The organism is Sphingomonas sp. CBMAI 2297 (genome assembly GCF_029870595.1).
GTDB lineage: Bacteria > Pseudomonadota > Alphaproteobacteria > Sphingomonadales > Sphingomonadaceae > Sphingomonas.
The window spans coordinates 1-218,758 of the sequence record NZ_JAPDIR010000007.1; the positions used below are offsets into that span (position 1 = coordinate 1).

At 68.6% G+C, this 218,758-nt stretch carries 225 protein-coding genes and 2 tRNA genes (1 of these 227 cut by a window edge); 115 read left to right on the forward strand and 112 right to left on the reverse strand.

The window, feature by feature from the left end:
* Positions 1–75: 75 nt before the first annotated feature.
* The 3 genes from OMP43_RS11215 (at position 76) to ruvC (ending at position 1,875) form a co-directional block, all read left to right on the forward strand.
* Positions 76–312 carry a DUF2312 domain-containing protein gene (locus tag OMP43_RS11215; protein WP_280279808.1) on the forward strand — a complete coding sequence of 79 codons (237 nt, stop codon included), beginning with the start codon at positions 76–78 and terminating at the stop codon, positions 310–312.
* Positions 313–476: 164 nt separating this feature from the next.
* A complete protein-coding gene (locus tag OMP43_RS11220) occupies positions 477–1,220 on the forward strand; it encodes a YebC/PmpR family DNA-binding transcriptional regulator (protein WP_280279809.1) in 744 nt (247 codons plus the stop codon).
* 166 nt (positions 1,221–1,386) lie between these two features.
* Positions 1,387–1,875 (forward strand): crossover junction endodeoxyribonuclease RuvC, encoded by a 489-nt coding sequence (ruvC, locus tag OMP43_RS11225; protein WP_280279810.1) that lies wholly within the window; start codon positions 1,387–1,389, stop codon positions 1,873–1,875.
* On the opposite strand, the gene OMP43_RS11230 is transcribed toward ruvC, so the two are convergent.
* Positions 1,872–2,315 (reverse strand): hypothetical protein, encoded by a 444-nt coding sequence (locus OMP43_RS11230; protein ID WP_280279811.1) that lies wholly within the window; start codon positions 2,313–2,315, stop codon positions 1,872–1,874. The genes ruvC and OMP43_RS11230 overlap by 4 nt on opposite strands.
* Positions 2,316–2,374: 59 nt before the next feature.
* On the reverse strand, positions 2,375–2,794 hold the full coding sequence (locus OMP43_RS11235) for a hypothetical protein (protein WP_280279812.1): 420 nt from the start codon (positions 2,792–2,794) through the stop codon (positions 2,375–2,377).
* Between the two features lie 241 nt (positions 2,795–3,035).
* Here OMP43_RS11235 and ruvA point away from each other — a divergent pair, with 241 nt between their 5' ends.
* Together ruvA and OMP43_RS11245 are read left to right on the forward strand one after the other, a co-directional pair.
* Complete coding sequence (gene ruvA / locus OMP43_RS11240) at positions 3,036–3,635, forward strand: Holliday junction branch migration protein RuvA (RefSeq protein WP_280279813.1); 600 nt, start codon at positions 3,036–3,038, stop codon at positions 3,633–3,635.
* Positions 3,632–4,030, forward strand: coding sequence for a GFA family protein (locus OMP43_RS11245; protein WP_280279814.1), 399 nt, complete (start codon positions 3,632–3,634; stop codon positions 4,028–4,030). The genes ruvA and OMP43_RS11245 overlap by 4 nt, the downstream gene beginning before the upstream one ends.
* On the opposite strand, the gene OMP43_RS11250 is transcribed toward OMP43_RS11245, so the two are convergent.
* Positions 4,002–4,940: a 2-hydroxyacid dehydrogenase gene (locus tag OMP43_RS11250; protein ID WP_280279815.1), complete on the reverse strand. Its 939-nt coding sequence runs from the start codon at positions 4,938–4,940 to the stop codon at positions 4,002–4,004. The two genes, OMP43_RS11245 and OMP43_RS11250, sit on opposite strands and share 29 nt — an antisense overlap.
* 45 nt (positions 4,941–4,985) lie before the next feature.
* On the opposite strand from OMP43_RS11250, the gene OMP43_RS11255 reads away from it, so the two are divergent.
* The 9 genes from OMP43_RS11255 to pal all read left to right on the forward strand — a co-directional run bounded on the left by OMP43_RS11255 (position 4,986) and on the right by pal (position 11,351).
* Positions 4,986–5,540, forward strand: coding sequence for a DUF4337 domain-containing protein (locus OMP43_RS11255; RefSeq protein ID WP_280279816.1), 555 nt, complete (start codon positions 4,986–4,988; stop codon positions 5,538–5,540).
* Positions 5,537–5,941: a hypothetical protein gene (locus tag OMP43_RS11260; protein ID WP_280279817.1), complete on the forward strand. Its 405-nt coding sequence runs from the start codon at positions 5,537–5,539 to the stop codon at positions 5,939–5,941. The genes OMP43_RS11255 and OMP43_RS11260 overlap by 4 nt, the downstream gene beginning before the upstream one ends.
* The gene (ruvB, locus tag OMP43_RS11265) at positions 5,938–6,960 is read left to right on the forward strand and encodes a Holliday junction branch migration DNA helicase RuvB (RefSeq protein ID WP_167301221.1); all 1,023 of its coding nucleotides are present in this window, start codon (positions 5,938–5,940) and stop codon (positions 6,958–6,960) included. The genes OMP43_RS11260 and ruvB overlap by 4 nt, the downstream gene beginning before the upstream one ends.
* Before the next feature lie 45 nt (positions 6,961–7,005).
* Complete coding sequence (locus tag OMP43_RS11270; protein WP_280279818.1) at positions 7,006–7,452, forward strand: YbgC/FadM family acyl-CoA thioesterase; 447 nt, start codon at positions 7,006–7,008, stop codon at positions 7,450–7,452.
* 7 nt (positions 7,453–7,459) lie between these two features.
* On the forward strand, positions 7,460–8,149 hold the full coding sequence (gene tolQ / locus OMP43_RS11275) for a protein TolQ (protein WP_280279819.1): 690 nt from the start codon (positions 7,460–7,462) through the stop codon (positions 8,147–8,149).
* 4 nt (positions 8,150–8,153) lie between these two features.
* Entirely contained in the window at positions 8,154–8,597 is a 444-nt protein-coding gene (gene tolR / locus OMP43_RS11280) for a protein TolR (RefSeq protein ID WP_280279820.1), read from the forward strand.
* Positions 8,597–9,391 carry a TonB C-terminal domain-containing protein gene (locus OMP43_RS11285; protein WP_280279821.1) on the forward strand — a complete coding sequence of 265 codons (795 nt, stop codon included), beginning with the start codon at positions 8,597–8,599 and terminating at the stop codon, positions 9,389–9,391. The genes tolR and OMP43_RS11285 overlap by 1 nt, the downstream gene beginning before the upstream one ends.
* 2 nt (positions 9,392–9,393) lie before the next feature.
* A complete protein-coding gene (tolB, locus tag OMP43_RS11290; RefSeq protein WP_280279822.1) occupies positions 9,394–10,770 on the forward strand; it encodes a Tol-Pal system beta propeller repeat protein TolB in 1,377 nt (458 codons plus the stop codon).
* A gap of 68 nt (positions 10,771–10,838) precedes the next feature.
* A complete protein-coding gene (gene pal, locus OMP43_RS11295; protein WP_280279823.1) occupies positions 10,839–11,351 on the forward strand; it encodes a peptidoglycan-associated lipoprotein Pal in 513 nt (170 codons plus the stop codon).
* 133 nt (positions 11,352–11,484) lie between these two features.
* Here the strand turns inward: pal and OMP43_RS11300 are convergent, their stop codons facing one another.
* Positions 11,485–12,861: a serine hydrolase domain-containing protein gene (locus OMP43_RS11300; protein ID WP_280279824.1), complete on the reverse strand. Its 1,377-nt coding sequence runs from the start codon at positions 12,859–12,861 to the stop codon at positions 11,485–11,487.
* Between the two features lie 133 nt (positions 12,862–12,994).
* Between OMP43_RS11300 and OMP43_RS11305 the strand changes: the two genes are divergently transcribed.
* The 4 genes from OMP43_RS11305 to OMP43_RS11320 all read left to right on the forward strand — a co-directional run bounded on the left by OMP43_RS11305 (position 12,995) and on the right by OMP43_RS11320 (position 14,771).
* On the forward strand, positions 12,995–13,900 hold the full coding sequence (locus OMP43_RS11305; RefSeq protein ID WP_280279825.1) for an SPFH domain-containing protein: 906 nt from the start codon (positions 12,995–12,997) through the stop codon (positions 13,898–13,900).
* Positions 13,901–13,917: 17 nt separating this feature from the next.
* Positions 13,918–14,127 carry a toxin-antitoxin system HicB family antitoxin gene (locus tag OMP43_RS11310; RefSeq protein WP_280279826.1) on the forward strand — a complete coding sequence of 70 codons (210 nt, stop codon included), beginning with the start codon at positions 13,918–13,920 and terminating at the stop codon, positions 14,125–14,127.
* 1 nt (position 14,128) lies between these two features.
* Positions 14,129–14,401: a hypothetical protein gene (locus OMP43_RS11315; protein WP_280279827.1), complete on the forward strand. Its 273-nt coding sequence runs from the start codon at positions 14,129–14,131 to the stop codon at positions 14,399–14,401.
* A gap of 97 nt (positions 14,402–14,498) precedes the next feature.
* Positions 14,499–14,771 (forward strand): hypothetical protein, encoded by a 273-nt coding sequence (locus OMP43_RS11320; RefSeq protein WP_280279828.1) that lies wholly within the window; start codon positions 14,499–14,501, stop codon positions 14,769–14,771.
* Here OMP43_RS11320 and OMP43_RS11325 read toward each other — a convergent pair.
* Both OMP43_RS11325 and OMP43_RS11330 read right to left on the reverse strand, forming a co-directional pair.
* A complete protein-coding gene (locus OMP43_RS11325; protein WP_348538605.1) occupies positions 14,768–15,604 on the reverse strand; it encodes a S1/P1 nuclease in 837 nt (278 codons plus the stop codon). The two genes, OMP43_RS11320 and OMP43_RS11325, sit on opposite strands and share 4 nt — an antisense overlap.
* The gene (locus OMP43_RS11330) at positions 15,604–16,773 is read right to left on the reverse strand and encodes an acyltransferase family protein (protein ID WP_280279829.1); all 1,170 of its coding nucleotides are present in this window, start codon (positions 16,771–16,773) and stop codon (positions 15,604–15,606) included. The genes OMP43_RS11325 and OMP43_RS11330 overlap by 1 nt, the downstream gene beginning before the upstream one ends.
* A gap of 86 nt (positions 16,774–16,859) precedes the next feature.
* Between OMP43_RS11330 and OMP43_RS11335 the strand changes: the two genes are divergently transcribed.
* The gene (locus OMP43_RS11335) at positions 16,860–17,693 is read left to right on the forward strand and encodes a LytTR family DNA-binding domain-containing protein (protein ID WP_280279830.1); all 834 of its coding nucleotides are present in this window, start codon (positions 16,860–16,862) and stop codon (positions 17,691–17,693) included.
* Here the strand turns inward: OMP43_RS11335 and OMP43_RS11340 are convergent.
* On the reverse strand, positions 17,586–18,854 hold the full coding sequence (locus tag OMP43_RS11340; RefSeq protein WP_280279831.1) for an acyltransferase: 1,269 nt from the start codon (positions 18,852–18,854) through the stop codon (positions 17,586–17,588). The two genes, OMP43_RS11335 and OMP43_RS11340, sit on opposite strands and share 108 nt — an antisense overlap.
* A 103-nt stretch (positions 18,855–18,957) precedes the next feature.
* Here OMP43_RS11340 and ispG point away from each other — a divergent pair, with 103 nt between their 5' ends.
* The 6 genes from ispG to OMP43_RS11370 are packed head-to-tail and all read left to right on the forward strand — an operon-like array spanning position 18,958 to position 22,522.
* Positions 18,958–20,082, forward strand: a complete 1,125-nt coding sequence (gene ispG / locus OMP43_RS11345; protein ID WP_280279832.1) for a flavodoxin-dependent (E)-4-hydroxy-3-methylbut-2-enyl-diphosphate synthase — start codon at positions 18,958–18,960, stop codon at positions 20,080–20,082.
* Positions 20,083–20,118: 36 nt separating this feature from the next.
* Positions 20,119–20,364, forward strand: a complete 246-nt coding sequence (locus OMP43_RS11350) for an AbrB/MazE/SpoVT family DNA-binding domain-containing protein (protein WP_280279833.1) — start codon at positions 20,119–20,121, stop codon at positions 20,362–20,364.
* Positions 20,364–20,741 carry a type II toxin-antitoxin system VapC family toxin gene (locus OMP43_RS11355; protein ID WP_280279834.1) on the forward strand — a complete coding sequence of 126 codons (378 nt, stop codon included), beginning with the start codon at positions 20,364–20,366 and terminating at the stop codon, positions 20,739–20,741. The genes OMP43_RS11350 and OMP43_RS11355 overlap by 1 nt, the downstream gene beginning before the upstream one ends.
* 2 nt (positions 20,742–20,743) lie before the next feature.
* A complete protein-coding gene (locus OMP43_RS11360) occupies positions 20,744–21,646 on the forward strand; it encodes a DMT family transporter (RefSeq protein ID WP_280279835.1) in 903 nt (300 codons plus the stop codon).
* On the forward strand, positions 21,643–22,116 hold the full coding sequence (locus tag OMP43_RS11365) for a GNAT family N-acetyltransferase (protein WP_280279836.1): 474 nt from the start codon (positions 21,643–21,645) through the stop codon (positions 22,114–22,116). Before OMP43_RS11360 ends, OMP43_RS11365 begins: the two co-directional genes overlap by 4 nt.
* 49 nt (positions 22,117–22,165) lie before the next feature.
* Complete coding sequence (locus OMP43_RS11370) at positions 22,166–22,522, forward strand: TfoX/Sxy family protein (protein WP_280279837.1); 357 nt, start codon at positions 22,166–22,168, stop codon at positions 22,520–22,522.
* Between the two features lie 78 nt (positions 22,523–22,600).
* On the opposite strand, the gene OMP43_RS11375 is transcribed toward OMP43_RS11370, so the two are convergent.
* From OMP43_RS11375 to OMP43_RS11395, 5 genes are all read right to left on the reverse strand, one after another.
* The gene (locus tag OMP43_RS11375) at positions 22,601–23,152 is read right to left on the reverse strand and encodes a hypothetical protein (protein WP_280279838.1); all 552 of its coding nucleotides are present in this window, start codon (positions 23,150–23,152) and stop codon (positions 22,601–22,603) included.
* 160 nt (positions 23,153–23,312) lie between these two features.
* Positions 23,313–23,966 carry a DUF1345 domain-containing protein gene (locus OMP43_RS11380; RefSeq protein WP_280279839.1) on the reverse strand — a complete coding sequence of 218 codons (654 nt, stop codon included), beginning with the start codon at positions 23,964–23,966 and terminating at the stop codon, positions 23,313–23,315.
* Positions 23,963–24,604: a hypothetical protein gene (locus tag OMP43_RS11385; RefSeq protein WP_280279840.1), complete on the reverse strand. Its 642-nt coding sequence runs from the start codon at positions 24,602–24,604 to the stop codon at positions 23,963–23,965. Before OMP43_RS11385 ends, OMP43_RS11380 begins: the two co-directional genes overlap by 4 nt.
* 29 nt (positions 24,605–24,633) lie before the next feature.
* On the reverse strand, positions 24,634–25,182 hold the full coding sequence (gene ppa / locus OMP43_RS11390; RefSeq protein ID WP_167301241.1) for an inorganic diphosphatase: 549 nt from the start codon (positions 25,180–25,182) through the stop codon (positions 24,634–24,636).
* 42 nt (positions 25,183–25,224) lie between these two features.
* On the reverse strand, positions 25,225–27,117 hold the full coding sequence (locus OMP43_RS11395; RefSeq protein WP_280279841.1) for a PDZ domain-containing protein: 1,893 nt from the start codon (positions 27,115–27,117) through the stop codon (positions 25,225–25,227).
* 137 nt (positions 27,118–27,254) lie between these two features.
* On the opposite strand from OMP43_RS11395, the gene OMP43_RS11400 reads away from it, so the two are divergent.
* The gene (locus tag OMP43_RS11400; protein WP_280279842.1) at positions 27,255–28,553 is read left to right on the forward strand and encodes a DUF1295 domain-containing protein; all 1,299 of its coding nucleotides are present in this window, start codon (positions 27,255–27,257) and stop codon (positions 28,551–28,553) included.
* A gap of 90 nt (positions 28,554–28,643) precedes the next feature.
* Here the strand turns inward: OMP43_RS11400 and OMP43_RS11405 are convergent, their stop codons facing one another.
* Together OMP43_RS11405 and OMP43_RS11410 are read right to left on the reverse strand one after the other, a co-directional pair.
* A complete protein-coding gene (locus OMP43_RS11405; RefSeq protein ID WP_280279843.1) occupies positions 28,644–29,384 on the reverse strand; it encodes a 16S rRNA (uracil(1498)-N(3))-methyltransferase in 741 nt (246 codons plus the stop codon).
* A gap of 32 nt (positions 29,385–29,416) precedes the next feature.
* The gene (locus tag OMP43_RS11410) at positions 29,417–30,103 is read right to left on the reverse strand and encodes an EF-hand domain-containing protein (RefSeq protein WP_280279844.1); all 687 of its coding nucleotides are present in this window, start codon (positions 30,101–30,103) and stop codon (positions 29,417–29,419) included.
* A 113-nt stretch (positions 30,104–30,216) separates the two neighbouring features.
* Between OMP43_RS11410 and ubiA the strand changes: the two genes are divergently transcribed.
* The 3 genes from ubiA to OMP43_RS11425 are packed head-to-tail and all read left to right on the forward strand — an operon-like array spanning position 30,217 to position 33,284.
* A complete protein-coding gene (gene ubiA / locus OMP43_RS11415; RefSeq protein ID WP_280279845.1) occupies positions 30,217–31,131 on the forward strand; it encodes a 4-hydroxybenzoate octaprenyltransferase in 915 nt (304 codons plus the stop codon).
* A gap of 31 nt (positions 31,132–31,162) precedes the next feature.
* The gene (locus tag OMP43_RS11420) at positions 31,163–32,509 is read left to right on the forward strand and encodes a metallopeptidase TldD-related protein (RefSeq protein ID WP_280279846.1); all 1,347 of its coding nucleotides are present in this window, start codon (positions 31,163–31,165) and stop codon (positions 32,507–32,509) included.
* On the forward strand, positions 32,502–33,284 hold the full coding sequence (locus OMP43_RS11425) for a 3'(2'),5'-bisphosphate nucleotidase CysQ (protein ID WP_280279847.1): 783 nt from the start codon (positions 32,502–32,504) through the stop codon (positions 33,282–33,284). Before OMP43_RS11420 ends, OMP43_RS11425 begins: the two co-directional genes overlap by 8 nt.
* A gap of 55 nt (positions 33,285–33,339) precedes the next feature.
* On the opposite strand, the gene OMP43_RS11430 is transcribed toward OMP43_RS11425, so the two are convergent.
* The gene (locus OMP43_RS11430; RefSeq protein ID WP_280279848.1) at positions 33,340–34,143 is read right to left on the reverse strand and encodes a class I SAM-dependent methyltransferase; all 804 of its coding nucleotides are present in this window, start codon (positions 34,141–34,143) and stop codon (positions 33,340–33,342) included.
* An 87-nt stretch (positions 34,144–34,230) separates the two neighbouring features.
* On the opposite strand from OMP43_RS11430, the gene OMP43_RS11435 reads away from it, so the two are divergent.
* Together OMP43_RS11435 and OMP43_RS11440 are read left to right on the forward strand one after the other, a co-directional pair.
* Complete coding sequence (locus tag OMP43_RS11435) at positions 34,231–34,686, forward strand: Rrf2 family transcriptional regulator (RefSeq protein WP_280279849.1); 456 nt, start codon at positions 34,231–34,233, stop codon at positions 34,684–34,686.
* 93 nt (positions 34,687–34,779) lie between these two features.
* The gene (locus OMP43_RS11440) at positions 34,780–34,989 is read left to right on the forward strand and encodes a hypothetical protein (RefSeq protein WP_280279850.1); all 210 of its coding nucleotides are present in this window, start codon (positions 34,780–34,782) and stop codon (positions 34,987–34,989) included.
* A 78-nt stretch (positions 34,990–35,067) separates the two neighbouring features.
* Here the strand turns inward: OMP43_RS11440 and OMP43_RS11445 are convergent, their stop codons facing one another.
* From OMP43_RS11445 to OMP43_RS11460, 4 genes are all read right to left on the reverse strand, one after another.
* On the reverse strand, positions 35,068–35,256 hold the full coding sequence (locus OMP43_RS11445) for a hypothetical protein (RefSeq protein ID WP_280279851.1): 189 nt from the start codon (positions 35,254–35,256) through the stop codon (positions 35,068–35,070).
* Between the two features lie 31 nt (positions 35,257–35,287).
* Entirely contained in the window at positions 35,288–35,998 is a 711-nt protein-coding gene (locus tag OMP43_RS11450) for a hypothetical protein (RefSeq protein WP_280279852.1), read from the reverse strand.
* Between the two features lie 3 nt (positions 35,999–36,001).
* Positions 36,002–37,201 carry a toxic anion resistance protein gene (locus OMP43_RS11455; RefSeq protein WP_280279853.1) on the reverse strand — a complete coding sequence of 400 codons (1,200 nt, stop codon included), beginning with the start codon at positions 37,199–37,201 and terminating at the stop codon, positions 36,002–36,004.
* Positions 37,202–37,312: 111 nt separating this feature from the next.
* Positions 37,313–37,660, reverse strand: a complete 348-nt coding sequence (locus tag OMP43_RS11460) for a hypothetical protein (protein ID WP_280279854.1) — start codon at positions 37,658–37,660, stop codon at positions 37,313–37,315.
* A gap of 140 nt (positions 37,661–37,800) precedes the next feature.
* Between OMP43_RS11460 and OMP43_RS11465 the strand changes: the two genes are divergently transcribed.
* A complete protein-coding gene (locus OMP43_RS11465; protein WP_280279855.1) occupies positions 37,801–39,516 on the forward strand; it encodes a hypothetical protein in 1,716 nt (571 codons plus the stop codon).
* A gap of 6 nt (positions 39,517–39,522) precedes the next feature.
* Here OMP43_RS11465 and OMP43_RS11470 read toward each other — a convergent pair whose 3' ends face one another.
* The gene (locus OMP43_RS11470) at positions 39,523–39,909 is read right to left on the reverse strand and encodes a VOC family protein (RefSeq protein ID WP_280279856.1); all 387 of its coding nucleotides are present in this window, start codon (positions 39,907–39,909) and stop codon (positions 39,523–39,525) included.
* Between the two features lie 84 nt (positions 39,910–39,993).
* Here OMP43_RS11470 and OMP43_RS11475 point away from each other — a divergent pair, with 84 nt between their 5' ends.
* Positions 39,994–40,764: a helix-turn-helix transcriptional regulator gene (locus OMP43_RS11475; RefSeq protein WP_280279857.1), complete on the forward strand. Its 771-nt coding sequence runs from the start codon at positions 39,994–39,996 to the stop codon at positions 40,762–40,764.
* Here the strand turns inward: OMP43_RS11475 and OMP43_RS11480 are convergent.
* On the reverse strand, positions 40,739–41,332 hold the full coding sequence (locus OMP43_RS11480) for an NAD(P)H-dependent oxidoreductase (protein ID WP_280279858.1): 594 nt from the start codon (positions 41,330–41,332) through the stop codon (positions 40,739–40,741). The genes OMP43_RS11475 and OMP43_RS11480 overlap by 26 nt on opposite strands.
* A gap of 282 nt (positions 41,333–41,614) precedes the next feature.
* Between OMP43_RS11480 and typA the strand changes: the two genes are divergently transcribed.
* From typA to OMP43_RS11500, 4 genes are all read left to right on the forward strand, one after another.
* Positions 41,615–43,456, forward strand: a complete 1,842-nt coding sequence (gene typA / locus OMP43_RS11485) for a translational GTPase TypA (protein ID WP_280279859.1) — start codon at positions 41,615–41,617, stop codon at positions 43,454–43,456.
* A gap of 67 nt (positions 43,457–43,523) precedes the next feature.
* On the forward strand, positions 43,524–44,084 hold the full coding sequence (locus OMP43_RS11490) for a hypothetical protein (protein WP_280279860.1): 561 nt from the start codon (positions 43,524–43,526) through the stop codon (positions 44,082–44,084).
* Positions 44,084–44,653 (forward strand): hypothetical protein, encoded by a 570-nt coding sequence (locus tag OMP43_RS11495; protein WP_280279861.1) that lies wholly within the window; start codon positions 44,084–44,086, stop codon positions 44,651–44,653. The genes OMP43_RS11490 and OMP43_RS11495 overlap by 1 nt, the downstream gene beginning before the upstream one ends.
* 57 nt (positions 44,654–44,710) lie before the next feature.
* Complete coding sequence (locus OMP43_RS11500; protein ID WP_280279862.1) at positions 44,711–45,580, forward strand: rhamnogalacturonan acetylesterase; 870 nt, start codon at positions 44,711–44,713, stop codon at positions 45,578–45,580.
* A gap of 334 nt (positions 45,581–45,914) precedes the next feature.
* Here the strand turns inward: OMP43_RS11500 and OMP43_RS11505 are convergent, their stop codons facing one another.
* Positions 45,915–46,313 (reverse strand): EVE domain-containing protein, encoded by a 399-nt coding sequence (locus OMP43_RS11505; RefSeq protein ID WP_280279863.1) that lies wholly within the window; start codon positions 46,311–46,313, stop codon positions 45,915–45,917.
* Positions 46,314–46,456: 143 nt separating this feature from the next.
* Between OMP43_RS11505 and OMP43_RS11510 the strand changes: the two genes are divergently transcribed.
* From OMP43_RS11510 to OMP43_RS11520, 3 genes are read left to right on the forward strand one after another with little or no spacing between them, the layout of a single operon-like run.
* Positions 46,457–46,828 carry a hypothetical protein gene (locus tag OMP43_RS11510; RefSeq protein WP_280279864.1) on the forward strand — a complete coding sequence of 124 codons (372 nt, stop codon included), beginning with the start codon at positions 46,457–46,459 and terminating at the stop codon, positions 46,826–46,828.
* A 50-nt stretch (positions 46,829–46,878) separates the two neighbouring features.
* Positions 46,879–48,540 carry an FAD-dependent oxidoreductase gene (locus OMP43_RS11515; protein ID WP_280279865.1) on the forward strand — a complete coding sequence of 554 codons (1,662 nt, stop codon included), beginning with the start codon at positions 46,879–46,881 and terminating at the stop codon, positions 48,538–48,540.
* A gap of 16 nt (positions 48,541–48,556) precedes the next feature.
* Positions 48,557–48,820, forward strand: coding sequence for a DUF3297 family protein (locus OMP43_RS11520; RefSeq protein ID WP_280279866.1), 264 nt, complete (start codon positions 48,557–48,559; stop codon positions 48,818–48,820).
* A gap of 21 nt (positions 48,821–48,841) precedes the next feature.
* Here OMP43_RS11520 and OMP43_RS11525 read toward each other — a convergent pair whose 3' ends face one another.
* The 4 genes from OMP43_RS11525 to OMP43_RS11540 form a co-directional block, all read right to left on the reverse strand.
* Positions 48,842–49,216, reverse strand: coding sequence for a DUF559 domain-containing protein (locus tag OMP43_RS11525; protein ID WP_280279867.1), 375 nt, complete (start codon positions 49,214–49,216; stop codon positions 48,842–48,844).
* Between the two features lie 74 nt (positions 49,217–49,290).
* Positions 49,291–50,055, reverse strand: coding sequence for an isocitrate lyase/phosphoenolpyruvate mutase family protein (locus OMP43_RS11530; RefSeq protein WP_280279868.1), 765 nt, complete (start codon positions 50,053–50,055; stop codon positions 49,291–49,293).
* A gap of 185 nt (positions 50,056–50,240) precedes the next feature.
* A complete protein-coding gene (locus OMP43_RS11535) occupies positions 50,241–51,047 on the reverse strand; it encodes a LytTR family transcriptional regulator DNA-binding domain-containing protein (protein WP_280279869.1) in 807 nt (268 codons plus the stop codon).
* Positions 51,044–52,081 carry a histidine kinase gene (locus OMP43_RS11540; RefSeq protein ID WP_280280019.1) on the reverse strand — a complete coding sequence of 346 codons (1,038 nt, stop codon included), beginning with the start codon at positions 52,079–52,081 and terminating at the stop codon, positions 51,044–51,046. Before OMP43_RS11540 ends, OMP43_RS11535 begins: the two co-directional genes overlap by 4 nt.
* Before the next feature lie 200 nt (positions 52,082–52,281).
* Here OMP43_RS11540 and OMP43_RS11545 point away from each other — a divergent pair, with 200 nt between their 5' ends.
* Positions 52,282–52,869 (forward strand): HD domain-containing protein, encoded by a 588-nt coding sequence (locus OMP43_RS11545; protein WP_280279870.1) that lies wholly within the window; start codon positions 52,282–52,284, stop codon positions 52,867–52,869.
* Between the two features lie 256 nt (positions 52,870–53,125).
* Here OMP43_RS11545 and OMP43_RS11550 read toward each other — a convergent pair whose 3' ends face one another.
* Both OMP43_RS11550 and ligA read right to left on the reverse strand, forming a co-directional pair.
* The gene (locus tag OMP43_RS11550) at positions 53,126–55,894 is read right to left on the reverse strand and encodes a TonB-dependent receptor (protein ID WP_280279871.1); all 2,769 of its coding nucleotides are present in this window, start codon (positions 55,892–55,894) and stop codon (positions 53,126–53,128) included.
* 169 nt (positions 55,895–56,063) lie between these two features.
* A complete protein-coding gene (gene ligA, locus OMP43_RS11555; protein WP_280279872.1) occupies positions 56,064–58,193 on the reverse strand; it encodes an NAD-dependent DNA ligase LigA in 2,130 nt (709 codons plus the stop codon).
* Between the two features lie 75 nt (positions 58,194–58,268).
* On the opposite strand from ligA, the gene OMP43_RS11560 reads away from it, so the two are divergent.
* The 3 genes from OMP43_RS11560 to OMP43_RS11570 all read left to right on the forward strand — a co-directional run bounded on the left by OMP43_RS11560 (position 58,269) and on the right by OMP43_RS11570 (position 60,495).
* Positions 58,269–59,426: an MBL fold metallo-hydrolase gene (locus tag OMP43_RS11560; protein ID WP_280279873.1), complete on the forward strand. Its 1,158-nt coding sequence runs from the start codon at positions 58,269–58,271 to the stop codon at positions 59,424–59,426.
* Positions 59,427–59,485: 59 nt separating this feature from the next.
* Entirely contained in the window at positions 59,486–59,911 is a 426-nt protein-coding gene (locus tag OMP43_RS11565; protein ID WP_280279874.1) for a hypothetical protein, read from the forward strand.
* A gap of 125 nt (positions 59,912–60,036) precedes the next feature.
* On the forward strand, positions 60,037–60,495 hold the full coding sequence (locus tag OMP43_RS11570) for a hypothetical protein (RefSeq protein WP_280279875.1): 459 nt from the start codon (positions 60,037–60,039) through the stop codon (positions 60,493–60,495).
* 46 nt (positions 60,496–60,541) lie between these two features.
* Here the strand turns inward: OMP43_RS11570 and OMP43_RS11575 are convergent, their stop codons facing one another.
* Positions 60,542–61,111, reverse strand: coding sequence for a DUF3617 domain-containing protein (locus OMP43_RS11575; RefSeq protein WP_280279876.1), 570 nt, complete (start codon positions 61,109–61,111; stop codon positions 60,542–60,544).
* 51 nt (positions 61,112–61,162) lie between these two features.
* Between OMP43_RS11575 and uvrB the strand changes: the two genes are divergently transcribed.
* From uvrB to OMP43_RS11600, 5 genes are all read left to right on the forward strand, one after another.
* On the forward strand, positions 61,163–63,352 hold the full coding sequence (gene uvrB / locus OMP43_RS11580) for an excinuclease ABC subunit UvrB (protein WP_280279877.1): 2,190 nt from the start codon (positions 61,163–61,165) through the stop codon (positions 63,350–63,352).
* Positions 63,353–63,409: 57 nt separating this feature from the next.
* Complete coding sequence (locus OMP43_RS11585) at positions 63,410–64,816, forward strand: pentapeptide repeat-containing protein (protein WP_280279878.1); 1,407 nt, start codon at positions 63,410–63,412, stop codon at positions 64,814–64,816.
* Between the two features lie 88 nt (positions 64,817–64,904).
* Complete coding sequence (locus OMP43_RS11590) at positions 64,905–65,447, forward strand: hypothetical protein (RefSeq protein ID WP_280279879.1); 543 nt, start codon at positions 64,905–64,907, stop codon at positions 65,445–65,447.
* 453 nt (positions 65,448–65,900) lie between these two features.
* Positions 65,901–66,092: a hypothetical protein gene (locus OMP43_RS11595; protein WP_280279880.1), complete on the forward strand. Its 192-nt coding sequence runs from the start codon at positions 65,901–65,903 to the stop codon at positions 66,090–66,092.
* Positions 66,074–66,619, forward strand: coding sequence for a serine hydrolase domain-containing protein (locus OMP43_RS11600; protein WP_280279881.1), 546 nt, complete (start codon positions 66,074–66,076; stop codon positions 66,617–66,619). Before OMP43_RS11595 ends, OMP43_RS11600 begins: the two co-directional genes overlap by 19 nt.
* Here the strand turns inward: OMP43_RS11600 and OMP43_RS11605 are convergent.
* Positions 66,603–68,351 carry a cellulase family glycosylhydrolase gene (locus OMP43_RS11605; protein ID WP_280279882.1) on the reverse strand — a complete coding sequence of 583 codons (1,749 nt, stop codon included), beginning with the start codon at positions 68,349–68,351 and terminating at the stop codon, positions 66,603–66,605. The genes OMP43_RS11600 and OMP43_RS11605 overlap by 17 nt on opposite strands.
* Before the next feature lie 87 nt (positions 68,352–68,438).
* Positions 68,439–69,191 carry a TonB family protein gene (locus OMP43_RS11610; RefSeq protein WP_280279883.1) on the reverse strand — a complete coding sequence of 251 codons (753 nt, stop codon included), beginning with the start codon at positions 69,189–69,191 and terminating at the stop codon, positions 68,439–68,441.
* Positions 69,192–69,315: 124 nt separating this feature from the next.
* Here OMP43_RS11610 and OMP43_RS11615 point away from each other — a divergent pair, with 124 nt between their 5' ends.
* A complete protein-coding gene (locus OMP43_RS11615) occupies positions 69,316–69,633 on the forward strand; it encodes a hypothetical protein (protein ID WP_280279884.1) in 318 nt (105 codons plus the stop codon).
* A gap of 10 nt (positions 69,634–69,643) precedes the next feature.
* Here the strand turns inward: OMP43_RS11615 and OMP43_RS11620 are convergent, their stop codons facing one another.
* Positions 69,644–70,705, reverse strand: coding sequence for a DSD1 family PLP-dependent enzyme (locus tag OMP43_RS11620; protein ID WP_280279885.1), 1,062 nt, complete (start codon positions 70,703–70,705; stop codon positions 69,644–69,646).
* Positions 70,702–71,532, reverse strand: a complete 831-nt coding sequence (locus tag OMP43_RS11625) for a GNAT family N-acetyltransferase (RefSeq protein ID WP_280279886.1) — start codon at positions 71,530–71,532, stop codon at positions 70,702–70,704. The genes OMP43_RS11620 and OMP43_RS11625 overlap by 4 nt, the downstream gene beginning before the upstream one ends.
* 157 nt (positions 71,533–71,689) lie before the next feature.
* Between OMP43_RS11625 and OMP43_RS11630 the strand changes: the two genes are divergently transcribed.
* Both OMP43_RS11630 and OMP43_RS11635 read left to right on the forward strand, forming a co-directional pair.
* On the forward strand, positions 71,690–73,486 hold the full coding sequence (locus OMP43_RS11630; RefSeq protein ID WP_280279887.1) for an aminopeptidase P family protein: 1,797 nt from the start codon (positions 71,690–71,692) through the stop codon (positions 73,484–73,486).
* Positions 73,453–73,602, forward strand: coding sequence for a hypothetical protein (locus OMP43_RS11635; RefSeq protein ID WP_280279888.1), 150 nt, complete (start codon positions 73,453–73,455; stop codon positions 73,600–73,602). Before OMP43_RS11630 ends, OMP43_RS11635 begins: the two co-directional genes overlap by 34 nt.
* On the opposite strand, the gene OMP43_RS11640 is transcribed toward OMP43_RS11635, so the two are convergent.
* The gene (locus OMP43_RS11640) at positions 73,557–73,742 is read right to left on the reverse strand and encodes a hypothetical protein (protein ID WP_280279889.1); all 186 of its coding nucleotides are present in this window, start codon (positions 73,740–73,742) and stop codon (positions 73,557–73,559) included. The genes OMP43_RS11635 and OMP43_RS11640 overlap by 46 nt on opposite strands.
* Before the next feature lie 104 nt (positions 73,743–73,846).
* Here OMP43_RS11640 and OMP43_RS11645 point away from each other — a divergent pair.
* Positions 73,847–73,921: transfer RNA gene (locus OMP43_RS11645), tRNA-Thr, on the forward strand.
* Positions 73,922–73,928: 7 nt separating this feature from the next.
* On the opposite strand, the gene OMP43_RS11650 is transcribed toward OMP43_RS11645, so the two are convergent.
* The 4 genes from OMP43_RS11650 to OMP43_RS11665 form a co-directional block, all read right to left on the reverse strand.
* On the reverse strand, positions 73,929–75,203 hold the full coding sequence (locus tag OMP43_RS11650) for an adenosylmethionine--8-amino-7-oxononanoate transaminase (protein ID WP_280279890.1): 1,275 nt from the start codon (positions 75,201–75,203) through the stop codon (positions 73,929–73,931).
* Positions 75,200–75,811: a dethiobiotin synthase gene (gene bioD, locus OMP43_RS11655; RefSeq protein WP_280279891.1), complete on the reverse strand. Its 612-nt coding sequence runs from the start codon at positions 75,809–75,811 to the stop codon at positions 75,200–75,202. Before bioD ends, OMP43_RS11650 begins: the two co-directional genes overlap by 4 nt.
* Complete coding sequence (locus OMP43_RS11660; RefSeq protein WP_280279892.1) at positions 75,808–76,926, reverse strand: 8-amino-7-oxononanoate synthase; 1,119 nt, start codon at positions 76,924–76,926, stop codon at positions 75,808–75,810. Before OMP43_RS11660 ends, bioD begins: the two co-directional genes overlap by 4 nt.
* A gap of 107 nt (positions 76,927–77,033) precedes the next feature.
* Complete coding sequence (locus OMP43_RS11665; protein WP_280279893.1) at positions 77,034–77,456, reverse strand: hypothetical protein; 423 nt, start codon at positions 77,454–77,456, stop codon at positions 77,034–77,036.
* A 169-nt stretch (positions 77,457–77,625) separates the two neighbouring features.
* On the opposite strand from OMP43_RS11665, the gene OMP43_RS11670 reads away from it, so the two are divergent.
* The 11 genes from OMP43_RS11670 (at position 77,626) to OMP43_RS11720 (ending at position 85,351) form a co-directional block, all read left to right on the forward strand.
* The gene (locus OMP43_RS11670; RefSeq protein WP_280279894.1) at positions 77,626–78,273 is read left to right on the forward strand and encodes a hypothetical protein; all 648 of its coding nucleotides are present in this window, start codon (positions 77,626–77,628) and stop codon (positions 78,271–78,273) included.
* A 57-nt stretch (positions 78,274–78,330) separates the two neighbouring features.
* Positions 78,331–79,443, forward strand: a complete 1,113-nt coding sequence (locus tag OMP43_RS11675; protein WP_280279895.1) for an S-(hydroxymethyl)glutathione dehydrogenase/class III alcohol dehydrogenase — start codon at positions 78,331–78,333, stop codon at positions 79,441–79,443.
* Positions 79,444–79,453: 10 nt separating this feature from the next.
* A complete protein-coding gene (locus tag OMP43_RS11680) occupies positions 79,454–79,837 on the forward strand; it encodes a VOC family protein (protein WP_280279896.1) in 384 nt (127 codons plus the stop codon).
* Positions 79,834–80,190: a cupin domain-containing protein gene (locus OMP43_RS11685; RefSeq protein WP_280279897.1), complete on the forward strand. Its 357-nt coding sequence runs from the start codon at positions 79,834–79,836 to the stop codon at positions 80,188–80,190. Before OMP43_RS11680 ends, OMP43_RS11685 begins: the two co-directional genes overlap by 4 nt.
* Before the next feature lie 25 nt (positions 80,191–80,215).
* Positions 80,216–81,064 carry a formyltetrahydrofolate deformylase gene (gene purU, locus OMP43_RS11690; RefSeq protein WP_280280020.1) on the forward strand — a complete coding sequence of 283 codons (849 nt, stop codon included), beginning with the start codon at positions 80,216–80,218 and terminating at the stop codon, positions 81,062–81,064.
* A 10-nt stretch (positions 81,065–81,074) separates the two neighbouring features.
* The gene (gene fghA / locus OMP43_RS11695; protein WP_280279898.1) at positions 81,075–81,908 is read left to right on the forward strand and encodes an S-formylglutathione hydrolase; all 834 of its coding nucleotides are present in this window, start codon (positions 81,075–81,077) and stop codon (positions 81,906–81,908) included.
* Complete coding sequence (locus tag OMP43_RS11700; RefSeq protein WP_280279899.1) at positions 81,905–83,122, forward strand: FAD-dependent oxidoreductase; 1,218 nt, start codon at positions 81,905–81,907, stop codon at positions 83,120–83,122. The genes fghA and OMP43_RS11700 overlap by 4 nt, the downstream gene beginning before the upstream one ends.
* A gap of 103 nt (positions 83,123–83,225) precedes the next feature.
* Complete coding sequence (locus tag OMP43_RS11705; RefSeq protein ID WP_280279900.1) at positions 83,226–83,438, forward strand: helix-turn-helix transcriptional regulator; 213 nt, start codon at positions 83,226–83,228, stop codon at positions 83,436–83,438.
* Positions 83,431–83,844, forward strand: a complete 414-nt coding sequence (locus tag OMP43_RS11710; protein WP_280279901.1) for a hypothetical protein — start codon at positions 83,431–83,433, stop codon at positions 83,842–83,844. The genes OMP43_RS11705 and OMP43_RS11710 overlap by 8 nt, the downstream gene beginning before the upstream one ends.
* A 27-nt stretch (positions 83,845–83,871) precedes the next feature.
* Positions 83,872–84,795, forward strand: a complete 924-nt coding sequence (locus tag OMP43_RS11715) for a TraB/GumN family protein (protein WP_280279902.1) — start codon at positions 83,872–83,874, stop codon at positions 84,793–84,795.
* A 76-nt stretch (positions 84,796–84,871) separates the two neighbouring features.
* On the forward strand, positions 84,872–85,351 hold the full coding sequence (locus OMP43_RS11720; protein WP_280279903.1) for a DUF1440 domain-containing protein: 480 nt from the start codon (positions 84,872–84,874) through the stop codon (positions 85,349–85,351).
* A gap of 43 nt (positions 85,352–85,394) precedes the next feature.
* On the opposite strand, the gene OMP43_RS11725 is transcribed toward OMP43_RS11720, so the two are convergent.
* The 5 genes from OMP43_RS11725 to OMP43_RS11745 all read right to left on the reverse strand — a co-directional run bounded on the left by OMP43_RS11725 (position 85,395) and on the right by OMP43_RS11745 (position 89,260).
* Positions 85,395–86,159, reverse strand: a complete 765-nt coding sequence (locus tag OMP43_RS11725) for an exonuclease domain-containing protein (protein ID WP_280279904.1) — start codon at positions 86,157–86,159, stop codon at positions 85,395–85,397.
* A 57-nt stretch (positions 86,160–86,216) separates the two neighbouring features.
* Entirely contained in the window at positions 86,217–86,597 is a 381-nt protein-coding gene (locus tag OMP43_RS11730) for a DUF1801 domain-containing protein (protein WP_280279905.1), read from the reverse strand.
* Positions 86,597–87,985 carry a phosphomannomutase/phosphoglucomutase gene (locus OMP43_RS11735; RefSeq protein ID WP_280279906.1) on the reverse strand — a complete coding sequence of 463 codons (1,389 nt, stop codon included), beginning with the start codon at positions 87,983–87,985 and terminating at the stop codon, positions 86,597–86,599. The genes OMP43_RS11730 and OMP43_RS11735 overlap by 1 nt, the downstream gene beginning before the upstream one ends.
* Positions 87,986–88,208: 223 nt before the next feature.
* Positions 88,209–88,466: a J domain-containing protein gene (locus OMP43_RS11740; protein WP_280279907.1), complete on the reverse strand. Its 258-nt coding sequence runs from the start codon at positions 88,464–88,466 to the stop codon at positions 88,209–88,211.
* Positions 88,466–89,260: a division plane positioning ATPase MipZ gene (locus tag OMP43_RS11745; RefSeq protein WP_280279908.1), complete on the reverse strand. Its 795-nt coding sequence runs from the start codon at positions 89,258–89,260 to the stop codon at positions 88,466–88,468. Before OMP43_RS11745 ends, OMP43_RS11740 begins: the two co-directional genes overlap by 1 nt.
* A gap of 79 nt (positions 89,261–89,339) precedes the next feature.
* Here OMP43_RS11745 and panC point away from each other — a divergent pair, with 79 nt between their 5' ends.
* Together panC and OMP43_RS11755 are read left to right on the forward strand one after the other, a co-directional pair.
* Positions 89,340–90,182: a pantoate--beta-alanine ligase gene (panC, locus tag OMP43_RS11750; RefSeq protein ID WP_280279909.1), complete on the forward strand. Its 843-nt coding sequence runs from the start codon at positions 89,340–89,342 to the stop codon at positions 90,180–90,182.
* Between the two features lie 88 nt (positions 90,183–90,270).
* The gene (locus tag OMP43_RS11755; RefSeq protein ID WP_167301298.1) at positions 90,271–90,567 is read left to right on the forward strand and encodes a hypothetical protein; all 297 of its coding nucleotides are present in this window, start codon (positions 90,271–90,273) and stop codon (positions 90,565–90,567) included.
* Between the two features lie 15 nt (positions 90,568–90,582).
* Here OMP43_RS11755 and OMP43_RS11760 read toward each other — a convergent pair whose 3' ends face one another.
* Both OMP43_RS11760 and topA read right to left on the reverse strand, forming a co-directional pair.
* Positions 90,583–91,023 carry a GNAT family N-acetyltransferase gene (locus OMP43_RS11760; RefSeq protein ID WP_280279910.1) on the reverse strand — a complete coding sequence of 147 codons (441 nt, stop codon included), beginning with the start codon at positions 91,021–91,023 and terminating at the stop codon, positions 90,583–90,585.
* Entirely contained in the window at positions 91,020–93,560 is a 2,541-nt protein-coding gene (topA, locus tag OMP43_RS11765) for a type I DNA topoisomerase (RefSeq protein ID WP_280279911.1), read from the reverse strand. The genes OMP43_RS11760 and topA overlap by 4 nt, the downstream gene beginning before the upstream one ends.
* A gap of 130 nt (positions 93,561–93,690) precedes the next feature.
* On the opposite strand from topA, the gene OMP43_RS11770 reads away from it, so the two are divergent.
* A complete protein-coding gene (locus tag OMP43_RS11770) occupies positions 93,691–95,226 on the forward strand; it encodes a DUF4403 family protein (RefSeq protein ID WP_280279912.1) in 1,536 nt (511 codons plus the stop codon).
* A gap of 46 nt (positions 95,227–95,272) precedes the next feature.
* Here OMP43_RS11770 and yghU read toward each other — a convergent pair whose 3' ends face one another.
* The 5 genes from yghU to plsY all read right to left on the reverse strand — a co-directional run bounded on the left by yghU (position 95,273) and on the right by plsY (position 98,838).
* Positions 95,273–96,166, reverse strand: a complete 894-nt coding sequence (gene yghU, locus OMP43_RS11775; RefSeq protein WP_280279913.1) for a glutathione-dependent disulfide-bond oxidoreductase — start codon at positions 96,164–96,166, stop codon at positions 95,273–95,275.
* Positions 96,167–96,242: 76 nt separating this feature from the next.
* Positions 96,243–96,815 carry a hypothetical protein gene (locus tag OMP43_RS11780; protein ID WP_280279914.1) on the reverse strand — a complete coding sequence of 191 codons (573 nt, stop codon included), beginning with the start codon at positions 96,813–96,815 and terminating at the stop codon, positions 96,243–96,245.
* Between the two features lie 78 nt (positions 96,816–96,893).
* Positions 96,894–97,097, reverse strand: coding sequence for a hypothetical protein (locus tag OMP43_RS11785; RefSeq protein WP_280279915.1), 204 nt, complete (start codon positions 97,095–97,097; stop codon positions 96,894–96,896).
* 63 nt (positions 97,098–97,160) lie between these two features.
* Positions 97,161–98,240, reverse strand: coding sequence for a DNA-processing protein DprA (dprA, locus tag OMP43_RS11790; protein ID WP_280279916.1), 1,080 nt, complete (start codon positions 98,238–98,240; stop codon positions 97,161–97,163).
* Positions 98,233–98,838, reverse strand: a complete 606-nt coding sequence (gene plsY, locus OMP43_RS11795; RefSeq protein ID WP_280279917.1) for a glycerol-3-phosphate 1-O-acyltransferase PlsY — start codon at positions 98,836–98,838, stop codon at positions 98,233–98,235. Before plsY ends, dprA begins: the two co-directional genes overlap by 8 nt.
* Before the next feature lie 137 nt (positions 98,839–98,975).
* Between plsY and murI the strand changes: the two genes are divergently transcribed.
* Positions 98,976–99,773: a glutamate racemase gene (gene murI, locus OMP43_RS11800; protein ID WP_280279918.1), complete on the forward strand. Its 798-nt coding sequence runs from the start codon at positions 98,976–98,978 to the stop codon at positions 99,771–99,773.
* A 371-nt stretch (positions 99,774–100,144) separates the two neighbouring features.
* Here murI and OMP43_RS11805 read toward each other — a convergent pair whose 3' ends face one another.
* Positions 100,145–100,315, reverse strand: coding sequence for a hypothetical protein (locus tag OMP43_RS11805; protein ID WP_280279919.1), 171 nt, complete (start codon positions 100,313–100,315; stop codon positions 100,145–100,147).
* A 235-nt stretch (positions 100,316–100,550) separates the two neighbouring features.
* Here OMP43_RS11805 and hemA point away from each other — a divergent pair, with 235 nt between their 5' ends.
* Positions 100,551–101,792 (forward strand): 5-aminolevulinate synthase, encoded by a 1,242-nt coding sequence (hemA, locus tag OMP43_RS11810; RefSeq protein ID WP_280279920.1) that lies wholly within the window; start codon positions 100,551–100,553, stop codon positions 101,790–101,792.
* Positions 101,793–101,798: 6 nt separating this feature from the next.
* Here the strand turns inward: hemA and OMP43_RS11815 are convergent, their stop codons facing one another.
* The 4 genes from OMP43_RS11815 to OMP43_RS11830 all read right to left on the reverse strand — a co-directional run bounded on the left by OMP43_RS11815 (position 101,799) and on the right by OMP43_RS11830 (position 104,979).
* Entirely contained in the window at positions 101,799–102,359 is a 561-nt protein-coding gene (locus OMP43_RS11815) for a Uma2 family endonuclease (RefSeq protein ID WP_280279921.1), read from the reverse strand.
* Between the two features lie 37 nt (positions 102,360–102,396).
* Positions 102,397–103,059, reverse strand: a complete 663-nt coding sequence (locus tag OMP43_RS11820; protein ID WP_280279922.1) for a class I SAM-dependent methyltransferase — start codon at positions 103,057–103,059, stop codon at positions 102,397–102,399.
* Positions 103,056–104,300, reverse strand: a complete 1,245-nt coding sequence (locus OMP43_RS11825) for a DUF3419 family protein (protein ID WP_280279923.1) — start codon at positions 104,298–104,300, stop codon at positions 103,056–103,058. The genes OMP43_RS11820 and OMP43_RS11825 overlap by 4 nt, the downstream gene beginning before the upstream one ends.
* Before the next feature lie 100 nt (positions 104,301–104,400).
* Positions 104,401–104,979 (reverse strand): DUF1579 family protein, encoded by a 579-nt coding sequence (locus OMP43_RS11830; RefSeq protein ID WP_280279924.1) that lies wholly within the window; start codon positions 104,977–104,979, stop codon positions 104,401–104,403.
* 35 nt (positions 104,980–105,014) lie between these two features.
* Between OMP43_RS11830 and OMP43_RS11835 the strand changes: the two genes are divergently transcribed.
* Entirely contained in the window at positions 105,015–105,905 is an 891-nt protein-coding gene (locus OMP43_RS11835) for a LytTR family DNA-binding domain-containing protein (RefSeq protein WP_280279925.1), read from the forward strand.
* Positions 105,906–105,959: 54 nt separating this feature from the next.
* Here the strand turns inward: OMP43_RS11835 and OMP43_RS11840 are convergent, their stop codons facing one another.
* Positions 105,960–106,433 carry a hypothetical protein gene (locus OMP43_RS11840; RefSeq protein ID WP_280279926.1) on the reverse strand — a complete coding sequence of 158 codons (474 nt, stop codon included), beginning with the start codon at positions 106,431–106,433 and terminating at the stop codon, positions 105,960–105,962.
* Positions 106,433–106,684 carry a hypothetical protein gene (locus tag OMP43_RS11845; RefSeq protein WP_280279927.1) on the reverse strand — a complete coding sequence of 84 codons (252 nt, stop codon included), beginning with the start codon at positions 106,682–106,684 and terminating at the stop codon, positions 106,433–106,435. Before OMP43_RS11845 ends, OMP43_RS11840 begins: the two co-directional genes overlap by 1 nt.
* A 58-nt stretch (positions 106,685–106,742) precedes the next feature.
* On the opposite strand from OMP43_RS11845, the gene rpiB reads away from it, so the two are divergent.
* The 5 genes from rpiB (at position 106,743) to OMP43_RS11870 (ending at position 110,186) form a co-directional block, all read left to right on the forward strand.
* Positions 106,743–107,195: a ribose 5-phosphate isomerase B gene (gene rpiB / locus OMP43_RS11850; protein WP_280279928.1), complete on the forward strand. Its 453-nt coding sequence runs from the start codon at positions 106,743–106,745 to the stop codon at positions 107,193–107,195.
* Positions 107,192–108,502, forward strand: a complete 1,311-nt coding sequence (glyA, locus tag OMP43_RS11855; protein WP_280279929.1) for a serine hydroxymethyltransferase — start codon at positions 107,192–107,194, stop codon at positions 108,500–108,502. Before rpiB ends, glyA begins: the two co-directional genes overlap by 4 nt.
* Positions 108,503–108,505: 3 nt before the next feature.
* A complete protein-coding gene (nrdR, locus tag OMP43_RS11860; protein WP_086128254.1) occupies positions 108,506–108,967 on the forward strand; it encodes a transcriptional regulator NrdR in 462 nt (153 codons plus the stop codon).
* Positions 108,968–109,102: 135 nt separating this feature from the next.
* Positions 109,103–109,828, forward strand: coding sequence for an RNA methyltransferase (locus OMP43_RS11865; RefSeq protein ID WP_280279930.1), 726 nt, complete (start codon positions 109,103–109,105; stop codon positions 109,826–109,828).
* Positions 109,829–109,913: 85 nt separating this feature from the next.
* On the forward strand, positions 109,914–110,186 hold the full coding sequence (locus OMP43_RS11870) for a hypothetical protein (protein WP_280279931.1): 273 nt from the start codon (positions 109,914–109,916) through the stop codon (positions 110,184–110,186).
* A gap of 61 nt (positions 110,187–110,247) precedes the next feature.
* On the opposite strand, the gene OMP43_RS11875 is transcribed toward OMP43_RS11870, so the two are convergent.
* Positions 110,248–110,550 carry a chorismate mutase gene (locus OMP43_RS11875; RefSeq protein ID WP_280279932.1) on the reverse strand — a complete coding sequence of 101 codons (303 nt, stop codon included), beginning with the start codon at positions 110,548–110,550 and terminating at the stop codon, positions 110,248–110,250.
* A gap of 178 nt (positions 110,551–110,728) precedes the next feature.
* On the opposite strand from OMP43_RS11875, the gene rpsD reads away from it, so the two are divergent.
* Positions 110,729–111,343 carry a 30S ribosomal protein S4 gene (gene rpsD, locus OMP43_RS11880; RefSeq protein WP_086128258.1) on the forward strand — a complete coding sequence of 205 codons (615 nt, stop codon included), beginning with the start codon at positions 110,729–110,731 and terminating at the stop codon, positions 111,341–111,343.
* Between the two features lie 178 nt (positions 111,344–111,521).
* Positions 111,522–112,289 (forward strand): nucleotidyltransferase domain-containing protein, encoded by a 768-nt coding sequence (locus OMP43_RS11885; RefSeq protein ID WP_280279933.1) that lies wholly within the window; start codon positions 111,522–111,524, stop codon positions 112,287–112,289.
* 101 nt (positions 112,290–112,390) lie between these two features.
* Here the strand turns inward: OMP43_RS11885 and OMP43_RS11890 are convergent, their stop codons facing one another.
* Entirely contained in the window at positions 112,391–114,376 is a 1,986-nt protein-coding gene (locus tag OMP43_RS11890; RefSeq protein ID WP_280279934.1) for a S9 family peptidase, read from the reverse strand.
* 252 nt (positions 114,377–114,628) lie between these two features.
* On the opposite strand from OMP43_RS11890, the gene OMP43_RS11895 reads away from it, so the two are divergent.
* The gene (locus OMP43_RS11895; RefSeq protein ID WP_280279935.1) at positions 114,629–117,133 is read left to right on the forward strand and encodes a TonB-dependent receptor; all 2,505 of its coding nucleotides are present in this window, start codon (positions 114,629–114,631) and stop codon (positions 117,131–117,133) included.
* A gap of 163 nt (positions 117,134–117,296) precedes the next feature.
* Complete coding sequence (locus OMP43_RS11900) at positions 117,297–118,742, forward strand: CehA/McbA family metallohydrolase (RefSeq protein WP_280279936.1); 1,446 nt, start codon at positions 117,297–117,299, stop codon at positions 118,740–118,742.
* Positions 118,743–118,795: 53 nt separating this feature from the next.
* Here OMP43_RS11900 and OMP43_RS11905 read toward each other — a convergent pair whose 3' ends face one another.
* Positions 118,796–120,127, reverse strand: a complete 1,332-nt coding sequence (locus tag OMP43_RS11905) for a hypothetical protein (protein WP_280279937.1) — start codon at positions 120,125–120,127, stop codon at positions 118,796–118,798.
* Positions 120,128–120,227: 100 nt separating this feature from the next.
* Between OMP43_RS11905 and OMP43_RS11910 the strand changes: the two genes are divergently transcribed.
* Both OMP43_RS11910 and OMP43_RS11915 read left to right on the forward strand, forming a co-directional pair.
* Positions 120,228–121,847: a M28 family metallopeptidase gene (locus OMP43_RS11910; protein ID WP_280279938.1), complete on the forward strand. Its 1,620-nt coding sequence runs from the start codon at positions 120,228–120,230 to the stop codon at positions 121,845–121,847.
* Between the two features lie 19 nt (positions 121,848–121,866).
* Positions 121,867–122,847: an agmatine deiminase family protein gene (locus OMP43_RS11915; protein WP_280279939.1), complete on the forward strand. Its 981-nt coding sequence runs from the start codon at positions 121,867–121,869 to the stop codon at positions 122,845–122,847.
* Positions 122,848–122,889: 42 nt separating this feature from the next.
* Here the strand turns inward: OMP43_RS11915 and OMP43_RS11920 are convergent, their stop codons facing one another.
* The 4 genes from OMP43_RS11920 to mutS all read right to left on the reverse strand — a co-directional run bounded on the left by OMP43_RS11920 (position 122,890) and on the right by mutS (position 129,604).
* On the reverse strand, positions 122,890–124,323 hold the full coding sequence (locus tag OMP43_RS11920; RefSeq protein WP_280280021.1) for a sorbosone dehydrogenase family protein: 1,434 nt from the start codon (positions 124,321–124,323) through the stop codon (positions 122,890–122,892).
* A gap of 80 nt (positions 124,324–124,403) precedes the next feature.
* Positions 124,404–126,611, reverse strand: coding sequence for a catalase/peroxidase HPI (gene katG, locus OMP43_RS11925; RefSeq protein WP_280279940.1), 2,208 nt, complete (start codon positions 126,609–126,611; stop codon positions 124,404–124,406).
* Positions 126,612–126,803: 192 nt separating this feature from the next.
* The gene (locus OMP43_RS11930) at positions 126,804–127,028 is read right to left on the reverse strand and encodes a hypothetical protein (protein WP_280279941.1); all 225 of its coding nucleotides are present in this window, start codon (positions 127,026–127,028) and stop codon (positions 126,804–126,806) included.
* Positions 127,025–129,604, reverse strand: a complete 2,580-nt coding sequence (mutS, locus tag OMP43_RS11935) for a DNA mismatch repair protein MutS (protein WP_280280022.1) — start codon at positions 129,602–129,604, stop codon at positions 127,025–127,027. The genes OMP43_RS11930 and mutS overlap by 4 nt, the downstream gene beginning before the upstream one ends.
* A gap of 227 nt (positions 129,605–129,831) precedes the next feature.
* On the opposite strand from mutS, the gene OMP43_RS11940 reads away from it, so the two are divergent.
* The 4 genes from OMP43_RS11940 (at position 129,832) to OMP43_RS11955 (ending at position 134,377) form a co-directional block, all read left to right on the forward strand.
* Positions 129,832–132,087: an NADP-dependent malic enzyme gene (locus tag OMP43_RS11940; protein ID WP_086130602.1), complete on the forward strand. Its 2,256-nt coding sequence runs from the start codon at positions 129,832–129,834 to the stop codon at positions 132,085–132,087.
* Between the two features lie 77 nt (positions 132,088–132,164).
* Positions 132,165–132,539: a BlaI/MecI/CopY family transcriptional regulator gene (locus OMP43_RS11945; protein WP_280279942.1), complete on the forward strand. Its 375-nt coding sequence runs from the start codon at positions 132,165–132,167 to the stop codon at positions 132,537–132,539.
* Positions 132,536–133,990 carry a M56 family metallopeptidase gene (locus OMP43_RS11950; protein WP_280279943.1) on the forward strand — a complete coding sequence of 485 codons (1,455 nt, stop codon included), beginning with the start codon at positions 132,536–132,538 and terminating at the stop codon, positions 133,988–133,990. Before OMP43_RS11945 ends, OMP43_RS11950 begins: the two co-directional genes overlap by 4 nt.
* 84 nt (positions 133,991–134,074) lie before the next feature.
* Entirely contained in the window at positions 134,075–134,377 is a 303-nt protein-coding gene (locus OMP43_RS11955; protein WP_280279944.1) for a UrcA family protein, read from the forward strand.
* On the opposite strand, the gene OMP43_RS11960 is transcribed toward OMP43_RS11955, so the two are convergent.
* Both OMP43_RS11960 and OMP43_RS11965 read right to left on the reverse strand, forming a co-directional pair.
* Positions 134,374–135,162 carry an SDR family oxidoreductase gene (locus OMP43_RS11960; protein ID WP_280279945.1) on the reverse strand — a complete coding sequence of 263 codons (789 nt, stop codon included), beginning with the start codon at positions 135,160–135,162 and terminating at the stop codon, positions 134,374–134,376. The genes OMP43_RS11955 and OMP43_RS11960 overlap by 4 nt on opposite strands.
* A 112-nt stretch (positions 135,163–135,274) precedes the next feature.
* The gene (locus OMP43_RS11965) at positions 135,275–136,420 is read right to left on the reverse strand and encodes an acyl-CoA dehydrogenase family protein (protein WP_280279946.1); all 1,146 of its coding nucleotides are present in this window, start codon (positions 136,418–136,420) and stop codon (positions 135,275–135,277) included.
* Positions 136,421–136,570: 150 nt separating this feature from the next.
* Between OMP43_RS11965 and OMP43_RS11970 the strand changes: the two genes are divergently transcribed.
* Positions 136,571–138,031: an MFS transporter gene (locus OMP43_RS11970; RefSeq protein WP_280279947.1), complete on the forward strand. Its 1,461-nt coding sequence runs from the start codon at positions 136,571–136,573 to the stop codon at positions 138,029–138,031.
* 167 nt (positions 138,032–138,198) lie between these two features.
* Here OMP43_RS11970 and OMP43_RS11975 read toward each other — a convergent pair whose 3' ends face one another.
* Positions 138,199–138,351 carry a hypothetical protein gene (locus OMP43_RS11975; protein ID WP_167299535.1) on the reverse strand — a complete coding sequence of 51 codons (153 nt, stop codon included), beginning with the start codon at positions 138,349–138,351 and terminating at the stop codon, positions 138,199–138,201.
* Positions 138,352–138,375: 24 nt separating this feature from the next.
* Positions 138,376–139,662, reverse strand: a complete 1,287-nt coding sequence (gene aceA, locus OMP43_RS11980) for an isocitrate lyase (protein ID WP_280279948.1) — start codon at positions 139,660–139,662, stop codon at positions 138,376–138,378.
* A 301-nt stretch (positions 139,663–139,963) separates the two neighbouring features.
* On the opposite strand from aceA, the gene OMP43_RS11985 reads away from it, so the two are divergent.
* Both OMP43_RS11985 and OMP43_RS11990 read left to right on the forward strand, forming a co-directional pair.
* Positions 139,964–141,340, forward strand: a complete 1,377-nt coding sequence (locus tag OMP43_RS11985) for a short-chain fatty acyl-CoA regulator family protein (protein ID WP_280279949.1) — start codon at positions 139,964–139,966, stop codon at positions 141,338–141,340.
* A gap of 78 nt (positions 141,341–141,418) precedes the next feature.
* Positions 141,419–142,831 carry a glycosyl hydrolase family 28-related protein gene (locus tag OMP43_RS11990; RefSeq protein WP_280279950.1) on the forward strand — a complete coding sequence of 471 codons (1,413 nt, stop codon included), beginning with the start codon at positions 141,419–141,421 and terminating at the stop codon, positions 142,829–142,831.
* 49 nt (positions 142,832–142,880) lie between these two features.
* Here the strand turns inward: OMP43_RS11990 and OMP43_RS11995 are convergent, their stop codons facing one another.
* From OMP43_RS11995 to OMP43_RS12005, 3 genes are all read right to left on the reverse strand, one after another.
* On the reverse strand, positions 142,881–143,894 hold the full coding sequence (locus OMP43_RS11995) for an inorganic phosphate transporter (RefSeq protein ID WP_275915661.1): 1,014 nt from the start codon (positions 143,892–143,894) through the stop codon (positions 142,881–142,883).
* Between the two features lie 9 nt (positions 143,895–143,903).
* Positions 143,904–145,022 (reverse strand): DUF47 family protein, encoded by a 1,119-nt coding sequence (locus tag OMP43_RS12000; RefSeq protein ID WP_280280023.1) that lies wholly within the window; start codon positions 145,020–145,022, stop codon positions 143,904–143,906.
* 68 nt (positions 145,023–145,090) lie between these two features.
* Entirely contained in the window at positions 145,091–145,777 is a 687-nt protein-coding gene (locus OMP43_RS12005) for a YafY family protein (protein WP_280279951.1), read from the reverse strand.
* Positions 145,778–145,887: 110 nt separating this feature from the next.
* Here OMP43_RS12005 and OMP43_RS12010 point away from each other — a divergent pair, with 110 nt between their 5' ends.
* The gene (locus OMP43_RS12010; RefSeq protein WP_086130612.1) at positions 145,888–146,295 is read left to right on the forward strand and encodes a GFA family protein; all 408 of its coding nucleotides are present in this window, start codon (positions 145,888–145,890) and stop codon (positions 146,293–146,295) included.
* A gap of 255 nt (positions 146,296–146,550) precedes the next feature.
* Here OMP43_RS12010 and OMP43_RS12015 read toward each other — a convergent pair whose 3' ends face one another.
* Complete coding sequence (locus tag OMP43_RS12015; protein ID WP_280279952.1) at positions 146,551–148,926, reverse strand: TonB-dependent receptor; 2,376 nt, start codon at positions 148,924–148,926, stop codon at positions 146,551–146,553.
* Positions 148,927–149,099: 173 nt separating this feature from the next.
* Here OMP43_RS12015 and OMP43_RS12020 point away from each other — a divergent pair, with 173 nt between their 5' ends.
* Positions 149,100–150,245: a serine hydrolase domain-containing protein gene (locus OMP43_RS12020; RefSeq protein WP_280279953.1), complete on the forward strand. Its 1,146-nt coding sequence runs from the start codon at positions 149,100–149,102 to the stop codon at positions 150,243–150,245.
* 273 nt (positions 150,246–150,518) lie between these two features.
* Here OMP43_RS12020 and OMP43_RS12025 read toward each other — a convergent pair whose 3' ends face one another.
* Complete coding sequence (locus tag OMP43_RS12025; protein WP_280279954.1) at positions 150,519–151,289, reverse strand: nuclear transport factor 2 family protein; 771 nt, start codon at positions 151,287–151,289, stop codon at positions 150,519–150,521.
* An 87-nt stretch (positions 151,290–151,376) separates the two neighbouring features.
* Between OMP43_RS12025 and OMP43_RS12030 the strand changes: the two genes are divergently transcribed.
* A complete protein-coding gene (locus OMP43_RS12030) occupies positions 151,377–152,222 on the forward strand; it encodes a LysR family transcriptional regulator (protein ID WP_280279955.1) in 846 nt (281 codons plus the stop codon).
* Here the strand turns inward: OMP43_RS12030 and OMP43_RS12035 are convergent.
* The 3 genes from OMP43_RS12035 to OMP43_RS12045 are packed head-to-tail and all read right to left on the reverse strand — an operon-like array spanning position 152,219 to position 153,585.
* Positions 152,219–153,166: an aldo/keto reductase gene (locus tag OMP43_RS12035; protein WP_280279956.1), complete on the reverse strand. Its 948-nt coding sequence runs from the start codon at positions 153,164–153,166 to the stop codon at positions 152,219–152,221. The two genes, OMP43_RS12030 and OMP43_RS12035, sit on opposite strands and share 4 nt — an antisense overlap.
* Complete coding sequence (locus OMP43_RS12040; protein WP_280279957.1) at positions 153,163–153,327, reverse strand: hypothetical protein; 165 nt, start codon at positions 153,325–153,327, stop codon at positions 153,163–153,165. The genes OMP43_RS12035 and OMP43_RS12040 overlap by 4 nt, the downstream gene beginning before the upstream one ends.
* 3 nt (positions 153,328–153,330) lie before the next feature.
* A complete protein-coding gene (locus OMP43_RS12045; RefSeq protein ID WP_280279958.1) occupies positions 153,331–153,585 on the reverse strand; it encodes a hypothetical protein in 255 nt (84 codons plus the stop codon).
* Between the two features lie 118 nt (positions 153,586–153,703).
* Here OMP43_RS12045 and OMP43_RS12050 point away from each other — a divergent pair, with 118 nt between their 5' ends.
* The 5 genes from OMP43_RS12050 (at position 153,704) to metH (ending at position 159,931) form a co-directional block, all read left to right on the forward strand.
* A complete protein-coding gene (locus OMP43_RS12050) occupies positions 153,704–154,657 on the forward strand; it encodes a metalloregulator ArsR/SmtB family transcription factor (RefSeq protein WP_280279959.1) in 954 nt (317 codons plus the stop codon).
* Positions 154,654–155,568, forward strand: a complete 915-nt coding sequence (gene metF / locus OMP43_RS12055; protein WP_280279960.1) for a methylenetetrahydrofolate reductase — start codon at positions 154,654–154,656, stop codon at positions 155,566–155,568. The genes OMP43_RS12050 and metF overlap by 4 nt, the downstream gene beginning before the upstream one ends.
* 152 nt (positions 155,569–155,720) lie before the next feature.
* On the forward strand, positions 155,721–156,767 hold the full coding sequence (locus tag OMP43_RS12060; protein ID WP_280280024.1) for a homocysteine S-methyltransferase family protein: 1,047 nt from the start codon (positions 155,721–155,723) through the stop codon (positions 156,765–156,767).
* 2 nt (positions 156,768–156,769) lie between these two features.
* On the forward strand, positions 156,770–157,294 hold the full coding sequence (locus tag OMP43_RS12065) for a GNAT family N-acetyltransferase (protein ID WP_280279961.1): 525 nt from the start codon (positions 156,770–156,772) through the stop codon (positions 157,292–157,294).
* A 21-nt stretch (positions 157,295–157,315) separates the two neighbouring features.
* The gene (metH, locus tag OMP43_RS12070; RefSeq protein ID WP_280279962.1) at positions 157,316–159,931 is read left to right on the forward strand and encodes a methionine synthase; all 2,616 of its coding nucleotides are present in this window, start codon (positions 157,316–157,318) and stop codon (positions 159,929–159,931) included.
* A gap of 121 nt (positions 159,932–160,052) precedes the next feature.
* Here metH and OMP43_RS12075 read toward each other — a convergent pair whose 3' ends face one another.
* On the reverse strand, positions 160,053–160,355 hold the full coding sequence (locus tag OMP43_RS12075; RefSeq protein ID WP_280279963.1) for a hypothetical protein: 303 nt from the start codon (positions 160,353–160,355) through the stop codon (positions 160,053–160,055).
* A gap of 182 nt (positions 160,356–160,537) precedes the next feature.
* Between OMP43_RS12075 and OMP43_RS12080 the strand changes: the two genes are divergently transcribed.
* The 3 genes from OMP43_RS12080 (at position 160,538) to OMP43_RS12090 (ending at position 164,526) form a co-directional block, all read left to right on the forward strand.
* Positions 160,538–161,800, forward strand: a complete 1,263-nt coding sequence (locus tag OMP43_RS12080) for an Nramp family divalent metal transporter (RefSeq protein WP_280279964.1) — start codon at positions 160,538–160,540, stop codon at positions 161,798–161,800.
* A gap of 68 nt (positions 161,801–161,868) precedes the next feature.
* Positions 161,869–163,446 carry an MFS transporter gene (locus tag OMP43_RS12085; RefSeq protein ID WP_280279965.1) on the forward strand — a complete coding sequence of 526 codons (1,578 nt, stop codon included), beginning with the start codon at positions 161,869–161,871 and terminating at the stop codon, positions 163,444–163,446.
* A 63-nt stretch (positions 163,447–163,509) separates the two neighbouring features.
* The gene (locus OMP43_RS12090; protein ID WP_280279966.1) at positions 163,510–164,526 is read left to right on the forward strand and encodes an alanine racemase; all 1,017 of its coding nucleotides are present in this window, start codon (positions 163,510–163,512) and stop codon (positions 164,524–164,526) included.
* A 48-nt stretch (positions 164,527–164,574) separates the two neighbouring features.
* On the opposite strand, the gene OMP43_RS12095 is transcribed toward OMP43_RS12090, so the two are convergent.
* The 3 genes from OMP43_RS12095 to OMP43_RS12105 all read right to left on the reverse strand — a co-directional run bounded on the left by OMP43_RS12095 (position 164,575) and on the right by OMP43_RS12105 (position 170,936).
* Positions 164,575–168,477, reverse strand: coding sequence for a TonB-dependent receptor (locus OMP43_RS12095; protein ID WP_280279967.1), 3,903 nt, complete (start codon positions 168,475–168,477; stop codon positions 164,575–164,577).
* Between the two features lie 242 nt (positions 168,478–168,719).
* Positions 168,720–169,901, reverse strand: a complete 1,182-nt coding sequence (locus OMP43_RS12100; protein WP_280279968.1) for an acetyl-CoA C-acetyltransferase — start codon at positions 169,899–169,901, stop codon at positions 168,720–168,722.
* 39 nt (positions 169,902–169,940) lie between these two features.
* The gene (locus OMP43_RS12105; protein WP_280280025.1) at positions 169,941–170,936 is read right to left on the reverse strand and encodes an alpha/beta fold hydrolase; all 996 of its coding nucleotides are present in this window, start codon (positions 170,934–170,936) and stop codon (positions 169,941–169,943) included.
* Positions 170,937–171,024: 88 nt separating this feature from the next.
* Here OMP43_RS12105 and phaR point away from each other — a divergent pair, with 88 nt between their 5' ends.
* Positions 171,025–171,594, forward strand: coding sequence for a polyhydroxyalkanoate synthesis repressor PhaR (gene phaR / locus OMP43_RS12110; RefSeq protein WP_280279969.1), 570 nt, complete (start codon positions 171,025–171,027; stop codon positions 171,592–171,594).
* Positions 171,595–171,722: 128 nt separating this feature from the next.
* Here phaR and OMP43_RS12115 read toward each other — a convergent pair whose 3' ends face one another.
* Entirely contained in the window at positions 171,723–172,778 is a 1,056-nt protein-coding gene (locus OMP43_RS12115) for a methyl-accepting chemotaxis protein (RefSeq protein WP_280279970.1), read from the reverse strand.
* Between the two features lie 49 nt (positions 172,779–172,827).
* Positions 172,828–173,601 carry a methyltransferase gene (locus OMP43_RS12120; protein ID WP_280280026.1) on the reverse strand — a complete coding sequence of 258 codons (774 nt, stop codon included), beginning with the start codon at positions 173,599–173,601 and terminating at the stop codon, positions 172,828–172,830.
* A gap of 99 nt (positions 173,602–173,700) precedes the next feature.
* Between OMP43_RS12120 and OMP43_RS12125 the strand changes: the two genes are divergently transcribed.
* Complete coding sequence (locus tag OMP43_RS12125) at positions 173,701–173,889, forward strand: hypothetical protein (RefSeq protein WP_280279971.1); 189 nt, start codon at positions 173,701–173,703, stop codon at positions 173,887–173,889.
* Here OMP43_RS12125 and map read toward each other — a convergent pair.
* From map to OMP43_RS12155, 6 genes are all read right to left on the reverse strand, one after another.
* On the reverse strand, positions 173,876–174,655 hold the full coding sequence (gene map / locus OMP43_RS12130; protein ID WP_280279972.1) for a type I methionyl aminopeptidase: 780 nt from the start codon (positions 174,653–174,655) through the stop codon (positions 173,876–173,878). The genes OMP43_RS12125 and map overlap by 14 nt on opposite strands.
* Before the next feature lies 1 nt (position 174,656).
* Positions 174,657–174,863, reverse strand: a complete 207-nt coding sequence (locus OMP43_RS12135) for a ParD-like family protein (RefSeq protein ID WP_280279973.1) — start codon at positions 174,861–174,863, stop codon at positions 174,657–174,659.
* A gap of 63 nt (positions 174,864–174,926) precedes the next feature.
* Positions 174,927–176,081 (reverse strand): aspartyl protease family protein, encoded by a 1,155-nt coding sequence (locus OMP43_RS12140; protein ID WP_280279974.1) that lies wholly within the window; start codon positions 176,079–176,081, stop codon positions 174,927–174,929.
* 25 nt (positions 176,082–176,106) lie between these two features.
* The gene (locus tag OMP43_RS12145; RefSeq protein ID WP_280279975.1) at positions 176,107–177,669 is read right to left on the reverse strand and encodes an ATPase, T2SS/T4P/T4SS family; all 1,563 of its coding nucleotides are present in this window, start codon (positions 177,667–177,669) and stop codon (positions 176,107–176,109) included.
* A 56-nt stretch (positions 177,670–177,725) separates the two neighbouring features.
* Positions 177,726–179,213, reverse strand: coding sequence for a hypothetical protein (locus tag OMP43_RS12150; RefSeq protein WP_280279976.1), 1,488 nt, complete (start codon positions 179,211–179,213; stop codon positions 177,726–177,728).
* Between the two features lie 69 nt (positions 179,214–179,282).
* Positions 179,283–179,990 (reverse strand): helix-turn-helix domain-containing protein, encoded by a 708-nt coding sequence (locus OMP43_RS12155; protein WP_280279977.1) that lies wholly within the window; start codon positions 179,988–179,990, stop codon positions 179,283–179,285.
* 84 nt (positions 179,991–180,074) lie between these two features.
* On the opposite strand from OMP43_RS12155, the gene OMP43_RS12160 reads away from it, so the two are divergent.
* On the forward strand, positions 180,075–180,518 hold the full coding sequence (locus OMP43_RS12160; RefSeq protein ID WP_280279978.1) for a DUF6265 family protein: 444 nt from the start codon (positions 180,075–180,077) through the stop codon (positions 180,516–180,518).
* 117 nt (positions 180,519–180,635) lie between these two features.
* Here OMP43_RS12160 and OMP43_RS12165 read toward each other — a convergent pair whose 3' ends face one another.
* From OMP43_RS12165 to OMP43_RS12190, 6 genes are all read right to left on the reverse strand, one after another.
* On the reverse strand, positions 180,636–180,893 hold the full coding sequence (locus OMP43_RS12165; protein WP_280279979.1) for an ATP synthase F1 subunit epsilon: 258 nt from the start codon (positions 180,891–180,893) through the stop codon (positions 180,636–180,638).
* A 206-nt stretch (positions 180,894–181,099) separates the two neighbouring features.
* Positions 181,100–182,626 (reverse strand): F0F1 ATP synthase subunit beta, encoded by a 1,527-nt coding sequence (gene atpD, locus OMP43_RS12170; RefSeq protein WP_275915640.1) that lies wholly within the window; start codon positions 182,624–182,626, stop codon positions 181,100–181,102.
* Between the two features lie 24 nt (positions 182,627–182,650).
* Positions 182,651–183,532: a F0F1 ATP synthase subunit gamma gene (locus OMP43_RS12175; protein WP_280279980.1), complete on the reverse strand. Its 882-nt coding sequence runs from the start codon at positions 183,530–183,532 to the stop codon at positions 182,651–182,653.
* On the reverse strand, positions 183,533–184,150 hold the full coding sequence (locus OMP43_RS12180; RefSeq protein WP_280279981.1) for a LysE family translocator: 618 nt from the start codon (positions 184,148–184,150) through the stop codon (positions 183,533–183,535). It abuts the gene before it with no gap.
* Between the two features lie 10 nt (positions 184,151–184,160).
* Positions 184,161–185,690, reverse strand: a complete 1,530-nt coding sequence (gene atpA / locus OMP43_RS12185; protein WP_280279982.1) for a F0F1 ATP synthase subunit alpha — start codon at positions 185,688–185,690, stop codon at positions 184,161–184,163.
* A gap of 10 nt (positions 185,691–185,700) precedes the next feature.
* On the reverse strand, positions 185,701–186,255 hold the full coding sequence (locus OMP43_RS12190) for a F0F1 ATP synthase subunit delta (RefSeq protein WP_280279983.1): 555 nt from the start codon (positions 186,253–186,255) through the stop codon (positions 185,701–185,703).
* Positions 186,256–186,520: 265 nt separating this feature from the next.
* On the opposite strand from OMP43_RS12190, the gene OMP43_RS12195 reads away from it, so the two are divergent.
* Positions 186,521–187,435: a hypothetical protein gene (locus tag OMP43_RS12195; protein WP_280279984.1), complete on the forward strand. Its 915-nt coding sequence runs from the start codon at positions 186,521–186,523 to the stop codon at positions 187,433–187,435.
* A 68-nt stretch (positions 187,436–187,503) separates the two neighbouring features.
* A complete protein-coding gene (locus OMP43_RS12200) occupies positions 187,504–188,448 on the forward strand; it encodes an alpha/beta hydrolase (protein WP_280279985.1) in 945 nt (314 codons plus the stop codon).
* Here OMP43_RS12200 and OMP43_RS12205 read toward each other — a convergent pair.
* Positions 188,445–189,944: a DEAD/DEAH box helicase gene (locus OMP43_RS12205; RefSeq protein ID WP_280279986.1), complete on the reverse strand. Its 1,500-nt coding sequence runs from the start codon at positions 189,942–189,944 to the stop codon at positions 188,445–188,447. The genes OMP43_RS12200 and OMP43_RS12205 overlap by 4 nt on opposite strands.
* Positions 189,945–190,191: 247 nt before the next feature.
* A complete protein-coding gene (locus tag OMP43_RS12210) occupies positions 190,192–191,622 on the reverse strand; it encodes a hypothetical protein (RefSeq protein ID WP_280279987.1) in 1,431 nt (476 codons plus the stop codon).
* Between the two features lie 213 nt (positions 191,623–191,835).
* On the opposite strand from OMP43_RS12210, the gene OMP43_RS12215 reads away from it, so the two are divergent.
* Positions 191,836–192,270 carry a PilZ domain-containing protein gene (locus tag OMP43_RS12215; protein WP_280279988.1) on the forward strand — a complete coding sequence of 145 codons (435 nt, stop codon included), beginning with the start codon at positions 191,836–191,838 and terminating at the stop codon, positions 192,268–192,270.
* Here OMP43_RS12215 and OMP43_RS12220 read toward each other — a convergent pair.
* The gene (locus OMP43_RS12220) at positions 192,245–193,864 is read right to left on the reverse strand and encodes a glycoside hydrolase family 43 protein (protein WP_280279989.1); all 1,620 of its coding nucleotides are present in this window, start codon (positions 193,862–193,864) and stop codon (positions 192,245–192,247) included. The two genes, OMP43_RS12215 and OMP43_RS12220, sit on opposite strands and share 26 nt — an antisense overlap.
* Positions 193,861–195,111 carry an MFS transporter gene (locus OMP43_RS12225; protein ID WP_280279990.1) on the reverse strand — a complete coding sequence of 417 codons (1,251 nt, stop codon included), beginning with the start codon at positions 195,109–195,111 and terminating at the stop codon, positions 193,861–193,863. Before OMP43_RS12225 ends, OMP43_RS12220 begins: the two co-directional genes overlap by 4 nt.
* Before the next feature lie 189 nt (positions 195,112–195,300).
* Here OMP43_RS12225 and ada point away from each other — a divergent pair, with 189 nt between their 5' ends.
* Together ada and OMP43_RS12235 are read left to right on the forward strand one after the other, a co-directional pair.
* The gene (ada, locus tag OMP43_RS12230; protein ID WP_280279991.1) at positions 195,301–196,341 is read left to right on the forward strand and encodes a bifunctional DNA-binding transcriptional regulator/O6-methylguanine-DNA methyltransferase Ada; all 1,041 of its coding nucleotides are present in this window, start codon (positions 195,301–195,303) and stop codon (positions 196,339–196,341) included.
* Positions 196,338–196,805 (forward strand): DUF1203 domain-containing protein, encoded by a 468-nt coding sequence (locus OMP43_RS12235; protein WP_280279992.1) that lies wholly within the window; start codon positions 196,338–196,340, stop codon positions 196,803–196,805. The genes ada and OMP43_RS12235 overlap by 4 nt, the downstream gene beginning before the upstream one ends.
* Positions 196,806–197,036: 231 nt before the next feature.
* Here the strand turns inward: OMP43_RS12235 and OMP43_RS12240 are convergent, their stop codons facing one another.
* The 3 genes from OMP43_RS12240 to OMP43_RS12250 all read right to left on the reverse strand — a co-directional run bounded on the left by OMP43_RS12240 (position 197,037) and on the right by OMP43_RS12250 (position 202,459).
* A complete protein-coding gene (locus OMP43_RS12240; protein WP_280279993.1) occupies positions 197,037–198,578 on the reverse strand; it encodes a serine protease in 1,542 nt (513 codons plus the stop codon).
* Positions 198,579–198,663: 85 nt separating this feature from the next.
* Positions 198,664–200,199 carry a hypothetical protein gene (locus OMP43_RS12245; RefSeq protein WP_280279994.1) on the reverse strand — a complete coding sequence of 512 codons (1,536 nt, stop codon included), beginning with the start codon at positions 200,197–200,199 and terminating at the stop codon, positions 198,664–198,666.
* A gap of 91 nt (positions 200,200–200,290) precedes the next feature.
* On the reverse strand, positions 200,291–202,459 hold the full coding sequence (locus OMP43_RS12250; RefSeq protein ID WP_280279995.1) for a primosomal protein N': 2,169 nt from the start codon (positions 202,457–202,459) through the stop codon (positions 200,291–200,293).
* A 73-nt stretch (positions 202,460–202,532) separates the two neighbouring features.
* Here OMP43_RS12250 and OMP43_RS12255 point away from each other — a divergent pair, with 73 nt between their 5' ends.
* Positions 202,533–203,000 carry a hypothetical protein gene (locus tag OMP43_RS12255; RefSeq protein WP_280279996.1) on the forward strand — a complete coding sequence of 156 codons (468 nt, stop codon included), beginning with the start codon at positions 202,533–202,535 and terminating at the stop codon, positions 202,998–203,000.
* Positions 202,997–203,401: an ester cyclase gene (locus OMP43_RS12260; RefSeq protein ID WP_280279997.1), complete on the forward strand. Its 405-nt coding sequence runs from the start codon at positions 202,997–202,999 to the stop codon at positions 203,399–203,401. The genes OMP43_RS12255 and OMP43_RS12260 overlap by 4 nt, the downstream gene beginning before the upstream one ends.
* 138 nt (positions 203,402–203,539) lie before the next feature.
* Here OMP43_RS12260 and OMP43_RS12265 read toward each other — a convergent pair whose 3' ends face one another.
* Positions 203,540–204,196 carry a DUF2490 domain-containing protein gene (locus OMP43_RS12265; RefSeq protein WP_280279998.1) on the reverse strand — a complete coding sequence of 219 codons (657 nt, stop codon included), beginning with the start codon at positions 204,194–204,196 and terminating at the stop codon, positions 203,540–203,542.
* A 99-nt stretch (positions 204,197–204,295) separates the two neighbouring features.
* Between OMP43_RS12265 and OMP43_RS12270 the strand changes: the two genes are divergently transcribed.
* The 4 genes from OMP43_RS12270 (at position 204,296) to OMP43_RS12285 (ending at position 206,940) form a co-directional block, all read left to right on the forward strand.
* Complete coding sequence (locus OMP43_RS12270) at positions 204,296–204,694, forward strand: hypothetical protein (RefSeq protein WP_280279999.1); 399 nt, start codon at positions 204,296–204,298, stop codon at positions 204,692–204,694.
* A gap of 25 nt (positions 204,695–204,719) precedes the next feature.
* The gene (gene fsa, locus OMP43_RS12275; protein ID WP_086130650.1) at positions 204,720–205,373 is read left to right on the forward strand and encodes a fructose-6-phosphate aldolase; all 654 of its coding nucleotides are present in this window, start codon (positions 204,720–204,722) and stop codon (positions 205,371–205,373) included.
* A gap of 149 nt (positions 205,374–205,522) precedes the next feature.
* Positions 205,523–206,416 (forward strand): tyrosine recombinase XerC, encoded by an 894-nt coding sequence (locus OMP43_RS12280; protein WP_280280000.1) that lies wholly within the window; start codon positions 205,523–205,525, stop codon positions 206,414–206,416.
* A 44-nt stretch (positions 206,417–206,460) separates the two neighbouring features.
* Complete coding sequence (locus tag OMP43_RS12285) at positions 206,461–206,940, forward strand: GAF domain-containing protein (RefSeq protein WP_280280001.1); 480 nt, start codon at positions 206,461–206,463, stop codon at positions 206,938–206,940.
* Here OMP43_RS12285 and OMP43_RS12290 read toward each other — a convergent pair.
* From OMP43_RS12290 to OMP43_RS12300, 3 genes are read right to left on the reverse strand one after another with little or no spacing between them, the layout of a single operon-like run.
* Complete coding sequence (locus tag OMP43_RS12290) at positions 206,918–207,502, reverse strand: DedA family protein (protein WP_280280002.1); 585 nt, start codon at positions 207,500–207,502, stop codon at positions 206,918–206,920. The two genes, OMP43_RS12285 and OMP43_RS12290, sit on opposite strands and share 23 nt — an antisense overlap.
* Positions 207,503–207,512: 10 nt before the next feature.
* The gene (gene gshB / locus OMP43_RS12295) at positions 207,513–208,469 is read right to left on the reverse strand and encodes a glutathione synthase (RefSeq protein WP_280280003.1); all 957 of its coding nucleotides are present in this window, start codon (positions 208,467–208,469) and stop codon (positions 207,513–207,515) included.
* A 43-nt stretch (positions 208,470–208,512) separates the two neighbouring features.
* Positions 208,513–208,881 (reverse strand): YraN family protein, encoded by a 369-nt coding sequence (locus OMP43_RS12300; protein ID WP_280280004.1) that lies wholly within the window; start codon positions 208,879–208,881, stop codon positions 208,513–208,515.
* A 90-nt stretch (positions 208,882–208,971) separates the two neighbouring features.
* Between OMP43_RS12300 and OMP43_RS12305 the strand changes: the two genes are divergently transcribed.
* Positions 208,972–209,151, forward strand: a complete 180-nt coding sequence (locus OMP43_RS12305; RefSeq protein WP_086130656.1) for a hypothetical protein — start codon at positions 208,972–208,974, stop codon at positions 209,149–209,151.
* A gap of 150 nt (positions 209,152–209,301) precedes the next feature.
* On the opposite strand, the gene rsmI is transcribed toward OMP43_RS12305, so the two are convergent.
* Positions 209,302–210,135 carry a 16S rRNA (cytidine(1402)-2'-O)-methyltransferase gene (gene rsmI / locus OMP43_RS12310; RefSeq protein ID WP_280280005.1) on the reverse strand — a complete coding sequence of 278 codons (834 nt, stop codon included), beginning with the start codon at positions 210,133–210,135 and terminating at the stop codon, positions 209,302–209,304.
* A gap of 12 nt (positions 210,136–210,147) precedes the next feature.
* Here rsmI and OMP43_RS12315 point away from each other — a divergent pair, with 12 nt between their 5' ends.
* Positions 210,148–211,344, forward strand: coding sequence for a penicillin-binding protein activator (locus tag OMP43_RS12315; protein WP_280280006.1), 1,197 nt, complete (start codon positions 210,148–210,150; stop codon positions 211,342–211,344).
* A 34-nt stretch (positions 211,345–211,378) separates the two neighbouring features.
* Here the strand turns inward: OMP43_RS12315 and hemW are convergent, their stop codons facing one another.
* From hemW to OMP43_RS12345, 6 genes are all read right to left on the reverse strand, one after another.
* Complete coding sequence (hemW, locus tag OMP43_RS12320; protein WP_280280007.1) at positions 211,379–212,509, reverse strand: radical SAM family heme chaperone HemW; 1,131 nt, start codon at positions 212,507–212,509, stop codon at positions 211,379–211,381.
* Positions 212,510–212,642: 133 nt separating this feature from the next.
* A tRNA-Gly gene (locus OMP43_RS12325) sits at positions 212,643–212,716 on the reverse strand.
* A gap of 50 nt (positions 212,717–212,766) precedes the next feature.
* Complete coding sequence (locus OMP43_RS12330; protein WP_280280008.1) at positions 212,767–213,549, reverse strand: enoyl-CoA hydratase-related protein; 783 nt, start codon at positions 213,547–213,549, stop codon at positions 212,767–212,769.
* A gap of 71 nt (positions 213,550–213,620) precedes the next feature.
* Positions 213,621–215,054, reverse strand: a complete 1,434-nt coding sequence (locus OMP43_RS12335) for an efflux transporter outer membrane subunit (RefSeq protein WP_280280009.1) — start codon at positions 215,052–215,054, stop codon at positions 213,621–213,623.
* Positions 215,051–218,248 (reverse strand): efflux RND transporter permease subunit, encoded by a 3,198-nt coding sequence (locus OMP43_RS12340; RefSeq protein WP_280280010.1) that lies wholly within the window; start codon positions 218,246–218,248, stop codon positions 215,051–215,053. The genes OMP43_RS12335 and OMP43_RS12340 overlap by 4 nt, the downstream gene beginning before the upstream one ends.
* 6 nt (positions 218,249–218,254) lie before the next feature.
* On the reverse strand, positions 218,255–218,758 hold the final stretch of the coding sequence (locus tag OMP43_RS12345; protein WP_280280027.1) for an efflux RND transporter periplasmic adaptor subunit. Its footprint extends 648 nt past the window's final position; only the last 504 of its 1,152 coding nucleotides appear in the window; the start codon falls outside the window, past its right edge — the gene reads right to left on this strand; it ends in the stop codon at positions 218,255–218,257.

Below are 218,758 nucleotides of genomic sequence, written 5' to 3' on the forward strand. Positions count from 1 at the left end.
GTTGGGGGTTGAGCGGGGCGGCGGGCTCCGATAATCGCGCCGCTTTCCCGACTCTATTCTCCAGGAGCTTCCACCTTGTCCGATTCGATTTCCGCCGAACAGCTGCGCCTCCTCATCGAGCGGATCGAGCGGCTCGAGGAAGAGAAGAAGGGCATCGCCGACGACATCAAGGACGTCTATGCCGAGGCCAAGTCGACCGGCTTCGACGTGAAGACGATGCGCTCGATCGTCCGCCTGCGGAAGATGGAGAAGCATCACCGCGACGAGGCGGAGATGCTGCTCGAGACCTACAAGCAGGCGCTGGGCATCTAAGCCGCCTTGTCGTCGCCCCGGCGAAAGCCGGGGCCTCGGGCGAAGGCGCGGGACGATAGCCGCACGAGATCCCGGCGCCGGCCGGGATGACGATATGGGGCAAGCATTGCCCATTCGCCCGTGCCTGGCCTAAAGCCGCGCGACCAGTTTCATACGAGAGCGCAATGGCAGGCCATTCCAAATTCAAGAACATCATGCACCGCAAGGGCGCGCAGGATAAGAAGCGCTCGAGCATGTTCTCCAAGCTCAGCCGCGAAATCACCGTCGCCGCGAAGATGGGCTTGCCCGATCCCGACATGAACCCGCGCCTGCGCGCCGCGATCGCCGCGGCCAAGGCGCAGTCGATGCCCAAGGACAATATCCAGCGCTCGATCGACAAGGCGAGCAAGGGCGACGGCGAGAATTACGAGGAGATCCGCTACGAGGGCTTCGGCCCGGGCGGCGTCTCGCTGATCATCGAGGCGCTGACCGACAATCGCAACCGCACCGCCACCAATGTGCGCACCGCGGTATCGAAGAATGGCGGCAATCTCGGCACCGCCGGCTCGGTGAGCCACGGTTTCGACCGGATGGGCCTGATCAACTATCCCGCCAAGGCCGGCGACGCCGAGAAAGTGTTCGAAGCCGCGCTCGAGGCAGGGGCCGAGGACGTGGCCAGCTCCGAGGAGGGCCATGAGATCTGGACGGCGCAGGACGCGCTCCACGAAGTCGCCCGCGCCCTGGAGCCGGTGCTCGGCGAGGCCGAGGGCGCCAAGCTCGCCTGGCGGCCCCAGACCATGGTCGATGTCGGCGAGGAGGACGCGGCCAAGCTGTTCAAGCTGATCGACGCGCTCGACGACGACGACGATGTCCAGACGGTGTGGGGCAATTACGAAGTCTCGGACGAAGTGATGGAGAAGCTGGGCTGAGCTTGATTCACGCGAAGGCGCGAAGCCGCGAAGATCATCGGTTCGCGCGGGGGCGCGGAGGCGCGGAGAGCGCTTGCCGCGCCAGCGGTCCCGAGATTCGCGACGGCGCCGCGCGGAGGGCGCACCGGGCTATTCCGGCGCTTCGCGCGTGTGCGTGCAGAATCCAATGATCATCCTCGGCCTCGATCCCGGCCTCGGCACCACCGGCTGGGGGCTGATCCGCGCCGAGGGCAATCGCCTGTCGCATCTCGCCAACGGACGGTTGAAGACCGATACCCAGGCGCCGCTCCCGCGCCGGCTCGCGCATCTCGACGCCATGCTCGCCGCGCTGATCGCCGATCACGGGCCGGAGGCGGCGGCGGTGGAAGAGGTGTTCGTCAATTCCAATGCCCAGTCGACGCTCAAGCTCGGCCAGGCGCGCGGGGTGGTGCTGTGCGCCGCCGCGCGGACCGGCATCGATGTCGGCGAATACAAGCCGAGCACGATCAAGAAATCGGTCGTCGGCGTCGGCAATGCCGACAAGGCGCAGGTCCATGCGATGGTGCAGGTGCTGCTGCCCGGGGTGAAGATCGCCGGGGCCGACGCGGCCGACGCGCTCGCCGTCGCCATCTGCCACGCCCACCATCTGGCGAGCGCGCGCTTCGGGCTGCGCTAGGCCGCCAGCGCCGGGGCCGGTCCGTCCTCGTCGTCGTTGGAGGCGCGCGCCACCAGCCGCGTCCGCCGCGTCCGCTTCGCGCGCCGGCCCATCGGCCGCCGCGCGGCGATCCAGTGCCGCACCGCGCCGAAGCGCAGCGTCGATGCCGCCATCGCCGCCACCAGGATCGTGTCGACCAGCGTGCCGATCTCGAACATCGTGATCCAGCCGGCGATCTCGGGCAGCGCCATGGCGAAGAGGCGAAGGCCCTCCTCCTCGAGGAACCAGAAGCAGAGCAGGCCGATCGCGCCGAGGATCATCCAGGCGACCACCGCCCCGCGCCGGATCCGCGCCAGCCGCGCCGCGGGCCATTCGACAAGGGCGCCACGCATCAGGCCCCCGGCCGGCGTATCGCCGGCGAGCAGCAGCGTCAGCCATAGTCCCAGAAGCGCGGCGATCATTCGATTCCCCCCGATGTCCTCGCCCTGCAGGTGGGAAGGCGGCGATCGTTCCGCCAGGGCTATTCGAAGATCGCCGCGGCCTCGTCGCCATCGAATGCGTTGCGCCTCAGCGCCCGCGCGCCGCGCAGGCCGTTGATCACGCCGATCGTCAGCACCGCGTTGATGACCAGGCCCATGATGTTGAGCGTGGCGAGCTTGCCGAGGAATTCGAGCACGAGCAGGAACGCCGCGACGCTGCACCAAGCCAGCCCGCGCCCCGCGCGCAGGCGGAAGCCCGCGACCGCGAAGAGCACCGTCTCGGCCGCGGCGACGCCGAGCACCATCGTCGCCGCCGGCGCGCCGGGCGTCCCCAGATACCAGCCCACGATCAGCAGTCCGAAGGCGCTCAGCGCCGCCGCGACGAAACAGGCATAGCCGCCCAGCTGCGCGGCGCCCAGCGCGCCGTCCTCCGTGGTCAGGTCCACCTTCCAGAACGCCATTTCGATTTCCCCCTGGCTTTGCCCCGGCGTCACGGTAGCACGACCCGGTCCGGCGTCGATGCCCGGCGGGGATGCGGTGATTTCGCTTCCCTCCCCCCGCTTGTTCCGTTTATGTACCGGGCATGCGCGCGCGCCTCCGCCCCTGCTACGCCTGCCCACCATTCGCCGGATGCCGCGTGCGGCGGGGAAATCGGGGAAGGCGCAGCCTGGACTTCGTAAACTTCCGCGCAGGGGATCGGCGATGATCGCGCACCTCAAGGGCCGGCTGGAAGCGACCGGGCTCGACCATGTCGTGATCGACGTGAACGGCGTCGGCTATCTCGCCGGTGCCTCGGGCCGGACGATCACTGCGCTGGGCGCCACCGGCGGGTCGGTCACCCTCCACACCGAGATGCTGGTGAGCGAGGATTCGATCCGGCTGATGGGCTTCGCCACCGCGAGCGAGCGCGACTGGTTCCGCCTGCTCACCAGCGTGCAGGGCGTCGGCGCCAAGGTGGCGCTGGCCATCCTTTCGATCCTGTCGCCCGAGGAAGTGCAGACCGCCGTGGCGCGCGCCGATTCGGCGATGATCGCGCGGGCGAACGGCGTCGGTCCCAAGCTGGCCCAGCGCATCGTCAACGAGCTCAAGGACAAGGCCGGTGGCGTGGCGCTCGGCGGCGGTGGCGGCCCGGGCGCCGCGGCGGCGGGCGGCGCGGCGCAGGATGCGATCTCGGCGATGCTCAACCTGGGCTTCAAGCCGGCCGAGGCGAGCGCCGCGGTCAATGCCGCCGCGGACGAGCTGGGTGCCGGCGCGACGCTGGATGCGCTGGTGCGGCTGGCGCTGCGCAAGGCGGCGAAGTGACGGTGCGCACCGCCGCCTGCCGCTGCGGCCAGCTCCGCGCCGAATGCGTGGGCGAGCCGGTGCGCATCTCGGTCTGCCATTGCCTGAACTGCAAGCAGCGCAGCGGATCGGCCTTCGCGGTGCAGGCGCGCTTTCCGGCGGGGCAGGTGACGATCACCGGCCGGTCGACCGAATGGATCGCGGCGTCGGAGAGTGGCGGGCCGCCGGCCGGCTTTCACTTCTGCCCGATCTGCGGCGGCAATGTCTGGTACGATGGCGGCGGCATCCCCGACACCATCGCGATTCCGGTGGGCGCCTTTGCCGATCCCGCCTTCCCCGCGCCCACCGTCTCGGTGTGGGGGGAGCGCCAATGCGCCTGGGTCGAGATCACCGGTGCGGTGGAACGGCATGACTGACTGCCCGGCGCTCCCGGCGCAGCGGCGTTACCAGCGGCCTGCCGGCGAAATGCGCGTCGAGATTGGCGAGCACCAGTTCGCGCATCGCGATACGGGCTTCCTCGGTCGCGCTGCCCTGATGGGGGGCGAGCACCACCTGGTCCATCGCGCGCAGCGCCTGGGGGACCTGCGGTTCCTCGGCGAAGACGTCAAGCCCGGCGCCGGCGATGCGGCCCGCGGCCAGCGCGGCGACCAGCGCGTCCTGATCGACCAGGCTGCCGCGGGCGATGTTGATCAGCACGCCGCCGGGGCCCAGCCGGTCGAGCACGGCGGCATCGACGATGCGCCGCGTCGCGGGCCCGCCGGTCGCGGCGAGGATCAGCACGTCGCTCGCTTCCGCCAGCGCGGCGATATCGGGCACGAAACGCCACGGCACCGGCTTTTCGGAGCGCGCGGCGTAGAGCAGCTCGCCGGCGAAGGGCGCGGCCCGCAGCGCGATCGCATGCCCGATCTGGCCGAGCCCGAAGATCCCGATGCGGCGCCCGCTGGCCCGCCGACCGAGCGGAGCGGTCCAGCCGCCCGCCCGCACCAGCGCGTCGTTCGCCGCGATGCGCCGCTGCACGGCCAGCATCAGCGCGATCGCCTGGTCGGCGACATCCTCGGTCAGGACGCCCGCCGTGGTGGTGATGCGGATGCCGCGCGCGTCGAGCGCGTCGAGATCGACCCGGTCATGGCCGACGCCGTGGATCGCGACGATCTCCAGCGCGGGGAGGCGGGCGAGCAGCGCGGCATCGATCTTCGCCATGCCGCCGCCCACCACCGCGCGGACGCCCGGCGGCGGATCGCCCTCGTGCAGGGTGAAGCGTTCGGCGAGCGCCGCGCGCAGCGGCGCGGAAATCGGCGTTGCGAGCAGCAGGTCCGGGCGCGCCATGCGCCCGGTCTAGCCGCGTCGCCGCGAGAGGAATAGGGCGGGGCCATGGAAATCGAAGTCAGCGCCGAGGCCAAGGACAAGTCGCTCAACCGGAACGTGGCGATCACGGTGGTGGTGCTGTCCGTGTTCATGGGGGTGTGCGGGATCAAGGACGGCAACATCGTCCAGGCGATGCAGCAGGCCCAGTCCGATTCGGTCGACAAGTGGAACCAGTATCAGGCGGCCAAGACCAAGCAGCATGTCGCCGAGGCGAGCCGGCTCCAGATCGCCCTGCTGGCCGATCCGAAGCGCGCGGCGCCGGTGCTCGCCGGGCTCGACCGCGACATCGCGAAGTATAAGGCGGAAGCGCCGGGCCTGGCCGCCGATGCGAAGGCGCGGAGCGATCTCTACGATGCGCTGAACGTGCATGACGACCAGTTCGACGCGAGCGACGCATCGGTCGCCACCGCCATCTCGGTCGCCGCCGTCGCTGCGCTGGTGGAGAGCGGCTGGCTGCTCTGGGTGGCCTGGGGCTTCGGCGCCTTCGGGCTGTTCATGGGGCTGTGCGGGTTCCTGGGCTGGAGCTTCCACCCGGCGCTGCTGAGCGGGTTGCTGGGATGAGCAAGGTCGATCATCCCTTCGTCCCCGGATGGCAGGGCGTGGCTGGCTGGACCGTTCCCGGCGAGCCGCCTTCGCCGTTCCTGTCGTTCGAGGCGGGCGACCTGGGCGCGCCCTTCCGCATCACGCATGGGCGCGACATGATGTTCGATCACGGCGAGCTCGTGCAGGACTATAATTTCCTCGATTATTTCTTTGGCGACCCTGCCGCGCCGGTGCGCGCGCGGCATTATCTGGGCGAGCGCAGCGTGGCCGCCTATCTTCCCGGCTTGCCGGAGGATGCGAACCTGGCGCAGGCGCGTGCAGCTTTCCCCGAAGATGTCCTGCGCTATCTCCAGCGGCGCTTCAATGCGGTCGAGGTGTTGACCGGCGAGGGATATTGCGAGCTTTGGGCGGCAGCATGACCGATTCCGATCGCCTCCTCTCCTCCGCCCGCCGCATCGACGATGTCGATGCCGCGCTGCGCCCCAAGAGCCTCGACGAATTTGTCGGCCAGCGGGCGGCGCGCGAGAATCTGCGCGTGTTCATCGATGCCGCCCGGTCGCGCGGCGAAGCGCTGGATCATGTGCTGTTCTTCGGCCCGCCGGGGCTGGGCAAGACCACGCTCGCCCAGATCATCGCGCGCGAGATGGGCGTGGGGTTCCGCGCCACTTCGGGCCCGGTGATCGCCAAGTCCGGCGATCTCGCCGCGCTGCTCACCAATCTCGAGGATGGCGACGTGCTGTTCATCGACGAGATCCACCGGCTGAATCCCGCGGTCGAGGAAGTGCTCTATCCGGCGATGGAGGATCGCGCGCTGGATCTCATGATCGGCGAGGGGCCGTCGGCGCGCAGCGTGCGGATCGACCTGCCACGCTTCACCCTGGTCGGCGCCACCACGCGGCAGGGGCTGCTCACCCAGCCGCTGCGCGACCGGTTCGGCATCCCGGTGCGCCTCAATTTCTATGCGGTGGACGAGCTGGAGCGCGTCGTCGCCCGCGCCGCCCGCCTGCTCGACCTGCACGTCGCGCCCGATGGCGCGCACGAGATCGCGCGGCGCTCGCGCGGCACGCCGCGCATCGCCGGGCGGCTGCTGCGCCGGGTGCGCGACTTCGCCAATGTGCTGGGCGAGGAGACGGTCCATGCCCGGGTGGCGGACCAGTCGCTCACCCGGCTCGAGGTCGATGCGCTGGGGCTGGACGCGATGGACCGGCGCTACCTCACCATGATCGCCGACATCTACAAGGGCGGCCCGGTGGGCGTGGAGACGCTGGCGGCGGGGCTTTCGGAGCCGCGCGACACGATCGAGGAAGTGATCGAGCCCTATCTGATCCAGATCGGGATGATCGCGCGCACGGCGCGGGGACGCTGCCTCAACGCGGCGGGATGGAAGCATCTGGGGCTCACGCCTCCGTCCACCGCGCAGGAAGGGCTGTTCGACTGAGGCAAGGGGTTCCCCCGGCGGAATCGCTGGGTTAGGTGGCCGGCCATGGACGCATCCTTTGCCCCTGGCCGCTTCGCGGGCCTCGAGCATCATTTCGTCCTGCGTGTCTATTTCGAGGACACCGATCTGAGCGGGGTGGTCTATCACGCCAACTATCTCCGGTTCATGGAGCGGGCCCGCTCGGATATGCTGGCGCTTGCCGGCATCGATCAGCGCGCGGCGCACGAAGCGGGCGAGGGCGCCTATGCGCTGCGCGAGGCGAACATCCGTTTCCGGGCGCCGGCGCGCCTGGGCGACGAACTGGTGGTGGTCAGCCGGCTGGTCCGGTTGCGCCCCGCCGCAGTGGACATTCATCAACGAGTCATGCGCGACGTTACCATAGTGGCCGAAGCGGAGATCGAGGCGGTGTTCGTCGCCCCGTCCGGCCGTCCGCGCCGCCAGCCGGCGGCGTGGATGGAACGTTTCGAACCGCTGCTCTTCAAGGGGACCTGAACCGATCATGGAATTCATCAGCACCGACGCCGCCACCATGTCGCCGATCGGCCTGTTCCTGCAGGCGGACTGGGTGGTGCGCGCCGTGATGCTCGGCCTGCTGCTCGCCTCGCTCTGGACCTGGGCGATCATCCTGTCGTTCGGCTTCAAGGTCGGCGCGGTGAAGAAGGCGATCGACCGGTTCGAGGCGGAATATCGCGAAGCCGACGATATCGACGAGTTCCATCGCCGCGCGGCCGGCCGCGACCAGCCGATCGCCCGCGTCTTCGCCGCCGGCGTCACCGAATGGCGACGCTCGACCAGCGGCAAGGCGATCGACCGCGAGGGCACCCGCGAGCGCCTGGCGACCGCGATGGGCGCCACGATCGCGCAGGAGGTCGACAAGCTTGCCGATCGCCTCAACTTCCTCGCCACGGTCGGCTCGGTCGCGCCGTTCGTCGGCCTGTTCGGCACGGTCTGGGGCATCATGCGCAGCTTCACCGGCATCGCCAAGGAGCAGAGCTCGTCGCTCGCCGTGGTGGCGCCGGGCATCGCCGAGGCGCTCTTCGCGACGGCGATCGGCCTGTTCGCCGCCATTCCCGCGGTGATCGCCTATAATCGCTATTCGCACGGCGTGAACCGGGTCGAGGCCCGGCTCAACCGCTTCGCCGACGGCTTCCATGCGACGCTGAGCCGCCGCCTGGAGATGGAGGCCTGATCCGATGGCGATGCACCTCCCCTCGAACAAGGGCCGCGGCCGCCGCCAGCCCATGGCGGAGATCAACGTCACGCCGCTGGTCGACGTGATGCTGGTGCTGCTGATCATCTTCATGGTCACGGCGCCGCTGCTCACTGCCGGCGTGCCGGTGAACCTGCCGGAGAGCCGCGCCAAGGCGCTCGACCAGGATCAGAAGCCCGTCCAGATCGCGATCGACGACAAGGGCCAGATCTTCGTCGACAACGAGCTGACATCGGATGACGCCCTGCCCGCCAGGCTCGCGGCGATCGCCGGCCGCGCGCCGGGTCCGGACGGCAAGCCGGCGGCGGTGTTCCTGCGCGCCGATCAGGGCCTGGGCTATGGCAAGGTCATGAAAGTGATGGGCGAGCTCAACCATGCCGGGCTCAACCGCGTCTCGCTGATCACCGATGCGAGCGCGAAGCCGTGATGGACAGGGGCGAGGGAGCAGGGCTGACGGTTGCGGTGATCGGGCATGTCGCGCTCTTCGGCATCCTGTCGGTCGGCTTCCTCGCCACCCCCAATCCCCTGAAGCTCAAGCCCGTGCCGATCGAAGTCGCGCTGGTCGATCAGGTCGCGCTGGAGAGCGCGTCGCCCAATCCGACCAGCGAAGCGCCGGCTCCCAAGCTCGCGCCGGTGGAAGCGCCGATCGAGCCGGACAGCGCGCCGCCCGAGCCCGCGCCCAATCCGCAGCCGATCGCCAAGCCGCAGCCGGCGCCGCCCAAGCCCGTGCCCGCGCCCGATGCGGTGAAGCCCGCGCCGAAGACGCCGCCCAAGGCCGCCCCGGCCCAGGCGCCCGCGCGTCCCCCCGCCCAGCGCCCGGTCGCGCCGACCGGGCGGCTCGACGGGCTGCTCAACGGCATCAACGACAAGCCGAGCAAGAGCGCATCCGTCGCGCCGCCGGCCGCGACCGCGGGCCCCGAGGTCAGGGCCGCGCTCAGCGCCGCCATCATCCGCCAGATCCGCCCCCACTGGGCTCCCCCCAGCGGCGCCGATTCGGACAAGCTGCGCACCAAGGTGACCGTCAGGCTCAACCAGGACGGCACGCTCGCCAGCGAGCCGCAAGTGACGCAGACCGGCATCACCGACAGCAACCGCGCCCAGGCCGATCTCGCCAAGGATCGCGCGATCCGCGCGGTGAAGCTCGCCGCTCCCTTCAAGCTGCCCGCGCAATTCTATGATGCGTGGAAAGTCATCGCCCCGGTTTTGTACGAGGATCTGTGAAGATGAAATTTGCCCATCTGACGATCGCGGCCCTGCTGGCGAGCACTGCCGCCACCGTCGCGCAGGCGCAGGACGTGCCGGCGCCCGCTCCGCAGCAACAGGCGCAGCCGCAGCCGCAGGACCAGCCGCTCAGCGTCGACGTGACTAACACCGCCGCCAAGGACCTCGTCATCGCGATTCCGGCGATGCCCACCTCGGAGAGCGTCTCCACCCCGGCCGGCCCGACCGACCAGCTCGGCGCCAAGCTCGCCCAGGTGGTCGAGGACGATCTGCGCAACACCGGCCTGTTCAAGACGCGCGGCCCCTCGGCCAGCCGCGGCATCGCCTATAGCGAAGTGACCGCGCCCAATTACGGCAGCTGGAACGGCAACCAGGCGATCATCCAGGGCTATGTCCGCGCCAATGGCAATGGCTCGCTCACCGTGGGCTGCTATCTCTACGACGTGCTGCTGCAGAGCGAGCTGGTCCGCCAGGGCTTCGTCGTCTCGCCGGCCGACTGGCGCCGCGCCGCGCACAAATGCGCCGACGCCGTCTATTCGAAGCTCACCGGCGAGGGGCCGTATTTCGACAGCCAGGTGGTCTATGTCGCGGAGACCGGCCCCAAGAACAAGCGCCGCAAGCAGCTGGCGATCATGGACCAGGACGGCGCCAACCACCGCTTCCTGACCAACGGCCAGTCGATCGTGCTCACGCCGCGCATGAGCCCGAAGCAGAACGCGATCGTCTATATGAGCTACACGCAGCGCAAGCCGGCCATCTATGTCTACGACATGGGAACCCGCGAGAACCGGCTGCTCGTCTCCAATGTCAGCCTCAGCTTCGCGCCGCGCTTCTCGCCCGACGGGCGCTTCGTGCTGTTCTCGATGGCGCAGGCCGGCAATACCGATATCTACCGCATCGCATCGGCCGGCGGCGAGCCGCAGCGGCTGACCAACTCGCCGGGCATCGACACCGGCGGCAGCTATTCGCCCGACGGATCGAAGATCGTGTTCGAGAGCGATCGCAGCGGCACGCAGCAGCTCTATGTGATGAACGCCGACGGCTCGAACCAGCACCGGATCAGCTTCGGCGGCGGGCGCTACGCCACGCCGGTGTGGAGCCCGCGCGGCGATCTGATCGCCTTCACCCGCACCGGCGGCGGCGCGTTCCGCATCGGAGTCATGAACCCGGGCGGCGGCGGCGAGAAGCTGCTCACCAACAGCTGGGGCGACGAGGCGCCGAGCTGGTCGCCCAACGGCCGGGTGCTGATGTTCTTCCGCTCGGCCCAGGGCTCGGGCCGCCCGGACCTGTGGTCGGTGGACCTCACCGGCACCAATGCGCGGCGGATTCCGACGCCGCTCGATGGGTCGGATCCCAGTTGGGGACCGATTCGTCCCTGAAACGTAACGGCATTCGTGCTAAGGCCCTGGCAAGCGGACCGGGTGCGCTGAGAAAAGGAGAAAAGACCATGTCCAAGATCACGACCGGCCTGGTGCTCGGCATCGCGCTGATCGCCACCGCGGGCTGTGCCAAGAAGCGCGACGCGACCACGATTCCGCCCGCGCCGTCGGAAACCGGCCCGGTCAATCCGGGCGAGGGCGACAGCGACACGGTCGCGGCACCGATCAACGAGCAGTTCCGCCGCGAAGTGTCGAGCGACACCGTGCATTTCGCGTTCGACCAATATGACATCGATCCCGAGGCGCGCGCGATCCTGGACAGCCAGGCGCAGTGGCTGACGAGCCATCCCAACACCCGGATCACGATCGAGGGGCATTGCGACGAGCGCGGCACGCGCGAGTATAATCTCGCGCTGGGCGATCGCCGCGCCAATGCCGCCAAGAACTATCTGGCCTCGCGCGGCATCTCGCCGGCGCGGATCACCACGATCAGCTATGGCAAGGAGCGCCCGATCGCGCTGGGCTCTGACGATGCCAGCTGGGCGCAGAACCGCCGCGCGGTGACGATCGTCATCAGCTAGGGCGCTCGCGCTTTGGAAAAGGGGCCGCCGGGGGAAACTCCGGCGGCCTCTTCGTGCCTGGGGCGAGAACCCGAACAAGTATCTGATTCTCCGCCGTCATCCCGGCGCAAGGCCGGGGTTATGAGGCCCCAACCTAGCGCGGGTCCGTGCGCGGCAGCGCCAGGGCCGGGCCCTCGCCCTTGGCGAAATAGTCGAGCCGGATCACCTTGCCCCCGGCATCGCGGACCGGGGTGAAATAGCTGATCTCGTCGGGCACGAAGCGGATATCGCCCCGCGCATCGAGCATGACCGGGATCGCCGCGCGTCCGGCGCGGGCGATGGTGAGCCGGCCCCCGGCAATCGCGAGCGTGCGCATCGTCGCCGGATCGCTGCCATAGACCCCTGGCAGCGCGGCCGCTTCCGGGGGCAGCGCCCGTTCGGAGAGCGGCAGCGGATAGGGCTTGCCGAGGGCGATCGCCGCCATGCGCCGCGCCAGCGTCTGCGCATCGAACGCGTCGTTATTTGCGAGCACGACGATCACCGTGTCCGACGCCGGGAGATAGAGCAGCGCGGATGCGAAGCCGTCGATCTGGCCGGTGTGCCCGATCGCCGTCTGCCCGCGGACCTGCCAGACATAGAGGCCCAGCCCGTAGCGTTCCTGCAGCGGCACGCCGGCAAGCGCGGGCCGTGCCATCTGGGCGAATCCGGCCGCGCTCACCACCCGGCCATGCGCCAGCGCCCGCATCCAGCGCATCAGGTCCGCCGCCGAGGATCGCAGCGATCCCGCGGTCTTGGGGAGCGACATGTTGAACGCCGCGGCGTTGCGGAGCTGCCCATCGGCCAGCGTATATCCCGCCACTCGCCGCGCCACGATCGCGTCCCGGCGGTCATAGGCGGTGTCGGCGAGCCCCAGCGGCGCGAACAGGCGGGTGCGCATCGCCTCGTCCCAGGATTGGCCGGTCACCTTCTCGATCACTGCGCCCAGCAGCATATAGCCCGAATTGGAATAGCGCTGCTCGGTGCCCGGCGCGAAGCGCAACGGCCGCGCCGCGATCCGCGCGACCTGCTGCGCCAGCGGGACCTCGCCCGGGCCGAAGGGCGGCTGCGGCGTGGCGTCATTCTCCGCGATCCCGGCGGTGTGGCTCAGCAGCTGGCGCAGCGTGATGCGCGGATCGAGCGGCAGCTCGGGCAGGTAGCGGGCCGCCGGCGCGTCCAGCGCCACCTCGCCGCGCTCGGCCATCTGCACGATCAGCGCGGCGGTGAAGCTCTTGGTGATCGAGGCTATCCGGAAGATCTGGTCCGGCGCCATCGGCACGCCGAGCTCGGCCTCGGCCATGCCCCGCGTCCGCCGGTAGAGGATCGTGTCGCCGCGCGCGATCAGGACGGTGGCGCCCGAGCCGCCGGAGGGGACGGCGGCGGCCAGCGCGGCATCCGCCTCGCCCGCGATCGCCGCGGCGGCGACGGGCCGTGCCGAGACCGGCGCGGCCGGGGGCAGCAGGGCCACGCACAGGGCAAGCAGGAGCGGTCGCATCGATGTCCCCCCGGATCGAGATCGGCCGATCGTCGCGCAGCCCGAATGAGCCCCAGCTGAACGGCCGGCGATTCCGCCTTGCGGCCTCTCTCGAATCGATATAAATACGATATCATAATTTCGGGAGGTAATGATGACCGACGTTCGTAGCGCCACCCCGGCACTGCGCCAGAGCAGCGAGAAGTCCGCGATCACCATGAGCGGCTATGGCATGCTCCTCGTGTTGCTGGTCGCGCTGGCTGCCACGGTGGGGGCGCTCACCCAGATCGACCGGATGGCGGACTGGATCGTGATTTCCTGGCTGCTCGCCTCGATCCTGATCGAGCTGTTCGTGCTTTGCGGCTTCTATCTGCTCCAGCCCAACCAGGCGGCGGTGATCACGCTGTTCGGCGACTATCGGGGCACGGACCGTACCACGGGCCTGCGCTGGACCTGGCCGTGGATGATCAAGAAGAAGGTCTCGGTGCGGGCCAACAACATCATTTCCGAGCGGATCAAGGTGAACGACCTGCGCGGCAATCCGATCGAGATGGCGGCGCAGGTGGTGTGGCGCGTGACCGACACGGCGCAGGCGCTGTTCGACGTCGACGACTATAAGGCGTTCGTGAACGTCCAGATCGAGGCGGCGGTGCGCACGATCGGCTCGCGCTATCCCTATGACGATTTCGAGCATCAGGAAGTCACGCTGCGCGGCAATCACGACCAGGTCGGCTCGGAGCTGCGCGAGGAGCTGATCGCCCGGCTGCGCGTCGCTGGCATCACGGTCGACGAATGCGGCTTCACTCACCTGGCCTATGCGCAGGAGATCGCCGGCGCGATGCTCCGTCGCCAGCAGGCGCAGGCGGTGGTCGCTGCCCGCCAGACCTTGGTCGAGGGCGCGGTCGGCATGGTCGAGATGGCGCTCGCCCAGCTCTCCGCCAAGCAGGTGGTCGATCTCGACGACGAACGCCGCGCCGCGATGGTCTCGAACCTGATGGTGGTGCTGTGCGGCGAGCGCGACACCCAGCCGGTGGTCAACACGGGCTCGCTCTATCAGTGATGCGCAAGGCGTAGCCCGTGTCCCAGCCGCCGCAGAAGAAAGCCTTTCCGCTGCGCCTCGATCCCGCCCTGTACGCGGCGATCGAGCGCTCGGCGGCGAGCGACCTGAGGAGCGTCAATGCCCAGGTCGAGTGCCTGTTGCGCGAGGCGCTGGCGCGGCGCGGGGTGAAGCTGGCGGAACCGGTGCGCCCCAAGCGCGGGCGGCCCCCCAAGGCGAGGGAGGAATAGCATGGCCGCGCGGCCGCAACGTGCCGATGCCTGGTTCGTGCGCACCCGCCGGGGCATCAGCTACAACATCATGCCGTGCACGCGGCAGGGCTGGGCGGTGACCGCTGCCTATTGCCTGTTCGTGCTGCTGATTGCGCCGGTCATCGATCCGTCCAGTCCGGTCCATGTCGCGGCCTGGCTGATCCTCCTTCTCGCCGCCACCTTGTTGTTCGCCCTTGTCGCCTGGCGCACCTCGTCGCCCGCGATCGACGATAGCCAGAAAGGAAGTGACTGATGTTCCTTGCCCTTCACCCCGGCCGCGGGCGGCTGCCGGTCCTTCTCGCCGCCGCCGGTATCGCGTTGCTCGCCGGCATCGTCGTGGCGACCGCCCGATGATCGGCGACCGCTTCCGCGCGGGCGGCGCCGTCCGTCCGGGCTATTGGTTCCGGCCCAAACGCTTCGGCTTCGGCGCCACCCCCGTCACCTGGCAAGGCTGGGCCGCGACCCTGGCCTTTGGCGCCGCCGCCGGGCTGATCGTCAATTTCGCCGTGCACCGGGAGCGGTTGTGGCTGGTGCTGCTGGTGCCGCTGATCGCGGTCTTTCTCTGGCTGGTCGCCGTCAAGACGGACGGCGACTGGCGCTTCCGCTGGGGAAATGACGATTAGCCCAATGCCTCGTCGAGCAGCCGGGCGAGGCGCAGGCCGCCCTTGATCACCTGAGTCCGTGCTTCGGGCACCCATTTCTCGATCATCGCCTCGCTGATCGCGACGCGGCCGGTGATCGGCTTGCAGGTATCGCCGCCGTTCAGGTCGGCATAGACGGTTTTGGCCAGCTCCCAGCTGTCCTTGCCCCAGTCCTGGACGGTGCCGCCGCCCAGCGCGGCGCGGTCCTTGCGGCTATAGGTGCGGACGATGTCGGGGCCCGAGGTGATCGCGCGCTCGGCGAGCAGCCCGTCCCACACCGAGTGGAGATTCAGCCGGTCGGTGGTGTAGATGCCATAGCTCACCATCGCCTTGTTGCCGCCGGCGTCATGGTCGTGCTCGGCGCCGTGGAGCGGCTGGCCGATATCGCCGACGAAATGGACGAGGAAGAGCAGTGCCTTCACTCGCTCGACCTGCGGCGCCTTGCGGTCCTTGAGGATCTTCACGTCGCGCTCGATCTGGGCGGAGACGCAATTGCCGTCCTTGCACTCGGCGGTCACGTCGAACGGCTTGCAGACGTCCGCATCCTGATAGTGCCAGACCGACGCGTAGCGCCAGTCGCTGCCCAGCTTCTTGATGCAATCGGCCCAGACCGAGGCTTCCTCGATATTGGTCGCGGGGCAGCCCTCGGTCTTCAGCAGGTCGGTGTGGCGGAGCAGCTGGCCGATCTTCGCGCGGGTGGCCGGAGTCACGTTGCGCCAGGCGATCGCGGCGACGGTCTGATGGCCATATTCCCAATAGGCATTGGCAGGCGCGGCGAACCCGAACAGGGCCGCGAGGACGAGAAGAAGGCGCATCAGGCAACTCCGCTGGCAGATGCCGCTTCCCTAGCAGAACGGGCGGGCTTGGCCAGCCGGGGGCGCAGCCCGATCAGCGGGCGGAGCCAGCCGATCTCGCGGCCGGCGAGATAGAAGGTCCAGCAGGCGCCCCAGGTGCCGGCGACCAGGATCGCGAACTCGGCGGCGGGATGGAGGTGCAGCGGCAGCAGCCAGTGCTCGCCCAGCACGATCGCGGTCTGGTGGATGATGTAGAAGGGGAACACCGCGTCGGTCAGCATCGCGCGCCATTTGTGGTCATGGTTGAGGAAGCGCTCGGCCAGGCCGATCAGCGCGGCGATGCTCGCCCAGGTCTGCACTTCGCGGGCGACGCGGAACAGTTCGGCGATCGCCCGGCCGGGCATCGCGAAGCCGGGATAGGCGGCCTCGACGCCGGCAACCACTGCGTAGCTCGCCAGCGCCAGCCCCGCGCAGGGCAGCCACAGCCGCGCGAATGCCGCCATTGTCACGCGCGAGCCCGCCAGGCCGAAGCCGAACAGGAAGGCCGGGAAATAGGCGAGGTGCGCGATGCCGTCGCCGATCAGGTCGTGCGTCTCCTCGCCGCGGCGGAACAGCAGCACCTGGAAGATTAGCAGCCAGGCGAGCGGCACCCACAGCGCGCCGGCGCCGCCGAACAGCCGGTCGAAGCCCTTCTGCAGGTCGAGCCGCAGCGTCAGCAGCGCGCCGAGCGCCAGCGTGTAGACCCAGAGATAGGCGACGAACCACAGATGGTTCCAGGTCGGCAGCAGAATGCCGTCGAGCCGGCCGAAGCGGAAATAGTCGCGCGCCCAGAACCAGGGATAATCGTGCGCATAGCCATGCTGGCCGACCAGCTCGACCCAGCTCTGCGGCGGCACCACCACCGCCATGCCGAAGGCGAGCGGCAGCAGCAGGCGCGCATTGCGATTGGCCAGGAAGCGCCCGACGCCCGGCGACTTGGCGAGCAGCATCCGGCTGGCGAAGCCCGAGACGAGGAAGAGCAGCATCAGCCGCCAGGCATTGGGCAGCAGCATCGGGATCGCCACCCAGTCCGCCGGCATGGCGGTCTTCACATGATAGCCCCAGGGCACGAAGACCATGCCCACATGATAGAGGATCAGGATCGCGAACGCCCCGATCCGCAGCCAGTCCATCCCGTAGTGCCGTTCCATCCCTCGAACTCCTTGATGACGGCGAACGGCTAGCGGGCGGCCCCGGGCGCCGGTATCGAGGAGGGAGAAGCGGCGGGTCGGCAGGGATGGACGAAAAGGCGGCAGGGACGAGCGGCGGGCAGGGCGGGGCGAGCGGCGAGCGTCGGCGCAAGCTCGCGCTGCTCGCCTTGGCCTTTCTGGGATTCGTGCTGGTCCAGTCCTTCGCCAATGTCGAAAGCTCGCGCGCCGATCTCGCGCGCGCCGGCCTGGTCGAGCGGCCTGCCCATGTCTGGCTGTGGGAGCTGAGCAGCGTCGCCATGTGGGTGGCGCTGCTCCCCGCGATCGGCTGGCTGGTGGCCAGGATCCGCCCGCCGCGCGTCGCATGGGGCTGGGCGGTGCTTGCCCATGCCGCGGCGACGGTGCCGCTTTCGGCGATCCATGTCGCCGGCATGATCGCGATCCGGCTCGGCGTCTATGCGCTGTGGGGCGAGCGCTATCGCTATGGCGGGGCGCTCGATCGGTTCGTCTACGAATATCGCAAGGACGCGGTGGCCTATCTGCTGCTCGCCGCCTTCATGGCCGTGGCGACATGGTGGCTGGCGCGCCGCGAGCCCGCGCCGGCTGCGCGCGAGGAGCGGGTCCTGCTCGTGCCCGACGGCAATGTGACGCACCGGGTGCCGATCGACGCGATCGACTGGGCGGCGTCGGCCGGCAACTATGTCGAGATCGCCTGGAGCGGCCGCACCCTGCTGCATCGCTCGACGCTGGCCGCGCTTGCGGAGGAACTGGGCCCGGGCTTCGTCCGCATCCATCGCGGGCGGATCGTGCGCGCCTCAGCGGCGCGGCGTGTCGAGACCGATCGCAGCGGCGACTTCGTCGTCACGCTCGCCGACGGCACCACGCTGCGCGGCAGCCGGCGCTTCCGGGCGAACCTGGGATAGGCCGATCAGCGGCCGCAGCCAGGCGATGCGCCGGCCGATCAGATAGGTCGCCGCGCACACGGCGCCGGTGCCGCCGAGCAGCAGCGCGAACTCGGCGGGCGCGCTCAGCCCCAGGGGCAGCGAATACCAGGCGATCAGCACGATCGCGGGATGGTGGACGATGTAGAAGGGGAACACCGCCTCGGCGAGCGGCTTGCGCAGCCGGTGGTCATGGTTCCAGCGCGTCTCGGCGATATGGAACAGCGCGAGGATCATGCCCCAGGCCATGGCGGTGCGCGCGGCCCGGTCGAGCGCCATCACGTCGTGCGGCGGCACCTGGGTGCCGGGCCATAGCAGCTCGACGGTGACGATCACCGCGCCGGCCATCGCCGCCATCGCCGCCGCGGGCTTCCAGCCGCGCGCCACTGCCGGCCATAGCCGCGGCGCACCGGCCAGGGCGAAGCCGAACAGGAAGATCGGGACATATTGGGCATGGCCGCCCCAGTCGCGCAGCAGCCCCTGGCGCTCGGGCGCGACGAACAGCAGCGCCAGCCGCGCCGTCGCGAGCGCTGCCACCGGCACCCAGAGCAGCCTGTGCCCCACCGCGAGCCAGTCCGCCGCCGCGCCGATCGCGCGCATGGCCCGGTTGCCGCCCAGCGCCAGCACGCCCGCGAGCAGCAGCGTATAGGCGGCGAGATAGGCGACGAACCACAGATGCTCCCAGCTGGGGAATTCGCGGCCCCAGAAATCGCCCGAGCGCCAATAGTCGAGCGCCCAGAAATGGAGATAGCCGTGCGGATAGCCATTCTCCATCACCCGCACCCACATCTCGAGCGGTACCAGCGCGACCATGCCGAAGGCGAGCGGCACCAGCAGCCGCACCGCGCGCGAGCGCGCGAAGTCGCGCGCGCCGGCCGACCGGTCGAACAGCTTGCGCGAGGCATAGCCAGAGACGGCGAAGAGCAGCGGCAGGCGCCAGGGCGTCAGCAGTGCCATGGGCGGGATCAGCCAGCCAAAGGCATAGTTGGTCTTGATCACCCAGTCCCAGGGCGAGAAGGCCATGGCGATGTGATAGAGGATCAGCAGCGCGAAGGCGGCGATGCGCAGCCAGTCCATGCCGTAATGGCGCTGGCTGGTGCGCGGCGCGGCAGCAAATTGTGAGTCGTGCCGCAACGCGTGCAAGCCTTGATCCTGGAAACGAACCGGAGAAATAGCACCGCGCCTCTTAGCATCGCGTAAACCGCGCCGGGTTGGCGCGCGCGCGGGGCGGGCGTATATGGCCCCCATGTCCGTACGTCCCTGGCGCGATATCGTCCGGCGGCCCAGCCGTCAGATCATGGTGGGCAATGTCCCGGTTGGCGGCGATGCGCCGGTGACGGTGCAGACCATGACCAACACCGCAACGTCCGATGCGCGCGCGACCATCGACCAGATCCGCCGCTGCGAGGATGCCGGGGTCGACATCATCCGCGTCTCCTGCCCTGACGTCGAATCGACCGCGGCGCTGAAGCAGATCGTCCGCGCCGCGCGCGTGCCGATCGTCGCGGACATCCATTTCCACTATAAGCGTGCCCTGGAAGCTGCCGATGCCGGCGCCGCCTGCCTGCGCATCAACCCGGGCAATATCGGCAGCGCGGACCGGGTGAACGAAGTCGTCAACGCCGCCAAGGCCAATGGCTGCGCGATCCGCATCGGTGTGAACGCCGGCAGCCTCGAGAAGGACCTGCTCGAGAAATATGGCGAGCCCTGTCCCGAGGCGCTGGTCGAATCGGCGCTCGACCATATCAAGCTGCTCCAGGACCGCGACTTCCACGAATTCAAGGTGGCGGTGAAGGCGTCCGACGTGTTCCTCGCCGTCGCCGCATATCAGCAGCTCGCCGATGCGGTGGATTGCCCGCTGCACCTGGGCATCACCGAGGCGGGCGGCTTTGTCGGCGGCACGGTGAAGTCGGCGATCGGCATCGGCTCGCTGCTCTGGTTCGGCATCGGCGACACGATCCGCGTGTCCCTTTCGGCCGAGCCCGAGGAGGAAGTGCGCGTCGGCTTCGAGATCCTCAAGGCGCTGGGCATTCGCAACCGGGGCGTCCGCGTCGTCTCCTGCCCCAGCTGCGCGCGCCAGGGCTTCGACGTGATCCGCACCGTCCAGGCGCTGGAGGACCGGCTCCAGCATATCCGCACGCCGCTCTCGCTCTCGGTGCTCGGCTGCGTCGTCAACGGCCCGGGCGAGGCGCGCGAGACCGATATCGGCCTCACCGGCGGCGGCAACGGCAAGCACATGGTCTATCTGTCGGGCGTCACCGATCACACGGTGAACGATGCCGACATGCTCGATCACATCGTCAGGCTGGTCGAGGCCAAGGCGGCGGAGATCGAGGCGGCGAGCGAGGCCGCCGCGGTGGCGGCGGAATAGGTCCCATGCTATAGGTCAGGTCCTGGAGGGCCTGACATGACCTATCATGCCAAGGTGATCGCCGGCGGCAAGATCGTCATCCCCGCGGAGCTGCGCCGCGAGCTTGGGATCAAGGACGGGGATGTGCTGGTGCTCGATCGCGCCGCCGATGGCTCGCTCGCGATCAGGACGCATATGCAGGTCATCCGGGAGGGGCAGCAGAAGCTCCGCGCGATGATCACGCATCCTTTCACGGTGGATGATTTCATTGCCGACAAGCGTGCGGAGGCCGAACGCGAATAATGTTCGTCCTTGACGCCTCCGTGCTTCTCGCCCTGATGCTCGGGGAATCGGGCACCGAACAGGTGGCCGCCGCGGTTCGCGGGGCTGAGATATCGATCGTCAATCTATGCGAGGTGGTCACCAAATTGGCGGAAGGCGGCGCTGACCCGGATGCAGTATATGGGATCGCGGTTTCCTATGGGGTTCGCGTCCAGGCCTTTCGCGAGGCGCATGCCATAGAGGTTGCGAGATTGCGCCCGCTCACCAGGCATCTCGGCCTGTCGCTCGGGGATCGGACGTGCCTGGCGCAAGGCAGATTCAGTGCATTGCCGATCCTCACCGCAGACGCCCGGATGGCGTCCGCCGATATCGGCCTCGACATCCGCATGATCCGCTGACCATGGCGCGTGCCACTCCGATCCTCGCGGCCCTGCTCGCCGCCTGTGCCGGCATCGCGCTCTATTCGATCATGGACGCGGTGATGAAGGAGCTTGGCCTCGCCATCGGCGCCTATGCCGCGCTGTTCTGGCGGCTCGTCGCCGGCGTGGCGATCATGACGCCGCTCTTCGCCTTCGGCCGGCCGCGCCTGCCCGCGCGGCGCGTGCTCGCGATCCATGCGGTCCGCAGCGCGGTGATCGCGGTGATGGCGATCGCCTTCTTCTGGGGGATCGTGCGCGTGCCGCTGGCCGAGGCGATCGCGCTCACCTTCATCGCGCCGCTGATCGCGCTCGGCCTCGCCGCGATCTTCCTGAAGGAGAAGATCGGCGCGCGCTCGATCCTCGGCTCGCTGCTCGGGCTGGTCGGAGTCGGCATCATCCTGGCCGGCCAGCTGGGCGCGCCGCATCGGCCCGATTCGGGGCTCGGCATGGCGGCGGTGCTCGTGTCGGCGGTGTTCTACGCGGTCAACCTCGTCATCGCGCGCCACCAGGCGCAGCGGGCCGGGCCGATCGAGATCGCCTTCTTCCAGAACTGGTTCATCCTCGCCCTGTTCGCGCTGCCGGCGCCCTGGCTGCTGGTGACGCCGGCGGCGGGGCAATGGCCGCTGGTCGTGCTCGCCGCCGCGCTGGCGATCACCTCGCTGCTGCTGCTTTCCTGGGCCTATGCGCGGGCGGAAGCGCAGGTGCTGCTCACGGTCGAATATACCGCCTTTGTCTGGGCGGCGATCATGGGATGGCTGTTCTTCCGCGAGCCGCTTACGCTGGTCACCATCGCCGGCACCTTGCTGATCGTCGCGGGATGCTGGATGGCGGCGCGCAGCCGGCCCGGCATCGCCGAGCCCGAAGTGGAGCCCGCACTGTTATGATCGCCATCCGCACCGCCGCCCCGGACGATGTCCCGCTGATCCTCGATCTCGTCCGCGAGCTCGCAGTCTATGAGCGCGAGCCCGATGCCGTGGTGGCGACCGAGGCGATGCTGCACGATGCGCTGTTCGCGCGCCGCGTCGCCGAGAGCCTGATCGCGGAGCTGGACGGCAGGCCCGTCGGCTTCGCGCTGTTCTTCCACAATTTCTCGACCTGGACGGGCAAGCCCGGCATCTATCTCGAGGATCTGTACGTCACGCCCGGCGCGCGCGGCGCGGGGGCGGGCAAGGCGCTGCTCCGGCATCTTGCCGGCATCGCGCTGGACCGGGATTGCGGCCGTTTCGAATGGGCGGTGCTCGACTGGAACACGCCGGCGATCGATTTCTACCGGGCGATGGGCGCGCAGGCGATGGAGGAATGGACCGTGCAGCGCGTCACCGGCGATGCGCTCGTGGCGCTGGCGGGGCGCTGAGCATGGCGCGCGGGTTCTCGGGCCGGCGGTGCGATAGCGGGAGACTCTGATGGCGGTGGACCAGAGCCTGGTCGAATGGGTCAAGGAGGCGATGGAGCCGGTCGGCACCGTCACGTCCAAGCGGCTGTTCGGCGGCGCGGCGCTCTATCTGGACGGGCTGGCCTTCGCGATCCTCGCCTTCGATGCGCTATGGTTCAAGGCGGATGCGGAAAGCGCGGCGGATTGGGGCGATGCCGAGCGGTTCTCGGTCACGCGCGAGGACGGCAAGGTCCAGTCGCTCAACTATCGCCGGGCACCCGACGAGACCTATGACGATGCCGATGCGCTGCGCCGCTGGGGATTGCTGGCGGTCGAGGCCGCCAGGCGCGCGCCGCCGAAAAAGCCGAAGTCCCGGAAGCGGGCCTAGGGCCGGGACCATATTCTGCTTGGTCGCCTCTGTTGGCCATCGTCATCCCCGCCCCGGCGGGGATGACGGGCAGGCGGGCTAGGGCAGCGCGTTCACGTTCGCCGGGGTGCAGGGATCGAGGAACTTGGGCGCCGGCCCGGGATCGCGCGCCAGCAGCACGCTCTCGCCCGAGGCGCTCTTGTAGAGCAGGTTCATCTGGGCCGTCTTGAGCGCGGTGGGATCGTCGCTCGGCAGGTTGATCACCACCCGCCCCAGCGATCCCGAGGTCGTGCCCTTGGGGACCAGCTTGGGCACGGCATTCCCCGTCAGCAGATAGGTGAACGAGGCGCCGGGCGTGCCCGGCACCGTGTTGCCCTTGGAATCGCCATTGGCGAAGAGCTTGGCCGGATCGAAGTTGAAGTCCTTCGCCCCCGAGGCTTTGTTCTCGATCGAGACGATGTCGTAGAACAGGAACATGCCCGAGCCTGCGGACGTGGTCGTATGCGGCGAGCCGGTGGGATTGCTGTCGAACAGATAGCAGTTCGCCGGCTGGCGATAATGCAGGATCACCGTGTTCTGGCATCCGGCCAGGAATATGCTTCCGACGGAACCGATAAATATCGCACGAATATTGGCGTGGAGTTGCAGCATCATCTGCCTCCTTCAAGAGAAGATAGGAAAGCCGACTCGCGCCCGAAGGAAAGATGTTATCTCCGCTCGCAACTGTCTTGCGAAGTCGAATAAGAGACCGATTCGGATACTTGTGATATGGCCGGTGCGCTGTCGGCCAAGGGCAAGCCGACCAGCAAACCTAGCCCCCGCCCAGCACGTTGATGCTGAAGGCGATGATGCCCAGGTTGAACACGAATGCGGCAAGGCAGTGCGCGGTCACCACGCGCCGGATGCGGCGGCTGGTGATGTTCATGTCGCTGGTCTGGAAGGTCATGCCCAGGCAGAAGGAGAAATAGACGAAGTCCCAGTAATCGGGATCGGGCGTTTCCGGAAAGGTCACGCCGCCGCTGTCGCCGGCACCCTCGGCCTTTTCCGAATAGAAGAGATGCGCATAGTGCAGCGCATAGATCATGTTGCTGAAGGTCCAGCAGAGCGCCAGCGTGCCGATGATCAGGGCCAGCGCCCAGTCCTGCGCGCGCTCCTTCTCCATCAGCTCGCTGGCGACCGCCGCCAGGATCACCAGGCTCACCAGGCCGGTGATGACGAGCAGCAGGAAGCGGTTGCCGTCGTTGCGCTTGGCGGATCGGCGCATCCCCTCGGCTTCCTGCCGGAACAGCGGGGCGATCGCGACGAGGAAGGTGACCGCGCCAATGTCGAACCCGGTCATCAGCCCGAAGCGCAGGCCGAGCAGCGGAATGGCGAGCCAGCTGGCGGCCAGCGTGACTGCGAGGAACAGCAGGAAGCGCGGCGGCGCGACGAGGTTGCCGATGCCCCGATGGTGTCGTTTCGTCATGGTCGTCGTACCCAGCGCGGACGGATCGATCCGATGGCGGCCAGCGCGAGCAGCGCCATCCAGGCATAGCGGTGGCCCAGCATCATCATGGGGTCGTGGGGCGCGCGGAACAGGAACCAGAGCGAGGCGAGGCCGCCCCCGGCGAGCGGCAGCGCGGCGATCTTCCCGATCGGCGTTCCGCGCCAGGCGAGCGCCGCGAGCAGCAGCGAACCGATCCCGAGCAGCGCGAATTTGGGACGCACCGTGAAGAACAAGGCGCCGAACAGATCGGGCGGGTTCTGCCAGTGGTTCGCCAGCTGGAGGAGGATCAGCCCCTCGATCTCGTCAAGCAGCGCCCCGGCCAGCAGCACCGCGATCGCGATCCGCGAGAGCCGGCGCGCGTCTCCGCCCAGCGCCTGGGCGCCGAGCGCGAGGAACGCGGCATAGGCGGGGATGAAGGCCAGTGCGTCCCACCAGCTCGCGCGGATCTGCGCGGCCTGGAACGCGCCGGAACAGGAAGGCGGGCCGAACAGTTCGGCCAGCTGGGCGGGGCTTCGCACCAGTTCGAATGCGATGATCGGCCCCGCGCCATAAGTGGGCCCGCAGGCGGGAACGAGCGGAAAGCCCGTCGACGCCGCGAGCGTCGCCAGCCCGGCCACTGCGCACAGTCGCCAGGCCAGCGCGCCGGTCAGGCGGCCTCGGCCTCCTTGGCCTTCTTCGCGGCTTCGATCGCCTCGATCACGATCTTGCGTGCCTCTTCCGCATCGCCCCATTGGCCGATGCGCACCCACTTCTCGGACTCCAGGTCCTTGTAGTGCTTGAAGAAATGCTCGATCTGCTGGAGCACGATCGAGGGCAGGTCCTGCCGCTCGCCAATGTCCGAATAATAAGGGAAGGTGCTGTCCACCGGCACGCAGACGAGCTTCTCGTCGCCGCCGGCCTCGTCCTCGAGCTTGAGCACGCCGATCGGGCGGGCGCGGACGACGCAGCCCGGCACGAAGGGCGAGCGCGCGATGACGAGCGCGTCGAGCGGATCGCCGTCGGGCGAAAGCGTGTGCGGCACGAAGCCGTAATTCGCCGGGTAGCGCATCGGCGTGTGCAGGATCCGGTCGACGAACAGCGCGCCGCTCGCCTTGTCGAACTCATACTTCACCGGCTCGCCGCCGACGGGAACCTCGATGATCACGTTGAGGCTGTTCGGCGGATCGTCACCCACCGGAATCAAATCGATACGCACGCTATGCTTTCCTTAAGCTGGGCGGTTGCGCCCCCCAGGCCGTTATTTCGGCTGGAGGAGCTTATCCAGGCCAGCCTCTCCTTCGGTTGTTTTCTCGAGGTGCGGATAGCGCAGGCCGCCATGATAGTCGATGGCCACGTCGCGATAGCGCGCGCCGCGCTTCAGGGTGAGCCGGATCGGCTCCTTCGTGCCCTTGGCCGCCTTCACGGCATCCTTCAGCTTGTCGCCGGTATAGGCCTGGCCGTTCACCGCGATGACCTCGTCGGCGAGCGTGATGCCAGCGTCGAAGGCGGGGCTGCCCCACATCACGCCCGAAATGCCCTTGGGGCCGATCGCCAGGCCCAGCGAGAAGGAAAGGTCGGTGGCGGTCTTCGGCGTCGCCTTGTTGGGATGCTCGGTATAGACCAGCTTGTAGCCGTTGCGCTCGAAGCCCTTCAGCGGCGCCCGCTCGGAAACCTGGTTCACCCGCTCGTCGAGGAATTTCTTCCAGTCCCAGGGCACGACCTGGTTGAGCGTCGCCGCCACGTCGTCGAAAGTGTAGGTCAGCTCGCCATAGTCGCCGTCGCGCCCGCCGAAGAAGATACGGGCGAAATCGTCGATCGACTTGGTGCCGCCGGATTTCTCGCGGAGGATGGAATCGGCTTCCATCCAGACCATCAGGCCCTCGTTGTAATAATCCTCGCTGCGCTGCCAGCTCACCCAGCCCTTCGGCGCGCGCGGGCTGATGACGGGATCGTTGGTGGTGTCGACCAGCGGGCGCCAGGTGCGGCCCTGGCGATTGTCGAGCGTGGCCGCGATGTTGGCATAGGCGTCGAGCGTGTCGGCCTTGCTCACCAGCCCCGAGCGCGCCTGGAAGACATAGCCCCAGAACTGGGTCTGCCCCTCATAGACCCATAGCAGCGAGCCGCGCATCGGCACCCGATAGTCGGGGGTCCACAGGTCGGCGCCGCGGCGGAACTTGCCGTCCCAGCTATGGGTGTATTCGTGCGGGAGCAGGTTGCGGCTGGTCGCCTTCTCGTCCCATTTGGTGAAGAAGCCCAGGCCGGTGCCATTCTCCGAGCTGCGGTGATGCTCCACGCCGATCCCGCCCAGCTCGTCGCTGATCGAGAACAGGAAGCGGTAATGGTCGTAATGCTCGACGCCGAAGGTCTTCACGGCCTGGTCGACCAGGTTCTTGAGCTTGTCGACCTGCTCGGGCGTGGCGGCCAGTTCCTCGGGCGTGTCGGCATAGGTCTCGACCGAGACGCGGTCGGTGAGCTTGAGCTGGCGGTAATGGCGGCCGGCGAGCACCGGCGAGTCCATCAGCACGTCGTAATTGGTCTTGTCATAGGTGTAGACATTGCCGCTCACCTTGGCGTCCACCGCCGAGCTGGCGGTCCAGCCCTCGGGATAGGTCACCTTGGCCTGGATCGGCACGCGGCGGACGAAATAGCCGGCGGGATAGAGGCTGAGCGAGAAGAACTGCAGGCTCATCAGGTTGGGCGTCATCACGATGCGGCCCTGGTCCGCCACCGTGGCCGAGACGAAGTTGAAGTCGACGTCCAGCTTCTTCACCCCGGCCGGCACGTCGATATGGAAGGCGAAGACGTCGACTGGATCGCGCTTCCACGGGATCACCTTGCCGTTGCCGCGGATCACCAGGCCGCCCAGCTTCTCGATCTCGCCGCGCGGGCCGTGCTTGCCGGGGATCCATTTCGGATAGAGCAGCACCATGTGCCCGCTCTTCGCGACGGGGATCGTCTCCTTCACGGTGAAGATGCCGCGCGCCACGTCGGTCGCGTCGATGTCGAGCGTCAGCGTGCCCGGATAGGGGATGTCGCGCGCATCGGGGATGGTGTTGGGATAGGGCGCGGTCTGTGCCGGCGCCGAATTCTGGGCCAGGGCCGGGGCGGAGACGGAAGCGAGCAGGGCGGCTGCGGCGAGCGCACGGATCATCGGTGGGGGCGACCTCTCTTCTGGAAGCGACAGGTCATAGGACCGCGCGGGCAGGCATGTAAATCTCCCTCTCTCCGCCGGCGGGGGGAGGGAGGTGCTAACGGGACGCTAACCATTGGGCGCTAGTGGTTTCCGCCATGTATCACGATCCCCAGCTGGCTGCCCGGGCCAAGGCCGATCCGCGCCCCCGCTCGGCGGTGAGCACCGGGGTGGGCATGGCCGGGCTCGCCGGCATGGCATTGTGGACGGCGATCGCCACCTTCTACCGGCTCGACGGGCCCTATAGCGCGCTGGTCAACGTCGTCGCCTGCGCGGCGCCGATGGTGCTCTGGTCGGTGCTGGTCGACAAGGTGCATCTGAACCCCTCGACGGGCATCGACTGGTCCTCGAAGCGCACCCTGGCGGACACGCTCGACATCTCGATCACCAAGCTCACCGGCCTGTGGCTCACCTGGGGCGGGATCGCGCTGATCTATGCCACCTTCCCCTTCTGGTGGAGCGGGCGCACCGCCAATTTCGCCTGGTCGATCTGGTGCATCGAGATGGCGGCGCCGGCGCTGTTCCTGCTCTCCATCCCCTATGTGCTGTGGCTCGATCGCAAGCTGGTGCAGCCGCGGGACGGCGCCTGGCATCTCGGCGCCTGGCTGATGGGGCTGAAGGAGCCGATCGACCATGGCGCCATCCACAACCATCTGCGCAGCTGGGCGGTGAAGGGCTTCTTCCTGGCCTTCATGCTCTCGATCGTGCCGCCCAATTTCGCCGAGTTCGTCGGCTGGAACTTCGATCGCATGTTCGATTCTCCGGCGGTGATCGCGAACTACTGCATCGCCTTCATGTTCGTGATCGACGTGGCCTTTGCCACCGCGGGCTATATCCTGACGATGCGGCCGCTCGATTCGCACATCCGCACCGCCACCCCCTATGCGGCGGGCTGGACGGCGGCGCTGATCTGCTATCCGCCCTTCGTGCTGATGAACGAGGGCGGCGTGCTCGACTATCATGCCGGCAGCGCCGACTGGACCTGGTGGTTCGCCGGCCATCCCTGGATCCTGGGCGGGCTGGGCGCGGTGCTGGTGGTGCTGACCGGCATCTATGCCTGGGCGACGATCGCGTTCGGCCTGCGCTTCTCGAACCTGACGCATCGCGGCATCCTCACCCATGGCCCCTATGCCTGGAGCCGCCATCCCGCCTATCTCTCCAAGAACCTGTTCTGGTGGCTCTCCGGCCTGCCCTTCCTCGCCACCACCGGCTGGATGGAGGGGCTGCGCAACGCCGCGATCATGGCGGTGGTGAGCGGTATCTATTACTGGCGCGCCCGCACCGAGGAGCAGCATCTGGGCTCGGATCCGGCATATCAGGAATATAGCGCCTGGATGCGGCGCAACGCGCCCGTGCCCCGGTTCTTCGCATGGGTGGGGGGCAAGGTTCGCGGCTAATCCGTCATCCCGGCGAAAGGCGGGATCTCGTGCGGCTCTTGTCCCGCGCCTTTGCCTGAGATCCCGGCTTTCGCCGGGATGACGACTGCGTCACCAGTCTCCGGCGGCGCCCATCCAAAGGGCAACAGCGGCAGCCGCCGCCGTTTCCGCGCGCAGGATGCGCGGCCCGAGTGAAATCCCGATCGCCCGGGGATGCGCCTTGATCGCCGCGCGCTCGGCATCGTCGAATCCGCCCTCGGGCCCGATCAGGATCGCCGCGGGGCCCGGGTGCGCGCGCATTGCTTCGACCGCAGGCGCGCCGCCCGCCTCGTCCGCGAAGAACAGCGTGCGTTCCGCGGGCCAGTCACGGAGCAGGGCCGGCAGCTTCACCACCGCGTCGAGCGCCGGCAGCGCGGTGCGGCCGCATTGCTCGGCCGCCTCGATCATGTGCGCGCGCAGCCTTTCGAGATTGAGCTTGTCGACCACGCTGCGCCGGGTCAGCACCGGCACCAGCCGGTCGACGCCCAGCTCGCAGGCCTTCTCCGCGATCCAGTCGATCCGCCCCTTCTTGATCGGCGCGGCGCACAGCCACAGATCGGGCACCGCCTCGCGCTCGCGCAGCCGGTCGGTGACTTCCAGGATCAGGTCGCGCTTGCCGATCTGCCGCGCCACGCCGGCCCATTCGCCGGTGCGATCGTCGAACAGCTTGATCGCCTCGCCGAGCTTTATCCGCATCACCGAGATCAGATAATGGGCCTGGGGCCCGTCGATCCGGACCTCGCCGGGCGAGAGTTCGGCCTCGACGAACAGGCGCGGGGCGGATTGGGGCGGCCAGGCGGGCGTAGCGGGCATGGGCCCGCTCTAGCGCCTGTACCGCGATCCCGTCACTCCCCCAGGCCGCCCGGGTTCATGCCACCCATGCCGCCGCCGCCACCGAAGCCGCCGCCGCGCCGGCCGCCGCCGCCATGCCTGCCCATGCCGCCGCGGCCGCCGCCGCCCCGCTTGCCCTGCCTGAAGCTGGGCGGCGAGAGCTTGGGCAGCTCGGATTTCTCAAGCTTGCCGTCGCCATTCTTGTCGAGCATCGCGAAGCGCTTGTCGGCGGCGATGCGGAATTCGCGCGCGTCCACGCCGCGATCGAAATTGGTGTCGGCGACGATCACCGGCTCGGGATAGCTGAAATAGCTGAAGCGTGCCGCGCCCTGCGGCACATAGACGGGCTTCTTCTCCGGCGCGTCCGAATCGCCGGTGCTGGGCGGCGCTTCCTCGGGCCCGGCATTGCCGACGCTGATCATCGGCGCGATCTGCGTTTCGTATATCTCGATCTCGTCCGGATCGATCTCGCCGTCCTTGTTCTTGTCGAGAATCGCGAAGAAGCGTGCCGCATCGGCTTCCATCTCCTCCACGGTGAGCACGCCGTCATGGTTGGTGTCGGCCTGGTCGAACCAGAGGTTGGGCGCGTCATGCCCGCGGAACGGCTCCCCCATCGGGCTGATGAAGAAGCTCGGCGGATCGTCGGCCAGGGCAGGCGTGGCGATCGTGGCGAGCGTCAGGCTGGCGAGGAGGAGGCGCATCGGATGTTTCCAGAGTGCAATGATCACACCGTGCCCCTGTACGCCGATTGTAGCAGGATTATGCCAGATTGTTGCGGGCTTGATCTTTGCGGCGTCCGCGCGGAGGACGGGCCATGGCCGAAGCGCAGCAGATCGTTCCCGATACCGAGCATCGCGGGCTGGTGGGCCTGCTTCCCGCCGGCTGGCGGCCCTATGCGCTGCTTGCCCGCTTCGACCGGCCGATCGGCTGGTGGCTGCTCTTCTGGCCCGGCGCCTGGGCGGTCGCGCTCTCGGGCGGCGCCGTCCGGCAATGGGGCCTGATCCTCTGGCTGCTGCTCGGCAGCATCGCGATGCGCGGCGCCGGCTGCGTCTATAACGACATCGTCGATCGCGACCTGGACCGGCAGGTGGCGCGGACGCGCAGCCGCCCGGTGGCGAGCGGCGCGGTATCGGTGAAGGCGGCCGCGGCCTGGCTGGCGGCGCTCTGCCTGGTCGGGCTGCTCGTCTGGTTCCAGCTCCACTGGCCGGCCCGGCTGGTCGCGCTCGCCAGCATCGCGCCGGTCGCCGCCTATCCCTTCATGAAGCGGATCACCTGGTGGCCCCAGGCCTGGCTCGGCCTCGTCTTTTCCTGGGCGGCGCTGGTCGGCTGGGTCGAGATCGGTAGCCAGCCGCTGGCGCCGCTCGCGCTGTTCTATGCCGGCTGCATCGCCTGGGTGATCGGCTATGACACCATCTATGCGGTGCAGGACATCGAGGACGATGCGCTGGTCGGCGTGCGCTCCTCGGCACGCGCGATGGGCAGCCATGTCCGCGGCGGCGTCTCGCTCTTCTACCTTGCCGCGCTCGGCTGCTGGGGCGCGGCGATCTGGCAGCTCCGGCCCGATCCGCTCGCCCTGGCGGCGCTGCTGCCCATGGCGCTCCATCTGGCCTGGCAGGTCGCGACGCTCGATCCGCGCGACGGCGCCAACGCGCTCGCCCGCTTCCGCGCGAACCGCAATGCCGGCCTCCTGATGTTCGCCGCCTGCCTCGTTGTGGGCCAGACGCTTTGACGTTGCGCCCGCGCATACCTAAGTCGGCGCGATGCTGACCATCTCCGAAGCCTGTGAACGCGCCGCCGATGCCGTTGCCCGGGCGCGCGCCGCGGGCGCCGACGCCGCCGATGCCGTGTTCGCCGCCGACAGTTCGCAATCGGTCTCGGTGCGGATGGGCGCGCTGGAGGATGTCGAGCGCTCGGAGAGCGAGGAGCTCGGCCTGCGCGTCTTCATCGGGCATCGCTCGGCCAGCGTCTCCACCTCCGATCTCAGCCCCGCCGCGATGGACATGCTCGTCGAGCGCGTCGTCGCCATGGCCCGCGAGGCGCCCGAGGACAAATGGGCCGGCCTGGCGCCCGGGGACCGGCTGCTCCACGGCAGCCCGCCGATGCTCGACCTCGACGACGGCGCCCGGGTCGACCCGCCCAGCCTCAAGGAGCGTGCCCGCCGGGCCGAGGAAGCGGCGCGTGGCGTGCCGGGCGTCACCAACAGCGAAGGCGCCAGCGCGGGCGCCTCGCGCTCGGTGATGACGCTGGCGACCAGCCATGGCTTTGCCGGCGGCTATGCCCAGACCAGCCACGGCCTTTCGGCCAGCGTGCTCGCCGGCGCGGGCGGCGGCATGGAGCGCGACTATGCGCATCATTCCGCCCGGCACGCCGCGTTGCTCGAGGCGCCGGAGGCGATCGGCCGGCTGGCCGGCGAGCGCGCGGTCGCCCGGCTCGATCCGGCCAGGATCCCCAGCGGCACGATGCCCGTGGTGTTCGACCGCCGCGTCTCGGCCGGGCTGATCGGCCATTTCCTCGGCGCGATCGGCGGCGCGGCGATCACGCGCAAGACCAGCTTCCTGCTCGACCGGCTGGGCCAGCAGGTCTTTGCCCCGGGCGTGACGATCTGCGACGATCCCCATCGTCCGCGCGGCCTGCGCTCGCGCCCGTTCGACGGCGAGGGCCTGCCCGTCCAGCCGGTGAAGCTGGTCGATGCCGGCATGCTGGAGACCTGGCTGCTCGACAGCGCCTCGGCCCGGCAGCTGGGCCTGGAGCCCACCGGCCATGCCGCGCGCGGCATCGGGGGCGCGCCGGGCGTCGCGCCTTCCAACCTCTATATGGAGGCCGGCCATATCCCCGCCGAGACGCTGGTCGGCGAGATCGACCATGGCATCCTCGTCACCGAGCTGATCGGCCAGGGCGTCAACGGCGTGACCGGCGACTATAGCCGCGGCGCCGCCGGCTTCCTGATCGAGAAGGGCGAGATCACCCGCCCCGTCTCGGAGATCACCATCGCGGGCAATCTGAAGGACATGTTCCTCGCGCTCACCCCGGCCAGCGACCTCGAGTTCCGCTATGGGATCAACGCGCCGACCATTCGCATCGACGGGATGACCATCGCCGGTGCCTGAGACCGGCCTCGCCTCCCGGGTCGCGGCGATCGCCGCCGAGGCGGGCCGTCTCGCCATGGCGCGCTGGGAGACGGAGTTCCGGCGCTGGGAGAAAGTGCCCGGCAGCCCGGTCTGCGACGTCGACCTGGAAGTCGACGCGCTGCTGCGCCAGCGGCTGGGCGCGCTGCTGCCCGATGCCGGCTGGCTTTCCGAGGAGACGGCGGACGATCGCGCCCGCCTCTCCGCCCGCCGCGTCTGGGTGGTCGATCCCATCGACGGCACCCGCGACTATCTGCGCCACCGCCCGGGCTGGGCCGTCTCGGTCGCGCTGGTCGAGGACGGCGCGCCGGTGATCGGCGTGCTCGACGCGCCGGCGCGGGGCGAAAGCTGGACGGCGGAGGCCGGCAAGGGGGCATGGCGGGACGGCGAGCGGCTCCGCGTCGCCGCGCGCGACCGACTCGCGGGCGCCCGCGTCCCGGCCGACCAGCTGCCCAGGGTCGACAGCGACCTGGTCATGGTCGCCAAGCCCAATTCGATCGCGCTGCGCATCGCGATGGTCGCGGCGGGCGAGGCCGATCTGCTCGCCACGATCCGCTGGGGCAATGAATGGGACGTCGCCGCCGCCGTCCTCATCGCGCGCGAGGCGGGGGCGGCGATCACCGATGCGCTGGGCCGCCCGCTCGCCTTCAACACGCCGAGCGGCCAGGCGTTCGGCGTGCTCGCCAGCGCGCCGGGCATCCATGCCGCCGCGGTGGAGCGGCTCGCCGACCGCGCCCGGGACGTGCTGGGGGGCTGACCGGTCGCGCCGCCCAACAGCGGGGATGGCGGTCGAAGGAATATGAGGCCCCAGCCTAGCGTTCCGCCACGGCGATCAGCGCGGTCGAGGGGATGGGCAGGATCGTGCGCTCCCCCGCCATCCGGCGCACCTCGGCGATCACTTCCGCCTGCTGGGCATCATCGAGCGCCGTCCAGTCGGGGCTCATCCCGAACAGCTTCTCCGGCGTGTCGAGCTGGCCGATGTCGAGCGCGAAGTCGTGCGTCACGCTGTCGATCCGCGGCGCGCCGAACCCGGCATCGACCATCGCCGCCGACAGCCATTCGGGATCGCCCAGCGCCACCGCGCCTTCGGGCAGCCTGGTCCCGCCGTCCAGCCTCGGGAACAGCCGCCGGCGGATCTGGGAGAGCAGCAGGAAAGTCGCCGCGCCTTCGCTGCGCCAGGTGGCGAGCACGCCCAGGCCGCCGGGCCGGGTCACTCGCGCCATCTCGGCCAGCCCCTTGCGCCAGTCGGGGAACAGGATGACGCCGAATATCGAGAAGCTCGCGTCGAACCCCGCGTCCGGCAGGTCGAGCGCCTGCCCGTCCATCACCTTCGCCTCGACATTGGCCGGGGCCGCCGCCGCGATCCGCGCGACCATGCCGGGCGAGAAATCGGTCGCCAGCACCTGCGCGCCCGTCCGTGCCGCGGCCAGCGCCAGCGCGCCGGCCCCCGCCGCCACGTCGAGCACGCGCATGTCCGGCGTCAGCGTCACCCGCGCCAGCGCCTCCTCGGCGAAGCGCGACGTGAAGGGGTGGGCGGTCCGCTCGTAATGGGCCGCGGTCTCGTCCCAGTGCGCGGCATTCTCATGCTTCTTCGTCAGCGGTGCATTCTCGGGCATTGGCTCTCTTTCGCGAATCATGTAACAACATAAGTATCGTGAAATCGCCCGCTTGCCAATCCGGTTTGCCGGCCCGAGGAAACATCGATGCGAAAGGACAGCCGCCTCTCCCGGATGCTCCATGTGCTGCTTCACATGGCGCGGCACGACGGGCCGATGACGTCGGAGCACATCGCCCGCATGCTCCAGACCAATCCGGTGGTGGTGCGCCGGACGATGGCCGGGCTGCGCGACGCCGGCTATGTCCGCTCGGAAAAGGGCCATGGCGGCGGCTGGGCGATCGCCGCAGACCTGGAGAAGGTCTCGCTGCTCGACGTGCACCGCGCGGTGGGCGGCCCCACCTTGTTCGCGATCGGCGCCGAGCAGGACAACCCGGCCTGCGCGGTGGAGCAGGCAGTCAATGCAGCGCTGGAAGAGGCGCTGCGCGAGGCGGAGGCGCTGCTGATCGCGCGGCTGGGCGCGGTGAGCCTAGCCGAACTCGCCCGCAGCTTCGATGCGCGCTGCGTGGCGGGCGGGTGGCCGCATCCGGGCGAGGACAATTAGCGGGCGGACCGCCGAAAACGGCTGATTTCCCGCCAAACGGCTTTCGGCCACCATGGGCTGGAAGGCAGGCATGTCCTGTGGCAGGATTCGGCGATGTGGTGGAAGCTCAATCGCCAACAAAAGCTGCGACGGGCGGCGCTGTCATTATGGGCCACGCCCCTTATCATGCTTTTCCCGGTCTGGCTGGGATATCTTTTCGACCCCGCGCTGATCTGGGCGCATCCGGAAGTATTCGCGCTTTTCTTCGTCGCGCCTTTTGGCGGGGCTGCGATTCTCTATTGGCTCGCCGCTCGGCGCGGTTAGCCTCGCCGAGCTCGCCTGCGGCTTTGATGCGCGTTGTGTGGCAAGGCGGCTGGTCGCATCCGGTGGAAGGCGTTCAGGCTAGTGGTAATATAGCGACATCAAAACAGCGGTGAACGCTACTGCCAGGCACGATATGGGTCCGGCAAGCGATACGATGCCCCAAATGCCGGCAGCCCTGTTCGCGCTCCTGAAGTCGGCGACCATGTTCCGGGTGCAATAGGTGGCGGTGACCACCAGCAGCGCCAAAGGGATAAGCAGCAATTCCATCACGTGGATCCCGGCGCCGGGCCGAGCGCCATCAGCCCTCGTCGCCCTGATATTTGATCTGCAGGAACCGCCCGCGCGTCGCCAGCGCGTCGAGGTCGCCCTGGGCCAGTTGCGAGGTCATCTCGGCGATCTCGTCATCGATCAGCTGCAGGCCCTGGGCCAGCTGCTGGTCCGGCGTCAGGCCGTTGCGCTCTACCCGGCGCAGCGGCTCGGGCACGCGCTGATAGCCCTTGACCAGCTCGGGCAGCTGCTCGCCCACCAGCTTGCGCACTTCAACCGCCGCCGGGCTGTGCTCGTCGAGCGCGGCGAGCTGGGGCGTCAGCGTCTCCAGCTTCACGCCGATCGAATCGACCAGCCCGCGCACCGGCGAGGGCAGGGCCGGGCGCTGCGTCTCGAGCCAGCGCTCGGTGCTGCGCGGCAGCGCCTTGAGCGGGATCTCGGCCAGCTTCTCGACATTCACCGGCGCGCTCGTCGGCATCACCGCGAAGAGCAGCGTGGCCGCGACCAGCAGCAGCGCCACCAGCATCGCGCCCATCATGCCGAGCGGCGCCACCGCCAGTCCGAAGACGATCGCGCCGGCCAGGATCAGCCCGTCCGCCGCCGCGATCCGCCCGATCCGGCGGACCACTTCGGTTTCCCGGTGCTGGCGGTTGCGGCCGGACACGGCCAGGTCGGTACGGGCGCGCACGCGATCGAGCGTGCCTCCGATCCTGCTCAGTTCGCGATCGACATCGGTGGGCACGGCCTACATCGCCTCCAGCTTGAACGTCTCCGCCCCGCCCGCGACCTGGTTCTGCGCCGCGCCCTCGGCCCGCGCGATATAGCCCTTCGACTTCTCGACTTCGTTCGACAGCGTGTTGACCGTGGTCTTCATGCTGTCGAGCGCCTTGAGCTTGAACGTGTCGATCGCGTCCATCGTGTCGTAGATGTTCTGGAAGGCGCGCTGCAGCGTCTCGACGGGGATCGTCGAGTTCGCCGCCTGCTCGTGGATCGCGGCCGACTGGCTCTTGAGCAGCGCGCCGGTCGAATCGATCAGCCCCGCGGTGGTGCTGTTCAGCGCGGTGATCTGGTCGAGCACCAGCTTCTGGTTGGTCAGCGCCTGCGCCACCGTCACCGCGGTGCGCAGCGCCGAGACAGTGGTGGTCGAGGCGCGGTCGACGCCCTTCACCAGCTCGACATTGTTCTTCTTGACCAGGTCGAGCGCCAGATAGCCCTGCACCGTCACCGCCATCTGGGTGAGCAGGTCCTGGGTGCGCTGGCGGACATAGAAGAGCGCGGTCTCGCGCAGCGCCTTGGCCTTGGCGGGGTCGCTGTGGTCCAGCTCGTTGGCCTTGTCCTCGATCTTCGCGTCCATCGCCTTGGACAGATAGATCATCTGCTCGAGCCGGCCCATCGCGGCCCACAGGTTGGTCCGCTCGGTATCGATCGCGGCATTGTCCATCAGCAGCTCGTCCTTGCCGTTGGCCAGGCTCTTGAGGATGCCGTTGATGTGCGTCTGCGACGATTGGTACTTGCGGAAATATTGCTGCATCCCGCCGCCGAACAGCTTCGACAGGAAGCCCTGGCTCCCGCCGATCAGCTTGCCGTTCTGGCTGGGATCCAGCTCCTCCACCTTCTTGCGCAGGGCGAGCAGGTCGGCGCCGACGCCGTCATTGCCCATCGCCTTGACCGGGCGATCGAGGAAGCGGTTGGACTGGCCCGCCGCGTCGCGGATCTCCTTCTGCCCCATCGCCGCGATCGCATCGACGCGCTTGCCGAACTCGGGCGAGTTCACGTCCTGCGCGACGAGATCGTCGATGAAACTGTCGACCCGCGCCTCCAGCTCGGTCTTCTTGCCGTCGTCCACCGGCACCAGCCCCGCCGCCTTTTCGGGCGCGACGGCCTTCACCGGCTCGGGCGGGGTGAGCACCAGATCCTGTTCGGCCACCGCAGTCTCGCTCGCCATTCCCACGTCTCCAAACTGTCCGGCCCCCAGCATAGGATCATCCGGACGGCAAACCAACTGTGTGACTTATGTAATACACCACGGCGCCCGCGCCAAGGGCCAAGGCCCGGCTCAGCGGCTTTCGGACTTCACCAGGCTCGAGCGATAGATCTGCTCGCCATTGCGCAGCACGGTGAGCTGGCAGCCATTTTGCGGCTCGCTCTCGCCGGCGCAGAAGCGCGCGCCCTCGGCCGCGCCGCTGGCGGCAGTGGCGGTCGCGCCCTTGGCGGCGGAGAGGCGCACCGGCTCGCCCGATCCGGCCACCAGCACATGGCAGGTGCCGCTGCTCGAATCGCGGCAGGTGAGCAGCAGCTTGCCGGTGGCGAAATCGGCATCGAGCACCAGGCTGATATTGCGCTTCTCGGTCTTGCCCGAACAGCCCGCGAGCAGCATCAGCGCCAGCAGCACACCCTTGTTCATCACGATCTCCTTCGCTGCCAGCATAGCGCGGTTTCGCGCCCGAAATAGCCGGTATGAGGATCGCCGGGCGGCATTCCGTTCATCCGCCGGTCAGCCTTTGCGGCGATACATCGGCGGCGGGCACGGAAAAGGGGATCTTCATGCACCATTGGCTGCGCGTCGCGGCACTGCCTGTCCTGCTCGCCCTCGGCGCGGCGGCGCCGGCGCCCGATCCCGCGATCGCCTATGAACTCGCGCCGGTGCTGCAGGGCGACGCGATCGTCGCGCTCGACGTCACGATCCGCCTGCGTGCCGACAAGTCGGGCATCACCACGCTCGACTGGGCCGAAAGCTGGGCCGGCGAGGACAAGCTCGGCCAATGGGCGCGCGACATCCGCGTCCAGGGCGGCACCGCCGCCGCCCCGGCGCCGCATGGCGGGCGCATCGTCCGCTCCGCCCCGGGGGCGCCGCTGGTCATGCGCTACCGGATCGTCTCGGCCTATGACGCGGATCCCAGCACGGCGGACAGCGAGCAGGCGCGCCCGGTCGTGCGCCCCGGCTGGTTCTATTCGGTCGGCGAGATCCTCTATGCCCGCCCCGTCGATCGCGACGATGCGCCCGCCCGCTTCGCCTGGAAGGGCCCGGCCGGCATCGGCTTCGCCTCGGATACCGAGCATCCGACCGGCCTGGGCGGCCACCCCCGCACCGTGGGCGACATCCTCGAGAGCATCGCCATCGGCGGGCGCGACCTGTCCGTCACCACGCTGATGGTGAAGGGCGCGCCCGTCCGCGTCGCGCATGTCGGCCGCTTCGGCTTCGACGTCCAGGCGTTCGACCGGCTGGCTGGCCAGGTGGTGGCGATCGAGCGCGATTTCTGGCGCGACGCCGATGCCGGCCCCTTCCTGATCACGGCGATCCCGCTGGCGCCCGTGCCCGGGCGGCTCAGCTATGGCGGCACCGGCCGCAGCGACGCCTTCGCCACCTGGATCGACCGCGACGCGCCGCTCTCGGGCCTCGGCTGGCTGCTCGCGCACGAATATTTCCACAGCTGGAACGCGCGCCAGCTCGGCCGCTTTCCCGAGAAGGCGGAGGCCGAAGCCTATTGGCTGAGCGAGGGCTTCACCGATTTCTACGCGCGCCGGCTGATGCTGCGCGCCGGCCTGTGGACGCCGGAGAAGTTCGCCGCCGACTGGAACGAGATGCTGCGCGCCTATGCGGCCTCGTCCTTCCGCGCCATCGGCAATGCCGAGGCCGCCGCGAAATTCTGGACCGGCGGGCAGGCGGCGGAGAAGATCCCCTATCAGCGCGGATCGATGCTGGCGGCGCTGTGGGACCGGCAGCTCCAGGCGCGAGGGCTGGGCGATCTCGACACGGTGCTGCGCGCCCAGCGCGACCGCGCGCGCGCGGCCAAGGCGCCGCCGCAGCTCACCGATGCGTTCGTGGCGGAGATCGGGCGCGCCGGGCTGGATGCGGGGCCCGACATCGCGCGCTATCTGACGCGGGGCGAGCCGCTGCTCCTGCCCGAGGACGCGTTCGGCGCCTGCGCCCGGCTGGTCACCGCCGATATGCCGGTGTTCGAGCGCGGCTGGGACAATGCCGCCACGCAAAAGGCCGGCAATGTCCTCACCGGCGTCGATCCCGCGTCCAACGCCTATGCCGCCGGGCTGCGCGACGGGATGAAGATCCTGCGGCGTACCGCCGGCGAGCCGGGCAATTCGGCGGTGGATTTCGTGGTGGAAGTGCAGGACGGCGCGGCGAAGCGCAGCGTCGCCTTCCGCCCCGCCGGCAGGAAGACGCTGCGCACCCAGCAGATCGTCCTCGATCCCGCGCGCTTCGCCGCCGAGCCGGAGAAGTGCAGGGCGGCGCTGGCCGGATAGACGGGCCTATCCGCGCGGCCGCGCCTCGTAGCGCATCGCGCCGATGTCGTTGCCCTCGGTGTCGAGGAAGCGGATGAGCGTGCCGACCATGGGGATCACCGCGCGGGGCACCGTGATCACGCCGCCCCGCGCGACGACGCGCTCGGCCACCGCATCGACATCGTCGACCGCGAAGGTCGGCTCGATCCCGTTCAGCCCCTCGCCGCTGCGGGGAACCTGCCGCTGGTGCATCAGCCCCTGCACTCCCGGCGCATCCGCGTCGCCGGTATGGATCAGGTAGAAGCCCGGCGGCCCCCAGGGCTCGAACTCCCAGCCGAACACCGCTTCGTAGAAGCGGCGGGCGCGGTCGACATCGTCGACATGGAGGGCGAAGGCGGCAAGATTGGCTGGCATCGGCATCGCTCCGGTATCGGGAAGGCCATGGCGCAACTGTGTCGCGCTCGCGCGTGCGCCGCAATCCCGCTATAGCGGCGTATAATGTCGCGAATCCGGCGCAGCGTGGCGGACGAGCCCTTTCTGCTGATCCGCACGGCGGCGAGCGACCATCGTGCGGGCGAGGCGATCGCGCCCCATGCGCATGACTGGCACCAGCTCGTCCACGCCGCCGCCGGGATGATGGAGATCTGGACCGAGCGGGGCTCGTGGATCGCGCCGAGCGGCCGGGCGCTGTGGGTGCCGGCGGGAGTGCGGCACGGCATCCGCTTCGCCGCGCCGAGCACGCTCCGCACGCTTTATCTCCGGCCGGATTGGGCGCCGGGATTGCCGCGCGACTGCGTGGCCGTGACGGTGTCGCCGCTGTTGCGCGAGCTGGTGCTGCGGGCCGTGGCCTGGGGAATGCTCGATGGCCGCCGCCCCGCCGAAGCGGCGGTGGCGCTGCTGGTCCGCGAGGAATTCCGGCGTTCCGACACGCCGCCCTTCGACCTGCCCGAGCCGGCCAGCCCGGGAATGCGGCGGGCCGCCGACCTGGCCCGGGCGGGCAGGCGCGGGCCGGAGATCGCGGCGGCGGCCGGCATGAGCCTGCGCGCGCTCGAGCGCCGCTTCCGCTCGGAGACCGGGCTGAGCCTTGGCCGCTGGCGCCGGCATGCGCTGTTGCTGGCGGCGATGGAGAGGCTGGGGGCGGGCGAGCCGGTCAAGTCGGTCGCCGCCCATGCCGGTTTTTCCACGCCGAGCGCCTTCGTCGCCGCGTTCCGGGCGGCGTTCGGCGAGACGCCGGGAGGCTATTTCAGCGCGCCGCCCGTGCGCTTCTGAGGGCCTTGCCCCACCAGGCGAGCTCGTCGAACAGATGGTTCAGCCGCGCGCCCTCGCGCTCGTCGGCGCGGAACCGGTCGCCGTCGCGCCGGGCCCATACGCCCTGCAGGTGGAGCGCGCCCTCCAGCGGCGCCATCTGCAGCTCGCGCGAGACCATGGTGAGCTGCTCCACCGAACGCGCGCCGCCCATGCCGCCATAGGCGACAAAGGCCACCGGCTTGCGGTTCCATTCGGCATAGACGGTGTCGAGCGCGTTCTTGAGCACCGCGGGGATGCCGTGATTATATTCGGGCGCGATCAGGATGAAGCCGTCCGCGCGCGCCACCTTCTCGCCCCAGGCGATCTGCTTGGCGTCGGCATAGTCGCCCGCCGCGGGCGGCTTGGGGTGGTGGTAGAAGGGCAGGTCCCATGGCTTCAGGTCGATCAGCTCGCAGTCCAGGTCGTCGCGATCCGCGTCCGCCGCGTCCATCACCCAGTTGCCGATCGGCTCCGCCATCCGCCCCTCGCGGACGGACCCGAGGATGACGAGGATCTTCAGCGGCTCGGCCATGGTCTTCCCTTCATGCATGTCGCGCTGTCCTACACGGCGCCTTTGTGGTTGAGGATGGCCGATGCGCGCGCTTGCTCCAACCACCCATTTGGCGGCCCCCTGCGGCGATTGCCGCCCGCGCCCGTCCGGACGGCGGCGCCGCGCGCGATGGGGTAGGGGCCTTTGCGACCTTCCGCCGCCCGTCCGCGCGGGAGTGTCAACGGAGTCAATGTTTTCGTCCGGCCGGCTCCCGAATCACCGGGCTTCCCGCAACGCACAAATTGCTGTACGGGCGCGCCAACTTCTTTCCAGGAAAGCAACATGAACCTCCGCAACGTGGCGATCATCGCCCACGTCGACCACGGCAAGACCACGCTCGTCGACCAGCTCTTCCGCCAGTCCGGCACTTTCCGCGACAACCAGCGCGTCGAAGAGCGCGCGATGGATTCGAACGACCTCGAAAAGGAGCGCGGCATCACCATCCTGGCGAAGCCGACCTCGGTCGAGTGGGCGCCCCCGGGTGGCGGCGACCCCGTCCGCATCAACATCGTCGACACCCCGGGTCACGCGGATTTCGGCGGCGAGGTGGAGCGCATCCTCTCGATGGTCGACGGCGTGATCCTGCTGGTCGATTCGTCGGAAGGCGCGATGCCGCAGACCAAGTTCGTCACCGGCAAGGCGCTGAAGCTCGGCCTGCGCCCGATCGTGGTCGTCAACAAGATCGACCGTTCGGACGCGCGCGTGCAGGAAGTGCTCGACGAAGTGTTCGACCTGTTCGTCACGCTCGAGGCCAATGACGAGCAGCTCGATTTCCCGGTGCTCTACGCCTCGGGCCGCAACGGCTATGCCTCGGACGACGCCGATGCGCGCGAGGGCACGCTGCAGCCGCTGTTCGAGAAGATCGTCGAGCATGTGCCGCCGCCCGCGCTCGATCAGGACGCGCCGTTCAGCTTCCTCGTGACGCTGCTCGACCGTGACAATTTCCTCGGCCGCATCCTCACCGGCCGCGTCCAGTCGGGCACGGTCAAGCTCAACCAGCCGATCCACGCGCTCGACGCCGAGGGCAAGGTGATCGAGACCGGCCGCGCCTCGAAGATCATGACCTTCCAGGGCCTGGAGCGCGTGCCGACCGACGAAGCGCGCGCCGGCGACATCATCTCGCTGGCCGGCCTGACGGTCGCCACCGTGTCGAACACCATCGCCGATACTTCGGTCAGCACGCCGATCCAGGCGCAGCCGATCGATCCGCCGACGCTGTCGATGCGCTTCGCCGTGAACGATTCGCCGATGGCGGGGCGTGAGGGCTCGAAGGTCACCAGCCGCATGATCCGCGACCGTCTCGAGCGCGAAGCCGAGAGCAACGTCGCGATCAAGGTCACCGAGAGCGAGGACAAGGACTCGTTCGAAGTCGCCGGTCGCGGCGAGCTCCAGCTCGGCGTGCTGATCGAGACGATGCGCCGCGAGGGCTTCGAGCTCGGCATCAGCCGTCCGCGCGTGCTGTTCGGCACCGACGAGGACGGCAAGAAGACCGAGCCGTACGAAACCGTCGTGATCGACGTGGACGACGAATTCTCGGGCACGGTTGTCGACAAGATGAACCAGCGCAAGGCCGAGATGACCGACATGCGCCCCTCGGGCGGCGGCAAGACCCGCATCACCTTCTCGGCACCGTCGCGCGGCCTGATCGGCTATCATGGCGAGTTCCTGTCGGACACGCGCGGCACCGGCATCATGAACCGGCTGTTCGAGAAATACGGCCCCCACAAGGGCAACATCGAAGGCCGCAAGAACGGCGTGCTGATCTCGAACGGCAATGGCGAGGCGCAGAGCTACGCCCTGGGCCCGCTCGAGGAGCGCGGCATCCTGTTCGTCGGCCATGGTGAAGCCCTGTACGAGGGCATGATCGTCGGCGAGAACGCCAAGACGGAAGACCTTGAGGTCAACCCGATGAAGGCGAAGCAGCTCACCAACTTCCGCGCCTCGGGCGGCAAGGACGATGCCGTCCGCCTGACCCCGCCGAAGAAGATGACGCTGGAGCAGGCGATCGCGTACATCGACGACGACGAGATGGTCGAGGTCACGCCGACCAAGATCCGCCTGCGCAAGCGCCACCTCGATCCGCACGAGCGCAAGCGCGCCAGCCGGGCGAAGCACGCCGCCTAAGGCCTTTCCTACAGATAGCGAACTGTGTTTAGCTCCGCCCGGTCCTGGTGATCGGGCGGAGTTTTTCATGGCGGCCTTGCTGGCTTTCCTTGCATTGTCGGCGCCACTGCAACTGGGCTGCACGCTGGCGCAGCCGGCGGTGTGCATCAGCACCAACAGCCTGTTCGCGACGCCGGCCTTCGAGGCGGCTGTCCGGCGATTCGCCGGCAAGGGCCGATCGGACTGGCTCGATCACGGTAACCGCGCCTCGCAGCTGGTCGAGATGATCGGCGGCCCACCCGAGCCCCCGGTTCTGCTGGCGAACGGCATATATCGCCTCGCCGCCTGTCGCCCGCACAGCTGCTGGGAGAAAGGCGCGCTGTTCGTCTCGGGGGGCGTGATCCGCGCCGCCGCGGTGCTCCACTTCGCCTGTGGCCGGGGCAAGGCCTGTGCGGATGATTACACGCTTTCAATCGTGATACATGGCAACGATCCGGCGCTCGTCGTCGAGGCGCGGCGCTGGGCCGCCGGCGCGATCGCCGTCGAGAACATGTATCCCGGCCAGTCCCTCCGGTTAGGCGGCGTCGAGATGGTGGATCCCGGCGCGCCTGGCCCGATGGCAGCGCCAAGGCTTCGAGGAAAAAGATGATGCTCGCCGCAACGCTGCTGTTCCTGTCGCCCGTGCCGCAGGATCCGCCCGGCACCGTCAACCAGCCGAAACAGGCCGCGGACGGCAAGCAGAGCTGGTCGATCCTCAACGATCCCTGCATGAGCGGCCCGCCGCGCAAGGCGGACGAGATCGTGGTCTGCGGCCAGGGCGCCGACTCGGTGCCGCGCCTGCCGCTGCCCGGCGAGCGCGGTCCGCCCGACCGGCCGATGCCGAGCAACCCGGATATCTCCGGCATCGGCGCGCTCAACGCCTCGATCGCGCCCTGCGCCACCCGGTCCGAGGGCTGCACGACGGGCATCAACATCCTCGGCATGGGCACCGCCCTGATCCGCGGCGTGGGCAAGCTGGTGGACCCCAATAGCTGCTGCGAGGAGCCGGGCGAGGCGACCAACCCGATCAAGCTGGTCGGCGACGCCGTCGGCGCGGTGGGGCGCAGCTTCAAGAAGAAGCCCGACAAGGCCGGCCGCGTCGCCATCCCGCTCGACGACCTTCCGCCGCCCGAACCGCGCCGGCTGCGCGACCTGGAGGTCCGCCTGCCGCTGCCCTGATTGTCATTGGCACCGGTGTCATATAGCCTTGCGCAAACGGATTCGGGAGGGATGGGGATGCGCGTGATGCTGCTCGCCGGGCTGGGCCTGGCGCTTTCGGCCGGTATGGCCCGGGCGCAGACTCCGCCGCCGGCCGCCGTCACGGGCCGCCCGCCGGCGGTGCCGATCAAGGCCTCGAAGATCATCCTGGTCGGCGATTCGACCACCCAGGTGCTTTCGGGCTGGGGCGGCAGCTTCTGCGCCTATCACGTCACCAGCTTCGCGGCGTGCGTGAACCTGGCCCGGGGCGGGCGCAGCACCCATAGCTACCGGGCCGAGGGGAGCTGGGACCTTGCCCTGGCCGAGATGAAGACGCCGGGCTTCGTGAAGACCTGGGTGCTCATCCAGTTCGGCCATAACGACCAGCCGGGCAAGCCGGGCCGCTCGACCGACCTTGCCACCGAATTCCCCGCCAATCTCCGGCGCTATGTGCGGGAAGCGCGGGCGGCGGGCGCGGAGCCGATCCTCCTCACGCCGCTCACCCGCCGCCAGTTCAAGGCGGGCCGGCTCGATCGCGACCTCGATCCCTGGGCCGAGTCGATCCGCGGGGTGGCGGCGGAGCTGCGGGTGCCGCTGGTCGACCTCAACAAGCGCAGCGCCGATGCCGTCGAGGCGTTGGGCCCGTCGCTGGCCAATCGCTTCGCCCAGGTGCCGCCGGCCCGCGAAGTCGCCGCCGCGGCGCTCGCCGGCACCACGATCGCCAACCCCACCGCCGCCGCCGCGCCCTCGGCGCCGCAGAACAATGCCGCGGTCGAGCCGCTCGGCGATGCCAGGCTGGCCTTCGACTATACGCATCTCGGGCCGGTGGGCGCCGATTTCTTCTCGAAGATGGTGGCGGACGAGCTGGCGGTCGCGGTGCCGAGGATGCGGCCCTTGCTGGTGCCGTGACGGCGTCCGTCTCTCGGCCGATTGGCCTTGCAATGTAGGATTGGGCCCGCTTGGTTCATGCGGCCGGTTCGTTGCCCGGCCGCTCCTTGAAATGCGCTGCGGAGGGACTGGGCCCCGGTTGGGGCCTCATGTGCCCGCAACTCTCATCCCCGTGCAGGCGGGTATGGCGAGCTTTGCCGGTTGAGTCGGGCCCCTGGGTTGAGAACGCAGGCAAGCATCTGTTTTCTGCCGTCATCCCGGCCTTGCGCCGGAATCCCGCTTCTTCCTGCGCTGGCGAGACGGCGGGACGCCGGCTCAGGGCCGGGCTGGCGAAGGCGGAATATGAGTCCTCAATCTAGCTGCCCAGTTCGAGGATCACCGCCCATTCGTCGTCGCGCACCGGCGTCACCGACAGGCGCGACTGGCGGAGCACTTCGAGCGCGGCGAGTCGCGGCTCGGCCTTGAGCATCGCCAGCGTGACCGGCCTGGCGAGCTTGCGCACCGGCTTCACCGCGACGCTGGCCCATTTGCCGTCGTCGCCGTCCGGCTGCCAGGCGCGGGTGATCTCCATGATCCCCACCGCCGCTTTCTCGGTGTTCGAATGATAGAACAGCGCCTGGTCGCCCGGCGCCATGTCCTTCAGGAAGTTGCGCGCGGTATAGTTGCGCACGCCGTTCCATTCGGTCGCCCCGTCGCGGACCAGGTCGTCCCAGGAATAGGCGTCGGGTTCGGAGCGGAGGAGCCAGTAGCGCATGGTGCGGCCTTAACCGCCTAAACGGCTGCTTAACAACCGATTCCGAACCAGTTCAGCCGCCGGGCGTTATCCCGATACCCTCAGCGCCGCGACTCGTCCCTCCTCGGACGGCCGGCAGGCGCCCGCTAATGAGGAGGAAAGTGATGACCGATTTCTTGAAGAAGGCCGTGCTCGGCACCGTCCTGGGTGCGACCGTGCTGGTCGCCGCCGCGCCGGCGGCCGAGGCGCAGCGCTATGGTGGCCGTTATCGTGGCCATGACGGCACCGGCACCGCGATCGTCGCGGGTATCGCCGGCCTCGCCATCGGCGCCGCGATCGCCAGCGACGGCCGCCGCTACGACCATTATGATCGCCGCTACGACTATGATCGCCGCTATTATCGCGATCATGGCTATTACCCGACCGACGGCTATTATTATCGCGACTATTACCGGTCCTATCGTGGCTATTGCGAGGTCCGCCGGGTGTGGGATCCCTATCTCGATCGCCCGGTGCGGGTCCGCTACTGCCGCTGACGCTTCGGGGGGGGGGTGGCCTGGCGCCGCCCCTCCGTTACGCTGCGGGCATGGGCACCGATTCGCACCCGCAGCCGCGGCAGCATGCCGCTGATCCTTCCGATCCCTATCGCCGGGAAGCCCAGACTTTCCCCGAGCTCGACGACGACATGGCCGGGCGCACCGCCGCCTTTGGCAGCGTCGAGGAATGGCCGGAGGGCGGCTTCCTGTTCGAGCGGGGGCAGCGCAGCGTCGATTTCTTCCTGGTGCTGGCCGGCGCGGTCGAAGTGCTCGACGTCGATGCCAAGGGCCGCGAGCATGTCGTGCACGTCCATGGCCCCCGCCAGTTCACCGGCGAGCTCGATCTGTTCAACGATCGCAAGATCCTCGTCTCCGCCCGGGCGCTGCCCGGCACCCGCGTCGCCCGGGTCGAGCGGCTCGCCTTTCGCCGCCTGATCGCCGCCGAGCCGGATATCGGCGAAGTGGTGATGCGCGCCTTCATCCTGCGCCGGGTGGGCATGATGCTGCACGGCGAGGCAGGTATCGCGCTGATCGGCCCCGCGCACGGCGCGGCCACTGCCCGGATCGAGAGCTTCCTGCGCCGCAACGGCCTGCCCCACCGCCAGATCGATACCGAGACCGATGCCGATGCCGGCGGCTTCCTCGCCTGTTTCCAGCTCGCCCCGGAGGACCTGCCCGTGGTGGTCGTTCGCGGCCAGACGTTGCGCCGGCCGAGCAACGGCCAGGTCGCCGACGCGCTGGGCCTCACCGTCGAGCTCGATTCCGCCCATGTCCATGACGTCGCCGTGGTCGGCGGCGGCCCGGCCGGGCTGGCCTCCGCCGTCTATGCCGCCTCGGAAGGGCTCGACACGATCGTCGTCGAATCGATCGCGCCGGGCGGCCAGGCCGGGACCAGCTCGAAGATCGAGAATTATCTCGGCTTCCCGACCGGCATCTCGGGCCAGGCGCTGGCCGGGCGGGCGCAGGTGCAGGCGCAGAAATTCGGCGCGCGGCTGCTGATCTCGCGCGATGCGGTCGGGCTCGACTGTTCCGCCACGCCGTTCACCGTGCGGCTCGACGACGGGACCGAGATCCGCTCGCGTGCCGTGGTGGTCGCCACCGGGGCCCGCTACCGCAAGCTCGACCTGCCGGGCTATGCCGCGCTGGAGGGCAACGGCATCTATTATGCCGCCACCAACATGGAGGCCGGGCTGTGCGCCGGGCAGGAAGTGGTGGTGGTGGGCGGCGGCAACTCGGCCGGGCAGGCGGCGATCTACCTCGCCCGCAGCGCCGGCCATGTCCATATTCTCGTCCGCGGCAAGGGGCTGGCCGACACCATGTCGCGCTATCTGATCGAGCGGATCGAGGCTTCGGACCGGATCACGCTGCACCCCTTCACCGAAGTGACCGAGCTGGAAGGCGAGCGGCACCTGACCGGCCTGAGCTGGACCGACCGCCGGACCGGCGAGACGAGCCGGCGCGCCATGGGGGCGCTGTTCGTGATGATCGGCGCGGTGCCCTCGACCGACTGGCTGGACGGCTGCCTCGACCTGGATCCCGCCGGCTTCGTGCGGACGGGGAGCGGCGAGACGTTCTTCTGCTCGTCCAGGCCGGGGATCTTCGCGGTCGGCGACGTGCGCTCCGGCTCGGTCAAGCGAGTCGCCTCGGGCGTGGGGGAGGGGTCGGTGGTGGTCTCCTCGATCCACCGTTATCTTGAAAGCCTGCGCCAATAGCGGCAAAGGGCTGCCCATGAGTGACACGCCCCCGGACCGTCTGTCGGTCAACCAGAGCAGCCCCTATTTCCAGCGCGAGCTGCTGGAGCGCGGCATCGGCATCCGCTTCAAGGGCAATGAGCGCCGCGACGTCGAGGAATATTGCATCTCCGAGGGCTGGGTCCGCGTTGCGCTCGGCAACAAGGTCGATCGCAAGGGCAACCCGCTGACGATCAAGCTGGTCGGCCCGGTCGAGGCCTGGTTCGAACGCCCCGCCGAAGACGCCGCCGACGAGGGCTGAGGGGCAGGCGATAGAAGTCTTTTAGCCCCTCCCTGGAAGGGAGGGGTTGGGGTGGGTGGAAGCTCGCGAGACGGTTGCGAGGATCGTTTCCACCACCCCCTCGATATTCTCCAGCACGTCATGGTTCCAGAAACGCAGGACGATCCAGCCCCGGTCTTCCAGATAGGCCGTGCGCACCGTATCTGGGCCGCTTCCGGCATGCTGCCCGCCGTCGAGCTCGATTGCCAGCTTGCACGTCCTGCAGGCGAAATCGAGGATGTAATGGCTCACCACCAGCTGCCGGGTTAAGCGGGGACGGATTTGGCGGAGCTGCTGCCAAAGGCGATGTTCGGCGTCGGTCGCGTTGAAGCGTAAAGCCCGTGCATTCGACGTCAGTTCGGGTGGCGTGCGCTGCATTGCCTCGTCCCCTGCCGTTTAGCGGGCGTCGACCCACCCCCAACCCCCTCCCTTTCAGGGAGGGGGCTTCAGGTTCACCCCCCGAACGCCGCCCGCGCCGCATCCTCGAACGCCTTGAGCGCGGCCATGTGCGGGAAGGGCCCGTGGCTGATCCGCGCGATGCCGGTCTCCGCCACCGCCCTGGCATCCGGAGCGCCGGGAAACGCCATGAAGTTCACCGGCAGCGGCACTGCCTTCGCCACCCGCTCGAGCAGCGCGAGATCGGCGAGGCCGGGAACGAAGAAGCCGCTCGCGCCGGCATCGGCATAGGCCTTGCCGCGCGCGATCGCCGCATCGGCCATCGCGACGTCGTGCGTGTCGCCCGGCGCGATCAGGAAGATGTCGGTCCGGGCGTTGAGGAAGAAATCCGGGCCCACCGTCCAGCGGATGGCGGCGATGCGGGCCGCCTGCTCCTCGACTCCGTGCAGCATGCGCGCCGCCGTGCCGTGGCTGGCGACGATCTGGTCCTCGAAATTGCAGCCGATCGCGCCGGTGGCGGCGAGCTTCTCGACATTGGCGGCGACCGCGTCGGGATCGACCGCATAGCCGCCCTCGAAATCCACGCTCACCGGCAGCGCCACCGCCGCCACCGTGCGCCGCGCATTGGCCAGCGCCAGGTCGAGCGGCAGCGCCTCCGCATCGTCATAGCCGTGCGCGGTGGAGACCGAGGCACTGCCCGTGGCAATCGCCCGCGCGCCGGCGCGCTCCGCCGCGCGCGCGCTGCCCGCGTCCCACACGTTGAACAGGATCACCGGATCGCCGGGCACATGGAGCGCGGCAAAGCTCTGATACTTGGACATGGAGAACCCCTCTTGTTCATGTATTGTTCTAGAGGGGGATTGGCGCTGCCGCAAGGGGGCGGTGGCGCAACCCCGTGATGATGCTGACAGATGTGTCCATTCGCCGTCCCGCTGCTCCCCGCCGTCATCCCCGCTTTCGGGGGGATGACGGGCATGGGTTCGAGGGCTTGTCCGGAGCCCCCGGCCTAGTGGACGAACCGCGCCACCACGTCGCGATAGGAGCGGCTCACCTTCACCTGCGCGCCCGAATCGAGCACGAGGAAGCATTCGCCATTGGTGTGCGGCTTGACCTGGCGGACCAGGTCGAGATTGACGATGGTCGAGCGGTGGACGCGTTGGAAGCGGCGCGGATCGAGGCGCTTCTCGAGGTCCTTCATCGTCTCGCGCAGGATCAGCGTGTTGTCGCCGGTATAGATGCACATGTAATCGCCGGCCGCGTCGATCCGCTCGATCGTGTCGACGTCGACGCGGAAGATCTGGCCGCGATCCTTGATGTTGATCAGCTTCTCGAAGCGGCTCGACGCCATCTCGCCGTCCACGGCCGAGGCGGCGATCTCATCGACTGCCTCGGGCGCCACTTCGGCGAGCACTTCCTTCAGCTTCTCTATCTCCTCGACGCCGCGCTTCTCGCTGAGGCGCTGGCGCACCCGGTCGAGCGTGTCGGCCAGCCGGGCCGGCTCGACCGGCTTCATGAGATAGTCCACCGCCTGCGCCTCGAAAGCGCGGATCGCGTGGTCGCTATAGGCGGTCACGAAGACGAACAGCGGCGGCTCGACTTCCATCAGACCCTGGACGACGGAGAAGCCGTCGAACCCGGGCATCTGGATGTCGAGGAAGACAAGGTCGGGCTTGTGGGTCTTGATCGAACGGATCGCCTCGCGGCCGTTCGAGCATTTGTCGATGATCTCGACATCATCATGTTCCTGAAGCCTCAGCTCGAGCCCCTGGATGGCCAGGGATTCGTCGTCGACCAGAATAGTACGGATGGTCATGCGGCCTCTCGATTAGGTTCCTCGATCTGGAACGGTATCTCGATCTCAACGCTGAACCCCTTCCCTGGGTCCGAACGCGTCTCAAATCGATGGTCAGGCCCAAAAGCCTGGGCCAACCGCTCCTTGATATTGGCGAGCCCCACGCCGGTTGAAAGGGTCGGCCGCTGCTTGGCCTCGATCAATCCCGGACCCGTATCGGATACGGCGATCTGCACTCGTTCTCCGGCGAGCCGAGCGGAGACGGTGATATCGGCGCCCTCTTCCTGGGGCGTGACCGCATATTTGATGGCATTCTCGACGAGCGGCTGGAGCAGCAGCGAGGGCAGCCGCGCCTTGGCGACGCGCTCGTCTATGTCGAAATGCGGGCGCAGGCGATCGTCGAAGCGCATCTTCTCGATCTCGAGATAGAGCTTCAGCGTCTCGGCCTCCTGGGCGAGGGTGACGTGCGCGGTCGGCTCGTTCGCCAGCGTGTAGCGCAGGAAGGAAGAGAGGCGGGAGAGCATGATGTTCGCCCGCTCGGTCTGCTTCAGCAGCACCAGCGTGGAGATCGAGTTGAGCGTGTTGAACAGGAAATGCGGGTTGAGCTGGTAGCGCAGCATCGCCAGCTGGGCATGGCTCGCCTGCATCTCCAGCGCCTGCATCTGGTCGATCTGCTGCTCGACGATCAGATAGAAGTTGATCGCGAAATAGAGCGCGGACCAGCCGGCCAGCACGGTGAAGTTGATGAACACGGTGCCGACGACGAGATTGAACGAGATGTTCGGCGTCGGCATCTTGATGAAGGAATAGATGAAGGCGTCGAGCACCGCGTAGATCGCCGTCGCGGTGCCCAGCGTCGCCAGCGTCAGCAGGATGCCCGGAATGCGCGGCAGCCGCCGATAATAGCCGTAGAGCGTCGAGAGCAGCAGCGTCAGGCAATAGCCGATGATCGATTCGATGATCACCGCGATCACGCCCTCGACGCTGAAGCCGTTGGACAGCGACACCACGGTGCGCAGCAGCAGATAGCCGGTCCAGCCACCGGCCTGGAGCATCCAGAAGGCGCGGTTCTTGTCCTCGAAGAACGGGCGCGACAGCGCGGCGGGCGCCGGCTGCTTCAACGGCTGCGCGAGGAACGGGGAGCTAGGATCCAGGGTAGCCACGCCCCAGCCTCTAACACCGCTGACAGGCGGGGGCAAAGAGGCGTAGGCTTGTACGCGCCGGCGCGAGACCGGGGCGATTGCGGAGAGCGAGGATGGACCAGGGCGGCGAACGCGCGAAATTCCATGCGATGACCGACGGCACCGCCGAGGACTGGGCGATCATCGGCGGGGCGTTCCGCGGCTTTGCGGGTGGATTGCCCGATCGGATCCTGACGCACCTGAAGCTGCTCGACGGGGATTTCGGCGGTTTCGCGATCGACCGGCTGCAGCATTCGCTCCAGACCGCGACGCGCGCGCATCGCGACGGCCGCGGCGAGGATTATGTGGTGATGGCGCTGCTCCACGATATCGGCGACACGCTGGGGAGCTACAACCATCCCGAGATCGCCGCCGCGATCCTGCGCCCCTTCGTCAGCGAGGAGCTCCACTGGATCGCCGACAAGCACGGCGCCTTCCAGGGCTATTATTTCTTCCACCATCTCGGGCTGGACCGCGACGTGCGCGAGGGGTTTCGCGGCCATGCGCATTTCGAGGCATGCGCGGAATTCTGCGCGCGCTACGACCAGGCCGCGTTCGATCCCGCCTATGACAGTGCGCCGCTCGCCTTTTTCGAGCCGATGGTCCGCCGCGTCTTCGCCCGGCCGCTGAACAGCCTCTACGCTAGGGCGGCCGAGGCGTGACCCGTTGATGCCGCGCCGAGCCCGGGCGTCTGCCTGCCGAGGGTGAGAACCCAACTACGGCGTTGAACGACTTCCGCCATCCCCGCGCAGGCAGGGATCCGCGGCAGCATGGGACAAGCGAAGCAATCGTGCGCGGGGGCGATGGAGCCGGCATTCCGGTCCTCGCGCGCCCTGCCCGCGAGGTGCCCAAACGAAAACCGCCGCCCCGTTTCCGGAGCGGCGGCTTCGTGTTCCCGTTCGGGAAGCGGGTTTCGGCTTAGAAGCCGACGACCAGCGTGCCCATCACGGTGCGCGGGTAACCGATCTGGGTGAACGGCGGGTTGCCGTAGTTGGTGATCGCGCCCGTCGTCGCGTTGTAGGTCGGGCCCTGGTTCAGCGCGCCGTTGCCGCTGTTGATGGAGCCAACCCAGAACTCGTTGAACAGGTTGCGAACGTTGACCTGGAAATAGGTCTTCTTGTTCAGGCCGGCCCAGGTGAGGTCGACACGCGCGTTGAGGTCAACCAGCGTGTAGGCCGGGGTCTTGGCCGGGAAGATGTCGAAGGTCTGGACCGCACCATTGACGGTGAGGGCCTGACGGATCGGCTCGTTGGTGTCGTAGATATAGCGCGGACCGGTGCGCTTCACGTCGATGCCGAGCGACACCGGCTCGATGTCGACCGTCGCGCCGCCACCGAAGGTGTAGACGGGAGCGTTCGATTCGCGCTTGCCGGCGGTCGGAGCGTAGATGATCGCGCCGGCGGCGGTGCGAGCCACCTCGACGTTGTTCAGGATCTCCGAATGGAGGTACGAACCGAAGGCGTAGACGCTCAGCTCCTTGACGGGCTGGTAGGTCACCGAGCCGTCGAAGCCGTACTTACGCACGGTGCCGAGGTTGCGGTAGACCGACTTTTCCAGCTCGGGATCGTAGGACGAGGCGAGACGGTTCTTGTAGTTGGTGTACCACGCGCCGAGCTGCGCCTGCAGCGTCGCCGAGCGATAGCGCACGCCGAGGTCGAAATTGTCCGTGGTCTCAGGCTTCGGGGTCGCGCGCTCCGAACCCTTCGGGAAGTAGAAGGAGTTGTAGAGATTGTCCGTACCCGGAACCTGCAGACCCTTCGAGTAGTTGCCGAACACGTCGACATGCGGGGTCAGCGCCCAGGTGTAGCCGATGTTCGGCAGCACGCGCTTGTAGTTCAGGATGCGCTGCTGCGGCCCCTGGGTCGGGAAGGTGCAGGTGATCGGCGCCGTGGTGGTGCAGGTGGCGCCCGAAGCGGCCGCCGCGCTGGCGGTCACCGTCTGGGTCGGGGTACCGGCGAGGAAGCCGGCGACCTGCGAGCCGCACTCGATGAAGCCCGAAGCGCTCGAGGTGGCGCAATAGTTGGTCAGGTTGCGGCGCATGAACGGCGCGCGGATGCCCGCGTTGATCTTCAGGGCATTGTCGAAGAATTCGCCGCGATACTCGAACGCGACCTGCTGGAGGATCGCATACGACAGACGGTCACGCTTCTGCAGGGCCTTGCCGTTCGAATCCAGGATCGGGTTGTTGACCGGGAAGACGTCGAAGGGCTTGCCGTTGAGCTGCAGATAACCGAGCTCGCCGGTCTGACGGTGGCGCGCACGGTCATAGGTGTAGGCGATACGGACGCTCTGGTCGGACGACAGATTGTAGCGCAGCGACGCGATGACGCCGATGCGATGCGTCTGGGTCTGGCTGGGCGCCAGGACGCGGATGGTGTCGAGCGTGTCGCCGTCGCCGTTCAGGTCGCGGCCGACATAGGGCGTGCCGCCCCAATAGCCCGGCTGGCAGTTCACCGTGCCGCTGTTCGGCGTGGTGTTGCAGTTCGCGCGCGCCGGCGTGCCCGCCGGGTTGAGGTCGAACATCGACTCGTTCGCCACCACGGTGCCGCCGCCGTTCGCCTTCACGACCTGGTAGCTCGGATCGACCGTGAGGACGAGGCCGTCGGACAGGGTGAAGCGCGACTGGCCGCGGATGTTGCCGGTGTTCGACGGGTTGTAGCGCTCGTCGAAGGTCGAGCCGCAGCTGTTGGCGGTGTCGGCCACGCCCGGGCGAGCCACCGTGTTGATGGTGCAGGCCGGGATGGTGTAGAACGCTTCGCCGTTGTTCATCGGGTAGCGATCGGTCGCGTTCACGCCGGTATTGCGCACGCCGGTGGTGGTGACGACCTGCTGGCCCGTCGGGCACGGGGTGGTGGTGACGGCGCAGCCGACCCCGCGCTGCACGGTATCCCAACGCAGCGGCACCGAGCCCTGGAAGTTGTTGCGATTCTGGTTGTAGTGGCCGGCGATCGCGATGAAGTCGCCGCTATCGCCCAGCGGCTGATAGATCTTGGCGTTGTACTGCTGCTTGTCGATCTTCGAGTTCGGGTTCCAGCGCTGATAGTTGCGCGCCTGGCTCGCCGAGAACCACGCACGCGTGCCGGCCGAGGTGAACTCGCCGGTGTCGACGAGGCCGAAGGTGCGGAAGAAGCCGTACTGGCCCACCGAGCCGACCAGCTTCACGCCGAAGTCACGGCTGGGAACGCGGGTGCGGTAGTTGACGGTCGAACCGGTCGCGCCGGCGGTCGGCGAGTCGACGTCGGTCGAGCCGAGGTTGACGTTGACCTGCTCGATCAGCTCCGGATCGATCTGCTGGTTCGAATAGATGGCGTAGTTGCCCGAATCGTTCAGCGGCACGCCGTCGAAGGTCTGGCTGATGCGCGTCGAGTCGAAGCCGCGGATGCTCATCGAGCCGCCCGACGAGCCGTACGGATCGTTGTTCTGGAAGCTGACGCCCGGGAGCTGGTTGATCAGGTCGTTGACGCTGGCGCCCGGCGCCTGGCGCTCGATGAATTCCTGCGTGAGGACGCCCTTGGCCCGCGAGGTGTCCGGAATGATGATGCCGTTCACGCCATTGTCGGCACGGCCGCCGGTCACGACGATCTCGGTCTCGCCCTCGAAGTCCTGCGTACCGGTGGACTGCGCGAACGCCGCCCCCGGGACTATCAGCGCGGCAAAAGCCACGCCCGCAAAAAGCTTGGTGCGCATTAGAGGTGTTTCCCTTTCGGTGTGTGCTTATCGTCTGCACTGAACGCGGTGCGGTTCACCGTCGTCGCCGCCCATGCGATTAATTTATGTCGGTCCTGTGACAGTCAATCCGAGTCCTGTGGGACGGGCCGGTTAATCTGCGATTCAGGATTGTTGCGTTGCAAAAAAGTCACTCCACCGTGGCGACGATCTGCAGCCATTCGCTCTCCGAAATCACGCGGATTCCGAGATCCGCGGCCTTTTTCAGCTTCGAGCCGGCACCGGGACCCGCGATCACCAGATCAGTCTTGGCGGACACCGATCCCGCGACTCGGGCCCCCAGCGACTCGGCCTGGGCCTTGGCCTCGTCGCGACTCAGCGCCTCCAGCGTGCCGGTGAAAACCAGCGTTTTTCCAGATACTTCCGATTCGCGGGTCTCGACGATGAACGGCGGCGGCGCGACTTCGCGCAAAAGATCTTCCCACACCGCGCGGTTGTGCGGCTCGTGGAAGAAATCGGCCAGCGCCTGGCCGACGGCGCCGCCGACATTCTCCACGCCGATATGCTCGGCGACTGCCTTGTCGAGCCGCGCGCGGTGTTTCGTCTCGGTCTCACCGATCTGTGGCGGCGTTGCATCGCGCAGCGCGATGACTTCGTCGGCGAGCGCCTGGAGCGCGGGCAATGTTGCATAGCGTTTCAATAGGTCTCGTGCCGTGATCGCCCCGATGTGGCGGATGCCCAGGCCGAAGAGCAGCCGCGCCGCATCGGGCGCGCGCTTGGCTTCGATCGCGGCGAGCAGCGCGTCGACCGACTTTTCCTGCCAGCCCTCGCGGCCGAGCAGTTCCTCGCGATGAGGGGCGAGGCGGAAGATGTCCGCCGGCTCGGCGATCCAGCCCAGGTCGAGCAACTCGATCAGCGTCTTCTCGCCCAGCCCCTCGATGTCGAGCGCGCCGCGGCTGACGAAATGCTTGAGCCGCTCGAGCCGCTGGGCCGGGCAGATCAGCCCGCCGGTGCAGCGGATGTCGACCTCGCCTTCCTCGGCCACGGCTTCGGAATCGCAGATCGGGCAATGGGTGGGGAAGGACCAGGCCGCGCGATCCTCGCCGCGGGTCAGATTCTCGACGATCTGCGGGATCACGTCGCCGGCGCGCTGCAGCACGACCCGGTCGCCGGGGCGCACGCCCAGGCGCGCGATCTCGTCGGCATTGTGCAGCGTGGCGTTGGTGACGACGACGCCGCCCACCGTGACTGGCTCCAGCCGCGCCACCGGCGTGAGCTTGCCGGTGCGGCCGACCTGGATATCGATGTCGCGCAGCGTGGTCTGGGCGCGCTCGGCGGGGAATTTGTGCGCGAGCCCCCAGCGCGGCGCGCGGCCCACAAAGCCGAGCCGGGCCTGCCAGTCCAGCCGGTCGATCTTGTAGACGACGCCGTCGATATCGAAGGGCAGGTCGGCGCGGACCGCCTCGATCTTCCGGTACTGCGCCAGCGCGCCCTCGAGATCGACCGGGCCGGCGAACAGGTCGGAGACGGGAAAGCCCATCGCCGCGATCGCGCGGATCACTTCCGCCTGGGTGCCGCCCGGCAGCGATGCGGTCTCGCCCCAGCCCCAGGCGAGGAACCGCAGCGGGCGCGCCGCGGTGACCGCGGCATCCTTCTGGCGCAGCGATCCGGCGGCGGCGTTGCGGGGATTGGCGAACTGGCGCGCCTCCTTGCCGGTCTCGGCTGCCTCGGCGAGCAGCCGGGCGTTGAGCGCGGCGAAATCCTCTTTCGCCATATACACCTCGCCGCGCACCTCGAAGATCTCGGGTGCGCCGGCGATCTCCTGCGGCACGTCGCCGATCGTCCGGGCATTGGCGGTCACGTCCTCGCCGATCTGGCCGTCGCCGCGGGTGAGCGCCTGGACGAGCCGGCCCTTCTCGTAGCGCAGCGAGCAGGAGAGGCCGTCGATCTTGGGCTCGGCGGTGAGCGCGACCGGCTCGGCATCGCCCAGCGCCAGGAAGCGGCGGACCCGGCCGAGGAAATCGGCGACGTCCGCATCGTCGAAGCCATTGTCGAGGCTGAACATCGGCCGCGCATGCGCGATCTTGGCGAGGCGGCCGGACGGCGCGGCGCCGACCAGGCGCGAGGGCGAATCGGCGCGGACCAGATCGGGGAAGGCAGCCTCGATCGCGGCATTGCGCCGCATCAGCGCGTCATAGTCGGCGTCGCTGATCTCGGGCGCGTCCTCGGCATGATAGAGCCGGTTGTGGTGCGCGATCTCGGCGGCGAGCTTCTCCAGCTCGAGCGCGGCGTGCTGGGGGGTCTGGGGCAGCGGATCCATGTCGCCGGGGTTAGGCTGGGCGCTGCATCGCGATCAAGCTTGAAGACGTGCGGATGCGTAACGACATGGTCGGCAATGCGCCTTGTCCGGATCGTCCTCGCCGTCTTGCTCTGGATCGCGGTCGCGTTGTGCCTTGTCGCCACGATCGCGCCCTTCTTTCTCGACCGCATCTATTATCGGGGGCCGGTGACCGGCCATTTCGACGGGCAGCGCTTCTTCAATCCCGACGGCGACGCGCTCGACATCTCCGCCGCCCGCCGCAACCGGCTGTTCCGGCAGCAGATCTTCGGCGACCCGACCCGGCCTGCCTGGCCCGCGCGCGTGGCGGTGACGCCGGCCAGGCCCCCGGCGCGCGTGGAGGGGAGCGAGATGCGCGTCACCTGGATCGGCCATGCCACGGTGCTGGTGCAGGCGGACGGCATCAACATCCTCACCGATCCGGTATGGAGCGACACCGTCGGCCCGTTCGGCATCGGGCCGCGCCGGGTTGCCGCGCCGGGCGTGCGCTTCGAGGACCTGCCGAAGATCGACATCGTCCTCGTCAGCCACAATCACTACGACCATATGGACCTGGCGACGCTCAAGCGGCTGTGGGATCGCGACCGGCCGCTGATCGTGACCTCGCTGGGGAACGACGCGATCCTGGCCGCGGCCGGCGTGGACGCGACGGCGCTCGACTGGGGCCAGGGGGCCGCGCGGCGATCCGGCCCGGTGGTGACGGTGACGCGCAGCCACCATTGGGGCAGCCGCTGGTTCGTCGATCGCAGCCGGGCGCTGTGGTCGAGTTTCGTGGTGCACTTGCCGCACGGCAATTTCTTCTTCGCGGGCGACACCGGTCTCGGCGACGGCAAATGGCCGGCCGAAGCGGCGGCGCTCGGCCCGGTCCGCTTCGCCGCGATTCCGATCGGCGCCTTCCGCTTCGACGAGGGGCAGATGGCCAGCGGCACGCATATCGGCCCGCGGGACGCGATCCGCGTGTGGGACGGGCTGGGCCGGCCGAGCGCGCTCGCGGTGCATTGGGGCACCTTCCGCCTCTCGCGCGAGGGCTATGCCACGCCGCCGTTCATGCTGCGCGGCATGCTGCGCTGCGCGGGCGTGGATCCGGCCCGCTTCGCCGCGCACCGGATCGGCGAGAGCTTCACGGTGCCGCCGCTCGGCACGCCGCCCGCGCCGCCCGATTATGCCGCGCTCGGCCATTGCATCCAGGCCGGCCGTTTCGACGCGCTGCGCTGACTTTCCCGCATCGGCCGCTCGGGTTAGGCTCGCATCGTCTCAAAAGGGGGAGAGGGAAGATGCGCAAGTTCGTTGCCCTGGCGGTGATCGCCGGGTTCGCCGCCGCCGCGCCGCTGCAGGGCCAGGAGGGCAAGACGTCCAACGAGGCGCGCGACATGATGCTGTCGCTGGGCAGCGGAATGAAGGGCAAGAAGCTCGAAAAGGCGATCGCCAAGGCCGAGCAGTTCCCGCTCGGCAGCGCGAAGAACCCGGTGCGGGAGAACAGCCCCGAGGGCGAGCGCGCCTATCTCGCCCGGCTGCGCTGCGCCGACGGCACCGCGCCGGCCTTCGACCGGTCCGGCAATGTCGGCGAGGGGCCCTTCGGCTTCATCGTCGACCTCTACAAGGTGCGATGCCCGGGCCGGGACGCGGTCGATGTGCATATCGACATGTATCATGACGGCGGCGAGAAGCGGGCGGTTCCGGGCTTCACCATCGTCGACTGAGCCGCGCCGCCACTGCCCCACGTCCACCGCTCCGTGCGCCGAGCCGTGGGGCGAGCGCATTTCAGGTGCTTGAAGGGACCGGGGGGCCAGGTCTATCCTCCGGCGAATCCGGGAGGGGTCCCCCAGTGAACAACCGCGCGACGGGCGCCGTGCGACGCTATGATACGACGATCGACCGCGCCGGGCTCGCGCTCGGCGTGGGGAGCGCGTTCGCGGGCCTGATCGTGCTCGGGCTGCTGCTGCTCGGCGGCAAGCGGGATCCGCTCAGCCTGGTCGGTGGCTGGCTGATCGGCAGCCTGATCGCCGGCATCGCGATCACCGCGGTGGGCGGCCCGCTCTGGCTGGTGATGCACGTTGCCGGCCTGCGCCGCGCCCGCCATGCCGCCCTGGTCGGCGCGGTCACGGCGCTCGCCATCTTCGTCGGCGCCCAGACCTATGGCTTCGGGCTGTTCGAGATGCCGCCGATGGACAGCCGCGCGCTGCTGTTCCGCTGGATCAGCGCCGTCGCGTCAAGCGGGATCCTCGCGCTGTTCGCCGCCGGGATCGGCGCCCTGATGTGGCGCATCGCCTATCGCAGCGAATAGCCCGGGGGTTGTCGCACGCATCCCCCCGGCGCGACGCGCCCGCGGATCAGGCCTTGCACTCGCCGAGGCGCTTGCCGGTGAGCCGCAGGGTCATGGAAGTCGCCTTGGTCTGTCCCGTCGGGGTCTGGCGCTGGGTCATCGTCAGGTCGAACGCGGTCGGCGTCTGGGTGCCGCTGAAGCTCGCCTGCGCCTTGCCCATGGGCGTATCGCATTCCATCGCCGCATCCAGCTTGCCGCCCACGAAGCGATATTTGGAGAAGCGGCAGCCGGGCGCCATCGCGCCGAGCCTGGAGATGTCGAGCGGCTTGAGCTCGTCGGCCTTGCGGCAGCCGCGCTCGGTGCGGGGCGGCTTGCCCACATCTTCCTTCATCTTGGCGGCAATCGCCTCGGGCATCGCGCCAGGCTCCAGCGCGACGAGCTGCATGCTGGTTTCCCACTGGCCCGACTTGCCGGGCGCTTTGGTCTCCGCCGCGGCGGCCTGCTTGGCGACTTCCTCGACGCTGGCATTCTCCAGGCGGATATCGCCGGTGCGGCGGGCGCTCTCCTCGGTCGAGGGCCCCTGATTGCAGGCGGCGAGCGGGAGCAGGGCTCCGGCGGCGAAAATCGTCAGGCGCATGATGTCCCCCGGGGTTGGCGTATGGGCGAGCCACACCCCATATTCCGCCCGATGGCAATCCAGATTCGCACCAGCCTGGCCGAGCCCGAGACCGGGCAGAGCTTCGTGCCCCACCGCCCGCAGCGCCCGGAGAAGTCCGAGGGCGGCAGGTTGTTCAAGCTCGTCAGCGAGTATGAGCCCTCGGGCGACCAGCGTTTCGCGATCCCCGAGCTGGTCGAGCAGGCCCGGGCGGGCGAGCGCGACCAGGTGCTGCTCGGCGTCACCGGTTCCGGCAAGACCTATACCATGGCCAAGGTGATCGAGACGCTGCAGCGCCCGGCGCTGGTGCTCGCGCCGAACAAGATCCTCGCCGCACAGCTCTATGGCGAGATGAAGAGCTTCTTCCCCGAGAATGCCGTCGAGTATTTCGTCAGCTACTACGACTATTACCAGCCCGAGGCCTATGTGCCGCGGTCGGACACGTACATCGAGAAGGAAAGCTCGGTGAACGAGGCGATCGACCGGATGCGGCATTCGGCGACGCGTTCGCTGCTCGAGCGCGACGACGTGATCATCGTCGCCTCGGTGAGCTGCCTTTACGGCATCGGCTCGGTCGAGACCTATTCGGCGATGATCTTCGACCTGAAGAAGGGCCAGACGGTCGACCAGCGCGAGATCATCCGCAAGCTCGTCGCGCTCCAGTACAAGCGCAACGACGCGGCGTTCGCGCGGGGTGCCTTCCGGGTGCGCGGCGACAGCCTGGAGATCTTCCCCTCGCACTATGAGGACAGCGCCTGGCGCATCTCCTTCTTCGGCGACGATATCGAGGAGATCACCGAGTTCGATCCGCTGACGGGCGCGAAGGTGGCGAGCCTCGACTATGTCCGCGTCTTCGCCAACTCGCACTATGTCACGCCCGGGCCGACGATGAAGCAGGCGATGGAGGGCATCCGCCACGAGCTGACCGAGCGGCTCAAGGAACTGGAGGGCGAAGGCAAGCTGCTCGAGCATCAGCGGCTGGAGCAGCGGACGAATTTCGACCTGGAGATGATCGCGGCGACGGGCAGCTGCGCGGGCATCGAGAATTACAGCCGCTTCCTCACCGGGCGCCTGCCCGGCGAGCCGCCGCCCACGCTGTTCGAATATCTCCCCGAGAACGCGCTGCTCTTCGTCGACGAGAGCCACCAGACGATCGGCCAGATCAACGGCATGTCGCGCGGCGACCATCGCCGCAAGGTGACGCTGGCCGAATATGGCTTCCGCCTGCCGAGCGCGATCGACAATCGGCCGCTGCGCTTCAACGAATGGGAGGCGATGCGCCCCCAGACCGTCTATGTCTCGGCCACTCCGGGCGGATGGGAAATGGAGCAGGCGGGCGGCGTGTTCGTCGAGCAGGTGATCCGACCGACCGGGCTGATCGATCCGCCGGTGGAGATCAAGCCGGTCGAGGAGCAGGTGCAGGACCTGATCCAGGAGTGCAAGGCGACGACGGCGAAGGGGTATCGCACGCTGGTGACCACGCTCACCAAGCGCATGGCCGAGGACCTGACCGAATATATGCACGAGGCGGGCGTGAAGGTCCGCTACATGCATTCGGATACCGAGACGCTGGAGCGCATCGAGCTGATCCGCGACCTGCGGATGGGGGTCTATGACGTGCTGGTCGGCATCAACCTGCTGCGCGAGGGCCTGGATATCCCGGAGTGCGGGCTGGTGGCGATCCTCGATGCCGACAAGGAAGGCTTTCTGCGCAGCGAGACCTCGCTGATCCAGACGATCGGGCGCGCGGCGCGCAACGTCGAGGGGCGAGTGATCCTCTATGCGGATCGCATGACCGGCAGCATGGAGCGCGCGCTCGCCGAGACCGGGCGCCGCCGCGAGAAGCAGCAGGAGTATAACGCCGAGCACGGCATCACGCCGGAGACGGTGAAGAAGAATATCGGCGACATCATCGCCCATGTCGCCTCGAAGGATCAGGTGACGGTGGAGATCGATGCCGATCGCCCGCACATGGTCGGCCACAATCTGCGCGCTTATATCGAGGAGCTCGAGAAGAAGATGCGCGACGCGGCGGCCAATCTGGAGTTCGAGGAAGCCGGCCGCCTGCGCGACGAGATCCGCGCGCTGGAAGCCGAGGAGCTCGGCCTGCCCGAGGACCAGCGCAAGGCGCCGGTCATGGGGCGCAGCAACGAGGGCAAGCCGGGCACGCGCAAGACGCGCTACGGCAAGGTCCAGAAGAAATGGGGCGGCGGCCGCCGCTAGACTCCTGAGCCCGCTGCGATAATCCTGCCGTGCGATAGCGCGCGGAAGGGGGAGCGGATGGCCGGATGGAGGAAGCGCGTCTCGCGCTGGTGGCTCGACGACCTGTTCGGCCCGCGGCACGAGGTTCGCTTCGCGCTTCGGATCAGCACCCGCCTCGCCTGGCTGCGGCTCCGCCTGTGGCTGCGGCGGCCCCGGGGGATGGGGCTGCGGCGCCATTGGCCCAAGCCGGTCGCGCTCGCGCTGGTCGGCATCCTGGTGCCGCTCGGCATCGCCGCCGTGCTTTCGCTGCTGTTTCCGCAGGAAGCGCGCGGCGTCGCCGCCGCCTTCCATCGCCTCTTCACCGATCCGGAGGCGCCGCGGCTCGAATGGCGCGAGGCGGCGCAGATATTGCTGCTGCTGATCGGCGTGCCTTCCGCCTTTCTGCTCTGGCTGTTTCGGGACCTCAACGTCAACGCGACGCTCGACAACCAGCGCAAGGACGTGAACCTCAAGGAATTCCAGGAAATCCAGATGCGCGCCGCCGGCGCCATCGACGAGAAATTCCCCGCCGCCGCGCGCGAGACGCTGCAGATCGCCGCCCTGCACCAGATGCGTGCGTTCCTGCGCGGCGAATATGGCAAGAGCTTCCAGCGCCCGGCCTTCGAGCTGCTGCGCGCGCGGCTGGTCGCGAGCGCCGAGGCGACCGGCAGCAGCATCGTGGGGAATTGGCTGCAGGATTGGCGCGAGCGCTTCCGCCGGCTCGAGGGGCGCGACGCGACCCGCGCCGTGGTCGAGATGAAGCGCGAGATCGCCGGCGCCCGGCGCAAGCTTCGCCCCTGCGCCATCGCCGCGGCGGAGCAGACCATCCTGAGCGAGGAATGGGAGGCGGTGCTTCGAGGCAGCCTGCCGCTCGCGGGATCGGCCTTCGATCGCATCCAGCTGGGGCGCAAGACCGTGCTTTCCGGGGCGAGCTTCATCGATTGCCGCTTCCGGCTGGCGCGGCTGCGCTATGTGCATCTCGAGCGCGCCGAGCTGTCCGGCGCCTATCTGGAGGGCGCCTATCTGCGAGGCGCGCATCTCGAACAGGCCGTCTTCTTCTACGCCTATCTCGAATATGCCTCCTTTGTCGGCGCCGGTCTCGACCGGGCGTTGCTGCAGGGCGCCAGCGCGGCCGGCGCGCGGTTCACCAGCGCCTCGCTGCGCTTCGCGACGCTGGCCGATGCCGATCTGCGCGGCGCCTCCTTCTCGAACGCGGACCTGCGCGGCGCCGATTTCCTGGCTGCCGAACTCGCGGGCGCGAGCCTGAGAGGGGCGCGGCTGGAAGGCGCGAAGCTCGCCGATCAGGACGCGAGCCTGGTGGGCAATTGCGCCGGCGCCACGTTCGACGAAGCCACCGAGTTTGCGGCCGACTGGTCGATCCTGCCCGAAAGCGAGCGTGAGGCGGCGCGGCTGCCCTGGCTCGCCCGGGGAATGCGGCGGGTCTGAGGCGCGATGCCGCGATAGAACGAAGCGGCAGGCCGTTTCGTCGCCGTAGCGGTTGAGCCGCCCGGGCACTTCCCGCATAAGGCCGCGCATGCGACGCCAGCTGCTCGTCTTCGCCTCCGCGCTCGCCATTGCGGGCTGTTCGGAAACGCCGCGCGTGGTGCCGCCCCCCGCGCCCGCCCCCAGGCCGGTTCCCGTGCCCGCTCCCGCGCCGGCCCCGGCGCCCGCGCCCGTGCCGCAGGGCCCGGACTGGCGCGACTGGCCGCTCACGCCCGGCGACTGGGTCTATCGCCAGGACGGTCGCGGCTCGGTCGCGTTCTTCGGCGTGGCCGGCGGCGAGGCCGAGCTGATCCTGCGCTGCGACGCCGGTCGCGGCCGGGTAGTGCTTTCGCGCAGGGGCGAGGGCGTGGCGAGCGTCACCGTGCGGACCACCAGCACGCTCCGCCAGCTCCCGGTCCAGCCGCTCCCCGGCGCGGCACCGCGGCTCGCCGCCGATCTCGCCCCGTCGGATTCGCTGCTCGACGCGATGGGCTTCAGCCGCGGGCGGTTCCTTGTCCAGGGCAATGGCCTGCCCACGCTGGTGGTGCCAGCCTATGCCGAGGTGCTGCGCGTCACCGAGGATTGCCGCGGATAGATGGGAGAAGGCCGATTCCAACGGCATGCGGCCGGCTTTCCGGCCCAGAATTCCAGAATCGCTCAGAAAAAGATTTTATACAAGACTTGTTCTGCGACTCGCGGTGATTCAAATAGTTGGCGTGCCCTTTGAGGGTGCGTGCTTCTTCAACTAGCGAAAGGAGGTGATCCGATGTCTCATGGTTCAGCAATGGGGTCGGTTCAGTTCGTTCGGGAGACGCACCGCTGAGCAGACGGACGCGGTCGGAAGCCCTCCGATCGTAAGGCGCACGGGAGGTATCCTCCTCCAATCAACGGCGCCAGTCCGAAGCAAAGCGGTCCGCATGGTCTCCCGGGCTGGAGCTTCCGGCCGCTGACCATGTCGGAGGTCGCCGGGTCGTCGGGAGACGCCCCGGCGGCCTCTTTCATTTTACGGGGCGGTTCGAGCGCCCGCCCATCCCGGGAAGCACTTGTGATGGCATTGGGTGCATCCGCGGCGGCTGCGATGCGCGTCTGCCGCGCGCGGCGGCGCTTTCTCGGCGGATTGATCGCCATCCCCGCCATCTCCGCCATGACGCCGGCGGCCGTCCGGGCGACGGGCATCCCGCGCGATCCGATCGCCGCGCTGGCGCTGGACGGCGCCCCGGCATGGCGGCGGAAGCCGTGACCGGTACGGACTATTGGGACCTGCTCGAACGCCGCTTCTTCCGTCCGGCGGGCATGCGCTCGACGGGGCCGCGCAACCGGCTGAAGCCCGGCGCCCGGATGGCGTCCGGGCATTTCTGGAACGATGACCGTTTCGACGACAACCCGCCCGCCAGCGCCCCCGGTTCGACCTGGGCGGCGGGCGGGCTGCTCTCGACCGCCGCCGACATGGCGCGCTGGTCGATCGCGCTCGACCATGGCCGGATCCTCGGATCGGCGGCGCGCCGGGCGATGTGGCAGCCCGCGCCGCTCGCCGATGGCCGGCCCGCGGGATGGGGATATGGCTGGCAGGTCGAGACGGCGGGCGGCAGGACGATCGTGTCGCATGGCGGCGGCACGGCGGGCTTTTCCTGCCGGTATCGCCGCGATCTGTCCGAACCGCTCACGACCATCCTTCTCACCAATCAGAACGGCCGGGCGGATCCGAAGACGATGACCGACGCCCTGCTCGCGGCGATCCGGGCCGAGGGCCTCATCGCGCCGGCGTGAATGTCATCCTGCGCACCGCGCCGTCGAAGCTTTTCGCGCCCAGCACCAGCATGTTGTTGCCGTCGAGCAGCGTGACCCGGCCGGGCAGGCGGAGCGTCCGCCAGCCGGGCGCGGCGGGCACGTCGAGCGCCAGCGGCGTGCCGCCGTTCAGCGTCAGCGCGAGCGTGCCCCCCTTGCCGGACCGCACTTCCACGTCGACGGCATAGCCGCCGCTCTCGGCCGAGAGCGAATAGCGCAGCCATTCCCCTGGCACGAAATCGCTGACGTACAGATATTCGCCCTCCGCGCGGGCGATGTCGACGCCGTCGTTGCGCCAGGTACGGCCGTTGTTCCAGGCGGTCCGCGCCTTGCCGGTGGCGACATGGTAGTTGGCGTCGTCGGTGTCGCTGTACGCGACGCCGGCCGGGCCGATGTCGTAATCCACCGCGTCGATCGCGCCGCCTTCCGCCGTGACCAGGAGCGGCGCGGAAGGGCGTGGGCTTGGATCGTGCGGCTGGCGCAGCATCGCGTCGACCACGTCCTGGTGGAACAGGTTGTTCTCGTGCCGGATGTCGTGGCGGGCGAGCTGCATCAGCGTGGCATAGGCTTCCTCGCCGCTCGGGCGCGGACCCTTGCCGGTCCAATAGGCGACCAGCCTGTCCCAGCCGGGATTGGGGGCGATCTCGTGCGGATTGTTGAAACCGATCTTCTTCAGCGGCCAGAAGGCCCAGCCGATGCCGTGCCGCTCGACCAGGGAGATCGCGTCGCGGAACCAGACATTGGAATTCTCCCCCGATTCCCCCAGCCAGAGGGGCATGGCGTAGGTCTTGCGCAGTTCGAGGAACGGCGCGATCGACGCTTCGTCGTTGAAGTTCCAATATTTGTGGAAGCTGAGCGCGGTGTTCGCGTCGGCGAAGGGCAGCAGGCCGGCATAGTTGTTGCCCCAGCAATTGCCCTCGATGACGAGCATGTGGCGCTTGTCGACTTGGCGGATCGCGGCCGCGATATCGGTGTAGAGCTGCTTGAGCGGGGCGTTGCCGGTCTCCTTGCAGCCATGGTCGCCGCCCGGGGCGGAGAAGTCCCAGTTCGGTTCGTTGAGCAGGTCGTACGCGCCGATCCCGGGCTCATTGGCATAGCGCGCGGCCAGCTTGCGCCACAGCGCGATCGTCTTGCGGCGATTCTCCGCGCTCTGCCACAGCGCGGGCCTGGCGGGATCGCGGTCGGCGATGGGCAGGTCGTTGCCCTGGCCGCCCGGCGCGGCGTGCAGGTCGAGGATCAGGTACATGCCATTCGCCTTGGTCCAGCCGAGCAGCGTGTCGATGCGGCGGAAGCCGTCCTCCAGCCAGCTGTCCTGGCCCGGCACCGGCTCCTTCTCCGCCGGCAGGGTGAGCAGATTATAGTGCATCGGCAGGCGGACGGAGTTCATTCCCCAGCGCGCCATCATGTCGATGTCCGCCTTGCGGGTGTGGTTGTCGAGCCAGGCCCGATAGAATTCCGCGGTCTTCTCCTCGCCGATCAGGTCGGCGATCGCCGCGCGGATGCGGTGTTGCTGGCCCGATCCCAGCTGGCCGAGCTGCAGCATATAGCCTTCCTGCAGCATCCAGCCGCCCAGCCCCATGCCCCGCAGCAGCACTTCCCGGCCGCTCTCGTCGACGATGCGGGGGCCATCGGCGCGCAGAAAGCCCTGCGCGGAGGATGGCAACGTTGTCATCATCGTGAACGAGGCTAGCAGGGCGAGCGCGTGCTTCTTCATCCGGGCGGTCCTCTCTGTTCGATTTTGGCGGGAGGGTAGCGCGGGGCCGGGCCGGGATCGACCCGGATTCGTCCTGGCCGGGCGCGTTCAGGGTGTGGGCGCGCGATCCGGCCGGTCATACAGCTCCCATAGCTGTTCTCCCGTCACCACGTCGGCATAGGGCCTGCCGTTCGCATCGCGGCTCGGCGCATAGCGGAAACGTTTCCGGATCAGCCGGCAGGTCGTCTCGTCGAGATCGGCATTGCCGCTCGATCGCGTCACCTGGCAGTCGGTCACGCGCCCGTTCACGCCCACCGTGAAGCGCAGCCCCACCGTGCCGCTAGCGCCGGCCTCGGCCGCTGCCTTCGGATAGTCGCGCCCGCTGATATGGCCTTCGAGCAGCCGCAGCACCGTGCCGCCCCCGCCGCCCGACCCGTCGCCGCTGCCGCCCGATCCCGTGCCGATGCCGGATCCGCCGGCACCCGTGCCCGGTCCGGCCACGGGCGCGCTACCCGAATGCGCGTCATTGCCCTGCATCGGAAGCGTCGCCGCGGGAAGCGGCTGGGGCAGGGGCGTCTTCACCGGCGCGGCCACTTCGGTGGCGCGGGAAACCAGGTTGGGCGGCGCCGCCTTGCCCGATTCCCGGGGGGCGCGGGGCTTCGGCTTCGGCGTGGCTTGCGGCTCCGGCGGCGGTGGCGGCGGCAGCACGAAGCCCACCAGCCGCATCGCGGGTGTGGGGACGAGATGCAGGCTGACTCCCAGCCCGCGCATCAGCAGCCAGACGAGCAGCACCACCAGCGCCAGCGCGCCCAGCGCGCTACCCAGCCGCTCGCGCGGGGTCGGGATGCCGGCGCCTGTCATGCCGCGGACAATGCGCCGGATGCCGCGAACGATCCCGATGAATGCAATGTTGTTTTCGGTTCATGCAACCGCCGGCTGTCCGGCAAGTTGTCTGCACATTGGTTTCGAGGAAGGAATGGAAATCATGCGCAAGCTCATCGCGGCCACCGCCGCTCTCGCACTGGCCATGCCGGTTGCGGTCATTCCGACCGCGCCTGCCCAGGCCCAGTCGCACTACAAGGGCAAATCGTCCAAGTCGCGCACCTACTACAAGAAGTGCCGCCGCTCGTCCGGCACGGCGGGCCTGGTCGGCGGCGCCGCGGTGGGCGTGCTCGCCGGGCCGGCGATCATCGGCCATGGCCTGCTCGGTGCCGCGGTGGGCGGTGTCGGCGGCGCGCTCGGCGGCCGGGCGGTCGATCGCAGCATCACCGCCAAGAAACGCTGCTATTATGTCCGCCGATAGAGGCCGGCTGCTAGGTGGAGCGGCCGCGCGCGGTCACCGGCCAGGCGCCGGTCACCGTGCCGCCCTCCACCAGATGATAGAGATCGTACAGATTCACCGTCGGGTCGCAGTGCGGGGGCACCAGCGTGACGCGCTCCGCCAGGCCCGGCAGATCCTCGCCGATCAGCGCACCCTGCTCGTCGCCCATGAAGGCGTAGCGCGCGGTGCCTGACGCGGGCACGGGCACCCCGGCATCGGTGGCGAAAGACTTCAATCCCGCATCGATCGTCACCATGCCGGGCGTGTTCGCGCTGACCACGGTGGCATCCACCCACAGTGCCTGCTCGAAGCGCGGGCCGGCCAGTTCGCAGTCGCGATACTCGCGATCGAGGAAGAGGTAGCTCCCCACCTGCAGCTCGGTGAGCACGCCCAGCTCCGCGTCGATCGCGAAGGTGCCGGTGCCGGCGCCGGTCACTACCGGGATCGCGAATCCCGCCGCCGCCAGCGCCGCCAGCACGGTGCGCAGATAGTCGGTCTTCGCCACGATCGCCGCATGCCGGTCGGCATAGCTGGCGATATGCTGTTCCGAGCCGCAATAATATTGCACCCCGCCGAGCGTCAGCCCCGCCGCGGCGATGGCCTGGGCGAGCGCCACCGCGGCTTCGGGCGACGTCACGCCGGTGCGGTGCTTGCCGGGATCGACGTCGATGAAGAGCGTCGCGCCGCAGCCCGCCAGCGCGCGCGCCGCTTCCGGATGGTCCGCCACCACCGAGAGCCGGATTTTCGCCGCCAGCGCCGCCAGCCGGGCAATGCCGCCCCGGGTCACCACCGGCGAGGTCAGGTGGATGTCGCCCACCCCGTCCGCCGCGAGTGCCTCCGCCTCGCCCAGCTTGGCGCAGCAGATGCCCACCGCGCCCGCCGCGATCTGCCGCCGGGCGATTTCGCCGCTCTTGTGCGTCTTGGCGTGGGGCCGCAGCGCCAGGCCCCTTGCGCGGGCGAAGGCGGCCATCGCCGCGATGTTGCGGTCCATCGCTGCGACGTCGAGCAGCAGCGCGGGCGTGGCCAGGTCGGCGCGGGGCAGGGGGAAGTTCATGCCGCAACCCTGTCTGGCGCCGCGGTCCGGCGCAAGCTTGGCCAGCGATATCCCGGCTTGTCGAGCCGCAGCCACACCGCCTCGATCGTCTCGCCCGTCTCATGCGTGAGCGGACCGCGCCCAATCTCGCCGAAGCCGCATCTGCGCACCATCGCCAGGCTCGCCGCGTTGCGCGTGTCGGTGGCGACGAACAGGGCGGGCATGCCGCTCGCAAAGGCATGGGCGACGAATGCCGCCAGCGCCTCGCCGCCATAGCCTTTGCCGCATTCGGCATCGAGGAGGATATAGGTGACCCAGGGCCATTGCCGCGCGCCGATCATCCCGATCACGTTGCCGTCGCGCTCGATGACGAACTCGTCGCGTTTCGCCGGGTCCGCTTCCGCATCCGCGAGCCAGCGTGCCGTCTCCTCGATCGACCGGTGCGGTGCCTGGCCCCAGTACCGCAGGGTCGGCGGATCGGTGAGGATCGCATGGAATGCAGCCACATCCTCGGGACGGACGCGGCGCAGCACCAGCCGGCGCGTGCGCAATGCCTTCACGGGCGCCAGCGGCACCGCGAAGCTGAAATGGATGGCGATGCATAACAGCCCCAGCAGGCAGACCATGACCGGCACGCCGCTGCCACCCACCCAGCCATTCATCTGCCTGGCGACGATCTGGTCGGCCAGGTGATCGATATGGCGGGCAGATGTGTACGGGCCGATGGTCTTGTGCAGATGCTGCGCCGCTTCGTGATGCAGCCAGAGCGAGATGCTCCACAGCGCCAGCAATGGCCCCCCGACCATCAGCGCCAACCGCCCGAGCCCCCGTTTCAGCCGTCTATCCACCGCTTCTGCCTAGCAAAGCGCGGTGCGGCTTCCAAAATGGGATTCCATCGGCCAACACCGCGCCATGGGGAGTCGCGGGCTCTGCGCGTCCTATCGTTCCCGAAGGGGTGAAGGACGTGCAGCCTGGCGGCCAATGTCAAGTTCGAAGGATGATCCGATGTCCAGCTATGCCGACCGCCTCCAGGCCCTGCGCGAGCAGCTGAAGCGCGACCGTCTCGACGGTTTCGTGGTGCCGCTCACCGACGAGCATATGTCCGAATATGTCGGCGCCTATGCCCAGCGCCTTGCCTGGCTCACCGGCTTCCAGGGCTCGGCCGGCACCGCGGTCGTGCTGCCCCAGGAGGCGGCGATCTTCACCGACGGGCGCTACACGCTCCAGGTCCGCCAGCAGGTCTCGGCGCGGGACTGGGAATATGTCGGCGTGCCTGCCACCAGCGTCTCGGCCTGGCTCGGCGCGCATGCGCCGGACGGCGGCCGCATCGGCTATGATCCCTGGCTGCACACCCGCGGCTGGGTGGAGGAAGCGCGCAAGGCGCTTGCCGAGAAGGGGGCGGAGCTGGTCGCGGTCGACACCAACCCGATCGACGCGGTGTGGCCCGACAAGCCGGCGCCGAGCGACGCGACGCTGGCGATCCAGTCCGACGCGGCCGCCGGCAAGTCCTCGCCCGCCAAGCGCGCCGAGATCGCCGACTGGCTGGCCGAGCGCAAGGCCGATGCCGTGGTGCTTTCCGCGCTCGATTCGATCGCCTGGGCGTTCAACATCCGCGGCACCGATGTCAGCCACACGCCGGTCGCCCTCGCCTATGCGATCGTCAACGCCGACGGCACCGCCGACCTGTTCGTCGCGCCCGAGAAGGTGAGCGACGCGGTTCGCCAGCATCTCGGCAACGCGATCCGTATCCATGATCGCGCTGCTTTCGCTCCTGCGCTCAAAAACTTTGCCGGCAAGCGTGTCGCCGCCGATCCGGGCAGCGCCGTCGCCGCCGTGTTCGATGCGCTCGACGCCGGCGGCGCCAAGGTGCTGGCGCTACGCGATCCGGTGATCCTGGCCAAGGCGATCAAGAACCCCGCCGAGATTGCCGGGCAGAAGGCCGCCCAGGCCCGGGACGGCGCCGCGCTCTCCCGCTTCCTGAAATGGTTCGAGGAAACCGCGCCGCGGGGCGGGCTCACCGAGATGTCGGCCGCCGACAAGCTGCGCGAATTCCGCGAGGCGACCGGTGTGCTCAAGGATCTGAGCTTCGACACGATTTCCGCCACCGGCCCGAACGGTGCGATCCCGCACTACAAGGTGACGGACGAATCGAGCCTGCCGATCGAGGCCGGCCAGCTCTATCTCGTCGATTCGGGCGGCCAGTACGCCGACGGCACCACCGACGTGACCCGCGTGATGCCGGTGGGCGAGGCGAGCGACGAGATGAAGGATCGCTTCACCCGCGTCCTCAAGGGGCATATCGCCATCGCCACCGCGATCTTCCCCGACGGCACCACCGGCGCCCAGCTCGACAGCTTCGCGCGGCGCCCCTTGTGGGAAGTCGGCCTGGACTACGGCCATGGCACCGGGCACGGCGTGGGCTCCTATCTTTCGGTGCACGAGGGGCCGCAGCGCATCGCCCAGCCCTTCTATCCGGGCGGCCAGAGCCTGGAGCCGCTGCGCGAGGGCATGTTCCTGTCGAACGAGCCCGGTTACTATAAGGCGCAGGAATTCGGCATCCGGATCGAGAACCTGGTGCTGGTGGTCAAGCAGTTGATTTCGGGTGCGGAACAACAGATGCTCGGCTTCGAGACGCTGACCTTCGCGCCGATTGAGCGAACGCTGGTTAAACCATCTTTGCTAACCGTGCAGGAACTTGCCTGGCTCAATGCCTATCATGCCGAGGTGCTGCGGATTCTGGGTCCGCAGCTGGGCGGGGACGAGTTGGCATGGTTAGAAGCGAAGTGCGCACCTATCGGGTGATGTGGTTCCTGGCGGGCGCGGTCACGATGGCGATGTATCTGCTCGGGCCGCACGCGATCGCGCGCAATGCCTATGACGCCGCCGATCGCGTATCGCTCTGGGTGGCGTCGCTCTGAGAATCGTGGGCCTGGGAATCCGGGCCCTGGGAATCGGGCGCGTCGCCGGCCGCGGCCTGGGCGCGTGCCTGCGTCTTGCGTTTCCTCAGATTGGCCCGCAGCGCCTCGGCCAGACGGGCCTTCTTCTCCGCTTCGCTCATCTTCCTGCGATAAACCGTCGATGGGCGGGTTGACAATCGGTCCCGCCCAAGCACATAGGCGCCTCCCGCTTGGGACCCGGCACTGCCGGACCGTTCGAGCGAGTGCTGCCGTAGCTCAGTGGTAGAGCGCATCCTTGGTAAGGCTGAGGTCGTGAGTTCAATCCTCACCGGCAGCACCACTCGCCCCTAGCAGGCGAACAAATCCCCCATCCGGGGTTCCCGCTCCAGGAAATCCGTCACCGCGCCATAGACCGCGGCGAGATCGGCGTCGTCGATGCAATAGGGCGGCATCACATAGACGGTGTTGCCCAGCGGCCGGATCAGCACGCCGCGCTCCAGCGCGAAATCGCGCAGGCGCGGGCCCACGGCATTCAGATAGGCCGATTCGCCCGCCCCGATCTCGGCCGCCACGATCGTGCCCAGCCGGCGCGGATTGCGGACCAGCGGATGCCGGGCGAGCGCGTCGAGATGGTCCTGCTGGCGGTCGCCCAGATCGGCGATGCGCTCGCGCACCGGCTCGTCGCGCCAGATCGCCAGATTGGCGTTGGCTGCCGCGCAGGCGATCGGATTGGCGGTGTAGCTCGACGAGTGGAAGAACATCCGCGCCCGGTCGCCCGAACAATGCGCCGCGAAGATCGGGGCGGTCGCCAGCGTCACCGCCAGCGGGATGGCCCCGCCGGTCAGCCCCTTGGACAGGCAGAGGATATCGGGCACCACGCCCGCCTGCTCGCAGGCCAGCAGCGTGCCGGTGCGCCCCCAGCCGGTCATCACTTCGTCGGCGATGAACAGCACGCCATGCGCCGCGCAGATCCGGCGCATCTCGGCGAGCAGGCTGGCGGGATAGAATTTCATGCCGCCCGCGCCGAGCACCAGCGGCTCGACCAGTAGCGCGGCGGGCTTGCCGCGGCACTGCGCCTCCAGCGCGTCGAGCGTCGCCTGGCTCCGCCCGGGTTCGGGAAAGGGGATGGTCGCCACGTCGAACAGCAGGGGCTGATAGGGCCGGTTGAACACGCCGCGCGCGCCCACCGACATGCCGCCGATCGTGTCGCCATGATAGCCATGCTCCATCACGACGATGCGGTGGCGGGGCTCGCCGCGATTGTCCCAGAAGCCCAAGGCCATCTTCAGCGCCACTTCGACGCTGGTCGAGCCGCTGTCCGAATAGAAGACATGGGCAAGCGGGGCGGGCAGGATCCGCACCAGCTCGCGGGCGAGCGTCTCGGCCGGTTCATGGGTCCAGCCGGCGAAGATGATCTGGTCCATGCACCCCGCCTGCTCGGCGATGGCGGCCATGATCCGCGGATGGCAGTGCCCATGCGTCGTCACCCACCAGGAGGAGATCGCATCGACGAAGCGCCGCCCGTCCCGCGTGTGCAGCGCGGCGCCTTCGGTGCGCGCCACTTCGGGGATCGGCTCGCCGAGCCCATGCTGGGTGAAAGGGTGCCAGACGGGGGAAGTCATGCGGTGAAGTCCGTGCGGGTAAAGGCCTGGGCGAAGGCGGCGGCGAGGGTGGGGCGGTCGAGCGTGTCGAGGACCGGCAGCCGCCCGAGCCGGCGGACCCCGCCGATCGCGGCGATGGTCGCCTCGCTATCCTCGTTCGCCGTGCCGACGAACGCCACGCCCAGGATCGGCACGCCGCGCGCGCGGAGCGCCTCGATCGAGAGCAGGCTGTGGTTGATCGTGCCGAGCGCGGTCCGGGCGACGAGGACCACCGGCAATCGCCAGCGCGCGAACAGATCGGCATAGAGCAGCTCGCGCGTCACCGGCACCAGCACGCCGCCCGCGCCCTCGATCACCAGCGGGTCGATCGCGGGCGGATCGAGCCGCGCCGGGTCGATCGTCACGCCGTCGATCTCGGCGGCCAGGTGCGGCGAGCAGGGGGTGTTCAGACGATAGGCCTCGGCCAGCGCCGTCGCGCCAGACAGGGCCGCGACCCGTTCGGTATCGCTGGCGCCCTCGAGCCCGCTCTGCACCGGCTTCCAATAGGTCGCGCCCAGCGCCCCGGCCAGGCCGGCGGCGAACACGGTCTTGCCGATATCGGTGTCGGTGCCGGTGACGACGATCCTCATGCCACGCCCCGCAGCGCATCGGCGAGGGCAGCGACATCGTCCTCGCCGGCATTGAGGGTCAGCGAGATGCGCAGCCGCGACGTGCCGGCCGGCACGGTCGGTGGGCGGATGCCGCGCACGTCGAAGCCCTGTGCCTGCAGCGCCGCGGCCATCTCCATGGTCCGCGCATCGTCGCCGATCACCAGTGGCAGGATCTGCGAGCCCGTCGGCCGCACCCCGGCCGGAGCCAGCAGCTCTTCCGCGCGTGCGACCAGTGCCTGCAGCCGCCCACGCCGCGCCGGCTCGGCGATCAGCCCGAGCGCGGCCCGCACCGCCGCCGCCATCAGCGGCGAAGGCGCGGTCGAGAAGATGAAGGCGCGGCCGCGATTGATCAGGAAGTCGCGCACCACCCGCGGTCCGCACAACAGCGCGCCTTCGCAGCCCAGCGCCTTGCCGCAGGTATGCAGCGTGATCAGGTTCGCGCGGCCGGCCAGCCCTGCCGCCAGGCCGCGCCCCTCGGGCCCGAACACGCCGGTGGCATGCGCCTCGTCGACGATCAGGATTGCCTCATGCCGGTCCGCGAGCGCGGTGAGCGCGGCGAGCGGCGCCTGGTCGCCATCCATCGAATAGAGGCTCTCCACCGCGATCCAGACGCGCCCGGTGCCGCCTTGCGCCCGCCACGCCGCGATCGCATCGGCAAAGCCGTCCACATCGTTATGCGCCGCGCTGCGCGCCTCGGCCCGGCTCAGCCGCATGCCTTCATGCGCGCTGGCATGGATCAGCGCATCATGGACGATCAAGTCGCCGCGCTGGGGCAGGGTGGCGAGCAGGGCCGCGTTCGCGGCATAGCCGGTCGAGAAATAGAGCGCCTGTTCGGCCCCGAAGAAGCGGGCCGCCTCCGCTTCCAGCCGCTCATGCTCGGAATGGTTGCCGCGCAGCAGCCGCGAGCCGCCCGATCCGATCGGCACGCCCGCATCGATCGCGCCGCGCACCGCCGCCGCCAGCGCGGGATCGCCGGCCAGCGCCAGATAATCGTTGGAGGCGAAATCTCGCCCCGCCGGTACCGTCAGCCGCCGGGCGCGCGCACGTTCGGCAAGCTCGGCAAGGTCGCGGCGCTGTGCATCGAAATGGACCATCCCCGCGCCCATAGGCGCAGCGGACGCGATCGGCCAAGCAGGGAGACATTGTGCGGGGGGAGGATTGCCCGAACGTCGATCCGCCCCGGCGCTACTCCACCCCTGCGCTACTCCGCCTCGGCCGCCGCCAGGGCCTCCCGCAGCCCGATCATGGGCATGACGTCCCCTTCGGCCACCTCGACGGCATATTGATTTACGAGGTGCCATTTGTTCCGCGTGACCAGCAGGAGCAGGTCCAGGTTGAGCGGCAGCATGCCGCTGTCGATCCGGACGGCCGCCACGAACAGGCCGTCGAGCCACGTGAGCGCGAGGTTGTTGGTGCCGTTGAAGAAGCAGCCCGGGCCATCGCTGGCGTTGAGCCGGCGCGGCACCGCCTGGCTGGCCGGCTGATATTGGCTTCCGCCCGACTGGCTCCAGCCCGCTATCGTCCCGCCGGCGGTGGGCAGGCCGTTGGCGCTCAGGTTCAGGTTCTGGCTGGTCATGTTGAACACATAGACATTGCCCGCGGCGGTGTTCGCAGTCGCTTCCATTGTCGCTATCCCTCCGGTTGCCTTATGTCGGCCGGACATATCATGATCCACGCGACGCCGCGCCGCGGATCGCCCCCGTTTCGGCGGCAGCCCCGGAGCCCCATGGGCAGGGCTTGCCCCGGCAGGCAAGCAAGTGTATTATGATAATAATACACACGGGAGAAATGCCATGCAGCGCCCCTTTGCCGGCAACAGCGGACGGCCCTTCGGCACGGTGGCGGCGCTGTTCTGCCTGCTGCTCGCGGTCGCGGCGATCGTGCTGGGCGACGTGTCGCACGACCTGGCGGGGGCGGCGGACCCGTTCACTGCGATCGCCCGGAACAAGCTCGACATGGCCCAGCCCTATTGGGGGTTGCTGCTCGCCAGCGAGATCGTCCGCTCCGTGCTTGCGAGCGCGCTGCTGCTCGCGATGCTCACCCTCGCGGCGCCGATCGGTCCGCGCGCGCCGGGGCGGGACGTGGCGCTGCTTGCCGGCGGCGCCGGCATCCTCTGCCTCGCCATTGCCGCCCATTTCAGGATCGAGGCGACCGCGCTGATCGGGCAGGGGCGTATCTCGCCGCGCGCCGATCTCGTCGCCGCGCTCACCATGCTCGGCCATGCCGGCGTCGCGCTCTGGGCGACGCTGACGGTGCGCGAGGCGCGGATGGCGGGCAGCCTGCCGGGCTGGGTGCAGCTTGCCGGCCTGCTCTTCGCCTGCCTGGTCTTCCTCTCGGGCTTCGTGCGGCCGTTCCTGGAATTCGCCGCCTTTGCCGGCATCCTCTGGTGGGGCGGCATCTTCCTGACCCTCTATCGCCCGCAGGACCGCGCCATGCGCTGATGCCTTGCAACAAGGCGGCGTTTCCCCGATCACGCCGCCGAGCAAGGAGCAAGACCCATGAAGACCCGTGCCGCCGTCGCCTTCGAAGCGAAGAAACCGCTCGAGATCGTCGAGCTCGACCTCGAAGGACCCAAGGCCGGCGAAGTGCTGGTCGAGATCATGGCGACGGGCATCTGCCACACCGACGCCTATACGCTCGACGGACTCGATTCGGAGGGCATCTTCCCGAGCGTGCTCGGCCACGAGGGCGCGGGCATCATCCGCGAGGTGGGCGCGGGGGTCGCCAGCGTGAAGCCGGGCGACCATGTGATCCCGCTCTACACGCCCGAATGCCGCCAGTGTAAATCGTGCCTGTCGGGCAAGACCAATTTGTGCACCGCGATCCGCGCCACCCAGGGCAAGGGCCTGATGCCCGACGGCACCACGCGCTTCAGCTATCGCGGCCAGCCGATCCATCATTACATGGGCTGCTCGACCTTCTCGAACTTCACCGTGCTGCCCGAGATCGCGGTGGCGAAGATCCGCGAGGACGCGCCGTTCCAGACCAGCTGCTATATCGGCTGCGGCGTCACCACCGGCGTCGGCGCCGTGGTCAACACCGCCAAGGTCCAGGTCGGCGAGAAGGTCGTGGTGTTCGGCCTGGGCGGGATCGGCCTCAACGTGATCCAGGGCGCCCGGATGGTCGGCGCGGACGTGATCGTCGGCGTCGACATCAATCCGGACCGCGAGGCTTGGGGTCGCAAGTTCGGCATGACCCATTTCATCGATGGCAAGGGCAAGTCGCGCGAGGCGGTGATCGCCGAAGTGCTCGCGCTCACCGACGGCGGCGCCGACTACAGCTTCGATGCCACCGGCAATACCGAAGTGATGCGCACCGCGCTCGAATGCTGCCATCGCGGCTGGGGCGAATCGATCATCATCGGCGTGGCCGAGGCGGGCAGGGAGATCGCGACGCGCCCCTTTCAGCTGGTCACCGGCCGCGTCTGGAAGGGCACCGCGTTCGGCGGCGCCAAGGGCCGGACCGACGTGCCGAAGATCGTCGACTGGTACATGAACGGCAAGATCGCGATCGACCCGATGATCACCCATGTCCTCACGCTGGAGGAGATCAACAAGGGCTTCGATCTGATGCATGCGGGCGAGAGCATCCGCAGCGTCGTCGTCTATTGAGGAGAGCGCCATGTTCAGTCACGTCATGCTCGGCAGCAACGATCTCGCCCGCTCGCGAGCCTTTTACGACGCGTTGTTCGGCGCGGTCGGCGGCAAGCCGGCGATGGCCGACGACAAGGGCCGGCTGATCTATCTGCACAAGGGCGGGATATTCATGGTCTCCATGCCGCTCGACGGCGATCCCGCCTGCCATGCCAATGGCGGCACGATCGGCTTCGCGATGGACAGCCCCGAGCAGGTCGTGGCCTGGCACGATGCCGGCGTCGCGGCGGGCGGCAAGTCGATCGAAGATCCGCCCGGCCTGCGCGAGCTGCCCTTCGGCAAGATGCACCTCGCCTATCTCCGCGATCCCGACGGCAACAAGCTGTGCGGGCTCTGGCGCGTGCCGGCATGAGCGAGGTCGTCAACCTGGCGGAGAAGTTCGCCGGCTTCTCCGAGCATTGGGCGCCGCGCATCGTCGCGCGCTACAATGACAACGACATCCGCATCGTGAAGGTGGCGGGCGAGTTCGTCTGGCACAGCCATCCCGAGACCGACGATTTCTTCCTGGTGCTCGAGGGCGTGCTCGACATCGAGCTGCGCGACCGCACGGTCACGCTCCATCCGGGCGAGATCTTCGTCGTGCCGCGCGGCGTCGAGCATCGGCCGGTCGCGCGCCAGGGCGAAGTGAAGCTCATCGTGATCGAGCCCATGGGCACGCCCAATACCGGCGACGCGGCCACGGCCACGCAGGTGGAGGCGCTGTGATGTCGTGGCAGCCGGCCCGCCGCGCATGACCGCGCCGGCCTGGATCCTGACCCTCGACTGCGAGGACCGGCCGGGCATCGTCGCCGCGGTGAGCGGGTTCCTCGCCGCGCGTGACGGGTTCATCCTCGACAGCCAGCAATATGCCGATCTCGATTCGGGCCGCTTCTTCATGCGGGTCGAGTTCAAGGCGGTGGGCGCGCCCTTCGAGACCGCGGCGCTGCGCGCGGATTTCGCGCCGGTGGCCGAGCGCTTCGGCTTCGACTGGGCGATGGCGGAGAGCGACCGGCTTCCCCGCATCCTGATCGCGGTATCGCGGGGCTCGCACTGCCTCAACGACCTGCTCCATCGCTGGAAGACCGGCGGCCTGGGCGTCGAGATCGCGGGCGTGGTCTCGAACCATGACACGCTGCGCGACCTCACCGAATGGCATGGCCTGCCGTTCCTCCTGTTGCCCGAGGACAAGGCCCGGCAGGAAGCTGCGCTGCTCGCCGAGTTCGATCGCGCCCGGGCGGACTATCTGATCCTCGCGCGCTACATGCAGGTCCTGTCGCCGGCGCTCGCCGAGCGGCTGGCGGGGCAGTGCGTCAACATTCATCACAGCTTCCTGCCGGGGTTCAAGGGCGCCAGGCCCTATCACCGGGCGCATGCGCGCGGCGTGAAGCTGATCGGCGCCACCGCGCATTTCGTCACCAGCGAACTCGACGAGGGGCCGATCATCGAACAGGCGGTCGAGCGAGTCGACCATCGCGCCTCGGTCGACGACATGATCCGCATCGGCCGCGACATCGAGGCGCAGGTGCTCGCACGCGCGGTGCAGTGGATCGGCGCGCGTCGCGTTTTCCGCAACGGCAATCGCACCATCGTCTTCCGCTGAAGGGCCGTCCATGGAACAGCTTTCCTCCAACAAGTCCCAGGGCGGCATGCAGGGCGTCTATCGCCACGCCTCCGCTGCCACCGGTACCGACATGACCTTCTCCGTCTTCGTGCCCGAGCATGGGCCCGGCGCGAAGCTGCCGGTGCTGTGGTTCCTGTCCGGGCTGACCTGCACCCATGCCAATGTCACCGAGAAGGGCGAATATCGGGCGGCATGCGCCCGGCACGGCGTGATCCTGGTCGCGCCGGACACCTCGCCGCGCGGGCCGGGCGTGCCCGATGACGAGGCCTATGATTTCGGCCAAGGCGCCGGCTTCTATCTCGACGCGACCGAGGCGCCCTGGGCGGCGCAGTTCCGGATGCGCAGCTATGTCGAGCAGGAACTGCCGGCGCTGGTCGGTGCGGAATTCCCGGCGGACATGGGCCGCCAGGGCATTACCGGCCACTCGATGGGCGGGCATGGCGCGCTCACCATCGGCCTGCGCAATCCGGGGCGCTTCCGCTCCGTCTCCGCCTTTTCGCCGATCGCCGCGCCCAGCCGGGTGCCCTGGGGCGAGAAGGCGCTGGGCGGATATCTCGGCGCCGATCGGGCGGCATGGCGCGCCCATGACGCCGTCGCGCTGATCGAGGACGGCGCCCGCCTGCCCGAGCTGCTGGTCGACACCGGCGCCGACGATCCCTTCCTCGACACCCAGCTCAAGCCCGAGCTGCTGGAGGCCGCCTGCGCCAAGGCGGGCATCGCGCTCACCCAGCGGCTCCAGCCCGGCTATGACCATAGCTATTATTTCGTCTCGACCTTCCTCGGCGCCCATGTCGCCTGGCATGCGGAGCGGCTGAACGCATGAGACACGACGTCCTCATCATCGGTGCCGGCCATGGCGGCGCACAGGCCGCGATCGCGCTCCGCCAGAACAAGTTCGAAGGCAGCATCGCGCTGCTCGGCGACGAGCCGGAGCTGCCGTACGAGCGCCCGCCGCTCTCCAAGGAATATCTCTCGGGCGAGAAAGCCTTTGAGCGGCTGCTGATCCGCAACGCGGCTTTTTGGGAGGAGCGCCAGGTGACGCTGCTCCCGGGGCGCACCGTCACCGCGGTCGATCCCGTCGCGCATGCCGTCACCGCCGATGGCGAGGCGATCGGATATGGCCAGCTGATCTGGGCGACCGGCGGCAAGCCGCGCCGCCTGGCCTGTGACGGCCATGACCTTGCCGGCATCCATACCGTGCGCACCCGCGCCGATGTCGACCGGATGATGGCCGAGCTGGACGGCGTCTCCCGCGTCGCGGTGGTCGGCGGCGGCTATATCGGGCTGGAGGCGGCGGCGGTCCTCGCCAAGCTCGGCAAGCAGGTGACCGTGATCGAGGCGCTGGACCGCGTCCTCGCCCGCGTCGCCGGCGAACCGCTGTCGCGCTTCTTCGAGGCCGAGCATCGCGCCCATGGCGTCGAGATCCGGCTCGGCGCGCAGGTCGCGGCGATCGAGGGCGAGGACCGCGTCACCGGCGTGCGCCTGGCGGGCGGCGAAGTGATCCCCGCCGACATGGCCATCGTCGGCATCGGCATCCTGCCTGCCGTCGAGCCGCTGCTTGCGGCGGGGGCGGTCGGCGGCAACGGCGTGCTCGTCGACGCGCAGTCCCGCACCAGCCTGGCGGACGTCTTTGCGGTCGGCGACTGCGCGCTGCACGTCAACCGCTATGCTGCCGACACGACGGTCCGCCTCGAATCGGTCCAGAACGCCAACGACCAGGCGACCGTCGCCGCGAAGACGATCTGCGGCATCGAGGCGAGCTATGACGCGGTGCCCTGGTTCTGGTCCAACCAGTATGACCTCAAGCTCCAGACCGTCGGCATCTCGGCCGGGCATGATGCCGCGGTGGTTCGCGGCGATCCCGCCGCGCGCAGCTTCTCGCTGGTCTATTATCGCCAGGGCCGGGTGATCGCGCTCGACTGCGTCAACGCGGTCAAGGACTATGTCCAGGGCCGCAGGCTGGTGGTGGAAGGGCTCGCCGCGGATCCGGCGGCGATCGCCGATGCGTCGATCCCGATCAAGGAAATCGCGAGCTAGCCGATCCTGACATAATGTCAGGTCTTGTTGACAATTCCCCGCGACTCGATATGTAAGGTATACCTGACAAGATGTCAGGTCATGGTGACATGCCGAACAACGGATGCGAAACCGGCTGAAAGTGCTGCGCGCCGAACGCGACTGGAGCCAGGCGGAGCTTGGCGGTCGGCTCGGCGTGTCGCGCCAGGCGGTGAACGCGATCGAGACGGGCAAGCACGATCCGTCGCTGCCGCTCGCGTTCAAGATCGCGCGCCTGTTCGCCATGCCCATCGAGGAGATATTTTTCGATGGCGATTCGGGAGGCGGGGATGACTGAGCAGACGGGCCCCGGCGAACGTGCCGAGGTGGCGCGCCGCAATCGTTTCTGGCTGATGATGTCGGGTTTCATGCTGCTCGGCGCCGTGATCGGCGGCACCCTCGTTGCGATCGAGAAGAGCCCGTCGGGCAGCCTGCCCGCGATCTGGGCGGTCGCGATCACGGTGATCTTCGTCGCCGTCCTGGGCGGCGGCACCTGGTATTTCTATCGCGATATCGACGAGGTGGAGCGACGGGACAATCTGATTGCGGGCACGATCGCGATCAATTTCTACGCGATCTTCTATCCTGCCTGGTTTTTCTTGTGGAAGGGCGGCCTGGTTCGCGAGCCCGATCACGAAATTCTGTTCGTGGCGACCGTGATTGTCATGAGCGCCGCCTATTTCTGGAAGAAACTTCGGCCCTGAAGGCCGCCCAACTGGAGTGATCCCGCGATGCTGAAGAAGAAGTTGCTCACCGTCCTGGCGGGCTTCACCGCTCTCGCCACGCTGCCGGCCGTTGCCTATGCCCAGGCCGCACCAAAGGCGGCCGCGGCGCCGGCCGCCAAGGAAGCCGATCCGGCGCTCTGGGTGGTCAAGGATGCCGACACCACTATCTATCTGTTCGGCACCGTCCATGTGCTTAAGCCCGGCCTCAGCTGGTTCGACAAGGCAGTGAAGGCCGCGTTCGACAAGAGCGACACGGTGGTGCTCGAGATGATCGAGCCCGAGCCCGAGGTGATCAAGGGAGTGATCATGAAAGCCGCGGTCGCGCCGGAGAGCGATCCCGCGCTCACCGCCAAGCTACCCGAGGATGCCCGGCCGGCGCTCGCGGGCGCGCTGGCCAGCCTCGGCATGCCGGCCACGGCGCTGGATCGCTTCGAGCCATGGTATGCGGCAATGATGCTCAACATGCTGCCGCTGGGCAAGCTGGGCTATGACCCGGCCAGTGGCGTGGAGGTGACCGTCACCGCCGCCGCCAAGGCCGCCAGCAAGCGGCTCGAAGGGCTCGAGACCTTCGAGCAGCAGATCGGCTTCTTCGACACACTGCCGGAGAACCTGCAGGTCAAGTTCCTGGCCAACACGGTCAAGGAGTTCGACAAGATCGGCCCGCAGCTCGACAAGATGGTCGACCAGTGGGGTGCGGGTGATCCCGATGCGCTCGGCGCGACGCTGAACGAGGAGATGCGCAAGACGCCCGAACTGGCCAAGGTGCTGCTCGCCGATCGCAACGCCCGCTGGGCGGACTGGATCGACGCCCGCATGGCCAAGCCGGGCACCGTGTTCGTCGCGGTCGGCGCGGGGCACCTGGCTGGCGCCGACAGCGTCCAGGCCTATCTCGCCAAGCACAATCTCAAGGCCGAGCGCGTTCAATATTGATTGCCCCGATATTGATGTGACGCCGTGAGCCGGGCAGGGATGGGCTGTCGAGCCGATCCCTGTTCCGGAGTTCCCGATGGCAAAGCCCCGTCCCCTTCTCGGCCTTCTCGCCGGTGTCGCCGCCGGGCTCGTCGCATCCGCGGCGATGGCCGCCTTTCAGCACCAGGCGGAGAAGCTGCTGCCGGAGGAGGGCGGGGACGAGGATCCGGCGACGGTGAAGGCCGCCGACCAGGCGAGCGCGGCGCTGGCCGGCGCGCCGGCGCCCGAGCCCTGGCGCGAGCCGGCCGGGCTGGCGGTCCATTATGTCGCCGGCGCGGTGCTCGGCGGCATCTATGGCGTCATCACCGAGTATAAGCCCGAGGCGAGCGCCGGGTTTGGCGGTGCCTATGGCATCGCCACCAGCGCGCTGCTCGACGAAGCCGCCGTGCCCGCCGCCGGCCTGGCGCCCGGACCCGACGACACGCCGCTTGCGCGGCACGCCTATGGCGTGGCTTCGCACCTGGTCTATGGCATCGTCCTCGAAGGGGTGCGCTGGCTGATCGCCGGCAAGCGCTGATCTCCTGGCGTTGCCGCGACGAAATCCTATATTGCAAGCGCGATCAGAACAGCAGCCGCTGGGCCGGCGCGTCGCGTCCCGCCGGTGCCCCGCCGCGACGGCGCGCATATTCGGTCTGCGCCGTGAAGCGCACGTCCTCGTCGCGATCGCTCAGGAAGGTGGCGAGCGAATCGTCGTCGATCTCGCTCCACTCCTTGCCGCGATCGGGCCCGAAGCGGACGCGCGGCAGCAGCCCCGGCGACTTGGACCATTCGACCAGCTGGGCGACGTCGACTTCGTTCAGCATGTCGCGCAGATGATGGGCGGTGACATAGGCGTCGGGAAAGGCGCGGTGCGCGGGCAGGCCGCGCTCGTGCACCAGCCCCTCGGGATTGCGCCAATAGCGCAGGAACTGGTTCGAGAAGCCGCCGCTGTCGGGCCATAGCCGCAGCGCGCATTTCCAGGTGCAGATCCAGTCGGCGCCGCGCGTGAGGGCCGGGGTGCAATATTGCTCCTCGAAGCTGGCCCGGTGCGCGGCCAGCGCCACGCGGCGCGGCCAGGGATCGAGGATCGGCCGGGCGACGTCGTGCCACCAGGGCGCGTCGGCGACGTCCTCGTCGCGGATATGGTGGATCGCCATGGTCAGCGGCGGGATCGGCCGGCCCGGATTGACCAGCCGGTTGCCGCCCTCGCCATGCAGCTCCCAGCGCCCGTCCTTGCCCATTGCGACGTCCTGCCAGCCGATCTCGCACACGGCATGGGCCGGCGGCTTGTCGCCGGTGGTTTCGAGATCGATGACACGGATGATGGGCGGATGGGATGACGCCATGACCCCCAAATGGGGGCTGAGCGGCGGAATTGCGAGTCGAATCGCCCCGATGGCCGATCAGGCGGTGGCGGCGACCCAGCGGCGGACGATGTCGCGCAGCGCATCGGCATGCGCGAGGACGTCCTCCGCATCGCGGAGCTGGATCACGCCGCGGTCCGGCGCCGGCCATTGCGCGAGGCCGGCGGGATCCTCGAACCGGAAGCCCGCCATCGCCTTCGCCGTTGCCCCGCGATGCAGCACGATCCGGATGCCGCCCTTGCGATCGATGCCGAGCGTCACCTTGTGATCCTGGGCGTCGCGGAAGCTCGGGGCGTTCCACTTCAATTCCTCGACCAGCCCGGGCGCCGCCTCGGCGACCAGCGCGCGCAGCGCCTCGACGGCGGCGCGATGCGCGGGATCGAGCGCGTCGAGGAATTCGGGAACCGATCCGGCTGCCATCAATGCCCCACCGTGTCTCCGCGCACGAGCCCGCTCTTCGCCAGCTGGTCGTCGATCTGGGCGAGCAGCCGGTCGAGCCCGGCCTGGTCCCGGGCCTCGGCGCGGGCGACGAGCACGTCCTGCGTGTTCGAGGCGCGCAGCAGCCACCAGCCATCGGGGGTGTTCACCCGGGCGCCGTCGGTGCGGTCGACATCGGCGCCATCGGCCTCGAGACGGTCCAGCACTTCGTCGACCACCGCGAACTTGCGGCTCTCGTCCACCTGGAAGCGCATCTCGGGCGTGTTGACCAGCCGGGGCATCGCGTCCTTCAGCTCGGTCAGCGACTTGCCGATCACATGGATCGCCTGGATCAGCCGGATCGCGGCATATTGCGCATCGTCGAAGCCGTAATAGTCCTGGGCGAAGAAGATATGGCCGCTCATCTCGCCGGCGAGCGGCGCATGGGTTTCCTTCATCTTGGTCTTCACCAGGCTGTGCCCGGTCTTCCACATCAGCGGCTTGCCGCCCAGCTCCGCGATTCGATCGAACAGCATCCGCGATGCCTTCACATCGGCGATGATCGTGGCGCCCGGCTCCACGCGCAGGACGGGTTCCGCCAATATGGACAGAAGCTGATCGCCCCAGATCACGCGGCCTTGCCCGTCGATCGCGCCCAGCCGGTCGCCGTCGCCGTCAAAGGCAAGTCCGAAATCGAGCTGCTTCTCCGCGACGAGCCGCTTCAGATCGGCGAGGTTCTTCTCGTCGGTAGGGTCGGGATGATGATTGGGGAAATTGCCGTCCACATCGGTGAACAGCGTATGGTGCTCACCGGGCAGCAGCTTGACCAGCTTCTCGATCACCGGGCCGGCGGCGCCGTTGCCCGTATCCCATCCGACGCGATAGGCGCCGCCGGCATAGCCCGCGATCAGCCGGCTGACGTACAGATCCTCGACATCGGCATCGGTCACCGTCTCGCTGCCGTCGCCTTCGTCCCAATCGCCTTCCGCCGCCATCCGGCCGAGCAGCTGGATCCGCTCGCCGAAGAAGCTGGTGTGCTGAAACACCATCTTGAAGCCGTTGTAATGGCCGGGATTATGGCTGCCGGTTATCTGGATGCCGCCATCCACTTCCAGCGTGGCCTCGGCATAATATAGCATCGGCGTCGGGCCCATGCCGGTGCGCACCACCGAGCAGCCCGACTGGGTGAGCCCGTCGATCAGCGCTTCCTCGAGCGCGGGCGAGGAGAGGCGGCCGTCGCGCCCCACCGCCACGCGCGTGCCGCCGGCGCGGCGCAGCAGCGTGGCGAAGCCGCGGCCGATCGCGCGCGCATCGTCGGTGCCGAGGGTCTGCCCCACGATCCCGCGAATGTCGTACTCGCGCAGCGAAGTGGGGTCGAAGCGATGCGTCATGATGCCTCCCGGGGGAATCTCTGCCGGCCTAATTCGCGAATATCGGGGAAAGTTCAATCCGGCTTCGGAGCGAAGCGGTGCGCGGTGCGGAAGTTTACGAAGTTTATGCCACCAGGGGCCGGATTTCCCGCTGCCTCATGGATGGAAGAAGAAGCGGGATCCCGGCGCAAGGCCGGGGCGACGGCAGAAAATCAAATATTCGTTCGGGTTCTCAACCCCAGGATCAGCGGCCGTGCCGCAGCAGCGTGTCGCGGGCCGAATTGATCCGCTGGGTCAGCTCGGCCGATCCGCCCTTGTCCGGATGCACCGCCGAGACGAGCCGGCGATGCGCCGAGCGAATCGCCTCGTCATCGGCATCGGCCGTTACGCCCAGGATCGCGCGCGCCTCTTCCTCGGGCATGCGCGGGCCCTTGGAGCGCGGCCGCAGCACGAGCAGGTACAGCGCGTAGAGGACCAGCGCCGCGAGGATCAGCTTCGCCATCAGGCGAACAGCGGCATGGTGACTTCGGGAAGCGCCAGCCCGGCCATCATCTCGCGCAGTTCCTGCCGCGCGGCGACGTGCGCCAGGCCCATCTCGCCGAACTCGCGGCTGTCGAGCATGGTCAGCCCCTGCGGGAACAGCTCGCGATAGATCACGCGCTCGGAAAGCCCGGAGATGACGCGGAAGCCGACCCGCTTGGAGAGCTGGTCGATCGCTTCCGACACGCGCTTCATGTTGCGCGCCTCGATGTGCTGCATGCGGTTGCGCAGCACCACCCAGTCGATCGTCTCGCCGTCCGCCTTGGCGCGGCGCTTGCGCGATTCCCAGATCAGCTCCGAATAGAAGCTGGGGCGGACGACCTTGAACGTATCGGGGTCGACCTGGCCGATCAGGTCGAAATCGACGAAGCTGTCGTTCATCGGGGTGACCAGCGTGTCGGCATTGGTGACGGCGATGCGCGCGAACTTGTCGTCGCGGCCGGGCGTGTCGATCACCAGGAAGTCCGCCCCCGCGCCCAGCCGGTCGAGCGCCTCGGAGAAATAGGCCATGCTCTCGCCGTCATGCGTGTCATAGACCGGCATCGGCAGCTCGCGGCCCATGCGCTTCGTCGTCGCGGCGCGATTGTCCAGATAGCGGCCCATGGTGCGCTGCCGGTGATCGAGATCGAAGCAGGCGACGCGCGCACCCTTCGACGCGAGCGCGATGGCGGTGTGGACCGCGGTGGTGGATTTTCCGGTGCCGCCCTTCTCGTTCGCGAATACGAGAACGTGCAGCCGCTTCGATCCTTCGCTCAACGTCCCAACATCCTTTATTGATCGATCGGCCCGCCCCCCATAGAAGGCCGCGCCTCCGTCTTATCGAAAGTGTTAACGCGTGCAAACAGTCCGTCAGCTCGAAGCCCTTCGCGAGGCGATCGCCGCCTGGCGCCAGGCGGGCGAGCGCATCGCCCTCGTGCCCACCATGGGGGCGCTGCATGACGGGCACATGGCGCTGGTCGACGCGGCCCGGCGCGCCGCGAACCGCGTGGTCGTCTCGATCTTCGTCAACCCGAAGCAGTTCGGCGCGAACGAGGATCTCGCCAAATATCCCCGCAAGGAAGCCGCGGATTCGCGCATGCTCTCGGGCGCCGGCGTGGATCTGCTGTGGATGCCCGCGGTGGAACTGGTCTATCCCGAAGGCTTCGCGACCAACGTCTCGGTCTCGGGCGTGAGCGAAGTGCTCGAGGGCGCGCACCGGCCCGGCCATTTCGACGGCGTGGCGACGGTGGTCGCCAAGCTGTTCAACCAGGTCCAGCCCGACATCGCCTTTTTCGGCGAGAAGGACTGGCAGCAGCTCGCCGTGATCCGCCGCATGACCCTGGACCTGAATCTGCCGGTCGAGATCCAGTCGGTGCTCACCCAGCGCGACGATGACGGCCTGGCCCTGTCGTCGCGCAACGCCTATCTGATGCCCGAGGAGCGCGCCAAGGCCGTGGCGCTGCCTCGCGCGCTCGGCGCGGCGGGCAAGGCGATCGCGGAGGGCGGCGACGTCGAGGCGGCGCTCGCCCAGGCGCGCGAGACGCTGGCCGCGGCGGGCTTCGAGATCGACTATGTCGCGCTCGCCGATGCCGGCACGCTGGCGCCCGTCGCCGCCTATTCCGCCGATCGGCCGCTGCGCCTGCTCGCCGCCGCCCGGATCGGCGCCACCCGGCTGATCGACAACATCGCGATACCCTGAACAATTACGGTTAACGCCGTTAACCATTTGTTTTGGATTCGAGTGCCAAACCCCATCCACCACGAAAGGGTGGAAAGGGGTAAGCGACATGGGCAGCAGCCTGAAGAGTGCGCGTTTCCTTATCGAGAGCCGGCTGCGCGACGCGGCCCGCGGCGATGCCAATGCGTGCTACGATCTGGGAATGGTCTATTCGAGCGGCGCGGACGGCATCGGCGTCGATCTGATCGAGGCGCATAAATGGTTCAACATCGCCGCTGTTACCGGCGACACGCGTGCGCAGGAATGCCGCGCCGAGATCGCCGAGGACATGACCGCGCGCGAGATCATCGAGGCGCAGAAGGCCGCGCGGGCCTGGCTCCGCGGTTTCGAGGTGCGGGCGGCCTGAGCCGCCGGCCCGGCCTCAATCGAGGCTGAGTTCCATGTCGACCCGGTGCATCCCGGGGCCCCAGCCATCGGCGATCCGGCCGCGCGCGCGTGCGCCGTGGCGCGCGAAGAAGGGCTCCGAGAGATGGCTGGCGGCAATGTCGATCACTCGGGCGCCGCCCGCCCTGGCCGATGCGATCGTCGCGGCGATCATCGCGCCGCCGGCCCCCGATCCCTGTGCCTCGGGATCCACCATGATCCAGTTCAGCCGCGCCCGGTCGCCGCGCAGCGCGACTCCGAACGCGGCGATCACCCGGCCGCCGCGCTCGTACAGCCGGTACGCGCCGGCATGGGCGCGCAGATAGGCGATGAATTCCGCGCGCTCGTTCGGCGCGAAGAAGCGCGGGCAATTGGCATCGAACAACGCCAGGCAGGCGGACAGGTCCGCCTCCCCGAACGCGCGGATGCCGGGACTCATCCCGCCTTCGCCGCGGCCTTTTTGGGCGCCGCCTTCTTGGCGGGCGCCTTTTTCGGCGCGGCTTTCTTCTTGCCCTTGCCCTTGGCCGGGCCCGCCGCCGCGCGCGCGTCGATCAGCTGGGCGGCTTCCTCGAGCGTCAGCTGGTCCTTGTCGATCGACTTGGGCAGCGTGGCATTGGTCTCGCCATCGGTGACATAGGCGCCGTAGCGGCCGTCCATCAGCTTGATCTCGGCCTCGGTGCGCGGATGCTTGCCGAGCAGCTTGAGCGGCTCGCGCGCGGCGCCCCGGGCCGGCCGGCCCGAATTCGCCGCCGCCTCGGCCAGCTTGACCACCGCGGCGTTCATGCCGGTCTCGAACACTTCCATGGTCGAGCCGAGCCGGGCGTATTTCCCGTCATGCGCCAGATACGGGCCATAGCGGCCGATCGAGGCGGTGATCGGGTTGCCGGTTTCCGGATGGTTGCCGATCACGCGCGGCAGCTTCAGCAGCTTGAGCGCCATTTCCAGATCGAGCTCGACGTCCTTGGGGATCGAGGCGCGGGCCGCTTCCTTGCCTTCGCCGAGCTGGATATAAGGTCCGAACCGGCCCGACTTGCGCTCGACGTTGAGCCCGGTGTCCGGATCCTGGCCGAGCACTTCCGGCCCGCTGTCCGCACCGTCCTCGCCGCCGGGCTGGGCAAAGCGGCGGGTGAACTTGCACTCGGGATAGTTGGAGCAGGCGATGAACGCGCCGAACTTGCCGCCGCGCAGCGCCAGCCGGCCATTGCCGCAGTTCGGGCACAGCCGCGGATCGCTGCCGTCCGCCTTTTCCGGGAACAGATAGGGCGCCAGGAACTCGTCGAGCGCCGCGGTGATGTCCGACGGTTTCTGCTCCATCACATCGGCCGTGCGGGGCTTGAAGTCCTTCCAGAATGCCTCGAGCACCGCCTGCCACTGGGCGCGGCCGCCCGACACGTCGTCCAGCTCCTCCTCCAGCTCGGCGGTGAAGTCGTAGTTGACGTATTTCTGGAAGAAGCGCTCCAGGAAGGCAGTCAGCAGCCGGCCGCTCTCCTCGGCGAAGAAGCGGTTCTTCTCGACGCGGACATAGGCGCGGTCCTTCAGCACCTGGATGATCGAGGCATAGGTCGACGGGCGGCCGATCCCCAGTTCCTCCAGCCGCTTGACCAGCGAGGCCTCCGAGAACCGGGGCGGCGGCTGGGTGAAATGCTGCTCGGCATTGACGGCCTTCTTGGCCGGCGTCGCGCCTTCGCTCATCCGCGGCAGGCGGCGCGAATCCTCATCCTCCGAATCGTCGCGGCCTTCCTCGTAGAGCGCGAGATAGCCGGGGAAGAGCACCACCTGGCCGGTGGCGCGCAGCCCATGCTGGCCGGTCGCGTCCTCCAGGTCGATCGTGGTGCGCTCCATCCGGGCCGAGGCCATCTGGCTGGCCAGCGCGCGCTTCCAGATCAGTTCGTAGAGCTTGCCATGGTCGCCCGAACCCGCGCGATCCTTGCTGAAATCGGTCGGGCGGATCGCCTCGTGCGCTTCCTGGGCGTTCTTGGCCTTGGTGGTGTAGACGCGCGGCTTGTCGGGCACATAGCTGCCGTCATAGCGCGTCGCCACGGCCTTGCGGGCCTCCTGGATGGCGCCGGGGTCCATCTGGACGCCGTCGGTACGCATGTACGTAATGGCGCCGTCCTCGTAGAGGCCCTGGGCGATCCGCATGGTGTGGCTGGCCGAGAAGCCGAGCTTGCGCGCGGCCTCCTGCTGCAGCGTCGAGGTGGTGAAGGGCGGCGGCGGGTTGCGCATCGCCGGCTTGGTCTCGACCGAGACCACGGTGAAGCGGCCTTCCTCGACCGACTTCTTCGCCGCCTCCGCGGTCTTGCCGTCGCCGATCGACAGCCGGTCGAGCTTGTCGCCCTTCCACTTGACCAGGCGGCTGGTGAACGGCGTGCCGTCCTGCTCCATGTCGGCGGTGACCGACCAATATTCCTGGGCCTTGAACCCCTCGATCTCGCGCTCGCGCTCGACGATCAGGCGCAGCGCCACCGACTGGACGCGGCCGGCCGACTTGGCGCCGGGCAGCTTGCGCCACAGCACCGGGGAGAGGGTGAAGCCGACGAGATAGTCGAGCGCGCGGCGGGCGCGATAGGCGTCGATCAGGTCGGTATCCAGCTCGCGCGGCTGCTCCATCGCGGTCAGGATCGCCGGCTTGGTGATCGCGTTGAAGGTGACGCGCTCCACTTCCTTCGGTAGCGCCTTCTTGTTCCGCAGCACTTCCTGCACGTGCCAGCTGATCGCCTCGCCCTCGCGATCGGGGTCGGTCGCGAGGATCAGCCGGTCGGCCTTCTTCGCCTCGTCGGCGATCGCCTTCAGCTGCTTGGACTTGTCGGCATAGGTCTCCCATTCCATCGCGAACCCTTCGTCCGGGTCGACGGAGCCGTCGCGCGCCGGCAGGTCGCGGACATGGCCGTAGGAGGCGAGGACGCGATAGTCCTTGCCGAGATATTTCTCGATGGTCTTCGCCTTGGCCGGCGATTCTACGATGACGAGCTGCATGGGGGGTAGGCGTTCCTCACGTGTACGCGTGTAAGGTGGGGAGGGGAGACGGGAGCCGTCAACCCGGTTGATCTGGAACCTCGCGCGGTTTTGCGGGTATCACTCGTCGAGGCCGAGGGGGAGCAGGATATTGCCCGAAGAGACAGTGCCGCCGCCGCCCCGCCGCCCGCATCGGCGCCTGTGGATCTTCGGAAGCGTCCTCGCCCTGCTCGCGGCGGCCGCCGGCGCCGGCTTCCTCTGGCTCCGCGCCGCGCTGGACGGGAAGGCCGAGCCGCCGCCCCGGGCCAGCGATGCCATCGAAGTGCCCAGGCAGGTCTCCGCGATCGACGTGCCGCTCGACGTGAACGTCTCCGTCCTCAGCCGCGCGCTCGAGCGGGCGGTGCCGCGCACGCTCTGGTCGATCGACCAGCGGATCGACAAGTGCGTGCCGGCGCAGCGGGTGAAGCTGTTCAGCAAGAAGCTCAAGGTCACGCCCGATCTTGGCTGCACCGTGGTCGGCACAGTCACCCGCTCGGCGATCCGCCTGCGCGGCGTGGGCGACGAGATCATCGCCGACGTGCCGATCCGCGCGACCATCGCCGCGCGCCATGTCGGCGGTTTCCTCAAGGGCAAGACCGCCACCGGATCGGCGATGGTCCATGCCCGGGTCCGCCTTTCGATGACCGCGAACTGGCAGCCCCAGGCGACCGTCCGCCTGGCCTATGACTGGACCGCGCCGCCGGGCATCGATTTCCTCGGCCGCCGCATCACCTTCGCCGACAAGGCCGACGAGAAGCTTCGCCCCGTGGTGCGCGATCTGGAACGCTCGCTGCCGCGCGAGATCGCCAGGCTCAACGTCCGCGCCCGCGTTGCCGAGGCCTGGCGGCAGAGCTTCACCTCGCTGCAGCTCAATGCCGAGAACCCGCCGGTCTGGATGCGCATCACGCCGCAGAAGCTCAACTATGGCGGCTATGGCCTGGCCGGGAACCGGTTGCGCCTGCGCCTCGGCCTGGCCGCGCTCACCGAGACGTTCGTCGGCCCGCGCCCCGAGGATCCCGTGCCGACGCCGCTGCCGCCGCTCGGCCGCGATGCGCATGGCGCGAAGCTCGCCTTCTTCATCCCGGTGATCGCCGACTATGCCCAGCTGGAGCCCGTGCTCCAGAAGGCGCTGGCCAAGCGCTCGCAGCGGCCCTTCGACCTGCCGGGCATCGGCCCGGTGGTGGCGCGGTTCGACAAGGTGACCGGCTATGGCACCACGGGCGGCCGCATCGCCGTGGGCCTGACGATCGCCGCCCGCCCGCAGAACGGCACGACCGAGACGCATGGCCTGGTCTGGCTCACCGCCAGGCCGGTCAACGCGCCGGGCTCGCAGCGCGTCCATTTCGAGCAGCTGGCCGTTTCGGGCGAGACCGACCGGATCGAGGGGGACCTGCTCGTCCGCCTCGTCCAGAGCCCCGGCGTCGCCGAGACGCTGGCCGAATCGCTCACCCAGAACTTCACGCATGATTTCGACAAGCTGCTCGGCAAGGTCCGGCGCGCCATCGTCCAGAAGCGCGCCGGGGATTTCGTGATCCGCGCCGACATCGCCGATGTGCGCACCGGCGAGCTCAAGGCGGCGGGGCAGGGGCTGTACCTGCCCGTCTGGGCCACCGGCACGGCGCGGGTGGAGTATCTGCCGGGCAAATAGCCGGCGGAAGTGCAGCCGTTTCCCCGATTCCCCGGCGCCGGTAAAGCTACGCCGGCATCTTCGCCCGCACCGCGTCGATATCCGCCGCCGAATGCCGCTCCGGCACGCGCTGGTCCTCCGGCCCCGTGCCGCGATTGACCAGCCGGCCGCGCTGCACGGCCTCGCGCGCGCCGACTTCCGCGACCCAGCGGTTGAAATGCGCATATTCGGCGGTGTTGAGGAACTCGGCCGCGCCCGGATAGGCGTCCCCGCGTGCGACGCCGCCATACCAGGGCCAGATCGCCATGTCGGCGATGGTGTAGTCGTCGCCCGCCATGTAGCGGTTGTCGGCCAGATGCGTGTCGAGCACGTGGAGCTGGCGCTTCACTTCCATCGCATAGCGGTTGATCGCATATTCGATCTTGTACGGCGCATAGACGAAGAAATGGCCGAAGCCGCCGCCCAGGAACGGCGCCGATCCCATCTGCCACATCAGCCAGCTCATCGTCGCCGCGCGCTTCGCCGGATCGCTCGGCAGGAAGGCGCCGAACTTCTCGGCGAGATAGACCAGGATCGCGCCGCTCTCGAACACGCGGATGGCGGGATCGACCGAATGATCGACCATCGCCGGGATCTTCGAGTTCGGATTGATCGCGACGAAGCCGCTGCCGAACTGGTCGCCCTCGCCGATATTGATCTTCCAGGCGTCATATTCCGCGCCCGCATGGCCGGCGGCGAGCAGCTCCTCGAGCATGATCGTCACCTTCTGCCCATTGGGCGTGCCGAGCGAATAGAGCTGGATCGGGTGCTCGCCGACCGGCAGCGCCTTGTCGTGCGTCGCGCCCGAGACCGGCCGGTTGATGTTCGCGAACTGGCCGCCGCTCGGCTGCTCCCAGGCCCACACCCGGGGCGGGACATAGCCGGCGGGCAGGTTGTTAGCGGGGTCTTGGGCGTCGGCCATGTCGGGGTTCCTTGTGGGGGAGGATTGCCCCGGCGATGTAGGAACCGTCCGGGGACTTGCTAGAGGCCCGACCCCCTCATTGCTTTCGCGCCATCTGCGCCACCATCCCGGCGATAATCTCCTTCCTGGCTTCCCCGGCCTTCCACTGCGCATATTCGCCTTTCAGCGCGAGCATGGCGTCAAAGGCGTCTGCGGCCTTATCGAAAAAGGCCTCCACATCGGCGACCGGCACCGCGCGCTCGCCAGTCACCTTGAGCTGCCATTCGCCTCCCTTTCTCGCGACCGAGGTTTCTTCCTTTCCCCGCACATATTTCAGGATCCGGCCTTCTTCGTTCTGCTCCCAAAGATCGTGGATGAGGCGGTTTCTCTCGGCATGCATCCAGCCCGAAAGCTCGGCTATCTGCGCCGCCAGCCGGCCAAACCAATCGCTGTTCGGCCGGCGGATGTGAGCCACCTTCTTCAGAATATCGAGCTGGGTTCGGAAGGGAGTCTCCGACAGGATGATGCGCTCGACATTCTCCTCGACGTGATCGCCGAGAACCACATCACGCGTGAATGCGCGGGTTATGTCCTCAACCATTCCCCAGATGACCACCACGGAGCCGAGGGCCTTCATCAGAGCGTCCAGATCATCCTTCTCTCCCGACATCGAGCCCTCTCCATTCTCGCCGACCCGCCCGCCGGCAGGCCGATATTTCCCCCGCGGCGGCGGAACGGCGGTTATTCCCTAGTCGTCGATTTCCACCCGGACGCACGCGCGAAAAACGCCGGTCTCGCCTTCCTCGCGATGCCAGACCTCCAGCACGTCGTAATAGTTGAAATACCCGCCCATCTCCTTGGAGATCGTCTCGCCTATGCGCGGCATGAAGGCGAAATCACCCTCGAACAGGGGCTTCATCTCGTCCTTCTCATAGACCTCGACGTTCGGCATGGCGTTCTCCCGATGTCCTTCTCGACCACCCGGCGAGCGCCCGCAACCAGACGTGGACCCTGGTCAGGCGAAACTTACCCGCCCGCCGGCATGGCGTTCCAATCGCCCCGCCAGTTCGAGTTCCAGCAGCACCGTCTGAACCAGCGCCGGCGGCATGCCGGACTGGCGGATGATTTCGTCGATCGGCACCGCTGCCGGGCCAAGCAGGGCGACGATCGCGGCGCGCTCCGCGTCGCTTGCATCCTGCGCTATCGGCCCCGCGAAGCGACGGGTCGGCGATCGCACGGCCCGTGGATCGATCGGGCGGATCATCTCCAGAATGTCGTCCACGCCCTGCACCAGGGTGGCGCCCTCGCGGATCAGCAGGTTGCAGCCCTGCGCCCGCGGATCGAGCGGCGAGCCGGGCACCGCCATCACTTCGCGCCCCGCCTCGGCGGCGATCCGCGCGGTGATCAGCGAGCCGGAGCGCGGCGCCGCCTCCACCACTACCGTGCCCAGCGCCAGCCCCGCGATGATCCGGTTGCGCGCGGGGAAGAAGCGGGCGAGCGGCTCGGTGCCCGGCGGCTGCTCGGCCAGCAACAGCCCCTCGCGTGCCACTCGCTCCTGCAGCTCGCGATTCTCGGGCGGGAAGGCGATGTCGATTCCGCTTGCGATCACGCCCACCGTCCCGCTGCCGAGCGAGCCGACATGCGCCGCGGTGTCGATCCCCCGCGCCAGCCCGGAGACCAGCGTTACTCCGGCCTCGCCCAGCCCGAGCGCGATCTGGCGGGCGAAGCGGCAGGCCGCGGCCGAGGCGTTGCGCGCCCCGACAATGGCGACGCTGGGCCGGTCGAGAAGCTCCGGCCGCCCCCGCAGGATCAGCGCGGGTGGCGCATTCTCCAGCTCGGCGAGCAGCGGCGGATAGTCCGCATCTCCGAGGAACAGATAGCGCGCGCCCAGCCGCTCGACGGCGGCGATCTCGCGCCGCACCGTGCCCGGATCGGCGATCACCGGTGCCCGCCCGCCGCCGCGCGCCGCGAGCATCGGCAGCGCGTCGAGCGCAGCCTCGGCGCTGCCGAAGCGGGCGATCAGCTGCGCATAGGTGACGGGGCCGATATTGGTGGAGCGCAACAGCCTTAGCCGCGCCTCGCGCGTGTCAGCCACTTTTCTTGCCGATGCGGGGCTCGGTGCCGTTCAGCAGGCGATCGATGTTGGCGCGGTGCTTCCACAGCACGATCATCGCCAGCGCGAGCAGCATCAGCACCAGGTCGATCCGCCCGAAAAAGGCGGCGCTCACCGGCGCGCTGATCGCCGCGCTCATCCCTGCGAGCGAGGAAATGCGCAGCACCGCCAGCAGCCCGAGCCAGACCACCGCGAACACGATCGCCGAGGGCCAGTGGAGCGCGAGCACCACGCCCATCATCGTCGCCACGCCCTTGCCGCCGTTGAAGCGCAGCCACACCGGGTAGCAATGGCCGATGAACGCGGCGAGCCCGCCCAATATCCCGCCGCCCGGCAGGAGCGCACCGGCGATCCACACCGCGGCGGCGCCCTTGGCGAGATCGAGCAGCAGAGTCGCCGCCGCCAGCCCCTTGCGCCCGGTGCGCAGCACGTTGGTGGCGCCGATATTGCCGGATCCGATCTGGCGCAGGTCGCCGGCACCGAAGAAGCGGGTGAGCAGCAGCCCGAACGGGATCGAGCCCAGCAGATAGCCGAGCAGCAGGATCCCTGCGGGAGCGAGCCATGGAATGTAGGTTGTCAATTCATCCCCCTGCGCTCGCCAACATAGTGGCTGGCGGAGCCGGTGCAATGACGCGGATGGTGCCCAATCGGATGTATCGGCCCGATGCATCGGCGCGAGGTTGACGCTGCCCCGCGCCCGGCCCATGCCGCGCGGCGATGTCCGACGACCGTCCCATCCTGTTCTTCGATTCCGGCGTGGGGGGGCTTTCGGTGCTCGCGCCCTGCGCGGCGCTGCTGCCGCACGCGCCGCTCGTCTACGTCGCCGATTCGGCCGGTTTCCCCTATGGCACCCGCAGCGAAGGCGAGATCGCCGCGCGCGTGCCCGCCCTGCTGGGCCGCCTCGCCGAGCGCTATGATCCGCGGCTGATCGTCATTGCCTGCAACACCGCGTCGACGATCGCGCTCCAGCATGTCCGCGCCGCGCTCGACGTGCCGATCGTCGGCACCGTGCCCGCGATCAAGCCCGCCGCGGCGATCAGCGAGACGCGAGTGATCGGGGTGCTGGGCACCGAGGCGACCGTGCGCCAGCCCTATGTCGACGATCTCGCGGCGCGCTTCGCCGGCGATTGCACGGTGCTGCGCCACGGCTCCGCCGAGCTGGTCGAGATCGCGGAGGCCGCGCTGGAAGGGGTGCCGCCGATCCCGGCGCGGATGGGCGCCGTGCTCGCCGGCCTGTTCGGCCAGCCCGGGGGCGAGCGGATCGATGTGATCGTCAACGCCTGCACCCATTTCCCGCTGGTCGAGGCCGAGCTCGCCGCCGCCGCTCCCCATCCGGTGCGTTTCGTCGATGGCGGTCCCGGCATCGCCCGGCGTGTCGCGCAGCTCACCCAGGGCCAGGGCTGGCCTTCGGCGCCGGTGCCGGGAAGGGCAGTGTTCACCGCGCGCAGCGCGCGGACCGACATGCTCGCGCCGGCCCTGGCGCGCTACGGTCTGGTCGGGATCGAGTCGCTCTAGGATGGATCGATATCTGGAGTGATGGAGCCACGAAGGCCCCCCTTCATCCCGTTGCCCCGGCCTTGTGCCGGGGGCCACGGCGCCTCGAGGCCAGCACCGGAAGCCTCCCGCCTGCCTCTCGGTGGACCCCGGCACAAGGCCGGGGTGACGGGCGGGGAAGTCCGCAACGCCCAAATGTCGATGCTGCCTAGGGTCCCCGCCTCGATCGGCGGATGCCGTCATCCCGCAGGCGAGGGCCAGGCGCGGAGCGGGAGCGGCAAGCCCGTCCTCTCCGGAGAGCGTTCGCGTGGCGGTGTCGCGATTCCGTTCCGCCCCGGATCCCCGCCCGCACGGGGATGGCGGAAGTGGGAATAGGCGTCCGGCTCCAGCCTTCAGGCCTGGACGCAGGGCGCGGCGGCGACGGCGATGTCGCGGAGCCGCGCCGAATAGCGATCGGCCATCTCCAGATGGACGCGACGCGCGGTCATGTCGTCGCTGCGCTCGGCATGCTCGCGCTCCTCGCGCTCGCGTCTGGCGAAATATTCCATGTCTCTGACGGTCATGGCCCTATGCTCCTGTTCCTGCGGGGAGCGCGTTAGGTCACTCGATCGCGGGCCGGCCCGATAGCCGAGTCGCTCGCGACGATTCCTGCTTACCACAAGTCGCGCCATTCCCGCAGCAATCCCTATCGATTTCGGACCAAAGGGATTTTGTCCTCGATCAAAGGCGGGATTCGGCGCTCCGATTAGGCATTATGTCCAACTGGAAATCGTCGGGCTTTGGCGATAGGAACGCAGGATGCACAGCGCAGACAGCCCCGCGCCCGTCGACTATTCCCGGGTTTTCTCGTCCGCGATCGACCGGCTGCACGCCGAGGGCCGCTACCGCGTCTTCATCGACATCCTGCGCAACAAGGGCATGTTCCCCAATGCGCGCTGCTTCGCCGGGCACAACGGTCCGAAGCCGATCACCGTCTGGTGCTCGAACGACTATCTGGCGATGGGCCAGCATCCCAAGGTGATCGCGGCGATGGAGGAGGCCCTTCACGACGTCGGCGCCGGCTCGGGCGGCACGCGCAACATCGGCGGCAATACCCATTATCACATCGAGCTCGAGCATGAGCTCGCCGATCTCCACGGCAAGCAGGGCGCGCTGCTCTTCACCTCGGGCTATGTCTCGAACGAGGCGACGCTTTCCACGCTCGCCAAGATCCTGCCCGGCTGCATCGTCTATTCGGACGAGCTCAACCATGCCTCGATGATCGCGGGCATCCGCAATTCGGGCTGCGAGAAGCGCGTCTTCCGCCACAACGACCTGGCGCATCTCGAGGCGCTGCTCGCGGCCGACGATCCCGCCGTGCCCAAGCTGATCGCCTTCGAGAGCGTCTATTCGATGGACGCCGACATCGCGCCGATCGCGGCGATCTGCGACCTGGCCGACAAGTACAACGCGCTGACCTATCTCGACGAGGTCCATGCCGTCGGCATGTACGGCCCGCGCGGCGGCGGCATCTCGGAGCGCGACGGCGTCGCCGACCGGCTGACGATCATCGAGGGCACGCTGGGCAAGGCGTTCGGCGTGATGGGCGGCTATATCGCGGCCGACCAGATGATCATCGACGTGATCCGCAGCTATGCCCCGGGCTTCATCTTCACCACCTCGCTCTCGCCCGTGCTCGTCGCCGGCGCGCTGGCGAGCGTGAAGCATCTGAAGGGCTCTTCCGGCGAGCGCGAGGGCCAGCAGGCCGCGGCGGCGAAGCTGAAGGCGATGATGGCCGCATCCGGGCTTCCGGTGATGCCGTCGACCACGCACATCGTGCCGCTGATGGTCGGCGATCCGGTCAAGGCCAAGAAGATCAGCGACATCCTGCTCGCCGAGTACGGTGTATACGTCCAGCCGATCAATTACCCGACCGTGCCGCGCGGCACCGAGCGGCTGCGCTTCACGCCCGGCCCCGCGCATGACGAGGCCATGATGCGCGAGCTGGTCGATGCGCTGGTCGAGATCTGGGGCCGGCTGGAATTGCGGCGCGCGGCGTAGGGGCAGTCAGTCGATTATGATCGACCGGTCTGTGCCGGGCACCGGCAGCGGATCGCCGAAACGCACCACTGCGCGCTTTGCATAGCCTTCGGCATTCGGCTCGCACATCGCCTGAACTACTTGCGCGGCCGCATCGATCACCCAGTAATGCGGTACGCCGGCTCGGCCATAGTCGAACAGCTTGATTCCCAGATCCCGTGAAAGCGTCGTGTCGGAGATTTCGATCGCCAGCAGGATATCCTTGCCGTCCGGCACGCGATCGCTCGGCAGACTGGCTGGATATAGGGCGATGTCCGCAGCACGAACCGACGTTTCGTCGATGCGGATTGCGAGATCCGATCCCATCTTGATCGGCATTCCTGCCAGTGCCTCATGAAGCAGCAGGGCGACCGATAGGTTGCGCTCGCCATGGCTGGGCAGGGCGGGCATCATCTTCTCGAGTTCCCCCTTGACCAGTTCGACCCGCATGTCCGCAAAGGCACCGAGCTTGAGCATGTGTTCGAAGTCGGCGGCCGTAAAGGCAACTCTCCAGTCGCTGGCGGGCGAGACGCGGACCTGCTGGTTCATGCTATGCAGACTAACACAAGCCTGCCCCCCGCGCGACTCAGTCCCGCGTCAGCGCCGCGCTCCACACATAGCCGCGCAGGGTCGAGCGGAAGTCGAGCCGCAGCCCCTGTTCCTCGGCGATGCGCTTCAACACCGCGGGCAGCGTGTCGCGCGGGAACACGTGGAAATCGTTGAGCGATTTGAAATGGAGCCGCTTCGCGAACCCCGGCAGCCGCTCATACTGGCCGAAATCGACGATGTGCAGGCTGCCGCCCGGTGCCAGCGCCCGGGCCCCCAGCTCGATCGCCTCCACCCAGGGCGGGATCATCGAGAGCGTATAGCTCATGAACACGCGGTCGAGCCGCTCGACGCCGAACAGCCGCTGCACGTCGAACGCGCCGGCATCGGCCTGGGCCAGGGTGATCCTGTCCGCGAGCCCGTTCTTCTCGACCGAGGCGCGCGCCGTCTCCAGCATCGCCTCGCTGATGTCGAAACCATAGAAGCGCGCTTGCGGGAAGCGCTTCGCCGCCACGATCAGGTTGCGTGCGGTGCCGCAGCCGACCTCGAGCACCGTCCCGCCCTTGGGCGGGTTCAGCCCGCGGATCAGCGCGTCGCGCCCGAGCAGGTAGAATTTCCGCGTGAAGTCATAGAAGTAGCGATGGAGCGCATAGGTCGCGTCCATCAGTCCCTTCTGGTCGGCACCCCCGGTCGCGGTGCTCATGCGTGCGGCTTCAGCGTCCAGACGTGCGTCGCGCCATAGACCGACGAACGGTCGCGGCGCGTCCAGTCGTCGAGCTTGGCCTGGTCCTCATATTCCCACTGGGACATGAGTTCCTCGGGGATATGGCCCTTCACCACATCGGGGATCGCCGCGGTGCGATAGAGCACGCGCGCGCCCGGCTTGGCGGTGCGGGTGATCTCGCCCCAGATGCGGGTGAGTTGCTCGTCGGTCATCCAGTCCTGCGCGTCGAGCAGGATGTAGCGGTCGAGCGACTGGGCCGGCATCGACTCGAGATAGTCGGCATAGTTGGTGTGGCGGATCTCGACCCGGTCGGCGCGCGCGCGCACCAGGTCCCAGTTCTTCGCCTCGAGATAGGGCGGCAGCGGCGCATCGGGGCCTTCGCCATAGCCGCGGCCAAAGGCCTGCCAGGCGTAGAAATTGTCCTTCAAGTCGAAATCGCAGGCGAGCTTGCGCAGGCGGCTGCGCAGCGCGCCGGTGATCCCCGCCTGGTCGTCGATCTTGAGCAGGTCGTACTGCGCCGGCGGGATGCCGAAGCCGAACAGGGCGGCGGGCTGGTCGACCAGCCAGCGCAGGAACTTCTTCTCGAAGAAGGGCGCGAAGCGGGTCTCGAAGATCTGGCGCTGCTCCTCGATGTTCTTCGCCTTCAGGATCTCGCGCGGGTCGATGCCGTAGCGGTTGGCGAGCCAGTGGACGAAGCCGATCAGGCGGCCGAGCAGGCCATATTTGTAGAAGCCGTGCCTGAACGCGTCGATGCGCCGGGTGCCGTTCAGGCCGCGGCGCTCCCAATAGTCGCGATAGGGCGCGTCGAGGTGCGGCGCGATATGCTGGCGATAGGCCTCGACATTCTCCGCCTTGTTCGCCTGGCCGAAGAAGCGGTGGAACGCAGCATAGTCGGGCAGGTTCAGCGCCGCCTGCTTCTTGAGGTTGTTGAGCGCGATGTGCGCCGGGTTCAGGTCGACCGCGGTGATCCGGGCCGGGTTCGCCGTCAGGTACGAGAAGACGTTGCATCCGCCCGAGGCGATCGTGACCATGTGATGGTCCGGCTGGAGCTGCAGCGCCTCCATGTCGATCACCGGGTCTTCCCAGATCTGCGGATAGACCAGGCCCCGGAACGCGAAGGTGAAGGCACGCTCGAGCAGCCCCTCCTTGGTGAGATGCTCGTGGCGGTGCACGGCACCGCGCACGGCGACATTCTTCGGCGTCTTGGTAATCGAACCCATCAGTGACTCCTGGGCGCCCGGCGGGCGGCGGCGTTCCGCCACGCCCTATTACCCCTTTGTGACGAACCGGCGTCACCCTTGGGTCAGGAGTGCTGTAAAATCAATCCCGTGTCATGCTCCCGGCCATCGGCCAGTCGCTGTCGCCGACGCGCTTCAGGGTCATTCTGAAGAAGGGGCGGGGCGGCCGGCCCCCCGCGAGGAAATCGCCGGTCTCCGTCCAGGTCGTGCCGTCGAAGCTGGCCTGATAGCGCACCCTGGCGTCGGGGCCGGCCGGCACTTCCCAGGCATAGCCCTTGTCGGTCACGGTCATCGCGAAGCTGCCCGATCGGCCGCCCGTATGGCTCGCCATGGCAAAGGCCTTCGCGGCGGGATCATAGGAGACGACGGCGAAGGCGTTGAACGGCACCTTGCCGTCGGCGCCGAACGACTTGCCTTCGATCAGCGTGATCGTGCCGCCGAGCAGCGTGCCGACTCGCTCGGTATGCGTGACCACCAGCTCCTTGCCGCCCGGCATCTGCATCCGGGCTTCGCCGCGCCATTTCCCGTGCATCCAGTCGAGCTTGTGCATCGCCTCGGCCTGGGCGGTCATTGCAGCGGTGTCGGCGGCCTGGGCGTGCGCCGCGACGGGCAGGGCGGCGGCGGCAAGCGCGACGGCTTGGCCAAGTATTGGGCCAGACATTGGGCCAAACATGGAGCGAAGCATGGGGTCTCCCGTTGCGATCGCGGGCGGCGCATGGCAGCCTCTCCGCCATGCCCGCCGCCCGGTCGCTCCGCATTCGCCCCGTCGCCCGCCCGGCCGGCAAGCGCGGTTTCGCGAAGCGTGCCCTTGGCTTCGCGAAACATGCCCTTGGATCCGCGAGGCGGGCATTGCCGGAGGGGGCGGGGCCGGGCTTTCCGCTCCTCTGGGTCGCCTGTCTCGCCGCGGCGGCGCTGATGATCGTCACCGGCGGGTTCGGCACCGGCGCGCTGCCGCTTGGTCCCCGCGCGGCCTTCTGGTTGCTGCTCATGGGCTGGAACGCGCTCAAATGGCAGGCGCTGTTCGCCTGGGGCGTGCGCAAGCCGGGCGACTGGCCGCGCGTCGCGCTGCTCGGCGCCATCCCGCTCAACCTGCCGCTGCCGTTCGAGATCCAGCTCTGCGGCGCGCTGATCGGCCAGAGCATGCGCGCGATGCCGTTCGAGGTCTGGATCAGCGCGGCGGCGATCAGCGCGGGGATCTTCGGGGTCTGCGCGGTCGTCGCCAGGATATTGCTGCGCCGGATGCGACCGGTACGTGCCGATACCGGCCTGCTCGCCCGCGCCCGGGTCGCCGCCGGCGATCTCGCGGCGATCGAGGCGGAGGATCATTATTGCCGCATCCATCGCCGCGACGGCCGCAGCGCGCTCGTCCATTATCGCTTCGGCGACGCGCTGAAGGAAGTCGCGGGGCTCGACGGCCTCCAGGTCCATCGCGGCGCCTGGGTCGTGGCGGAGGCGGTCGAGGGCGCGGAACGCGCCGGCCGCAAATGGCGGCTGCGGCTGGCGGGCGGCGGTAGCGTGCCGGTCAGCGCCACCCACGCGCCGGCGGCGCGGGCGCGGGGATGGCTGCGGGGCAGGGGCAATCCCTAGCCCGACCATGACCCCGGCCCTGTGCCGGGGTCATGGTCGGGCTAGGGAAAGGGCCTAATCCCGGCAATAGCCTTCGCCGGACTTCACCGTCAGGCAGTCCTTCTTCCCCGCCAGATACTTCAGGCCGGTCGCATCGCCGTCGCCGGCTTTGAGTTCCTGCCTGCCGTCGGGTCGCTCGAAGGCGATGCCCTCGCGCGTGCCCCTGCCCTCGAAGGTCCCCTTGTCGTCGAGCGTATATTGCATCTCGAGCTTGTAGGTGCCGGCGTCCTTGCCCTTGGCGACGACCAGATAGGTGCCCTCCACGCCCTTCCAGCGGCCGACCCAGTCGTCATGCGCCACCGGCTTGCCGGAGACTTGCTTCTTCAGGTCGGCAGCGCCCTCGGCAACGGCGTTGGCGATCGAGCCGCCCACCGCCACCGCGGCATTGCCCGCGCTCTCGGTGGCATTGGCGGTGGCGTCGGCCGCCTTGTCGGCGGCGTGGCACGCGGCGAGCGCCAGCGCGGGCGCCAGGATGAGCAGCGGGCGCATCAGCGGGTCGCCTCGTCGATCGCGTTGCCGACATGCTCGGCGCGGTTGCCGATGTCGCTGGCGGTATTGTCGATCGCCGCGCCGGCATCGTCGGCGGCGTTGCCCAGCGTGTTGCCCATGTCGTTCACGCTGTTCTCCAGCGAGTCGCCGGTCGCGTCCAGCGAGTTGCTCAGATTGTCCTGTGCGCTCTGCGAACAGGCGGCGAGTCCCAGCGCGAGCGCCGGGATCAGGGCGAAAATCGTCTTGCGCATCTTTCTCTCCGAATAGTCGGTCTAGCCAGCCGGTCCCTTGCGGCGTAGGGGAGCGCGCATGTCGTACACCATCGCCATCGCCTCGGACCATGCCGCCTATGCCATGAAGGCAGAACTCGCCGAATGGTTGCGTAACGAAGGGCATGAAGTGCTCGACCTCGGGACCAACGGACCCGAGAGCGTCGACTATCCCGACTATGGCTATCGCCTGGCCAGGGCGATCGAAGAGGGCAGGGCGGCGCGCGGCGTCGCGCTGTGCGGCTCCGGCATCGGCATCTCGATCGCTGTGAACCGCAACCCGCATGCCCGCTGCGCGCTCGTCTCCGAGCCGCTCTCGGCCAGCCTTGCGCGCCAGCACAACGACGCGAACGTCGTCGCGCTCGGCGCCCGTCTCGTCGGCATCGAGATGGCCAAGGCCTGCGTCACCACCTTCCTCGCAACCGAGTTCCTCGGCGATCGCCACCAGCGCCGGGTCGAGAAGCTCAGCCATCCAGAAAGGGCCCCAGAATGAGCACCAACCCCGTGAACCTTGGCGCCCAGCCCGATGGCTATTTCACGCGCAGCCTCGCCGAGGCGGATCCGGCGGTCTTCGCCGGCGTACAGCATGAGCTGAAGCGCGAGCAATATCAGATCGAACTGATCGCGTCCGAGAACATCGTCTCCAAGGCGGTGCTGGAAGCCCAGGGCTCGGTCTTCACCAACAAATATGCCGAGGGCTATCCGGGCAAGCGCTATTATCAGGGCTGCCATCCCTCGGACGAAGTCGAGCAGCTGGCGATCGATCGCGCCAAGCAGCTGTTCGGCTGCGGGTTCGCCAACGTCCAGCCGCATTCGGGCGCGCAGGCGAACGGCGCGGTGATGCTTGCGCTCGCCAAGCCGGGCGACACGATCATGGGCCTCAGCCTCGATTCGGGCGGCCACCTGACGCACGGCGCCAAGGCGGCGATGTCGGGCAAGTGGTTCAATGCGGTGCAATATGGCGTCGATCCCGAGACGCACCTGATCGACTTCGACCAGGTCGAGCGCCTGGCCCGGGAGAGCCAGCCGCGCATCATCATCGCCGGCGGCTCGGCCTATCCGCGCCACATCGACTTCGCCCGGTTCCGCGCGATCGCGGACGAGGTCGGCGCGATCTTCATGGTCGACATGGCGCATTTCGCCGGCCTGGTCGCCGGCGGCGTCCACCCGACGCCGTTCGGCCATGCCCATGTCGTCACCACCACCACCCACAAGACGCTGCGCGGCCCGCGCGGCGGCGCGGTGTTCACCGATGACGAGGCGATCGCCAAGAAGATCAACTCGGCGGTGTTCCCGGGGCTCCAGGGCGGCCCGCTGATGCACGTCATCGCCGCCAAGGCGGTGGCGTTCGGCGAGGCGCTCCAGCCCGAGTTCAAATCCTATGCGGCGGCGATCGTCGAGAACGCCAAGATCCTGGCGGCCACGCTCAAGGAGCGCGGCGCGGCGGTGGTCTCGGGCGGCACCGACACGCACCTGGCGCTGATCGACCTCACTCCGCTGGGCGTGACCGGCAAGGACGCCGACGAGGCGCTCGAGCGCGCGGCGATCACCTGCAACAAGAACGGCATTCCCAACGATCCGCTGCCCCCGGTCAAGACCAGCGGCATCCGCGTCGGCTCGCCGGCCGGCACCACCCGCGGCTTCGGACCCGCAGAGTTCCGCGAGATCGGCAACATGGTCGCCGACGTGCTCGACGGGCTGAAGAAGAATGGCGAGCAGGGCGACGCCCAGGTCGAGCAGAATGTCCGCGAGCGCGTCCGCGCGCTGTGCGAGCGCTTCCCCATCTATCCGGAGCTCTGAGGATTGCGCTGCCCCTTTTGCGGACATGAAGACAGCCAGGTAAAGGATAGCCGCCCCACCGAAGACGGGGCGGCGATCCGCCGCCGGCGCCAGTGCGAGGCCTGCGCCGCGCGCTTCACCACGTTCGAGCGCATCCAGCTGCGCGAGCTGACCGTGCTCAAGAGCGAGGACAAGCGCGAGCCGTTCGACCGCGACAAGCTGGTCCGCTCGATCTCGGTCGCCACCCGCAAGCGGCCGGTCAACGCGATGCAGATCGAGAAGCTGGTCTCGGGCATCCAGCGCCAGCTCGAGACCGCCGGCGACACCGAAATCCCCTCCCAGAAGATCGGCGAGCTGGTGATGGAAGGGCTCAAGGGCCTGGATTCGGTTGCCTATATCCGCTTCGCCAGCGTCTATAAGGATTTCCGGGAAGCGAAGGACTTCGAGGAATTCGCCGGCAATGTGAGCGAGGTGGGGAAGGGGTAGTTTCCGCCCCTCCTCCAGGCCCTGTCGTCATCCCTCTCCCGGACCATTCGCGCATATGACGGCCATGGGTAGTTGTCCTCGGCGGATTGTGCGCTCAGGACACGCGCGGAAGCGATTGAAGAAGTGAGCAAAGCCGTGGCCCCATCCCCCGTCATCGTCCTCGTCCGCCCGCAGCTTGGCGAGAATATCGGCAAGGCCGCGCGCGCGATGCTCAATTTCGGGCTGGTCGACCTGCGCCTCGTCGCGCCGCGCGACGGCTGGCCCAATCCCGGCGCCGGCCCCGCCGCGAGCGGCGCGGACCTGGTGCTGGAACGGGCCGAGGTCTTCGAGACCGTCGCCGACGCGGTGGCGGATTGCGCGCACGTCTATGCCACCACGGTGCGCAAGCGCGGTGTCTCCAAGCCGGTCGTCACGCCAGAGGAGGCCGCCCGCGAGATCCATCGCGAGGAGGGCCGCTCGGCGATCCTGTTCGGCCCCGAGCGCTCGGGCCTGGAGACGGACGACGTGGCCGTCGCCCGCACCATCGTCACCGTGCCGATCAACCCGGAATTCGGCTCGCTCAACCTTGCCCAGGCGGTGATCCTGGTCGCCTATGAATGGTCGAAGGGCGTGCGCCTTGCCCAGCCGACCCAGGAAGAGCTCGATCCTCCCGCGGCGCAGGACGAGCTCGACGGCATGATCGGCCAGCTCGATGCGATGCTCGAGGAATCGGGCTATTATTTCCCGCCCGACCGGGTGCCGTCGACGAAGCGGACCTTGCGCACCCTGCTCACCAAGCCGGCCTGGTCGAGCCAGGAGCTGCGCACGCTGCGCGGCGTGCTCTCGGCGCTCGAAGGGAAGAAACGGCACCGCAGCAGCTGATACAGCGCTGCAATACACTTCCGCTTTCCGTAGATGTGAAACCCCGCTAGACTAGGCGAGTCTTTCGAGTGGGGAGGGATTTTTGATGCGTTTCGTACCCGTGCTTGCGTTGCTCGTTCTCGCTACCCCGGCGCTTGCCCATCAGGACGCCGATGGCGGAGCCGACAAGAAGGCCAAGGCCGAGAAGAAGATCTGCCGCGCGCTCGTCGCGACCGGCTCGATCATGGGCAAGCGGGAATGCCATACCAAGGCCGAGTGGGACGCGATGAGCGACCGTTCGACCAATGCGCGCGACAAGCTGGACCGCGACATGGGCGGCCGCACCGGCGGCATCGGCGTCAGCCGCAGCAACGACTGAGCGGCTTTCCGCGCGCCGGCGGCGTCGGCCGTCGCGCGGATGCCTGCACCTGCAAATCTCTTCAGCGCCGGTCGAACGCCTCGAGCTCATAGGCGATCGAGGCTTCGACCAGCCTGTCCCAGATCTCGCCGATCGGCGCGTCGGGAATGCCGGCGGCGCGGGCATGCGTGCGGGCATTTGCGATCACCTGAGCCTTGCGCGCCTCGTCGCGGACATGGGAGCGCTCCGGCTTGATGCGCGCGGCGGCGTCCATATAGCCGAAGCGGCGCTTGAGGAGCTGGACCAGCGCCGCGTCCACCGCGTCGACGCCGGCACGCACCTCGATCATGGTCGTGCAGGCTTCGGGATCGATCGTGTCTTGCATGGCGGCTCCTTGGCGGGGCGGCGCGCCGCTGTCCAGCTTGACTCGGCCGCGCCACGCCGCTAACCGCGCGCCTTCGCAATGGCCCCGCACCCCGGTGAAGCGGTGGCCCTGCCCTCCCTGGTGAGATCAGCAGGCGGATACCGGGAACAACGTCGTTAGCGATTGCAAGGATTTACGAATGTCGAAGCGTTCCAGCGCAAAGTACAAGCTCGATCGCCGCATGGGCGAGAACATCTGGGGCCGTCCCAAGTCCCCGGTGAACAAGCGCGAATACGGCCCGGGCCAGCACGGCCAGCGCCGCAAGGGCAAGATGTCGGACTTCGGCATCCAGCTGCGCGCCAAGCAGAAGCTCAAGGGCTATTACGGCGACGTCACCGAGAAGCAGTTCAAGCGCGCCTATGAGGACGCTTCGAAGATGAAGGGTGACACCTCGCAGAACCTGATCGGCCTGCTCGAGCAGCGCCTCGACATGATCGTCTATCGCGCCAAGTTCGCGCCGACGATCTTCGCGGCCCGCCAGCTGGTCAACCACGGCCACGTCCTGGTCGATGGCGAGAAGTGCAACATCGGCTCGCGCCGCATCAAGCCGGGCCAGACCGTTTCGCTGCGCGCCAAGGCGCAGGAGATGGCGCTGGTGATGGAAGCGCAGAGCCTCGCCGAGCGCGACATCCCCGATTACGTGTCGCCGGACGGCGCCTCGAAGATCACCTTCACGCGCGTGCCGACCCTCGACGAGGTGCCGTACCCGGTGAAGATGGAACCGAACCTGGTGGTCGAGTTCTACAGCCGCTGATGCCGGGATCTGGCGCTGGCCAGATCCGGCCATGATCAGCGGCGCGGCTTTGCCGCGGCGCCGATCCAGGCAGAAACGGGGCGGTCCTTCGGGGCCGCCCTTTTTCGTTGCGGGGATCGAACCGCTATGGCGGATGTCCGGTCTGGCCCGGCTCCCATGGTTCCGGCACAGATGACGGATGATCGATCCGACCTTGTCCACGCCCGCCGAGGTGCTGGCGGCCGCGCGCGCCATCGTGGCGGCGCGCTATCCGGATGCCGCCTTCGCGCTCGTCGCGGGATCGCTGATGCGCGGCGAGGGCACGGCGCATTCCGATCTCGATCTGATCGTGATGTACGACCGGGTCGAATCCTCGCGGCGTGAATCCTTCCTTGCCGAGGGCGTGCCGGTGGAGGTGTTCGTCCATGACGACGAGACGCTGGCCTGGGCGATCAACATCGCCGTGACGCGCGGCCGGCCCAGCCTTGTCGCGATGATCGCCGAGGCGACGGCGATCGGTCGCATCCCGCAGCGGGCAGCACGGCTGAAGGAGGCGATGGTCGCGGCCCTCGCCAAGGGGCCGCCGCCCATGGCGCCGGCCCAGCTCGATGCGTTGCGCTATGCGATCACCGATGCGGTGCAGGACCTGCGGGGGGATCGCGGCGCGGCCGAGCGCCTGGCGATCGGCGTCCTGCTATATCCGCTGCTGGCCGAGCTGGCGCTGCGCGGACGCGGCCAATGGCACGCGACGGGCAAATGGGTACCGCGCGCGCTCGCCAGGATCGATGGCGAGTTGGCCGATCGGTTCGACCACGCCTTTCGTGCCCTGTTCGGCTCGGGTGCGGCCGAGGCCGTCGTCGCGCTTGCCGAGCGGGAGCTTGCTCCGCACGGGGGCACGCGCTTCGACGGCGACGTCCAGATCGCCAACCCGGCCTGGCGCGCGCCGCCAGGCCGGTTCGGCGCCTAGGTCGAGGGCTCATATTCCTCCATCGTCATCCCGGCGCAAGGCCAGGATGACGATGGAAAATCAAATACTTGGTTGAGTTCTCAACCTAGCGCTTCCCGGCCTCAGGGCTTGGCGGGAAGCTTCAGCGCCGTGCGCAGGAACCCGTCGCTCTTGTCGAGCATCTGGGCGCGCGCGCGATCGTCGTCGAGCTGGTGGTCGAGGCCCTTGAACTCGACCAGCTCGACCGGCTTGCCGGCGCCGCGCAGCTTCGACGCCATCAGCCGCGATTCGCCGATCCCGACGTTCAGGTCGCGGTCGCCATGGAACATCAGCACCGGCGCCTTGATCTTCTCGGCATTCTGGGCCGGCGAGCCTTCCCGCACATGCGGCCCGGAGCCGATGAACTTGCTGACCAAGTCGTAGTTGGTGAAGCCCAGGGCTTCCTTTCGCAGCGTTTCCAGGTCGGTCACCGGCGCGATCGCCACGATCGCCTTGAACAGGTCGGGGGCGAGGGCCGGGCTCTGCAGCGCCGCATAGCCGCCATAGGACCAGCCGACGATCGCGAGCTTGTCCGGCGCGGCGATGCCCTGCGCGACCAGCCAGCGCCCGCCGTCGTTGACGTCGCCGATCGCGGTGCGCCACGACTGGAAGCCGTTCTTCTGGAACCAGGCGTCGCCATAGCCGGTCGATCCGCGGAAATTGGGCTGGAGCACCGCGAAGCCGCGCGCGGCATAGAATTGGGCGAGCCAGTCGAAGCCCCATTCGTCGCGCGCGCCCGGGCCGCCATGCGGCATCACGATCGCGGGCAGGTTCTTGCCGTCGCTGCCGGGCGGCAGGGTGAGATAGCCGGGAATCGCGGTGCCGTCGGCCGCCGGGAAATTCACTGCCCGCATCGGCGACAGGCTGGTCTTGGCCAGTTCCGGCCGCGACGGCATCACCTCGGCGAGCTGCCGGCTGGCCTTGTCATAGAGATAATAGGTACCCGGATCGGTGTCGCCCCCGGCGAACAGCAGCAGCTTCTTCTCGTCGGCGGTCGCATCGACGAAGGTGACCAGCGGCTTGCCGGGCAGCGCCTTGCCGAGCGCGGCGCGAAGCTTCCGCAGCTCGGGGTCGAAGAATTCGGTGTTGCGCTTGTCGGTGGCGTAGCTCACGCCGACCACGCGCCGCTGCCGGCCGATGCGGACCAGCCCGTCGACATCGACCTGGGGATGCTCGAACACCAGCGTGCGGTTGAGACTGCCGTCGAGCGCGATGCTGTAGAGCGCGGTCCGCCCGTCCTTGCCGTCGAAGCCATAGACGATGTTGGCGTCGCGATCGACGGCATAGGGGTTGAAGCCGGCATAGCCGCCGATACCGTCCGCGACGACTTCGCCCAGCTTCTTCCATTCGCGGCTGTCGGGCGTGCGATAGCTATAGGTGTAGCGGCCGGTGCTCATTCCCGTGCCGCGAGTCTCCGACACGCCCAGGATGCGGACATTGCCGTGCCCGTCGCTGATATACTCGCTGGCGCTCCCCCGGGGCAGCTCGACGCTCCGGCGCTTGAGCGTCGTCGCGTCGACCAGCTCCACTCCCATCCCCTCGCGCGTGTTGGCGAGATGGGTGCCGGTGGAATATTCGGGAATGGCCATGCTGGTCATCAGCACCGATCCGTTCGACCCGTCCGGGCCCCAGTCGATGATTTCCCCGCCCGACTGGGCGAAGCCGAGCGCGCCCGCGCTGGTGCGCTTGCTCAGCAGCTTGAGGTCCGATCCGTCGGCGTTGAGCGAGACCATCCGGGTGAAGGCGATTTTCTGGTCGAGCTGCTCGATCATGTAGATGTTGCACACGATCCGCGTCGAACTGGCCCAGCGGCAGCTGGTGAGCTGGTCGGGATCGCCGCTCGCGGTGAGCACCACCTTGGTCGTGCCGCTCTCCACATTGGCGACCACCAGCGCCGCGCCGCGCCCGGGCATCGGCTCGATCATCGCCACCTGGGTGCCGTCGGGCGACAGGCTGATCTGCTGCACGAACTCGCGCGCGCCGAAATTGCGCGCATCCTGGCTCTGTGCGGAAGCGAGCGCGGGCATGGCCGAAGCGGCGAACAGCGCCGCGCGAACAAAGTATTTCATGGATCCCCCCAATTTCGGCGGAGACCCTAGCCAACCCGCGCGCCTTGGCAATCCATCCGATCCATGGCCGCTGGGGACTGTGTCGCCGGCCATGCCCCCCGTGACAGGCTCCATGCCCATCGGACATCGTTGTCATCATTTGGAAAAATTAGCTTCATTTCGGTGTCTTCTCCAAGCCGTCCAATCGCAACAGCAGGCGCCTAGCGCGCCCCGGCAGCAGCCTGCGCTGTCCATGCGAAAAGGGGAATACCAATGCAGATCAGCCATATGCTGACGCGCACCAGCTTCACCGCCCTCCTGTTGACGGCGAGCGTTCCGGCGCTTGCCCAGGCACAGGAGGCCGCCAGCCCGGCGACCGACGCCACCACGTCCGACGAGGAGATCATCGTCACCGGCCGCGCCGGCGCCGGCGAACGCACCAAGCTCGACACCAGCTATGCCGTCACCACGCTGTCGAACGACATGATCCGTTCGCGCGCGCCGTCGAGCGTGACCGAGACGCTCAAGTCGGTCCCCGGCTTCTGGGTCGAGGCCTCGGGCGGCGAAGGCTCGGGCAATGTCCGCGCGCGCGGCATCCCCGTCGACGGCTTCGGCTCGATCAACCTGCTCGAGGACGGCCTGCCCGTGCAGCATGATCCGGCGCTCGGCTATCTGAACGCCGATCAGGCCTTCCGCATCGACGAATCGATCGAGCGGATCGAAGTGGTCCGCGGTGGCCCGTCCTCGGTCTTCTACTCGAATGCCCCCGGCGGCGTGGTCAACTACATCACGCGCCGCGCCGGCGATTCGCTCACCGGCAACGCCCGCGTGCTCTATGGCCCCACCGCCGAACTCTATCGTTTCGACGGCTGGATCGGCGCGCCGCTGGGCGAGGGCCTCAAGCTCGGCGTCGGCGGCTTCTACCGCAGCGAGCAGGGCGTCCGCGATCCCGGCTTCACCGGCAACAAGGGCGGCCAGATCCGCGCCGATCTCGTCAAGGAATTCGACGGCGGCTCGCTGACCTTCAGCTACAAGCATCTCGACGACAATGCGATCTTCTACACCGGCATCCCGCTGACCAAGGACAGCAAGGGCAAGATCGTCGGCCTGCCGGGCTTCGATCCGCATTATGGCACCACGGCCAGCCCGGCCTCGGCCAAGCTGGCGCTGCGCAGCGCCACCGGCATTGTGAACTTCGACAACACCAAGGGTACCGACATCCGGCTCGACCAGGGCTCGGTGCTCACCGACTATGAGTTCGCGCCGGGCTGGAAGCTCACCAACGGCATGCGCTACCGCGACAGCTACACGGTGCGTAACGGCGTCTACCCGACCTCGGTTGCCACCGCTGCGTCGTTCCTCGCCAGCAACCGCGCCGCGCTGCTCGCCGCCTTTCCGGGGGCGACCGACGTGCAGATTCGCTATGCCGACAATGGCCAGGCGTTCAACGTTGCCAGCCAGAACGGCAATGGCGACATCTTCATCAATGCCGCGCGGCCGGTGACGGTGTGGGAGCGCGAGTTCCTCAACGATTTCCGCATCGCCCACAAGTTCGAAGCCGCGGGCACGCATGATCTCGCCTTCGGCTTCTATTATGCCAACATCGACGAGACCTTCAGCCGCTATTCGGCCTCGACGGTGCAGGACGTGTCGAACAATTCCCGCCTGCTCGACGTGGTCGCGGTCAACGCCGCCGGCAGCGTCGTCGGTTCGCTGACCAAGAACGGCGTCGCCCGCTACGGCTCGGAATTCGCCAACGGCACCGGCAGCCAGACGACGATCGCGCTCTATGCCTCGGACGAGTGGCAGATCACGCCGACGCTGCGCTTCGACGGCGGCATCCGCTGGGAGCAGATGAAGGCCAGCGGCGCGCAGGAAGGCCAGAAGACGGTCAATCTGGGCGACCCGACCACGCTGGCGGACGACAACGTCCTCACCGGCAGCGGCGTATTCACCAACTTCGATCGCAAGTTCGACTCTATCGGCTACACCGCCGGCCTCGACTGGCAGTTCGCCAAGGTCGGGGGCGTGTTCGCGCGCTATACTCATGCTTTCCGCATGCCGAGTGTCGGCAGCTTCATCACCAGCGCCACCGCGCAGCCGGTGATCCAGGGCATCGACATGTGGGAAGCCGGGCTCAAGCTCTCCACGCCGCTGATCAGCGTCTATGCCACCGGCTTCCTGACCGACTACGACTCCTATTCGATCGGCAATTTCGTGTTCGCGCCGCCGCCGGCCACCGGCGTCATCCAGCAGACGGTCTATACCGACACGCGTGCCTATGGCGTCGAGCTCGAGGCCACGCTGCGCCCGGTCAAGTGGTTCGACTTCACGGTGCAGGCGACCATCCAGGAACCGACCTTCCGCAACCTGCGCTATAACGAGAACACTTCGGGCGGCCTGGTCGCGCGCAACTATTCGGGCAACCAGCTGCTGCGCGTGCCCAAGCTTTCGCTGCGCGCCACGCCGGCGGTCACGCTGTTCGACGGGCGCCTGCGCGCGCAGATGGACGTCGAGCATTATGGCGATCGCTATGCCGATGCGGCGAACACGTCGAAGCTGCCGGCCTATACGGTGATCAATGCCAGCGTCAGCCTGGGCCTGACGAAGAACATCCGTCTCTGGGCCTATGGCGACAACCTCACCAACACGATCGGCCTCACCGAAGGCAATCCGCGCGCGGGCGAGCTGACCAGCGGCCAGGCCAACGACCTGCTGTTCATCGGCCGTCCGATCGTGGGCCGGAACATCCGCTTCGCGGTGGATTTCTCGTTCTGACGAATGACACTCCCCTCCCTGCAAGGGAGGGGCTGGGGGCGGGTCGCGCGGCGTCAGCCGGGCTCCCCGCTCTCGGCAAGGAGAAAAGGCCGGGCTTGAGCCTGGCCTTTTCCAACCCACCCCTAACCCCTCCCTTGCAGGGAGGGGATTTTTCGAGGGCTCCATGCTCCGCTTCCTGATCGCGCTCGCTCTCCTGCTCGTCCACGCCCCCGCGCATGCGCAGCAGGCGGATCAGGTCGTCACTGGCGAGATCACCGGAGCGGACCACGAGACCTACAAGCAGATTCCCTTCGACGTGCCGGAGGGGGTCGAGCGCATCACCGTGCGCCTGACGTACGACAAGGCGAACCGGACGGTCGTCGATCTCGGCCTGTTCGATCCCCGGGGTTTCCGCGGCTGGAGCGGCGGCACCCGCGATCGCTTCACCCTTGCCCCCAGCGACGCCTCGCCCGGCTATCTCCCCGGCGCGCTGCCCGCCGGCCGCTGGTACGTCCAGCTCGGCGTGCCCAATGCGCGCAAGGACGCCCGCAGCGCCTATCGGGTCGAGATATTCCTCGATCGCGGTGCCGCCCGCAACGCCAGCGCCGCCATTGCCGACGGCCCGGTCAGGGCCGGCCCCGGCTGGTTCCGCGGCGACCTCCACATGCACGATGCCCATTCGGATGGCAGCTGCCTCAGCAAGTCGGGCAGGAAGGTGCCGTGCCCGCTGTTCCGCACCGTCGAGGCCGCGGCGCGGGCGGGCCTCGATTTCGTCGCGGTCACCGATCACAACACCGTCGCGCATTTCGCGGGGCTGCGCGAACTCCAGCCCTATTTCGACGATATCCTGCTGATCCCGGGCACCGAGATCACCAGCTTTGGCGGCCACGCCAATGCGATCGGCCTTGCGCGATGGGTCGATTTCCGCATCGGCACGCCCGGCGTTCCCAATGTCGCCGCGATGGAGAAGGCAGTGGCGGAGGCCGGTGCGATCCTGTCGATCAACCATCCGGCGCTGCCCTCGGGCGAGGCGTGCATGGGCTGCGGCTGGATCTGGCCGGACACCGACTGGGCGGGCATCGCCGCGATCGAGGCGATCAACGCCAACACGGTCGACACGCCGCTCTCGGGTATCGGCTTCTGGTACAAGCGGCTGAACGCGGGCAATCGCCTGACCGGCATCGGCGGCAGCGACAATCATGATCCCGACGCCCAGGCCGGTCGCGCCCCGATCGGCCGGCCCACCACCGTGGTCCATGCCGCGGAGCTCTCCACACCGGCGATCCTGGCGGGCATCCGCGCCGGCCGGGTCTTCATCGATGTCGAGGGTACGCGCGACCGGATGCTCGATGTGACGGCCGTTTCGGGCGGCAATCGCGCGGCGATGGGCGAGGCGCTTGCCGCCGGCATGACGATCGAGGTCAGCGCGACGATCGCCGGCGTGGCGGCGGGCAAGGTCGTGCTGGTCGCCAATGGCGTGGAGGCGCGGTCGCTGCCGGTCGGTCCGGCGGTCCGCTTCCGGCTCGATCGCAAGACGGCCTGTGGCTGGGTCGCGGTCAATGTGACGACCGAAGGCGGCAAGCTCCTGCTGGTCGGCAATCCGATCCATGTGACTTGCGGCAAGCGTTGAGCCGCTGCGGCCTTCATCGTCATCCCGGCTTTTGCCGGGATGACGGTCACGGGTCAGTTTCCGCTTCGGCCCAGTTCCCGCACCGCGAAGTCGATGAAGCTCGGCCAGTTGTCGCGGTTGCTGTGCCCGCCGCGATGCTGGCGGAACGCCAGCGTCCCGCCGGTCACCGGCGTCAGCTCGGGCGGGAAGGCCGAGGCGGCAAGCCCCTTCGCGCCCTGGATCGCCCAGGCCGGCGATGCCGCCGCCGCGGCGAGGAAGCTGCCCTTGGGATCGACCCAGCCATCGCCGGTATCGACCGTGCCTGCGCCGAGGAACAGCGGCCGGGGCGCGGCGAGCGCGATCAGCATGTGGGCGTCCACGGGCAGATCGAACTCGGTCTTCGGCCCGGCATATTTCAGGAAATTGCCGGCGAACCAGTGATATTCCCCGCCGGCTGCGAGATTGCCCATCCGCTCGCCGAAATTGCGGCGATAGAGCGCCGCGCCGCCCGCGCCCGAGGAGCCGGCAAAGCCGATCGCGAACTCGGGGTCATAGGCCATCGCCACCAGCGCCGCCTTGCCATAGCGTGACAGGCCCTCGATCCCGATCCGCCGCGCGTCCACTTCCGTGTCCGCGGCGAGCGCCTCGCGCGCGCGGCTCGCCCCCCAGGCCCAGGCACGCAGCACGCCCCAGTCATCGGGTTCGCGCGGCCGGCCGCGCAGGGATATGCCGATCACCCCGGTCTTCAGCGCGCCGCCATTGTCGGCCTGGATCGAGCTCGCCACCACCACGGCATACCCCCAGCCATGGCCGAGGAGCTGCTCGGTATAGGGCGGGCCGGGATCGGCGGCACGGGGCGGGCCGGGGAATCTGAAGCCCTCCGGGAAACCGAAGGACAGCATCACGGGCACGCGGCGGCGGCCGGCGGGCAGCGTGTAGCGGACGGCGATGGTCGCGGATGCCTGCGGCCAGGCCCGGTTGTCCGCCTTCCCCTCCAGCCAGCGCCTGATCACGGGAATCCCGGCTTCGGTCGCCCTTTCCTCCCGGACGCGATGCCAGCGTATCTTCGGAGCGGTCGACGGCACGCGGCCATAGACCTCGCGGTCGAACAGCACGCCGATCTCGCGGCGGCGGCGGGCCCAGTCCTTGCGGTTGCGGACGGGACCGCCATCGCTCAGGCGCATCAGTTGCGGAAGCTCGGGCGTGCCCGCTCTGGCCTCGTCATAGTTCGCCGCATTCGGGGCCTTGGGGTCGAACCCGTCGGCGCCGGGGCGGACCCGCACGATACCCAGCCGGTCGAGCATCGCCTGGCGATCGGCATTCGCGGCGCCATGGTCCTGCTGCCGGCCGGCGACGGCGGGAAGAGCGAGCGCCAGTATCGGCGCGCAGAGCATCCACAAGCGCATGCATTCCCCTTTTCTGTTATCGCTACCATGGTGCTGCGCATTGCGATCCCGCGCAACCCTTGCCAACATCCGCGCAACAATGTTCCGTTAGGGGGATCCCATGCGTCACCTGCTCACCGCCGCCCTGCTGCTCGCGGGCACCGCGGCCAATGCCCAGACCATCCCGGTCGAGACGATGAAGGAAGTGACGAAGGAGCTGTCGTCCGATGCCTATGAGGGCCGCGCGCCGACCACGCCGGCCGAGGACAAGACGATCGCCTATATCGTCCAGCGCTTCGAAAAGGCTGGGTTGAAGCCGGGCAACAAGGGCAAGTGGACCCAGGACGTGCCGCTGGTCGAGCTCACCGCGAACAATGTTCAGCCCCTGGTCTTTTCCGGCGGCAAGGCGCCGGTCAGCCTCGACTATCGCAAGGACATGGTGGTCGCCACCTACCGGGTGGTCCCCAAGGTCGCGATCAAGAACAGCGACGTGGTGTTCGTCGGCTATGGGATCAACGCTCCCGAGCGCGGCTGGAACGACTATGCGGGGCTCGACGTGAAGGGGAAGACGGTCGTCATCCTGGTCAACGATCCCGACTATCAGGCCCCGGATACCAAGGGTTTGTTCGAGGGCCGGGCGATGACCTATTATGGCCGCTGGACCTACAAGTTCGAGGAAGCCGCCCGCCAGGGCGCGGCCGCCGCGATCATCGTCCATGACAGTTTCCCGGCCGCCTATCCCTGGGGTGTCGTCCAGTCTTCCTGGGCCGGCCCCCGGCTGGAGCAGGACACCCCGGGCGATCATATGGACCAGAGCCAGGCGATCGGCTGGATGCAGCTCGACAAGGCCAAGGCGCTGTTCGCTTCCGCCGGCAAGGATTTCGACGCGCTCGCCGCCGCCGCGACGAAGCAGGGCTTCAAGGCCGTGCCGCTCGGCGTGAAGGCTTCCGTCAGCTGGGATAATGCGATCAAGCGCCAGGCCTCGAAGAATGTGGTCGGCATCCTTCCCGGCACGGGCAAGCCCGACGAAGTCGTGCTCTATTCGGCCCATTGGGACCATCTCGGCCGCTGCGACGCAGTGAAGGGCGACGACATCTGCAACGGCGCGGTCGACAATGCCTCCGGCATCGGCGGGCTGGTCGCGCTGGCCGAAGCCCATGCCAAGGCGGGACCAGCCCGGCGCAGCATCGTCTTCCTGGCGGTCACGGCCGAGGAATCGGGCCTGCTCGGCAGCAAGTTCTACGCCGAGAACCCGGTCTATCCGCTCGCCAGGACGGTGGGCGGGGTGAACATGGATTCGCTCAACGTCATCGGAAAGACCCGGGATTTCGTGCTGGTCGGCGCGGGCAAGTCCGAGCTCGAGGATCTGGTGAAACCCATCGTCGCGGCAGAAGGCCGGGTGATCGTTCCCGAGGAGCGGCCCGAGGCGGGCGGCTATTACCGTTCGGACCATTTCAGCTTCGCCAAGCTGGGTGTGCCGATGCTCTATGGCGAAAGCGGCGAAGATCTGGTGAACGGCGGCAAGGAAGCCGGCGAGAAGGCCGCCAGGGACTATACCCAGAACCGCTACCACAAGCCCCAGGACGAATATGATCCCAGCTGGGACTGGAGCGGCGCGGTCTCCGATCTCAACGTCTATTACGGCCTGGGCCGCCAGCTCGCCGACGGCAGTGCCTGGCCCAGCTGGTATCCGACCGCCGAATTCCGCGCGATCCGCGACAAGTCTCGCGCCGGGCAATGAACGGGATTATGGGGGCGGAATGACGATTCCGCCTCCCCCCAAGCCCGAATGGGCCCATCATCATGCCGTGTGGATCGGCTTCCCCAGCCATCCCGAACTCTGGCTCGAAGACCTGGCCTCCGCCCGGCTGGAAGTCGCCGCCTTCGCCAAGGCGGTGCACGCCGGGGGCAAGGGCGAGCAGGTGATCCTGGTCGCCGCCGACGAGGAGTCCGCCAAGGCCGCCAGGCTGCTCGTCGGCAATGCCGCCAAGGTGGTGGTCGAGCCGTTCGGCGACATCTGGCTGCGGGATACCGCCGCGATCATCGGCGGGGACGGCACCGCGCACGACTTCCAGTTCAACGGCTGGGGCGGCAAATATGCTCTCGAAGGCGATGACGATATCGGCCATCGCCTGGCCGAGCGCGCTCGGATGCCGGTCGAGGATCATGGCTGGATCCTCGAGGGCGGCGCGATCGACGGCGACGGCACCGGCCTGGTCGTCACCACCGAACAATGCCTGCTCAACCGCAACCGGAATCCCCAGCTGAGCAAGGCCGATGTCGAGGAGATGCTGCGCAAGGACCTGGGCTATACCCAGGTGCTGTGGCTGGGCGACGGGCTGCTCAACGATCATACCGACGGCCATGTCGACAATCTCGCCCGCTTCATCGGCCCCAACCGGCTGCTGATTCCCGAGGGCGCCGAGAACGATCCCAATTGGCGTATCTACCAGGATGCCGCCGCGCGCGCCGAGCGTGCCGGCGTCGAAGTGGTGCGCTTTCCCTCGCCGGGCCGCGTGCTCAACGAAGATGAGGAGATCATTCCGGCGAGCTACATGAACTTCTACATCGGCAATGCCGTGGTGGTGGTGCCGCTCTATGGCCAGGAGAACGACCAGGCGGCGGTCGACATGCTGGCCACGCTCTTCCCCGGCCGGGCGATCATCGGCCAGCGCGCCGACCATATCCTGACCGGCGGCGGCAGCTTCCACTGCATCAGCCAGCAGGTCCCGGCGGCCTAGAAATATCGAGCGACGGATCCCCGGCGAAGGCCGGGGGTCCGGTTATTTCTTGGCGACGGGCGCGGGGGCGCCCGCGATCGGCGCGCCGGCCTTGCTGCTCACGCGCCAGATCATGTTGCCGACATCATCGGCCACCAGCAGCGCGCCGCCGGCATCGGTGATCACGCCCACCGGCCGCCCGTTCACCGTCTTGCCGTCCTTGCCGAGGAAGCCGGTGAGCAGGTCGATCGGCCTGGCGTTCTCGCGCGGATAGCCCTTGTCGCCGAAGGGCACGAAGACGAGCTTGTAGCCCGAGGGCGGCTCGCGGTTCCAGGAGCCGTGCAGCGCGACGAAGGCGCCGTTGGTGAACTGGCCGCCCAGCTTGGCGTCGGCGGCGAAGGCGAGGCCGAGCGGCGCGGTATGGGCGCCGAGCGCGAAGTCCGGGCGCTTGGTATATTCGCGCAGGTCCGGCCGCTCGGGCGTCACGCGCTTGTCGACATAGCCGCCCCAATAGTTCCACGGCCAGCCATAGAAGGTGCCGAAATCGACCTGGGTCAGATAGTCGGGCGGCATGTCGGAGCCGAGCATGTCGCGCTCGTTGACTACGGTCCACAGATTGCCGGTATGCGGCTCGAAGGCCATGCCGTTCGGGTTGCGCAGGCCCCAGGCGAAGACGCGCGACGATCTGGTCTCGGGCACCACCTCGAGGATCGCGGCGCGGGTGTGCTTGGCGGCGTCGAGCTGCTTCGCGGCCCGGAAGGGGGTTTCGGCCGAGTAGATCTCGCCTTCCTTGTCGAGACCGTTTTCGGCGATGTTCGAGGAGGAGCCGACCGCGACATAGATACGTTTGCCGTCGGGCGCGGCGAGGATATTGCGTGCCCAGTGATTGCCGCCGCCGGCCAGGTCGACGATCTTCTCCGGCTTGGCGGTGATGCGGGTGTCCCCCGTCCGATAGGGGAAGCGGACCAGCGCATCGGTGTTGGCGACGTAGAGCCAGTCGCCGACCAGGGCCATGCCGCTCGGCGAGTTGAGCCCCTCGATCAGGGTGGAGCGCTGGTCGGCGACGCCGTCGCCATTGGTGTCGCGCAACAGGGTGATGCGGTTGGCCGAGGGCACGCCGGCACCGGCGCGGTTCATCAGGATGCCCATGATCCAGCCGGTGATCCCGCCGCCCTCGCGCGGGGGCGAATTGGTCTCGGCGACCAGCACGTCGCCATTGGGCAGGCGATAGAGCCAGCGCGGATGATCGAGCTTGTCGGCGAAGGGCGTGACTTCGAGGCCGGCGGGCGCGGTCGGCTTCATGCCGTTCGCCCAGCCGACCGGCTTGGCGATGCGGATCGTCGGGACGTCCTGGTAGCGGGCCTCGCTCAGCTGCGGGATCGCGCCGGTCACGGCCTGTTCGGGGAGCTTGGCGACATCGGGCCGCGTGGCCCAGATGAACAGGCCGATGAGCGCCACCGCGAGGATGGCAAGGACGATGAGGATCCGCTTGAGCATGCGGCGAGGATAGGGGCGGGGAAGGGCGAAGCCAATCATCTTAATTCCTCCCCCAGCAAGCTGGGGAAGGAACTGGATCGTTACTTCAGGTCGAAGCGGTCGGCGTTCATCACCTTGGCCCAGGCCGCGACGAAGTCCTCGACGAACCGGTCGCCGCCGCCGGCCTCGGCATAGACTTCCGAGATCGCCCGCAGCTGCGAGTTGGAGCCGAACACCAGGTCGGTGCGAGAGGCGGTCCATCTCGGCGCGCCGCTGGCGCGGTCGGTGCCGGCGAACTCCTCGTCGGCGGTATCGTCGATCTCCTTCCACACCGTCCCCATGTCGAGGATGTTGACGAAGAAGTCGTTGGTCAGCTGGCCGAGCCGATCGGTGAGCTGGCCGTGCCTGCCCGCCTTGGCATGGTTGGCGCCGAGCACGCGCAGCCCGCCGACCAGCACGGTCATCTCCGGTACGGACAGGCCCAGCAGCTGCGCCTTGTCGACCAGCAGCTCCTCGGTCGGCACGCTGAAGCGGACCGACAGATAGTTGCGGAAGCCGTCGGCGCGCGGCTGGAGCACGTCGAAGCTCTCGGCGTCGGTCTGCGCATCGGTCGCGTCGCCGCGGCCCGAGGTGAAGGGCACGGTCACGTCATGGCCCGCGGCCTTCGCCGCCTGCTCGACGCCCACATTGCCGCCCAGCACGATCAGATCGGCGATGCTCACCTTGCCGCCGAAATCGGCCTGGATGCCTTCATAGACCTTAAGCACCTTGGCGAGCTCGGCCGGCTCATTGGCCGCCCAGTCCTTCTGCGGAGCCAGCCGGATGCGCGCGCCATTGGCGCCGCCGCGCCGGTCCGACCCGCGATAGGTCGAGGCCGAGGCCCAGGCAGTCTTGACCAGCTGCTGCACGGTGAGCCCCGAAGCGGCGATCCTGCCCTTGAGCGCGGCGACGTCCCCGTCGCCCAGCTTCGTGCCGGCCGGGATCGGGTCCTGCCAGATCAGGTCCTCCTGCGGCACTTCCGGCCCGAGATAGCGGGTCTTCGGCCCCATGTCGCGATGGGTCAGCTTGAACCAGGCGCGGGCGAAGGCATCGGCGAAATAGGCCGGGTCGCTGCGGAACTTCTCCATGATCTGGCGATACTCGGCATCGTCCTTGAACGCCTTGTCCGCGGTGGTCATCATCGTCGGGACCTTCTTGCCCGGCGTGTGCGCCGCCGGGGCGAGGGTCTCCTCGGGATTGCCGACCGGCTGCCACTGCTTGGCGCCCGCCGGGCTCTTCACCAGCTCATATTCATGGTCGAGCAGCATGTCGAAATAGGTCATGTCCCATTTCGTCGGCGTCGGCGTCCACGCGCCTTCGATGCCCGAGGTGATCGTGTGGTCGCCCATCCCGGTCTCGTGCGTCGAGATCCAGCCCAGGCCCATCGAGGCCATGCCCGCGCCCTCCGGCTCGCGGCCGACATGCTTGGCATCGCCCGCGCCATGCGCCTTGCCGAAAGTGTGGCCGCCGGCGGTGAGCGCCGCGGTTTCCTCGTCGTTCATCGCCATGTTGGCGAAGGTGCGGCGCAGGTCGCGCGCCGAGCCCTTGGTGTCGGGCTTGCCGCCCGGGCCCTCGGGATTGACGTAGATCAGGCCCATCTGGATCGCGGCGAGCGGCTCCTCGAGCGCCATGCCCGCCTCGTCATCGATGCGGGTCTTGTTCTCGGGATGGCCGACCCATTGTTCCTCGGTGCCCCAATAGATGTCGCGCTCGGGCTCGAAGATATCCTCGCGGCCGCCGGAGAAGCCGAAGGTCGGCCCGCCCATCGATTCGATCGCGACATTGCCGGTCAGGATGAACAGGTCCGCCCAGCTGATATTCGCGCCATATTTCTGCTTGATCGGCCAGAGCAGGCGCCGGGCCTTGTCGAGATTGCCGTTGTCCGGCCAGGAATTGAGCGGAGCGAAGCGCTGCGAGCCCGAGGAGGAGCCGCCGCGGCCGTCCCCCGTGCGATAGGTGCCGGCCGAGTGCCAGGCCATGCGGATGAAGAAGGGGCCGTAATGCCCGTAATCGGCCGGCCACCAGGGCTGGCTGTCGGTCATCAGCGCCGTGAGATCCTTTTTGAGCGCCCAATAGTCCAGGCTGTTGAAGGCGGCGCGATAGTCGAAATCCTCGCCATAGGGATTGGACGAGACGCCCCCCTGGGTGAGGATCTCCAGGCTGAGCTGTTCCGGCCACCAGTCGCGATTGGTGCGGCCCAGCAGGGTGCGCAGCGCCTGGGGTTCCTTCGACGGATCACTCAGCGGGCTGCCGGTGGTCGGTGCGTCCATGGGATCGACTCCTCTCGATTGCTTGGTCGCTCGGGAAACGCGCGTCTCCCTGAGTCCCATGGAGGCTAGCCGGGGCACCGTGATCGTAGAAATGGATTAGATCGCCGTCAGTGATCGACCGGGTGATTTTTACGACATGTGGTTGTCACTATATCCGCGACTCCGGCGCGGGGCGGGATGCCGGCAGGGCGCTCAGTCGATGATCGGATGCCGCTCGCGCAGCCTGTCGGCGATGCGCTCGACCGCGGCATTCTCCTCGGCCTCGCCACCGGGGGTGATCGACCAGTTGCAATGCGGATGCGTGGCGGCGCTGTAGCGCTTGACCGGGCCGATCACGTTCCGCCAGCGCCGCCGCGTGCCGCCGACCTCGCGCAGCAGGATGGCGAGGAACTGGTCGACAAGATCGGCCGCGTTCATGCGCCTTCCGCCGCCAGGCCCTTGAGCCGGTACAGGATTTCGAGCGCATCGCGCGGGCTCAGGCTGTCGATGTCGAGCGTGCCCAGCTCGCTGCGGAGCGCGTCGACCGTCTCTTCCTCCTCGATCGCGGCGGCAGCGAAGAGCGGCAGGTCGTCGAGGCCCGCGGCGAGGCCGCCGGTGGCGGCGCGGCCGGCCTCGAGCTTGTCGAGCACCGCCTTGGCGCGCTTGATCGTAACGGGCGGCAGGCCGGCGAGGCGCGCGACGGCAAGGCCGTAGCTGCGATCGGCCGGCCCTTCCGCGACTTCATGGAGCAGGACGAGATCGCCCTTCCACTCGCGGGCGCGGACATGGTGGAGGGTGAGCGCGTCGCAGCGCTCGGCCAGCCGGGTCAGCTCGTGATAATGGGTGGCGAACAGGCACCTGCACCGATTGTCCTCATGGATCGCCTCGACCACGGCCCAGGCGATGGCGAGGCCGTCATAGGTCGAGGTGCCGCGGCCCACTTCGTCGAGGATGACGAAGCTGCGCGAAGTCGCCTGGGCAAGGATCGCGGCGGTCTCGACCATCTCGACCATGAAGGTCGAACGGCCGCGCGCGAGATTGTCCGAGGCGCCGACGCGGCTGAACAGCCGGTCGACCAGCCCCAGGGTGGCGCGGGCGGCGGGGACATAGCTGCCGGCCTGGGCGAGGACGGCGATCAGCGCGTTCTGGCGCAGAAAGGTCGACTTGCCGCCCATGTTCGGGCCGGTGACCAGCCACAGGCGGCTGGACTCGGACAGGGTGCAGTCATTGGCGACGAAGCGGCCGCCGCTCTTCGCCACGGCTTCCTCGACCACGGGGTGGCGGCCGCCCTCGATCTCGAAACAGCCATGCTCGACGAGGTGCGGGCGCGCCCAGCCGCCTTCGGCGGCGCGCTCGGCCAGGCCGGCCGAGACGTCGATCCGGGCCAGGGCATCGGCAGTGCGCGCAATGGGCTCGCGGGCATCGAGCGCACGGGTGGTGAGGTCCTCGAGATGCGCGGCCTCGGCGGCGAGGGCATGGGCGCCGGCCTGGGTGACCTTGACCGCGACGTCGTGCAGCTCGGGCGCATTGAAGCGGACGACGCCGGCCAGCGTCTGGCGATGGGTGAAGCCGCTGTCCTGCGCCATCAGCGGATCGGCATTCCTGGCGGGGACTTCGATATGATAGCCGAGCACGCCGTTGTGGCGGATCTTGAGCGAGCCGATCCCGGTGCGCGCCCGGTATTCGGCCTCGAGCGCGGCGATCGCGCGGCGCCCGCCGGCGCCCGCGTCGCGCAGATCGTCCAGCGCGGCGTCATAGCCCTCGGCGATATAGCCGCCATTGGCCGCGTCGACGGGCGGCTCGGGGACGAGCGCGCGGCTGAGCAGGTCGATCAGCGCGCCGTGCCCGCGCATCTGGGGCAGGAGATCGGCGAGCAGGGGCGGGATGCCGGTGGCGTCCAGCCGCTCGGCGAGGCGCCAGGCGCCGTCGAGCCCGTCGCGCAGCTGGCCCAGATCGCGCGGGGAGCCGCGCCCGGCGGCGAGGCGGCCGAGGGCGCGGCCGATATCGGGCATCGCCCGGAGCGCGCCGCGCACCATGTCGCGCAGGCCCGCATCGTCGTGGAAATGGGTGACGAGATCGAGCCGCGCCTCGATCGCCGGCCGGTCCATCAGCGGCGCCGCGATGTCGCTGCCGAGCAGGCGGGCGCCGGCGCCGGTGACGGTGCGGTCGACGCTGTCGAGCAGGCTGCCCTTGCGCGTGCCCGCCGAGCTGACGGTCAGCTCCAGGCTTTCGCGGGTGGCGGCGTCGATCGCCATCGCGGCTTCGGTGCGCGTGACGCGTGGCGGGCGCAGAAAGGGCAGCGCGCCCTTGGCGGTATGCTCCAGATAGGCGGCGAGGCCCCCGGCGGCGGCGAGCGCCGCGCGCGAGAACTGGCCGAAGCCGTCGAGCGTCGCCACGCCGAACAGCCGCTTCAGCCGCGCCTCGCCGCTCGCGCTGTCGAAATCGATGCGCGGGCGCGTGACGGTGGCGAGCTCGTCGAGCGCGGAGCCGTCGCCGACCACCGTCTCGGCGGGGGAGAGGCGGGCGATCTCGGCGGCGGCGCGGTCGGCGCTGCTCTCGATGATCTCGAAGCGGCCGGTGGAGATGTCGGCACAGGCGATCGCCACGCCGCCGCCGGCCTCGCCGATCGCGGCGCACCAATTGGCGGTGCGGCTGTCGAGCAGTGCCTCCTCGGTCAGCGTGCCGGCGGTGACGACGCGGATGATCGCGCGGTTGACCAGCGCCTTGGAGCCCATGCGCTTGCGCGCTTCCTCCGGCGTCTCGGTCTGGTTGGCGATGGCGACGCGGTGGCCGGCCTTGATCAGCCGGGCGAGATAGCCTTCCATCGCATGCGCGGGCACGCCGCACATCGGAATGCGCTCGCCGTCATGCTCGCCGCGCGCGGTGAGCGCGATGTCGAGCACGGCGCTGGCGATCTTCGCATCGTCGAAGAACAGCTCGAAGAAATCGCCCATCCGGTAGAAGAGCAGGCAATCCTCCGCTTCTGCCTTCAAGGCGAGATATTGCGCCATCATAGGGGTGGGAGCTGCGGAGGACATGGCTTGCGGCCTAGCGGAACCCGGTATGCGATCAACACCCCGGCACGGCATTTTCCTGGGGAAAAGGCCGGTTGTGCGGATTTTCGCACATTCGGTCGCGTCGATCCGTGCCGATCCGTGGCGGATGCATGGGAATCCGTCGCATTCGGCACATTGCGGCGTCGGAACGGCCCCCCTAAAGGGGAGGCAATCTGGAGAGAAGAATGTCTGAGGAATCGAACGTCCAGTTTTCGGAGCGCGAGGCGCTGCTCTATCACTCCGAGGGCCGGCCGGGAAAAATCGAAGTCATCGCGTCCAAGCCGATGGCGACGCAGCGCGACCTGGCGCTGGCCTATTCGCCGGGCGTGGCCGTGCCCGTGCTGGCGATCGCCGAGAATCCGGCGGCGGCCTATGACTATACCGCCAAGGGCAACCTGGTCGCCGTGATCTCGAACGGCACGGCGATCCTCGGGCTCGGCAATCTCGGCGCGCTCGCGTCCAAGCCGGTGATGGAGGGCAAGGCCGTCCTCTTCAAGCGCTTCGCCGATGTCGATTCGATCGACCTCGAGGTGAAGACCGAGGATGTCGACGCCTTCATCAACTGCGTCGAGCTGCTCGAGCCGAGCTTCGGCGGCATCAACCTGGAAGACATCAAGTCCCCCGAATGCTTCGTGATCGAGCAGACCCTGCGGGAGCGGATGAACATCCCGGTGTTCCATGACGACCAGCACGGCACCGCGATCATCGCGGCCGCCGGCCTGATCAACGCGCTCCACCTCACCGGGCGCGACATCAAGGACACGCGCGTCGTGATGAACGGCGCCGGCGCGGCGGCGATCGCCTGTGCCGAGCTGATCAAGGCGATGGGGCTGCCGCACGGCAACCTGCTGATGCTCGACCGCACCGGCGTGATCTATCAGGGGCGCGAGGGCGTGAACCAGTGGCAGTCGGCCCATGCCGTCGCTACCGATCGCCGCACGCTGGCCGATGCGCTGGAGGGCGCGGACGTGTTCATGGGCCTCTCGGCCGCGGGGGCGCTGCCCGCCGAGCTGCTCAACCACATGGCGCTGAAGCCGATCATCTTCGCGATGGCCAACCCCGATCCCGAGATCACCCCGCCCGAGGCGCGCGCGGCGCGCCCGGACGCGATCATCGCGACGGGGCGTTCGGACTATCCGAACCAGGTCAACAACGTGCTGGGCTTCCCGTTCATCTTCCGCGGCGCGCTCGACGTGCGCGCGACGACGATCAACGATGCGATGAAGATCGCGGCGGCGACCGCGCTCGCCGAGCTGGCCCGCCAGCAGGTGCCCGAGGAAGTGGCGGCGGCCTACGGCGTGCAGCACAGCTTCGGCCCCGACTACATCATCCCCGCGCCGTTCGATCCGCGGCTGATGGAGCTGGTGCCCGCCGCCGTCGCCCAGGCGGCGATGGATTCGGGCGTGGCGACCAAGCCGATCACCGACATGGCGGCCTATCGCCAGCAGCTGCGCGCGCGCCTGAACCCGACCACTTCGGTGCTCAGCCTCGCCTATGAGGGCGCGCGGGCCAATCCGAAGCGCGTGATCTTCGCCGAGGCGGAAGAGGAAGTCGTGCTGCGCGCGGCGATCGCCTTCAAGGACGGCGGCTATGGCACGCCGGTGCTGGTGGGCCGCGAGAGCGTGCACGACCGGCTCAAGGCGCTCGGCGCCGATCCGGCCGAGTTCGAGCTGCACAACAGCGTCAATTCGCCGCTGGTCGAGCAGATGGTCGAGTTCCTCTACTGCCGCCTGCAGCGCCGCGGCTATCTGCGCCGCGACGCCGAGCGCATGGTCAACCGCGACCGCAACATCTTCGGCGCGCTGCTGCTCCAGCTCGGCCATGCCGATGCGATGATCACCGGCGTCACCCGTACCTGGGCCGAATCGATGCGCCAGGTGAAGCGCGTGATCGACCATGCCCCGGGCCGCACGCCCTTCGGCATGCACGTGCTGGTCGGCCAGTCGCACACGGTGTTCATCGCCGACACGACCGTGAACGAGCGCCCGAACGCCGAGGAGCTGGCGGACATCGCCGAGGGCGCGGCCGCCGTCGCGCGCCGCATGGGCCATGAGCCGCGCGTCGCCTTTCTCAGCTATTCGAACTTCGGCAATCCCGAGGGCCAGTGGCTCGACAATGTCCGCGGCGGCATCAAGGTGCTCGACGGGCGCGGGGTGGAGTTCGAATATGAGGGCGAGATGTCGCCCGACGTGGCGCTCAACAAGCGCCAGCTGGCGAACTATCCCTTCGCGCGCCTCTCCGGGCCGGCCAATGTGCTGATCATGCCGGGCCTGCAATCGGCCAACATCTCGGCCAAGCTGCTGCGCGAGCTGGGCGGCGATTCCACCATCGGCCCGATGCTGATCGGCATGGAGAAGCCGGTGCAGATTGCCCCGATGACGGCGACCGCCAGCGAGCTGGTGACGCTGGCGGTGCTCGCGGCCGGCGGAATCGCGCGCTGACCTAGGCCCGCACGACCTCTCTTGCCTGTTACATTTGTAGCATGCTACAAATGTAACGGATCAGAGGAGGTCGAGTCGTGATCGAATCGCTGCCGCGCCGCGAGCGCGAGGTTTTCGAGGCATTGTGCAGCCTGGGCGAGGGCACGGCCATCGCCGTGCGCGGCGCGCTGGCCGAGCCGCCGAGCGATTCGGCGGTGCGCACCTTGCTCGGCCGGCTCGAGGCCAAGGGGTTGATCGGCCACAGCACGCGCAACCAGGCCTATGTCTATCGGCCGGTGGAGCAGGCGGACTCGGTTGCCGAGACTGCGCTCCAGCGCCTGGTGCATACCTTCTTCCAGGGCTCGGCGGCACGCGCCGCGACCGCGTTGCTCGGCATGGAGAAGGCGCTGACTCGCGCGGAAATCGACGAGCTCCAGCGCGCGATCGACGAAGCGCGGGGAGAAGCGGAATGATCGCGGACCTGCTGATCGAGCTGGGCTGGAAATCCGCGCTGGCCTGTGGCGTCGCGCTGCTCGCCGGCCAGGCATTGCGCGGCCGGCCCGCCGCGCAGCGGGTGGCGGTGCTGCGCGCCGGTGTGGCCGCGCTGCTGTTGCTGCCGCTGCTCGTGCTGGTGCTGCCGGCCGTCGAGGTCGCGGTGCTGCCCGCGACCGGGGCGTCCGCCGCCTTGCCCGCCATGGACGGGATCGCCGCGGCGTCCGTTGCGACACCCGTCGCCCCGGTCGCCCCGGGGATCGACTGGATCGCCCTGGCCTATCTGGGAGGCGCCGCGTTCGTGCTGCTGCGCCTCGCCGTCGGGCTTTTCCTGTTGCACCGCTGGACCCGCCATGCGGTGCCCACCTCCCATCCCGTGTGGAGGGAGGTGCTCGCACGGGCCGCCGAACCCTTGAGGCGGCCCGTGCGGCTGCTCGTTTCGCCCCGCATTGGCTCGCCCCTGAGCCTGGGGATCGCACCGGCGACGATATTGATCGGCCCCGACATCGAGCGCCGCCCCGATCGTGCCGCCGCGGTGATCGCGCACGAGATCGCGCATGTGCGCCGGCTCGACTGGCTGGCGATGCTCGCCGCGCGGCTGGCGCTGGCTCTGTTCTGGTGCAACCCGTTCGCCTGGCTGCTCGTCGTCGAACTGGCCCGCCAGACCGAGCTGGCCGCCGACGAGGAAGCGTTGCGGCATGTCGGGCGCGCCGATTACGCGCAGACGCTGCTCGCGGTCGCCGGTGGCTGCGGGGTGCATGCGGCGTGCGGCATGGCGGTGTCGCATGGTGCGATGGCGCGGCGGATTCGGCGCGTGCTCGACGCCGCTCCGCGCAAGCCGGCGAGCAGGCTCCTGTGCGCCGCGCTGATCGGCGGCATCCCGCTGGGGATTGCGCCGCTCGCCGCGATGCAGGTCGTGGAGCGGCCCCAGCTTTCGACCGTGCCGGGAGAGGACCGTGCGGTGCCCCGGCCGGCGCCTGCCGTGCCGCCTCCCGAGGTGCGGGAGGAAGCGGTCCGGACGCCGGTGGCGCGAGCGCCACTGTCCCCCTCTCCTTGGCGCGACGAGTCGGTGCGCGCCACGGCCAAGGCCAAGGCCGCGGCCCGGCTCGCGTCGGCGCCGCCCCCGTCCCGCGACATGTCGCGCGCGGTGGAAGCGGAGGCGCGGAGCAGGGCCCGCGCGCCCGTGCCGGCCATGGGCGAGACGGCGCCGCCCGCCGGCACGGGCGCCCAGCGCCGAGTCGCACCGCCGACGGAGCAGCGGCTCGCGGCCGTGCAGCGCCTGCGCAAGGCCGCGCTGGAATATCGCGACCGCGCCCATAACCCCGATCTGCCGCTCGATATCCGCCAGGGGTATCGCAACGTGGCGGCATCGCTGGCGGACGAGGCCGACCGGCTCGAGCGGCAGGCCAAGCAGATGGCGGGCGTCTACTAGCCCGCCAACCCGGCATCACTGAACCAGCGCGCGGCTTTCGCGCCACGGGGCCGGCTTGTCCGGCGACTTGAAGGGAGAATGACGATGCGTTCGATCCTGTTCCTGTCCGTTGCGCTTGTCGGCGCCTGTGCCTCGCACCCGCCCCTGCCGGCGAGCGAGCCCGCGCTGCGGGTCACCTATGGCGACCTGCGGCTGGACACCGGGCAGGGCCGCGCCGCCCTGCGGGAGCGTGTGGACGGCGCGGCGCGCACCTATTGCCGGACGAACGACCGGGACGTCGCGCCCCAGCTGATCCGCAACAAGGCGGGATATTGCTTTGACATGGTGCGCCTCTCGCTGGTCGCCGAGATGCCCGCCGGGGTGCGGCGCGGCTATTACCGGCGCTAGCCGTCGATGCTCACGCCCAGCGACGCATTGACCAGCCCGCCATCGACCGTGATCGTGTCGCCCACGACATAGTCGCCCGCCCGGCTGGCGAGATAGATGGCGGCGCCGGCCATGTCCTCGTCCATGCCGATGCGCCGGGCCGGGATCGCCCGGGCGACATCGCCGCCATGGTCGCGCGCGGCCTTGTTCATGTCGCTGGCAAAGGCACCGGGCGCGATCGAGGTGACGTTGATATGGTCGCGGACCAGCCGGGCGGCCATGCGCTTGGTCAGGTAGATCAGCGCCGACTTCGAGGCATGGTAGCTATAGGTCTCCCAGGGGTTCAGCCGCTGCCCGTCGATCGAGGTGATGTTGATGACCTTGGCCGGGCGCTCCGCCGACCCGCCCGCCTTGAGCAGGTCGAAGAGTGCCTGGGTCAGGAAGAAGGGCGATTTCACGTTCAGGTCCATCACCTTGTCCCAGCCCTTTTCGGGAAACCCCTCAAAGGGCTCGCCCCAGGCGGCGCCGGCATTGTTGACCAGGATGTCGAGCCGTTCCTCGCGCTCCGCCAGCGCGGCGGCGAGCGCCTTGCAGCCGGCGACGGTCGAGACGTCCATCGGCAGGGCGATGCAGTTCGGGCCGAGCGCGGCGGCGGTCTCCTCGCAGGCCTCGGCCTTGCGGGACGAGACATAGACCCTGGCGCCCTGGGCGACATAGCCCTCGGCGATCATCCGGCCGATGCCCCGCGAGCCGCCGGTGACGAGGGCGATGCGGCCATCGAGGCGGAACAATGTCGTGGTGTCCATAACTTAACTCCCTCTCCCCTTCAGGGGAGTGGCAGGGGAGAGGGGCGTATCGCCCCGTCTCGCACTGCCCTCTCCCCGACCCTCTCCCCGCCGGCGGGAAGAGGGAGATTAACTACCCGCCCCGCTTCAGCGTCTCGCGGGCGATGATCAGCTGCTGGATCTGGCTGGTGCCTTCGTAGATCCGGAACAGCCGGACGTCGCGGTAGAGCCGTTCGATGCCGTAATCGGCGATATAGCCGGCGCCGCCGAAGATCTGCACGGCGCGGTCCGCCACGCGGCCGACCATCTCGCTGGCGAAATATTTCGCGGCCGCCGCCTCCATCGTGGTGTTCGCACCGGCATCCTTGGCCGCGGCGGTCTCCAGCACCAGCGCCTTCGCCGCCAGCGCCTCGGTCTTCGAATCGGCCAGCATCGCCTGGATCAGCTGGTGCTCGGCGATCGGCTTGCCGAACTGCCGGCGCTCGCCGGCATAAGCGACGCAGTCGGCGATCAGGCGCTCGGCCACGCCGACACAGACCGCCGAGATGTGCAGCCTGCCCCGGTCCAGCACCTGCATCGCGATGCGGAAGCCTTCGCCCTCGCCGCCCAGCCGGTTGGCGGCGGGGACGGGCGTGCCGTCGAACACCACGTCCGCCACCCGGGCGCCCTTCTGGCCCATCTTCTTCTCGGGTTCGCCGATGCTGACCCCGGGCAGGTCGCGCGGCACCAGGAAGGCGGAGACGCCGCGGCCACCCGGTTCGTCGCCGGTGCGCGCCATCACCGTGAACAGCTCGGCCTTGTCGGCGTTGGTGATGAAACGCTTGGTGCCGGAAAGCCGGTAGACGTCGCCGTCCCTGACTGCCCGGGTCTGCACCGCGCCGCTGTCGGAGCCGACATCGGGCTCGGTGAGCGCGAAGCTGGTGACGATCTCGCCGCTGGCGATGCGCGGCAGCCACCGGGCCTTCTGCTCCGCCGTCCCCGCCATCACCAGCCCCTGCGAGCCGATGCCGACATTGGTGCCGAAGCTGGAGCGGAAGGCCGGAGTGGTGCGGCCCAGCTCGATGGCGACCTTGCATTCCTCGAGCATCGTCAGGCCCAGGCCGCCATATTCCTCGGCGATCGACAGGCCGAACAGGCCGAGCGCCTTCATCTCGTCGATCACATCGGCGGGGATGGCGTCGGCCGCCTCCACCTCGGCCTCGAGCGGGCGCAGGCGGTCGCGCACGAAGCGGCGGACCGTATCGATCAGCGTGTCGAAAATTTCGGGGTCGAGCGCCATGGCCACGCGTTCCTCAGGTTCGAAGCCAAAGGCTATACCGACCATATCGCTCCGGGCAAGCCATACCCGATATTCCAATGGCTTGCGGTTGACCCCCGGATTGCGGCACATAGGGTGCGCAATAAAATGGGTCGAGAGGGAGCGCGGGGCATGGACGGCAATCAGGCGGCACTGCCCCCGGCCCGGCGAATCCGCACGCCGATCATGCTCGCTTACGGCTTCGGCACCGTGGCGTATGGCGTGAAGGATTTCTGCTTCTCGACCTTCCTGCTGTTCTTCTTCAACCAGGTCCTCGGGCTGCCGGCCGCCGAAGTGGGCTTCGCGATCATGTGCGCGCTGCTGCTCGACGCGGTGGCGGATCCGGCGATCGGCTTCCTTTCGGACCGGACGCGGAGCCGCTGGGGGCGGCGCCATCCCTGGATGTACGCTTCGGCCATTCCGATCGCGATCGGCTGGCTGCTGCTGTGGAACCCGCCGGCGCTTTCGCATGCCGGCATGCTCGGCTGGGTGTTCGCCATGTCGGTGCTCGTCCGCACCGCGGTGAGCGCCTATGAGGTGCCGAGCCAGGCGCTGACCCCGGAGCTCTCCGCCGACTATGAGGAGCGGACGCGGATCATGGCCTATCGCTTCCTGTTCGGCTGGGCCGGCGGGCTGGCGATGATGATCCTCGCCTATGCCTGGCTGCTCGGACCCTCGCCGGGCCATCCCAACGGCCAGCTGGTGCGGGAGAATTATCCGGGCTTCGCGCTGGTGAGCGCGCTGCTGATGGCATTCGCGATCCTCGTCTCGGCGCTGGGCACGCATGGCGAGATCGCGCACCTCCCCCAGCCGGAGGAGCGCACGCGCCAGTCGCTCGGCGCCCATTTCGCCGAGCTGGGCGAGACGGTGAAGAACCGCGCCTTCCTGATCCTGATGGCGGCCGGGCTCTGCTATTATTCGGCGCAGGGCGTCAGCTTCGCGCTGTCGAGCTATCTCTATGCCCATGTCTGGCGCTTCGAGAACCAGGACTTCACGATCATCGCCTTCTCGCTGCTGGTCGGCGCTTTCCTCGCCTTCCTCGTCGCGCCGCGGGCGTCGCGGCGGCTGGGCAAGCCGCGGGCGGCGATGGGGCTGATGGCGGCGGCGGCATTCTGGGTCGCCCTGCCCTATGTGCTGCGCCTGCTGGGCCTGTTCCCGGCGCCGGGCACGCCCTGGCTGCTGCCGTCGCTGTTTGCCATCTATGCGCTCAACGTCACCTGCAGCATCTCGGCGACGATCCTGGGCGCCTCGATGATGGCCGATGTCGTCGAGCATTCGGAGATCGAGACCGGCCGGCGCAACGAGGGAGTGTTCTTCGCCGGATCCTTCTTCATCCAGAAATGCTGCAGCGGGCTGGGCATCTGGGCGACGGGCCTGCTGCTCGAGCTGGTGCGTTTCCCCGCGGCGGCCCGGCCGGGCCAGGTGCCGGTGGCGACGGTGGACCGGCTGACCATTCTCTTCTTCGTCGTCTATGGCGTGCTCGCCCTGGCGGCGGCGGCGCTTTACCGCTTCTTCCCCTTCGGCAAGGCCGAGCATGAGGCGCGGGTCGCGGCGCTCGCTGTCCGCAATGCGGAAATGTCCGCCGGAAGCTGACCTTCCGACGGACATCCTTTCCTCCCCAGGAAAGTCGAGATCGGGCACGCGGTCCCTTATCCGTCATCCCCGCACAGGCGGGGATCCAGGGTTTCTCTGCCGTGCCGTTCTTGGCTCTGGATCCCCGCCTGCGCGGGGATGACGAGATAGGAGGAGGCGTCCACCCTTCAGGCCACGCGGCCCAGGCGGTGATAGAGATTGGCGTATTTCGTGGACTCGGGCGCGTCCTTCACCTTCTCGAGATGGGTGGCCACCGCCTCGCGGATGAGGCGGAAATCCTCGGTCGAGAAGACGGCGCGGCTGCGTTGGGGTTCGGTCATGGCAATCACTCCTTTCTCATGCTTTCAGGCGGCTTCGGTGGTGACGAACTGGGCGGTCTCGGTGCTCTCGGCGAGCGCGGTGGTGCTGCTGCTGCCGCCCGCCAGCGTGGTCGCGATCGCATCGAAATAGCCGGTGCCGACCTCGCGCTGGTGGCGGGTCGCGGTATAGCCATTGGCCTCGGCGGCGAACTCGGCCTGTTGCAGCTCCGAATAGGCCGCCATGCCGCGATCCTTGTAGCCCCGGGCCAGCTCGAACATGCCGTAGTTCAGCTGGTGGAAGCCGGCGAGCGTGACGAACTGGAACTTGTAGCCCATCGCGCCGATCTCGCGCTGGAAGCGGGCGATGTCGTCCTTGTCGAGATTCTTCTCCCAGTTGAAGCTGGGCGAGCAGTTGTACGCCAGCATCTTGTTCGGGAATTCCTTCCTGATCGCCTCGGCGAAGCGGCGGGCATCGTCCATGTTCGGCTTCGAGGTCTCCCACCACAGCAGGTCGGCATGCTCGGCAAAGGCCAGGCCGCGCTTGATGCAGTGATCGACGCCGGTGCCGTCCTTCAGCCGGAAAAAGCCCTCCGGCGTGCGCTCGCCGGTGAGGAACTCCCGGTCGCGCTCGTCGACGTCCGAAGTGATCAGGCGGGCGCTCTCGGCATCGGTGCGGGCGCAGATCACCGTCGGCACGCCGGCGACGTCCGCGGCCAGGCGCGCCGCGTCGAGGTTGCGGATGTGCGCCTGGGTCGGGATCAGCACCTTGCCGCCCAGGTGCCCGCACTTCTTTTCCGAGGCGAGCTGGTCTTCATAATGCACCCCGGCGGCGCCTGCGGCGATATAGGCCTTCATGATCTCGAAGCAGTTGAGCGGGCCGCCGAAGCCGGCCTCGGCGTCGGCGACGATCGGGGCGAACCAGTCGCGCTGGGCGCCGCCCTCCATATGCTCGATCTGGTCGGCGCGCTGGAGCGTGGCGTTGATCCGGCGGGCGAGCTCGGGCCCCGCATTGGCGGGATAGAGCGACTGGTCGGGATACATCTGGCCGGCGGTGTTGGCGTCGGCCGCGACCTGCCAGCCGGACAGATAGATCGCCTTCAGCCCGGCACGGACCATCTGCATCGCCTGGTTGCCCGAAAGCGCGCCGAGGGCGTTGATATAGTCTTCTTCCTGCAGCAGTTCCCACAGCTTGAGCGCGCCGCGGCGGGCGAGCGTGTGCTCGATGGGCAGCGAGCCGCGCAGCCGCTCGACATCCTCCGGCGTATAGGGACGCACGATGCCGTCGAACCGGCCGGTGGGGGCGGGGATCAGATCTTCGAAGCGCGTCGGCATTGTGTGTTCCTTGACTGGGTTGCTGAGCCTGTATGGGTATTTCTTGACTCCATTGGCAGCTGGCTTGCGCGTTTGTGGAGGTCGCGGTGTTGGTGCGCCTTTTCTTTGGATTGAAAATGTGTAAATTATTTACAGAACGATTTGACATGCTCGATATGAACATATCGAGAACATTATTTGTAGGACAGGGCCCATCTTCTCGTCATCGCCGCGCAGGCGGGGATCGAGGGTGGCAGGGCGATGTCCTGTGTGATTCTGGATCCCCGCCTGCGCGGGGATGACGGTGAAGGAGAGGCGAGGCGTGGCCGAGCAGAAGCTCTTTGCGGGACATGCGGTGCGGCGCCTGCGCCGGCAGCTGCTGCTGACCCAGGCGGCGATGGCCGAGGCGCTGGGCGTGTCGGCGAGCTATCTCAACCTGGTCGAGCGCAACCAGCGGCCGATCTCGGCCATGCTGATGTTGCGGCTTTCCGAAGTGTACGACTTCGACCCGCGCAAGCTGGCCGCGGCCGAGCCGGGCGGGGGGATGGAGGCGTTGCGGCGGCGGCTGGCCGATCCGCTGTTCGCCGATCTCGAGATCGACCGGCAGCAGATGGAGGAATGGCTGGCCGGCGCGCCCGGCGGCGCGGAGGCGTTCGCCCGCGCCTATGACCGGATCGGCGCCGGCGGGCCGGTGGCGGATACCGGGCCGGGCGATCCGGGCCGGCAGGTGCGCCGCGAGATCGAGCGCTGGCGCAACCATTTCGCCGATCTCGATGCAGTGGCCGAGGCGCTGGCCGACGCGCTGCGCCAGACCGCGGGCGATCCCTATGGCGCGATGGCCGAGCGGCTGCGGGTGAAGCATCAATTGTCGGTGCGCATCCTGCCCGCCGACGTGATGCCGGGGCTGCTCAAGCGGCTCGACCTCCATGCGCGCCAGGTGCAGCTTTCCGAACTGCTCGACATGCCGGGCCGCACCTTCGCGCTGGCCGAGCGGCTTTCCCAGGAAGCGCGGGGCGAGATCGAGGCGCTGGTGCGCGGCGCCGGGCTCGATCGCGCGGGGGAGCGGCTCTATCAGCGCCATCTGGTCGGCTATTTCGCGGCGGCGGTGATGATGCCCTATGGCCGCTTCCTGCGCGCCTGCGAGCAGACCGGCTACGACCTGGACGTGCTTCGCCGCCGCTTCGGCGCGAGCTTCGAGCAGGTGGCGCACCGGCTGACCACGCTGCAGCGGGTGGGCGCGCGGGGGCTGGCCTTCTTCCTGGTACGCGTGGACCGGGCGGGGCAGGTCTCCAAGCGCTTCGCGGGGGCGAGCGGGTCGCCGCTGGTGGAGGGGCCGGGCCTGTGCCCGCTTTGGAACCTGACCGAGGCGTTCGGCCGGGCCGACGAGACGCTGGGCCAGCTGGTCGAGACCGAGGACGGCGCGCGCTGGTTCACGCTGTCGCGGGCGCGGACGCCCCAGGGCGCGCAGGGCGTGCGGGCGCGCTTCGCTCTGGGGATCGGGCTGGCGGCCGGCGAGGCGCGGTCGCTGTCGGCGGCGCGCGGCGTGGACCTGGCGGGCGAGGCGGTGCCGGTGGGGCTGGGCTGCCGCGCCTGCACCCGGCCGGACTGCGCGCAGCGCTCGGCGGCGCCGGCGGGGCGCGCGGCGCTGGCCAATGAGCGCGAGAGCGGCGTCACGCCGTTCGGGTTCGTGGGGGATTAGGGGCGCCCGGCATGAGGTCGCGTTGCAATGTAGGAAATCACATGTTCACTTTATGTTCTTTGCATTGCAGGAGGACATATGTGCATCGTTTCAGTCAGGGATTTCGGCGCGATCGGCGATGGTGATCATGATGACGGTCCGGCCATACAGGCGGCGATCGACCATGTGCTTGCCACTCGGGGCGAGCTGTATTTTCCGCCTAACAGACTTGGGAAAAGCTATCGAATCGAGGCGCCGCTCAGGGTCGGCGGCCCGATTTCGATCCGTGGCGCCGGCGCCATGGCGGTCGAGATCCTCGCCGCCGGGCTGGAGGCCGGCCAGTATGTGATGGATTTCTATCGCACAGTGCGCGTCGAGCACGTGCGATTGAGCGGCTTTACCCTTCGTAGCGACAACGGTCTGCCCAGTGCATTGCATCTGGATGGCGCCGTGCTGCTGAGCGCGCGGGACTTGCGCTACTATAATGTGCGGCATGGCTGCGTGCTGGAGGGGGATTCGAGCATTGGCACCTTCTCCCACCATTATGACAGCATCAACGCTACGGGGATTGCGGGCAGCACCGTGTTGTTCGCCGCCGGTTTCCAGGGCGGCGGCAATTTTCATTTCGCGAGCTGCACCTTTGCCGGAGATCGGGGCCTGGCGATCATGCCGACGGCGATCACGGACGGCATAGTCCTGACGGGATGTAATTTCGAAGGATGCGAGACCAACAGCCTCTATGTCGGGGGTTCGTGCCGCGGGCTCACCCTGGCAGGCTGCCGCACCGAAGCCGCACCCGCCCGCGATGTGCGGATTGCCCCTGCCGCAGGAGAGAAGGTCGAGGGGATCGCCATTACCGGCTGCACCTTCACCGGCCTAGGCGGTGCTTCGACGCCGATCACCCTTGGCGGCGGTGGCGGAACGGTGCGCGGTTTCGGCATTACGGGCAATCAGGTGGAATATGCCGGGATGGGCGGCGCCTTTGTCCAGCTGGATGACGAAGGCGAGTCCGGCCTGATCGCGGGAAACCGCTTTGCCCAGGCAGACACGATTCCAACGAACCTCCGGCGCCCGGGCGTCGTCCAGTTCGCGAACGAGAATGGCCTGGGCCGATGCGAGGAATACTGGGGGGAGGCGCTGTGGGGCGTGGAGGAAGGGACCTTCACGCCGGTGGATGCGAGCGGCGCCGGTCTGGTCCTGAGCGGGGCGGGGCGCTATACGCGCATCGGCCGGACGCTGTTGTGGCAGGCATTCCTGCAATATCCCGACACCTCCAGCACCGCACATTGCGCCATTGGCGGCTTGCCCTTCGCGGTTTCGCAGGACGTGCTGAACCTGGGACGTGCCGGAGCCAGCTGTAGCGCCAGCAACAGCGGCCTGGCCCTGGGCGTGTTGCAGGGCATGTCGGCACCAACGCATCTCGACCTGGTCAATCCAGCGACGGGCGCGGCGATCGCCAACACCGCGATGGCGAGCAGATATGCATATATCTCAGGCACATACATGATCTAGCGCTGGCGTGCGGAGCCGGTCTCCAAAGGGATGGCGGCCGGCCCCCGCCTCAGAACAATGTCGTCAGCAGGTAGAACAGCGCGCCCACCGCCGCCGAGGCGGGGATGGTGATCACCCAGGCGGCGATGACGTTGCCGGCGACGCCCCAGCGGACCGCCGAGGCGCGGCGTGCCGTGCCCGCGCCGATCACCGCGCCGGTGATGGTGTGGGTGGTCGAGACCGGAATGCCCAGCGCCGAAGCGGTGAACAGCACGATCGAGCCCGCCAGCGAGGCGCTGAACCCCTGGTGCTGCGAGAGCTTGGTGATGCGCGAGCCCATCGTCTCGATGATCTTCCAGCCGCCGCTGAGCGTGCCGAGCGCGATCGCGATGTAGCAGGCGATCGCCACCCAGTGCGGCACCTCGAACTTCCCGTGCAGATAGCCGGTGGAATAGAGGAGCACGGTGATGATCCCCATCGTCTTCTGCGCGTCGTTGAGGCCGTGGCTGAGCGAATAGGCGCCCGAGGAGACGAGGTGCAGCATGCGGAAGCTGCGCTCGGCGGTGCGCGAGCTGGCGCGCATGAACAGCCAGGAAGTGACCAGCATCACCAGCATCGCCAGGATCATGCCGATCGTCGGCGAGAGGACGATGGCGATCAGCGTCTTGTTGAGGCCGGTCCATTTGACGCCGGTGAGCCCGGCATGCGCCACGCCCGACCCGATCATCCCGCCGACCAGCGCATGGCTGGACGAGGAGGGAATGCCCTTGAGCCAGGTCACCACGTTCCAGAACATCGCGCCGATCAGCGCGCCGAACACCACCGCCGGGGTGATCAGGTTCTTGTCGATCAGCCCCTGGCCGATCGTGTCCGCCACCTTGTGCAGGCTGGGGAAGGCGATCGTCAGGAAATAGGCGGCGAAGTTGAACGCCGCGGCAAAGGCCACGGCATGGACCGGCTTCAGCAGCCGGGTGGCGACGACGGTGGCGATCGAGTTCGCCGCGTCGTGCAGGCCGTTCAGGAAGTCGAACGCCAGCGCGACGAGGATCAGGCCGACCAGCAGGGGAAAGGCGAGCTCGTACATCGGGCGGCGTCAGGAATGGTCGATCACGATGCCGTCGATCTCGTTCGCGACATCCTCGAACGCGTCGACGATCCGCTCGAGATGCTTGAACAGCTCGCGATGGACGGCGAAGCCCAGCGGGTCGCCGGGGCCGAGCTCCTTGAAGGCGCGCTTGAGGCCGGCGGCGTGGATCTCGTCGGCATGGCTCTCCATGCGCACCAGCCGCTCGGTCAGCTCGTGCAGGCGCGGGCCGTTGCGGGCGACGTCGCGCAGCAGCGGCATCGCTTCCATGGTGAGGCGGGCGGCATCGACGATGATCGCCGCCATGTCCTTCATCTCCTGGTCGAAGACGGTGACCTCGTAGAGGTCGATCGCCTGCACCGCCGCCTGCATCTCGTCGATCGCATCGTCCATCGCGCCGATCAGCGAAGTGATCGCGCCGCGATCGAAGGGGGTGAGGAAGGTCTCGCGGACCGTGCGCAGCATCTCGCGAATGATCTCGTCGGCATCATGCTCGCGCTCGATCACTTCGCGGATATGGTCGCGATTGCCGTCCGCAAGCAGCCGCGCGAGCGCGTCGGCACCGGCGACGATGGTGAGCGCGTGCTGCTCGAACATCTCGAAGAAATTGCCGGTCTTGGGGAGCAGGCGCTGGAACCAGGCGAACATGTGATGCACTTTCGATTTGCGGGCGACGGCGGTGAGCAGGCCGTTGCGCTGCGCCGCCGCCCTGAACTCGGCCGGGCCGAACGATCGGATGAGGTCGCTGAGATCGGGCTCGTCGACGGCGGCCGCGGCTTCGGCGAGGCTGAACCAGCGGCGCTCGCGCTGGCCCTGCTCCTTCCAGGCGACCAGCTCCTGGCTGACCGACAAGGGGAAGACATCGACGTCGATCATCAGCGAGGCGCCGTTGCCGCGCTTCTTGCGGTAGCGATAGGAGCCCAGCGGCAACGGGCAGACCGGGCCGCGCACGCCGGCTTCCTCTTCCGCCTCGATCGCCGCGGCGGTGTGGGCGGGCATGCCGGCTTCGGGATTGCCCTTGGGGATCACCCAGCGCCCGCTCTCGCGCGACGTGACCAGCAGCACGCGCACCGGCGCATCGACGGCATTGCCTTCGGTGCGATAGGGCAGGGCGGCGATCTGGCGGATGGCGCGGACTCCGGGGCGCCGGGATGGCGGGTGCCGCGTTTGTTACAATTTGGTGTCAGGTGCAAGCCTCAGCCGTGCTCCCGGATATCCTTCAGCCAGCGCGCCCGTAGCTGCGCCGGGCTGCCGGGGATCGCGGCGTCGAGGAATTCGGCGCGGGCGATGCGATCGAGGCGGAAGGTGCGGAAGCCGGCGCGCAGCTCGCACCAGGCGACAAGGACGCGAGTCGCGTCGCTATAGCCGATCATCAGCGGCCAGACCCTGCGCTGGGTGGCCCGGCCCTGCTCGTCGGCATAGTCGAGGTGCAGCTTGCGCCCGGCGCGGATCCAGGCGCGCAGCTGGGGAACGTCGATGCCGTCCCGGGGCCGGTCCCAGGCGGGCACGGCGCGCGCGGCGGGGTTGCCGAGAAAGGGGCGCATCTCCTCGGGCAGCACGGCGGCGATCTTGGCGAGCAAATCCTCGGCGGCGCGCGCCAGGCTCTCGTCGGCATGGCCCGCGACCCAGGTGGCGCCGAGCGCGACGGCATCGATCTCGTCGGTGGTGAGCATCAGCGGCGGCAGGTCGAACCCGCTTTCGAGGACATAGCCGACGCCCGCCTCGCCGCGGATCGGCACGCGCTGGCCGATCAGCGCGGCGATGTCGCGATAGACCGAGCGCTTCGACGTCTCGAGCTCGGCCGCGATCGCATCGGCGGTCACCGGGCGCGGTGTGCGCCGGAGGATCTGGACGATCTGGAAGAGGCGATCTGCCTTGCGCATTTTGTTTTCCCTGGGCCGGCACCGCCATATCTACTGCCATGCTGCTGACACCATGCTGGCAGCAGCATGGCAGTAGGTCGAGTCCCGTGAGTTCAAACGGGAGCCAGGAAATGACGACGAAGACCTATCATGGCAGCTGCCACTGCGGTGCGGTGACCTTCGAGGCGGACATCGATCTCGCGGCGGGCACGGGCAAGTGCAACTGCACCTATTGCCGCAAGCGCCGCAACTGGGGGGCGCTGCTCAAGCCCGACCAGTTCCGCCTGCTCTCGGGCGAGGAGGCGCTGGGCGAATATCAGTTCGGCACCAAGAGCGGGCACCATCGCTTCTGCAAGACCTGCGGCATCGCGCCGTTCGGCTCCGGCTATGTCGAGGAGATTGGCGGGGCCTTTGTCTCGGTGCAGGTGCTCTGCCTCGACGACGTGCCGCTCGAGGAACTGGAGGCGGCGCCGGTCAACTATGCCGACGGGCTGCACAATGCCTGGTGGCAGGAGCCGGCGGAGAAGGCGATCCTTTAGGTCCGGGCCGGAGACGAGCCCGATTCCCGCCACCCCGGCCTTGCGCCGGGATCCCGCTGCTTCCTGCGCTGTCGAGATAGCGGGACCCCGGCGCGAGGCCGGGGTGACGAAGCAGGAATATGACTTCCCAACCCAGGCTAGCCACGGATGTGCTGTTTTGGGCCCTGGATCCCCGCCTTCGCGGGAATGACGCGGGAGAGAAAGCAAAAGGCCGGGGCGCGAACCCCGGCCTTTCTTCCTGCGGAGCGCGGCGGCTCAGAAGCCGGCGCTGAGCGTGACGAACGCCTGGCGCGGAGCCGAGGAGTGGAACACCAGCACCGTGCCCGTCGCATCGTCCGGCGCGAAGACGCTGCTGTCGAAGTTCGATGCGTAGCGCTTGTTGGTCAGGTTGGTGACGTTCAGTGCCAGCTTGAGGTCCTTCACATAGGCGAAGGAGCCATAGTCGTAGCTGATGCCCAGATCGAAGGTGGTGTAGCCGCCAAAGCTCTGGTCGTTGGTGTAGGTATAATAGCGGCGGCCGGTATACTTGCCCTGCAGCGAGGCCGAGAGGCCGCCCTGCTTCACGGTCAGCACGCTGGCGAGCATCGTCTTCGGCGTGTCGACCTGCTGCTTGCCCGCGGTGAGCTTGACCACGCAGGTGGTGGTGCACCAGTTGAGATTCTCGTCATAGGTCGACTTGTTGAACGAGGCCGAATTGTACCAGCTCAGCCACGGCGTCGGCTTCCACAGCACGCCAAGCTCGGCGCCCTTGCTGGTGACGCTGCCGGCATTGTGGAAGCTGTTGCCGCAGCCCGGGTTCTGCTGCTGGTTGGTCGGGCAGGGATTATACTGGAGCAGGCGGTTGTCGAACTTGACGTAATAGCCGCTCAGCGCGACCTGCAGCGGGCCGCTGACATAGCGATAGCCGCCCTCGACGCTCTTCGACGTCTCCGGCTTCAGATACTTGCCCTGCGCGTCCCACACGGCCTGCGAGACCGACTGGGGGCCGAGCTTGAAGCCGCCCTGGAACATGGCCATGTTCTCGGCATAGCTGGCGAACAGCTCATGGCCGGGCGCGACCTGCCAGTGCACGCCGACTTCCGGCAGGAAATTGTCCTTGGCCACCAGCGTGCCGCTGGCGAACTGGCTGGAGGCGGGCGGCGCCGCGACGGCGATGCCGCGGATCGCCCGGGCGTCCGACTTGGAATAGGTGCTCTTGAAGCCGAAATCGATGCTCAGCGCATCGTCGAACAGGCGCACCGTGTCCTGCACGTAGAACTGGTGCGTCTTCCAGCGCGTCTCCTGCACCCATTGCGAGGTGTTGGGCTGGCCGACCAGATACTGGGCCAGGCTGAACGGCCCGGTGACGTTGGTCCAGATATAGCGCGCGGCGCTGCTGGTATTGTCCTCGACCCACAGGCCGGCCTGGAACTCGTTGAAGGCGACCTTCCAGTTGACGCTCGCCAGCACGCCGGTGCGGTCGATCGTGTAGCGGGTGTCGCGGATCTGGACCGGCACGTCGTCGGCCGTGGTCGTGGTGCCCTGGTTGGACAGGCCGGTGATGAAGTTGTTGCCGGCGCCCTTGTCGTTGTGATGATAGACCTGGGTACGGACGCTCAGATTCTTCGCCAGCTCGAACTCGCCGGCCAGGTAGAAGAGATTGTCGTTGCGCAGGATCTGGCCGTTGGTGAAGGTGACGTCGGCATTCTTCTGCGGCGCGGGCGCGGCGGCGCACTTGTACGGCGTGGTGGTCACCGTGCAGGCGGCGACGCCGACATAGGCCTGCCAGTTCGGCGCATAGCCGCCCCAGTCCCAGCCGAGGCGGGTCAGCATGTCCTTCGACAGATAGGCGTCGTCGGCCTGGTTGGTGCGCGAGAGATCGGCGAAGGCGGTGATCCTGATGCCGTCGGCCTTGTATTGGACCTTGGCGTTGAGCTGCTTGCCGGTCGACTTGTTATAGGCCGGCTGGTTCACGAACAGGTCCTGCTCGACATATTGGCCGGAGACATAGGCCGAGAAGCCGCCATGCTCGCCGGTGTCGAGGCGCACGAAGGTGCGCACGCTGTTCTCGCTGCCGACCGTCTGGCTGACGGCCAGCGCCGCGTCCCTGCTCGGATCGCGGCTCACATAGGTGAGCGCGCCGCCCAGGTTGCTGGTCGAGGGAATGGCGAGGCCGGCGATGCCGGTGGCGAGATCGGCGCGGCCGAGATTCTCGGAGATCAGCGCGCGGCTGATCGTGAGGCCGTTATAGTTGTTATAGGCGCCGTCGCCGAGCGGCATGCCGTCCAGCGTATAGCCGAGATGGGTGGTGTTGAAGCCGCGGACCTGCAGCGACAGCGACTGCTCGTTGACGCCCAGCGCGTCGATCGACTGCGCCATCACGCCCGGCAGGAAGTTCAGCGCCTTCTGGACGCTGGTGCCCGGCGGCAGCAGGTCGAGATTCTGCGGCACCAGCGTCGAGACCGAGCGGGTCTGGCCGCTGCCGATGACGACGATCTCGTCGCCGCCATCGCCGTCATTGGCATCGACGACGGCGGCGGGGGCGGCGCTGTCCTGCGCATGCGCGATGGGCGCGAGCGTGACGAGGGCGGCCGAGGCCATCAGAAATGCATATGCGTGGCCATGGCGCAGCCGGCGCGAAAAATCGGTCATGATCATTCCCATCCCAGCGGCCGGAGGGCCGCTCCCATGCGAGCCGCTAGGCAGGGTTCGCGTCGGTATCGTTACGAGTGTGCGTCGTTTCGGTGACGATCCACGAAGCTCGGTTTGTGTTGCCGATCGGCAACGATCGTGCAGGATGCGGCCGGGAACGGGGAGGAGGCGGTATGCGTCGTTCGGTGGGATATGGGCTGGCCGGCTTGCTCGTGCTGGGGGGCGGGGCGCCCGCATCGGCGGATACGCCGCCGGTGAATCTGGAGCCGGCGGTGCGCGCGGCGATGGCCGAGACCGGCGCCAGGGGCGTGGCGATCGCGCAGATCGCGGACGGCAAGGTCGTCGCGGTGCGGACCTATGGCGCGCGCAACGCGAAGGGCGATCCGCTGACCGCCGACACCATTATGTACGGCGCGTCGCTGACCAAGGCGGTGTTCGGCTATCTGGTCGCCCAGCTCGCGGCCGAGGGGAAGCTCGACCTCGACGCGCCGATCGCGGCGATGCTGCCCAAGCCGATCCCCGACTATGGCAATCTGGATGCCTATGGGCGCTGGGGCGACCTGGCCGGCGACGAACGCTGGCGGTGGGTGACGCCGCGCCAGGTGCTCAACCACGCGACCGGCTTTGCCAATTTCGCGTTCCTCGAGCCCGACGGGAAGTTGCGCTTCCACTTCGATCCGGGCAGCAACTATGGCTATTCGGGCGAGGGCATCTCGCTGCTCCAGTTCGGTGTCGAGAAAGGGCTTGGGCTGGGCGTGGAGGCGGAGTTGCAGCGGCGCTTCTTCCGGCCGCTCGGCATGAGCCGGACCAGCCTGATCTGGCAGGACGGCTTCGGCACAAACCTGGCGGACGGCTGGGACGCGCAGGGCAAGCCCGAGCCGCATGACGACCGCAGCCGGGTGCGCGCGGCGGGATCGATGGACACGACGATCCACGACCTGGCGATCATGACCGCGGCGATGGCGCGCGGCTATGGCCTGCCGAAGCGGTGGCGCGTCGAATATGCCCGCGGCACCCAGGCGATTGCGAGCAAGACGCAGTTCCCGACCCTGAACAATCCGGCCGGGCCGGGCGAGGGGACCGACGCGAAGGCGGCGCTGGGCGTGATCGCCTTTGCCGGGCCGCAGGGGCCGGGCTGGTTCAAGGGCGGCCATAACGACGTGACCGCCAATACGATGGTCTGTCTCGAGCGGGGGCGGCGCTGCGTGCTGATCCTGGGCAATGACGTGCGGATCGAGCGGGCCTTCCCGAAGCTGGTCCGCGCCGCGCTGGGCGAGACGGGCGTGCCGTATCGCTGGGAATATGGGTTCGGGAGCTAGGTTGAGAACCCAAATAAGTATTTGATCTTTCACCGTCATCCCGGCCTTGAGCCGGGATCCCGCTTCTTCTTGCGCTGGCGAGACAGCGGGACCTCGGCTCAAGGCCGGGGTGACGAAGGAGGAATATGAGTCCTCAACCTAGGACGAGGCCCCGAGCAAGCCCTTGAAACTATGCCCGTCACCCCCGCCTTCGCGGGGATGACGGGTGAAGGGGGCGGTTGAAGGGATAGCGGGGATGACGCCGGAGAATATGAGTCCTCACCCCAGGGCCGGCTAGTTCGCGCCCGGCGCTTCCTTCGCGAAGGCCAGCGCGACCATGCGCCAGCCCCGGGGCGTTCGGATCATCAGCGCGCGATCGGTCCATTCGCTGCCGTCGGTGCCGCGAAAGGACCAGCGCGCCGTGCCGATGCTGCCGCGCGCGTCGACGACCATCGAGGTCGGCGCCGCCGGGCTGCCGCTGGAGACGGCTCTTCGGGCGACGTAGCGCGCCTGCCATTCCCCGAGCGTCGCCGCGACGAGCTCGCCGCCGTCGACCGTCATCACCAGCGCCCGCGGATCGATGCTCTCGGCCAGCAGCCGGTCGTCCCAGGCGCGATCCGCGGCGAGCTTGGTGCGGACGACCTGCCGCACGCCCGCATCGCCGGCTGCATCCGGGCGGGCACCCGCCTCGCAGACCTTGCCGACGATCCGCCAGCCCCCGGCCAGCCGGGCGAGCAGCAGATAGTCGACATATTCCGTCTGGCCGCGCACCGCGACCGCGCGCGCCACCGACGTGGTGGCGCCGCTGTCGATCCAGGCGATGCTGGTGGCGATCGGGCCGACGGGCGGCCCGGCGGTGCGCATGCGCTGCTTCCATTCGCCCTGGCTCGTCGCCCGGATCGCCGCGCCGTCGGCGCAATACATGATCGCGCTCGGCTGGAACGCGGCCGCCAGTTGCGCCGGATCGTTCGCCGCGACGGCGGCGCCATAGGCGCGGACCGCCGCATCCGGTGTCGCGAAGCCCGATGCGAGCATGGCCGCGAACGCCGCAATCATCGTCAACATCGCGCACTCTCCCTTGCCCGCCGGCATAGCGATCTTCCGATTGTTCCGATATTCGTAAGCTTGGCCATGATCATTCGGGAAAACGGAATGAAGATCGACTTGCGCCGTGCCGCCGCCTTCCATGCCGTCGCCCGTGCGGGCGGGATCAACGCGGCGGCGCGCATCGAGGGCAGGTCGCCGCCGTCGATCCATGCCGATTTCCGGCGGTTCGAGCGCGATGCGGGCGTGGTGCTCGCCGAGCGGGTCGGGCGCCGCCTGCGGCTGACGCCCGAGGGGCGCGCCCTGTACGAAGCGATCGACCGGGCGCTCGCCGAGGTCGCGCATGCCGCCGAGCAGGTCCGCAGCGAGGCTCCGGCGGCGGTACCGCTGCGTATCGGCTGCGTCACCGGCTTCGGCCGGTACCGCCTGGCCCCCCGGCTGTTCCGCGACGCCGAGCCGGCCCGGCGCATCGTCTTTCGCATGGGCTCGCACGACCAGATCCTCGGCTGGCTCGGCGCCGGCGTGATCGACCTGGGCATCACCTATCGCGGCGTGGTGGCCGCGCCGATCGAAAGCGTCGCGGTGGCCGAGGAAACGCTATGGCTGGTCGGCGCGCCGGACGGCCGGCCGACGCGCGAATGCCTCTCCCAGGCGCCGTGCATCGCCTATGACGAATATGAATATGTGTTCGGGCACTGGTTCGACCAGGTGCTGGCGGCGCAGCCGGCCGGCCTGACGGTCCGCGACCATTGCAACGAGCTGGAGGAAGCGCTGCTCAGCGTGCGTGCCGGCCGCGGCTTCACCATCGCGCCCGAGGACGCCGCCCGTGCCTTCGGCTTCGCGCCCTGCGGGCCGGTGGCGCGCAACACGCTGATATTGTGCGCCATGGGCAATCGCCTGGCCTCGGACGATGCCCGATGGATCGCCGGGCTGGCCGGGCGCCCGGCCGACTAGGCTCCGGCCGCCGTCAGCCGGTCCAGCTGCGCGCGGCTGAGCGCCACGTCCCAGCTTCCCACCAGCTCCTCGACCTGGGCGAGCGAAGTCGCGCTGGCGATCGGCGCCGTCACGCCCGGCTGCGCCGCGACCCAGGCCAGGGCGATCCGGGCGAGGGTGGCGCCGGTCTCGGCCGCGACTTCGTCCATGGCGGCGAGGACGGCGGGCCCCTTGCCCTGCATGAACGCCGTCATCCGGCCGCCGCGCACGCTCTTCCCGAGATCCGCCTCGGAGCGATACTTGCCGGTGAGATAGCCCGATGCGAGCCCGTAATAGGGCACGCAGCCGATATTATACTCGACGCACAGATCCTGGAGCTCGCCCTCGAACTTGTGGCGGCTGACCAGGTTATATTCGTTCTGCAGCGCCCGATAATGCGGCAGGCCATCGCGCGTGGCGATGTCGAGCGCGGACTTGAGGCGGGCGGCATGGAAGTTCGACGCGCCGATCGCCCGGATCTTGCCGGCCCGGATCAGCCTGTCGAAAGCGGCGAGCACTTCTTCCTGCGGCACCGCCTCGTCGTCCTGATGCGCGAAATACAGGTCGATCGTCTCGACGCCGAGGCGCTTCAGCGACGCGTCGCAGGCGGCGGCGATGCGCGCGGGCGCGAGCTTCGAGCCGCCCTCGCCGTCGAGCATGCCGACCTTGGTGGCGACCTTCACCTTGCCGTGCTTGCCCGAGGTGCGGAGCCATTCGCCGATGATCGCCTCGGATTCGCCGCCGCGATGCCCGGGGACCCAGGCCGAATAGACGTCGGCGGTGTCGATCAGCGCGCCGCCGGCTTCGGCGAAGCGATCGAGCACCGCGAAGCTGGTCGCCCGGTCGGCGGTCCAGCCGAAGACGTTGCCGCCCAGGATCAGCGGCGGCGTCTCGATGCCGCTCGTGCCCAGTTCCCGCCTGATCATTCCACCGCTCCGTTGGACTGGCTGGCATTCACGTCGATCGCGGCCGCCGCCGCGTCGAGCTGGCGGGACTCGCCTGCGCTCAAACCACCTTGCGCGTCATCGGATCCGCCGCGGCCGCAGGCGGCGAGAGCGAGCAGGAGGAGGAGAGGGGCGAGCCGCATGGATCAGTCGGTGATCTCGTCGCCCGAGCCTTCGCCGGCGGCATTGCCGACCGGCACGGCCTGGTCGTAATTGCTCTCGGCGGCGCCGAACGCCGCATTCTCGGCGGCGTTCACGTCGCCCACCGCCTCGCCCATGGTGTTGCTGTCGCCCGCGACCGCTTCATTGGCCTCGGCCGCTTCGTTCTTCGCCTTGTTGCCGCAGGCCGAAAGCCCGAGCAGCGCGACGGCCGCGAGCGGGAGGATGAGCGCCTTGCGCATGGATTGCGTCCCCTTTGCCGGAATGTTCGGGCAAGGGCTAACCGAGGGAGTGACTCGCGCGCAAGGCGCATGCGGTGCGTTGACCGCATATAAAGATATCTTTATATCTATAACCGCCGTGCAGAACGCCCTCGCCATCTTCCGTGCCCTTGCCGATTCGACGCGGCTGCGCATCCTCGCGCTGGTCCGCTCGATGGAGCTGAGCGTCGGCGAGCTGGCGCAGGTGCTGGGGCAGAGCCAGCCGCGCGTCTCGCGCCACGTGAAGATCCTGTGCGACGCCGGGCTGCTCGAGCGGCGCAAGGAAGGCAGCTGGGTGTTCGTCGGCCTGGGTACCCGGGCCAGGGTGGAGCCGATGCTCGCCGCGCTCGATGCCTGGAACGAAGTCGATCACTGGATGGTCGCCGACGAGGCGCGGCTCGCCGCGGTGCGCGCGGACCGGGCGAGCGCGGCGGCGGACTGGTTCGAGAACAATGCCGGCGAATGGGATGCGATCCGCTCGCTCCACGTCGCCGAGAGCGAAGTCGAGGCGGCGATGGCCGCGGCGCTGGGGGATGCGGCGGTCGGCTATCTTGTCGATATCGGCACCGGCACCGGGCGCATGCTCGAGCTGTTCGCGCCGCGTGCCGAGCGCGCGCTGGGGATCGACCGGTCGAGCGAGATGCTGCGTCTTGCGCGCGCCAAGCTTTCCGAGCAGGGGCTGGCCAATGCCGAGCTGCGGCAGGCGGATCTTTATGCGCTGCCGCTGCAGGATGGCGGGGCGGACCTCGCGATCCTGCACCATGTGCTCCATTTCGCGCAGCAGCCGGGCGCCGCGATCGGCGAGGCGGCGCGGGTGCTGGCGCCGGGCGGGCGGCTGCTCATCGCCGATTTCGCCCCGCACGAGCGCGAGGAGCTGCGGCAGAAGGACGCGCATACGCGGCTGGGCTTCTCCGACGAGCAGGTGCTCGGCTGGTTCGAGGCGCATGGGCTCGCGCCGGTGAAGGTGGAGACGCTGGAGGGCGGCGAGCTGACGGTGAAATTATGGCTCGGTCGCAAGACCGGCGAAGCGAAGCAAGGGGTGAAGGCCGCATGACTATCCTGGACCCGCTGGCGGCGCCGCTGTTCGCGGACGTGGCGGGCGATATCGATGTTAGCTTCGAATTCTTCCCGCCCAAGACGGAGAAGATGGAGGAGACGCTGTGGGAATCGATCGAGACGCTGAGCCCGCTGGGGCCGCGCTTCGTCTCGGTGACCTATGGCGCCGGCGGCTCGACTCGCGAGCGCACCCACAACACGGTGGCGCGGATCGCCCGCGAGACGGCGATCCCGGCGGCGGCGCACCTCACCTGCGTCGAGGCGACCCGGGAGGAGATCGACCAGGTCGCGCGCGACTATTGGGCGGCCGGCGTGCGCCACATCGTGGCGCTGCGCGGCGATCCGCCCCGGGCGGGCGAGAAGTACCACACCCATCCCGGCGGCTATGAAAATGCCGCGGACCTGGTGGCGGGGCTGCGCAAGCTGCATCCCTTCGAGATATCGGTCGCGGCCTATCCCGAATGCCATCCGGATTCGCCAACCCAGGTGGCGGACCTCGACAATCTGAAGCGCAAGATCGACGCGGGCGCGACCCGGGCGATCACCCAGTTCTTCTTCGAGCCCGAGACTTTCCTGCGCTTCCGCGACGATGCGGCCAAGGCGGGGATCGACGCGGAGATCGTGCCGGGCATCATGCCGGTGATGAGCTTCGCCAGCGTGGTGCGCATGTCGGGCATGTGCGGCACCCAGGTGCCGGGCTGGATGGAGCGGCTGTTCGATGGGCTGGACGATCATCCCGCCGCCCGCCAGCTGGTGGCGGCGACGCTGGCGGCGGAACTGTGCCGCAAGCTCTATGCCGGCGGGGTGCGCCAGTTCCACTTCTACACGCTCAACCGGGCCGAGCTGAGCTACGCGATCTGCCACCTGCTGGGCGTGCGGCCGAAGGTGGCGGCGCTCGTAGGGGCGTAGATTTCGTTCCTCCCCGGCGCGGGGAGGGGGACCGCGACGCGCAGCGGCGTGGTGGAGGGGGCCCTCCACCAGCGGAAAGCCAGGCGGAGGGCCCCCTCCACCAGCCCGCGGCTGGTCTCCCTCCCCGTGCCGGGGAGGAACTAGGAATGAATATGACTGCACGCGAGAAACTGCTGGCCGAAGCCGCCAGGCGCATCCTGATCACCGACGGGGCGTTCGGCACCGAGATCCAGAACTGGAAGCTCGACGAGGCCGCCTATGCCGGCGATCTGGGGCTGAGCCACGACCAGAAGGGCAATAACGACATCCTCGCGCTGACCATGCCCGAGGTGCCGGCATCGATCCACCGCGCCTATTTCGAGGCGGGGGCGGACATTGCCGAGACCAACACCTTCTCGGCCAACCGCATCAGCCAGGCCGATTACGGCGCCGAGCATCTGGTGCGCGAGATCAATGTGGAGAGCGCCCGGCTGGCCCGCTCGATCGCCGACGAGTTCGAGGCCAGGGACGGCCGCCCGCGCTTCGTGGCGGGCGCGCTGGGGCCGACCAACAAGACGCTGTCGCTGAGCCCGGACGTCAACGATCCCGGCTATCGCGAGATCGACTTCGACTATCTGAAGGACGTGTATCGCGAGCAGATCGACGCGCTGGTCGAAGGCGGGATCGACTTCGTGCTGATCGAGACGGTGTTCGACACGCTCAACGCCAAGGCCGGGATCATGGCGGCGATCGAGGCCGGCGAGGCGCTGGGCCGCGACTTGCCGATCATGCTGTCGATGACGCTGACCGACCTGAGCGGGCGCAACCTTTCCGGCCATACGGTGGAGGCCTTCTGGCATGCGGTGCGCCATGCGCGGCCGGTGACGATCGGGCTCAACTGCTCGTTCGGCGCCGAGCAGCTGCGCCCGCACGTCAAGACGCTGTCGGCGCTCTGCGACACGCTGATCATGGTCTATCCGAACGCCGGCCTGCCCAACGAGCTGGGCGCCTATGACGAGCTGCCCGCGACGACGGCGGGGCTGGTCAAGGAATGGGCCGATGCGGGGCAGGTGAACATCCTGGGCGGCTGCTGCGGATCGACGCCCGCGCATATCGGCGCGATCGCGAAGGCCGTGGAGGGGCTGCCGGCCCGGCCGATCCCGACGCCGGAGGTGCGGACGCGGCTGGCCGGGCTCGAGCCCTTCACCATGGGCGCATGAGCATGGCCGGAGCGCAGGCATGGCGGGTCCGCGAGGCGGGCGCGAGCGACGTCGCCGCGCTGTCGCTGGTGGCGGGCGCCACTTTCCTCGAGACCTTCGCGGGCGTGCTGCCCGGCGACGCGATCGTCGCGCATTGCGCCAATGCCTATGCGCCCGCGCGCTTCGCCGATTATTTCGCGAAGGGCAGCCGGGCCTGGATCCTGGAGGCGGCGCCGGGTGGCGCGCCGGTCGGCTTCGCGCAGCTCGCCACGCCCGACCTGCCCGGCGCCGGGCCGGGCGATATCGAGCTCAAGCGCATCTACCTGCTTTCCCGCTTCCACGGCTCAGGCGCGGGCGCGGCGCTGATGGCGGCGGCGGTGGCCGGCGCGGCCGGCCATGCGCGGCTGCTGCTCGGCGTCTATGCGCACAATGCCCGCGCGCTCACCTTCTACCGCAAGCAGGACTTCGTGCCCGTGGGCGAGCGCCGCTTCGACGTGGGCGGGCAGCTTTTCGACGACGTGGTGCTGGCGCGCCCGCTCGCGGGCTGAACCTTTGAACAGAAAAGAGCAATGACCAACACTCCCTCCTCCACCAGCTTCGTCAATGTCGGCGAGCGCACCAACGTCACCGGCTCGGCGGCGTTCAAGAAGCTCATCATGGCCGGCGACTACACCAAGGCCGTGGAGGTCGCGCGCCAGCAGGTCGAGAACGGCGCGCAGGTGATCGACGTCAACATGGACGAGGGCCTGCTCGACGCGCACGCGGCGATGACCACCTTCCTCAAGCTCATCGCCGCCGAGCCCGATATCGCGCGCGTGCCGGTGATGATCGACTCGTCGAAATGGGACGTGATCGAGGCGGGCCTGAAATGCGTCTCGGGCAAGCCGATCGTCAACTCGATCAGCATGAAGGAAGGCGTCGACCAGTTCCTCGAGCATGCGCGCAAGTGCATGGCGTACGGCGCCGCCGTGGTCGTGATGGCGTTCGACGAGACCGGCCAGGCCGACACCCAGGCGCGCAAGATCGAGATCTGCGAGCGCGCCTACAAGCTGCTGGTCGGCATCGGCTTCCCGCCCGAGGACATCATCTTCGATCCCAACGTCTTCGCGGTGGCGACGGGCATCGAGGAGCACAATAACTACGGCGTCGACTTCATCGAGGCGACGCGCGAGATCAAGAAGCGCTGCCCGCATTGCCACATCTCGGGCGGTCTCTCGAACCTGAGCTTCTCGTTCCGCGGCAACGAGCCGGTGCGCAAGGCGATGCACTCGGTGTTCCTATACTATGCCATCCCGGCGGGCATGGACATGGCGATCGTCAATGCCGGCCAGCTCGACGTCTATGACCAGATCGAGCCGGCGCTGCGCCAGGCCTGCGAGGACGTGATCCTCAACAAGGACCCCGAGGCCGGCGACCGGCTCGTCGCGCTGGCCGAGAAGTTCAAGGGCACCGATGCGGTGGCCGAGAAGCAGGCGGCGGAGTGGCGCGGCTGGCCGGTCGAGAAGCGGCTGGAGCATGCGCTGGTCAAGGGCATCGACGCGCATGTCGTCGAGGATACCGAGGAATGCCGCGCGGCGCTGGCCGAGCGGGGCGCGCGCCCGATCGAAGTGATCGAGGGGCCGCTGATGGACGGCATGAACGTGGTCGGCGACCTGTTCGGCTCGGGCAAGATGTTCCTGCCCCAGGTGGTGAAGTCCGCCCGGGTGATGAAGAAGGCGGTGGCGCATCTGATGCCCTTCATCGAGGCCGAGAAGCAGGCCGGCGCCAAGGCCAAGGGCCGGGTGGTGATGGCGACGGTGAAGGGCGACGTCCACGATATCGGCAAGAACATCGTCGGCGTCGTGCTCCAGTGCAACGGCTTCGAAGTGATCGACATGGGCGTGATGGTGCCCTGGGCCGACATCCTGAGGGCCGCCAACGAGAATGACGCGGACATGATCGGCCTGTCCGGCCTGATCACGCCGAGCCTGGACGAGATGGTGACGGTCGCCGAGGAGATGCAGCGCGCGCGGATGACGATGCCGCTGCTGATCGGCGGCGCGACCACCAGCCGGGTGCACACCGCGCTGCGGATCGAGCCGGCTTATACCGGCCCGGTGGTCCATGTGCTGGACGCCAGCCGCGCGGTGGGCGTGGCGACCGCGCTCGTCTCCGATACCCAGCGCGACGATTATGTCGCCAGGGTCGCGGCCGAATATGAGCAGGTCCGCCAGGCGCGCGCCGGGCGCGGGCAGAGCGAGCTGCTGCCGCTCGCCAAGGCCCGCGACAATGGGTTCGAGGCGGACATGCGCCTCAAGCCGGGCAAGCCGCGCATGCCGGGCGTGCACGAGTTTCCCGACTGGGACCTGAAGGACCTGCGCAGCTATATCGATTGGACGCCCTTCTTCCGCGCCTGGGAGCTGGCGGGCAATTATCCGGCGATCCTGGAGGACGCAGTGGTCGGCGAGAGCGCGACCAGCCTGTTCGCCGACGCGCAGAAGATGCTCGACCGGATCGTCGAGGAGAAATGGCTCACCGCGCGCGGCGTCGCCGGGCTGTGGCCGTGCCGCCGGAAGGACGACGACATCATCGTCCATGTCGACGACGAGGAGCATGTCACGCTGCCGATGCTGCGCCAGCAGATCGCCAAGCGCGAGGGCCGGGCGAACATGTGCCTGGCCGATTTCATCGATACCCAGGGCGACTGGATCGGCGGCTTCGCGGTGGGCATCCATGGCATCGAGCCGCATCTCGCGCGCTTCAAGAACGCGATCGACGATTATAGCGACATCCTGCTCAAGGCGCTGGCCGATCGCCTGGCCGAGGCGTTCGCCGAGCGGCTGCACCAGTTCGTCCGCACCTCGCTCTGGGGCTATGCCGAGGGCGAGCAGCTGACCAACGAGGCGTTGATCAGGGAGGACTATCGCGGCATCCGCCCGGCACCTGGCTATCCGGCCTGCCCCGAGCACAGCCTGAAGCCGATCCTGTTCAAGATGCTCGACGCGCACAAGCGCACCGGCATCTCGCTGACCGAGAGCTTCGCGATGCTGCCCACCGCGGCGGTCTCGGGCTTTTATTTCGGCCATCCCCAGGCCGAATATTTCGGCGTGGCGCGGATCGGGCAGGATCAGCTGGCGGACTATGCCGGGCGGCGCGGCGTCGACCTGGAGCAGGCGACGCGCTGGCTGCGGCCGAACCTGGACTAGGGTCGGGACTCGATTGGCAACCCCCCGTCATCCCCGCGCGGGCGGGGATGACGAAATGAGGGGCCGCTCTCGAAATCGGCGATCCATATGCATTCCCGACCCGAACCGGCCGCGGCACGGTTCAGGGCTGGGTATAGGCGCCCTTGGTCCAGCCCTGGGTGCCGGCGTCGTTGCAATATTCGGTCGTGACGTTCTGGTTGGTCACATAGAGGCGGATATGCTCGCCCTGCGAATCCTGCCAGACCGTCACCGAGGCCTGCGAGCCGGGAAAGGTGGCGCCGGCGGTCCAGCCATTGCCGTCGTTGCAGCGCTCGCTGATCGTGTAGCCGTCGCTCGAATAGACGCGGATGTGCAGCGCGTGCGCGCTGTCGAACCAGCTTGCGGCGCAGGTGCTGATCGGAAAGCTCGGATTGTCTCCAGACATGGGCATCCCCTTTTGCGGCTCGCGTCCCCTGAGGCGAACCACGGAGAGGCTCCCGCGTAAGCCGCGCCCGCGCAATCGGCATTCGGTCCGGATCGGTGCGGCCCCGGCGCATCGATCTGGGTTGGTTCGGGATCGCGCGCTATCTGATAGCATCGCGCGTTCGTCACCATGCCGGAGCCTGCATGACCGCCAGCAGACAGGAAGAAACCTCGGTCGCGAAGAAGCTGGGCCCGGGCCTGATCACCGGCGCGGCGGACGACGATCCCAGCGGCATCGCCACTTATTCCCAGGCCGGCGCGCAATTCGGCTATGGGCTGATGTGGACGATGGTGCTCACCTATCCGCTGATGACGGCGGTGCAGCTGGTGAGCGCGCATATCGGCCGGGTGACCGGGCGCGGGCTGGCCCGCAACATGCGCGAGGTGCTGCCCCGCTGGCTGCTCACCCTGCTCGTTGGGATCCTGTTCGTCGCCAACACGATCAACATCGGTGCCGACATCGCCGCGATGGGTGACGCGGCGCAGCTGGTCCTGGGCTGGGGCGACCATGGGTTCACGATCTTCTTCGCGCTGCTCTGCCTCGTGCTGCAGGTCTTCATTTCCTATCATCGCTATGCGCATGTGCTGAAATGGCTGACCCTGTCGCTGTTCGCCTATGTCGCGGTGATGCTGGTGGTGCATGTCGACTGGGCCGCCGCCGCGACGGGGCTGGTGGTGCCCCGGATCGACGGGCCCCAGGCGATCGCCACGGTGGTGGCGATCTTCGGCACCACGATCAGCCCCTATCTCTTCTTCTGGCAGGCGGCGCAGGAAGTGGAGGAAGTCGAGGATCATGACGGAGCCCGGCCGCTCACCGAGGCACCGGAGCAGGCGCCCGGCGAGATCCGGCGGATGCGGATCGACACTTTCATCGGCATGGCCTTTTCCAACCTGATCGCGCTGGCGATCATCGTGGCGACTGCCGCGACGCTGCACGTGCAGGGCGTGACCAGGATCGACACCGCCGCCGACGCCGCCCAGGCGCTGAAGCCGGTGGCGGGCAATTTCGCCTTCGCGCTGTTCGCGATCGGCATCATCGGCACCGGGCTGCTCGCGGTGCCCGTGCTGGCCGGATCGGCGGCCTTTGCGGTGGGCGATGCGCGCGGCTGGCGCTGCGGCCTGGAATACAAGGTGAAGGAAGCGCCGGGCTTCTACGGCGTGATCGCGCTGGCGACGCTGCTCGGCATCGGGCTCGACTGGTCGGGCATCCCGCCGATCCAGGCGCTGTTCTGGAGCGCGGTGGTCAATGGCTTCGCGGCGGTGCCGATCATGGCGGTGATGATGGTGATCGCGACGCGGCGCGGCGTGATGGGCGCCTTCCGCATCCACGGCCCGCTGCTCTGGTTCGGCTGGGCGGCGACGCTGGTGATGGGCGCGGCGGCGGTGGCGATGCTGGTGTGGCGATGAGGCGGCACCCGTCTTGCCGCGCCCTTGCGAGCCGCTAAGCTCGCGCGCAAATCATGGGAGGGGACCCAATGGCGGAGCCGACGGGCAAGGATATCCGGCTGGTGATCGGCGCATCGTCGCTGGGCACCATCTTCGAATGGTATGACTTCTTCATCTGGGGCACGCTGACCGCCACCGGCATCCTCCAGCACACTTTCTTTCCCGCGGGCAACGACGTGCTGGCGAGCCTGCTCGCCTGGGCGGCATTCGCGGTCGGCTTCGGTTTCCGGCCGCTGGGCGCGGTGCTGTTCGGCTATCTGGGCGACAGGATGGGGCGGAAATACACCTTCCTCGTCACCATCACAGTGATGGGCCTGGCCACCGCCGGCATCGGTCTGGTGCCGAGCTATGCAACGATCGGCATCGCGGCGCCGCTGCTGATCCTGCTGATGCGCGTGGCGCAGGGGCTCGCGCTGGGCGGCGAATATGGCGGGGCCGCGATCTATGTCGCCGAGCATTCGCCGGGCGGGCGGGCCGGCTTCCATACCAGCTTCATCCAGGCGAGCGTGGTCGGCGGCTTCATCCTGAGCCTGGCGGTGGTGCTCGCCTTCAAGGCGCCGATGCCGGCCGCGACCTGGGAGGCATGGGGATGGCGCCTGCCCTTCCTCTTCTCGATCCTGCTGCTCGCCGTGTCGCTATGGATGCGCCTGAAGCTCTCCGAGAGCCCGGTGTTCAAGGCGATCAAGGACGCCGGCGAGACGGCGAGCAACCCGTTCGTCGAGAGCTTCACCTATCCGGGCAACCTGCCCCGGCTCTTCGTCGCGCTGTTCGGCATCGCGGCGGGGCTGACGGTGATCTGGTACACTTCGATGTTCTCGGTGCTCTCCTTCCTCACCGGGCCGATGCGGATGGACCCGACCACCGCGCAGCTCATCTGCGGCGGCTCGGCGCTGGCGGGATGCGGCTTCTTCATCCTGTTCGGCCACCTCTCCGACCGGATCGGGCGCAAGAAGCCGATCGTGATCGGCTATGCGCTGACGCTGGTGCTGCTGTTCCCGCTGTTCTGGGCGATCGGCGGGGCGGCCAATCCGGGGCTGGCGGAAGCGGCGAAGCGTGCGCCGGTGGTCGTGCGGGGTCCCGACTGCGCCTATGATCCCTTCGCTGCCAAGCAGGTGGACGTCTGCGGCCGGATCCTGGATCAGCTTTCGAAGAAGGGCATCGCCTACAAGACCGACCGGGCCGAGGCGGTGGTGGTGACGATCGGTGGCGTGCCGGTGGCGGATGCCAGCCCCGCCGGGCTCGACACCGCGCTGGCCGCGGCCGGCTACCGGCTGGAGCGCATCGTGCCGTCGGCGGGCAATGTCGCGGTGATCGTGCTGGCGATATTGGGGCTGATGGCGCTGGCCGGCGCGACCTATGGCCCGGTCGCCGCCCTGCTCAGCGAGATGTTCCCGAGCCGGATCCGCTATTCGTCCATGTCGATCCCCTATCATCTGGGCACCGGCTATTTCGGCGGCTTCCTGCCCTTCATCAGCCAGTATATCGTCGCGCGCACCGGCGATCCCTATGCGGGGCTGTGGTACACCATCGCCGTGGTGGCGATGGCGCTGCTGGTGACGCTGCTGGGCCTGCAGGAAACGGTCCCGCCGCGCCGGGCGAGGCACTAAGGGCATACCCATCCCCCGCAACGGCCATTGCGGGGACCGGGCGCAACTCCTAACCGCTGGGGGATGAATGCTCCCCTGCGCCTGCGGCTCGACGGTGCCGCGCTCGTCTCGAACTGGCGGCACCTGGCCAAGCTCAGCGGCACGGCCGCGTGCGGCGCGGCGATCAAGGCGAACGGCTATGGCCTGGGCGCGCGCGACGTGGCGGCGCGCCTGGCCGAGGCGGGATGCCGCGACTTCTTCGTGGCGACCTGGGCCGAGGCTGCGGCGCTGGCGGAGCTCGGCGTCGCGGTTTCGGTGCTGCACGGCGCGCGCGCGGAGGATCCGCCCGGCGCCCCCCATGCGCGGCCGGTGCTGAGCACGGCGGAACAGGTAATGCGCTGGAAGCCGACGGGGCGGCCCTGCGACGTGATGGTCGATACCGGCATGAACCGGCTGGGCGTTTCGGCCGACGAGATCGGCGCGGGGCTGCTCGACGGGCTGGCGATCGAGACGCTGATGAGCCACCTTGTCTCGGCCGATGAGGATGTGCCGCTCAACGCCCGGCAGCTTGCGGCCTTCGCGGCGCTCAAGGGGCGGACGCAGGCGAAGCGCATGAGCCTGGCCAATTCGGCGGGCATCGCGCTCGGGGCCGACTATGCCTTCGATCTCACCCGGCCGGGCATCGCGCTCTATGGCGGCCGGCAGCGGCCCGGGCACGACGCGATCCGTCAGGTCGCGACGCCGGAGGCGCAGATCCTCCAGCGCCGCCGGGTCCGTGCCGGCGACAGCGTCGGGTATAATGCGACCTGGACCGCGCCCGCCGATACCGAAGTGGCGATCCTCAACCTCGGCTATGCCGATGGCTATCTGCGCTGCTTCTCCGGCAAGGGATCGGCGATGGCCGGAGCCGTCGCCTTGCCGGTGATCGGCCGCGTCTCGATGGACCTGACCGCGATCGACGTGACGGCGCTCCCCGGGCTTCGCGAGGGCGACTGGGTGGCGATGTCCTATGGCCTGCCCGAGACGGCGGCGTTGAGCGGCCTCTCGCAATATGAGCTGCTGACCGGGCTCGGCGGGCGCTACGACCGGATCTGGGCATAAAAAAGGGCCGCCTGGTTAGAGGCGGCCCCGATAGTTGATCGGATCAGATCAGAAGCGGGTCGTCGCCGTGATCTTGTAGCGACGGCCGATCTGTTCGTAATAGTCGGCGAAGCGATAGCCGAGATCGCCGACCGCGGTCTGGTCGAGCAGGTTCGAGACGGCGAGCTGCAAGCGGAAGCTCTTGTCGATATCCATGCCCAGCGCCATGTCGATGTTGTTCACCGTCGGATAGCGCGTGTACGGATATTGCTCGTTCGTCGCCGGCAGGCCGCTCGAGAAGATGCGCGTGGGCGATTCACGGTTCCAGGTGACCTGGCCGTAGATGCCGTCATGCTCGTAGCGCATCGAGAACTGGGTCTTCAGCGACGGACGCGCACGGCTGCCCGCGCTCGCCTGGGTGTCGTCGAAATTGCCCGATGACGAGGTGTCGTAGTTGATCAGGTAATAGGCGTTGCCGTGAAGGATGAGCTTGTCCGAGCCCAGGTTCAGCGTGTAGTCGCCCGAGAAGTTGATCGCCTTGATCTTGATCGCGCCCAGATTCAGGAAGCCGGCCTGGTAGCCGTTCTGGATCTGGAAGCTGCTGTCACGCGAGAACTGGTTGCAGGTGTTCACGCCCACCGACGGCGACGGATCCGGATAGGTCGGGCTGTCGTAGCAGGTCTGCACGATGGTCGCGAGGCCCACCGGGACGATGGTGTCGTCGAGGCGGAGGTTGAAGAAGTCCGCCGACAGCGTGAGCCCCGGGACCCAGCGCGGCCGGAGCACCGTGCCGATCGTCCAGCTGGTGCCGCGCTCCGGACGCAGGTTCGGCGCACCCGAATAGGTGCCCTGCAGGCCGGCGCCCGCCGGCGAGAATCCGGCGAGGAACGTGGTGGCCGACGCCGTGTCGGTCGCGTTGCCATTGGCGATCGCGGCCTTCACGCAATTCGCGCGGCGAGTCCCCGGGACGGCGCCCGAATCGATGTTCGCCGGGCTGCAATAGTCGGTCGGGGTGGTGAACACCGGCTGGCCGCCGAGGAACAGCTCGACGATCGAGGGCTGGCGCACCGACTTGGTGTAGTTGCCGCGGAACAGGATGTCGCGCACCGGCGCCCAGGTGCCGCCGAGCGAGTAGATGGTGTTCCACTTGCCCTGCGTGCTCGGGGTGATCACATTGCCGGCCAGGTTGCGATAGGTCTGCGCCTGGCCGCTCTGCTTGGTCATGCGGAAGCCCGGGTTGAACTCCAGCTTGCCGAGGAAGCCGAGGAAGTCCGAGCCGGTGATCGGAACCGCCGCTTCGCCGCCGAACTCATAGGTCTCGGTGAACGCGTCGGTATTCGCCGACGGCGCCGAACGCGAACGGCCCAGGCGGTTCAGTTCGTTGGTCGAGAACTTCATGTGATCGCGGCGATATTCGCCGTTCATGTTGACCTGCAGCGTACCGGCCGGCAGATCGAACAGACCGCCGCCGACCGAGGCCTGCACGAACGTCTGCTCCGAGAAGTTGCGGAACAGCGACGGGCTCATGACATAGGCCTTCGACGCATCGGACATCTGGTTGTAGCCGAACGGATTGAGCGGCTTGCACGAGTTGATCATCGCCTGGGTGATCGTGGGCGTGACGAGCACTTCGGTGGGCAGCCCGTCGGAGCCGGCCACGCGGGTGATGTTCTCCGCCGTGCCGATCGGAGTCTTGCCGAGATACTGGTTCGGGAAGACCTGCGCGCGGCAGACGATGTTGCCGTTCGCCACGCCGGTGGTGGCCAGGCCCTGGTCGACGGCGTCGAGCGCGAGCTGATACTCGACATCGGCGATGCCCCAGGAACGGGTGTTCTGCTTGGAATTGCCATAGGTCGCCGAAATCTCGGCATTCCACGACTTTCCGAGCAGCTCGAACTTCGATTCGAGGCCCGCCGCGATGCGATAGGTCTCCTGGCGGTTGGTGTAGGGATTGGCGCCGAAGATGTCCTGGTTCTGGCGGGTGATCAGGAAATTGCCCTGGTTGGTCGCCGTGGGCGTGATCCCGACCTGGGTCAGCACCGCGCGGTTCTGCGCCGTCAGATAGGGGTTGTTGTAGTTGACCATCAGCGCGGCGTTTTCCTGCGTGGTGGTCAGGAAGTTCTGCGCGCCCGAGATGTTGCCGAGCGACCGGTTCAGGATGTTCGCATAGGTGTTCTCGGTGAAGAAGGTGACCCCGTCGAACAGCTCCATGCGGGCATTGGCGTTGAACACATAGCGGTCCTGCTGCGTGCGCAGCACCGTGTTCTCGAGGCTGCGGGTGAAGCCGCCATTGCCGCCGCGCGAGGCGCCGACGGTCAGCGGCGCATTGCCGGTGATCGCGCCCGAGAAGGTGTAGGCATGCAGCGAGCCGTCATCGTTGAACTCGAGCGGCACGGCCACATAGGGCAGGACCTGGTTCACCGGCACCTGCACCGTCGAGCCGTTGACCTTCACGTTCACCAGCGAGGTGTCGGTGTTGGCGATGCGCGGCACGTCCGGCGCGAAGGTGCCGATGAAATAGTTGAGGTTGGTGGTCGGGTTCGCGGCCAGGAACTCGCGCGCGGTGAAGCGGTTGGCCTGGAGCAGGTTGACGGCGATCGCCGTCTGCTGCGCCGCGGTCGAGCCGGTGGGCGCGGTGACGCCATAGGCTGCCAGCACCTGGGCCGAAGTGACGTTGCTGGGCAGCGCGGTCGGCGCGAAGGTGGTGAACGGAACGTTGGTCGCCTGGGTCGTGCGGCCGTTGAGGCCGTTCGACGACAGGTTGCCGATCGTCGTGCCGTTATTGTAGCTCAGGCCGACGCCCGGCGTGCCGGAGATGATCTGGCCGGTCGTGGTCCAGTTGCCGTTGTTGGGCGTCGTGATCGTGGTGCGCGCACCGGTGGTGGTCGTCGCGTTGATCGCGAAGCCGACCGGCGCCACGCCGTTCGCCAGGGTGATGTAGTTGCTGGTGCGCAGCGTCGCGCCCGAGCCCGAGGTGATCGGGGTGTAGGGCGTGTAGAAGGTGGTGCTGTTCACGTTCAGCACGGTGCCGGCATAGCTGAGCGTCTGCGTGACCAGGCCCATGCCGAAAAGCGCGGAGGGCTGGCCGTCGTCCGATGCGCGCAGGAACGCGCCATTGTTCAGATTGGTGACGTCGATCACCGCGGTGCCGGAGAAGTTCGGGTTGCGGATGCCGCCGTTGAACGGGTTGGTGTAGCTGCCCGGGCGCGCGTTGCGGAAGTCGCGGGAAATTGCCTGCAGACCGTCGTTGCGGCTGTATTCGGCCGAGAGCATGACGTTCGCGCGGCCGTCGAACAGGTTCCAGCCGGCGAGCGCGCTGAGCTGATATTGCGGCGCGTCGCCGCGCTCGGAAATGCCCGAGACGGCGCGGACCTGATAGCCTTCATAATCGGTGCGCAGGACATAGTTGACCACGCCCGCGACCGCGTCGGCGCCATAGGCCGCGGCGCCGCCGACGGTGAGGATGTCGATGCGCTGGATCAGCGTGGAGGGGATGACGTTCACGTCGACCTGGCTGCCGGTCTCGTTGCCGGCGACGAACAGCGACGCGGCGTTGCCCGACACGAAGCGGCGGCCGTTGACCAGCGTCAGCGTGCGCGCGGTGCCCAGGTCGAGCAGGTCGACAAAGGCGGCGCCCAGGCTGGCGGTCTGGCCGCCATTGTTGCCGTTGAGGGGGCTGGCGCCGTTGCCGACCAGCGGGATGTCGTTGACCGCCTCGAGCGCGTTGGTGAAGCCGCGCGAGTCGATCGTCTGCGCGCTGACCTGAACGCCGGGAAGCGTGCCCTCATATTCGGGCCGGGCGATGCGCGACCCGGTGAAGATGATCGTCTCGCCGGTCTGCGGCTCGCCTTCCGGCGTGATGTTGGTCGGCGACGGCGCGGGCGCCGGCTTGGTCTGTGCGAATGCGACGGATGGAAGAGTCAGCAACGACCCTGCGAGCGCTGTCGCGCTCAGCAAATGCGTGAATTTCATTTTTTTGCCCCTCGAGCGGGATGCTCGAACTGGCAATCATTCGGACATAAAGCTGCAACGCAAGGGACAAGGAATGACGCGCCGCGCGACGACTCGAAGGTGTTGCAAAAATGCGACTATGAATTGACGAAAATTACAGATTCAGGTTCATTCATATAACATTCAGCAAGCGAAATGGTGTGTTGTCACACCAATTCGCTTGCTTCCCAGTCACTTGATTGTCCGGATTCGTCGTGTGCTTTTCAGCGCTCGACGCACATGGCGATTCCCATGCCGCCGCCGATGCAGAGCGTGGCGAGGCCCTTCTTCGCGTCGCGCTTCGCCATCTCGTAGATCAGGGTGGTGAGCACCCGGGCGCCCGATGCGCCGATGGGGTGGCCGATCGCGATCGCGCCGCCATTGACGTTCACCTTGCTCGCATCCCAGCCCAATTCCTTGCCGACCGACAGCGCCTGCGCGGCAAAGGCTTCGTTCGCCTCGATCAGGTCGAGGTCGGCGATGGTCCAGCCAGCCTTCTCCAGCGCCTTTCTGGAGGCCGGGACCGGGCCGATGCCCATGATCGACGGATCGACGCCGGCAGTGGCCCAGCTGCGAATCGTCGCGAGGATCGGCGCGCCGCGCTTCTCGGCCTCGGCGCGCGACATCACCACCAGCGCGGCGGCGCCGTCGTTGAGGCCCGATGCGTTGGCGGCGGTGACGGTGCCGTCCTTCTTGAAGGCCGGGCGCAGGCCCGCGACGCTCTCCAGCGTGGCGCCGGCGCGGATATATTCGTCGTCGGCGACGATCGTGTCGCCCTTGCGGCCCTTGATCGTGACCGGGGCGATCTCGTCCTTGAAGCGGCCGGCGGCGCGGGCGGCCTCGGCCTTGTTCTGGCTGGCGACGGCGAATTCGTCCTGCTCGGCGCGGGTAACCTGGTATTGTTCGGCCAGGTTCTCGGCGGTGATGCCCATGTGATAGCCGTTGAACACGTCGGTCAGGCCGTCCTTGATCATCGTGTCGACCAGGGCGACGTCGCCCATCTTGGCGCCGGCGCGCAGCGCCTGGGCGTGGTTGGCGAGCGACATGCTCTCCTGGCCGCCGGCGACGACGATGGTCGAATCGCCGGTCTGGATCGCCTGGGCGGCGAGCGCCACGGCGCGCAGGCCCGAGCCGCAGACCTGCTGCACGCTCCAGGCGGGCACTTCCTTGGGCACGCCCGCGGCCATCGAGGCCTGGCGTGCGGGGTTCTGGCCCTGCGCCGCGGTGAGCACCTGGCCCAGGATGACTTCGCTGACTTCCTCGCCCTTCACGCCGGCCTGCTCCAGCGCCGCCTCGATCGCGATACGGCCCAGCTCGTGCGCCGGGGTGCTGCCGAAGGCGCCGAGAAAGCTACCCACGGGGGTGCGCTTGGCGGCGGTGATGACGACGTCGGTCGGGTTGGCCATGGGAAACGACTCCTGCGGATGGTCTTTTGTGGTCGCGCGTTATCTAGTGTGCACTGCGGCAAGAAGCCAGTCGCGCAGCGGCTCCCACACCATGGCGCGCGCGCGGCCGCCGACGATCATGCCGACATGGCCGAGGGCGAGGCTCCGGCGCTCGGCCAGGCCGGCGGCGGTGGCGGCGGGAACGATGCGGTCGGTGGTGGAGAGCAGCTCCAGCGCGGGGCAGGCGAGGCGCGCGGGAAGGATGCGCGTTCCCCGCACCCACCAGCGCCCGGCGCCCGGCCGGTCGGCGCGGAAGAGGCGCTCGAACATCTCCTGCCCCGCGGCATAGGTGAGCGGCGCGCCGGCATTGGCCCAGTCCTCAAGCGCGATGAAGGCGCGGGCCTGGTCGCTGCCCGTCGCCAGCCGGGCGAATCGCTCGAACTTGGCGATCGTCCGGGCCGGATCGAGCTGCCAGAAGCCGGCCTGCAGCACTTCCATCGGCACCAGGCCGAGCCGGGCGCAGGACGGCTGCGCCGCTTCCCATTGCGCCGCAATGGCTGCGCGCGCGAAATCGCCATAGCGCCGGAAGCGCCAGGGGGCGGCGATGGTGACGAGCCCGCGCGCCGGCCGCAGCATCGCGGCGGCGGTGGCCAGCGTGCCGCCCAGGCAATAGCCGGCGAGCAGCGGCGGCTCGCCCAAAGTGTCGAGCAGGGGCAGCAGCAGTTCGGCGATGTGATGGTCGATACCCTGGCCGCGATCCTCCGGCCCGGGCGTGCCCCAATCGACCAGAAGGGGCCGAAGCCCTTGAGTCGCCAGCCATTCGAGCAGCGAATTGCCCGGCGCGAGATCGAGGATGAAGGGCGGATTGATCAGCGACGGCACGAAGACGACGGGCGGACCGCCGCCGCCATAGTCGCGCAGCGCGGCGCGCCCGGCGGTGGCGATCGCGGGCCGGGGCACGCGGTCCGCCGGCCTTTCCGCCTCCTGATAGGCCTTCAGGCCGGCGAGCGCGGCGGCCCGCCGCTCGGGCGATGCTGCGGTCTCGCTGCGCAACAGCGAAAGGAACAGCGGTAGCGGGCGCGGTCCGTGTTGCGCCGCAGAATGAAACGATGATAGATATGTTTCACTCACCTGGGGGCCTTAGATGAAGAAGAGCGCTGCTGGCACCGGTCCGGTCATCATCAAGAAGTACGCGAACCGGCGACTCTACAACACCGAAACCTCGTCCTACATCACGCTGGACCATCTGGCCGCGATGACGCGCGAGGGGCGCGACTTCAAGGTGGTCGATGCCAAGACCGAGGAGGACATCACCCATAATGTCCTCACCCAGATCATCATGGAAGAGGAGCAGCGCGGGCAGACGATGCTGCCGGTCAACTTCCTGCGCCAGCTGATCGCGCTGTACGGCGATTCGATGCAGGCGATGGTGCCCGGCTATCTGGAGGCTTCGATGGAGAGCTTCCGCCGCAACCAGCAGCAGTTCAAGTCGGCGGTGGAAGGCGCCTTCGCCAATTCGCCCTTTGCCGAGATGGCCAAGCGCAACATGGAGATCTTCGAGGCGGCGACCCAGGCGTTCAAGCCGGGCCAGGGCCCCGCTGCGGGCGCGGCGCCGAGCACGCCGCCGGCCCCGGCCGCGGAAGGCGACGATGTCGCGGCGCTCAAGGCGGAGCTCGCCCGGCTGCAGGACAAGATCGAGAAGCTGGGGAAGTGACCGGGAAGGGCCGCCGCAAGGCGGCTCTCAGGCGTGCGGGGCACGCCTGACCGGGCGCTCATCGGGCCTGTAGCGATAGCTGGACAAGGCAGGGGAGCGCCCCCTGCTTGCGCGGGGTTACGGTTTGACTATGAACGCCCCCGCAGCCCGCCCAGCGCCGCGCGGATTTCCTCCAGCGTGGGCATCTTCTGCTCGATGACGCAGCGCAGGCCGAGCCCGCCAAAGCCGTGATAATCGGTGGCGCTGGCGAAGGCGATCGTGTTGTCGCCGCGCACTTCCGCGCCGCGCACCGCATTGGGCGGCAGCGCGACATGCTCGCCATGCCGCTTGCCGGCGGACGTGGCGACGATCCGGTCCTGCTGGTCGACGATCGAGATGCTGGTCCGCCCCCAGTCGCGCTCGCCGAACAGCGACCGGTCGGAGATGATCGCGGGGATGTGTCCCTCCCAGTCGAACTCGAGGTAAAAGGCGCCGAGCGGCCTTCCGTCGCGGCCGCGCGGACGCACGCCGGTGACGAAGACGAGCACCGCGCGATGGTCCGAATAGGGGTTGAGCCACACTTCGTCGGTGAACCATTCGTCGCGCCGGTGGCTGCGGATCGCGTTCAGATATTGCGGCGCGCTCGACAGGTCGACGCCGCGCACGCGCGCATGCGGATCGGATGCGGCGATCACCTTGCCCGCGTCATTGGCGAGGAAGGCGTTGACATAATAGGGCGAAATCCCGGTGAGCAGCGCCAGCCTGGCGTCCGCCGCGGCGATCGTCTCGGGGCTCGGATCCTCGAGCGCGGCGATCACTTCGGCATCGGACGCCATCACGCGCAGATCGATGCTGCGGCCATAGAGGTGTCGGGAAACATTCTGGATCAGCGCCTGGGCGAGCTCGACCAGGCGGGTGCCCTCGATCTCGCTCACCATCTCGTCGGCGATGCCCGCGCCCATGGCCAGGCGCTCGCGCACTTCGGAGCGGAACTCGATCGAGGCGCCGCGCGCCTGCTGCGCCAGCGCCTTCACTTCCTGTGCCACCACCGAGAAGCCGCGCCCGGCCTCGCCCGAGCGCGCGGCTTCGATCGCCGCGTTCAGCGCGAGCAGGTTGGTACGCGCGGCGATTTCCTCGCTGGTCGCGGCATAGCTGTCTACTTCCTCGCGGAGGACTGACAGAAGGGTTCGAATTCGGCGTGGCACATGTCAGTGATAGGACGAGACGGTTAATGCCCCGTTTAGCACGAAAAAATCAGGGTTTCCTGAACTTTAGCGTCATCCGGTCGCTCTCGCCGATCGCGGCGTACTTCGCGCGGTCGACATCCTTGAGCGTATAGGTGGGCGGCAGCGTCCATACGCCCTTGGGCCAGTCGGCGGTGTCGCGCGGATTGGCGTTGACCTCCGACGCGGCGACGAAGACGAAGCCGGCCTGCTCGGCCAGGCGGCGGACGGTCGAGACCTTGATATAGCCGCTGGTCTTCTCGCGCTCGTCGCTCGCCCCCTCGGGCAGGCGGTGATCCTCGATACCGAGCGTGCCGCCCTTCTTGAGCATCGCGAACATCTGCTTGAAAGCCTCGGGCGCATAGTCCTGGTCGCCGCGCTTGTAGCCCATCCGCCAGTTATGGACGTTGCGGAAGGTGAGGACGATGTCGGCGGTGCCGTCGGCCACCTTGGGCTGGCCGGCCTCGGCCGGGAAGGCGACGAGCCTGGCATGGCCGTAGAGCGCCGGATCCTTGGCCTTCAGCGCCTCGACTGCCTTGCCGCCATTCGGGAAGTCGGGGCCGACCGCGGCGTAATATTGCCCCTTGGCGCGAGTGAGCGGCGCGAGGATCTCGGTATACCAGCCGCCGCCGGGCCAGATCTCGACCACGATATTGCCCGGCTTCACGCCGAAGAAGTTGAGCGTGTCGACCGGATGGCGATAGGGATCGCGCGCGACATTGGCCGGCGTGCGGCTGGGCGAGGCGACTGCTTCGGCGATGGCCGAGCGCTGGGTGCGCGGGGCTCCGGTGGCGACGCTGGCCACGGCGACGGCAGTAGTGAGTACCGCAAGAACGGTCAGGGTCTGGCGCACGCGAATTCCCTCCCTAGATGTCGTCCGCGCATTTGGGGGTTCTTCGGTTCGATGCAACAACAATTATGGTTCGGTGCGGCGGGCGCGGCGGCGATTGCGGTGGTCAGCGCCCTGGGCGAGCATCGCCGGCGGCGGCGCAGGCGGATCGACGATGTCGGCTATGTGCCCTGGCAGTTCCTCCAGGTGATGGCGATGCTGGGCGCGGTGATTCTGGCCAGCGTCGCGCTCAACTTGCGCTGAGGCCCGATCGGGCCTCGTCGCCGCGCAGGGTCAGCACCTCGAAGCCGCGCGCGGTGACCGCGACGGTATGTTCGAACTGCGCGGAGAGCTTGCGGTCCCTGGTGACCACCGTCCAGCCGTCCGGCTCGGTCGCGACCATGCGGCTGCCCTGGTTCACCATCGGCTCGACGGTGAACACCATGCCCTCGCGCAGCTTCGCCCCGGTGCCGGGCCGGCCGAAATTGAGCACTTGCGGATCCTCGTGCATTTCGCGCCCGATCCCGTGCCCGCAATATTCGCGCACCACCGTATAGCCGTGCCGCTTGGCGTGGCGCTCGATCGCGAAGCCGATATCGCCCAGATGGGCGCCGGGGCGCACCTGCCGGATCCCCTGCCACATCGCTTCCTGCGCCACCCGCACCAGCCGGCGCGCCGCCGGAGCGACGTCGCCGACCAGATAGGTCTTGCTCGAATCCGCGATGAAGCCGTTCTTCTCCAGCGTGATGTCGAGGTTGATGATATCGCCGCCCCGGATGATCGCCTCCGGATCGGGCACGCCGTGGCACACGACATGGTTGATCGAGCAGTTGAGGACATAGCGGAAGCCATATTGCCCCTTGCTCGCCGGGCGCGCGGCCAGGTCCATGGTGATGAACCGCTCGACCAGGTCGTTGACCTGCATCGTCGACATGCCGGCCAGGTCCTGGCCGTCCAGCATCTCGAAGACGGAAGCGAGCAGCCGGCCGGAGATCCGCATCAGCGCCAGCTCATCGGGCGTCTTGACCATGTCAGGCGACCGCTACGTCCGGCAGGGCGGGCGGCACGGCCTCGAGCTGCATCCGCACGATCTCGGTGAAGCGCAGTCCGGGATTCGCCTCGGCGAGCATGCCGATCTTCATCCAGAACTCGGCCTGCGCGTTAATCGAGCGGCACATGACCGTGCTGGCCCGGCGGACCTCCTCGTGCAGCGCGTCGTCTATCTTCACAATGCCCATCGGGGTCCCCGGTGCGATTTCGAATATACGAAACATATACGATTCGTATATTGAGTACCAGAGCTAGTAGAATTTGCGCAATGTCAGGCGGCGCTCGCTGCCGTCGCACAGGGTGAGCGCCACGGTGCGCCCGGGCGCGCCCGCGCTCCATTCGACCGGACGCCCGGCGACGGCCACGCCGTCGGCGGCGCAGATCGTCTCGCCGTCGCGCCAGCCCGCCTCGGCGGCGGGCGAACCGCGCATGACGTGGAGCACGCGCAGATGCGTGCCTTCGGCGCCGAGCAGCAGGCCGCTGGTCGAACGGAGCACCGGCGCGGCGGCCATGGCGCCGGGCTGGAGCACCATCCGCCCGGCGCGCGGATCGAGCAGCACGCGGTAGCGCAGCAAGAGCCCGGTGCCGATCCGGCCGGCGACGCCGGCGGCGGCGGAATAGCCGCCATCCCCTTCGATGCGCAGCTCGGTCTCGGTCAGGGGGCCGCCGCCAAGGGTGAAGCCGCTTACCACCGCGACTTCGCTCACCAGTGCGCCGCCGATCCCCCAGCCGAGCGTGGTGGAGATGGTGGCGCCGCGATAGCCGGCACTGGTCCAGGCGGCGCGGCTCAGCGTCACCGCGGCACCGTCGCCGGTATCGACGATCATTGGCCGCAGCCGCGTGCCGCCCAAGCGGATCTCGGTGACGGGCACCCCGGTATTGCGCTGGAGCGCTAGCGGCGCGGTGGTGCCGGTGAAGGGCAGGCGGCCCGTCGGCAGGATGCGGAAGCGGCGCACCGCATAGTCGATGTCGAGCGCGCAGCAGCTCAGCACGTCGCTGCCGATCAGCAGGTCCGCGCCGAACCGGTCCTGGCCGGGCGCGTCCGGGATGGCGATGCGCCCGCCGCGCCTGGTGAGGCCGCCGATGACGAGCGTGCCGCCCGGCGCCCAGGCGACTTCCACGCCGCCGCCGATCGCCAGCGCAGGCTGGCGGCGGCCGGCCGCGAGCCGGGCGCGGGCGGCGAAATCCTGGGTGGCGAGCGTGTTGGTGAGCCCGGTGTCGAGCACGGCGCGGACGGGGCGCCCGTTCAGTACGGCCTCGAAGCGGATCTGGTTGGAAGGGGTCAGGTCGAAGGCGATCCAGCGCGCCTCGCTGTCGGGAGCGAGGGTGATGCCGTCCTTCGCTTCCTCGTTCGCGGAAACGGGAGGGGCGGAAGCGAGCGCCAGGGGCAGGAGAAGGGAAAGCACCGGCACAGCCTAGCCGGTCAGGCGATCAGAGGCACGCCTCGAGCAGCGCCTGGTCGAAGCCATATTGCTTGGCCTTGTCGAGCGTGTAGGGGCGCAGGCCCATCGAGCGATATTCGCCGATGATCTTGCCGTCGGCGCTCTCGTCCAGATACTCGAACTTGAACAGTTCCTGGGTGACGATCACCGGGCCTTCCATGCCGATCACCTCGGTGACGTTGGTCACGCGGCGGCTGCCGTCGCGCAGGCGCTTCACCTGGATGATCAGATCGACCGAATCGGCGATCTGGCGGCTGATCGCTTCCTTGGGCACCTTGATGTCCGACATCATCACCATGTTCTCCATACGGGCGAGCGCCTCGCGCGGAGAGTTGGAGTGCAGCGTGCACATCGAGCCGTCATGGCCGGTGTTCATGGCGGCGAGCATGTCGAAACACTCGCTGCCGCGGATTTCGCCCAGGATGATCCGGTCCGGGCGCATGCGCAGCGCGTTCTTGACGAGGTCGCGGATGGTCACCTCGCCCTGGCCTTCCAGATTGGGCGGGCGGGTTTCCAGCGGCAGCCAGTGCGGCTGCTGCAGGCGGAGTTCGGCCGCGTCCTCGATCGTCAGCACGCGCTCGCCCGGGTCGATCATCTTCGACAGGGCGTTGAGCATCGTCGTCTTGCCCGAGCCGGTGCCGCCCGAGATGACGATGTTGAAGCGGCTGGCGCCGGCGATCTTGAGCGCGGTCGCCATCTTCTGGCTCATCGATCCGCCCTGGGCCATCATGTCGAGGGTGATCGGCTTGGCCGAGAATTTACGGATCGAGATGGCGGTGCCGCGCAGGCTCAGCGGCGGCACGATCACGTTGACGCGGCTGCCGTCCTTCAGGCGGGCGTCGGCCAGCGGCGTGGTCTGGTCGACGCGGCGGCCGACCGAGTTGCAGATGCGCTGCGCGATCTGGAACAGATGCTCCTCGTCGCGGAACTGGATGTTGGCGAGCTCGAGCTTGCCCTTGCGCTCGACAAAGGTCTGCTCGGGGCCGTTGACCATGATGTCCGAGATGGCCGGGTCGGCGAGCAGCTCCTCGAGCGGGCCGAGGCCGAGCAGCTCGTCGACCAGCACCTTCTCGAGCGCGAACTGCTCGCGGCGGTTGAGCGTGAGCTTCAGCTCGGCGAGCACTTCGCCGATGATCGGGCGGAATTCCTCGGCCAGCTCGTCCTTGCTGAGCGTGGCGGCGGCTTCGGGATCGACGCGTTCGAGCAGGCGCGGCAGCACCTGCTCCTTGATGCGGTGAATCGAGGCTTCGAAGCCCTCGACGCGCGAATTGCCCTGTTCCCCGGCCGCGGCCTGACGGTCGGCGAGGCGCTGCATCGCCTCCGCGCTGGCGACGCTGGGGCCGCTCGGATCGCGCTGCTCGAACCCGTCGGGCCCGGCGCCCTGGCCGGGCAGCGGCACCGAGTTGATCGGCGGGAACTGCTCGCCGCCGAGCGGCACGGGATCCACCGGGCGCGGCAGCGGGCCGCCACCCTGCATCGGACGTGCGACACCGAATGCCGGCCGGCCCGCCGGTCCACCTCCCAATCCGCTGCGTCGTCCGAAAGCGCTCATCAGAATCCAATGTCCCCTCGATGGGCGAGCGTTAACCGCGAAGGCTTGAGATTTGCCTAATCCGCTGCCGATCCCGGGGCCGCGCGGGCGCAGCCGCTATGGACCACCATAAGCTTCTCCCCCTCGTGATCGTAGAGCGGCATGCGCCGGACGGCCGCGCAGTGGCGGACATAGCGAGCGAGCTGGGCGACGTTCGCCTGGTTCAGCGGTGCGGCCGGAAGCGGTTCCTGCACGACGACGGTCTCCGGCCCGGCGCGCAGAACACGGCGCAGCTCGGCCACTTCGTCGATGCCGCTCGCGCCCGCTTCCGCGCCTTCGTAGAAATGGGCCGGAAAGGCCAGGACGCTGGGCGGGGCGCTGCCGGTCTCGGCATAGAGGTAGCTCGGCATGCCGAAGACGAGCAGCCGGCCATGCGGCGTGACCTGGCGCACCTGCTCCACCAGCGCCGCGGCGGCCGGCCGGGCGCGGGCGCGGGCGCGCAGGTCGAACATGTCCGACGTTGCCAGGTTGAGGACGATCAGCGCGGCGAAGCCGAGCACGCCGATGCCGGGCCGGGCGAAGAAGGGCGCGCTCAGCACCGCCAGGGGGGCCAGCAGGGGCAGGGCATAGTGGAGATAGAGGCCCGGGAAGATCGCGACGGCCAGGATCGCCGCCACCGCCCAGCAGGCGAGAAAATCGAGCGGGGCCGGCCGGCTGGCGCGGCTGCGCAGATAGCCCAGGACGGCGAACAGGAGCGGAAGGCACAGCAGCCCGGCCAGCGCCAGCGCGCGGGCGAGCCGCCCGGCATCATAGGCGCGGGCGAAGTTCGACAGCACCAGCGCCTGCCACAGCTGGGGGAAATGCCCCATCCACCAATAAGCGAGGCCGATCGCGGCGAGGGGCAGCGCGCCGATCGCGGCCATCGCGGCGGCGCGGACCGCCAGCGCGCGCCAGCCCATGCCGCCGCGCGCCAGGATCGCGAGCGTCGCAATGCCGAAGAACAGCGCTTCGAACGCCGCCGACTGCTTGAAGCCGATGGCGAGGCCGGCGGTGAACATGCCGAGCAGCACGGGGGGCGGCAGCACGCCGCGCCGCAACTGCCCGATGCTGGAAGCGATCGACCAGGCAGTGGCGAGGATCAGCGGGTTGTAGAACACCGCCGCCTCGCCATTGCCGCCGCCGAAGCGCGTGAGCAGCACGCAATAGGCGATGCCGGCCATCAGCGCCGCCGGAAAGGGCGCGATCAGCCGGGCGATCCGCGCCGTGCCATAGGCGCCGAGCGCGGCGCAGGCCGTGGCGACGAGCTGATAGGCCAGGGCCGAAGCATGGATGCGGGCGATCGCGGCATAGGTCAGGTAGAGGAGCGGCGGCTTGCGGTCCCAGATGTCGACGTAAAGCCGGTCGCCGGCGAGGAGGCGGCGCCCGACCAGCGCGAAATACTGGTCGTCCACGGCATAGTTCCACTCGCCATAGGCCGGCCAGCGCACCGCCAGCGCGACGAGCAGGAACAGGGCGAACAGCGCCGGGCGCGCGCGTTCCAGGCCCTGCCAGCGCGCCAATGCCATCGTCCTGGATCCCCCTTCCCGTTCGCCGGAGAATAGGCGCATGGGGTTAAGGCCGGGTAGCGGCCATGCCTAGAGGAAAGGTCCGCGCGCGCGGGTGCGGGCATCGCTGGGCGGCATGCCGGCAAGGGCCCGGAAATCGCGGGCCATATGCGCCTGGTCGGCATAGCCGCGCGCGGCGGCGGTGCCGGCGAGCGTGTCGGTGCCCTGCTGGACGTCCTGCAACGCGCCGCGGAAGCGGAGCAGGCGCAGATAGGCGCGCGGCGCCAGCCCCAGCTCGCGGGCGAAGATGCGTTGCAGGCGGCGGTGCGGCAAGCCGGTGCGCGCGGCGATCGCGGCCACGCTGTCGGCCGCGAGGATCGCCTGGGCGAGCGGCGGCGGCGCGATGCCGGCCAGCGCGCGGACGAGGTTGGCGACCGGATCGCCTTCCAGCAGCACCGCCAGCGGCGAATCGGGCGCGACCGCGATCCAGTCGTCGGCAAAGCCGGGGCAGGGTGCGCCGCCCAGCGCGTGCCAGGCCCAGGGCCACAGCTTGATCGCGGTGAAGCGCGCATCGCCGCTGAACCCGAAGCGGATCGGATGATTGGAAAGGCCGGTGGCGAAATATTCCGGCTGGGCGCGGCGCCATTCGGAGCGCCCGCCGTGGCGGCGGATCAGCTCGATACAGCCATCGGGCGTCGCTTCATGCTCCACCCAGCCCGGCTGGCTGGCGGCGAGCGTCCACACGGCGGCGACGAGGCCGGCGAGCGCGGGCGGCAAGGGCAGCTCGGCATAGTCCATCGCGCCAGCCTCGCATGTCGCGTCGGTTCAAGCCAGCGGCGGCGGCGCGGCGTATCGCGCCACGCGGAACAGGGAGAACTCGAGATGATCGCCAACATCATGCTGCTCGCCGGACTGGGCCTGGCCGGCCCGCAGGAAATGCCGTTCGGCTGGCTGGTCGGCAAATGGTGCACCGAGCCGCGGGGCGGCCGCACGACCTGCGAGACCTGGGAGCCGATGGGGCCGGACCAGGTGATGCGCGGCGTCACCGTCACGACCAGCGCGAAGGGCGAGCGGCGCGAGCCGATGCGGATCAGCGGCGATGCGGGCGGGTTCGTCTTCCACGCCGAGCCGGCGGGGCAGGCCGCGACCGATTTCCGGGCGTCGCCCGGGGATGCGGCGGCGCAGGGCATCACCTTCGTCAACGCGGCGCATGATTACCCGCAGCGCATCCGCTACTGGCGCGAGGGCGAGATGCTGATGGCGGAGATTTCGCTGGCCGATGGCGGCAAGCCGATGCGCTGGGCCTATCGGCGGGTGAGCCGGTAGCACAGCGAAAGCCGGGATCTCAGGCCGCGAGAGGCGGGACGAGAGCTTCCCCGGGGATCCCGGCTTTCACCGGGATGACGGAGCCGGCGGGTTCGATCCGCCGGCTTCTCTCGCGATTCAGCCTTCGGCCTTCTCGGCGAGGACCGTCAGGCCCTTCTCGTTCACTTCCGCGAAGCCGCCTTCGATGCGGATCGTCTCGGGCGTAGTGGCGCCGGCCCTGTAGATTTCGAGATTGCCGTCGCGGATGGTCGACATCAGCGGGGCATGGCCTTCGAGCACGCCGAAATCGCCCTCGGTGCCGGGGACGACGACCATGTGCACTTCCTCCGAGCGGAGGAGCTTTTCGGGGGTGACGAGTTCGAAGTGCAGGCTCATTTTCTTACCTTACTCCCTCTCCCCTTCAGGGGAGTTTGGGATTGGACGGGTCGATCATGCCCCCGGCATGATCTGGAGACAGCCGGGGCTGTCACCACCCCAGCCAATCCCAAACTGGCTGGGGAGAGGGGGAGAGCGGTGCGCCTGGAGTTCAGGCCCCTCTCCCCGGCCCTCTCCCCGCAAGCGGAGAGAGGGAGGTGTTCTTCTTACGCCTCTTCGGCCAGCTTCTTGCCCTTGGCGATGGCATCGTCGATGCCGCCGACCATGTAGAAGGCGGCTTCCGGCAGATGGTCATATTCGCCGTTCACCACCGCCTTGAACGACTTGATGGTGTCCTCGATCTGCACGAACGCACCCGGGATGCCGGTGAACACTTCGGCGACGTGGAAGGGCTGAGAGAGGAAGCGCTGGATCTTGCGGGCGCGCGAGACGGTCAGCTTGTCCTCTTCCGAGAGCTCGTCCATGCCGAGGATGGCGATGATGTCCTGCAGCGACTTGTACTTCTGCAGGATCGACTGGACCGCGCGGGCGGTCTCGTAATGCTCCTGGCCGACGACGCGCGGCTCGAGCACGCGGCTGGTCGAGTCCAGCGGGTCCACCGCCGGATAGATGCCGAGCTCCGAGATCGCGCGGTTGAGCACGGTCGTCGCGTCGAGGTGGGCGAACGACGTCGCCGGCGCCGGGTCGGTAAGATCGTCGGCGGGGACGTACACGGCCTGCACCGAGGTGATCGAGCCCTTGTTGGTCGAGGTGATGCGCTCCTGCAGCGCGCCCATGTCGGTCGACAGGGTCGGCTGATAGCCCACGGCCGACGGAATGCGGCCGAGCAGCGCCGACACCTCGGCGCCCGCCTGGGTGAAGCGGAAGATGTTGTCGACGAAGAACAGCACGTCCTGGCCTTCGACGTCGCGGAAATATTCGGCGATCGTCAGGCCCGACAGCGCGACGCGGGCACGGGCGCCCGGCGGCTCGTTCATCTGGCCATAGACCAGGGCGACCTTCGAGCCGTCCGAGATGGCGTTGCCGTCGGCGTCCTTGGCGATGACGCCCGCATCGAGGAACTCGTGATAGAGGTCGTTGCCCTCACGGGTGCGCTCGCCCACGCCGGCGAACACCGAGGTGCCGCCATGGCCCTTGGCGATGTTGTTGATCAGCTCCTGGATGAGCACGGTCTTGCCCACGCCGGCGCCGCCGAACAGGCCGATCTTGCCGCCCTTCGCATAGGGAGCGAGCAGGTCGATCACCTTGATGCCGGTGACGAGGATCGCGCTCTCGGTCGACTGGTCGATGAAGAGCGGGGCCTCGGCGTGGATCGGCGCGCGCAGGTCGGTGGCGACCGGACCGCGCTCGTCGATCGGCTCGCCGACGACGTTGAGGATGCGGCCGAGCGTGGCCGGGCCGACCGGGACCTGGATCTGGCTGCCGGTGTCGGTGACGGTCTGCCCACGGGTCAGGCCCTCGGTCGAGTCCATCGCGATCGTGCGGACGGTGTTCTCGCCGAGATGCTGCGCGACCTCGAGGACGAGCTTGTTGCCGTTATTGTCGGTCTCGAGCGCCGAAAGGATCGCCGGCAGCGCGCCTTCGAACGCGACGTCGACGACGGCGCCGATCACCTGGCTGATGCGGCCGACATTGTTGGTGGTGGTCGGCAGAGTGCCGGCGGCATCCGCCTTCGGCTTGGTCGCGCGCGGCTTGCGGGCGGGCTTCTCTGCGATCGGAGCTTCGGTTGCCATTGCTGTTTCCTCGTTCGAACGGTCTTAGAGCGCTTCGGCGCCCGAAATGATTTCCACCAGCTCGGTGGTGATCGCGGCCTGGCGCTGGCGGTTGTACAGCGTGTTGAGGCGCTTGATCAGGTCGCCCGCGTTGCGCGTGGCGTTGTCCATCGCGGTCATCTTCGAGCCCTGCTCCGACGCGGCGTTCTCGCGCATCGCGCGGTAGAGCTGGATGGCGACGTTGCGCGGCAGCAGGTCGGCGAGGATCGATTCCTCGTCGGGCTCATAAGTCACGGCGGCGCCGCTGCCCGGGGTTTCCGCCGCGGCGGCCGGCACGGCGACCGGGATGATCTGCTGCGCGGTCGGCTCCTGGGCGAGGACCGACTTGAAGGTGGAGTAGAACAGCGTCGCCACGTCGAACTCGCCCGCCTCGAAGCGCGCGATCAGATCGTCGGCATAGCCGCGGGCATCGGCGAAGCCCAGCTTGCCCAGGTCGCCCGGCTCGATCGAGTGGACGATGTCCTTCGGGAACTGGCGGTTGAGCACGGCGCGGCCCTTGCGGCCGATCGTGTAGATCTTCACCGTCTTGCCCTGCGCCACCAGCTCCTGCGCATGGCGGCGGGCCAGGCGGGCGATGTTGGTGTTGAACGCGCCGGCCAGGCCCTTGTCGCTGGTGGCGACGACGAGCAGGTGGACCTGGTCCTTGCCGGTGCCGGCGAGCAGCTTGGGCGAGCTCTCGCTCACCGTCACCTTGCCGGCCAGGCTGGCGACGACGGCTTCGAGACGCTGGGCATAGGGGCGCCCGGCCTCGGCCGCTTCCTGCGCGCGGCGCAGCTTGGCGGCGGCGACCATCTTCATCGCCTTGGTGATCTTCTGCGTCGACTTCACCGAGCCGATGCGGATCTTGAGGGCCTTCAAACTTGCCATTTACGAATTCCGAGCAAGGGCCAGACGGCCCGCGAGACCAACAAATGCGACGCCGAGAACGCCCTCGATCCAGCGCATCGCGCTGCTCTGCTTCGCGGCGCGGCCCGCACGGGCGGCGACGAAGCTGATGCCGGCGAGCCAGAAGCCGCCGAGCACATAGGGCACCGCGATCAGCAGCGCGCCCTTGAGCGGGGCGTCAGGGCCGGTGCCGACGAACTGCGGCAGGATGGCGAGGAAGAACAGCGCGACCTTGGGATTGAGCGCGGTGGTGAGCAGCCCCTGCCAGAAGGGCTTGCCCAGCGCGGGCGCCTCGGCGGTGGCGGGAGCCGGCTTGATCGCACCGCGGATCAGCTTGAAGCCGAGCCAGGCCAGATAGATCGCGCCGGCGGTCTTCACCACCGTGAACAGCGCCGGGAAGACCGACAGCACGGCGAGGAAGCCGAAGCCGCACAGCGCCATGTACCACAGCCCGCCCAGCACCACGCCCGAGACCGCCGCCAGGCCGGCCCGCACGCCTCCTCGCGCCGCGTGACCCGCGACGAGCATGGTGTCCGGCCCCGGCGTCAGCACGAGGCCGACGCTGAGCAGCGTCCATGCGAGGAGGGAGTGGTCGGCCATCGGCTGGCGATCAGGCGAAGGTCTTGGCGAACGCCTCGAGGGCGGCCTTGAGCTTTGCCTTCACCTCGTCCGACAGGTCCTTCGAGTCGCGGATCGCGCTCAGGATGTCGGCGTGGTTCGCGCGCAGGTCGGCGAGCATCGCCGCCTCGTAGCGGACCACGTCCTGCACCGCGACGGCATCCAGGAAGCCCTGGGTGCCGGCGAAGATCGACGCGGTCTGCTCCTCGAAGGGCAGCGGGTTGAACTGCGGCTGCTTGAGCAGCTCGGTCAGGCGCGCGCCGCGGTTCAGCAGGCGCTGGGTCGAGGCGTCGAGATCCGAACCGAACTGCGCGAACGCCGCCATCTCGCGATACTGGGCGAGGTCGAGCTTGATCGAGCCCGAGACCTTCTTCATCGCCTTGGTCTGGGCCGAGGAGCCCACGCGCGACACCGAGAGGCCGACGTTGATCGCCGGGCGGATGCCCGCGTTGAACAGGTCGGTCTCGAGGAAGATCTGGCCGTCGGTGATCGAGATCACGTTGGTCGGGATATAGGCCGACACGTCGCCCGCCTGGGTCTCGATGATCGGCAGCGCGGTAAGCGAGCCGTTGCCATTGGCGTCATTGAGCTTGGCGGCGCGCTCGAGCAGGCGGCTGTGCAGGTAGAACACGTCGCCCGGATAGGCTTCGCGGCCCGGCGGGCGGCGCAGCAGCAGCGACATCTGGCGATAGGCGACGGCCTGCTTCGACAGATCGTCGAACACGATCAGCGCGTGCATGCCGTTGTCGCGGAAATACTCGCCCATCGCGGTGCCGGTGTAGGGCGCGAGGAACTGCAGCGGCGCGGGGTCCGAAGCGGTCGCGGCGACGACGATGGAATATTCCATCGCGCCATTCTCCTCGAGCGTGCGCACCAGCTGGGCGACGGTCGAGCGCTTCTGGCCGACGGCGACATAGACGCAGTAGAGCTTCTTGCTCTCGTCGGTGCCGGCATTGACGGTCTTCTGGTTGATGAAGGTGTCGATCGCGACGGCCGACTTGCCGGTCTGGCGGTCGCCGATGATCAGCTCGCGCTGGCCGCGGCCGACGGGGACGAGGGCGTCGATCGCCTTGAGGCCGGTCTGCACCGGCTCGTGCACCGACTTGCGCGGGATGATGCCCGGCGCCTTCACTTCGACGCGGCTGCGCTTCTCGGCGACGATCGGGCCCTTGCCGTCGATCGGGTTGCCGAGGCCGTCCACGACGCGGCCGAGCAGGCCCTTGCCGACGGGCACGTCCACGATGGTGCCGGTGCGCTTGACGGTGTCGCCCTCGCGGATCTCGGCGTCCGAGCCGAAGATCACGACGCCGACATTGTCGGCCTCGAGGTTGAGCGCCATGCCCTGCACGCCGTTCGCGAACTCGACCATCTCGCCCGCCTGGACGTTGTCGAGCCCGTGGATGCGCGCGATGCCGTCACCGACGCTGAGCACCTGGCCGGTCTCGGAGACCTGGGCCTCGGAGCCGAAATTGGCGATCTGGTCCTTGATGACCTTCGAGATTTCTGCGGCGCGGATATCCATGTCTTAGCCTTCAGCCTTTCATCGCGTGCGCGAGGGAATTGAGTCGGGTCTTGATCGAGCTGTCGATCATCTGGCTGCCGATCTTCACGACCAGCCCGCCAAGGAGCGAGGGGTCGACCGAGAGGTCGACGGCCACTTCCCGGCCGATGCGGGCGCGCAGCTGCTGCTTGAGCGCGTCGACCTGAGCGGCGGAGAGCGGATGGGCGGAGGTGACCTCGGCCGTGGTCTCGCCGCGATGCGCGGCGGCCAGCTGGCGGAAGGCGCGGATCACCGCGGGCAGCTGGTTCAGCCGGCGGTTCTGCGCGAGCACGCCCAGGAAGCTGGTGGTGGTGGCATCGAGCTTCAGGCTCGTCGCGACGGCGGCGACCGCCTTGGCGGCGTCGGCGCGCGAAACCAGCGGGCTGGCGGTCAGCGCCTTGAAGTCGCTCGATTCGGCAAGCGCCTTGGCCACGGTGCCGAGGCTGTCCTCGACCTTGGCCAGGGCCTTCGAATCACGCGCGAGCTCGAACAGGGCGGTAGCGTAGCGTCCGCTTAGGCTTGCCTGGATACCGGCGGAATTCTCCACGCGATCGGGTTCCTCTCGGAGGTTCGGGTTTCAGCCCCATATGAATTGGGGGCCGATTTCCGGCTCCATCAAAGTATTACTCTGACGGCTGCCCCATACGGCCCCCTATGGGTCGCGGCGCGGTTAGCATCGGTGTCACGGGGATGCAACCCGAGTCCGATTCGCGTGCCACGAACGACTCCCGGAACCGGGGCCGCCACGGGCATGTACCGAATCGTTTCGTGTGGTAAACGGTGCCCGCTACGACCTTTTGGGGGAAGGTGAAGTGAACAAGCGGATTCTTGGCGGCATCGCCGTCGCCGGCCTGTGTGCCGGGATCGCGCATGCCGAGGTGCTGGAGATCCGCGGCGAGCTCGCCGCGCCGAACCGCGAGGCGAGCCTGCTCCGCTCGGTCGCGATCGAGCGTATCGAGGGGCAGGATGGCGAGGCGCTGGCCCGGGCGATCGAGCAGGGGCTGTCGGGCACGCATTTCGACTTGATGGGCGGCCGCGCCGGGCGGAACAACGCCGAGGGCGCGCTCACCGGCGGCGTGACGACGGGCGTCGACGAATCACCGTACCGACGGCGGGAGAAGCGCTGCGTCGAGAAGGACAGCGCCAACCAGAAGAAGTGCGTCCGCGAGGAGGAGGTGGAGGTGCGCTGCCGCCGCCGCATCGTCAGCGTGAAGGCGGATCTGCGGCTGGTGCGCAATCGCGACGGGCGGATCGTCTATTCGGTGACGAAGCCCTTCACGCAGGAAAGCAGCTGGTGCGAGGGCAGGGAGGAGCGCCCGGCGCCGGTGGAGGAAGTGATCGCCGATGCGATCCGCAACCTCGGCTATTCGGTGCGCGGCGACATCGCGCCGACTCTCTCGACCTATTCCATCCGCGTGCGCGAGAGCGACAAGGGCATGGCCAAGGATCAGGCGAAGCGCTTCAAGGACCTGGTGAAGCTGACCAAGCGCGATGTGCGCGGCGCGTGCGCCGGCTGGGCGGCCCTGGCGCCGGAAGTGCCGAACCATCCCTCGATCAGCTTCGACCTGGGCCTCTGCGCCGAGCAGGCCGGCCAGTATGAAAAGGCGCTGGAACTGTACCATGCGGCCGCGCGCGCCGGGGCGTCCGAGGGCAGGGAAGGCGCAGACCGCGCGATTCGGCTGATCGCCGGCCGCGAGGATGCGGCGATCCGCGCGCGGTGGCGGTAAAGCTTCGATAAGGGCCGAAGCATCGCTTCTCCGATCGGCCGCATCCGGCGGACCGACTGGAGGAACCGATGCCCGAACCGATTCTCGCCGCCGCCCACGAAGCCGCGCACGCCGGGGAAGTGACCACTCTCGCTGGCGATGCTGCCATGCCGGCATTGCTCGTTCGCCGCCTGGCCGGGCCCGGGGCGCCGGTGCTCTATGTCCACGGCGCCACCTTTCCATCGGCGCTGTCGGTCGGATGGCGGATCGACGGGTGGTCGTGGATGGACGATCTGCAAGCGCGGGGCTTCGATGTCTGGGCGTTCGACCTCGCCGGCTATGGCGGATCGGAACGGCCGGCGGCGATGCGGGGGGACCTGCCCTATGGCCGGGCGGAAGCGGCGGCGGCGCAGATCGCCCGCGTCGCCGCGCATATCCGGGCACGGCGCGGCGGCGCGAAGCTCCTGGTGATCGCGCATAGCTGGGGAACGATCCCCGCCGGCATCTTCGCCGGGGCATGGCCCGAGACGGTCGAGCGGCTGGTGCTGTTCGGCCCGATCGGGGAACGGCAGGCCGGTGGCGGCCCCGTGCCGGCCGGGGGCGCATATCTCGTCACGCGTGAGGATCAGTGGCGTAGCTTCCAGTCGGGCGTGCCCGAAGACCAGGGCTCACCGATCGCCCCCGCGCGCTTCGACGCCTGGGCAGCCGCCTATCTCGCCAGCGATCCGGGAGGCGTGGCGCGAGATCCGGCGGGCGTGATGGTGCCGAGCGGCCCGGATGTTGATTTCCGCGATGCCTGGTCGGGGCGCTTTCCCTATGATCCTGGCGTGGTGCGCGCGCCGACCCTGATCGTGCGCGGCGCCTGGGACCCGCTGGCGGGCGACGCGGACGTGGCGTGGCTGGCGGGCCGGCTGACCGGCGTGCCGGGCGGCGCGCGCCGCGTCACGCTCGCGGACGGCGCGCACCGGATGCACCTGGAGAATCGCCGACAGGCGCTGTTCGACGCTGTCGGCGACTATCTCCTCGCGCGTTAGCGTCCGCGATTGCCGCCCTGACGGCCGCCGCCCTGGCCCTGACGCTGGCCGCCGCTGCCGGTCGGCCGGGGCTGCCACTTGCGCTTGGGACGCGCATAGTTGCGGGGCTGCTCGCCTTGCGGCGCGTCGAAGCGGCGCGGGCGCGGCTCGCCCGCAGCGGCGCCGGCCGCCTCGGGCCGCGGCGCATGGCCGTCGCGGCGGGGCTGGTCGCCACGCGCGCGGTCGTCGCGCTGGCCCGGGCGGCCACGCTGCGGCTGGCCCGGACGGCGGCCGTCGCGCTGCATCTCGCGGCCACGGGCGCCGTTCTGCTGGTCGCGGCTCTGCGGCACGTTGACGCGGCTCGACTTGATCTTCTCGGCCGCGGCGACGAAGCCCTCGGGCAGCGGCACCACCGCGAGCTTCTGGCGGATCAGCCGCTCGATGTCGCGCAGATAGGGGCGCTCGTCCTCGGCGCAGAAGCTGATCGCCACGCCGTCATTGCCGGCGCGCGCGGTGCGGCCGATGCGGTGGACATATTGGTCCGCCACGTTCGGCAGCTCGAAATTGAAGACATGGCTCACGCCCGACACGTCGATGCCGCGCGCCGCGATGTCGGTGGCGACCAGGATCTTCACCTTGCCCGCGCGGAACTCGCCGAGCGCGCGCTCGCGCTGCGGCTGGCTCTTGTTGCCATGGATCGCGTTGGCGGCGACGCCATTGCCCGCCAGCAGGCGGACGACGCGGTCGGCGCCGTGCTTGGTGCGAGTGAACACCAGCGCGCGATCGATCTCGATCTCCTTGAGCATCATCGTCAGCAGCGCCTGCTTCTCGGCCTGCTGGACGAAGGTGACGCGCTGCTCGACGCGCTCGGCGGTGGTCGCCTCGGGCGTGACCTTCACTTCCACCGGTTCCTTGATGAACTGGCCGGCGAGCTCGCGGATCGTCTTCGGCATGGTCGCCGAGAAGAACAGCGACTGGCGCTTGGCGGGCAGCTCGCGGACAATGCGCTTGAGCGCGTGGATGAAGCCCAGGTCCATCATCTGGTCGGCCTCGTCGAGCACGAAGATCTCGAGGCCCATCAGGATCGCATAGCATTGGTCCATCAGGTCGACGAGGCGGCCCGGCGTGGCGACGAGGATGTCGACGCCCTTGGCGAGGTCGGTCTTGTTCTTGTGAATCGAAGTGCCGCCGAAGATGGTGGCGACGGTGAGGCGGGTGCCCTTGGCATAGTGGCGCGCCTGGTCGGCGATCTGGCTGGCCAGTTCGCGGGTGGGGGCGAGCACGAGCATGCGGCAGCCGCGCGGCTGGGCGCGCTTGCCCGATGCGACCAGCCGGTCGATCGAGGGGAGCATGAAGGCGGCGGTCTTGCCGGTGCCGGTCTGGGCGATGCCGAGCAGGTCGCGTCCTTCGAGGAGCGACGGGATCGCCTTGGCCTGGATCGGCGTCGCCTCGCTATAGCCCTTGGCGGCAAGCGCGGCGAGAACGGTCTCCGAGAGACCGAGTTCGTTGAATTGCATTGTGTGTCCTGTGCGTACGGCCGGCGCGCACGGACGGATTCCGAACGCGAAGGCGGGGTCAAAAATGACGACCCGCGTGACTAGGGAAGCCGTGAAATCAACCGAGCCGGGGCCGGGACGCCTTGCGTCCGATCACGCTGCCATGCCGGCTCGATGGGCGCGCATATGGCGATGAAATCGGTTTCCGTCAAGGAAGCCGGCCGGCGGGCCGCCCCTGTCCGCCGCGCGCCGCGCTGGGAACGGGAGCCTAGGGGGCGGCAATTCCCGTATATTCGCGCGGCCGCAGGCCCAGCCGCACCGCTTCGGTCTGGCCGTGGAGCATCGGGTCCTGAAAGGCACAGCGATCGTCCCATTGGCCGGGGCAGCGCGCGGGAGTCGCGGCATCGAGGATGTCGGCGATCAGGGCGTCGTCGAACGGCCGGCCGGGGAATTGCGAGAAGCGCAGATGGATCATGCGCGCGAGCGCCAGCGGCGCCACCCAGGACGTATGCGGCGCGGTGATCGGGAAGAGCGCGGTGCTGAAATCGTCGGACTGGAGCAGCGGCGTACGGTTGAAGGCATAGGGGCGCTCGGGCAGCACGCCGGTGTTGACGAAGATATCGGCATCGGCGCGGGCGGGCCAGCCCTGCGGCGCCGCGACGCCGCCGCGGCCGCTATCGTCCAGGCCCGATGCGAGGACGGTGAAATAGCCGGTGCGGACGCGGTTGCGATAGGCGGGGATGCGCTGGTCGTAAGGCGCGTCATGGAGCCCGCTGGTCTCCGATGCCGCCTGCACCGCAAGCACGCCGGGCGTGCCGAACAGCGCGGCATAGATCGGCGCATAGGCGGCAAGCCGGTCGCGCAGCACGGCCTCGGCGGGCAGCGGCGTCCCGCAGCGGCCCTGCCAGCTGTCGCGGACGGTCTGGAAAGTGTGGCCCGCGCTGTAGTTGACGAAGCGGACATCATTGGCGCGCATCAGCGCGACGATCGCATCGGCCGCGCGCTGGGCGGCCTGCACCAGCCGCGTCTGCGCCGCGTCCCCGCCGGCGGCATCGCAATAGTCGGCCGCCGCGATGGCGGGAAGGTCGATCGCGTCCATCAGCACCAGCGGCTGGCCGGGGCTGTTGTCGGCGATCAGCGAGAAGACGGTGCTGCCATGGCCGCTATTGTCGAAGGCGATGCCGGCATAGGCCTGGTTCGCGGCGTCGCCGATCGGCGCGAGCCGCTGGCTGGGCACGAAGGCGGGACCGGAGAAGCGGTCGAGCGCGTTCCACAGCGCCGCCGGGATGCGCCAGCCGGTCGTCGCGGCGTGCATCGCGCCGCCGGCACCCAGCCGGAAATAGCCCTTGATATGCTTGCGGAAGCGAATGGCGCGGACGGGCAGGCGGGGCAGGCTGTCGATGATCAGGATCGCTTCGCCGCTGCCGGGCGCCATCTCGAATTCGGCGGGGCTATAGGCGCGATCGGTCCAGGCGCAGTTCGCGCCGGCGGGCCGGCACGTGTCGGCACGGATGGCCGCCGCCGCATCGGCGATCGCCTGGTCGAGCGGATCGGCCGGGGGCGTGGGGCTTGGCGTGGGGCTCGGGCTCGGTGACGGCGTGGGCGTAGGCGTGGGCCGCGGTTCGGCGGGGCCATCGCCGCCGCCGCCGCTGCAGGCGGCGAGCAGCGCGGGCAGGATCAGGAATATGCGTCTTGCCATGTTTCGTCCTCGTCCGGCGGCATCGGCAGGGAGGACGGAGCCGGGCCGCGGCGCCAATCGGGATTGCGACCGGCACGCGAGCTGGTGCGACGAAAACGGCCGGGACGGGCGCCCGCCGTTGCGCATGCGAAATTAACGCGCGCGGACTCGCTCGCAAAGCACTCGTTAACCCATGGCCCGCTAGGCTCGGGGCGCCAACCATGGAGCCCCAAATTGCTCGTCGCCAAGCTTGAGATCCTCGGAGACATCGACCGCCGCGGCGCGATCCGGTTCGACACGGATTCGCCCTCGACCCTGCGCACGCCGGACGGCGGGCCGATCGACGTGCAGGTCGAGGATTTCTCGCGCACGGGCTTCCGCTTCTCCTCGGAACTCGATCTTCCCGAAGGCACGCTCGTCTCGCTCGGCCTTTCGGGCGCGGGATCGCGCGCCGCCAAGGTGGTGCGCCGCTCGGGCAATACCTATGGCTGCGCCTTCATGAAGGCGTTGACCGAGGAGGAGATCGCGCATGCCTTTCGCGGCCAGGAGCATGTGCTCGCCGATCTCTCCGCGGCGCTCGCCGCGCGCTTCGGCATGGGCAAGCCGCATGCGAAGCCGGGCATCCCGCCGCTGCGGCGGCTGATCAGGCGCCCGACCCGCGAGGGCTGAATTCCCGCTCGCGATAGGCGAACCAGTCGAAATCCGCGTGGAGGCCGGCACCGGACAGGTCCTGGCATGCCATGCCGATGAACGCCCCGGTGAAATTGGGCAGGCCGGGCGCACTCGCCTCGTCCGACAGGATCGAAGCGTCGAACTGTTCCGCCAGCCATTGCCACGCGCCGCCGGGCAGGCGCCAGGCGAAGCGCAGCCGCTCGTAATCGACCTCGGCACGCAGCTCGATCGGCCCTTCCGGAATCGGGATCGGCGCGGTGAAGGCATCGGCCTGCGGCGCATCGGGCAGCGCGGACATCACGCGCAGATGGCGGCCGGCCTCCGCGTCATGGCTGACGTGCAGATAGTGGAACTTGGCCGCGTTGTAATAGGCGACCAGCCCCGCCGCCTGCTGGAAGTGGCGGGGAGCGAAATCGAGCGCGCAGGAGGCGGAATAGCAAAAATCCTGTTGCCGCCGCGCGACCAGTGCCTGGGTGAACAGGCTGCCGATCGTCTCGCGGCCATGGAGGCGCAGATGGCCGGGCCGGGCGGTAAGGCTGAAGATCGCCTCCGGCTCGGGCGTGCGCAGCCATTGGAAGTCGATCGGCAGGATGGGATCGTCGAAATCGGCGCGCATGTCGGCGGGCTGGCGGCCTTTGGGGCCGGGCACGTCGCGCATCGGCATGCCCGGCTCGCCGATGGTGCGGAGCCAGCCATCCGCGCCCCAGCGCATCGGCTGGATCGCGGTCTCGCGGCCCAGCACGCAGCGCCCGCGATTGGGGAGCGGGCGGCCGCAGAGATAGACCAGCCAGGGCTCGCCCGCCGGCGTCTCGACCAGATCGGCATGGCCGGCCCGCTGGAGCGGCGCGTCCGGGCGGGTGCGGCTGGAGAGGATATGGATGTCGGGGTGGAGTTCATAGGGACCGGTGAGGCTCCGCGAGCGCGCCATGGTCACCGCATGGTTCCAGCCGGTGCCGCCCTCGGCGGTGAGGAGATGATACCAGCCGCCGCGCTTGTAGAGGTGCGGCGCCTCGGTGAGGCCGAGCGGCGTGCCGGGGAAGATGTTGGTCCGCTCGCCGATCAGCCGGCGCCGCTCGGGGCAATATTCCTGCAGCACGATCCCGGCGAAGCGGTTGCGGCCCGGCCGGTGGTCCCAGAGCATGTTGAGCAGATATTTCCGCCCGTCCTCGTCATGGAAGAGCGAGGGGTCGAAACCGCTGCTGTTCAGGTGGATCGGATCGGACCACTCGCCGTTCACCGTCTCGCAGGTGACGAGATAATTGTGGAAGTCGCGGAGCGACGCGCCCGATGCGCCGCCCACCGTCGTGCGGCCATAGCGCTTCACATCGGTGTAGATCAGGTGGAAGCGCGCGCCGTCATGCGAAAGGCACGGCGCCCACACCCCGCAACTGTCGGGATCGCCGCGCATGTCCAGCTGGCTCCGGCGGTTGAGCGGCCGGGCGATCAGCTCCCAGTTGGCAAGGTCGCGGCTGTGGTGGATCTGCACGCCCGGGAACCATTCGAAGGTGGAGGTGGCGATGTAGTAATCGTCGCCCACCCGGACGATCGAGGGATCGGGGTTGAAGCCCGGCAGGATGGGGTTGCGGGTCATGCGGGTTTGCGCACCAGGGTCCAGAGCAGCGCGGCCGCCACGAGGTCGAGCAGGCCGAGCGCGATGAAGAAGGGAGTGTAGCCGATCGAGGCGACGAGGCTCCCCATCAGCAGCGAGAAGATCAGGATCGAGGCATTGGCGCAGGTGCCGGCCATGCCGGCGACGGTGCCGAGCTCGTCGCGGCGGAACAGGTCGCTCGCCATGGTGATCACGGTGACCGACAGCGTCTGATGCGCGAAGCCGCCGAGCGAGAGCAGGGCGACCGCCGCCCAGGCGCTCTCCACCGTGCCGACGAACAGCATGCCGGTCATCAGCACCGCGCCCAGCGTGAAGGTCCAGCGGCGCGCATCGATCAGGTCTACGCCGCGGCGCTGGAGCCACAGCACCACCGCCGGCCCGAACAGGCAGCCCAGATCGGCGGCGACGAAGGGCAGGAAGGCGCTGAGCGCGATCTCGGCCAGATCGAAATGGCGAACCTTCACCAGATAGAGCGGCAGCCAGAAGGTGAGCGTGCCCCAGGTCGGATCGGCCAGGAAGCGCGGGATGGCGATGCCCCAGAAATTGCGCCGGCGCAGGATGGCGAGGATCGAGGGCCGCGTGCCTGCGGCCTGGACGTGGCCCTCCTGCCCGGCGAGGATATGGGCGCGCTCCTCGGCCCCGATCGCGGGATGCTCGGCGGGCGGACGATAGAAGCGCAGCCAGAGCAGCACCCAGAACAGGGCAAGGGCGCCGGCGATCACGAAGGCCGCGCGCCAGTTCCACATCCAGATCGACCAGGCGACCAGCGGCGCCGCCAGCGCCGATCCGGCCGAAGCGCCGAGATTGTAGATGCCGCCGGCAAGACCCCGCTCCTTCGCGGGAAACCATTCGGAGACGACCTTGAGCCCGCCGGTGTGCGAGGTGCCCTCGGCAAAGCCCAGCGCGCCGCGCAGGCCGAACAGCATCTGCCAGTTGAAGGCGAGGCCGTGCGCCATGGTCAGCACCCCCCAGCAGCTCGCGAAGATGGCGAGCCCGGTGCGCAGCCCGATCGTGTCGAGGATGTAGCCGACGATCGGCTGCAGCATCACGCCGGCCTGGAAGGCGGCGGTGATCCAGCCATATTGATGCTCGTCGATGCCCAGGTCCGGCATGAACACGGGGGCGGCGACCGCCAGGGTGGAGCGGGTGAGATAGTTCACGACCGTGCCCAGCATCACGATCCCGATGATCCACCAGCGCAGGGCGTGCGTGCGTCGCCAGAAGGACATGGCCTCTCCCGTGCGGGCGTCTGAGCATGCGCCCGTTAGCGCTAACGGTGGCGGGTTTGGGGCGGAAGGGCAAGAGAGATTTGTATGAGTTATTATACTCGCTTCCCTGGAAGGGAGGGGAGCTTCGGAAGCGGGTTTGACCGCAATCGCCGGGATGTGGCCCGCCCGGCGCGCGCCTATATCCATCCCATGACCCACCCATTCTCCCTCTCCGAAGACGCGGCCTGGGCCGCCTTCGAAGCGCGCGACCGCGCCTTTGACGGGCGATTGATCGTCGCGGTGACCACCACGCGCATCTATTGCAAGCCGACCTGCCCGGCGCGCCGGCCGAAGCGCGAGCATGTCGAGTTCTTCGACGATGCCGATGCCGCCCGCGCCGCCGGCTATCGGGCGTGCCTGCGCTGCAAGCCCGACGAGGTCGGCCGCGATCGGATCGCCGTGGCGAAGGCAGTGGCGCTGATCGAGGCGGCCGAGGAGAATGTCTCGCTCGACGCAGTCGCCGCGGCGGTCGGCTATGCGCCGCATCATTTCCACCGGCTGTTCAAGCGCGCCACCGGCGTGACGCCTGCCGCCTATGCCCGTGGGCTGAAGGCCAGGCGCGCCGCCGAGGCGCTGTCCGGCGAGGAGAGCGTGACCGGCGCGATCTACGAGGCCGGCTATTCCGCGCCGAGCCGCTTCTACGAGACCGCCAATGCCCGGCTCGGCATGAGCCCCAGCGCATGGAAGCGCGGCGGCGCGGGCGTGACGATCCGCTGGACCATCGCCGAAACCAGCCTGGGCCCGCTGCTGATCGCGGCGACCGACAAGGGCCTGTGCCGCGTCGCCTTCGAGGAGAATGCCTTCGACCTGACCCGGCGCTTCCCGGCGGCGGAGGTCGTCCAGGGCGGCGCGGCGCTGGCCGCGCTCGCCGCGCGGGTGGTCGCCGAGGTGGAGAGCCCGGGGCGCGACACCGATCTGCCGCTCGACGTGCGGGGCACCGCCTTTCAGGAAGCGGTGTGGCAGGCCCTGCGCACGATCCCGCCGGGCGAGACGCGCAGCTATGCCCAGCTCGCCGCCGCCGCCGGCAGCCCGGGCGCGGTGCGCGCCGCCGGCACGGCTTGCGGCGCCAATCACGTGCCGGTGATCATCCCCTGCCACCGCGCGCTGCGCTCGGACGGCAGCATGGGCGGCTATGCCTATGGCGTGGACCGCAAAAAGGCATTGCTGAAGCGCGAGGGAGCCGACCGGTGAACTATGTGATCCAGGGTATCGATCCGGCGCCGTTCCGCTCTCTCTACGGCCTGTCGGACGCGGAGCTGGCGGCGCGGCATGCCGTCCGCATGCGCGTGGCGAAGAAGCCCGGCGCCCCGTGCCGGGTGACGCTGGCCGATGCCGAGCCGGGCGAGACGGTGCTGCTGGTCAACCACGAGCATCTGCCGGTCGCCTCGCCCTATCGCAGTGCCCATGCCATCTTCGTGCGCGAGGGGGCCGAGGTGCCGGCGCGCTTCGAGAATGCGGTGCCCGAGCCGCTGGCGATCCGTCTGCTCTCGGTCCGCGCCTTTGACGCCGCCGGCATGATGACCGACGCCGAAGTGGTGGAAGGCCGTGATCTCGAGCCGCTGATCGCGCGCTTCTTCGCGGATCCGGCGGTGGCGTATCTGCACGTGCACAATGCCAGGCCCGGCTGCTTCGCGGCACGGGTGGACCGGGGCTAGGCTGGGGCCTCCCAACCCCCGCCGTCACCCCCGCATAGCCCCGCCGTCATCCCCGCGAAGGCGGGAATCCAGGGCCAGGCGCAATGGTCGTGAGGCACGCTTTGCCGTCTCCGGCAAGCCCATGCGCGATTTCTGCGATTGCCTCATATTGCCCTGGGTCCCCGCCTGCGCGGGGAGGACGGTGAGTCGCTACCTAGGGTCGGGGCTCGTATTCCCCTGGTGGCCGGCGGATCACTTCGCCGCGGGCGTCGCCCCGGCCGCCGTCCCGTCCGATGCGGAGCATTTGTAGACCAGCTTCTCGTTGTACACCGGCGGCAGCGCGGTGCGGATCGATTGCTGCTGGGTCGCCAGCTCGGCGCGCTTGGCCTGGTCCGCAGAGCATTCCTTGAGCGGCACGCCCTTCCGCAGCGCGCGCGCCTGCTTCATCTGCTCGGAGGAGAGCAGATAGCGCGTATTGGTATAGATGGCCGTCGCGGGATCGAAATCGAGCACCGAGACATTGGCTTCCTGGTCCGGCACCAGGATGCGCTGCCAGTGCGTGCCGGACTCGGCATATTGCGTGCGGCCGTTGATGCAGCCGTCCTCGCCGATGTCGAGGTCGACCTTGTCGGTCGGGGAAACGATCACCCGGCTGCGCTCGGGGACGAGGGTGCAGACCAGCTTGCCCTGCGCCGCCGTGCTCGTGGTGCCCGCCGCCACGGCCTTGGGCACCGGCACCACCGTGGCTTCGTCGAAGCCCGGCCGGCTGAGGAACAGGGCGGCCGCGCCCAGCATCAGCACGCCGCCGCCCGCCGCGACCCAGATCGCCTCGCGCTTGCGCTCGCGCGAGAGCAGCAGCCCGGCCCCGCCCATCGCCAGCGCGCCCAGCACGAGCAGCACCGCCGCGCCGGCCATATAATTCTCGCGCGCGGTCTCGGCGCGATTGCGCGCCTGGGTGATCGCATCGTCGCGCTCCGCCTCGGCCCGGGCGGCATTGGCGCGCGATGCCTCGTCGGCCGCCAGGCGAGCCTTCTCGTCGGCGCTGCGCTCCTGCGCCATCTGTTCCTCGACCGAGGTGCAGGGCATGTCGACCGTGGCGAAGGGCTGCTTCGCTTCGCCCAGAAAGGCGGCCAGCTCGCTGCCGGCAATGGCGAAGGCGAAGGTCGAATCGCCGTCGTCATTATGGGTGATCGCCGAATTGACGCCGAGCACCCGGCCGCAGCGATCGAGCAGCGGCCCGCCCGAATTGCCGCGGGCGATGCTGGCGGTGTGGAGCAGCACGCTCACGCCGCTCAGCTGGCGCAGCCCGGCGAATCCGCCCTGCGAGCGCACCGGCGACTGGGGCTTGATGAAATCCGCCGCCGAGCGCGCGGTGGCGACGTCGACATTGCCCGGATAGCCGAGCGCGACGAGCGAATCGCCGTCGGAGATCCTGCCGCCGAACAAAGTGAGCGGCGGCAGGCGAACGCCGGTGAACTCGATCAGCGCCAGGTCGCGCGCCTGGTCGATCTTGATCACCTTGCCCTGATAGGATTTGTCGCCTTCCGAGGGGACGACGCCGATCACGACATTGTCGGGATAGCGCGAGGCGAGGTCGACGACGTGCGCGTTGGTGACCACCCGGTTGGGCGCCACCGCGAAGCCGCTGCCATGGCCGAAGCCGACCACTTCGTCATCGACCACCGCGATGGTGACGATGCGCACCACGCCGCGCGCCGAGGCGGAGATGTCGTCGGCATGCGCCGGGGCCGCCCATGCGAAGAGCAGCGCCACCACGATAAGCAACCGACGCATCATCGAACCCGAACCTCCATTTGGCCGGCAGCTTTCGGGCAAAAGCCGCGGCGGTTCAAGCCGGGGCCTGCGGAGGCGGCGGGGTTCAGCCCTTTTTCTTCTTCTCCGCCTCCTCGGCCGCCTTCTTCGCCTTGGCCTCGCCCTCGGCGAGCACGGCCAGCGCGCCTTCGGTGCCCTTCTCGTCGAGCGCGGTGAGCACCTTCAGCGCCATATTGTCGGCCGGCGCGTGCGGGCTGTAGGCGACCGGCTCGAAGGCCACGCGCGCGGCCTTGGCGTCGTTCATCTCGAGCAGCACCTTGCCCGCCGTGACGCGCAGGCCGGTGTCGAACGGTGCCAGCACATAGGCGCCGAGCAGCCCGTTCCGCGCATTGGCGGTCGGCGCCTGCTTGGCTGCGGCGAAGCTCTCGTAGAACAGCACCAGCGGCTGGGGATAGTCGGTATCGAGCTTGTTGGCCTTGAGGAAATGGCCGCGGATCGCCTTCCAGCGCTCCGGATTGGTGTCGCCGGCGGCCTTGGCGGCCTCCATCTGCGCCATGCCCTTGTAGAGCAGGGCATGGATGGACTTGGGATCGGCGGCCAGCGCGCGATCGGCGGCCGCTTCGGCGGCGGCATAGTTCTTGGCGTCGAACTCGGCCTCGGCCAGCTCGTTCTGCGCCGCCGCGTCGGTGGGATAGGGCGCCGCGAGCCGGCGCGCGAGCTCGGCGACTTCTGGCGCGGTTTCCGAGGTCACGCCACTGCTCGAGCGCAGCCGCGCCGGCAGGGTGGCGATCTCGCCGGCGCCGAGCTTGCGCAGCGTGACCTTGCCGACCGCGACCTGATCCCTGGACAGGCGCAGCAACGGCAGCGTCTTGCCCGAAATGTAGCGGTTGAGCTTGTTGTCGAGATCGTTCGGGTTTCCGAAGGACCGGCCCGCCTCGGCGGTCTTCCCCTCGTTGCTCAGCGTGATGTAGTCGGCCAGTTCCTTGCCGTGGCCGCCGAGCAGCGCATAATGGGTCAGCAGCCAGCCGCGACCATAGAGGATATGGGTCTGCAGGTCGTCGAGCTTGCCCGGGTTGAGCATCAGCAGCTGGCTAGCCGGGATCTGGTTGGTCTGGTTGATGCCGTATTTGCGATATTCCGGCGGCGCGCCGAAGGTCAGCGTGCCGTCCGTCCGATAGCTGGCGGTGCCGACGAACTCGGCGAACCCCTCGACGAACCATTTGGCGAACACCGCGCTCGGCCAGCTCGCGAACATGAAGCTATGGGCATATTCGTGCTGCAGGATCGTCCGCGCGCTGAGCTCGCCGCTGGTCTTGCGCGGCGCGAACGCCATCGGGCCGGAGGCGCGCGCCTGGTAATAGCCGGCGATCGAGTGGTTGCCCGAAAGCTTCCGGATCGCGTCGACGTCGTCGAGCATGAACACGGTGACGCGCAGGTTCGGGCTGAGCGGCTTGTCCGGCGTGCCGGTGATCGTCCGCAGCGCCTGGTCGAAGCGCTCGAGCGACTCGGTCGCCGCGGTGACCTGCTCGGGCGAGCCTTCCGAATAGACGATGAAATGCTTGGAGCTGCCTTCGTACCAGTCGGCGGCGTGCCCGAACGACGGCAGTAGCAGCGAAGTGGCGAGTAACAGATGACGACGCATGATTCTTCCCCCCGATCGACCGAGTTTATGGGCTGCGGCCGGCTCGTCAATCGGTGACGTTGCGGGAACGGGCGATCGGGTCCGCCGCGGATCAGACGAAGCTGTAGGGATCGACGTCCACGGCCACGCGCACCTTGGGGCTCCAGGTCAGGCTGCCCAGCCAGTCGCGCAGCACCTGCTGCACGTCGAAGCTGCGCCGGGCATGGACGAGCAGCCGGTAGCGGTGGCGGCCGCGCAGCATCGCCAGCGGGGCGGGCGCGGGGCCGTAGACGTGCATGTCCTCGCCGCTCTCGGGCGCGGTGCGGCCGATCATCCGCGCGGCTTCCTCGGCGGCGGCGCGATCCTCGCTCGAGACGATGATCGCGGCATAGCGGCCATAGGGCGGCGCCTCGGCGTCGCGGCGCGCCTCGGTCTCGGCGGCGTAGAAGCTGTCGGCATCGCCCGAGACGAGCGCGCGCATCACCGGCGCATCGGGCGCGTGGGTCTGGATATAGACGGTGCCGGGCTTCTCGCCCCGGCCCGCGCGCCCGGCCACCTGCATGATCTGCTGGAAGGTCCGCTCGCTGGCGCGCAGGTCGCCGCCGTCCAGCCCCAGGTCCGCATCGACCACGCCGACCAGGGTCAGATTGGGGAAGTGATAGCCCTTGGTGACCAGCTGGGTGCCGATGACGATATCGATCGCGCCATGCTCCATCCGCGCGACGAACTCGGCGGCCTTGGCGGGCGACCAGAGCGTGTCCGAAGTGACGATGGCGGTCCGCGCCTCGGGCCACAGCGCCGCCACTTCGTCGGCGATGCGCTCCACGCCCGGGCCGCAGGCGACCAGCGTGTCCTCGCTCTTGCACTCGGGGCACAGGCTCGGCGCGGGGATCGTGTGGCCGCAATGATGGCAGGAGAGGCGGCGGAGCAGCCGGTGCTCGACCATCCACGCCGTGCAGTTCGGGCATTGGAAGCGGTGGCCGCAATGCCGGCAGAGCGTCAGCGGGGCATAGCCGCGCCGGTTGAGGAACAGCAGCGACTGCTCGCCCTTCGCCAGCGTCGCGTCGATCGCCTTCACCAGCGCGGGTGCCAGCCAGCGGCCACGCTCGGGCGGGTCCTGGATCAGGTCGATCGGAATGATCTCGGGCATTTCCGCAAGCCCATAGCGGCCGGGGAGCTTGAGCTCTTCGTAGCGGCCCAGTTCGACCTGGTGGCGCGTCTCGATCGCCGGCGTGGCCGAGGCGAGGATCACCGGGCAGGATTCGAACCGGCCGCGCATCACCGCCACGTCGCGGGCATGGTAATGGACGCCGTCTTCCTGCTTGAAGCTGGTCTCGTGCGCCTCGTCGACCACGATCAGGCCGAGGTTCGGATAGGGCAGGAACAGTGCCGAGCGGGCGCCCACCGTCACCATCGCCTCGCCGCCGGCGATCGCCCGCCAGGCGCGGCGGCGCTGCGAAGTGCGCAGGCCCGAATGCCAGGCCACCGGATCGCAGCCGAAGCGCTTCTCGAAGCGGGTGAGGAAAGGCTCGGTCAGCGCGATCTCGGGCAGCAGTACCAGCGTCTGCCGCCCCGCCGCCAGCGCGGCGGCGACCGCTTCGAAATAGACTTCGGTCTTGCCCGATCCGGTCACCCCGTCGAGCAGGAAGGGCTGGAAACCGGCCGCGTCCACTGCCTGGCGCAGCGTCGCGGCGGCATCGGCCTGTTCGGGGTTGAGCCGGGGCGGGGCGAAATCGGGATCGGGCAGCGGATAGGGCGTGTCGGTGTCGACCACCACCGCCTCGATCGCGCCGGCCTTCGCCAGGCCGCGGATCACCGCGTCGGAGACGTCGGCGGCCAGGGCCAGCTCGCGCACCAGCCCCTGGCGCTCGCCGATGCGCTCCAGCGCCTGCGCGCGCTGCGGGGTCAGCCGGGCGGGCACCTGGCCGGTCGCGCGATATTCGGTGATCGTCGGCGCGCTCTCGAACGCCGCCGAGGTGCGCAGCGCCATCGCCAGCACGGCCGAGGGCGGGCTCAGATAATAGTCCGCCGTCCACTCGACGAGGCGGCGCACCGATGCGGGAATCGGCGGTGCGTCGGCGACGGCCATGATGTTCCGCAACCGATTGTCGCCGATCTCCTCGGTCGGCAGCCGCTCGGGCTCCCAGACCACGCCGGCATATTGGCGCGGCCCGATCGGCACGACCACGATCGATCCCGGCGCGACCTGCATGCTGGCGGGCACGCGATAGTCGAGCGGGCCGAGCGCGGGGTGGAGGACGAGGACGCGGGCGCGGGACATGGATGGCCTCATATGGGCTTTTGCACCGGAAACGGAATCCCCGTATCCGGTTGGCGCTTCAAGGAGACCGAAGATGCTGCTCGCCGCTGCCCTGTTGCTCGCCCAGGCCGCACCCGCCGCCCCGGCGGCACAGACCACCCAATGCAAGGCGACCGACGCCAGCCTGCCCGCCGGCCTGCTCGGCTGGGTCGCGCCGGGCGACGCGTTCGTCCCCGGCAAGGCGGTGGCGCTGGACACGATCGACGGCGCGGCGCTCAAGGGCCTGCCCGCCGGGAGCAAGCCGGGCAAGGCGGCGATGATCGGCTTCCGCATCGAGAGCGCCGGCATCTATGGCGTGGCGCTCGACCAGGGCGGCTGGATCGACGTGCTGCCGGGGGCCGAGGGCGGCACGGCGCTCGCCTCGGTCAGGCACGGCCATGGTCTGGAATGCTCGACGATTCGCAAGATCGTCCGCTTCCGGTTCGAGCCGGGCATATATCGCCTCTATGTCTCCGGCCTTGCCGGGGCGAGGGTGAAGGCCATGCTGGTGGCCGGCGAATGAGCGCCGCGAACAAGGCGGCGGTCCGCGCCTATGTCGATGCGTTCAACGCGCACGATGTCGCGCGGCTGACGCGGCTCTTCGCGCCGGATGCGAAGATCTGGGGCGTGCTCGGTGCCGGATCGCTCGAGATGGCGATGGGGATCTGGCGCGAGCTGCACGAGGGGATGGAGATGCGGCTCGAGATCCTCGATCTGGTCGCCGAGGGGGATTCGGTGGCGGTGCGCCTGCGCGAGACCGGTCGTTTCGCCGGCCCCTTTCGCGGATTGGGCGGGCTGGCGCCGACCGGCCGGCCCTATGAGGTGGCCGCGATGGAATGGTTCCGGCTGGAGGACGGGAAGATCACCGAGCGCTGGGGCGCCCGCGACTCCGCCGCGATCCTGAGGCAGGTGAGCGAAGCTTAGGGTGGGGACTCATATTCTTCCATCGTCACCCCGGCCTTGAGCCGGGGTCCCGCTATCTCGCCAGCGCAGGAAGCAGCGGGATCCCGGCTCAAGGCCGGGATGACGGTGGAAAATCAGATACTTGTTTGGGTTCTCAACCTAGGGCCGCAGCGTCAGCCCGATCGTCATCGCATGGTCCATCTGGTCGCGCGCGCCGGCGCGGCCGAAGCGATATTGGTTGAGATAGCCGATCTCGACGCGCAGCTGGCGGCCCAGCGGCGCGCCCAGCCCGATATTGGCCCGCACCCGCTCGATCCCGCCGCGCTGGCCCCAGGCGGTGCTGTTGAGATTGAGGAACGTCTCATGCGTCGCGAACAGCCCGAGCCCGGTCCGGCCCAGCGGCGCGTTGAAGCGCAGCTGGCCGCGCACGCGGTGGCCGATCTCCGGGCCGGCGCTGTTGAAGCGCTGCTCGAGCCGGATCCGCGTGGCGAAGCCGGCGCCGAGCGGGACGATCACGTGCTGGCGCAGCCGCTCCTCGTTCGGCAGCGTCCGGTCGCCGACGAAATCCTCGACGTGCCGATAGCCGATGGCGAGTTCGACCTTGCCGAGTTTCCAGGCGAACAGCCCGCCGATCTCGGTGTGCGCCAGCCCCCGGGCGCGCTCGCCGAAGCGGGCGATGCTTTCCACCGTCGCTTCTTCATGCTCGCCCACGCGGACGACGCCGCTCGCCTGCAGCCACAGCTGGTCGTCGGTCCGTTGCGCGCGTGCGGGCGCAGCGGCGGCCAGGAGCAGGGGCAGGACGGCGCACCAACGCATCGCGCCTAAACGCATCGTCTTCATTCCGGTGCAAGCTTTACTTGCCGGACCTGGAACATCCATGGAACATCGCCGCGATCAAAATGGGGGGCAAGGGCAATGATTCTCACGACGGCGCTGGCTCTGGGCATGGCGGCGCAGGGCCGCTGCGCGGCGCTCGACACACGGCTTCCGCGCCCGCTCGCCGGCTGGACGCGCGACGGGCGCGGGCTCGACACCGGCCATGCGGTGACGCTGCCGGTGCGCGGCGGCGGCGTGGAGACGCGCGTCACGATCCGCAAGGCCGGCACGGTCGGCATCGCGATCGATCGCGCGGGCTGGATCGATGCCTTCGCCGCCGGCAGTCCGCGCGCGCTGCGCATGGCGTCCGAGCGCCGGGGGCCGCGCTGCTCGACGATCCACAAGATCCTCTATTACCGGATGCGCCCCGGCACCTATCGCGTCACGGTGAATCGGCTTAAGGGCGGCCGTGCAAGGCTGATGCTCACGCACGACTGACAGCAAATGTCATAAGGGATTCCCGATGAAGTTCTTCGCCGACACTGCCGATACCGCCGATATTCGCGACCTGGCCGCCACCGGCCTGCTCGACGGCGTCACCACCAATCCCTCGCTGATCCACAAGGCGGGCCGCGATTTCCTCGAAGTGGTCGCGGAGATCTGCGAGATCGTCGAGGGCCCGGTCTCGGCCGAGGTCGTCGCGCTCGATTTCGAGGGCATGATGCGCGAGGCGGAGATCGTCCGGAAGATCGCCGACAACGTCGCGGTCAAGGTGCCGCTGACGATCGACGGCCTCAAGGCGTGCAAGGCGCTCACCGACGACGGCACGATGGTCAACGTGACTCTCTGCTTCTCGGCCAACCAGGCGCTGCTCGCCGCCAAGGCCGGCGCGACCTTCATCTCGCCCTTTGTCGGCCGGCACGACGATATCGGCTATCCGGGCATGGACCTGATCGCCGACATCCGCACGATCTACGACAATTACGCCTTCGACACCGAGATCCTGGTCGCCAGCGTGCGCAACCCGATCCATGTGCTCGAAGCCGCCAAGATCGGCGCCGACGTGATGACAGCGCCGCCGAGCGTGATCCGCCAGCTGGTCAAGCACCCGCTGACCGACAACGGCATCGCCGCCTTCATGGCCGATTGGGCCAAGACCGGGCAGAAGATCGGGTGACTTTTTCTCCCTCTCCCCTCCGGGGAGAGAGTGGCCCAGCGCAGCGAGGCCAGGAGAGGGGCAGTGCGGGCCGCAAGCGCCTTGCTCGCCGCACTGCCCCTGTCCGCGACCCTCTCCCCAGGGGGGAGAGGGAGATATATGCTTCCCCCATGACCGAGCCCGCCCTCCCGCTCCTCTATGCGCAGCATCTCGCGCGCGACCGGCGGCGTTCGGCGCATACCGTCCGGGCCTATGGCGCGACCGCCGAGCGGCTGGTCGCCTTTCTCCAGCGGCATTGGGGCGGGCCCGTCACGCGCGATGCGCTCGGCCGGGCGAGCGCCGCGGACCTGCGCGCCTATCTCGCCCATCGCCGCGGCGAGGGCCTGTCCAACGCCTCCGCCGCGCGCGAGCTTTCGGCGGTGCGCGGCTTCCTCAGATTCGCCGGCGGCGAGGATGCGGAGCTTCCCCGCCTCAAGGGACCGCGCGTCCGGAAGGGCGTGCCCCGCCCGATCGCCCCGCACGAGGCGGTCGCGCTCGCCGAGACCGTCTCCGAGGAGGCGCGCGAGCCCTGGATCGGGCTGCGCGACTGGGCGGTGCTGCTGCTGCTCTACGGCGCGGGCCTGCGCATCGGCGAGGCGGTGGGGCTCCCGGGCGCCGTGCTGCCGCTGGGGCCGACGATGAGCGTCACCGGCAAGCGCGACAAGACCCGCATCGTCCCCCTGCTGCCCGAGGTGCGCGCGGCGATCGAGGCCTATGCCCGCGCCTGCCCCTATGGCGTCTCGCGCGACGCGCCGCTGTTCCGCGGGGCGAAGGGCGGCCCGATGCCGGCGGGGGTGATCCGCAAGTCGGTCCGCGCCGCCCGCGCCGCGCTCGGCCTGTCGGACCGCACCACCCCGCACGCGCTGCGCCACAGCTTCGCCACCCATCTGCTCGGCCGGGGCGCCGACCTGCGCGCGCTGCAGGAGCTGCTCGGCCATGCCAGCCTCAGCTCGACCCAGGTCTATACCGCCGTCGATGCCGCCCATCTGCTCGACGTCTATCGCAACGCCCATCCCCGCGCCTGATTTCGATCAGTTACACCGCCGCAACGCTTCGCTACGGCGCACGCATGCACGATTCCCATCTCGCTGACGTCGCCGACATCCAGCGCATCCCCGAAGTCGAGACCATCCTGGCCGAATTGTGCGAGCGCACCGGCATGGGCTTTGCCGCGGTGGCGCGCGTCACGCCCGATCGCTGGGTCGCCTGCCAGGTGCTCGACAAGATCGAGTTCGGGCTGAACCCCGGCGAGGAGCTCGCGATCAAGACGACGATCTGCGACGAGATCCGCGCGAGCGGGCAGGGCGTCTATATCGACGATGTCGATGCCGATCCGGAATGGCGCCGCCATCACACCCCGGCGCTCTACGGCTTCCGCAGCTATATCTCCTGGCCGATCCTGCGCGGCGACGGCAGCTTCTTCGGCACGCTGTGCGCCGTCGATCCGAAGTCGCGCCTCGGCCTCGCCGCGCTCGCCCCGCAGATGGAAACCTATGCCCAGCGGATCGCGACGGCGCTCGACCGGATCAGTCCCGCGGTTTCCAGGTGAGGATCCGCCAGACATAGAGCAGCGCGATCCCGGCGACGATGGCGATGATCGTCGGCCCCACCCAATCCTCGATGTCCTCGATCGTGGCGCCCAGCGCATAGCCCCCGCCCAGCAGGATGACGTTCCAGATCGCGCTGCCCACCGCGGTATAGCCGACGAAGCGCCAGAAGGGCATGTGCATCAGGCCGGCGGGGATCGAGATGACCGTGCGGCCCACCGGCATGAAGCGGAAGATCAGCACGGTCGGGCCGCCCCATTTGTCGAAATAGGTCTTGAGCTTCTCGATCTCGTGCCAGTCGAGCGTCAGCCAGCGGCCCCAGCGGTCGACCAGCGGCCGCAGGCGCTTATAGCCCAGCCGCCGGCCGATCTCCCACCAGAAGAGATTGCCGAGCACCGTGCCCGCGGTGCCGGCGAACAGCACCAGCGGCAAGCTCATCTTGCCGCGCGCCACGGCGATGCCCGCCACGCTCATGATCGCCTCGGACGGGATCGGCGGAATCACATTCTCGAGCACCATCAGCCAGAAGATGCCCCAATAGCCCCAGGAAGCCGCGTCCCACATAAGGTGTCGATCAGCTCCGCTCGGCGACGCGGCGCTCGATCGCCTGCCAGATCAGCGCGCCGGTGTCGGTGCCGTTGAACCGGTCGATGGCGACGATGCCGGTGGGGGAGGTGACGTTGATCTCGGTCAGCCACTCGCCGCCGATCACGTCGATGCCGACGAACAGCAGCCCGCGCCGCTTCAGCTCCGGACCCAGCACCGCGCAGATCTCCTGCTCGCGCGCGGTCAGCTCGGTCTTGGCCGCGCTGCCGCCCACCGCCAGGTTCGAGCGGATCTCGCCCTCGCCCGGAATGCGGTTGATCGCGCCGGCCACTTCGCCGTCGACCAGCACGATGCGCTTGTCGCCCGCCGCCACCGAAGGGAGGAAGGCCTGCACCATGTGCGGCTCGCGCCATGCGGTGTTGAACACTTCGATCAGCGAGGAAAGATTGGCGCCGTCGCGGCCCACCTTGAAGATCGCCTTGCCGCCATTGCCGTGCAGCGGCTTGATGACGATCTCGCCATGCACCGCCAGGAAGGCGCGCGCCTCGTCCAGGCTGCGGGTGACGAGCGTCGGCGGCATGAACTGCGGATAGTCGAGGACGAACACCTTCTCCGGCGCGTTGCGCACGCTGGCGGGGTCGTTGACCACCAGGGTCCGGTCCGCGATCCGCTCGAGCAGATGGGTCGCGGTGATATAGCCCAGGTCGAAGGGCGGATCCTGGCGCATCAGCACGACATCGGCTTCCTCGCCCAGGTCGAGCGACACCGGCTCCTCGAACCGGAAATGGTCGCCCGCCACCCGCTGCACGGTCACCGGATGGGCCCGGGTCCAGACGCGGCCGGCGGAATAGTTCAGGTCCTCCGGGCTGTAGTGGAACAGCCGGTGGCCGCGCGCCTGGGCGGAGAGCATCAGCGCAAAGGTCGAGTCTCCCGCGATGTTGATCGCGTCGAGCGGGTCCATCTGCACGGCGACATTGAGCGACATTCGGCCTCCTTCGGGAACACCTTAGGTGACTTATTCGAATAAGTCACCCCATCCAGGCGTTCTCGATATGGCGAGGCGGCGTCCCCGGGGCAATGAGGATCACGTCGACCCGGATATCGTCGTTCGGGCCGGCATAGCGCGGCATCAGCACTTCCGCCGCGGCGGCGACACGGGCAAGCCGGCGCTCGTCGATCGCGAAGTCGAGATCGGCCGCGGTGGCGCGGGTCTTGACCTCGACAAAGGCGATCAGGTTGCCGCGGCGCACAACCAGATCGACTTCGCCGGCCGGAGTGCGGACGCGGCGATCGAGGATTCTCCAGCCTTTCAGCCATAGCCACCAGGCGGCGCGGCGCTCGCCTTCGCGGCCACGCGTTTCCGCAGCGCGGCGATCCGTTGGTCTTCTGCCCCTCACGACTCGCACCTGTGGATAACTTTGGTTACCATCGCCAGACCGAGTCGCACCGAACCGGGTTTATCGGTGCTTTCGGGGGGTCGCATTCAGATGGAATCCAACGAACGCTATTATCGGCGTCGCGCCGCTCAGGAACTCGCTGCCGCGAAGCGGGCGATGACGGAGGCCGCCGCGCTGCGCCGCCGCCAGCTCGCCGAAACCTATCTCAAACGCCTCGCCGAGCTTACCGGTGCGGACGAGATGCGCGTGCTCGAGCAGGAATACGCCTGAGTCGGCCTTGGCGCTGTTTCGTCCTCTCCTGCTCTGTTTCGTCGTCCCCGCGAACGCGGGGATCCAGAGTCAGGAGCGATGCGCGAAGTAACCCTGGGTCCCCGCCTTCGCGGGGATGGCGGGATCGGGGCGGTTCCGACCCGCGCCGGACTATTCCTTCATCGCCATCGCCCGCGCATAGAGCGCCTTGCGGTCGAGCCCGAGCTTCTTCGCCACTTCGCCCGCCGCCTTGCTCGCCGGCAGCCGGGTGAGCGCTTCGGCGAGCGCGGCATCGGCATCGTCGGCGCTGGCGGGCGCGGGGGCGCCCGGCGGGGCGACCACCACCACGATCTCGCCCTTGGGCGGCGCCTCGGCATAGCGCTCGGCCAGCTGGGTGAGCGAACCGGTCACGCATTCCTCGAACTTCTTGCTGATCTCGCGCGCCACCGCCGCCTCGCGGTCGCCCAGCCCCTCGGCCAGGGCGGCGAGGCAGGCCGAGAGTCGCGGCCCCGATTCGTAGAGGACGAGCGTGGCGCGCACGCCGGCGATCTCGGCGATCGCCTCGGCGCGGGCATGGAGCTTGGCGGGCAGGAAGCCGAGGAACAGGAAGCGGTCGGTCGGCAGGCCGGCCAGGGTCAGCGCCGCGATCGCCGCGCAGGGGCCGGGAATCGTCGTCACCGGATGGCCGGCGGCGCGCGCGTCGCGCACCAGCTTGAAGCCGGGATCGGAGATCAGCGGCGTGCCCGCGTCGGAGACGAGCGCGATCGCCTCGGTCGCCATGCGCGCGACCAGGCCGGGGCGGACCGCATCGGCATTATGGTCGTGATAGGGGAGCATCTTCCCCTTCGCGCCCAGGTGCCGGAACAGGCCGGCTGTCACACGGCTGTCTTCGACGGCAACCAGATCGGCGCCCAGGAGTATTTCGGAGGCGCGCGGCGACAAGTCACCGAGATTGCCGATCGGGGTGGCGACGATATAGAGGCCGGGCGTGAGAACAGCGTGCATCGGGGAGAGTAAATGGCAGACGCGACCGTGAATCCGCAACGGGGCATCCTCCGCTGGGCCGCTTTGGGCCTCGCCGCCCTCCTCGCCGCCTGCGCCAGCGGGCCGCGGGTGATCCCCGAGTCGCGCCCCGCGCCGACGGTGGAGGCGCCGCGCGAGCGGCCCTCGACTCGCCCGATCTCGCCGGGCCTGCCGCAGGATGTGGAGCGCCACCGCGTCGCCCTGCTCGTGCCGATGACCGGGCCGAACGCCGGCGTCGGCAAGTCGCTCGCCAATGCGACGCAGCTGGCCGTCCTCGACACGAAATCGGACGTGCTGCGCATCACTACCTACGACACTGCCGGCGGGGCCGCGAACGCCGCGCGCCAGGCGATCGCCGACGGCAACAAGCTGATCCTCGGCCCGCTGCTCGCCGAGGAGGCGCGCGAAGTGGCGCCGATCGCCCGGGCCGCGCGGGTGCCGGTGCTCAGCTTCTCGAACGACACGGCGGTGGCCGGCAACGGCACCTATCTGCTCGGCTATTCGCCGGCCCAGTCGATCGAGCGGGTGGTCGATTATGCCCGGGCCCAGGGCGTCACCAACTTTGTCGGGCTGATGACCTCCGGCGTCTATGGCGAGCGCGCCTCGACCAGCTTCCTGCGGGCCGTGGAGGACCAGGGCGGCAAGGTGCTGGCGATGGAGACCTATGACGGCCGCCCCGGCTCGATGACCAGCGCGATCACCAAGCTTTCGCGCACGCCCTATCAGGCGATCCTGATCGCCGGCTCGGGCGCGAGCGGGGTGACGGCGGCGCCGATCATCCGCAAGTCGGCGGGCGGCAAGGCCTCGCGGATCCTCGGCACCGAGCTGTGGAACACCGATTCGGCGATCGGCGCGAACGCGGTGCTGAACGGCGCCTGGTTCGCCAGCGTGCCGGACAATTACTACCGGACCTATGCGACCAAATATCGCGCCCGCTTCGGCGCGGCGCCCTATCGCCTGTCGACGCTCGGCTATGACGCGGTGCTGCTCACCGTGCGCATCGCCCGCGAATGGCGGCCGGGCGACATCTTCCCCGAGCGCCGCCTGGTCGCGCCCGACGGGTTCGGCGGGCTCGACGGCGCCTTCCGCTTCGGCCGCGACGGCATCGCCGAGCGCGCGCTCGAGGTGCAGGAAGTGAAGGGCGGGACCACGGTGACGATCTCGCCGGCGCCGACCGGGTTCGGGGGCTGATATATTTCCTCCCCCAGCTTGTCTGGGGGAGGAATTAGGTAACCACCAGCTCGCGCAGGATCGCCTCGAGCACCGGCATCCCCGCATCGGTCACGATCAGCCGGCTGCCGGCGCGGGCGATCAGGCCCTGCGCCTCCATTCCTGCCAGCGCCTTCAGGTCGAGCGGGGCGTCCGGCACCCCGGCCAGGTCGACGCCCTCGGCCAGGCGCAGGCCCATCAGCAGCGCCTCGACACCGCGGTCGTGCGGGTCGAGCGGATCCTCGCGCTCGATGCCATGGCCGTTGCGCGCGATCGCCGCGAGCCAGTTCTCGGGCTTCTTGCGCCGCAGCGTGGCCATGCCGTTCCGCCGGCCATGCGCGCCGGGGCCGACGCCCGCATAGTCGCCATAGCGCCAATAGGTGAGGTTGTGCCGGCTCTCCGCCCCGGGCCGGGCATGGTTGGAGACTTCATAGGCCGGCAGCCCTGCGGCCGTGGCGATCGCGCGGGTCGCCTCGAACAGGTCGGCCGCCGCGTCGGGATCATAGGCGGCGAGCTCGCCCTTCTCGAACAGCGTGGCGAATCGCGTGCCGGGCTCGATGGTGAGCTGGTAGAGCGAGAGATGCTCGGTGCCGAAGGACAGGGCGCGGCGCAGCTCCGCCTCCCAGCCGGCCAGCGTCTGGCCCGGCCGGGCATAGATCAGGTCGAAGCTGACCCGGCCAAAGGCGCGCTGCGCAGTCGCCAGCGCCGCCAGCCCCTCGTTGACGCCGTGCGCCCGGCCGAGGAAGCGCAGATCGGCATCGTCGAGCGCCTGCAATCCCAGCGAGACGCGGTTCACCCCGGCCGAAGCGATGTCGGCGAAGCGCGCGGCTTCCACGGAGGAGGGATTGGCCTCGAGCGTGATCTCGATGCCGGGGGCGAAGCCCCAATGCGCCTCGGCCGCCTCGATCACCGCGGCGACCGTCTCGGGCGGCATCAGCGAAGGCGTGCCGCCGCCGAAGAAGATCGAGCCGAGCCGGCGGCCGGGCAATGCGGCGGCCTCATGCGCCAGGTCGGCGAGCATGGCGGCGCGCCACGCGGCCTGGTCGACGCTCTCGCGGACATGGCTGTTGAAGTCGCAATAGGGGCATTTCGACACGCAGAACGGCCAGTGCACATAGAGTGCGAGAGGGGCGGGGGTGTCGGTCATCGCTTGAAGGGGCTTGGAGCGGGTAACGGGAATCGAACCACTAGCGTAGCCCGGCAGGGCGGAGCGCCACAAGGACGTGTAGCCCGGCAGGGCGGAGCGCCACAAGGAACACGGGTTCGCCGGGCAGGAAGGCTGGAGCGGGTAACGGGAATCGAACCCGTGTATTCAGCTTGGAAGGCTGCTGCACTACCATTGTGCTATACCCGCGAGCCGAGGGCCGAGTGCCACAGCCGCCCCCGGCCGGTCAACCTCGCAGGCTATTTCCCGGTGAAGTTCGGCTTGCGCTTCTGGAGGAAGGCCAGGCCGCCCTCCATGGAATCGGCGGTGCCGCGCGCGCTGCGCTGGTGGTTGGCCTCCATCGCCAGCGTTTCCTCCAGCGTCGATTCGAGCGCCTGGCCGATGCCGCGGCGGATCAGGCCGAGCGCCATGGTGGGCCCGGCGGCGAGGCGGGCGGCGAGCGCAAGCGCCTCATGCTCGAGCTGCTCGTCCGAGACGACGCTGTGCACCAGGCCCCAGTCGCGCGCCTTGGTCGCGGGCAGCTTCTCGCCCAGCAGCATCATCTCCGCCGCGCGCGAGCGGCCGACCAGGCGCGGCAGCAGCCAGGTCGCCCCGCCATCGGGGACCAGGCCGATATTGACGAAGGCCTGGAGGAAATAGCCGGTGTCGCTCGCCACGCAGAAATCGGCGGCCAGCGCCAGGCTGCAGCCGATGCCCGCGGCGGGCCCGCGCACCGCGCTCACCACCGGCACGCCCAGCCGCGCGACGGCAAGGATCGTGGGATTGTAGTGATCGGTCAGCGCGGCATGCGTCGCCGCCGCCGGATCGCCCGAGGCGAGCGCGCCGCTCGCCACGTCGGCACCCGAGCAGAAGGCGCGGCCGGCCCCCTGGAACAGCACCGCGCGGGCGCCGTCCAGCCGGGCCAGCGCGTCGCGGATCTCGTCGAACATCGCGGGCGGCGCGGCGTTGAGCCGATCGGGCCGGTTGAGCGTGATCACCAGCACGTCGCCGGCCCGCTCGGTCAGGATCATCTCGTACGCCATCCGCCACTCCCGTTTCGCTTCGCAACCGATAGCGGGGAAGGAGGGAGGGTGGAAGGGTGAGCCAGATGACGCTACGGCGCGGCCACTTGCGGCCCCGAAGGCGTGACCGTCAGCAGCGAATCGCCGCCGAGCGTGCGGTAGAGCGTCACCAGGTTGGTCGCCTCGATCAGCCGAGCGTTCACCAGTCCGCGCTGGGCGGAATAATAGGAGCGCTGCGCGACCAGGCTGGCCAGGAAATTGTCGATCCCGCCGCGATAGCGCGTGTCGGCGAGGCGATAATTGTCCTGGGCCGCGGCCAGGTTGGCCGTGTCGGCCTTGAGCTGATCGGCGATGGTGCCGCGCCGGGCCAGGGCGTCGGCGACTTCGCGGAAGGCGGTCTGGATCGCCTTTTCGTAGCTGGCGAGCGCCGCGTCGCGCTGGGCCTCGCTCCGCTCCACGCCCGCGCGGCCGGCACCGGCGTTGAAGATCGGATAGCTGGCGCTCGCGCCGCCCGACCAGTTGAAGCCATTGCCCGAGAAGAGCCCGGTCAGCGCGTTGCTGGCAAAGCCGAGCAGCCCGGTCAGCGAGATGCGCGGGAAGAGCGCGGCACGGGCGGCGCCGATCTGGGCATTGGCGGCGCGCAGCGTATATTCGGCCTGCACCACGTCGGGCCGGCGGAGCAGCACGCCCGAATCGACGCCGGCGGGCAGCTCGGCAACGGTGGGCGCGGCTTCCTCGATCGTGGAGGAGAGCAGCGTGGCATCGATCTCGGCGCCGACCAGCAGCCGGAGCGCGTTGACGTCCTGCGCCAGCGCGGTCTTCTGCGCCGCAACGTCGGACTGGGCGGTGGCAAGGATCTGCCGCGCCTGGGCCAGGTCGGTGCGCGGCGCGATGCCGCCCTGCAGGCGCCGGTCGGTAAGCGCCACCGCGCGCTCGGCATTGGCTGCGGTGCTCTCGGCGATCGCGAGCAGGCTGGCGTCCGCCGCATGGTTGAGCCAGGCGGCGGCGATGTCGCCGATCAGCGTCAGCCGGGTGGCGCGCGCCGCCGCCTCGGTCGCGAACCAGCGGTCCTGCTCGGCGCGAGTGAGCGAGGCGACGCGGCCGAACAGGTCTAGCTCGAAGGCGGGTATGCTGACATTGCCCGAGAAGCTGGTGCGCGTGCCGCTGGTGGTGGCCGCCCCGGTGCTGCTGCCATGCGATGCGGTCGCGCCTGCGCCGGCATCGAGCCCGGGGAACCGGTCGGCGCGCTGGATGCGATATTGCGCGCGCGCCGCGGCGATGTTGGCGGCGGCGATGCGCAGGTCGCGATTATTGGCCAGCGCCTGCTCGATCAGCTTCCGGAGGCGCGGATCCTTGAAGATGTCCTGCCAGGTGACGCTCGGCAGCGCCGCTTCGTCGGCCTTGAGATAGGCATCTCCCACCGGCCATCCGGGCGGCACCGGGGCTTCGGGCCGGGCATATTTCGGCTCCATCGAGCAGCCGGCGAGCGCCGTGCCGAGGAACAGGGTCAGAACCGTGCGCTTCATGCCTGCGCCTCCCGCTTGCGGGCCCGCCGTTCGCGCAGCGCCTTGAGCGCGTCGCGCACGCCGCGGCGGACGAGCACGAAGAACAGCGGGATGTAGAAGATGGCGAGGATCAGCGCGGTGAGCATGCCGCCGATCACCGCGGTGCCGATCGCGATGCGGCTGTTGGCGCCGGCACCGGTGGAGATCGCCAGCGGCAGCACGCCGAAGATGAAGGCCAGGCTGGTCATCACGATCGGGCGGAAGCGGATGCGCGCGGCCTCGATCGCGGCCTCGATCACGCGCTTGCCCTCCTTTTCGGCGCGTTCGGCGAACTCGATCATCAGGATGGCGTTCTTCACCGCCAGGCCCATCGTCGTGAGCAGGCCGATCTGCAGATAGACGTCGTTCTGAAGCCCGCGCAGCGTCACCGCGAACACCGCGCCGATCAGGCCGAGCGGCACCACCAGCATCGCGGCGACGGGGATCGACCAGCTCTCGTACAGCGCCGCCAGGCACAGGAACACGATGAGCAGCGAGACGCCGTAGAGCAGCGGCGCCTGCCCGCCGGCCAGCCGCTCCTGATAGGAGAGGCCGGCCCAGGCGATGCTGGTGCCCGGGATCTGCGCGGCGAGCGTCTCCATGCGCTTCATCGCGTCGCCCGAGCTCTTGCCCGGCGCGGGCTGGCCTTGGAACTCGAAGGAGGAGATGCCCTGGAAGCGCGAGACGGTGGTCGGCGCGGTCGCCCAGCTGATCGTGGCGAAGGAAGAGAAGGGCGTCATCTTGCCGTCGGCACCGCGCACGAACCATTCGCCCAGATTCTTGGGATCGGCGCGATAGGGCGCGTCGCCCTGGACGAAGACGCGCTTCACCCGGCCGCGATCGATGAAGTCGTTGACGTAGCGGCCGCCCCAGGCGGTCGACAGCGTGTTGTTGACGTCCGCCTGGGTGAGGCCCAGCGCGGCGAGCTTCTCCTGGTCGATCTGGATGTTGAGCGTGGAGACGTCGGGCAGGTCGGACAGGCGCACGGCCTGGAGGTCCGGATCGGCATTGGCCGCGGCGAGCAGCTTGTCGCGGGCCGCCACGAAGTCGGTGCGCGACATGCCGCTGGTGTTCTGCAGCTCGAGCGTGAAGCCGTTCGACTGGCCCAGGCCGCGGATCGCGGGCGGCACCAGCGCGAAGACCTGGGCGTCGCGGAAGTTGCGGAAGGCGCCGGCGGCGCGCTGGACGATCGCGTCGGCGCCGTTCTCCTTGCCGGGGCGATCGTCCCAGGAGACGAAGTTGACGAAGCCCTGGCCGGTATTCTGGCCGCTGGCGCCGCCGCCCCCGCCGCCGCCGGTGACGGTGAAGATGGTGCGGACGTTCCTGCCCTCCTGCTCGCGCAGATATTTCTCGACCGCGAGCTGGACTTCCTGGGTGCGGGCCTGGGTCGCGCCGGCGGGCAGGCGGAACTGCACGCTGGCGGCGCCCTGGTCCTCGGTCGGCAGGAAGCCGGTGGGCAGGCGATAGAACATCAGCACCAGCACCGCGCAGGACAGCAGGTAGATCAGCAGGAAGATCCACTTGCGATCGACGACATAGGAAATGGTGCTGGTGTAGTGCTCGACCGTCCACTCGAAGCCCTGGTTGAACTTCGCCATGCCGGTGCGGGTCCAGCGGCCGAGAAAGGGCACGCGGCGCGAGAACCAGCCGCTGCCGGGCGCGGGCATGTCCTGCTTGCGCTTCAGCACCGTGGCGGTCAGCGCCGGGCTGAGGATCAGCGCGACCAGCACCGACAGGACCATCGCCGAGACGATGGTGACCGAGAATTGCCGGTAGATCACGCCGGTCGATCCGCCGAAGAACGCCATCGGCAGGAACACGGCGGACAGCACCAGCGCGATCGCCACCAGCGCGATCTGGATCTGGTCCATCGACTTGATCGTCGCCTCGCGCGGAGTGAGGTCGGGGTCCTCCTCCATCAGGCGCTCGACATTCTCGACCACGACGATCGCGTCGTCGACGAGCAGGCCGATCACCAGCACGAGCCCGAACAGCGTGAGCGTGTTGATCGAATAGCCGAGCGCGTAGAACACCGCGAAGGTGCCGAGCAGCACCACCGGCACCGCGATCATCGGCACCAGGGTCGCGCGCCAGCTCTGCAGGAACACGAACATCACGATGACGACGAGGGCGATCGCCTCGCCCAGCGTCTTCACCACTTCCTCGATCGAGAGCTGGATGAACTCGGTGGTGTCGTTGGCATAGGCGTAGTTGAAGCCCTGCGGGAAATCCTTGGCCGCTTCCGCCACGGTCGCCTTGACCAGTTCCGCCGTCTTCAGCGCGTCGGCGCCCGGCGCGGTGCTGATCGCGATGCCCGAGCCGGGATGGCCGTTGACGCGGCTGACGGCGTTGTAGTTCTCCGCGCCCAGCTCGATCCGGGCGACGTCCTTCAGCAGCACGTGCGCGCCGCTGGTCTGGGTCTTCAGGATGATCTTGGCGAACTGCTCGGGCGTCTGCAGGCGCGACTGGGCGGTCACCGTCGCGTTCAGCATCTGGCTGGACGGCATCGGCTGGCCGCCGATCTCGCCGGCGGCGACCTCGGTGTTCTGGCTGGTGATCGCGGTCACCACGTCGCTCGGCATCAGGCCGTAGCTGGCGAGCGCCGAGGGGTTGAGCCAGATGCGCATCGCATAGGGCGAGCCGAACACGTTGACGTCGCCCACGCCCGGCAGGCGCGACAGCGTGTCCTGCAGGTTGGACGAGAGCCAGTCGGACACGTCGCGATTGGTGCGCTTGTCGGTCTCGTCATAGACGCCGACGAGCAGCAGCGTGTCCGGGTTGGACTTGGTGACGCGCACGCCCTGCTGCTGCACCTGGTTGGGCAGGCGCGAGAGCGCGGCCTGGACCTGGTTCTGCACCTGCACCTGGGCGATGTCGGGATCGGTGCCCTTGTTGAAGGTGGCGCTGATCGTCACCTGCCCGCGCGAGGTGGACGAGGAGCTGAAATAGAGCAGCCCGTCGATGCCGGTCAGGTTCTGCTCGATGATCTGCGTCACCGAGTTCTGCACCGTCTCCGCCGACGCGCCGGGATAGGTGGCGCGGATGTTCACCTGGGGCGGCGCGATGTCGGGATATTGCGCGATCGGCAGCGAGAAGACCGCGCCTAGCCCCATCAGCATGGTGATGATCGCGATCACCCAGGCGAAGATCGGGCGATCGATGAAGATGCGCGACATGGGTGCTCAGCCGCCCTTCGACTTGGAGGCGCCGGCGCCCTGGTCCTTGCGGGGCGGCTCGATCTTCTGCGGCGTGTCGGCCGGGACCGGGCGGATATCGGCATTGGGCTTCAGGTTGGCGATGCCCTGGGTGATCACCTTGTCGCCGGGGTTGAGCCCCTGGGTGATGACCCAGAAGGCGCCCTGGGTGCGCTCGGCGGTGACGTCGCGGCGCACCGCCTTGTTGTCCGGGCCGACGACCCAGAGCTGGGCGGCGCCCCTGGCGTCGCGCGACACGGCCTGTTGCGGCACCAGATAGGCGCGGGTGTCGATCGCCTGGGTGAAGACCGCGCGGACGAACATGCCCGGCAGCAGCAGCCCCTCGGGATTGGCGAAGCGGGCGCGCAGCGTGACGGTGCCGGTATTCTGGTCGACCATCACCTCGGAGAATTCGACGGTGCCGGTGGTGCCATATTCGCTGCCGTCCTCGAGCTTGAGGCGCACGGCGGCGCTGCCCGGCGTCACGCCCTG

Coding starts and splice junctions, on each gene's coding strand:
- OMP43_RS11715 (WP_280279902.1), top strand. CDS start 83,872: ATGCTGAAGAAGAAGTTGCTCACCGTCCTGGCGGGCTTCACCGCTCTC.
- OMP43_RS11315 (WP_280279827.1), top strand. CDS start 14,129: ATGGCCGCGCGGCCGCAACGTGCCGATGCCTGGTTCGTGCGCACCCGC.
- OMP43_RS11970 (WP_280279947.1), top strand. CDS start 136,571: ATGGACGGCAATCAGGCGGCACTGCCCCCGGCCCGGCGAATCCGCACG.
- OMP43_RS11905 (WP_280279937.1), bottom strand. CDS start 120,127: ATGCGCTTGTGGATGCTCTGCGCGCCGATACTGGCGCTCGCTCTTCCC.
- map (WP_280279972.1), bottom strand. CDS start 174,655: ATGGTCAAGACGCCCGATGAGCTGGCGCTGATGCGGATCTCCGGCCGG.
- OMP43_RS11890 (WP_280279934.1), bottom strand. CDS start 114,376: ATGAAATACTTTGTTCGCGCGGCGCTGTTCGCCGCTTCGGCCATGCCC.
- uvrB (WP_280279877.1), top strand. CDS start 61,163: ATGGCAATCCAGATTCGCACCAGCCTGGCCGAGCCCGAGACCGGGCAG.
- OMP43_RS12180 (WP_280279981.1), bottom strand. CDS start 184,150: ATGGCCGACCACTCCCTCCTCGCATGGACGCTGCTCAGCGTCGGCCTC.
- OMP43_RS11520 (WP_280279866.1), top strand. CDS start 48,557: ATGAGTGACACGCCCCCGGACCGTCTGTCGGTCAACCAGAGCAGCCCC.
- OMP43_RS12005 (WP_280279951.1), bottom strand. CDS start 145,777: ATGCGCAAGGCAGATCGCCTCTTCCAGATCGTCCAGATCCTCCGGCGC.
- OMP43_RS11305 (WP_280279825.1), top strand. CDS start 12,995: ATGACCGACGTTCGTAGCGCCACCCCGGCACTGCGCCAGAGCAGCGAG.
- OMP43_RS12250 (WP_280279995.1), bottom strand. CDS start 202,459: ATGTCCCGCGCCCGCGTCCTCGTCCTCCACCCCGCGCTCGGCCCGCTC.
- OMP43_RS11710 (WP_280279901.1), top strand. CDS start 83,431: ATGACTGAGCAGACGGGCCCCGGCGAACGTGCCGAGGTGGCGCGCCGC.
- OMP43_RS11675 (WP_280279895.1), top strand. CDS start 78,331: ATGAAGACCCGTGCCGCCGTCGCCTTCGAAGCGAAGAAACCGCTCGAG.
- OMP43_RS11870 (WP_280279931.1), top strand. CDS start 109,914: ATGCGTTTCGTACCCGTGCTTGCGTTGCTCGTTCTCGCTACCCCGGCG.
- OMP43_RS12220 (WP_280279989.1), bottom strand. CDS start 193,864: ATGACCCGCAACCCCATCCTGCCGGGCTTCAACCCCGATCCCTCGATC.
- OMP43_RS11540 (WP_280280019.1), bottom strand. CDS start 52,081: ATGCTCCAGGCCGGTGGCTGGACCGGCTATCTGCTGCTGCGCACCGTG.
- OMP43_RS11760 (WP_280279910.1), bottom strand. CDS start 91,023: ATGAGTCCCGGCATCCGCGCGTTCGGGGAGGCGGACCTGTCCGCCTGC.
- OMP43_RS11500 (WP_280279862.1), top strand. CDS start 44,711: ATGCGCGTGATGCTGCTCGCCGGGCTGGGCCTGGCGCTTTCGGCCGGT.
- OMP43_RS11940 (WP_086130602.1), top strand. CDS start 129,832: ATGTCTGAGGAATCGAACGTCCAGTTTTCGGAGCGCGAGGCGCTGCTC.
- OMP43_RS11720 (WP_280279903.1), top strand. CDS start 84,872: ATGGCAAAGCCCCGTCCCCTTCTCGGCCTTCTCGCCGGTGTCGCCGCC.
- OMP43_RS11400 (WP_280279842.1), top strand. CDS start 27,255: ATGTATCACGATCCCCAGCTGGCTGCCCGGGCCAAGGCCGATCCGCGC.
- metH (WP_280279962.1), top strand. CDS start 157,316: ATGACCAACACTCCCTCCTCCACCAGCTTCGTCAATGTCGGCGAGCGC.
- OMP43_RS11740 (WP_280279907.1), bottom strand. CDS start 88,466: ATGGCGAAGCTGATCCTCGCGGCGCTGGTCCTCTACGCGCTGTACCTG.
- OMP43_RS11595 (WP_280279880.1), top strand. CDS start 65,901: ATGGCATTGGGTGCATCCGCGGCGGCTGCGATGCGCGTCTGCCGCGCG.
- bioD (WP_280279891.1), bottom strand. CDS start 75,811: ATGAGGATCGTCGTCACCGGCACCGACACCGATATCGGCAAGACCGTG.
- OMP43_RS12020 (WP_280279953.1), top strand. CDS start 149,100: ATGCGTCGTTCGGTGGGATATGGGCTGGCCGGCTTGCTCGTGCTGGGG.
- OMP43_RS12030 (WP_280279955.1), top strand. CDS start 151,377: ATGAAGATCGACTTGCGCCGTGCCGCCGCCTTCCATGCCGTCGCCCGT.
- OMP43_RS11670 (WP_280279894.1), top strand. CDS start 77,626: ATGCAGCGCCCCTTTGCCGGCAACAGCGGACGGCCCTTCGGCACGGTG.
- OMP43_RS12025 (WP_280279954.1), bottom strand. CDS start 151,289: ATGTTGACGATGATTGCGGCGTTCGCGGCCATGCTCGCATCGGGCTTC.
- OMP43_RS11335 (WP_280279830.1), top strand. CDS start 16,860: ATGGACGAAAAGGCGGCAGGGACGAGCGGCGGGCAGGGCGGGGCGAGC.
- OMP43_RS11600 (WP_280279881.1), top strand. CDS start 66,074: ATGGCGGCGGAAGCCGTGACCGGTACGGACTATTGGGACCTGCTCGAA.
- rpsD (WP_086128258.1), top strand. CDS start 110,729: ATGTCGAAGCGTTCCAGCGCAAAGTACAAGCTCGATCGCCGCATGGGC.
- OMP43_RS11560 (WP_280279873.1), top strand. CDS start 58,269: ATGCGCCTTGTCCGGATCGTCCTCGCCGTCTTGCTCTGGATCGCGGTC.
- mutS (WP_280280022.1), bottom strand. CDS start 129,604: ATGATGGCGCAATATCTCGCCTTGAAGGCAGAAGCGGAGGATTGCCTG.
- tolB (WP_280279822.1), top strand. CDS start 9,394: ATGAAATTTGCCCATCTGACGATCGCGGCCCTGCTGGCGAGCACTGCC.
- OMP43_RS12135 (WP_280279973.1), bottom strand. CDS start 174,863: ATGGGCATTGTGAAGATAGACGACGCGCTGCACGAGGAGGTCCGCCGG.
- OMP43_RS12240 (WP_280279993.1), bottom strand. CDS start 198,578: ATGCGTCGGTTGCTTATCGTGGTGGCGCTGCTCTTCGCATGGGCGGCC.
- OMP43_RS12150 (WP_280279976.1), bottom strand. CDS start 179,213: ATGGCATTGGCGCGCTGGCAGGGCCTGGAACGCGCGCGCCCGGCGCTG.
- OMP43_RS11430 (WP_280279848.1), bottom strand. CDS start 34,143: ATGCCCGAGAATGCACCGCTGACGAAGAAGCATGAGAATGCCGCGCAC.
- atpD (WP_275915640.1), bottom strand. CDS start 182,626: ATGGCAACCGAAGCTCCGATCGCAGAGAAGCCCGCCCGCAAGCCGCGC.
- OMP43_RS11420 (WP_280279846.1), top strand. CDS start 31,163: ATGCTGACCATCTCCGAAGCCTGTGAACGCGCCGCCGATGCCGTTGCC.
- OMP43_RS11510 (WP_280279864.1), top strand. CDS start 46,457: ATGACCGATTTCTTGAAGAAGGCCGTGCTCGGCACCGTCCTGGGTGCG.
- OMP43_RS11825 (WP_280279923.1), bottom strand. CDS start 104,300: ATGGGTTCGATTACCAAGACGCCGAAGAATGTCGCCGTGCGCGGTGCC.
- OMP43_RS11650 (WP_280279890.1), bottom strand. CDS start 75,203: ATGACTTCCCCCGTCTGGCACCCTTTCACCCAGCATGGGCTCGGCGAG.
- OMP43_RS11680 (WP_280279896.1), top strand. CDS start 79,454: ATGTTCAGTCACGTCATGCTCGGCAGCAACGATCTCGCCCGCTCGCGA.
- OMP43_RS11820 (WP_280279922.1), bottom strand. CDS start 103,059: ATGAGCACCGCGACCGGGGGTGCCGACCAGAAGGGACTGATGGACGCG.
- OMP43_RS11550 (WP_280279871.1), bottom strand. CDS start 55,894: ATGCGCACCAAGCTTTTTGCGGGCGTGGCTTTTGCCGCGCTGATAGTC.
- ruvC (WP_280279810.1), top strand. CDS start 1,387: ATGATCATCCTCGGCCTCGATCCCGGCCTCGGCACCACCGGCTGGGGG.
- phaR (WP_280279969.1), top strand. CDS start 171,025: ATGAAGAAGAGCGCTGCTGGCACCGGTCCGGTCATCATCAAGAAGTAC.
- OMP43_RS11780 (WP_280279914.1), bottom strand. CDS start 96,815: ATGTCGGGAGAGAAGGATGATCTGGACGCTCTGATGAAGGCCCTCGGC.
- OMP43_RS11590 (WP_280279879.1), top strand. CDS start 64,905: ATGCGACGCCAGCTGCTCGTCTTCGCCTCCGCGCTCGCCATTGCGGGC.
- OMP43_RS12225 (WP_280279990.1), bottom strand. CDS start 195,111: ATGTCCTTCTGGCGACGCACGCACGCCCTGCGCTGGTGGATCATCGGG.
- OMP43_RS11640 (WP_280279889.1), bottom strand. CDS start 73,742: ATGAGCGAAGCGGAGAAGAAGGCCCGTCTGGCCGAGGCGCTGCGGGCC.
- ispG (WP_280279832.1), top strand. CDS start 18,958: ATGTCCGTACGTCCCTGGCGCGATATCGTCCGGCGGCCCAGCCGTCAG.
- OMP43_RS11455 (WP_280279853.1), bottom strand. CDS start 37,201: ATGGCGAGCGAGACTGCGGTGGCCGAACAGGATCTGGTGCTCACCCCG.
- OMP43_RS12165 (WP_280279979.1), bottom strand. CDS start 180,893: ATGAGCCTGCACTTCGAACTCGTCACCCCCGAAAAGCTCCTCCGCTCG.
- OMP43_RS11815 (WP_280279921.1), bottom strand. CDS start 102,359: ATGAACCAGCAGGTCCGCGTCTCGCCCGCCAGCGACTGGAGAGTTGCC.
- OMP43_RS11930 (WP_280279941.1), bottom strand. CDS start 127,028: ATGAACGCGGCCGATCTTGTCGACCAGTTCCTCGCCATCCTGCTGCGC.
- OMP43_RS11535 (WP_280279869.1), bottom strand. CDS start 51,047: ATGACCATCCGTACTATTCTGGTCGACGACGAATCCCTGGCCATCCAG.
- OMP43_RS12155 (WP_280279977.1), bottom strand. CDS start 179,990: ATGGACTATGCCGAGCTGCCCTTGCCGCCCGCGCTCGCCGGCCTCGTC.
- OMP43_RS12145 (WP_280279975.1), bottom strand. CDS start 177,669: ATGAGCGCTTTCGGACGACGCAGCGGATTGGGAGGTGGACCGGCGGGC.
- OMP43_RS11565 (WP_280279874.1), top strand. CDS start 59,486: ATGCGCAAGTTCGTTGCCCTGGCGGTGATCGCCGGGTTCGCCGCCGCC.
- OMP43_RS11630 (WP_280279887.1), top strand. CDS start 71,690: ATGTCCAGCTATGCCGACCGCCTCCAGGCCCTGCGCGAGCAGCTGAAG.
- OMP43_RS11330 (WP_280279829.1), bottom strand. CDS start 16,773: ATGGAACGGCACTACGGGATGGACTGGCTGCGGATCGGGGCGTTCGCG.
- topA (WP_280279911.1), bottom strand. CDS start 93,560: ATGCAGCTCGTCATCGTAGAATCGCCGGCCAAGGCGAAGACCATCGAG.
- OMP43_RS12210 (WP_280279987.1), bottom strand. CDS start 191,622: ATGGCAAGACGCATATTCCTGATCCTGCCCGCGCTGCTCGCCGCCTGC.
- OMP43_RS12245 (WP_280279994.1), bottom strand. CDS start 200,199: ATGCGTCGTCATCTGTTACTCGCCACTTCGCTGCTACTGCCGTCGTTC.
- OMP43_RS11285 (WP_280279821.1), top strand. CDS start 8,597: ATGGACAGGGGCGAGGGAGCAGGGCTGACGGTTGCGGTGATCGGGCAT.
- OMP43_RS11900 (WP_280279936.1), top strand. CDS start 117,297: ATGCTCCGCTTCCTGATCGCGCTCGCTCTCCTGCTCGTCCACGCCCCC.
- OMP43_RS11365 (WP_280279836.1), top strand. CDS start 21,643: ATGATCGCCATCCGCACCGCCGCCCCGGACGATGTCCCGCTGATCCTC.
- rpiB (WP_280279928.1), top strand. CDS start 106,743: ATGTCGTACACCATCGCCATCGCCTCGGACCATGCCGCCTATGCCATG.
- metF (WP_280279960.1), top strand. CDS start 154,654: ATGACTATCCTGGACCCGCTGGCGGCGCCGCTGTTCGCGGACGTGGCG.
- OMP43_RS11380 (WP_280279839.1), bottom strand. CDS start 23,966: ATGACGAAACGACACCATCGGGGCATCGGCAACCTCGTCGCGCCGCCG.
- tolR (WP_280279820.1), top strand. CDS start 8,154: ATGGCGATGCACCTCCCCTCGAACAAGGGCCGCGGCCGCCGCCAGCCC.
- OMP43_RS12040 (WP_280279957.1), bottom strand. CDS start 153,327: ATGCGGCTCGCCCCTCTCCTCCTCCTGCTCGCTCTCGCCGCCTGCGGC.
- hemW (WP_280280007.1), bottom strand. CDS start 212,509: ATGACCGACACCCCCGCCCCTCTCGCACTCTATGTGCACTGGCCGTTC.
- OMP43_RS12080 (WP_280279964.1), top strand. CDS start 160,538: ATGACCGCCAGCAGACAGGAAGAAACCTCGGTCGCGAAGAAGCTGGGC.
- OMP43_RS11845 (WP_280279927.1), bottom strand. CDS start 106,684: ATGCGCAAGACGATTTTCGCCCTGATCCCGGCGCTCGCGCTGGGACTC.
- hemA (WP_280279920.1), top strand. CDS start 100,551: ATGCACAGCGCAGACAGCCCCGCGCCCGTCGACTATTCCCGGGTTTTC.
- OMP43_RS11805 (WP_280279919.1), bottom strand. CDS start 100,315: ATGACCGTCAGAGACATGGAATATTTCGCCAGACGCGAGCGCGAGGAG.
- OMP43_RS12090 (WP_280279966.1), top strand. CDS start 163,510: ATGAATGCTCCCCTGCGCCTGCGGCTCGACGGTGCCGCGCTCGTCTCG.
- OMP43_RS11530 (WP_280279868.1), bottom strand. CDS start 50,055: ATGTCCAAGTATCAGAGCTTTGCCGCGCTCCATGTGCCCGGCGATCCG.
- OMP43_RS11470 (WP_280279856.1), bottom strand. CDS start 39,909: ATGCCAGCCAATCTTGCCGCCTTCGCCCTCCATGTCGACGATGTCGAC.
- ubiA (WP_280279845.1), top strand. CDS start 30,217: ATGGCCGAAGCGCAGCAGATCGTTCCCGATACCGAGCATCGCGGGCTG.
- OMP43_RS11635 (WP_280279888.1), top strand. CDS start 73,453: ATGGTTAGAAGCGAAGTGCGCACCTATCGGGTGATGTGGTTCCTGGCG.
- OMP43_RS12175 (WP_280279980.1), bottom strand. CDS start 183,532: ATGGCAAGTTTGAAGGCCCTCAAGATCCGCATCGGCTCGGTGAAGTCG.
- OMP43_RS11495 (WP_280279861.1), top strand. CDS start 44,084: ATGCTCGCCGCAACGCTGCTGTTCCTGTCGCCCGTGCCGCAGGATCCG.
- OMP43_RS11735 (WP_280279906.1), bottom strand. CDS start 87,985: ATGACGCATCGCTTCGACCCCACTTCGCTGCGCGAGTACGACATTCGC.
- OMP43_RS11505 (WP_280279863.1), bottom strand. CDS start 46,313: ATGCGCTACTGGCTCCTCCGCTCCGAACCCGACGCCTATTCCTGGGAC.
- OMP43_RS12065 (WP_280279961.1), top strand. CDS start 156,770: ATGGCCGGAGCGCAGGCATGGCGGGTCCGCGAGGCGGGCGCGAGCGAC.
- OMP43_RS11660 (WP_280279892.1), bottom strand. CDS start 76,926: ATGGTCCATTTCGATGCACAGCGCCGCGACCTTGCCGAGCTTGCCGAA.
- OMP43_RS12335 (WP_280280009.1), bottom strand. CDS start 215,054: ATGAAGCGCACGGTTCTGACCCTGTTCCTCGGCACGGCGCTCGCCGGC.
- OMP43_RS11840 (WP_280279926.1), bottom strand. CDS start 106,433: ATGCGCCCGCTGCTCATCCTGGCGCCCGCGCTGGCGCTCGCCGCGTGC.
- OMP43_RS12015 (WP_280279952.1), bottom strand. CDS start 148,926: ATGACCGATTTTTCGCGCCGGCTGCGCCATGGCCACGCATATGCATTT.
- ruvB (WP_167301221.1), top strand. CDS start 5,938: ATGACCGATTCCGATCGCCTCCTCTCCTCCGCCCGCCGCATCGACGAT.
- typA (WP_280279859.1), top strand. CDS start 41,615: ATGAACCTCCGCAACGTGGCGATCATCGCCCACGTCGACCACGGCAAG.
- OMP43_RS11575 (WP_280279876.1), bottom strand. CDS start 61,111: ATGCGCCTGACGATTTTCGCCGCCGGAGCCCTGCTCCCGCTCGCCGCC.
- OMP43_RS11355 (WP_280279834.1), top strand. CDS start 20,364: ATGTTCGTCCTTGACGCCTCCGTGCTTCTCGCCCTGATGCTCGGGGAA.
- OMP43_RS11475 (WP_280279857.1), top strand. CDS start 39,994: ATGTCGCGAATCCGGCGCAGCGTGGCGGACGAGCCCTTTCTGCTGATC.
- OMP43_RS12035 (WP_280279956.1), bottom strand. CDS start 153,166: ATGATCAGGCGGGAACTGGGCACGAGCGGCATCGAGACGCCGCCGCTG.
- OMP43_RS12340 (WP_280280010.1), bottom strand. CDS start 218,248: ATGTCGCGCATCTTCATCGATCGCCCGATCTTCGCCTGGGTGATCGCG.
- OMP43_RS11990 (WP_280279950.1), top strand. CDS start 141,419: ATGTGCATCGTTTCAGTCAGGGATTTCGGCGCGATCGGCGATGGTGAT.
- murI (WP_280279918.1), top strand. CDS start 98,976: ATGTCCGACGACCGTCCCATCCTGTTCTTCGATTCCGGCGTGGGGGGG.
- OMP43_RS12085 (WP_280279965.1), top strand. CDS start 161,869: ATGGCGGAGCCGACGGGCAAGGATATCCGGCTGGTGATCGGCGCATCG.
- OMP43_RS11325 (WP_348538605.1), bottom strand. CDS start 15,604: ATGCGCCTTCTTCTCGTCCTCGCGGCCCTGTTCGGGTTCGCCGCGCCT.
- OMP43_RS12200 (WP_280279985.1), top strand. CDS start 187,504: ATGCCCGAACCGATTCTCGCCGCCGCCCACGAAGCCGCGCACGCCGGG.
- OMP43_RS12285 (WP_280280001.1), top strand. CDS start 206,461: ATGCACGATTCCCATCTCGCTGACGTCGCCGACATCCAGCGCATCCCC.
- OMP43_RS11230 (WP_280279811.1), bottom strand. CDS start 2,315: ATGATCGCCGCGCTTCTGGGACTATGGCTGACGCTGCTGCTCGCCGGC.
- OMP43_RS11665 (WP_280279893.1), bottom strand. CDS start 77,456: ATGGAAGCGACTGCGAACACCGCCGCGGGCAATGTCTATGTGTTCAAC.
- OMP43_RS11995 (WP_275915661.1), bottom strand. CDS start 143,894: ATGTACGAGCTCGCCTTTCCCCTGCTGGTCGGCCTGATCCTCGTCGCG.
- OMP43_RS12075 (WP_280279963.1), bottom strand. CDS start 160,355: ATGTCTGGAGACAATCCGAGCTTTCCGATCAGCACCTGCGCCGCAAGC.
- OMP43_RS11545 (WP_280279870.1), top strand. CDS start 52,282: ATGGACCAGGGCGGCGAACGCGCGAAATTCCATGCGATGACCGACGGC.
- OMP43_RS11515 (WP_280279865.1), top strand. CDS start 46,879: ATGGGCACCGATTCGCACCCGCAGCCGCGGCAGCATGCCGCTGATCCT.
- OMP43_RS12205 (WP_280279986.1), bottom strand. CDS start 189,944: ATGCAATTCAACGAACTCGGTCTCTCGGAGACCGTTCTCGCCGCGCTT.
- fsa (WP_086130650.1), top strand. CDS start 204,720: ATGAAGTTCTTCGCCGACACTGCCGATACCGCCGATATTCGCGACCTG.
- OMP43_RS11910 (WP_280279938.1), top strand. CDS start 120,228: ATGCGTCACCTGCTCACCGCCGCCCTGCTGCTCGCGGGCACCGCGGCC.
- OMP43_RS11755 (WP_167301298.1), top strand. CDS start 90,271: ATGGGCAGCAGCCTGAAGAGTGCGCGTTTCCTTATCGAGAGCCGGCTG.
- atpA (WP_280279982.1), bottom strand. CDS start 185,690: ATGGATATCCGCGCCGCAGAAATCTCGAAGGTCATCAAGGACCAGATC.
- OMP43_RS11460 (WP_280279854.1), bottom strand. CDS start 37,660: ATGAACAAGGGTGTGCTGCTGGCGCTGATGCTGCTCGCGGGCTGTTCG.
- OMP43_RS11255 (WP_280279816.1), top strand. CDS start 4,986: ATGGAAATCGAAGTCAGCGCCGAGGCCAAGGACAAGTCGCTCAACCGG.
- OMP43_RS11250 (WP_280279815.1), bottom strand. CDS start 4,940: ATGGCGCGCCCGGACCTGCTGCTCGCAACGCCGATTTCCGCGCCGCTG.
- OMP43_RS11920 (WP_280280021.1), bottom strand. CDS start 124,323: ATGCTCAAGCGGATCCTCATCGTCCTTGCCATCCTCGCGGTGGCGCTC.
- OMP43_RS11885 (WP_280279933.1), top strand. CDS start 111,522: ATGATCGATCCGACCTTGTCCACGCCCGCCGAGGTGCTGGCGGCCGCG.
- OMP43_RS11895 (WP_280279935.1), top strand. CDS start 114,629: ATGCAGATCAGCCATATGCTGACGCGCACCAGCTTCACCGCCCTCCTG.
- OMP43_RS12125 (WP_280279971.1), top strand. CDS start 173,701: ATGCAACAACAATTATGGTTCGGTGCGGCGGGCGCGGCGGCGATTGCG.
- OMP43_RS11220 (WP_280279809.1), top strand. CDS start 477: ATGGCAGGCCATTCCAAATTCAAGAACATCATGCACCGCAAGGGCGCG.
- OMP43_RS11610 (WP_280279883.1), bottom strand. CDS start 69,191: ATGACAGGCGCCGGCATCCCGACCCCGCGCGAGCGGCTGGGTAGCGCG.
- OMP43_RS11965 (WP_280279946.1), bottom strand. CDS start 136,420: ATGGCGCTCGACCCCGAAATTTTCGACACGCTGATCGATACGGTCCGC.
- OMP43_RS12265 (WP_280279998.1), bottom strand. CDS start 204,196: ATGCGTTGGTGCGCCGTCCTGCCCCTGCTCCTGGCCGCCGCTGCGCCC.
- OMP43_RS11270 (WP_280279818.1), top strand. CDS start 7,006: ATGGACGCATCCTTTGCCCCTGGCCGCTTCGCGGGCCTCGAGCATCAT.
- OMP43_RS12330 (WP_280280008.1), bottom strand. CDS start 213,549: ATGGCGTACGAGATGATCCTGACCGAGCGGGCCGGCGACGTGCTGGTG.
- OMP43_RS12270 (WP_280279999.1), top strand. CDS start 204,296: ATGATTCTCACGACGGCGCTGGCTCTGGGCATGGCGGCGCAGGGCCGC.
- OMP43_RS11395 (WP_280279841.1), bottom strand. CDS start 27,117: ATGATCCGTGCGCTCGCCGCAGCCGCCCTGCTCGCTTCCGTCTCCGCC.
- OMP43_RS11405 (WP_280279843.1), bottom strand. CDS start 29,384: ATGCCCGCTACGCCCGCCTGGCCGCCCCAATCCGCCCCGCGCCTGTTC.
- OMP43_RS11370 (WP_280279837.1), top strand. CDS start 22,166: ATGGCGGTGGACCAGAGCCTGGTCGAATGGGTCAAGGAGGCGATGGAG.
- OMP43_RS11465 (WP_280279855.1), top strand. CDS start 37,801: ATGCACCATTGGCTGCGCGTCGCGGCACTGCCTGTCCTGCTCGCCCTC.
- fghA (WP_280279898.1), top strand. CDS start 81,075: ATGGAACAGCTTTCCTCCAACAAGTCCCAGGGCGGCATGCAGGGCGTC.
- OMP43_RS11445 (WP_280279851.1), bottom strand. CDS start 35,256: ATGGAATTGCTGCTTATCCCTTTGGCGCTGCTGGTGGTCACCGCCACC.
- OMP43_RS12045 (WP_280279958.1), bottom strand. CDS start 153,585: ATGCGCAAGGCGCTCATCCTCCCGCTCGCGGCCGTCGCGCTGCTCGGG.
- katG (WP_280279940.1), bottom strand. CDS start 126,611: ATGGACGCACCGACCACCGGCAGCCCGCTGAGTGATCCGTCGAAGGAA.
- ada (WP_280279991.1), top strand. CDS start 195,301: ATGACCCACCCATTCTCCCTCTCCGAAGACGCGGCCTGGGCCGCCTTC.
- OMP43_RS11960 (WP_280279945.1), bottom strand. CDS start 135,162: ATGGACACCACGACATTGTTCCGCCTCGATGGCCGCATCGCCCTCGTC.
- OMP43_RS12095 (WP_280279967.1), bottom strand. CDS start 168,477: ATGAAATTCACGCATTTGCTGAGCGCGACAGCGCTCGCAGGGTCGTTG.
- rsmI (WP_280280005.1), bottom strand. CDS start 210,135: ATGCACGCTGTTCTCACGCCCGGCCTCTATATCGTCGCCACCCCGATC.
- OMP43_RS11605 (WP_280279882.1), bottom strand. CDS start 68,351: ATGAAGAAGCACGCGCTCGCCCTGCTAGCCTCGTTCACGATGATGACA.
- purU (WP_280280020.1), top strand. CDS start 80,216: ATGACCGCGCCGGCCTGGATCCTGACCCTCGACTGCGAGGACCGGCCG.
- OMP43_RS11320 (WP_280279828.1), top strand. CDS start 14,499: ATGATCGGCGACCGCTTCCGCGCGGGCGGCGCCGTCCGTCCGGGCTAT.
- OMP43_RS12290 (WP_280280002.1), bottom strand. CDS start 207,502: ATGTGGGACGCGGCTTCCTGGGGCTATTGGGGCATCTTCTGGCTGATG.
- OMP43_RS11620 (WP_280279885.1), bottom strand. CDS start 70,705: ATGAACTTCCCCCTGCCCCGCGCCGACCTGGCCACGCCCGCGCTGCTG.
- OMP43_RS11950 (WP_280279943.1), top strand. CDS start 132,536: ATGATCGCGGACCTGCTGATCGAGCTGGGCTGGAAATCCGCGCTGGCC.
- OMP43_RS12305 (WP_086130656.1), top strand. CDS start 208,972: ATGGAATCCAACGAACGCTATTATCGGCGTCGCGCCGCTCAGGAACTC.
- OMP43_RS11585 (WP_280279878.1), top strand. CDS start 63,410: ATGGCCGGATGGAGGAAGCGCGTCTCGCGCTGGTGGCTCGACGACCTG.
- OMP43_RS11490 (WP_280279860.1), top strand. CDS start 43,524: ATGGCGGCCTTGCTGGCTTTCCTTGCATTGTCGGCGCCACTGCAACTG.
- OMP43_RS11915 (WP_280279939.1), top strand. CDS start 121,867: ATGACGATTCCGCCTCCCCCCAAGCCCGAATGGGCCCATCATCATGCC.
- OMP43_RS11685 (WP_280279897.1), top strand. CDS start 79,834: ATGAGCGAGGTCGTCAACCTGGCGGAGAAGTTCGCCGGCTTCTCCGAG.
- ruvA (WP_280279813.1), top strand. CDS start 3,036: ATGATCGCGCACCTCAAGGGCCGGCTGGAAGCGACCGGGCTCGACCAT.
- OMP43_RS12260 (WP_280279997.1), top strand. CDS start 202,997: ATGAGCGCCGCGAACAAGGCGGCGGTCCGCGCCTATGTCGATGCGTTC.
- OMP43_RS11700 (WP_280279899.1), top strand. CDS start 81,905: ATGAGACACGACGTCCTCATCATCGGTGCCGGCCATGGCGGCGCACAG.
- yghU (WP_280279913.1), bottom strand. CDS start 96,166: ATGGCCGACGCCCAAGACCCCGCTAACAACCTGCCCGCCGGCTATGTC.
- OMP43_RS11785 (WP_280279915.1), bottom strand. CDS start 97,097: ATGCCGAACGTCGAGGTCTATGAGAAGGACGAGATGAAGCCCCTGTTC.
- OMP43_RS12060 (WP_280280024.1), top strand. CDS start 155,721: ATGACTGCACGCGAGAAACTGCTGGCCGAAGCCGCCAGGCGCATCCTG.
- OMP43_RS11615 (WP_280279884.1), top strand. CDS start 69,316: ATGCGCAAGCTCATCGCGGCCACCGCCGCTCTCGCACTGGCCATGCCG.
- OMP43_RS11480 (WP_280279858.1), bottom strand. CDS start 41,332: ATGCATGAAGGGAAGACCATGGCCGAGCCGCTGAAGATCCTCGTCATC.
- OMP43_RS11705 (WP_280279900.1), top strand. CDS start 83,226: ATGCGAAACCGGCTGAAAGTGCTGCGCGCCGAACGCGACTGGAGCCAG.
- OMP43_RS11300 (WP_280279824.1), bottom strand. CDS start 12,861: ATGCGACCGCTCCTGCTTGCCCTGTGCGTGGCCCTGCTGCCCCCGGCC.
- ligA (WP_280279872.1), bottom strand. CDS start 58,193: ATGGATCCGCTGCCCCAGACCCCCCAGCACGCCGCGCTCGAGCTGGAG.
- OMP43_RS11955 (WP_280279944.1), top strand. CDS start 134,075: ATGCGTTCGATCCTGTTCCTGTCCGTTGCGCTTGTCGGCGCCTGTGCC.
- OMP43_RS11375 (WP_280279838.1), bottom strand. CDS start 23,152: ATGCTGCAACTCCACGCCAATATTCGTGCGATATTTATCGGTTCCGTC.
- OMP43_RS11440 (WP_280279850.1), top strand. CDS start 34,780: ATGTGGTGGAAGCTCAATCGCCAACAAAAGCTGCGACGGGCGGCGCTG.
- tolQ (WP_280279819.1), top strand. CDS start 7,460: ATGGAATTCATCAGCACCGACGCCGCCACCATGTCGCCGATCGGCCTG.
- gshB (WP_280280003.1), bottom strand. CDS start 208,469: ATGTCGCTCAATGTCGCCGTGCAGATGGACCCGCTCGACGCGATCAAC.
- OMP43_RS11435 (WP_280279849.1), top strand. CDS start 34,231: ATGCGAAAGGACAGCCGCCTCTCCCGGATGCTCCATGTGCTGCTTCAC.
- OMP43_RS11975 (WP_167299535.1), bottom strand. CDS start 138,351: ATGACCGAACCCCAACGCAGCCGCGCCGTCTTCTCGACCGAGGATTTC.
- OMP43_RS12100 (WP_280279968.1), bottom strand. CDS start 169,901: ATGGCCAACCCGACCGACGTCGTCATCACCGCCGCCAAGCGCACCCCC.
- OMP43_RS12160 (WP_280279978.1), top strand. CDS start 180,075: ATGATCGCCAACATCATGCTGCTCGCCGGACTGGGCCTGGCCGGCCCG.
- OMP43_RS11360 (WP_280279835.1), top strand. CDS start 20,744: ATGGCGCGTGCCACTCCGATCCTCGCGGCCCTGCTCGCCGCCTGTGCC.
- OMP43_RS11830 (WP_280279924.1), bottom strand. CDS start 104,979: ATGTCTGGCCCAATACTTGGCCAAGCCGTCGCGCTTGCCGCCGCCGCC.
- OMP43_RS11875 (WP_280279932.1), bottom strand. CDS start 110,550: ATGCAAGACACGATCGATCCCGAAGCCTGCACGACCATGATCGAGGTG.
- OMP43_RS12010 (WP_086130612.1), top strand. CDS start 145,888: ATGACGACGAAGACCTATCATGGCAGCTGCCACTGCGGTGCGGTGACC.
- OMP43_RS11525 (WP_280279867.1), bottom strand. CDS start 49,216: ATGCAGCGCACGCCACCCGAACTGACGTCGAATGCACGGGCTTTACGC.
- OMP43_RS11235 (WP_280279812.1), bottom strand. CDS start 2,794: ATGGCGTTCTGGAAGGTGGACCTGACCACGGAGGACGGCGCGCTGGGC.
- OMP43_RS11350 (WP_280279833.1), top strand. CDS start 20,119: ATGACCTATCATGCCAAGGTGATCGCCGGCGGCAAGATCGTCATCCCC.
- OMP43_RS11730 (WP_280279905.1), bottom strand. CDS start 86,597: ATGGCAGCCGGATCGGTTCCCGAATTCCTCGACGCGCTCGATCCCGCG.
- aceA (WP_280279948.1), bottom strand. CDS start 139,662: ATGCCGACGCGCTTCGAAGATCTGATCCCCGCCCCCACCGGCCGGTTC.
- OMP43_RS11260 (WP_280279817.1), top strand. CDS start 5,537: ATGAGCAAGGTCGATCATCCCTTCGTCCCCGGATGGCAGGGCGTGGCT.
- OMP43_RS11725 (WP_280279904.1), bottom strand. CDS start 86,159: ATGGCGTCATCCCATCCGCCCATCATCCGTGTCATCGATCTCGAAACC.
- OMP43_RS12280 (WP_280280000.1), top strand. CDS start 205,523: ATGACCGAGCCCGCCCTCCCGCTCCTCTATGCGCAGCATCTCGCGCGC.
- OMP43_RS12315 (WP_280280006.1), top strand. CDS start 210,148: ATGGCAGACGCGACCGTGAATCCGCAACGGGGCATCCTCCGCTGGGCC.
- OMP43_RS11410 (WP_280279844.1), bottom strand. CDS start 30,103: ATGCGCCTCCTCCTCGCCAGCCTGACGCTCGCCACGATCGCCACGCCT.
- glyA (WP_280279929.1), top strand. CDS start 107,192: ATGAGCACCAACCCCGTGAACCTTGGCGCCCAGCCCGATGGCTATTTC.
- pal (WP_280279823.1), top strand. CDS start 10,839: ATGTCCAAGATCACGACCGGCCTGGTGCTCGGCATCGCGCTGATCGCC.
- OMP43_RS12255 (WP_280279996.1), top strand. CDS start 202,533: ATGCTGCTCGCCGCTGCCCTGTTGCTCGCCCAGGCCGCACCCGCCGCC.